This is a genomic window from Pseudoalteromonas luteoviolacea (assembly GCF_021654285.1).
GTDB lineage: Bacteria > Pseudomonadota > Gammaproteobacteria > Enterobacterales > Alteromonadaceae > Pseudoalteromonas > Pseudoalteromonas luteoviolacea_J.
Window position 1 is genome coordinate 115343 of sequence record NZ_JAKFZS010000005.1, and the last position, 175389, is coordinate 290731.

General features: G+C 41.7%; 149 protein-coding genes, 1 tRNA gene, 1 other RNA gene, 3 pseudogenes and 1 riboswitch (1 of these 155 running past the window's edge). Of the genes and pseudogenes, 40 read left to right on the forward strand and 114 right to left on the reverse strand.

Annotation, left to right across the window (positions count from 1 at the left end; genetic code table 11):
- The 7 genes from L1077_RS05955 to queA form a co-directional block, all read right to left on the reverse strand.
- On the reverse strand, nt 1-334 hold the beginning of the coding sequence (locus L1077_RS05955) for a bifunctional diguanylate cyclase/phosphodiesterase (RefSeq protein ID WP_237136119.1). Its footprint begins 1406 nt before the window's first position; only the first 334 of its 1740 coding nucleotides appear in the window; its start codon is at nt 332-334; its stop codon lies beyond the left edge, outside the window.
- A 232-nt stretch (nt 335-566) separates the two neighbouring features.
- Nucleotides 567-1136 carry a hypothetical protein gene (locus L1077_RS05960; protein WP_237135998.1) on the reverse strand — a complete coding sequence of 190 codons (570 nt, stop codon included), beginning with the start codon at nt 1134-1136 and terminating at the stop codon, nt 567-569.
- Between the two features lie 123 nt (nt 1137-1259).
- Nucleotides 1260-2201 carry a protein translocase subunit SecF gene (secF, locus tag L1077_RS05965; protein WP_237135999.1) on the reverse strand — a complete coding sequence of 314 codons (942 nt, stop codon included), beginning with the start codon at nt 2199-2201 and terminating at the stop codon, nt 1260-1262.
- A gap of 8 nt (nt 2202-2209) precedes the next feature.
- Nucleotides 2210-4069, reverse strand: coding sequence for a protein translocase subunit SecD (gene secD / locus L1077_RS05970; protein ID WP_237136000.1), 1860 nt, complete (start codon nt 4067-4069; stop codon nt 2210-2212).
- Between the two features lie 21 nt (nt 4070-4090).
- On the reverse strand, nt 4091-4429 hold the full coding sequence (gene yajC / locus L1077_RS05975) for a preprotein translocase subunit YajC (RefSeq protein ID WP_237136001.1): 339 nt from the start codon (nt 4427-4429) through the stop codon (nt 4091-4093).
- Nucleotides 4430-4461: 32 nt separating this feature from the next.
- Complete coding sequence (tgt, locus tag L1077_RS05980; protein WP_063361509.1) at nt 4462-5592, reverse strand: tRNA guanosine(34) transglycosylase Tgt; 1131 nt, start codon at nt 5590-5592, stop codon at nt 4462-4464.
- Nucleotides 5593-5798: 206 nt separating this feature from the next.
- Complete coding sequence (gene queA / locus L1077_RS05985) at nt 5799-6833, reverse strand: tRNA preQ1(34) S-adenosylmethionine ribosyltransferase-isomerase QueA (RefSeq protein WP_237136002.1); 1035 nt, start codon at nt 6831-6833, stop codon at nt 5799-5801.
- A gap of 268 nt (nt 6834-7101) precedes the next feature.
- On the opposite strand from queA, the gene L1077_RS05990 reads away from it, so the two are divergent.
- Nucleotides 7102-9609 (forward strand): GGDEF/EAL domain-containing response regulator, encoded by a 2508-nt coding sequence (locus tag L1077_RS05990; RefSeq protein ID WP_237136003.1) that lies wholly within the window; start codon nt 7102-7104, stop codon nt 9607-9609.
- A 153-nt stretch (nt 9610-9762) separates the two neighbouring features.
- A complete protein-coding gene (locus L1077_RS05995; protein ID WP_237136004.1) occupies nt 9763-9960 on the forward strand; it encodes a hypothetical protein in 198 nt (65 codons plus the stop codon).
- 30 nt (nt 9961-9990) lie between these two features.
- Here L1077_RS05995 and L1077_RS06000 read toward each other — a convergent pair whose 3' ends face one another.
- The 7 genes from L1077_RS06000 to L1077_RS06030 form a co-directional block, all read right to left on the reverse strand.
- Nucleotides 9991-10896: a hydrogen peroxide-inducible genes activator gene (locus L1077_RS06000; protein WP_237136005.1), complete on the reverse strand. Its 906-nt coding sequence runs from the start codon at nt 10894-10896 to the stop codon at nt 9991-9993.
- Between the two features lie 75 nt (nt 10897-10971).
- Nucleotides 10972-12240, reverse strand: a complete 1269-nt coding sequence (locus L1077_RS06005; RefSeq protein WP_063361506.1) for an inorganic phosphate transporter — start codon at nt 12238-12240, stop codon at nt 10972-10974.
- Between the two features lie 176 nt (nt 12241-12416).
- Nucleotides 12417-13094: a TIGR00153 family protein gene (locus tag L1077_RS06010; RefSeq protein WP_063361505.1), complete on the reverse strand. Its 678-nt coding sequence runs from the start codon at nt 13092-13094 to the stop codon at nt 12417-12419.
- Between the two features lie 131 nt (nt 13095-13225).
- Nucleotides 13226-13927: a phosphate signaling complex protein PhoU gene (gene phoU / locus L1077_RS06015; RefSeq protein ID WP_063374480.1), complete on the reverse strand. Its 702-nt coding sequence runs from the start codon at nt 13925-13927 to the stop codon at nt 13226-13228.
- A gap of 68 nt (nt 13928-13995) precedes the next feature.
- Complete coding sequence (pstB, locus tag L1077_RS06020; protein ID WP_039608306.1) at nt 13996-14823, reverse strand: phosphate ABC transporter ATP-binding protein PstB; 828 nt, start codon at nt 14821-14823, stop codon at nt 13996-13998.
- Between the two features lie 29 nt (nt 14824-14852).
- Nucleotides 14853-16502, reverse strand: a complete 1650-nt coding sequence (gene pstA / locus L1077_RS06025; protein ID WP_237136006.1) for a phosphate ABC transporter permease PstA — start codon at nt 16500-16502, stop codon at nt 14853-14855.
- A 12-nt stretch (nt 16503-16514) separates the two neighbouring features.
- On the reverse strand, nt 16515-18749 hold the full coding sequence (locus L1077_RS06030) for an ABC transporter permease subunit (RefSeq protein ID WP_063361502.1): 2235 nt from the start codon (nt 18747-18749) through the stop codon (nt 16515-16517).
- Nucleotides 18750-19020: 271 nt separating this feature from the next.
- Here L1077_RS06030 and L1077_RS06035 point away from each other — a divergent pair, with 271 nt between their 5' ends.
- The 3 genes from L1077_RS06035 to L1077_RS06045 all read left to right on the forward strand — a co-directional run bounded on the left by L1077_RS06035 (nt 19021) and on the right by L1077_RS06045 (nt 23272).
- Complete coding sequence (locus L1077_RS06035; RefSeq protein WP_063361501.1) at nt 19021-19527, forward strand: glycine cleavage system protein R; 507 nt, start codon at nt 19021-19023, stop codon at nt 19525-19527.
- A gap of 168 nt (nt 19528-19695) precedes the next feature.
- On the forward strand, nt 19696-21783 hold the full coding sequence (gene ppk1 / locus L1077_RS06040; protein ID WP_237136007.1) for a polyphosphate kinase 1: 2088 nt from the start codon (nt 19696-19698) through the stop codon (nt 21781-21783).
- Between the two features lies 1 nt (nt 21784).
- Nucleotides 21785-23272: a Ppx/GppA phosphatase family protein gene (locus tag L1077_RS06045; protein ID WP_237136008.1), complete on the forward strand. Its 1488-nt coding sequence runs from the start codon at nt 21785-21787 to the stop codon at nt 23270-23272.
- 48 nt (nt 23273-23320) lie between these two features.
- Here L1077_RS06045 and L1077_RS06050 read toward each other — a convergent pair whose 3' ends face one another.
- Nucleotides 23321-24601 carry an EAL and HDOD domain-containing protein gene (locus tag L1077_RS06050; protein ID WP_237136009.1) on the reverse strand — a complete coding sequence of 427 codons (1281 nt, stop codon included), beginning with the start codon at nt 24599-24601 and terminating at the stop codon, nt 23321-23323.
- A gap of 117 nt (nt 24602-24718) precedes the next feature.
- On the reverse strand, nt 24719-25555 hold the full coding sequence (locus L1077_RS06055; RefSeq protein ID WP_237136010.1) for a 23S rRNA (adenine(2030)-N(6))-methyltransferase RlmJ: 837 nt from the start codon (nt 25553-25555) through the stop codon (nt 24719-24721).
- A 227-nt stretch (nt 25556-25782) separates the two neighbouring features.
- On the opposite strand from L1077_RS06055, the gene L1077_RS06060 reads away from it, so the two are divergent.
- The 7 genes from L1077_RS06060 to L1077_RS06090 all read left to right on the forward strand — a co-directional run bounded on the left by L1077_RS06060 (nt 25783) and on the right by L1077_RS06090 (nt 30977).
- On the forward strand, nt 25783-26010 hold the full coding sequence (locus tag L1077_RS06060) for a hypothetical protein (RefSeq protein ID WP_063361545.1): 228 nt from the start codon (nt 25783-25785) through the stop codon (nt 26008-26010).
- Nucleotides 26010-26297: a cell division protein ZapA gene (locus L1077_RS06065; RefSeq protein ID WP_237136011.1), complete on the forward strand. Its 288-nt coding sequence runs from the start codon at nt 26010-26012 to the stop codon at nt 26295-26297. The genes L1077_RS06060 and L1077_RS06065 overlap by 1 nt, the downstream gene beginning before the upstream one ends.
- 1 nt (nt 26298) lies before the next feature.
- Nucleotides 26299-27270 (forward strand): hypothetical protein, encoded by a 972-nt coding sequence (locus tag L1077_RS06070; RefSeq protein WP_237136012.1) that lies wholly within the window; start codon nt 26299-26301, stop codon nt 27268-27270.
- Nucleotides 27271-27360: 90 nt separating this feature from the next.
- On the forward strand, nt 27361-28857 hold the full coding sequence (locus tag L1077_RS06075) for a transglycosylase SLT domain-containing protein (protein WP_237136013.1): 1497 nt from the start codon (nt 27361-27363) through the stop codon (nt 28855-28857).
- 48 nt (nt 28858-28905) lie between these two features.
- Complete coding sequence (locus L1077_RS06080; protein WP_063361493.1) at nt 28906-29400, forward strand: FKBP-type peptidyl-prolyl cis-trans isomerase; 495 nt, start codon at nt 28906-28908, stop codon at nt 29398-29400.
- A 9-nt stretch (nt 29401-29409) separates the two neighbouring features.
- Nucleotides 29410-30138, forward strand: a complete 729-nt coding sequence (locus tag L1077_RS06085; RefSeq protein ID WP_237136014.1) for an SDR family NAD(P)-dependent oxidoreductase — start codon at nt 29410-29412, stop codon at nt 30136-30138.
- On the forward strand, nt 30138-30977 hold the full coding sequence (locus L1077_RS06090; protein WP_237136015.1) for an amidohydrolase family protein: 840 nt from the start codon (nt 30138-30140) through the stop codon (nt 30975-30977). The genes L1077_RS06085 and L1077_RS06090 overlap by 1 nt, the downstream gene beginning before the upstream one ends.
- Here the strand turns inward: L1077_RS06090 and L1077_RS06095 are convergent.
- The 5 genes from L1077_RS06095 to L1077_RS06115 form a co-directional block, all read right to left on the reverse strand.
- Nucleotides 30974-31756, reverse strand: coding sequence for a YggN family protein (locus L1077_RS06095; RefSeq protein ID WP_237136016.1), 783 nt, complete (start codon nt 31754-31756; stop codon nt 30974-30976). The genes L1077_RS06090 and L1077_RS06095 overlap by 4 nt on opposite strands.
- Before the next feature lie 106 nt (nt 31757-31862).
- Nucleotides 31863-32396, reverse strand: a complete 534-nt coding sequence (locus L1077_RS06100; protein ID WP_237136017.1) for a DUF1566 domain-containing protein — start codon at nt 32394-32396, stop codon at nt 31863-31865.
- Nucleotides 32386-34092: a DUF1566 domain-containing protein gene (locus L1077_RS06105; RefSeq protein ID WP_237136018.1), complete on the reverse strand. Its 1707-nt coding sequence runs from the start codon at nt 34090-34092 to the stop codon at nt 32386-32388. The genes L1077_RS06100 and L1077_RS06105 overlap by 11 nt, the downstream gene beginning before the upstream one ends.
- Before the next feature lie 32 nt (nt 34093-34124).
- The gene (locus tag L1077_RS06110; RefSeq protein ID WP_039608288.1) at nt 34125-34457 is read right to left on the reverse strand and encodes a hypothetical protein; all 333 of its coding nucleotides are present in this window, start codon (nt 34455-34457) and stop codon (nt 34125-34127) included.
- Nucleotides 34458-34474: 17 nt separating this feature from the next.
- The gene (locus L1077_RS06115; protein WP_237136019.1) at nt 34475-35182 is read right to left on the reverse strand and encodes a DUF2982 domain-containing protein; all 708 of its coding nucleotides are present in this window, start codon (nt 35180-35182) and stop codon (nt 34475-34477) included.
- A gap of 228 nt (nt 35183-35410) precedes the next feature.
- Between L1077_RS06115 and L1077_RS06120 the strand changes: the two genes are divergently transcribed.
- The 3 genes from L1077_RS06120 to msrA are packed head-to-tail and all read left to right on the forward strand — an operon-like array spanning nt 35411 to nt 40104.
- The gene (locus L1077_RS06120) at nt 35411-36460 is read left to right on the forward strand and encodes an efflux RND transporter periplasmic adaptor subunit (protein WP_237136020.1); all 1050 of its coding nucleotides are present in this window, start codon (nt 35411-35413) and stop codon (nt 36458-36460) included.
- Between the two features lie 3 nt (nt 36461-36463).
- Nucleotides 36464-39574, forward strand: coding sequence for an efflux RND transporter permease subunit (locus L1077_RS06125; protein WP_237136021.1), 3111 nt, complete (start codon nt 36464-36466; stop codon nt 39572-39574).
- Nucleotides 39571-40104, forward strand: coding sequence for a peptide-methionine (S)-S-oxide reductase MsrA (gene msrA / locus L1077_RS06130; protein ID WP_237136120.1), 534 nt, complete (start codon nt 39571-39573; stop codon nt 40102-40104). The genes L1077_RS06125 and msrA overlap by 4 nt, the downstream gene beginning before the upstream one ends.
- 33 nt (nt 40105-40137) lie before the next feature.
- Here the strand turns inward: msrA and L1077_RS06135 are convergent, their stop codons facing one another.
- Both L1077_RS06135 and L1077_RS06140 read right to left on the reverse strand, forming a co-directional pair.
- Nucleotides 40138-41994 carry a TonB-dependent receptor domain-containing protein gene (locus L1077_RS06135; protein WP_237136022.1) on the reverse strand — a complete coding sequence of 619 codons (1857 nt, stop codon included), beginning with the start codon at nt 41992-41994 and terminating at the stop codon, nt 40138-40140.
- 39 nt (nt 41995-42033) lie between these two features.
- Nucleotides 42034-42205: riboswitch (cobalamin riboswitch) on the reverse strand.
- Between the two features lie 87 nt (nt 42206-42292).
- Nucleotides 42293-42775, reverse strand: coding sequence for a YajQ family cyclic di-GMP-binding protein (locus tag L1077_RS06140; protein ID WP_237136023.1), 483 nt, complete (start codon nt 42773-42775; stop codon nt 42293-42295).
- A gap of 203 nt (nt 42776-42978) precedes the next feature.
- Between L1077_RS06140 and L1077_RS06145 the strand changes: the two genes are divergently transcribed.
- Together L1077_RS06145 and L1077_RS06150 are read left to right on the forward strand one after the other, a co-directional pair.
- The gene (locus L1077_RS06145; RefSeq protein WP_237136024.1) at nt 42979-43332 is read left to right on the forward strand and encodes a VanZ family protein; all 354 of its coding nucleotides are present in this window, start codon (nt 42979-42981) and stop codon (nt 43330-43332) included.
- Nucleotides 43329-44225 (forward strand): ketopantoate reductase family protein, encoded by an 897-nt coding sequence (locus L1077_RS06150; protein ID WP_237136025.1) that lies wholly within the window; start codon nt 43329-43331, stop codon nt 44223-44225. The genes L1077_RS06145 and L1077_RS06150 overlap by 4 nt, the downstream gene beginning before the upstream one ends.
- Before the next feature lie 12 nt (nt 44226-44237).
- Here L1077_RS06150 and thiI read toward each other — a convergent pair whose 3' ends face one another.
- Nucleotides 44238-45695, reverse strand: a complete 1458-nt coding sequence (gene thiI, locus L1077_RS06155) for a tRNA uracil 4-sulfurtransferase ThiI (RefSeq protein WP_237136026.1) — start codon at nt 45693-45695, stop codon at nt 44238-44240.
- 171 nt (nt 45696-45866) lie between these two features.
- Nucleotides 45867-46523 (reverse strand): TetR/AcrR family transcriptional regulator, encoded by a 657-nt coding sequence (locus L1077_RS06160; protein ID WP_046355665.1) that lies wholly within the window; start codon nt 46521-46523, stop codon nt 45867-45869.
- 169 nt (nt 46524-46692) lie between these two features.
- On the opposite strand from L1077_RS06160, the gene coaD reads away from it, so the two are divergent.
- Together coaD and L1077_RS06170 are read left to right on the forward strand one after the other, a co-directional pair.
- A complete protein-coding gene (gene coaD / locus L1077_RS06165; RefSeq protein WP_237136027.1) occupies nt 46693-47175 on the forward strand; it encodes a pantetheine-phosphate adenylyltransferase in 483 nt (160 codons plus the stop codon).
- Nucleotides 47172-48527 (forward strand): capsule assembly Wzi family protein, encoded by a 1356-nt coding sequence (locus L1077_RS06170; protein ID WP_237136028.1) that lies wholly within the window; start codon nt 47172-47174, stop codon nt 48525-48527. The genes coaD and L1077_RS06170 overlap by 4 nt, the downstream gene beginning before the upstream one ends.
- A 50-nt stretch (nt 48528-48577) precedes the next feature.
- Here the strand turns inward: L1077_RS06170 and L1077_RS06175 are convergent, their stop codons facing one another.
- The 7 genes and pseudogenes from L1077_RS06175 to argC all read right to left on the reverse strand — a co-directional run bounded on the left by L1077_RS06175 (nt 48578) and on the right by argC (nt 55101).
- On the reverse strand, nt 48578-49030 hold the full coding sequence (locus L1077_RS06175; protein WP_237136029.1) for a hypothetical protein: 453 nt from the start codon (nt 49028-49030) through the stop codon (nt 48578-48580).
- 56 nt (nt 49031-49086) lie between these two features.
- Complete coding sequence (locus tag L1077_RS06180; RefSeq protein ID WP_237136030.1) at nt 49087-49254, reverse strand: hypothetical protein; 168 nt, start codon at nt 49252-49254, stop codon at nt 49087-49089.
- A gap of 521 nt (nt 49255-49775) precedes the next feature.
- Nucleotides 49776-51134, reverse strand: a pseudogene (argH, locus tag L1077_RS06185) (argininosuccinate lyase); the annotation flags it as partial.
- Between the two features lie 21 nt (nt 51135-51155).
- Complete coding sequence (locus L1077_RS06190; RefSeq protein ID WP_237136032.1) at nt 51156-52367, reverse strand: argininosuccinate synthase; 1212 nt, start codon at nt 52365-52367, stop codon at nt 51156-51158.
- A 15-nt stretch (nt 52368-52382) separates the two neighbouring features.
- Complete coding sequence (locus L1077_RS06195) at nt 52383-53300, reverse strand: ornithine carbamoyltransferase (protein ID WP_237136033.1); 918 nt, start codon at nt 53298-53300, stop codon at nt 52383-52385.
- A gap of 8 nt (nt 53301-53308) precedes the next feature.
- The gene (locus tag L1077_RS06200; protein ID WP_237136034.1) at nt 53309-54097 is read right to left on the reverse strand and encodes an amino acid kinase family protein; all 789 of its coding nucleotides are present in this window, start codon (nt 54095-54097) and stop codon (nt 53309-53311) included.
- Nucleotides 54094-55101, reverse strand: coding sequence for an N-acetyl-gamma-glutamyl-phosphate reductase (gene argC, locus L1077_RS06205; RefSeq protein ID WP_237136035.1), 1008 nt, complete (start codon nt 55099-55101; stop codon nt 54094-54096). The genes L1077_RS06200 and argC overlap by 4 nt, the downstream gene beginning before the upstream one ends.
- A gap of 167 nt (nt 55102-55268) precedes the next feature.
- Between argC and argE the strand changes: the two genes are divergently transcribed.
- Complete coding sequence (gene argE, locus L1077_RS06210) at nt 55269-56447, forward strand: acetylornithine deacetylase (protein WP_237136036.1); 1179 nt, start codon at nt 55269-55271, stop codon at nt 56445-56447.
- Nucleotides 56448-56462: 15 nt separating this feature from the next.
- Here argE and L1077_RS06215 read toward each other — a convergent pair whose 3' ends face one another.
- From L1077_RS06215 to L1077_RS06225, 3 genes are all read right to left on the reverse strand, one after another.
- Complete coding sequence (locus tag L1077_RS06215; protein WP_237136037.1) at nt 56463-57158, reverse strand: DUF3581 family protein; 696 nt, start codon at nt 57156-57158, stop codon at nt 56463-56465.
- Nucleotides 57159-57334: 176 nt separating this feature from the next.
- A complete protein-coding gene (locus tag L1077_RS06220; protein ID WP_237136038.1) occupies nt 57335-57973 on the reverse strand; it encodes a cytochrome b/b6 domain-containing protein in 639 nt (212 codons plus the stop codon).
- Nucleotides 57974-58144: 171 nt separating this feature from the next.
- Nucleotides 58145-59299: an iron-containing alcohol dehydrogenase gene (locus L1077_RS06225; RefSeq protein WP_237136039.1), complete on the reverse strand. Its 1155-nt coding sequence runs from the start codon at nt 59297-59299 to the stop codon at nt 58145-58147.
- Between the two features lie 151 nt (nt 59300-59450).
- Here L1077_RS06225 and L1077_RS06230 point away from each other — a divergent pair, with 151 nt between their 5' ends.
- The 3 genes from L1077_RS06230 to L1077_RS06240 all read left to right on the forward strand — a co-directional run bounded on the left by L1077_RS06230 (nt 59451) and on the right by L1077_RS06240 (nt 61310).
- Nucleotides 59451-60314: a LysR family transcriptional regulator gene (locus L1077_RS06230; protein WP_237136040.1), complete on the forward strand. Its 864-nt coding sequence runs from the start codon at nt 59451-59453 to the stop codon at nt 60312-60314.
- Nucleotides 60315-60387: 73 nt separating this feature from the next.
- A complete protein-coding gene (locus L1077_RS06235; RefSeq protein ID WP_237136041.1) occupies nt 60388-60870 on the forward strand; it encodes a glutathione peroxidase in 483 nt (160 codons plus the stop codon).
- Nucleotides 60867-61310, forward strand: a complete 444-nt coding sequence (locus tag L1077_RS06240) for a MarR family winged helix-turn-helix transcriptional regulator (protein ID WP_237136042.1) — start codon at nt 60867-60869, stop codon at nt 61308-61310. The genes L1077_RS06235 and L1077_RS06240 overlap by 4 nt, the downstream gene beginning before the upstream one ends.
- Nucleotides 61311-61332: 22 nt before the next feature.
- On the opposite strand, the gene gltX is transcribed toward L1077_RS06240, so the two are convergent.
- The 4 genes from gltX to proB all read right to left on the reverse strand — a co-directional run bounded on the left by gltX (nt 61333) and on the right by proB (nt 65532).
- Nucleotides 61333-62820: a glutamate--tRNA ligase gene (gltX, locus tag L1077_RS06245; RefSeq protein WP_237136043.1), complete on the reverse strand. Its 1488-nt coding sequence runs from the start codon at nt 62818-62820 to the stop codon at nt 61333-61335.
- A 92-nt stretch (nt 62821-62912) separates the two neighbouring features.
- Nucleotides 62913-63278, reverse strand: a complete 366-nt coding sequence (locus L1077_RS06250) for a glutaredoxin family protein (RefSeq protein WP_237136044.1) — start codon at nt 63276-63278, stop codon at nt 62913-62915.
- A 133-nt stretch (nt 63279-63411) separates the two neighbouring features.
- Nucleotides 63412-64365 (reverse strand): GGDEF domain-containing protein, encoded by a 954-nt coding sequence (locus L1077_RS06255; protein WP_237136045.1) that lies wholly within the window; start codon nt 64363-64365, stop codon nt 63412-63414.
- Between the two features lie 48 nt (nt 64366-64413).
- Nucleotides 64414-65532: a glutamate 5-kinase gene (gene proB, locus L1077_RS06260; protein ID WP_237136046.1), complete on the reverse strand. Its 1119-nt coding sequence runs from the start codon at nt 65530-65532 to the stop codon at nt 64414-64416.
- A 207-nt stretch (nt 65533-65739) separates the two neighbouring features.
- Between proB and L1077_RS06265 the strand changes: the two genes are divergently transcribed.
- A complete protein-coding gene (locus L1077_RS06265; protein ID WP_063361461.1) occupies nt 65740-65949 on the forward strand; it encodes a hypothetical protein in 210 nt (69 codons plus the stop codon).
- Nucleotides 65950-66074: 125 nt separating this feature from the next.
- On the forward strand, nt 66075-67718 hold the full coding sequence (locus L1077_RS06270) for an amidohydrolase (protein WP_440589538.1): 1644 nt from the start codon (nt 66075-66077) through the stop codon (nt 67716-67718).
- Here the strand turns inward: L1077_RS06270 and L1077_RS06275 are convergent.
- Nucleotides 67715-67933: a YgjV family protein gene (locus tag L1077_RS06275; protein ID WP_237136047.1), complete on the reverse strand. Its 219-nt coding sequence runs from the start codon at nt 67931-67933 to the stop codon at nt 67715-67717. The two genes, L1077_RS06270 and L1077_RS06275, sit on opposite strands and share 4 nt — an antisense overlap.
- Before the next feature lie 312 nt (nt 67934-68245).
- Between L1077_RS06275 and L1077_RS06280 the strand changes: the two genes are divergently transcribed.
- The 5 genes and pseudogenes from L1077_RS06280 (at nt 68246) to L1077_RS27680 (ending at nt 72045) form a co-directional block, all read left to right on the forward strand.
- Entirely contained in the window at nt 68246-68902 is a 657-nt protein-coding gene (locus L1077_RS06280; RefSeq protein WP_237136048.1) for a Crp/Fnr family transcriptional regulator, read from the forward strand.
- Between the two features lie 234 nt (nt 68903-69136).
- Nucleotides 69137-70717 (forward strand): hypothetical protein, encoded by a 1581-nt coding sequence (locus tag L1077_RS06285; RefSeq protein WP_237136049.1) that lies wholly within the window; start codon nt 69137-69139, stop codon nt 70715-70717.
- 281 nt (nt 70718-70998) lie between these two features.
- The gene (locus L1077_RS06290) at nt 70999-71121 is read left to right on the forward strand and encodes a transposase (RefSeq protein ID WP_237136050.1); all 123 of its coding nucleotides are present in this window, start codon (nt 70999-71001) and stop codon (nt 71119-71121) included.
- An 18-nt stretch (nt 71122-71139) separates the two neighbouring features.
- Nucleotides 71140-71796, forward strand: a complete 657-nt coding sequence (locus L1077_RS06295; protein ID WP_237136051.1) for a DDE-type integrase/transposase/recombinase — start codon at nt 71140-71142, stop codon at nt 71794-71796.
- 6 nt (nt 71797-71802) lie between these two features.
- Nucleotides 71803-72045, forward strand: a pseudogene (locus L1077_RS27680) (integrase core domain-containing protein).
- Between the two features lie 229 nt (nt 72046-72274).
- Here the strand turns inward: L1077_RS27680 and L1077_RS06300 are convergent.
- The 40 genes from L1077_RS06300 to L1077_RS06490 form a co-directional block, all read right to left on the reverse strand.
- On the reverse strand, nt 72275-74386 hold the full coding sequence (locus tag L1077_RS06300; RefSeq protein ID WP_237136052.1) for a YjbH domain-containing protein: 2112 nt from the start codon (nt 74384-74386) through the stop codon (nt 72275-72277).
- Between the two features lie 39 nt (nt 74387-74425).
- Nucleotides 74426-76378 (reverse strand): polysaccharide biosynthesis protein, encoded by a 1953-nt coding sequence (locus tag L1077_RS06305; RefSeq protein WP_237136053.1) that lies wholly within the window; start codon nt 76376-76378, stop codon nt 74426-74428.
- Between the two features lie 160 nt (nt 76379-76538).
- Nucleotides 76539-77714: a DegT/DnrJ/EryC1/StrS family aminotransferase gene (locus L1077_RS06310; RefSeq protein WP_237136054.1), complete on the reverse strand. Its 1176-nt coding sequence runs from the start codon at nt 77712-77714 to the stop codon at nt 76539-76541.
- 1 nt (nt 77715) lies between these two features.
- A complete protein-coding gene (locus L1077_RS06315; RefSeq protein WP_237136055.1) occupies nt 77716-78354 on the reverse strand; it encodes an acetyltransferase in 639 nt (212 codons plus the stop codon).
- Nucleotides 78335-78943, reverse strand: a complete 609-nt coding sequence (locus tag L1077_RS06320; protein WP_343222110.1) for a sugar transferase — start codon at nt 78941-78943, stop codon at nt 78335-78337. Before L1077_RS06320 ends, L1077_RS06315 begins: the two co-directional genes overlap by 20 nt.
- Entirely contained in the window at nt 78940-80052 is a 1113-nt protein-coding gene (locus L1077_RS27550; protein WP_237136056.1) for a glycosyltransferase family 4 protein, read from the reverse strand. The genes L1077_RS06320 and L1077_RS27550 overlap by 4 nt, the downstream gene beginning before the upstream one ends.
- The gene (asnB, locus tag L1077_RS06330) at nt 80049-81992 is read right to left on the reverse strand and encodes an asparagine synthase (glutamine-hydrolyzing) (protein WP_237136057.1); all 1944 of its coding nucleotides are present in this window, start codon (nt 81990-81992) and stop codon (nt 80049-80051) included. Before asnB ends, L1077_RS27550 begins: the two co-directional genes overlap by 4 nt.
- The gene (locus L1077_RS06335) at nt 81992-83080 is read right to left on the reverse strand and encodes a glycosyltransferase (protein ID WP_237136058.1); all 1089 of its coding nucleotides are present in this window, start codon (nt 83078-83080) and stop codon (nt 81992-81994) included. Before L1077_RS06335 ends, asnB begins: the two co-directional genes overlap by 1 nt.
- 11 nt (nt 83081-83091) lie before the next feature.
- On the reverse strand, nt 83092-84057 hold the full coding sequence (locus L1077_RS06340; RefSeq protein ID WP_237136059.1) for a hypothetical protein: 966 nt from the start codon (nt 84055-84057) through the stop codon (nt 83092-83094).
- Nucleotides 84054-84842 carry a glycosyltransferase family 2 protein gene (locus tag L1077_RS06345; protein WP_237136060.1) on the reverse strand — a complete coding sequence of 263 codons (789 nt, stop codon included), beginning with the start codon at nt 84840-84842 and terminating at the stop codon, nt 84054-84056. Before L1077_RS06345 ends, L1077_RS06340 begins: the two co-directional genes overlap by 4 nt.
- 34 nt (nt 84843-84876) lie before the next feature.
- A complete protein-coding gene (locus L1077_RS06350) occupies nt 84877-85758 on the reverse strand; it encodes a glycosyltransferase family 2 protein (protein WP_237136061.1) in 882 nt (293 codons plus the stop codon).
- 3 nt (nt 85759-85761) lie between these two features.
- Nucleotides 85762-86310 carry an acyltransferase gene (locus tag L1077_RS06355; protein ID WP_237136062.1) on the reverse strand — a complete coding sequence of 183 codons (549 nt, stop codon included), beginning with the start codon at nt 86308-86310 and terminating at the stop codon, nt 85762-85764.
- Nucleotides 86311-86399: 89 nt separating this feature from the next.
- Nucleotides 86400-87647 (reverse strand): O-antigen translocase, encoded by a 1248-nt coding sequence (locus tag L1077_RS06360; protein WP_237136063.1) that lies wholly within the window; start codon nt 87645-87647, stop codon nt 86400-86402.
- Complete coding sequence (locus L1077_RS06365; protein ID WP_237136064.1) at nt 87648-88763, reverse strand: DegT/DnrJ/EryC1/StrS family aminotransferase; 1116 nt, start codon at nt 88761-88763, stop codon at nt 87648-87650. It lies immediately after the preceding gene.
- Entirely contained in the window at nt 88756-89514 is a 759-nt protein-coding gene (locus L1077_RS06370) for an acyltransferase (protein ID WP_237136065.1), read from the reverse strand. Before L1077_RS06370 ends, L1077_RS06365 begins: the two co-directional genes overlap by 8 nt.
- 14 nt (nt 89515-89528) lie before the next feature.
- Complete coding sequence (locus tag L1077_RS06375) at nt 89529-90374, reverse strand: 3-hydroxyacyl-CoA dehydrogenase family protein (RefSeq protein WP_237136066.1); 846 nt, start codon at nt 90372-90374, stop codon at nt 89529-89531.
- Complete coding sequence (locus L1077_RS06380) at nt 90367-90777, reverse strand: sugar 3,4-ketoisomerase (protein ID WP_237136067.1); 411 nt, start codon at nt 90775-90777, stop codon at nt 90367-90369. Before L1077_RS06380 ends, L1077_RS06375 begins: the two co-directional genes overlap by 8 nt.
- Nucleotides 90777-91649 (reverse strand): glucose-1-phosphate thymidylyltransferase RfbA, encoded by an 873-nt coding sequence (gene rfbA, locus L1077_RS06385; RefSeq protein WP_237136068.1) that lies wholly within the window; start codon nt 91647-91649, stop codon nt 90777-90779. Before rfbA ends, L1077_RS06380 begins: the two co-directional genes overlap by 1 nt.
- Before the next feature lies 1 nt (nt 91650).
- Nucleotides 91651-92718, reverse strand: coding sequence for a dTDP-glucose 4,6-dehydratase (rfbB, locus tag L1077_RS06390; RefSeq protein ID WP_237136069.1), 1068 nt, complete (start codon nt 92716-92718; stop codon nt 91651-91653).
- Nucleotides 92715-93737 carry an SDR family oxidoreductase gene (locus L1077_RS06395; RefSeq protein WP_237136070.1) on the reverse strand — a complete coding sequence of 341 codons (1023 nt, stop codon included), beginning with the start codon at nt 93735-93737 and terminating at the stop codon, nt 92715-92717. Before L1077_RS06395 ends, rfbB begins: the two co-directional genes overlap by 4 nt.
- A 51-nt stretch (nt 93738-93788) precedes the next feature.
- The gene (tviB, locus tag L1077_RS06400; protein ID WP_237136071.1) at nt 93789-95069 is read right to left on the reverse strand and encodes a Vi polysaccharide biosynthesis UDP-N-acetylglucosamine C-6 dehydrogenase TviB; all 1281 of its coding nucleotides are present in this window, start codon (nt 95067-95069) and stop codon (nt 93789-93791) included.
- A gap of 186 nt (nt 95070-95255) precedes the next feature.
- Nucleotides 95256-97490, reverse strand: coding sequence for a polysaccharide biosynthesis tyrosine autokinase (locus L1077_RS06405; RefSeq protein ID WP_237136072.1), 2235 nt, complete (start codon nt 97488-97490; stop codon nt 95256-95258).
- 14 nt (nt 97491-97504) lie between these two features.
- Nucleotides 97505-97939 (reverse strand): low molecular weight protein-tyrosine-phosphatase, encoded by a 435-nt coding sequence (locus L1077_RS06410; protein WP_237136073.1) that lies wholly within the window; start codon nt 97937-97939, stop codon nt 97505-97507.
- An 8-nt stretch (nt 97940-97947) separates the two neighbouring features.
- Nucleotides 97948-99075: a polysaccharide export protein gene (locus tag L1077_RS06415; protein ID WP_237136074.1), complete on the reverse strand. Its 1128-nt coding sequence runs from the start codon at nt 99073-99075 to the stop codon at nt 97948-97950.
- A gap of 1047 nt (nt 99076-100122) precedes the next feature.
- Nucleotides 100123-101130: an NAD-dependent epimerase gene (locus L1077_RS06420; protein ID WP_343222111.1), complete on the reverse strand. Its 1008-nt coding sequence runs from the start codon at nt 101128-101130 to the stop codon at nt 100123-100125.
- 16 nt (nt 101131-101146) lie between these two features.
- Nucleotides 101147-102313 carry a nucleotide sugar dehydrogenase gene (locus L1077_RS06425; RefSeq protein WP_237136076.1) on the reverse strand — a complete coding sequence of 389 codons (1167 nt, stop codon included), beginning with the start codon at nt 102311-102313 and terminating at the stop codon, nt 101147-101149.
- Nucleotides 102314-103040: 727 nt separating this feature from the next.
- Nucleotides 103041-103367, reverse strand: coding sequence for an IS3 family transposase (locus L1077_RS27555; RefSeq protein WP_237136077.1), 327 nt, complete (start codon nt 103365-103367; stop codon nt 103041-103043).
- On the reverse strand, nt 103364-103489 hold the full coding sequence (locus L1077_RS27425) for a hypothetical protein (protein ID WP_275424203.1): 126 nt from the start codon (nt 103487-103489) through the stop codon (nt 103364-103366). Before L1077_RS27425 ends, L1077_RS27555 begins: the two co-directional genes overlap by 4 nt.
- Before the next feature lie 251 nt (nt 103490-103740).
- Nucleotides 103741-104967, reverse strand: a complete 1227-nt coding sequence (locus L1077_RS06435) for an oligosaccharide flippase family protein (protein WP_237136078.1) — start codon at nt 104965-104967, stop codon at nt 103741-103743.
- Between the two features lie 14 nt (nt 104968-104981).
- Complete coding sequence (locus L1077_RS06440) at nt 104982-105884, reverse strand: arginase (RefSeq protein ID WP_237136079.1); 903 nt, start codon at nt 105882-105884, stop codon at nt 104982-104984.
- Nucleotides 105881-106879, reverse strand: coding sequence for an ATP-grasp domain-containing protein (locus L1077_RS06445; RefSeq protein WP_237136080.1), 999 nt, complete (start codon nt 106877-106879; stop codon nt 105881-105883). Before L1077_RS06445 ends, L1077_RS06440 begins: the two co-directional genes overlap by 4 nt.
- A 4-nt stretch (nt 106880-106883) precedes the next feature.
- Entirely contained in the window at nt 106884-108062 is a 1179-nt protein-coding gene (locus tag L1077_RS06450) for an NAD/NADP octopine/nopaline dehydrogenase family protein (RefSeq protein WP_237136081.1), read from the reverse strand.
- Nucleotides 108063-108291: 229 nt separating this feature from the next.
- On the reverse strand, nt 108292-109413 hold the full coding sequence (locus L1077_RS06455) for a glycosyltransferase (RefSeq protein ID WP_237136082.1): 1122 nt from the start codon (nt 109411-109413) through the stop codon (nt 108292-108294).
- Entirely contained in the window at nt 109413-110516 is a 1104-nt protein-coding gene (locus L1077_RS06460; RefSeq protein WP_237136083.1) for an EpsG family protein, read from the reverse strand. Before L1077_RS06460 ends, L1077_RS06455 begins: the two co-directional genes overlap by 1 nt.
- A 33-nt stretch (nt 110517-110549) precedes the next feature.
- The gene (locus tag L1077_RS06465) at nt 110550-111527 is read right to left on the reverse strand and encodes an exopolysaccharide biosynthesis polyprenyl glycosylphosphotransferase (RefSeq protein WP_237136123.1); all 978 of its coding nucleotides are present in this window, start codon (nt 111525-111527) and stop codon (nt 110550-110552) included.
- Nucleotides 111528-111534: 7 nt separating this feature from the next.
- Entirely contained in the window at nt 111535-112479 is a 945-nt protein-coding gene (locus tag L1077_RS06470) for a Wzz/FepE/Etk N-terminal domain-containing protein (protein ID WP_237136084.1), read from the reverse strand.
- A 2-nt stretch (nt 112480-112481) separates the two neighbouring features.
- Nucleotides 112482-113306, reverse strand: coding sequence for a glycosyltransferase (locus tag L1077_RS06475; protein WP_237136085.1), 825 nt, complete (start codon nt 113304-113306; stop codon nt 112482-112484).
- 2 nt (nt 113307-113308) lie between these two features.
- A complete protein-coding gene (locus tag L1077_RS06480) occupies nt 113309-115924 on the reverse strand; it encodes an SLBB domain-containing protein (protein WP_237136086.1) in 2616 nt (871 codons plus the stop codon).
- 126 nt (nt 115925-116050) lie between these two features.
- The gene (locus tag L1077_RS06485) at nt 116051-116854 is read right to left on the reverse strand and encodes a DUF481 domain-containing protein (protein ID WP_237136087.1); all 804 of its coding nucleotides are present in this window, start codon (nt 116852-116854) and stop codon (nt 116051-116053) included.
- 13 nt (nt 116855-116867) lie between these two features.
- The gene (locus L1077_RS06490; protein WP_237136088.1) at nt 116868-117689 is read right to left on the reverse strand and encodes a mechanosensitive ion channel family protein; all 822 of its coding nucleotides are present in this window, start codon (nt 117687-117689) and stop codon (nt 116868-116870) included.
- 183 nt (nt 117690-117872) lie between these two features.
- Between L1077_RS06490 and L1077_RS06495 the strand changes: the two genes are divergently transcribed.
- Nucleotides 117873-117948, forward strand: a tRNA-His gene (locus tag L1077_RS06495).
- Nucleotides 117949-118034: 86 nt separating this feature from the next.
- Here L1077_RS06495 and L1077_RS06500 read toward each other — a convergent pair.
- From L1077_RS06500 to secA, 6 genes and pseudogenes are all read right to left on the reverse strand, one after another.
- A pseudogene (locus tag L1077_RS06500) lies at nt 118035-118982 on the reverse strand (IS630 family transposase).
- 311 nt (nt 118983-119293) lie between these two features.
- The gene (gene nagP, locus L1077_RS06505; protein WP_369334824.1) at nt 119294-120580 is read right to left on the reverse strand and encodes an N-acetylglucosamine MFS transporter NagP; all 1287 of its coding nucleotides are present in this window, start codon (nt 120578-120580) and stop codon (nt 119294-119296) included.
- Between the two features lie 208 nt (nt 120581-120788).
- On the reverse strand, nt 120789-123386 hold the full coding sequence (locus L1077_RS06510) for a family 20 glycosylhydrolase (RefSeq protein ID WP_237136089.1): 2598 nt from the start codon (nt 123384-123386) through the stop codon (nt 120789-120791).
- A 267-nt stretch (nt 123387-123653) separates the two neighbouring features.
- Nucleotides 123654-125717, reverse strand: coding sequence for a M13 family metallopeptidase (locus tag L1077_RS06515; RefSeq protein WP_237136090.1), 2064 nt, complete (start codon nt 125715-125717; stop codon nt 123654-123656).
- A gap of 87 nt (nt 125718-125804) precedes the next feature.
- A complete protein-coding gene (mutT, locus tag L1077_RS06520) occupies nt 125805-126200 on the reverse strand; it encodes an 8-oxo-dGTP diphosphatase MutT (protein WP_237136091.1) in 396 nt (131 codons plus the stop codon).
- 61 nt (nt 126201-126261) lie between these two features.
- On the reverse strand, nt 126262-128970 hold the full coding sequence (gene secA, locus L1077_RS06525; RefSeq protein WP_237136092.1) for a preprotein translocase subunit SecA: 2709 nt from the start codon (nt 128968-128970) through the stop codon (nt 126262-126264).
- 482 nt (nt 128971-129452) lie between these two features.
- Here secA and L1077_RS06530 point away from each other — a divergent pair, with 482 nt between their 5' ends.
- A complete protein-coding gene (locus L1077_RS06530; RefSeq protein ID WP_237136093.1) occupies nt 129453-129926 on the forward strand; it encodes a DUF721 domain-containing protein in 474 nt (157 codons plus the stop codon).
- Nucleotides 129927-129976: 50 nt separating this feature from the next.
- On the opposite strand, the gene lpxC is transcribed toward L1077_RS06530, so the two are convergent.
- The 16 genes from lpxC to mraZ all read right to left on the reverse strand — a co-directional run bounded on the left by lpxC (nt 129977) and on the right by mraZ (nt 147643).
- The gene (gene lpxC / locus L1077_RS06535; RefSeq protein WP_237136094.1) at nt 129977-130900 is read right to left on the reverse strand and encodes a UDP-3-O-acyl-N-acetylglucosamine deacetylase; all 924 of its coding nucleotides are present in this window, start codon (nt 130898-130900) and stop codon (nt 129977-129979) included.
- A gap of 77 nt (nt 130901-130977) precedes the next feature.
- Nucleotides 130978-132234 (reverse strand): cell division protein FtsZ, encoded by a 1257-nt coding sequence (gene ftsZ / locus L1077_RS06540; protein ID WP_237136095.1) that lies wholly within the window; start codon nt 132232-132234, stop codon nt 130978-130980.
- 21 nt (nt 132235-132255) lie between these two features.
- Nucleotides 132256-133488 carry a cell division protein FtsA gene (gene ftsA / locus L1077_RS06545; protein ID WP_039608215.1) on the reverse strand — a complete coding sequence of 411 codons (1233 nt, stop codon included), beginning with the start codon at nt 133486-133488 and terminating at the stop codon, nt 132256-132258.
- Complete coding sequence (locus L1077_RS06550; RefSeq protein ID WP_237136096.1) at nt 133485-134264, reverse strand: cell division protein FtsQ/DivIB; 780 nt, start codon at nt 134262-134264, stop codon at nt 133485-133487. The genes ftsA and L1077_RS06550 overlap by 4 nt, the downstream gene beginning before the upstream one ends.
- Nucleotide 134265: 1 nt before the next feature.
- Complete coding sequence (locus tag L1077_RS06555) at nt 134266-135174, reverse strand: D-alanine--D-alanine ligase (protein ID WP_063361412.1); 909 nt, start codon at nt 135172-135174, stop codon at nt 134266-134268.
- Nucleotides 135171-136580: a UDP-N-acetylmuramate--L-alanine ligase gene (gene murC / locus L1077_RS06560; RefSeq protein ID WP_237136125.1), complete on the reverse strand. Its 1410-nt coding sequence runs from the start codon at nt 136578-136580 to the stop codon at nt 135171-135173. Before murC ends, L1077_RS06555 begins: the two co-directional genes overlap by 4 nt.
- 37 nt (nt 136581-136617) lie before the next feature.
- Nucleotides 136618-137682: an undecaprenyldiphospho-muramoylpentapeptide beta-N-acetylglucosaminyltransferase gene (gene murG / locus L1077_RS06565; RefSeq protein WP_237136097.1), complete on the reverse strand. Its 1065-nt coding sequence runs from the start codon at nt 137680-137682 to the stop codon at nt 136618-136620.
- A complete protein-coding gene (gene ftsW / locus L1077_RS06570; protein ID WP_237136098.1) occupies nt 137679-138854 on the reverse strand; it encodes a cell division protein FtsW in 1176 nt (391 codons plus the stop codon). Before ftsW ends, murG begins: the two co-directional genes overlap by 4 nt.
- Nucleotides 138855-140174 (reverse strand): UDP-N-acetylmuramoyl-L-alanine--D-glutamate ligase, encoded by a 1320-nt coding sequence (murD, locus tag L1077_RS06575; protein WP_237136099.1) that lies wholly within the window; start codon nt 140172-140174, stop codon nt 138855-138857.
- Nucleotides 140175-141257, reverse strand: coding sequence for a phospho-N-acetylmuramoyl-pentapeptide-transferase (mraY, locus tag L1077_RS06580; RefSeq protein WP_063361408.1), 1083 nt, complete (start codon nt 141255-141257; stop codon nt 140175-140177).
- Entirely contained in the window at nt 141257-142639 is a 1383-nt protein-coding gene (locus L1077_RS06585; RefSeq protein ID WP_237136100.1) for a UDP-N-acetylmuramoyl-tripeptide--D-alanyl-D-alanine ligase, read from the reverse strand. Before L1077_RS06585 ends, mraY begins: the two co-directional genes overlap by 1 nt.
- Nucleotides 142636-144099: a UDP-N-acetylmuramoyl-L-alanyl-D-glutamate--2,6-diaminopimelate ligase gene (gene murE, locus L1077_RS06590; RefSeq protein WP_237136126.1), complete on the reverse strand. Its 1464-nt coding sequence runs from the start codon at nt 144097-144099 to the stop codon at nt 142636-142638. Before murE ends, L1077_RS06585 begins: the two co-directional genes overlap by 4 nt.
- Nucleotides 144092-145906: a peptidoglycan D,D-transpeptidase FtsI family protein gene (locus L1077_RS06595; RefSeq protein WP_237136101.1), complete on the reverse strand. Its 1815-nt coding sequence runs from the start codon at nt 145904-145906 to the stop codon at nt 144092-144094. Before L1077_RS06595 ends, murE begins: the two co-directional genes overlap by 8 nt.
- Nucleotides 145903-146226, reverse strand: a complete 324-nt coding sequence (gene ftsL, locus L1077_RS06600; RefSeq protein WP_063361405.1) for a cell division protein FtsL — start codon at nt 146224-146226, stop codon at nt 145903-145905. The genes L1077_RS06595 and ftsL overlap by 4 nt, the downstream gene beginning before the upstream one ends.
- A complete protein-coding gene (rsmH, locus tag L1077_RS06605; RefSeq protein ID WP_237136102.1) occupies nt 146227-147162 on the reverse strand; it encodes a 16S rRNA (cytosine(1402)-N(4))-methyltransferase RsmH in 936 nt (311 codons plus the stop codon).
- Nucleotides 147163-147184: 22 nt separating this feature from the next.
- Nucleotides 147185-147643 carry a division/cell wall cluster transcriptional repressor MraZ gene (gene mraZ / locus L1077_RS06610; RefSeq protein WP_063361403.1) on the reverse strand — a complete coding sequence of 153 codons (459 nt, stop codon included), beginning with the start codon at nt 147641-147643 and terminating at the stop codon, nt 147185-147187.
- Nucleotides 147644-148083: 440 nt separating this feature from the next.
- Here mraZ and L1077_RS06615 point away from each other — a divergent pair, with 440 nt between their 5' ends.
- The gene (locus L1077_RS06615) at nt 148084-151086 is read left to right on the forward strand and encodes a bifunctional diguanylate cyclase/phosphodiesterase (RefSeq protein ID WP_237136103.1); all 3003 of its coding nucleotides are present in this window, start codon (nt 148084-148086) and stop codon (nt 151084-151086) included.
- Between the two features lie 50 nt (nt 151087-151136).
- On the opposite strand, the gene L1077_RS06620 is transcribed toward L1077_RS06615, so the two are convergent.
- From L1077_RS06620 to rsmI, 4 genes are all read right to left on the reverse strand, one after another.
- Nucleotides 151137-152918, reverse strand: coding sequence for an alkaline phosphatase (locus tag L1077_RS06620; RefSeq protein WP_237136104.1), 1782 nt, complete (start codon nt 152916-152918; stop codon nt 151137-151139).
- A gap of 347 nt (nt 152919-153265) precedes the next feature.
- The gene (locus L1077_RS06625) at nt 153266-160432 is read right to left on the reverse strand and encodes a LamG-like jellyroll fold domain-containing protein (RefSeq protein WP_237136105.1); all 7167 of its coding nucleotides are present in this window, start codon (nt 160430-160432) and stop codon (nt 153266-153268) included.
- A gap of 359 nt (nt 160433-160791) precedes the next feature.
- Nucleotides 160792-161152: RNase P RNA component class A (gene rnpB / locus L1077_RS06630), an RNA gene on the reverse strand.
- 46 nt (nt 161153-161198) lie between these two features.
- Nucleotides 161199-162059, reverse strand: coding sequence for a 16S rRNA (cytidine(1402)-2'-O)-methyltransferase (gene rsmI / locus L1077_RS06635; RefSeq protein ID WP_237136106.1), 861 nt, complete (start codon nt 162057-162059; stop codon nt 161199-161201).
- 62 nt (nt 162060-162121) lie between these two features.
- Here rsmI and L1077_RS06640 point away from each other — a divergent pair, with 62 nt between their 5' ends.
- From L1077_RS06640 to dolP, 4 genes are read left to right on the forward strand one after another with little or no spacing between them, the layout of a single operon-like run.
- A complete protein-coding gene (locus L1077_RS06640) occupies nt 162122-163996 on the forward strand; it encodes a penicillin-binding protein activator (protein ID WP_237136107.1) in 1875 nt (624 codons plus the stop codon).
- 42 nt (nt 163997-164038) lie between these two features.
- On the forward strand, nt 164039-164404 hold the full coding sequence (locus L1077_RS06645) for a YraN family protein (RefSeq protein ID WP_237136108.1): 366 nt from the start codon (nt 164039-164041) through the stop codon (nt 164402-164404).
- A gap of 1 nt (nt 164405) precedes the next feature.
- A complete protein-coding gene (locus tag L1077_RS06650) occupies nt 164406-164990 on the forward strand; it encodes an SIS domain-containing protein (RefSeq protein WP_237136109.1) in 585 nt (194 codons plus the stop codon).
- A gap of 1 nt (nt 164991) precedes the next feature.
- Nucleotides 164992-165558, forward strand: a complete 567-nt coding sequence (gene dolP / locus L1077_RS06655) for a division/outer membrane stress-associated lipid-binding lipoprotein (protein WP_237136110.1) — start codon at nt 164992-164994, stop codon at nt 165556-165558.
- 41 nt (nt 165559-165599) lie between these two features.
- On the opposite strand, the gene L1077_RS06660 is transcribed toward dolP, so the two are convergent.
- The 8 genes from L1077_RS06660 to zapE form a co-directional block, all read right to left on the reverse strand.
- Complete coding sequence (locus tag L1077_RS06660; RefSeq protein ID WP_237136111.1) at nt 165600-166055, reverse strand: ClpXP protease specificity-enhancing factor; 456 nt, start codon at nt 166053-166055, stop codon at nt 165600-165602.
- Nucleotides 166055-166678, reverse strand: coding sequence for a stringent starvation protein SspA (gene sspA, locus L1077_RS06665; protein WP_211036133.1), 624 nt, complete (start codon nt 166676-166678; stop codon nt 166055-166057). The genes L1077_RS06660 and sspA overlap by 1 nt, the downstream gene beginning before the upstream one ends.
- A gap of 98 nt (nt 166679-166776) precedes the next feature.
- Entirely contained in the window at nt 166777-167514 is a 738-nt protein-coding gene (locus L1077_RS06670) for a cytochrome c1 (RefSeq protein ID WP_237136112.1), read from the reverse strand.
- Complete coding sequence (locus L1077_RS06675; protein ID WP_063361535.1) at nt 167511-168734, reverse strand: cytochrome b; 1224 nt, start codon at nt 168732-168734, stop codon at nt 167511-167513. The genes L1077_RS06670 and L1077_RS06675 overlap by 4 nt, the downstream gene beginning before the upstream one ends.
- A gap of 104 nt (nt 168735-168838) precedes the next feature.
- Nucleotides 168839-169429 (reverse strand): ubiquinol-cytochrome c reductase iron-sulfur subunit, encoded by a 591-nt coding sequence (gene petA, locus L1077_RS06680; RefSeq protein ID WP_237136113.1) that lies wholly within the window; start codon nt 169427-169429, stop codon nt 168839-168841.
- 480 nt (nt 169430-169909) lie between these two features.
- Nucleotides 169910-170302 carry a 30S ribosomal protein S9 gene (gene rpsI / locus L1077_RS06685; RefSeq protein ID WP_155732008.1) on the reverse strand — a complete coding sequence of 131 codons (393 nt, stop codon included), beginning with the start codon at nt 170300-170302 and terminating at the stop codon, nt 169910-169912.
- Between the two features lie 8 nt (nt 170303-170310).
- Nucleotides 170311-170739 (reverse strand): 50S ribosomal protein L13, encoded by a 429-nt coding sequence (gene rplM / locus L1077_RS06690; protein ID WP_023397225.1) that lies wholly within the window; start codon nt 170737-170739, stop codon nt 170311-170313.
- A 222-nt stretch (nt 170740-170961) separates the two neighbouring features.
- A complete protein-coding gene (gene zapE / locus L1077_RS06695; protein WP_237136127.1) occupies nt 170962-172050 on the reverse strand; it encodes a cell division protein ZapE in 1089 nt (362 codons plus the stop codon).
- A 137-nt stretch (nt 172051-172187) separates the two neighbouring features.
- Here zapE and L1077_RS06700 point away from each other — a divergent pair, with 137 nt between their 5' ends.
- The 3 genes from L1077_RS06700 to L1077_RS06710 all read left to right on the forward strand — a co-directional run bounded on the left by L1077_RS06700 (nt 172188) and on the right by L1077_RS06710 (nt 175335).
- Nucleotides 172188-172643 carry a YhcB family protein gene (locus tag L1077_RS06700; protein ID WP_063361391.1) on the forward strand — a complete coding sequence of 152 codons (456 nt, stop codon included), beginning with the start codon at nt 172188-172190 and terminating at the stop codon, nt 172641-172643.
- A 162-nt stretch (nt 172644-172805) separates the two neighbouring features.
- Complete coding sequence (locus tag L1077_RS06705; protein WP_237136114.1) at nt 172806-174158, forward strand: DegQ family serine endoprotease; 1353 nt, start codon at nt 172806-172808, stop codon at nt 174156-174158.
- Nucleotides 174159-174261: 103 nt separating this feature from the next.
- The gene (locus L1077_RS06710; RefSeq protein ID WP_237136115.1) at nt 174262-175335 is read left to right on the forward strand and encodes a trypsin-like peptidase domain-containing protein; all 1074 of its coding nucleotides are present in this window, start codon (nt 174262-174264) and stop codon (nt 175333-175335) included.
- Nucleotides 175336-175389 lie beyond the last annotated feature (54 nt).

A 175389-nucleotide genomic window follows, 5' to 3' on the forward strand; every position in this document is an offset into this window, starting at 1 on the left:
CCACTTTATCTTGCTCTGTCACCTCAATTACCACACGGCTGCTATTTAAGCCTGCTTCTTCAATCAGGTGCAACGTCTCCCCTTTTGGGTGATGAGGGTCGAGCAAGGCTTTAGGGCTCACATTTAAAAATAGTTTGCCCGGCAAGTTTAATGCAGCAAACTGGGCGATGGCTTTTTTACGACAAAGCAGCTCAAGTTCAGATAGTCGGTCATACTTACTGGCCGCCGCAAACATCTTATCAGGTTGCGCTAACTCATTGTTTACACTACCGCGACTCAATGCTTCAAAGCCAAGTATCTGCTCTTTTGCAATATCAAAAATGGGTTGAAACATTGGATATACAGCTTCATTTCGCAGAATGTCATCCAATATGACGTTTAAAGGGTCCACTGAAACAACCAAACTCAATTCAAGTGTTTAATAATCGAGCAAAATATCAAAGATTTATGACAGTTAGATTGCAATCCAATGGTATTTACCAATATTGGGGATAAATATGAAGAGAGTAAGTAGACCGAAAATAAGAAGGGTGAGATGAAAACGGTGTTTTCATCTCATTATGAGATTATTTTAATGCCATCTCAACTTGGCCAAAATGCGCAATAACTTCAACAATTTCAAGTTCTGCATCTTCATAATGCGTTTTCTCAGTGAAACCAAGTTTAGCAATCGCCTGCACTGTTGCTGGGTGCACTAATAGGTCTTTCGCATGATAACAAACAGGATCGCTGTACTCAGGTAATTTACCATCTTCATGGTAACCAGATTCAATCTCTTCTAGAGGCAGCGTAGGAATAATGTCAGCAGCTTTATCAAGCGCATCTAAGTAATCTTTACACTGTGGATACTTAGTCACAAAATCAGCTAATAAATCGCGCGAGGTAGCGACTAGGTTTGCAGATTCCTGTTCAAGATCTGTCGCAGATTTGTGTTCTCTGATGTTTGCTAACAGTGAAGTTGCCTGAGTTTTATATTGGCCTAGTGCATTGTCGTTTGCAGGTGCTTGTACTTCAGTCTTGGCCGCTTGTGTGCTTGGTTGTTCTGAACATGCAAATAGCGCTAAAGCTGCGCATGCAATTCCTAGCTGTTTATACATATAATCCTCAAATTCATTATTATTGATAACAATTCTCATTATACAGCCTTGTCATCATTTTGAAACAGAAAAGGCCACAATAAATGTGGCCTTCTTGATTCAGATCGAAAATTGAATTTTACCCTAACAGTCAGCTAACAAGCATAACTGCATAGGCATTTATTAAGGCATTGCGTCTAAATCCGCACCTTCTTTTTCAACTTCAACTGGGATCAGATCCTCTTTGCTCACACCCATTGCCACCGCAACAGAGCTCGCAACATACACTGATGAATAGGTACCAATGAATACACCAAATAACAACGCCGTCGCGAAGCCATGAATTGTTTGGCCACCCCATACAAACAGAGCGATCAATACAAGTATGGTTGTAATAGAGGTAACAAGTGTACGGTTCATCGTTTGCGTGAGTGAAATATTGATGATTTCTAAGGTGTCATCAATACGCACTTTACGGAAGTTTTCACGGATCCTGTCAGATACAACAATGGTGTCATTCAGTGAGTAACCTATTACCGCTAAGATTGCCGCTAAAATCGTTAAGTCAAACTCAAGTCCAAGTAGCGAAAACAGGCCCATTGTTAAGATCACATCGTGGAAAAGTGCCGCAACCGCGCCTACTGCAAAGCGCCATTCAAATCGAAATGCCACATACACCAAGATACATAAAAGTGCAGTCAGCATCGCAAGACCACCCTGCTCTTTTAAGTCTTCACCAACACTTGGGCCAACAAACTCAATTCGGCGCATCTCAACACTGCTATCTGCCAGCTTTAGTGCATCGATAAGTTGGTTACCAATGGTTTCTGCTTTGACATCTTCACGTGGTGCAATGCGAACCAATACCTCTTGGCTTGAGCCAAATAAGGTCACAGCCGCATCTGCAAAGCCATTTTCAGCCAACACTTTACGGATTTTAGGTAAGTCAGCTGGTTGTGAGAAGCCTACTTCAACCGCGGTACCGCCAGTAAAGTCCAAACCAAAGTTTAAACCTTTCACCATAAATGACGCGATAGAAGCCAAAATCAAGACCGCTGAAAATGCCATCGACAACTTTCTTGCCGACATAAAGCGAATAGTGCTCGATAATTTTAATAATTGCATGCTCGCTCCTATATCGACAGTTTCGTGATGCGTTTACCGCCGATGAAGGCATTGATCACGGCACGAGTACCAATGATCGCTGTAAACATTGAGGTTAAAATACCAATCGCAAGCGTCACTGCGAAACCAGCAATTGGGCCTGTACCCACTGAGAACAAGATAACCGCTGCAATTAACGTGGTAATATTGGCATCAAAAATCGTGCTGAATGCGCTGTCATAACCGTAATGAACAGCCTGCTGTGGACTTCTGCCATCAGCTAGCTCTTCACGAATACGTTCAAAGATTAGTACGTTCGCATCAACGGCCATACCGACGGTTAATACGATACCCGCAATACCAGGTAAGGTTAGGGTTGCACCACTGATCATAGACATCACACCGACGATCATCACTAAGTTAGCCGCAAGTGCTAAGTTTGCAACAATACCGAAACCCTTGTAGTACATCAGCATGAAACCAAGCACAAATGCAAAACCTAATACCACAGCTGTCATACCCGCTTCAATGTTCTCTTGGCCTAAGCTTGGTCCAACAGTACGCTCTTCTACGATTTGAATTGGCGCAACCAATGCACCCGCTCTGAGTAGTAAGCTCAAATTGTGGGCTTCAGCTGGATTATCAATACCAGTAATACGGAATGAATTGTTTAAACGAGATTGGATCGTCGCGACGTTAATGATTTCTTCCACCTTAATAGGCGGTAGTGCTTTGCCATTCTCATCTTTTTTGCCAGAAGGTTTATACTCGATAAATACCGTGGCCATGCTCTTACCAATCGCACGTTTGGTAAAGGCATTCATCTTCGCGCCACCTTTGCTATCAAGGTTAATGCTTACCTGAGGACGTTGATATTCATCCATACCAGATTGTGCACCTGTAATGTGAACACCTTCAAGGACCACTCGCTTTTTCAGTACAACAGGGTAACCGTCTTTGTGATATAGCACTTCACTGCCAGCCGGCACTCGGCCCTGTGTAGCAGTACGTGTATCTGCCCTATCATCGACTTCACGGAACTCGAGTGTCGCGGTTGCACCTAGGATCTCTTTAGCGCGCGCCGTATCTTGTACACCAGGTAGTTGCACGATAATACGCTCAGAACCCTGTCTTTGTACGTTTGGCTCAGCAACACCTAACTGGTTAATACGGTTACGAATAATGGTTTCATTTTGCTTGATAGCATAGTCGCGTAATTCACGAACTTTCAAATCACTTAAACTAGAGAAAAACGCCAGTTCGTTACTGCTGTCGTTAACAAAAACATTGCCGGGGTAGCGCTTTTTCAAAAAGCGTTCAGCGGCCTTTTTGTCTTCAATAGAGCGCATCACCACCTGAACGCGGTCGCTATTTGCAACTTCACGGATAGTACGATAACGAAGTTTTTCGCCGCGCAAATCGCTCTTATAATCTTGCTCCATTTGCTCACGGGCTTTGCCTAATGCCGTTGCCATGTCTACTTCCATTGTGAAGTGAACACCACCACTGAGATCCAAACCCAACTTCATTGGATTTGCACCAATGTTCTTGAGCCAGTCTGGTTGTGCTGGAGACATGTTAATAGCCGAAATGTAGTCTTCGCTCAGTGCGCCACGCAGGATATCCTGTGCTTTAAGCTGATCTTCTACATTCTTAAAGCGAATGAGAACTTGCCCTTCTTCTAGGACAGCAGATTTGATAGGTAGATTATTGTCTTGAAGTGTTTTATTTGCTTGATCAAGTACGCTTAAATCGGCGCTGGCCCCTTTCTTACCTGAAATCTGTATGGCCGGATCCCGACCATACATATTAGGGGTGGCATAAAGAATGCCAACGGCCAAAACAGCGAGCACAAGCAAGTATTTCCACATTGGATACTTGTTTAGCACTGGATTATCCCTTTGTTATTGTTATAGCGACTTCATTGTACCCTTAGGTAAAACGGCTGCCACTGCTGACTTCTGTACAGTTACTTCAACTTGATCATTCAGGGCAATTACCACGAAATCTTTGTCTTCTGCAACCTTCGAAACTTTACCAACTAGACCACCTGACGTTAAGACTTCATCGCCTTTACCAAGTGCACCCATTAGATCTTTGTGCTCTTTCACACGTTTGGCCTGCGGACGGTAAATTAAGAAATAAAATACCAAACCGAAAATAGCCAACATGATAAGCATTTCCATACCACCACCAGCTGGCGCGGCTGCCGCTGTGCTTGCTTGGGCACTAGAAATAAATAAGCTCATTGCTCTTCCTCATTTAATTTTTATATAAAACTTTATTCTGCTTCTACATCAGCAAGTGGCGGCACTGGCAGCCCTCTGCGCTCATAAAAGTCAGCGACAAACTCATCAAATGTCCCTTCAGTCAGGGCATTTCTCATACCTTCCATCAAACGCTGATAGTAACGTAAGTTGTGGATAGTATTTAAACGCGCACCTAAAATTTCATTACACTTATCTAGGTGATGCAGGTACGCACGTGAGTAATTTTTACATGTGTGACAATCACACTCCGCATCAAGCGGACTTGTATCTGTTTTATGAACAGCGTTACGGATTTTAATCACACCATCGGTAACAAACAAGTGTCCATTTCGCGCGTTACGCGTGGGCATAACACAGTCAAACATATCAATACCACGACGAACAGCTTCAACCAAGTCTTCTGGTTTGCCCACGCCCATTAAGTAACGAGGCTTTTGTTCTGGCATTTTATACGCACAGTGGTCAAGGATCTTAACCATCTCTTCTTTTGGCTCGCCCACTGATAAACCACCTAAGGCATAGCCATCAAAGCCGATGTCTTCTAGCCCTTTTTGCGATTCAGCACGCAATTCAGGGTACATACCGCCTTGAATAATACCAAACAAAGCAGATGGGTTATCACCATGTGCTTCTTTAGAACGTTTTGCCCAACGAAGTGATAGCTCCATTGAATCTTTCGCTTCTTTTTCCGTTGCAGGGTATGGGGTACACTCGTCAAAAATCATGACGATATCTGAGCCCAAGTCACGCTGTACTTCCATTGCTTTTTCTGGAGACAACATGATCTTCTCACCGTTCACGGGAGACTTAAACAGCACGCCTTCTTCAGAAATCTTACGCATTGCACCTAGGCTGAACACCTGGAAACCGCCTGAATCAGTCAAAATTGGCTTATCCCAGTTCATGAAATCATGCAAATCACCGTGCTGCTTTATGATTTCAGTACCAGGGCGCAGCATCAAGTGAAAAGTGTTACCTAAACAAATATGTGCACCAGTGTCTTTTAGCTCATCTGGCGTCATACCTTTTACTGTGCCGTAAGTGCCTACAGGCATAAATGCAGGTGTTTCAACTACACCACGATCAAATACTAAACGCCCGCGACGTGCCTTGCCATGCGTACAATCTAATTCAAATTTCATAACTACCTCGCGTCGGAAAAACAGTCCAACAAAACTCAACCAATGACCCCTACTAATAAACAGGCCATGTAAACTGCCAGATTCTACCAATAAAGCCCGAGCAATTCTAATATTGGGGCTAAAAAGGGATAAATAAAGTCACAAATCAAAAAGCGTTGGTTGTAAATATAAAAAAACCGGCACTTGGCCGGTTTGTAAATTCTATATTACTGTTTTTTAGTCAAAAACATAGCATCACCATAACTAAAGAAGCGATATTTTTGTGCAATCGCCTCATGGTACGCATTCATGATGTGCTCTTGCCCTGAAAAGGCACTCACTAGCATAATCAAGGTCGATTCTGGCAAGTGAAAGTTAGTGATCATCACATCGACCACATTGAACTGGTAGCCAGGGTAAATAAAAATGTCCGTGTCGCCATAGAAAGTCTTTAACTCTCCACCATGTACCTTTGCGGCCGACTCTAAAGAGCGTACCGACGTTGTACCAACGGCGATAACACGGCCACCACGACTTTTACACTTAGCCACAGCATCCACAACGTCATCAGGTACTTCAATATATTCAGAGTGCATGTGGTGATCATTGACGTCATCAACACGGACAGGCTGAAAAGTACCGGCGCCAACATGCAAGGTCACAAAGGCCATCTCTACCCCCTTGTCTTTAAGCTGCGCCATTAAATTATCGTCAAAGTGCAGACCCGCTGTAGGTGCAGCAACCGCCCCTGGCTTTTCTCCATATACGGTCTGATAGCGCTCTTTGTCACCTTCTTCGTCAGGTCGGTCGATATAAGGCGGTAATGGCATGTGGCCGATTTCATCTAGGATCGTCAGAACTGAGTGCTCGCCTTTAAACTCTAATTCAAAGAGCTCGCCATGGCGTGCAACCATAGTAGCATGCGCTTTGTCTTCTAAAATCAACTCTGCGCCTGGCTTGGGAGATTTACTTGAACGAACATGCGCAAGTACTCGATGTTCATCTACAATGCGCTCAACCAAAACTTCTACCTTGCCACCTGTGGACTTTTGCCCAAACATACGAGCAGGGATCACCTTGGTATTATTGAAAATAATTAAGTCTTCAGGCTCAATCAGATCAATAATATCTTTAAAGATCTTATGTTCTAATTCGCCGTTATTTCCATTAAGTGTTAACAGGCGACTACTGGTACGCTCGGCTTTAGGGTGACGGGCAATTAATTCATCAGGAAGTTCAAAGTTAAAGTCAGCAACGCGCATATAAAACCTCATATCGTGCAATTAGGCGGCAAGTCTAGTGCTGCAAGATGACGAAATCAAGCAACAAGCATGATCTATTCATACTTTTTCACCTCTTGTCAGTTGTGATAAATAGCTTTACTCTACTAACAGTTTTGCATGTATTAGTTCTTTTCAAGATATCCGAAGTCCGCTTTCTATACTGCCAAAAAAGCAATATAAAACATGCAAATAAGTATTCATGGGCAACATTTAAAAACTTAAAACATGGGTTTGGGGTCGTAACGCCATGGCTAAACAGCTTACTCTACTACTTGTCAATGCCGATCATGGTGAGCGTCAAACCGTAATAAGAACGTTACAAAAGCTAAATGTATTTCAAATAATAGAGCAAAGCGACACACAAGCTGCTTTACAACTGCTAAAAAAGCAAGCAGTTGATCTGGTCATCAGCGGACTGAACGTAGGTAAAATTGATGGCTGGCGGTTCTCTCGAATGATCCGTTCAGGGTTACTCAAGACCCCAAAAAACACGCCTATTGTTCTGATCCCTCCTACCTATTGTGAACGCATAGCTGAGACCACGGCTAGAAGTTACAGCATCGATGCAGTGCTGCCGTTAGAAAGGCATGACGTACTGCCGCAAGTTCTGGCCAATGTTCTGTCGACTCACTTAGAAAAAAGCAGCCGACTGAATTTACTTCTGTTAGAACCCAATAGCAAAAAAGCTGCAAATATCAGCGATCACCTTGCTTTAAGTTTTAGCTGTAATACAGTATCAACCGAAAATGCTGCGCTCTCCGAGTTTTTACAAAACGATTACTCCATTGTATTACTCGATGCAACATCTACCCGGGCAGAAAGCACCAAAGAGCTGGTGGCGAATATTCTCCAACATAAGCCGAGTCAAGCGATTGTAACTATCATTGATAGTCGAAATGCCGATTATGCTGAGCAATTGCTGCTTTTGGGCGTAACTGATTTTATTAGAGCCCCCTATAATTTGTCTCTATTAAGCAAGGTCTGTGATCATGCTGCAAGACGTGAAGACTTTATGGTGAGCTATGCTGAGTTTGCCAACAAAGTTGAGCAGCTCAGCCGTAGAGAGCAAAGTTATAAAGAGCTCTTCTCTGCGCACCAACGTATTCTTTTACATCTAAACACCGTTGTACTTGAATTAGACGCCACTGGGTGCATACGCTTTATTAACCCGGCTTGGGAGCACCTCACTGGACGCAAACTTAAATCAACTTTGGCCACAAAGCTCAGAGAGTATGTGCACCCAGATCACCTTGCAGCTTTAAATACGGCCATAGCAGATGTACTCAACGGTCCACACGCATCCAACGTCGAATTACAATTAACACACCAATCAGGCGCTGCAATTTGGGTAGAGTGTCGTTTTCAACTCATTAAAAATCAAACAAATAGCGCCTCGATCACGGCGACCATTGATAATATACATGAACGAAAAGAAGCTGAATTACAATTACGCCATTTAGCATTGCATGATACGCTTACAGGCCTGCATAACCGTTATTACTTTGACCAACAGCTAAACCATTTCTGCAAAGAGGCCATGCAAAATCTCGATACAGAGCATGCATTAATCTACATTGATTTAGACCATTTTAAGATCATTAATGACAGTAAAGGCCATCAGCAAGGTGATATTGTACTCCAAGAGGTTGCTCAACTATTTCGCGCTCATATTGCCCAAGAACATCTTATTTTCCGTATAGGCGGCGATGAGTTTGCGATTTTACTCAAAAATACCCGCTTACTTGATGCCCATATGATCGCAGAGGGTATTTGTAGCGCCATTGAAAATCACCAATTTCACTCTGAAGAAGCCAGCTACACAATCAGTTGCTCAATTGGTTTAACTTTAATTTCACCAAGCAATTGCGATCCAAGTGAATGCCTGAAGCAATCTGACATCGCACTTTATATCGCGAAAAACCTTGGGCGAAACCTAGTTCATTGTTATACCAAAGAAGATGCTAAAAATAATACCTTACAAACAGGCTTAGAGTGGGGTCATAGTGTTCGAGAAGCACTTAAAAAAAATCAGTTTGAACTTCACTATCAGCCGATCTGGGATTTTAAAAACAATCAGATCGCGTATTTCGAGGCACTGCTGCGTCTTGAGATTGATGGTAATTTGGTTTATCCAAATCAATTTATACCCGCACTTGAACTACTCAATGATACATTTTTAATGGATCAGTCTGTGATTAGGGAAAGTATTCGAGCAGTAGCCAATTACCCTGAACTACACCAACTGTCAGTCAACCTCTCTGCTCAATCATTTCTCGATGAACGACTCATGCCACATATACAAGCTTGCCTGCGAGATTTTCAAGTGCCTGCACACTGCATTATTTTTGAGATCACTGAGTCTGCGAGTATCAATAACCTCAGTGCAACCCAGTCAATGATCAAGCAACTTAACCAACTAGGATGTCACTTTTCAATTGACGATTTTGGTACCGGTTTCAGTACCTTCAGTTACTTAAAACAACTGCCAGCACAGCACGTCAAAATAGATGGTTCATTCGTGCGTGACATGTTAAACGACCCGATTGACCTCGCTCTGGTCAAAGCAGTCAATGATATCAGTCATTCGCTAGATAAGTGCTCTGTTGCAGAATATGTTGAAACTAAAGAAATTTTTGATGAGTTAAACAAAATTGGGGTCGACTATGGCCAAGGTTACTTCATTTCAAAGCCACTCCCAATCGAGCAACTTAAGCATCAATTAGAAACTATTTTATCCCTAAAAACAGCATGCTAATCAAAACGGGGAAAAAAGTCGCTGCAGTCGATTAAAAACTCAACTATAATAAAAGCTCGCAATGAATGTCTTCTTTTTTAACTTATATACATATAAGTAGAAGACATGCAATGGATTTGAGCACATCTCGTAATGGAATTCGGGGAGATAAGTATGTTTCAGTTTATTCTGTTTCTATCACTGGTGCATTGTTTGATCACACTACAATGTTACCGCTGCGCCAAACAAAAAGGGTATCCAACTAAGCTATTCACGGTATTAGGATTTGTGCCGTACTTTAACCTAGTTGTATGGGTATACTTATTATTTTTACCCAATATTATGTCACAGAGCAAGCTCACTTCGACTTAAGCAATGATTTCATGCTACACAAAAGCAGTGCTATTGGCACTGCTTTTTAATAAACTCACCCACTTCATTACTAAACAACCTAAAGTCGCGAATTCTACCTGTGGTCTTGCGCCACAAAAGACCTATTTCACGGTATGCATCCGCTTGAGGCGCTAGCGTTACCATAGGCTTCCCCTCTAAAATACCCGCATTGAGCGCCATTTGAGGTAAAAAAGTCACGCCATTTTGGTATTCAACCATACTCAGCAGCGTATGCAGATTCGCAGCTTCAAACGGGTTAATACATTCACTGCGAGTCAGATTACATGCACTCAATGCATGTCCTGTCATACAATGCTCACGCTCTAGTAAAAACACACTGTCTTTAGGCAGCAAATTAAAATCCTCTAGCACTTCAGGGATCGCATAGCCTTGATGATGAACCAAAGAGAAATGATCCTTAGTCAAAATCTGCGTATGGAATTTATCGGTTCTGTATGGCAGCGCCAATATGCCCATATCAATTTGGCCATGCTCCAACTTATCGAGTAGCCTATCACTGGTATCCTCGACCAATACGAGTTGAAGGTTTGGGAAAACCTCTTGGCAGTACTGGTACAAGGGCGCAGCAATAAAGCTCGCAATCGTCGGGATTAACCCCAATACAAGCTTGCCAGACAATGGGTTTTTAAAACTTTTCGTTAACTCAACAACGCTAATTGAATCATCAATGATTTTCTTCGCTCGCGCGACAACTTCTTCACCCACGTCCGTAAACATCAAGCTGCGATTTTCACGCTCAATCAGCTGACAGCCAAGCGTTTCTTCCAAATTTTGGATCGCACTACTGAGTGTAGATTGACCCACAAAACATGCCTCTGCAGCACGACCGAAGTGCTGCTGCTGATGCACAGCAATCAGATATTGTAATTGTTTTATACTTGGTAAGTTATTCACTGATATACCCATAAATAAAAAGACCCCAACACCAATGGCGCTGAGATCTTTTCAAGCTAAAAGTCTGTTTTTTTGTTAAACGCCGAACGCGCTTCTCAAAATATAGAATATAACAATAGCAAGGGCTGCACCGACTGGCAATGTGATTACCCAAGAAACCACAATGTTTCTGATCACACCCATATTAAGTGCTGCTATTCCACGTGCCATACCAACACCTAAAACGGCACCTACTAATGTTTGTGTCGTCGAAATAGGCAAACCAGTACCTGAAGCGATAACAACCGTTGACGCCGCTGCAAGTTCAGCAGCAAAACCACGGCTTGGTGTAAGGTGCGTAATACCTTCACCAATGGTTTTAATTACTTTTTTACCTAATACGGCAAGACCAACTACGATGCCTAAACCACCTAGTGGTAAGATCCACCAAGCAAGCTCAGCTTTTTTCGCCATTTCACCGTTGTTTTCTACAATATTTACAACCGCTGCTAATGGACCAATCGCGTTTGCTACATCGTTTGAACCGTGTGCAAAAGCCATACAACACGCTGTTAGAACCATTAATACAGCAAATACTTTCTCAACATTATTGAACTGCATCTGCTTATCTGCATTTGGATCCATCTTCATACGTGCAATAAACACTTTACCAATTAAACCAATCAATACTGCAATACCAATCGCAAGCGCATAGCCTTCAACAGTACCTAGGTTAATACCGATGTGCTTTAAACCCTTTTTGATCGTAACCAAAGACATTACGAAGCCAGCTAGACCCATGTAGAAAGGCACAAAGCGCTTTGCATTAGTAAGCGGTTTATCTGTATCAAAGATCAGCTTTTGCGCACTCATAAAGATAAGGTAAGCAATGAAGCCTGAGATTGCAGGCGTTACGACCCAGCTACCTACGATACCAGCAACTTTGCCCCACTGAATAGCTTCGCTACCTACAGCAACCAAAGCAAAACCAATGATTGCACCAATAATGGAATGCGTTGTAGATACCGGCCAGCCCAGTGCTGACGCTAATAACAGCCAAGTACCTGCAGCGAATAGTGCCGAGATCATACCTAACACCATTAATTCAGGGATGTCAGCAAACGGGGCTGCATCAATGATCCCTTTACGGATCGTCGACGTTACTTCACCACCTGCTAGGTAGGCACCAGCAAATTCAAAAATCATCGCAATGATGATTGCCTGCTTGATTGTAAGGGCTTTTGACCCTACTGAAGTACCCATGGCGTTTGCAACATCGTTTGCACCAATACCATAAGCCATAAAGAAACCAACTGCCGCTGCGATGAGTACTAACATCGAGCCATGAGAAGCAATGATATCCATTGAAAAACCTTTAGTGTTTTTTAAACACTGATTATGTATTTATACGCTTATCTCGTCACACTCTTGATTATGAGAACACATATAAATAGTTATTAAACAAACACAACACCGCCGCTCTCTAGTCTAGGCTTTGAGAGTAACAACGGTGTACTTCTTTATAAACTATCGCTGATAAATCAGCGTGCTAACATTACCTCGAGGCGAGCACCAACACGCTCCGCGATATCAGCTAATTCCCCTACCCACTCGATGATCTTGTATAAAAACATCACATCTACCGGGTTAAGATCAGCTTCAACTTGACGAAGTTCTTGGCGAATTCTAATTTGCATGTCATCAGTATCTTGTTCAATGGCATCAAGCTCACTCAACATTTTCTCGACTAATACAACCTCACGACCTCTAAAGCCTGTTTCTAACAGCTCATCCAGCTCGTTAATCGCTTTAGAGGCTTGTTTCGTTGCATCAACACAACGAGATAGGTATGCAACAAACTCTTTTTGAATCGATTCGGGGATCACCATTTCACGGCCAACGACTCGACCAGCGATGTCTTTGGCTTTATTGGCGATTTTATCTTGATGGGTAATAAGTTCCAGTAAATCAGTCCGTTCAACTGGCATAAATAGGCCGCGAGGCAGCTGAAGACGTACTTCTCGCTTAAGCGAATCTGCTTCACGTTCTAGGTTACGAATATTAACGCGAAGTGCATCCGCTTCAGTCCACTCCCCTTTGAAGACATGTTCAAAGAACGGGATCAAGCTTTCACTGGCTTGATGCACTATCTTGATGTGCTCTTCAATCGGCTTTATAGGAGATTTTGCAAAGACTCCTAAAAACGCATTACTAGGCATAACTGACCCTTAAATCATAATTATATGCATGTGCAAAGGCCAAGTTTACAGCATTAACCGAAATTGTGAACGATTTTTATCGTGAACTTGGGATTAATCGTCCAATTTATTCCGACTAATCCCTTATAAACCTATAAACTCTTTTCGATATCTTCTTGAGAGGTATGGCGAATATCTTTACCGTTGACAAAATAAATGACATATTCAGCGATGTTTTGACAGCGATCGCCAATACGCTCTAGTGAACGTACCGACCAAACTAGGTCCATAATTTTTGGAATAGAACGCGGGTCTTCCATCATATAAGTCATAATTTGGCGAGTAAGCGCTTCATATTCTCTATCTACTTTGGCATCTTCTTTATGCACTTCAAATGCACGCTGTGCATCCATTCGTGCAAAAGAGTCCAGCACATCATGCAGCATTTTAGACACTAGGCGACCCATGTTTTCTACATTTACCAACAGGTGCTGCTGATCTTTAGTAAATGAATCAAGTGCGACTTTGGCGATACGTTCCGCTTCGTCACCAATACGCTCCAAGTCCGCAATCGTTTTAGCAATCGCGACAACCAATCTCAAGTCACTGGCTGCTGGCTGTCTTTTAGCAATAATACGCGTACACTCTTCATCAATGTTTACTTCCATCGCATTGACTTTGTAATCATTTTCACTGACTTTACGCGCTTTGTCCGCATCACTAGTGCTTACGGCATCCAGTGCAAGGTTAAGTTGCTGCTCAACCAGTCCACCCATACTTAATACATGATTTCTTACGTTTTCTAGCTCTTCATTAAAGCGGCCAGAGATATGCTTATTAATATTGTGTTCCATCTAAAACCCTACCTTTGATAACAACCCCAACAAGTTGCCCAGTATGTGGGCAACCACACTGTCATAAATTAGCCGTAACGACCTGTGATGTAATCTTCAGTCTTCTTCTTCGTCGGTGTTGTAAATAGTGTATTGGTATCTGAATACTCAATGAGCTCGCCCATATACATGAACGCAGTTTGATCAGATACACGTGCAGCTTGTTGCATGTTATGCGTAACAATAACAACAGTATACTTATCTTTTAAATCATTGATGAGTTCTTCGATAACCAGTGTTGAAATCGGGTCAAGTGCCGAGGTTGGCTCGTCCAGCAGTAATACTTCAGGCTCAATGGCGATGGAGCGTGCTATAACTAGACGCTGCTGCTGACCACCAGAAAGACCAAATGCACTGTCATGTAGACGGTCTTTCACTTCATCCCAAAGTGCCGCACCGCGCAGTGAACGCTCTACAACTTCATCAAGTTTACGCTTGTCTTTAATACCTTGCAGGCGAAGGCCGTAAACGACATTTTCATAAATAGACTTAGGGAAAGGGTTAGGTCTTTGGAATACCATACCCACGTTGCGTCGCAGTGCCGCAACATCAACGCTTTTATCATAGATATTTTGCCCTTGAAGGTTAATTTCACCCTCAATGCGGCATGTATCGACTAAGTCATTCATGCGGTTGATACAACGCAATAACGTTGACTTACCACAACCTGATGGGCCGATGAACGCGGTTACTTGACCCTTTGGGATCAACATGTTGATTTTACTCAGAGCTTGCTTATCACCATAGTAAAGGTCAAGGTCTTTGATCTCTAAAGCGGTTTGCTCTGGGCTCAAGTTGGCAAGATCTAACTTAGTATTAGCATCTGCGTTATTTACTTGTGGCGCTACTGTAATCATAAAAGGATACCTATTTCAAATCTGTACTATTAGTGCTCTAGAGCTCTGAATTTTTCGCGTAAGTGGTTACGAATGCCAATCGCCGTAATATTTAGCGCAATGATCACCGTAACAAGTAAGAATGCTGTCGCATATACCAATGGGCGTGCCGCCTCAACATTTGGACTTTGGAAACCAACATCATAGATATGGAAACCTAAGTGCATAAACTTACGATCTAAATGAATATAAGGGAAGTTGCCATCAAGTGGTAAAGTCGGTGCCATTTTTACTACGCCCACTAGCATCAGAGGTGCAACCTCACCCGCTGCGCGCGCAACTGCTAAAATTAAACCGGTCATGATAGCAGGACTGGCCATTGGCACAATAATACGCCATAGCGTCTCCGCTTTTGTTGCCCCCAGTGCCAATGAACCGTGACGAACTGAACTTGGAATACGTGACAAACCTTCCTCTGTGGACACAATCACAACAGGTAATGTCAAAATAGCCAGTGTCAGTGCTGACCAAATTACCCCTGGCGTACCAAATACTGGACTTGGCGCAGCTTCTGGGTAAAACAATTGGTCAATAGAGCCACCAAGCATATACACAAAGAAACCTAAGCCAAATACACCGTAGACAATAGAAGGTACACCTGCCAAGTTAATTACCGCAATACGGATCATCTTAGTCACGGCGTTTTTCGCTGCATACTCGTGTAAATAAATAGCTGCTACCACACCAAATGGAGTAACAATCACCGCCATCAACATCACCATGAAAACAGTACCGAAGATCGCAGGGAAGACACCGCCCTCGGTATTCGCTTCACGTGGGTCATCACTGATAAATTTACCCGTTTGTGAGAAGTAATGACCAACTTTTGCAAAGAACCCCATATTATTTGGGAACCACACATCCAGAACTTGATAAAGTGGTAAAGTAACTTCTTCGCCACGCATATCACGAACGACGACATAGTCACGCTTTGCATCACCGCGCAGCTCAAACAAACGCTTTTCAAACACTTTGTAGTCTTCACGCAGCTGTGCACGCTGCGCTTCTAAGTCTGCTTTAATTTCAGCTGTTAGCTCATTATCAAGTTGATAACCACGCTCCTTTAAGCGCAATCTTTCAAGCTCATAGTTAATATGGCCAATATCGCCATTTTGAAGATCTAATGCTTCTTCATTTAAATCTACGGCGCGTTCGACTAACTCTTCTAAGCGCGCAATTGAGTTTTGCGAAACCACCTGACCATCTTCGATGACGCGAACGACATAACCATAAAAGTTACCATTTTTACTACGCTCAAAAACTGCCATCTCTTCTGGCACTGATTGGCTTTGAATATCCGTTGTTAAAATCCAACGGAAATCTAGCTCAACAAATTCACGGTTACCTGTTTTAACTAGAAGACGCTCTACATACTCGTCTTGATAATCCGATAAATCATACCCAGCAGCTACTAAACGCTCTTTAGGCACCATTTCACGGTCATAGATTTCACCGATAACGGTTTGCTTCGCAACTGAGCCTTCAAGCTCAAACTGCACAACTTCTGTTGGCCAAAAGAAGCTCAACCCTTTCCACGCGATCATTGCCAATAGGCCAATCACCGAGATTAAACTGATGCTGACTGCACCACCTGTCATCCAGATCCACGGAGATCCTGACTTAAACCATTGTCTTACCATGTCATTACTCCATTACATCGAGCTGTATTTATCACGTAACTGCTGGCGAACAAATTCAGCAACCGTGTTAAAGATAAATGTAAAAATAAACAGTACAAAAGCGGCTAAGAATAAAATTCGGTAGTGAGAACTACCCACTTCTGACTCCGGCATTTCCACAGCAATGTTTGCGGCAAGCGTACGCATACCTTGGAAGATACTCCAATCCATAATTGGCGTATTACCTGTTGCCATCAGTACAATCATAGTCTCACCCACAGCACGACCTAAGCCCATCATAACCGCTGAGAAAATACCTGGGCTAGCCGTCAATAGAACCACACGAACCAGTGTCTGCCACTGTGTTGCGCCCAGTGCTAAGGAGCCGTTTGATAAATGTTTTGGCACACTGAATACTGCGTCTTCAGCAATAGAGAAAATAGTTGGAATCACCGCAAAGCCCATCGCAATACCCACAACCAAAGAGTTGCGTTGGTCGAACGTGAGGCCTAATTCATTGGTTAGATACTGACGAACATTGCCGCCAAACATCCAAACTTCAATGCTGTCACTGATTGCAAAAGACAACCAACCGATGAAAAGCACAACAGGGATAAGTAATATTGAATGCCAGCCATCTGGCAGTAAGTGACGGATTTTCTTCGGCAATTTAGTCCAGCCAAATGCCGTCGCAAGGATAGAAATCGGCAACAATATCAACAATGCAACGATGGCCGGTAAATGCGCTTCAATCAATGGCGCTAACCAAAGGCCAGCTAAGAAACCCAAGATCACGGTCGGTAAAGCTTCCATGATCTCTACTGTAGGCTTGACCACTCGACGCAGCTCCGGCGACATGAAATAAGCGGTATAAATGGCTGCTGACAGCGCAATTGGTACTGCAAATAACATCGCATACATAGCCGCTTTGATCGTACCAAATGAGATTGGCACCAAGGAGAATTTAGACTCAAAGTCATCACTTGCTGAGGTTGACTGCCAAGTATATGCAGGCTCAGGGTAACCTTCGTACCACACTTCTTGCCACAGTGCGGACCAAGTTACTTCTGGGTGCTCATTGTGAAGCTCAACTACGCTCAAAGTCTTGTCAGATAACAACAACGCTGCATTGGAACGAGGTGATACTGCGAAATGCTCAATCGCCCCATCAGTGACTTTACCTTGCCAAAGGTGCGCTTCACTTGTTGTATAATAAAGCCCTAACTCACCAGTATTGGTCGTGGTAAAGAAAGTACGGCGATAAAACTCACTGAAGATATCGACTTGTGCACCTGCGATACTTTCAAATGCGCGGATCTTGGCAAACTGACGCCCGTCATCCGTATTGACTTCAAACCACTGCGATACTTCACCATTGTCATTACTGATCATCAATGAGTTGGCACCAGCCAATAAGCTCATATTAACCAGATTGGCGTTTTCTTCGTTCGCTGCAAGCAACTGAATCTGCTCTACCTCATCGGCAAAACGCGTATCAAATACGTAAATCTGGTTTGCCGAGCGAATTAATACACGGGTGGTGTCTGGCGATATCAACATTTCATCAATACGCCCTTCAATCGGCAATAAGCTGCGCTCAACCGCCCACTCTATTTCGCCAGAGAACATATTCTCCTCTGCACTAAACGAGGCAAAGATAACGCGCTTATCTTCAGTTTGCGCGATCACGGCGGTTTTATCTTCATAATGACTGAAAGCAAATTGCTTGATAGCTTGACCTTGCTCATCAACGACCAGCTGAACGCCATCTAGCGGATAACTCAAGCGCGGCTTCATCACACGCTCATTACCGGGGAATGAGATCAGAAAACTCGGTTTAACTAACTGGACTTGACCATTATCTAAGCCATAGGCATATATACCTAAAAAAGGTGCGCTCTGTGCAAAGCTGTTAACTTGCCCGTCTAACTCAACAGTTAGAGAGCTCAGCTGTTCACCAGACTTATCGCCTTTGATTTGATAAAAATCAACTTGCCCTGCACTATCAAGTAGGTAAGCAATTTCAGTTTGCTCTTCCATGCCTAATCCGTAATACGTTTTATTACTTTGAAGAGCTAATTCCGTGCGTTTAGTCACACTTGCCGATTCAAATATCGGCTGTACAACATAAAGTAAGTAAAAGAAGATCAGAAGCAAAGCAACCAATACCATCACCCCACCCGAGGTAATGCCAAATTGGGCAAAGCGGTCTTTAAAGAGACGGCTTCTATCCGTTTTGAAGGACGGTTTTTGCGGATTGGAAGTCATCAAAACACCTTTTTATTATCAAGTTGCGGCGCATTATATTTCATCAAGATGACAGTTATGTTACATCAGCCATGATGAATTTGTTCCTTTTTTTAACTTTTATTACGCCCGCGCAAATCCTCTTTCGAATGCATTGCGTTTTCATTTGCATTTGTTTACAAAGCAAGCCGTATCTGATTGGAAATATCTCTGACTTTTACTAGCCTTAAAGGGCGATTAATCGCTTTTCCACCACCGCCATAAAGGCATTTAATAATAAGAGACATGTGATATGAAGCAGTTAGTATTAACACTTATAGGTAAGGACCGACCTGGTCTCGTAGAAGAAATATCTGCCACAATTTTACAGCACCATGGTAACTGGGCGACCAGTAACTTAAGCCATTTAGCTGGTCAATTTGCAGGTATCGTACTCGTAGAAGTTGCAGAAGAGCATTTACAAGCATTACAAGATGCACTTCATACATTACCAGAGCTTGAGGTCCGCATTGAACACGGCGTGCACAGCAAGCCAGAAACTCAAATAGAAAAACTCAACTTGGTTATCACGGGCAATGATCGTCCAGGCATTATCCAAGAGCTTTCTACCGTCATTCGTCACAAAGGCGCAAACATTACGCACCTGAATTCTAGACAGCAAAGCGCACCTAACTGGGGGCTACCAATTTTCAGTGCATTTGCCACTGTCAGCCTACCTCCAGGCATGGATAAAGAGCATGTTGTGGACGCATTAGAAGCCATCACCAGTGACCTCATTGTGGATGTTGAACCCGACTAATTTTTGATTTTAAACATACTAACAAATCAAATATATTCTACACTCATATGGCAGACAGGTTTAACCACTGCCATATCTTCACTTCTTTACTTGGTTGTACCCGCCGTCATATAAGTGTCACATTCTGGACATACTCTAGAATAAGCTATCGTTACTATGGAATGTAAAATGCACGCACTATCTAGCGACCCCAAAGCAATCAGCTTTTTTGCAAAAGAGCTTAGCTGGCTGTCATTTAATGAGCGAGTCTTGCAAGAGGCCAAAGATAAAAACAACCCCATCATTGAACGCATCCGTTTTTTAGGGATCTTTTCAAATAACCTTGATGAGTTTTTTCGCGTGCGTGTTGCCGATGTAAAACGCCGTATCCTGCTGAGTAACCTACCTGATGCCCACTTCGAAGAAAACGAAGCGCTGCTCAATCAAATACAAAAAAAAGTACTCTCTTTAGGAAAAAAGTTTAATCATATCCATAAGCAAATATTCAATGATTTGAATGCCCATAACATTCATGTCAAGCAGCCTGAAGCGCTCTCAGACTTCCACAAACAGTGGCTGCGGGATTATTTTAATGATCAGGTTTTACAGCACCTTTCGCCGATTTTGCTTACTGAAAATAGAGACTACTCAGACTTAATCAACGATACCATGACCTACTTATTTGTCGAAATGCGTAACGACAACGACAAACATCATCATGCACTGCTAGAGTTGCCCACTGACAGGTTAGATCGCTTTGTGATCTTACCGCCAGAAAAAACCCGCAGACAAAAAACCCTGATGTTGCTTGATGATGTCGTTAGGTATCATTTACGTGAGGTGTTTAGTAACTTTTTATCGTTTGATCACATCGAGGGGTACGAAATAAAGCTCACTCGCGACGCCGAATACAACTTAGATGATGAATTAGAAGAAGGTCTGCTAGACAAAATGTCGAAAGGGCTCAAACAGCGCTTATATGCTGAGCCTGTTCGTCTTACCTATGACGAAGCCATGCCGGACTCCATCATGAAGGTGATGAAAAAACGCTTGGGCGTAACACATCAAGACGCACTTATTCCCGGAGGCAGCTATCGTAACTTTAGAGACTTTATCGCCTTCCCCAATGTCGGCAGAGGATATTTAGAAAACAAGCCTTTACCGCCCTTAAAAAGCAGCGCATTTGATAAACATGACAGCGCTTTCAAGGCGATCTCTGAGCAAGATATATTGCTTTATTATCCATATCACACTTTCAATCATATGCTGGAATATGTTCGCCAAGCCGCATTTGATCCCAAAGTCACTCAGATTAAGATCAATATTTACCGAGTAGCCAGTCGTTCACAGCTAATCGCATCCCTGATCAACGCTGCGAAAAATGGCAAAAAAGTCACTGTGATGGTTGAGCTCAAAGCGCGCTTTGACGAGCAAAACAACATTGAGTGGGCGAAAATGCTCAGTGAGTATGGCATCAAAGTGATGGTCGGGTTACCGGCCCTTAAGGTGCATAGTAAGCTGTGTGTGATCCACCGCAAAGAGAAGGGGCAAATTGTCAAATATGCACACATAGGTACAGGCAACTTCCACGAAAAAACAGCGCGGATCTATACTGATTTCAGCTTGTTTACAAAGCACCCCGATATCTGCAATGAATGCGATGATGTCTTTAAATTCATCGAAACGAGCTATCGCCCATTTACTTTTAAGCATCTTATGATCTCACCGCTCAATGCGCGGGAAAAAATATACTCGCTCATAGATCAAGAAGTCAAAAATGTACGCGAAGGTAAAGTTGCACGTATCACCGTCAAGGTAAATAATCTGGTCGATAAAGAACTTATTGAAAAGCTTTACAGTGCGGCGATGGAAGGGGTTAAAATCCGCATGATCATTCGCGGCATGTGTGCCCTAGTTCCCGGCCTTGCAGGGTTCAGCGACAACATTCGCGTGATCAGCATTGTCGATAGATTCTTAGAGCACCCGCGAGTCATGGTTTTTGAAAATGACGGCAATCCACAGGTGTATATTTCATCCGCAGATTGGATGACCCGCAATCTAGATCATCGCGTTGAAGTAGGCGTGCCCATCTATGATGAATCACTGAAACAGTTGATCATTGACACGTTAGAGCTACAATTTCGAGACCGTGTAAAAGCGCGCTTAATAGATAGTGAGCAAAAAAATAACTATGTGAATCGCGGTAATAAAAAGAAGATCCGCTCACAAATCGCCATCTATGATCACATTAAAAAATGGGAAAGCAGTAGGACTTAATATGACAACATACCCTTCTTTTGCAGCCGTTGATTTAGGCTCAAACAGTTTTCATTTAGTGGTTGCAAGGGAGGTAGATGGTCGATTACAAATACTGCACAAAGAAAAGCAACGAGTCTATTTAGCAGCGGGGCTCGATGAAAATAACCACCTTGATGATGACGCCATTGAACGGGCACTGCATGTGCTGGCCCAATTTGCGGCGACGCTTAAAGGCTATGAAAAAAAGCACGTCGAAGTCGCTGCAACATATACGCTAAGAAAATGTCAAAACTTGCGTCATTTCTTAAAGCAAGCAAAGCACGTTTTTCCTTATAAAATTAACGTGATCTCTGGTCAAGAAGAAGCCCGATTAATATACCAAGGCGTTGCGAATTATATACATGATGACGGTAATCGACTGGTGATCGATATCGGTGGTGGCAGTACAGAATTGATCATCGGTAAACACCATCATCATAAACTGCTTACCAGTCGAGATATTGGTTGTGTAACCATGAGCAAACGCTATTTCGATGATGGTAAGTTGACAGAAAAACGCTTTCAAAAAGCAACGATTGAAGCTGAGCAAAATATTGAAGCCATCGCTGCAAGCTATCAAAAAATGGGTTGGCAAACTTGTCTTGGCACATCGGGGACCATTAAAACCTTAGTCGCAATCAATGAAGAGTTATTTGCCAGTAAAACACTCAGTTTGTCCTCTTTATTTCAGATCCAAGCCCACTTTATTGCTGCACAAAAGTTAGAACACGTAGACCTTAAATCACTGCCACCAGAGAGAAAATCTAGTATTGCTGGTGGACTAGCAGTACTGATTGGTGCGTTTAATCAGCTTAATATGACCGAAATCATATATTGTGACCACTCGTTACGAGAAGGACTGTTGCATGAACTGGCGCAAAACGATGAGTTTGATATTCGCGCCCGCACCATAGCGTCATTTGCAGATCACTATGCTGTCGATACCGAACATGCCGCCAATATATGCCAAACCATTAAGCGGCTATTTGACGCGGCCAAAGCACCTTGGCAACTAGAAAGCTTAGATTTAGAAATACTGCGCTGGGCTGTGCAATTGCATGAAGTGGGTATCGCGATTAATTCCTCAGGCATACACAAACACAGTGCTTATGTTGTCAGCAATAGTCAATTACCTGGCTTTACCCAAGAGCAACAAACACTGCTTGGCGCGCTGATCCGCTTTCATCGCAAAAAGATCAAAAATGTCGACCTCAATGCCCTGATAGAAGTTGAATCACAGCCGCAATTTGCCAAATTACTCACACTATTGCGCTTAGCAATTTTATTTCACCAAAAGCGACAAAAAAACCTTGTGCCAGAATATACCATGGTGGTGACCAATCAAACGGTTGAATTGATGTTTGAGCAAACTTGGTTTGAGCAGCATTCGTTGTTTGCTGCAGATCTAGAACAAGAGCAAGCCTACTGGAAAAACTTAGTATTATCTCTCAATATCGCCACATATTGAGTGTATATAATCAACCAACGCCATAGTCACAACAATGAAAAGGCAGTGCTAGTCGTCTAAGTCATCCCGTGCCACCGCAAACATTTCATCTCCATAGGCACGGCTTTGAATGATCAAATCAAATAACACCTGTATTTCTGAAGCTGGGCGAATGGCATTTAAAATCAGCTCGGCTTCAGTTAAGTTGTTGCGCTCTACCTCTATCGCCAGACGCAAGGCACCGCCAATTAAGCCTTTGTAACTTAACAATGCACTACTTAAATCGGGGTCAAGTGAGAACTCATCTACCACCACAGAAAGCTCAACATCCAAAATGGCATCTAGGACCGACATCAACCCGATTAGATAACCCTGCTCTGCCATTTCCTCGCCGCCAGGGGCTAAAAATAGCTCTAAAAACTTGGCTCGATTGAGCCCTAGTTTGGTTAACTCAGTCGGTTTATCAGCCCCAAGTTCACTCAGCGCAAGCACTTTAACAAATTGACGAATAGCGTCTTCACCCAAATACACCACAGCTTGTGAAATAGAGCGGATCTCTAGGCGATCTTCACCCGCTTTGGCGTTGGCTAGTCTAAGAACTCGCGCAGTCAAACTTAAATCCTTTGACACACGCGCTTGTACTTCTTTGAAGCAAAGCGACTTCTTTGCCGTGCAACGCAGTAAATCGAAGACAGCGAGTTTCGAGGGCTCTACATTGCCATGGTTAAGCATCTCAGGTCTTGCAAAGAAAAAGCCCTGAAAATAATCCGCACCAGCAGCACGAATGAAATTATACTCTTCTTGAGTTTCTATGCGTTCGACAACAATTTGTAAGTGCGGATACTGGCGTTTAAGTTTTTTCACCATCATCGTCGTTTTGATTATGGGTAGCTCTACTTCTAGTTTAACGAAGTCAACCAGCTCTAATAATGGCTGCCATCTAGGGTCACCGTCATAATCATCTAATGCAAATCGATACCCTACCTTTTGCAGTTTATTAACCGTTGTGGTCAGGCTTTCAATGTCTTGTGAGCGCTCGACAATTTCAACTACTAACCCCTGCGGACTTAATAGTTTGGGCAGCTCCTGAATGAGCGTTTCATCTGAAAAGTTTACAAATGCCAATGCACCAGCGGCCAATCTATCCAGACCAATAAAAAGCAGTGAATTAAAGAACAAACGCCCGGTGGCCAAACCATCACTTACCCCACTTGGGAACACATTGTTGTGCGAATCACGATATAGCAACTCATAGGCATGTACTTGCAGTTCGCTATTAAAGATAGCTTGGCGGGCGATATACTGAACGGCGCTTTTTTTGACCTTGGCAGTTTCACTACTCATTAACATCCTTCACTCTTGCACGCATTACTGGCATCCATAGCTTCAGCATATGAGAACTTCGCCAGCGGAGCAAATAAAATCCAACCTGAACTTAATGAAGATCAGGTTGATGTCTAGATTTGATTATTCAGCAACGAGCTCAATACTGCGGAAAAAGCCATCTTCAGCGGCGAGTTCTTTGACCAGCTCTGGTAAAACAGCATCCATGATGTTTTTCAGCACGTACGGTGGGTTGATCACTATCATGCCAGATGCTGTCATACCACGCTCCTCAGTATCCGCAGAGGTCGCTAATTCAAATAATTGAATATTGCGCACACCAGACGCGATTAATTCAGCTTCCATCTGCTCAATGCGTGCTCTGTCAACCACAGGGTACCAAATCATATAGGTGCCGGAAGTAAAGCTTTTATGTGCTTTTAAGATTGTTTTTACCGCTTTTTGATAATCAGTTTTGATTTCATAAGGCGGATCCATCAACACCACTGCTCGACGAGATAAAGGCGGTACTAATCCAAGTAACCCCTTGAAGCCATCTTCACCTTTTACTCTTAAAGAGCGCTTATGTGCCGTGTTTTTTTGCAGTAACGGTAAATCTTGTGGGTGCAATTCAAAGAACCAACCTTTATCTTGCTTACGTAGGTACTGTTCAGCTACCTTTGGCGAGCCTGGATAGAAAGCCAATTTTTTATCATTAAACCCTTTTACCATCTCGATGTAACGAATGATCGCGTCATTGTCACCAGCATATTGCATAAGGCGACCTATACCGTCTTCAAATTCTTGCGTTTTTTGCGCATCGCTCGACGCCAACTCAAACAGTCCAGCTCCCGAATGCGTATCTATATAGTCGAACGGCTTATCCTTACGCGTCATGTAGGACAGCACTTCTGCTAAAACTAAGTGCTTGATAACATCTGCTGGATTACCAGCATGGAAAGAATGTCTATAACTGAGCATATTGGCCCTTATTCGCTGACTATAGTGACTTTTTGCGAATTCGTCTCAATTCCAAACGGCCAAAATCCGACCGCTTTAATGAATAACAAATGAACAAAATAAGAAGTTACCAGAATTATCTCTTAAAACGGCGCAAAAATCAGTATAAAGCTGCGCAAATACTGGTAATAAAGCCCACTTTGCTTTACATTTGCATGACAAAACACAGTGATAAGAGCGCATTTAAAATGAACGATATTCTTCCACAACTCGAACAACTGATCGATCAGCTAATTGGTAAAAATGAGCAGCTAGAGCAGCAAATTGTTCAGCTTAAAGAGCAAAATGGTAAATTAGTTGACGAAAATGAAACTTTACAGCTTGAACTTCTAGAACGAGAAGAGAAGCAAAAAGAAACAAGTACAACACTAAGCAGCTTGCTTGATAAACTGCAGAGCGCTCATCAGGCGAGCTAATGACAGATAAAGTAAGCCAGGTGGCGGTTACCTTACTAGGTAAAAGCCACCAGTTTTCCTGTGCTGAAGGACAAGAACAAGCCCTCATAAATGCAGTTGAGTTGCTCAATTCTCGTGTTGATGAAATGAAGCGCAGAGATACAGTTCGCACTGACCAAAATGCTTTATTAATGGCCGCTTTGCATTTATGTCATGATTTCCAAGCATTAGAGCAGGAGCACCAAGTTGCGACGACTAAAGGGGATCAGCTCATTGCACGCATTAGCGAACACCTTGAGGCTAAATAGCATGTCAATTTGGCTCGCTGTTAGCCTTTTTTTGTTAAGTCTACTCTCCCCGCTCACTTACGCTGCGAATTGGCACACGGTAGATCAATATACGACGATTATTGAACCGGTAAAAGAAGCCCGTTATCTTCTCCCTAACCAAGCACTTATTCGTGGACAAAAATGTGCGGCTCTGATTGATAGCCATGGTGACTTTGTTGCTCTGGAATTATTAATTGCACAGATACGGTCTAATTTAACCACCCCTCTTTGCTATATTGTGGTCACAAACTTAGACCCCAAACAGTTGTCTGGCCTCGTGCTATTAAAAAGTGCATTTCCAGAATCGACGATTTATACCGTTAAAGATACCTCCTCCAGTACGCGCCCACTGAGTGCCATCATTAAAGACGAAGTAGAGCAAAAATTGCTTGGCTTTAAGCAAAGCGTTTTACTCAGTGAACAACGCATTGCCAAAGCGCCAGAGTCAGAGCAGCTCATGTGGATCGCTAAACTACAACAAGCCAAGCAACGCATATCTCGTTGGCAATCAATGCCTATTCCACACATTGAGCAAATAACCAAAGTAACGTCTATCGAACTAGGTAACTATCCGCTCTTATTAAGCCCCATCCAAGGTTTTAAAGGCACAGCACTTCATGTTTATAGCCAAAGTAATCAAGCATTATTTGGCGGACACACAGTGAACCTCTTGCCCTATGTTGCACAAACTAACAGTTCAAGGTGGCAGCACACTTTGTATACTCTTGAAAAAAATTCGCAAGTTAAATGGATACTCCCAGGCTTTGGCAAACCCTACAAGCGAGCACAACTTCATTTGCCTTTGCGCTTTTTATCATTATTAAATGCCCCAGATACGCAATTGCAGATTGCAAAATTGCGTCAAGACTATCTGCAAAATGGCATCTCAGCCGAGCAGTTTGATGCATACTTTGAGCAAGCTGAAAAACAAAAAAAGCACGCTAGCTTTTGAACAAATAACCATCAGAAGGTATAGTAGCTAACATGAACTACGCTAATTCGCCTGTCGATAGCCACTAGTGTTGCCCAGTACTAAGCGCCTATGAATCGTAAAAAATTTTATGCCATCCTTTGCTGTTGCATTGCCTTTTTAAGCACCTTAGGATGTAAGCAAACACCCACGCAAAGTGCAGATCTTCAAGATGTACTTAAGGATTTACTAACACAAAAAGAACCCACACCAGCCCCTCAGGCTGTGACAATCCCAATACAACCAGAGCCCGAGCCAAAGCCCTATAAAACATCTGATATATGGGAACATATTGCCCATAATTTGCGCTTTGAGCAAACGCCGCATTCGCGTGTAAAAGCACGAGTGGATTGGTATTTATCACAACCCGAATACTTACTCACAGTCAATCAACGCTCCTCAGCTTACTTGTACCATATCGTCAAAAAAATAGAGCAGCGCGGCTTGCCCCTAGACTTAGCTCTGTTGCCTTTTGTAGAAAGCGATTTTCGCCCTCATGCCGTGTCAAAGCAAAGTGCAGTGGGCGTCTGGCAACTCGTAGATGCAACCGCTTATCATTTTGGCTTGCAAAGCAACGACTGGTACGATGGCAGGCGCGATGTGTTGGCATCTACTGATGCCGCACTCTCCTACCTGTCATATTTACATAAGACCTTTAATGGTAACTGGCTTCATGCCATAGCAGCCTACAACACGGGTGAAGGGCGCGTAAAAGCAGCAATTAAGCGCAACAAAAAAGCGGGTAAAAGTACCCACTATTGGCACCTTAAGCTACCAAAAGAAACCGCCGATTATATCCCTAAATTACTGGCGTTAAGTTACCTACTCAAACACCCTGAAACAGGGTTCAAACGACCAGCACTTGCCAACCAAGCCACAACAACCATATTAGATGTTGGACAAGCTTTTAACTTTGGCGTCTTAGCGCAGCTACTCGATATCGATAAGCAACAGCTGCACGATCTCAACACTGGCTATTTAAGGCATCAAAGTCCAGAGCAAGGTCCGTATAAATTATTAGTACCGCTCACTGAGCAAGCATTGATGCAAAGTCCATTTTATCGCGAGCAGTTTAGCCGCAGTTATCAGGTTAAGCTTAATGACACCCTCTATGGTATCGCGCGTCAATTTGGTACCTCAGTGAAGAAAATCAAACAGCTTAATAATAAGCAGAATAACCTGATCCGAGTTGGTGAAAAGCTTTTGATCAATCAAGCTAATATCAATAGAACATTAACCGTAGACTATCAGATCAGCCCCTATTTGGAGCAACAGGTCACGCCAAAGCAAGCCACGATTGAACACCATCACACAATCGTCTCTGGTGATTCCTTATGGGATTTAAGCCAGCACTATCAAGTGCCTTTGAAAGACTTACTGGATTGGAATAATCTACAATCAGCCAGTATTTTATCTCCCGGTAAAGTATTGATTTTACATCTCCCAACAACAAAACAAGCACAACCTAATGAACAGCAAAACGCCCCTAGTTACCTAGATGTGCTAGAAGGAGCAACTCAACTTAAAGAGGCACCAAGTACTACCGAACCAAACTTGCCCCTAGACTAGGCCCTGACGTAGAATAGAAGGCCACATTCAAGAGATAGAAGAATACATATGCAAATTACAAAAGACACAGCGGTTGAGTTCCATTACACGCTAACTGAAGGTTCTGAGCAAATTGAAACCAGCACAAATGGCGAACCGCTGAGCTACTTGCATGGTCAAGAAGGCATGCTTCCGGGCTTAGAAGCGGCCTTAGATGGCAAAACTGCTGGGGACAAGTTTTCAGTGACATTAGAGCCAAAAGACAGCTACGGTGAATATCAAGAAGGTCTAGTGCAACGTATTCCAATCAAACATTTGCAAGGTTTAGGAAATAACAAAGTTTGGAAACCTGGTATGAGTGCAATTGTTGACTCTAACCAAGGTCGTCATCAAGTGACCATCGTAAAAGTAGGCCGCTTTAATGCAGATTGTGATTTAAACCACCCATTCGCAGGTAAAACACTGACTTTTGACGTGGAAGTCATCAACGTGAGAGCAGCTACAGCAGAAGAGCTGTCCCATGGCCATGTGCATGGCGCTGGCGGCTGCGGTCACGACCACTAAGGAACAATTATGCAACCTGTTGCCATCATCACTGGTGGCAGCTTTGGCATTGGTAAAGCCATTGTTGAAAAGCTGCTAAACCAAAATTATCGTGTTTTTAACCTCGACATTGCCCACAGTGACCTTGGTGAGTACCGCCACTGTGATGTCAGCCAAGTTGACCAAGTCAAAGAGACGATAACGACTATCATAGCAGAAACAGGACGTGTAGACGCCTTGGTTTCAAATGCAGGCAAGCACCTGAGTGCAACTATCGAGCACACCGATGAAGCAACTTTGGATGCTTTGTTCGCGCTCAATGTTAAAGGCGCTTATGCCTCAATACAGGCAGTGTTGCCTGTCATGAAAAAGCAAAATGACGGTAAAATTGTGCTGATATCATCAGATCAGGCGCATATAGGGAAACCCAACTCTTTTGCTTACAATCTTACAAAGCACGCCCTCGCTTCTATGGCGAAAACCACAGCTTTAGACTACGCACAGTACAACATACGCGCCAATGCGGTATGTCCAGGCACCATAGAAACACCTCTGTTTCACAATGCCATTGATAAGTATTGTGCAAAAAGTGGCGCTGACAAAACGGAAATAGTCGCTGAAGAAGCGGCCCTACAGCCTTTAGGCAGGCTAGGGCAGCCCAATGAAGTCGCTGCACTCGTGGCCTTTTTACTCAGTAACGATGCCGCGTTTATTACAGGCAGCTTGCAAACAATTGACGGTGGTTACACGGCACGCTAATGAAGATTATCGACCCACATTTGCACTTTTTTGATCTTGAAAAGGGAGATTATCACTGGTTGAAACACAATCCACCAGCTTGGCCTAACTTAGACTTGATCCAACAAAACCATTTGCCGACGGCTATACAGGATGTTGTAACATTTAAGGTCGCCGCCTGCGTGCATGTGGAAGCTGGGTTCGATAATAATCATCCAATCAATGAGCTACACTGGCTGGCCGATATTGTGCCACCGCTCCCCTACAAAGCCGTCGCTTATGCCCAAATTGATAGTTCACCGACACAATTTCGTGCCGCTTTGGAAAAGCTTCAGCATCCAAGTCTAATTGCGATTAGAGACATTACTGAAGGCGATGATGCTCAGCGACTACTATGCAAAAATACAAAGCAAAACCTCCACTATTTAGCGGATCTAAACATACACTTTGAAGCACAATTTGAAGTACATAACACTGCGATAAGCCGCCATATATATGAAATCTATAAAGAGCTACCAGCAGCTACTTTAGTGATCAACCATGCTGGTTTCATGGCGGAGGGCTGTGAGTGGCAAGAGAGTATTGGGTTGCTGTCTCAATTAAAAAACTGCTTTATTAAGTTTTCAGGACATGAGTTGTTAGAAACACCGGTGAGCGCACAGGATCAGCTCAGTGAGCTATTAACTTATTTTGGACCCGAGCGTGTCATGCTGGCATCTAATCATCCAGTTTGTCTAATAAAACGTGATTATCAAGCCCAGTGGCAACACTATTATGAGCTTGTTCAGCACCTTGATGGCAGTGTGTGGCAGCAACTTAGCTTTGAAAACGCGAAGCGAGTCTATCAACTGACGGTTTAAGAGCGGATCTGTACCAGATCGAACGCAGCCAAGCTTGGGACAATCACTTGTAGGCGTTTTTCCGTCTCATCTAGTGTGTTGAGGCATTCACAGTACTCATTGGCTTTCACTTCAAGTTGCGCAGCTTTTTGTTGTAAAGACTTATCTATCTCTTTAGAGATGATCTCCATTCGCTGGCCCATATCAGAAAAGCGGCTTTCGATATTCCCTTCTCTAGATTTGAATGCGTCGCCAACTGAAACGAGAATTGCCCCCAGAGAGCCGTGCACTGCTGAGTGAATTTTGCCACTGATCTCTTTGGTGAAAAAATCATCAATCTTTGAGAGGGATTGGGGTGCTATATAATAAAAATCTTCGCCGCGCTTAAACTTATCCATTAACGCACGTTCTACATATTGCAGCTGTGTTTTAAGCACTTCAGGGTTGCTATCAGACATGCCTTCTACAACTTGCTCGATTGCGCTTAGTCCTAAATTCACCCCATCGGTTGCCAAGTTAACTAACTCAGGTACGGTGTCACGGATCCCTTTAGCGTATTCTTGAAGCACTTGTGTTTCTTGCTCGTTGAGCTCAACCCACATACCGCGTACAAGTAGCTGATTATCATTATTAATTTGTACGCGAGTTTGACCGTTATCTAGTATTCGGATCACAGAGTCTGTGATAATTAAACCGTGCCCTAACTCAACATCACATTTGTCATCAGCCTGAGTAACCAGAGATGTCCCAAGCAATAATGTGAAAACAACAGATTTAGCGCTAGCTACAGATAACTTCATACTACCCCCATACTTAATAGCATGAGGGTAGCAAATTTTATTTTTTAACCAAACTTATTTTTTTAATATGAGAGTCAAGTACAAGCAAAGCTTGCAAATTTATGTACTACTCTACTGTAGGGCAAAATGTATATCGCATTAATCGCACAAAAGCGTCTGATGTTTTACCACTGGTGCTATCATTCAAACCATCTGCAAATTGATAAGTCCAAGCACGAGATATGTCTTTAACATTTGTGGTGCTAGTCCAGTAATTACCGCTATGGTTACCAAGAAAAACCGTTTCATTGATCGCTGGGTCTTCGCAACTGCGCTCAACTATTGTTGCCAACTCTTTGACGTTAGGTAGCTGCCAGTCATCATGTCCCCCTAATCTGCTGTTATTCGCAGCAGTGAGCGCCTGCTGCCAGCTGAGCTGCTGCTCTTTGTTATCGCAACTTTCAGTTTCTGCGTTATACACAAACCCAAATGTGCAACGTTGCCACATAATGTCAGTTTTGGTATCACAAACGGTACCATCTGAGTTGATGACAAAACGCTCCTCAGGTGTTGAAAGCGGAACAGACCCGGTCTCAGCGCATTGCTGAGCAAGTGCCATAGGGCTAAAAATCGAGGCTAACACCATTAATTTAATTTTCATTGCTATCACCTCGTACTAATCTCACATATGCAGTTTGTGCTTTGGCCCGTGGGATATCATTACCTGTTTCCATATCAACCACGTACGCTCTGGTTAGGTTAGCGTCTACGCCATTGGTCCCGCCAACCGCTGTTTGGCTAGTCCAGTAGTACAAATGACCTTGTAATGAAGGGGCTGGCATATTTGGGAAAAAAGCAGGGTCGAGGACATGGACTCCCACACGACCAAAGTCAGCTATACTCATTAACTCGGTATAACTTGGTAGCCTCCAGGTATTACCGCCACAGTAGCCTCCCGATTCACTATTTACACGATTGATAAAAGCTTGCACACCACACCGGTATGTATCGCTAATGTGGGGGCAAGGTGCAGGGTTTATTACAGGGTACTCACTGCCAATGAATTCTGTACCTTCAGGGTTTAGAGCCCAAGTATAGTGATTTTGTGCGTTGCGAGTTGAAGTATTGGGTAATGTGCCTGCAGTTGCTTCTTTTACTTCCCAAACTAGGCCAGTAATATTGTCTCGCACACAGCTAAAGCTCGAGGCATCATTACTCAGCTCTTTCCCATCCGCATCGAGTTTAGTGAAGTCAAATGCAAGATCACCGGATCCCTCTTTGGAGATAAGCGCAGCAACACTGTCTCTACCTAGCTCTGCATCTTGTCGTGGAAACTCAGTATTTGCACAATTAATTTTTTCTGAGTTGTTATAACAAGCACTTGAGCCACTGTCATTAAGCTTACTCAATGGTTTTGGCAAGATATCAATGCGTACCTCATCATCTCCGCTTCGGTTAGCTGAGTCAGTCACTGTCACTTTAAAAGTCGCAAAGGTTTTACCGTCTTTATCTGGAGCTTGGAAAGTTGTTTTACATGCACTGCTATCGGCTAAAGCAATCGCGTCGCCGGCGCTCGATTGCTGCCATGTACACGTGTATTGACCATCAACAGTCACGCTTTTAGATGCATCTAAGGTGACGGTATCGAATTCTAATACTTCCTGATCTTCGCCTGCGTTTGCCAGTACTACTTTATCATTTTTAGCTAATGCCACGCTAAAATCAGTTGTTGTGCTTCCGCCTTCATCATCAGTGACCGTTAAACGCCAAACTGCTGTTTGAGTATCGGCCAGTAGCGGGTGTACAAAGCTCAATGTCATGCTGCCACTGTCTTCTACGACAATATTGCTCGGGCCTGATATCAGTTCCCATTTATACCCAACAACTTGGCCATTATCATCCGGATCAGTTGAGTCTACAGCGGATAAAACGACCGTGTCTAAATATTTTGAAGGTAATGTTGCTGGGCCTGTTTGCGTTACCTTAGCAACTGGCAGTTGGTTATTAGAGGTAATATTAACATTGAGTGTGTCAGAAACCAGTTCACCAGAAGGTGAAAGGTAATCTACTTTCAGCACAGCGGTGCTATCCCCTTTCACATCCGGCGCGGTAACCGTCAGCTCTTCTCCGGTTTGTGGGAAACCGTCAATTGATGGCCCGGAGGTCACCTGCCAGTTAAATGTTCCTCCAGTTGGGGAGGCCATCGCTTTGAGTGTAAATTCGTTTTTTTCGATAACAGTGACATCTTGTCCTGCATTAATACTGGCTCTGACAACTTCTTCATCTGAGCCACCTGAACCACCACACCCACTCACTAACACTGAGATGGCCGCAACGGAAAGCGATTTTTTTAGCATTACAACTCCTAACTGACTACCTCCGAGTCATGTTAGAGGTAGCTATCTTGATGTATACGAACAAATAACTTAGTACCGATTTTACTGTAATCCACCTTGTATTCGCGACCATCTAATGACTGAATAAACAGCAGTCGCTTCACTTCACTGAACACATCCGGACTGGATATTTGCACCACCTCTAAATAACGCTCTTTAGCTTCCCGGCGATTTCTAGGTAACTCTTCTTTAAACGGTATCAAACCAGTAGCAGTTACTTTAATCCTCGGATGGGCTTCCCCGTTTACGATCACTAAATCGAGCTTTTTATCTTTATGGATGATGGTATTACGACCACTTTTAATAAAGGCTTTATCGAAGCTCATGTATATATCCTGTTACTTCATCTAGCGGTGGCTATTTGCTCATGCAAATCTTTGACCACCTTTTCTGGATTCAATTTCCAGTGGTTTAAAATAGTAGCAAATTGCCATATATCCCTATCTAAAACATTCGCAGGTAATATCAAGTCGTACCCTGTTACCGTCTTCAGGTTTTGCATCCGGTTTGCAAACATGGCCATTAAGCCTGTATATGAGCGCCCCTGTGGCGATTCATAACAGGTTTCTTCAATCAGCCATTCTGATGGACAATTGCCATTTGCGCAATGTATTTTAACAGCTTGTAAAAAAATATGCCGTTGTTCTATGAGTAACTTCCCAGCCAAACGTGGGGTAAGTTCTACTAAAAACTCATCAATATTGTTTAGTTTAATACCTACAGCATTTAACTCAAGGTTTTCAACTCCTTGAGTCACAAAAGGGACACCACTTGAATGAAAATTTCGGTGTGTGACATGCAAAACCCCAAATTTATGCACATAATTCAGAGCTAAAGTACTCAATTCAATGCTGTAGTATGGTTGCTGACTCTTTAAAAATCCAAGTAATATCGAGCAGATAGCTGCTGCTGCTAAGGCTAGCTCTAAAATTGTCGGTGGCGTAGCGCGCAATGTCACAAATAAAATAATCACCCCTAAGCAAATTCCACCAGCGAGCATAAACTCTATGCTGTGGCGGTTAGCTGACGCACGCAACGACACTTTATGCATAATAAAACCACCAATAAAATATCAGCATGGCGATTAGCCATAAGAATAACTTTCTTAATTGTAAGCACCTTTTACAGGGTTTTATTTTACCCATTTCAGTAACCTTTTAGGTACACAGTAATAAGTTCTGTTATATTTTCGTTTAATACACAAATATACAAGATATCCGTGATTTTCTCTCATAAGAATTTTTGTACACTAACCATCTACAAATAGTGAGATGAAATTATGCGTGCAAATCAGTCGGGCAAAGCCCTTTTTCCTACTCTTATTTTAATGCTAATCGCATTGTGCGGCTATCTCTATTTTCCCGCGTCACAAGGAGAGCAATCAAACCGTCCAAACCGAGCAGTGGAAGTATCTGTTCATGAAGTTATCACCGAAAACCGTGCCATTACAGCACAAGCCATCGGCTCAGCTCGAGCAAACCAAGCAATAGATATTACGAGTTCGCATAGCGATTACATCAGCGACATTTTGTTTATTGATGGTCAAACCGTATCACAGGGCCAAAAGCTGGCTCAACTTAACAATAAAGAAGAGTTACTGGCAGTCAAAGAGTTGACGATCAATCTAGCAGAACAACAAAGACAACTCTCGCGACTTACCGAGCTAGCAAAAACACAATCAGCGGCACGCTCACAGTTAGATGCCCAGCGTTCTTCAGTTGATGCGCTAAAAACGCAACTGCAAACCACCAAACTAAAATTATCTGAAATGAGCATACACGCGCCTTTTGATGGTGTGCTTGGTAAACGCTTAGTGTCGATAGGCAGTTATGTAAAAGACAACACCCCGCTTACGACACTTGATGATATTGGTACCATTAAAGTTGATTTCCAATTACCAGAAAAATACTTAGCAAAAATCGTACTGGGAATGAAAGCCAGCGTGACCAGCGATGCCTACAAAGCACAACAGTTTATGGGGCAGATCTCTCATATTGATCCACGTATTGATGAGTCGACTCGTAGTATCCAAGTCACTGCCAGCTTTGACAACAGTGAGCACTTATTGCGCCCCGGCATGCTCTTAAATGTCGCAGTACAATTACAACAGCTCGATGCTTTAATGGTGCCGGAAAAGAGCCTGATCCCGAGGCAAGACAAGCATTTTGTCTATGTCGTCAAAGATAATAAAGTGCAGCAACAACAAATTACCTTACTCAATCGCTTTCCAGGTTGGGTTGCTGTGACAGGGCTAAATTCTGGCGAACTGGTCGTCACTGAAGGTACGACCAAAATACGCAGTGGCAGCCAAGTATCTGTAAAGGGGTAAGCAGTGAAGATCACCGATACAGCCGTAAAAAGGCCAATTTTTGCTATTGTAATCAATTTACTATTACTTACCTTCGGGATTGTTGCATTTACTATGTTACCGCTGCGTGAGTATCCGGATATAGAAACCCCGATTGTCAATGTCAGCACAGATTACACTGGCGCATCAGCCGCGGTGGTTGAGGCCAAAATCACTCAAGTACTAGAAAATCGCATTTCAGGTATTGAGGGCATTAAAAGTATTAATTCTTCAAGCCGCAATGGCCGCTCAAACATTACCATCGAATTTAACGTCGACAGGGATATTGATGCTGCCGCCAATGATGTCCGAGAACGTGTTTCACGGGCATTAGACCGATTACCCGAGCAAGTTCGACCGCCGGAAGTTTCTAAATCGAGTGATGATGAAAATGCCATTGCGTGGTTTGTTTTAAACAGTACCTCAATGGATACGCTACAGCTGTCTGATTATGCTCAGCGCTACGTGGTTGATCGCTTGGCTGTGGTTGATGGGGTATCACGGGTACAAATCGGTGGCGAACGTCGCTATGCAATGAAGATATGGCTTGACCGCCAAGCTATGGCAGCCAGAGGCGTAACCAGCGGTGATATTGAAAATGTTTTACGTCGCGAAAATGTTGAATTACCTGCTGGGGAAATCGAATCTTTAGATCGTGATTTCGCTGTTCGTATTGCCCGGAGTTATACCTCGCAACGCGACTTTTCAGAACTGGTTATCAAGCGCGGTGATAACGGCTATCTAGTTCGCCTTGGTGAAGTCGCCAAGGTGTCGTTAGAAGCACAAGATGAAGAGAGCACGTTCCGTGGCAATGGTAAAAACATGATAGGCCTTGGTATCGTTAAACAGGCCAAAGCGAATACGTTAGACGTGGTTGATAATGTTCGTAAAGAACTTATTTCGATAAAGCGAAACTTACCTGAAGGAACAAAAATAGAGGACAGTTACGACTCGTCTATTTTCATCCGTGAATCAATTTCTGAAGTTTATCGCACACTCGCTATCGCCATGGGCTTAGTAGTTCTCATCATCTTTATCTTTTTAGGAAACATTCGGGCAACGCTTATCCCCGCGGTCACTGTGCCTGTGGCACTCATAGCAACTTTTATGTTTTTATTGGCCATGGGGTATTCCATTAACCTGCTCACATTACTTGCACTCGTATTGGCCATCGGCCTAGTTGTAGATGATGCCATCGTGATGCTAGAAAACATTCACCGACGCATTGAACAAGGAGAACCAAGGCTACTTGCAGCATATCGAGGAGCCAGAGAAGTCGGCTTTGCCATCATCGCAACAACGCTCGTCCTAGTCTCTGTGTTTGTGCCATTGATCTTTATGGATGGACGCATCGGTGCGCTATTTACGGAGTTTGCCCTTGCGGTTAGTGCAGCCGTTATTTTCTCAAGTATTACCGCACTGACCTTGTCACCAGCTCTGTGCTCAAAAGTGCTCAAACAAGAGCAAGAGGGGCGTTTCTCGAAGTGGATGAATCACCAATTTGGTCGGTTAGAGCTGCGCTATCAAAACGTATTAAGACGCAACGTAAACAGCCGCTATGGCTTGATTTTAGTGCTCATCCTGTCGCTGGCTGCCAGCTATGGCTTGTTTAAACAGATCCCATCGGAGCTCACGCCCAAAGAAGATCGCGGTACCTTCTTCCTTATGATGAGTGGCCCTGAGGGGGCTAGTTATGAAAATAACGCGGCAAATATGGCACAAATTGAGCAGCATCTCATGCCATATGTTGAAAATAATGAACTCAGCCGCGTACTGATCCGCGTTCCTGGTTGGGGGAGTATGGGGGGTGTTGCCATTGTTGGCATGCCAGACTGGGATGAACGAAAGCGCTCTACTTGGCAAGTCATGTCTGAGATCAGCGGTAAAATGCAACAGGTGACCGACGTAAGAGCATTTGCCATCATGCGCAGAGGCATTGGTGGTGGAGGTTCATCTCGACCCATTGAATTTGTATTACAAGGTAATGATTATCAAGAGCTCGCAGCTTGGCGCGACCGTATTTTTGAACGTGCTCGCAGTAATCCAGGATTAATCAGACTCGATCATGATTATAAAGAAACGTTCCCTCAGTTTTTAATCAGCATAGACAAACTTAAAGCTGCTGATTTAGGTGTGTCGACCAGCGACATCGGCCGTACATTAGAAACCATGTTGGGCCAGCGTCGAGTCACCACTTTTATCGACAGAGGCGAAGAGTATGATGTTATCCTCAAAGGCACCAAGGCTGACTTTGCTGCTCCCACAGATATCAATAATGTGTATGTCACCTCTCGTACGGGGCAACTTATTCCATTAGACAGCCTTATTACAATAAAAGAAGAAGCGACAGCCGCCCGATTAAATCGCTACAACCGTATGCGAGCAATCACTATTTCGGCTAATTTGGCTGAGGGCTATACGCTAGAGCAAGCACTGGATTTCCTGAATACCGTGGCCAGCGAGGAAAATCACACCGATGGCGCAATTGATTATAAAGGCGAGTCACAGCTCTTTTATGAGGGCGCATCTGCAATGACATATGTCTTTATTCTTGCTTTAACCGTCACCTTCTTAGTCTTGGCTGCGCAATTTGAAAGCTTTGTGCACCCATTTGTGATCATGCTAACCGTGCCGCTTGGTTTAATTGGGGCCATGCTAGGCTTATACTTCAGTGACAGTTCGATCAACATTTACAGCCAAATTGGCATCGTCATGTTGATAGGGCTCAGTGCTAAAAATGGTATTTTGATTGTGGAATTTGCCAACCAATTACGGGATAAAGGCATGGCATTTGAGCAAGCGATTATTAGCGCCGCAACTCAGCGTTTACGCCCAATCATCATGACTTCATTGACTACAGTAATGAGTGCCATTCCCCTGGTATTGGCAACGGGTCCAGGTGCGGAAAGCAGAATGGTGATTGGCGTTGTAGTATTTGCAGGAGTCAGTCTAGCAACTATTCTTACCTTGTTTGTTATTCCAACAGCCTATGGCATACTTGCTAAGCGAACCCGCTCACCTGAGCATACTGCTGTTGAGCTCGACAAACAGCAACAAACGTATCCTCATCGTGAGCAAAACGAAGGAATTGAATAATGAGTCAATCACAACTGGCCACGTTTGGTGGTGGGTGCTTTTGGTGTATCGATGCCGCATTTCGCAGAGTAAAAGGTGTCACGCAAGTGACATCTGGCTACAGCGGTGGCAGTACGCTCAATCCGACATATAAAGAAATTTGCTCAGGTGCTAGCGGCCATGCTGAAGTGGTACAGTTGGCGTTTGACCCTGATGTGGTGTCATTTGAAAAACTACTTGAGATGTTTTTTACACTGCACGATCCCACACAACTTAATCGTCAGGGTAATGACATTGGTACCCAGTACCGCAGCGTGATTTTTTATCATTCTGATGAGCAATTGCAGCTGGCTCAAGCTTATATAACAAAGCTTCAACCTCAACTACAAGATGCTATTGTCACGGAGCTGAGTGAAATCGAAACGTTTTATGATGCAGAACAGTATCATCAAAACTACTTCGATGAGAATCCCAATCAAGGCTATTGCAGCATTATGATTGCGCCCAAAGTGGCGAAGTTTGAGCAGCGATTTAGCGCCTACTTAGAATAAAAAAGGTGAGCACTCGCTCACCTTTTTTACAGCTTAAAAGCGATATTGTAAATTAACAAAGAAACGTCTTTCAGGTGTATTGTAATAATTCACGCCTGTCACTTCGCTTTGCTCATTCATTACAAGGCTGGATGCAACCGCACCATACTCTTTGTCGAGTAAGTTTTCTATTCGCGCAGATAACTTCAGTGCATCAGATAAATTATAATTCGCCGCTAAGTTCACCAAGGTATATGAGTTTAATCTAAATGCTTCGCCAGTAGGTAAAGCTGCCGTGCTGTCACGGCGACCACGGAACTGCAGCTCGGTGATCACTTCAAAGTCGTCCCATTGTTTAGCGAGTTGCCAATTGACAGTGCTCTTGGCAACCTGAGGAAGTGGCTTACCATTGGTCTTATCTTTCGCATTTACAAATGCGAAATTAAAGTCTGACTCAATACCATATAGCAATGTATTTGAAATACTAAGCTCCAAACCTTGATGCTGTGCATTCTCGACATTATCAGGCCCCCAATTGCCGCTAGCATTTGGTCGCCACACTATCTTATTCGTGAAATCCGTTTGATAAATAGCAAAGTCGATTACCGTGTCAGCCAATGATGCCTTTAAGCCAAGCTCAAAGTTATCTGACTCTTCCGGTAATAGTGCCGGGTTTCCAGATGAAGGAAAATATAGATCATTAAAAGTAGGTGCTTTATAGCCAGTGTTATGAGCTAGTCTAAATGTGGCATCGCGATGTACTTTATATCCCAATGCTAAACTATGCGTCACTTCACTGCCAAACTGATCATCGTCGTCATAACGTACTGTTCCCTCTATCAAAGCTTGGTCGTATTCGTAAACAGTACCTACAAATACGCCTAACGTATCACGCTGACTCTGCACATAGGTAGAAGTTGATGCAGATACATCATCTTCTGTTGCATTTACACCGCCCAAAACAACCCAGTTTTCTTGAACATCAATATGGCCATCGTAGTTGAATATATTGCGTTTAGTCACAGTTTTGCTGGCACCAAACTCACTCACATCAACTGATTCGTCTTGCGATTTTGTTGCTGTAAGTGCATGTGATACATTATCCAGCTGCATCTCAAAACCGATGCTTAAAAATTGATTGTTGAACTTATCTTCATACGCAGTCGCATTACTAGAGCCGAAGCGGCTATCGTAGCTCGTATCCCCTTCACTGCCTTGAAAAGCCGCAAATGCTTTACTCTCAGGGGTAATTTGGTACTCAGCTCTGAGCCCATAACTGGTGTTATCATGGCCATCAGAATCAGGCTGTGTTCCTTGCAGAACGTCAAAGTTATCAGTCTCTTCGTAACCCAAATTTGCTAATACTGTCAACGCGTCACTCTTGAACGAAGTAGCTACTTGAGCATTGCGATAACTATTACTGCCAAGGGTAATATCTGCAGTTGTATGCTCCGCACGACGCGTAATGATGTTGATCACGCCAGCCATCGCATCAGAGCCATAAATTGCTGCTCGAGAGCCTTTCAATATTTCAACACGTTCAATGCTTTGCAAAGGTACTTTTGCAATTGACTTATAGCCTAGAGTTGCAGAGCCCACTCGATTTCCATCAATAAGCACCAGAGTATGCTTTGAGCTGCCACCTCTTAAAGTCAAACCTGCATTATGGCCAAAGCCACCATTAGAATTAATTTGAATACCAGCTTGCTGAGATAGCAGCGTAACAAGGTCGCGAGCGCCACTGCGTTCAATGTCTGTACGCTCAATCACCGATACAGACGCTAGTACGTCTTTTTGCGACTGCTCAATTTTATTTGCTGTAACGGTAATACGCTCTATTTCTTGAGTCGCAGATGTGTGAAATGAAACCGCTGCTAATACAGCAGCACTTAGCGCAGATATTTTTAACATGAAGATCCCCTACTTTGTACCCACCGCACAAAGTTCATCAAATGAGTCAAATTCAAGGCCGGTCTCCGGACTCAACCACATCACTATAGTTTTACCGTTGCGGGGGCAGTGTTGGGATTGCCAAATTCAAATTTTGCGCACCAACTTCCCGATTATCCAATATACCCGCTGTCCACCAGCGTTGTTTGGCACCTCGAAATTCCGCGCGTATTGTCTGAGATTAAAGGGGGGATTGTCAATGGACGTCCAGAGTTCCAGTACCATTTATTGATCTGGAACCCCAGTACTTAAAGACCGATTAGTCTCTGAAGTTTTTGAACTGGAATGGTTGACCCAGATCAGATGTGCGAATTAGCTGCATAACTTCTTGCAAATCATCACGTTTTTTACCAGTAACACGTACTTCTTCGCCTTGAATAGCCGCTTGTACTTTGAGCTTTGAATCCTTGATAAGCTTTACGACTTTCTTAGCCATATCCTTATCAATACCTTGCTTTAAAGCCACTTTACGAGCAAACGTTTTACCACTGCGCTCAACGTCTTTTAATTCAAAACACCCTACATCTAGACCGCGTTTTGCCGCTTTACCAACAACCATATCAAATAACTGCATGACCTGCTGTTCAGATTCAGACTTTAATTGGATAACTTCGTCTTTCAGCTCAATAGATGCTTCAACACCTCTAAAGTCATAGCGCGTTTCCAATTCACGGTTAGCATTATCAACGGTGTTTTTCGCTTCCGTCATTTCTATTTCAGATACAATATCAAAAGAAGGCATTGCTCTCTCCTCAAAACAAATTTGTAGGCAATTATAACAATGCTCAACAGCAATACGATATACTTTTTTGCATATGCATATGGCTTCATCTGATCATTGAATATGTTCTTGTATGCCCATGAGTATTCAAGCATTTACTATTAAGCCACTTTTAATATTTCGGTGTTATACTGATTTTTCATCACATTGAAGTTGGAGTGCATGTGACAAGAAAATTATACCGAGCATTACTACTGTTATTTTTGATCGTCGTAACATACCTATTTGCAAAAGAAGTTAACAATCATACTATTAGGATTGCACACCTAGATAAGGTGGTGCACTTTGGGGTATTTTTCGCGTTGGCGTTTTTTTCGCATCGAGCGTTTAAATTTAAGATCTGGTTCCATATGATTTTACTGACAAGCTATGGCGCTGCGGTTGAATGGATGCAATCTACGCTGCCATATAGACAGGCTTCCCTTGGCGACTTTATTGCGGATGTCAGCGGCGCAATGAGCTATTTTATCGCTATCTGGCTGTTTGATAAATATAAGCAGAGACGAGCAGCATCATGAGTCAGGTCTATATACTTGGTTGCGGTGCTGTTGGACTATTACTGGCAGAAAAGCTTGCAAAAGAGCATTCTGTCACACTTATCACGCGTAATTTATCCTACCAAGCGTTTTTGTTTATTCAAGGTGAAGAGCAAACTCACCTTGATATAAAAGTGACTACTTTAGATCAGCTCAGTGAAAAAATTCATACCTGCATTATTCCCGTCAAGGCATACCAAGTTGAACAAGCTATCTCTGACATAACCCCCCACTTAAGTGATAATGCAAATCTCATTCTCAGCCACAACGGTATGCATGATCTTCAGAGTATTCAAACACAGCTCGCACCAAAACATGCGCTCTTTTTCTTCAGTACTTCCATGGGAGGCATGAAACCAACCCCAAATTCAGTGATATTTAAAGGACATGGCCTCTCGCAACTTGGCGCGTGTAACCAGATCGCAAAAAAACGACTGAATACACTGTATCAAACGTGGTTTGCAACGCATTTTGACCCATTCGAAGTGGTCGACGATATTAATTTGATCAGGTGGAAAAAGTTATGCGTCAACATTGCTATCAACCCGTTAACGGCATTACACCAATGTCAAAACGGCGCTTTAAGAGCCCCCAAATATGCACGCAAAGTGTTGAACTTACTTAATGAGACATGTGAAATCGCAAGGTTAGAAGGCGTTGAATTACAATTGAGTGAAGAGCTAACACGTGCCTATCATGTCATGACATTGACCGCAACAAACACCTCATCCATGGCACAAGATATCAAACTAAACAGGCGCTCTGAAATAGATGCAATTTGCGGGTTTGTTGTCACCCAGGCAAAAAAGCATGGCTGCCAAGCTCCCCAAAATGAGCATCTTTGGCAGCAAATAAAACAAAAAGAGCAGGTTTAAACCTGCTCTTATTTATGGGCGATAAACTTTGACTTTAGTAAAGCCATTTTCATGTAAAATGAGTGCTTGTAACTGACTCATGACCCCTTTACTACAATACAAGTAATAATCTTTATCTTGAGGTAAGTCGCCAAACTTGGTCGCTAAACGGAAAAATGGCAGGTGGATAACTTCAATACCTTCAATTTCCAGAGGATCGGCATCCTCTTCTTCAGGCGAGCGAATATCAACTACGACGGCGTTTTCAGGAAGCTCTTTCACATTTTCAGCTTCTTTGACTTCTTCTTTCGCTTCCACCTCAATGTCACGAATATCTTTAATCACCGCATTATCAACTACTGTATCTAACACATCAAAGTCGAAATTCGCTTCTTCAGCTTCAATTTTTTCCAGTACCGCTTTAACTGTCGGCTTTTTAGAGATAACACCACAGTACTCAGGCATTGCTTCTGCCATTTCACAAGTACCAATTTCACGTGCAATGCGGATGATCTCTTCTTTATCGTTTTGGATAAGCGGCCTTAAAATCAAAGTTTCAGTCACACGGTCAATCACACTTAAATTGGCCAGAGTCTGACTCGACACTTGACCGATGCTTTCACCCGTTACTAATGCTTGAATACCTAACTTTTGAGCAACTGCACTGCCTGCACGCATCATCATACGTTTTAAGATCACACCCATTTGGCTGTTTTCTACATTCTCGAGTATTTCCGCAACAACAGGTTCAAAGTCAACGGTGATGAACTTCACCTTGTGCGTTGAACTGTATTGCTGCCAAAGGTAATGACTTACTTGCTTTACACCAATTTCATGCGCAGCACCACCAAGATTAAAGAATAAGAAATGCGTGCGAGCCCCTTTTCTGATCATTTGATAACTGGCAACACCAGAATCAAACCCACCTGACATTAAAGACAGAACATCTTCTTGTGTTGGTAAAGGGAAACCACCTAATCCTCGGTATTGTGCACGTACGATATAGGCAAACTGATTCTTAATTTCAATTTTTACGGTTTCTTCGGGGCGAGTGAGCTTAACACTCGCCGTTTCGACATTTTGATTTAAACCACCACCGACGTAACGCTCAACATCGCTTGAAGTAAAATCATGTGTACCTTGGCGTTTCACTCGTACACAAAACGTCTTGTTTTCAATTTGCTCACGCACCAGCGGCAAAGTATGTTGATAAATATCATCAAGCGTTTCAAAGCTGACTTCTTGTACTTCTAAAAATAGCGTCACACCCGGCACACGTTTAAGGCCATCAATGAGTGCTAATCGTGTTTTATCATCGCTGAGCTGACTAACAACCGTAATGTTATCCCAATTGTTTTTCACAAAAACCTTTTCATCAACTCGACCTAGCAAAAGCTTGATATTCTTTTCTAAGATTTTAGTAAAACGCTTGCGTACTGATTTACTTTTAATGACGATCTCAGGGTGCAGCTTGACGATAAATTTAAGCATATGAAGTTACTCGCTGGTGTGAAACTATAAACGCATAAGACGTTGAATCATTTTAAGGCGCGGGATTATAGCAAACTTATTAAAGACTAGGAAATAATCAGGGTGATTGGCAACTTGAATAAATAATAAGGCTAGCCGCCAGCCATAACTGGCAGCTTGATAGATAGCCGATTATGCAATACTCGGTAAGCTAGTATCTGCTTGTTCTTGATAATAATCACGCAGCTGTGCGATTTTTTCACTGCTCATTTGGGTTGCATAAGGCTTAAATAACATCAATACCTTAACGATGCCATTGTAAATATCTTTCTGCTCCAACACCCCTGTTAATCTTCTTGCTTTAACATAAGGCGTCCAGAAGCTCACAACCATTTTAAGCATATGCGCAAGCTCATCTACATCATAATCTTCAATATCAATCACGCCAGCACTTCGTAGGCCAATGACCACAGCTTTTACCTGTTCGAACAATTGAGACTGAAATTCAATGTAATCCTTTTTTAAGCCTTTATCACGCGCCAAAATATCCGTGAGGTTGTCGTAAAAGAAATGATAACGCCACATCAGTTCAAACAAAGAGTCTAAATACTGTGTCAACTGCTCAAGTGGCTCGTGCTCAATACTCAATGGTTTAAAGTGTGTGCTTAAATGCTCACTGTAAAGAGAAAAAATATGCCTGATGATATCTTCTTTGTTTTTAAAGTGATAATACAAATTTCCTGGGCTTATCCCCATATTTGATGCAATATGATTAGTGGTAATCGCTCGCTCGCCATGTAGGTTAAACAAGGCAATACTCGTACGAATTATTTTTTCCTTGGTATTCATATCCAACTCTCTTTACACGCTTAATTAAAGTAATGGCTACGGCCACTTGGTTAATTGAAAATAGCACTAAACATATACAAGGTTAAATGAGCAAATTTGAAAGCAGACCAGTGAATTTGCTCCAGAAGCTTGCTAACATAGCAAAAATTTTTTGTGTTGCAACAATCCCATGAAAGTTATTGCTCTATACCCTGGTACATTTGACCCCTTAACCAATGGCCATTCTGACCTCATCAAGCGCGCTGCAAAAATGTTTGATACGGTTGTGCTCGCTATTGCTCATAACCCAACTAAACAGCCTTGTTTTACGCTTGATGAGCGTGTTGAATTGGCCAAACAAGTCCTAAGCGAAATACCTAATGTGAAGGTCATTGGTTTTTCAGGCCTGCTCGTTGACTTAGCCAAAGCGCAAGGTGCTAATGTGTTAATCAGGGGCATTCGAGCGGTATCTGACTTCGACTATGAATTTCAACTTGCTAACATGAATCGTAGGCTATACCCAGAATTAGAAAGTGTTTTCCTCACACCTTCAGAAAGGAACTCTTTCATTTCTTCAACCTTAGTAAAAGAAGTCGCACTGCATCACGGTGATGTCAGTGAATTTGTCGATCCTCTTGTTGCAAAGGCGCTATTGGAGAAGTTACATAAATGAAATTAAAGAAAATTTTTGCTGTCAGCCTGTGTGCAATGTCCTTTCATAGCTACGCAAGCCCATGGGTAACTGCAGAAGATAACCTATTAAAACATTCTATAGACTTATTGGTAAGTTACGGCCTTATCAATCGTCCTGTAAATCAATATCCATTATTATGGCAAGGTATTGCCTCGGATCTACAACAAATAGACTCCACTCAACTAAATAATGAAACCGCTTTTGCAGTCAGTCATTTGCGTCATGCTTTAAATCATGCAAAGCAAGAGACTAGTTCAGGCATCAAGGCGCATTTCACAGAGCATCCTCAAAGCAACTCAGGAATGGGCGAAAACCCAAGAGAAAAATCTGGGTTAACAACTTTTGGACAGATCACCGGCAGTAATGTGAGTGCACGTGTTCAAGTTAACTATGCTGACGACGCTGTAGATGGAAAATATGTTAATCACCATGGTAGCCACCTCGCAATACTATTAGGGGATTGGTCGCTTAGTGCCGAACGATTAGATTATTGGTGGGGGCCAGGTAATGAAACTGCTTTGCTCTTATCAAATAATGCCACACCAATGAAAGCAGTGCGATTGAGCCGCGCAAATACAAATTACAGTGGCCCACAGTTTTTATCATTTATTGGGCCTTGGCAAATCACCGCGATTGCAGCCAAACAAAAACCCCATGATAAAGAAGGTGACTTTTGGGGCGCACGCTTTTCATCGACTCCTATCAAAGGTCTAGAGCTTGGCTTTGCAACAACTGGTAGTGACTTTATCTTTGCTCAACTCGACACCACGACAGAAGTAAAGAAGCGACGTATTACCAGTATAGATTTTAAATACTCATCAGTTATTAACCAGCTACCTTTTGCTGTTTATGCTGAATATAGTGGGGACAATGATACCGGTGTTATGCCTGATGAAGCATTATTTAGTGCAGGTATAGAAACCTATTGGTCAAAAGAAGACTATAGAATTAAAGGCTTTATTGAATACAGTGATACAACAACAGATTGCTTAGCCGAATCGGCTAGTTTTCAGTGTAACTTTCAGCATTTTGGTAAAGGCTCCGACTATAAAGAATATGGGCAATGGCTTGGCGCCGGTATTGGCCCACAAGCTAAAAGTATCACTTTAGCGGCCGATTATTTCCAAATTGAAGGTTCTGGAGCTTATGCAAAACTAAAACTCACTGAATTTGAGTCCATGGAACTAGATCGCTCTCTGATTGAGGTAGGCTATCAGCAAGCGCTATGGAAAGGTCTATTTAAAACAAGTTTAACAATCTGGAAAGATGAAACAAAACAACAAGACGATACTCATCAATCGTTAGGGTTAAGTTGGGAATACCGATACTAAAATCATTTGTGCTGCTATTAAGTCCACAGTAATAGTAGCCACAACCTAACCTATGGCTTTTCATTCAAGAGCTTGCGAGTCATTAATTGCAAGCCTAAAAAGTCTCGATTAAGGATCACAACACTCACCATAATTAAATCGACAATGTTCACTGTCGATGAATAGAAGTACCATAGCGCCCACGGTTCTTTTGTACCAAGTAAATGGGAGTCGATAAACATAGCTAGAAACAACACGGCATTAATGGCTAACCCAGTACAGCAGTAAACATAACATGAATGCTTTTGTGCATTTCTGAATAAAAGGTATTTGGCAAGAACTATCGCAGCTAGCGTCACGACGTCGTAAAGAAAGTAGATGACAAAATCGAAAGACTCAAAATTTGCAGGAGTAGTTAAATCACTCAAACTATATGAAACAGCTAAAATGGATGCGCACGCTAAAGCTTGCACATTTTTATTAACGGCCAGTATGTAAAAAGATACATGAAGTAAACTGGCCATAAAAAAGCCCCAAATCACAAGGGCTCCGATACTTAATCCGAAATAATCAAATGCCATTATCTACGTTGAGTATATGAAAAGCGCCTTTTTGGATAATTACCGCTAGCACGCCCACCAGAAACTGCTTTCAAGTTTTCTAAAGATGTAATTACATTAACAGAAGTTGTCTTTGTTTTTCCAGACTTTTTAGATGAGTCAAAATTTTCAATAGTTAAGTTAAACATTGCTTTCCCTCTATATGAATTTATTCATTTCAGCTATCACAACAAAATGAAAAGCTAAAACTCTAGAACTCATATATAAGCAACAAGCAGGCCAATTTAAAACAAAAATAAAACAAAAAATTTACGACAAACCAATGCGCACAACAATTAACCTATTGTTTTTTATATAAACAATAAAATTATTTCATTTATTGAAACTATAATCATATGAATAACAACAGAATTTACAACTCTTTATTTTATTAACAAAAGACCAAATAAAGAATTCACAAACGTACGTTCCCAAAAATGGATACAAACATAAGTTAAATCATAACCTTATGTAACTCCTTGAGATTAAAAAGATATGAAAGAAATGAACATGCAGCTTAGTAGCACAGAAAATAAAGCATATAAAAGGGACAAAAAAAGGTTAACGTACGCAACAGTGAAAAAATCATGTAAACACAATTTTTTTGAGCGAGGTATAAAAAATACCTCTCTCAATTCAGGATATAAGATACTTATTTGTCGATTGCACCTTTGAAATGATTAATTGCATCCGTCACTTGCGGCAAAGAAGCGCCACCCAATGCTTGCCTTGCGGCAATGCAAGCGGCAATTTCTAACCGCGGATAGACATCACTGTCAATTTTTGGGCATATCAGTTTAAACTCATCCAAAGCAAGCTCTTCTAAATTCTTGCCCTGCTCAATGGCAATTTGTACTAATTGTCCAACAATGTGATGCCCTTCTCTAAAAGGAACCCCCTTAGCAACAAGATAATCTGCAAGCTCAGTTGCATTAGCATGCCCACCTTGTGCAGCTTTTAAGGTCGCTTCAGCATTCACTTTTACCCCTTTAATACAAGACTCCGCCATATGAATACATGCGATCCACGTTGGTAGGGCATCAAAAAGACCTTCTTTATCTTCTTGCATATCTTTGTTATAGGCCAAAGGTAGTGCTTTGAGTGTCATCATCATGGCACTAAATGCGCCAAAAACACGTCCTGTTTTGCCTCGAATTAACTCCAATGCATCTGGGTTTTTCTTCTGCGGCATTAAGGATGAACCAGACGTCACATTGTCTGCTAATTCAATAAAACCTGATTCTCCACTGTTATAAAAGATCATATCTTCAGCAAGACGCGAAAGGTGCATCATTGAAATAGACGCACAGCTTAGTAGCTCTACTACAAAATCTCTATCTGAAACAGCGTCTAAACTATTACGCGTCGCACTTTTAAACCCCAACTGTGTCGCTAGGTGTTCTCTATCAATGGCGTAAGCCGTACCAGCCAATGCGCCTGATCCTAATGGACATTCGTTAAGACGAACAATGGCATCACTCAAACGTGAAACATCTCTGGTTAACATCTCTACATACGCCATGCACCAATGGCTAAACAGCACAGGTTGCGCACGCTGCAAATGGGTATATCCAGGTAAAATAGTCTCTAACTCTCGCTCAGCCAATTGCACAAGCGCACATTGTAGTGACTTAATTGCCGTGACAATTTGCTCAGCTGTTTGACGTGACCACAAACGAAAGTCAGTAGCAACCTGATCGTTGCGACTACGGCCCGTATGTAGTTTTTTACCTAAATCTCCCACTTTTTCTATCAGTTTTGCTTCTACATAAGAATGGATATCTTCATAGCCACTGCTTGCTATCGACGCCCTATCTTGCACAGACTCCTCTAGCAGCGAGTTTAGAGCAACGACAAGCTGACCACACTCTTCTTTTGTCAAAACTCCGACTTGCTCAAGTGCACCGGCCCATGCAATCGAACCGACAATATCTTGCTCAACCAACTGATAATCATAAGGTAATGAATCATTAAATTGCTTAAATACTTGATCTGGACCTGAAGAAAATCGCCCGCCCCATAGTGCCATAACGTATAACTCCTTTACTCACTAGGACTGTTTTTGCTTATTCAAAGCCGCAATCCGGCTTGAAAGCGAGAACAAACGAATAAACCCTTCAGCGTGAGACTGCTCATACACATCATCTTCACCAAATGTAGCAAAATCTTCGCTATATAGGCTATTCACGGATTGCTTTTGAACTGCAACGACTTGTCCTTTATATAGTTTTAGTACCACTTCACCCGTTGCGCAGTCAGCTAATGCCTGTGCAGCAGCCAGAATAGAGTCTTTTAATGGCGTAAACCAACGACCATCGTAGACTAGATGAGAAAACTCGCTGGCATACGTTTCTTTCCACTTGCGGCTTGATTTATCTAGCACCAATTCGTCAATTGCTTGCAGCGCAGCCATGATCACTGTGCCACCTGGTGTTTCATAGCAGCCACGAGACTTCATCCCGACAAGGCGATTTTCCACGATATCAACGCGACCAACACCATGTTTGGCAGCAATATCATTGAGTGTCACTAAACATTGGTATGGACTATATCGTTCACCATTGACAGCAACAACTTTACCTTGCTCAACCAAAACAGAAACAAACTCAGGTTTATCAGGCGCTTGCTCTGGCGTCGCTGTCCAAGTCCAGACTTGATCGCTCGGCTGATTCCAAGGGTTTTCAAGCTCTCCACCTTCGTGAGAAATATGCCAAATGTTAGCATCACGGCTATATATTTTTGTTGCGGATGCAGCACAAGGAATGTCTCTTTGCGCAAGGTAATCCAGTAATGACTCACGACTAGATAGCGTCCACTCTCGCCATGGCGCAATCACTTGTAGATCAGGTGCTAATGCAGCAAAACAGGACTCAAAACGAACCTGATCGTTACCTTTACCCGTACAGCCATGAGATAGCGCATCAGCACCGACTTTACGTGCTACTTCCACTTGCGCTTTGGCAATAATAGGACGTGCCATTGACGTCCCTAGTAAGTACGTACCTTCATAAATAGCACCGGTTTGCAATGTCGGGTAAATATATTCACTCACCAACTCTTCTTTTAAGTCAACGACATAACATTCACTGGCACCAGAAGCGATGGCTTTTTCTTCTACACCTGCGAGCTCTTCTTCACCTTGGCCAACATCTGCAACGAAGGCGACTACTTCACAACCGTAGTTTTCTTTTAACCATGGTACGATGGCAGACGTGTCTAACCCGCCAGAATACGCCAAAACAACCTTTTTTACTTCACTCATTATTTATTAACCCTTTTAGAATTGATTGCTTAGCAAAGTGACCAGTAGCGCATTCTGGGCATGCATCCGGTTCTCAGCTTGTTGAATAATTTTTGAATTTTCGCCATCCATGACGGCAGAGGTAATTTCGTATTCCCTATGCGCAGGTTGGCAATGTAATACGGTTTGTGCCCCTGTTTGTTTTAACAGTTCACTGTTAATTTGATATGGCATAAACGTGTCTTTGGCTTGTTCCAATGACACATTACAGCCCATTGACACCCAAGTATCCGTGTACAACACATTTGTCCCTGTTGCGGCTTCAACTCGGTCACTGATCAAAATATTGGCGCCATTAACCGCAGCGATCTGCTCCGCCTGCTTAACTATTTGTGCATCTGGCGAGTGGCCTTTTGGGCACACTGCCACAAAGTCAGTCCCTAAACTTGCAGCTAATAACATCAGTGAGTGAGTCACGTTATTTCCCTCACCGAGATATGCCAATTTCAATCCACTCACATCACCATACACCTCTTGCAATGTCATAAAATCAGCCAAAGCCTGACATGGGTGATAAAGATCACACAAGCTATTCACTACAGGTACATTGGCAAACTCTGCGAGCGTTAACAGCGTACTATGTTGATTAACCCGGGCCACAATACCATCAGCCCAAGTGGACATATTCAGTGCAAAGTCTTTTACCGACTCGCGACTACCCATCGCACCATTTTGCTGATCTAAATAAACAGCATGACCACCGAGTTTATTGATCCCAATATCAAATGATAAACGGGTCCGTAAGCTTGGTTTTTCAAATAAAGTGACTATCGATTTTCCAGCCAAAGCCTGCGCAAAATCGTGTGGCTGTGCTTTAATTTGGTGCGCAAGATTGAATAGCTTTAAAAGTGCAGCTTGGTCGAACTCTAGACCTGTAATGAATGACTGAGTCATGTTATATCCTAAGGTAAAATTTTTGTGCCAACATGGTCGCCTTTTAATAAGGCAATTAAATTTTCTGGCTTTTGCCAACTTGAGATATACACACCACGTCGTAAATGTTGGGCAGCGTGAAGACTGGTCTTAACTTTGACCTCCATCCCGCCCACAATCACCTTCTGTTGTATTAACTGATCGATTTGCGCTGCACTCAACGAATGTAGAGGCTGTTTTTGAGCATCTAACACCGCTTCTACATCGGTCATAAACACCAATTCAGCGGCAATATTTTGCGCTATAGCAGCAGCAGCCTCATCTGCATTGATGTTATACAAGCCACCGTCTTGGCCTATACCAACAGAACTCACTAAAGGAATACGCCCAAGCGCTAATAAGTTATCTAAAAGCCCAAGCTCTTCCTTAGCAACACAAGTACCGACCTGCCCGAGCGCCTTGAGTTTTTGCTTAGCTAAAAATCCCGCCTCATACAAGCAAGTGCCAACAGGCTTGAGACCCGCAACAATAGCTTGTGACATAAGCTGTTTATTAGCACACCCCGCCAAAGCACCGATTATGTACGGAAGTTGCTCTTTAGGGCTTATCCGCAAGCCTTGATGTTTAGCTGTTGCAAAACCTGCATCTTCTAGCCAACGATCAACCAATGCTCCACCACCATGCACAAGTACAAACTGCTTGTCTTGCTCTTTGCTTAACGCGTGTAAAACCTGAAATAGCGAAAGCGCAGCTTGCTCGGTATTCAGTACCGCCCCACCCACTTTTATAACCCAAGTTTTTTTTGCTACTTGATTCATCCTTTCAGCCCCAAAGTAGGTGAAAGCTCGCTGACAATATTCATACATTGAAGTGCTTGGCCCGCTGCGCCTTTCAGTAAATTATCAATTGCGACAACCACGATTAACTGCTGATCTTGCTGCTGCCAACCTATATCTATAAACGGGGTATTCGCCGCCCCTTTAATAGATGGCATGTTACTGCCTTTTAGGCGAATAAGAGGTTCATCGGCAAGGCATTGATAAGCCGCTTCAACCTCATGGGGTGTCACGCCCTCTTTCAACTGCACATAAATAGTTTCCAAGATCCCACGTGCAAAATTGCCTAAATGGGGTGTAAATAGAACTGGATGATCCAAATACTGAGTAATTTCAGGGCCATGGCGATGGTTAAACAAACCATAAGGAGATAAAGACACTTCACAAAACTGCGTAGTCAAAGAGGCTTTTCTGCCCGCGCCTGTAACACCAGAAACCGCATTGATAATAATAGGCGATTCAGTGAGTAACCCAGCATTTTTAAGTGGTTTTAATGCATTTAACGCTGCAGTTGGATAACACCCAGCAACAGCAACCAACTGTGCATCTTTAATCGCAGCAGAGTACCACTCGGCCAAGCCATATTGAGCTTGATCTAGCAGTGCTTGATGTGGATGTTCAAATCCATAAAATGCTTGATATTGAGACGCATCGGCTAGGCGAAAGCCCCCTGACAAGTCAAAAACTTTTAACCCTAGTTCGAGAAATTTAGGGGCCAGAGATACACTCACTTTATGATCAGTACAAAGGCAAACATAATCCGACTGCGCAGCAATTTGCGCGAATGCTTTTTCTGTGAGGGGGGATAATTCAATATCCAGTAAACCACTGTGTTCTGGATATAAAGCGCTCAGCAACTTACCCTTGTCCAAGCTTTGCTCAGATACATAACAGCTGATCAAATTAAATTCAGGATGATTTGCTAGTAATTTGGCTAATTCTGCACCACTATATCCACTGGCGCCAATAATAGAAACATTTAACATCGATAACTCTTCTTAAGTTAGTTGATTGGGGAGTCACACTTGCTATAGATGTCATGTTCTTCGCATCGCCACCCCTAAAATAATTATTCTTTAAAAATGAATTGATATTCATACTAAACACATATAAATTTTTATGCAACATCTTTGAATAAATATTTTGGAGTATTATGTCAGTACCAGATTTTCTCGACATGTATAAAACCCTCATTGCTAAGCCATCAATCAGCGCTATTGATGAGTCGTTAGATCTGAGTAACAAAGCAGTTATCGATGTACTCGCTAACTGGTGTCGCGATCTCGAATTTGAAGTTGAGATCACCGAGCTCACACACGCGCCCGGGAAATACAATTTATTAGCCCGAAGAGAGCCCCTCGATAGCAGTAAAAGTCACGGCGGGTTAATGCTCGCAGGCCATACAGATACGGTACCTTTTGACGACGCTCGTTGGCATTCAGACCCCTTTGAGTTAACTGAAAAAGACAATAAGTTATTTGGGCTTGGTAGCATTGATATGAAGGGTTTTTTTGCATTTGTGATTACGGCTATATCGCAGCTTGATCGCAAATACCAGAATGCGCCTTTAATGATCCTCGCTACAGCAGATGAAGAAACCACCATGGCAGGCGCACAGCAAGTTGCCCAGCACACTTCCCTAAAACCAAAATACTGTGTGATCGGTGAGCCCACAGACATGGTGCCCGTGTTTGCACACAAAGGTCATATGAGTAGCGCTATCCGAGTCACAGGACGCTCAGGACATAGTTCTGATCCAGACAGAGGCCTCAATGCCATCGAAGTTATGCAACAAGTGATCTCAAGATTGTTACATTTAAAAGAAGAATTAAAGAATAAATATTCAATTGAGCACTTCGCTGTACCGTACCCAACTTTGAACCTAGGTCATATTCATGGTGGCGACAATGCCAATCGGATTTGTGGCTGCTGTGAACTTCACATTGATATTAGACCATTGCCAGGTCTGAGCATCATTGAACTTGAGCAGATGCTATTAAATGCACTCAAGCCGATTAATGAACAACTTCCTGGCTGTGTCGATGTCATTGCGCTTCATGACCCAATACCTGCTTTTAGTGGACGTACAGATTCTGGGCTTGTGAAGTTAGCTGAAAAACTCTCGAAGCAAAAAGCTATTGCAGTGAATTACTGCACCGAAGCGCCCTTCTTGCAACAGTTAGGCTGTGAAACCATTGTCATGGGCCCGGGCTCAATTAACCAAGCCCACCAGCCGGACGAGCACTTAGATATGGATAAGATCATACCAAGTCAAAATGTGATTTTGGATTTAATCGAAAAGTGTTGCTTTACTAAAGAAAAAGCCAGCTAATTGCTGGCTCTTCGCTTACTTTAATGTGACTTTTCGCTCATTGTAGTAGGTAATCAAATCATCGATTGCCTGCTGGCAGTATTCTTTAATACCAGATACAAGCATATGTTTTTCGCCAAAGCCAACTTTTTCACCTTGACTTAGTAGCTCAAAGCGCAGAATGATCTTTCCGCGTTTCCCCTCATAGCTAAATTCAGGTGTTGCAGCTTCCAGTGTTACCTCTTCAATGTCCAGTGTGTCCAAATGAATAGACATTGACTCATAGATCACCATAGGGCGCGCTGGATTGATCATCACCTCTTGCTGACCCATCAGCGGAATGATCACATGTGGAAAAGCTTTGCCAGAGAAGGCAACATAATTTTTAATTAGGCTCTCTACAAGCTGAGTGCATTGCTTGCTTTGGCCTGAACGCTTTACAGACAACATGGTTTTTTCATTTGAAACAATGTCAAACTCGTCACTGCCTTCAGGAAACTCTAACACTGATGTTTCATCAACCATACCCGCAAAGGTAAAGTGCATGTTTTCACTCACACCATACTTATCAAGGACCAATGAAAACAGTAAGTCACCAGGAACACAGAATTTCTTTGCATCAATATCGTGCAAAGGGTTAAAGTCATCAGCCACCTGCTTTGCAAATTGACTGCCTTGTTCACGGTTGATCACGAGTTTATTGGTTTCTTGTTGGTAGTAGGGTGTAAGCATAGTTAACTTCTTTCTTGCATGAAAATCGCGCTATATTAGCAGAAAATAAGCACAGAGAGGTCATATCTCTATGCTAAATGTTGTAACTTTTGATGTCATCTGCATTTTTTATCTGTGATATCAGAAAACAGGTATCTCAAAAGCATATCACTGCAAGACGAAGGGCAATGCTAAAACTACAACAGCGCAGTGAGAGGCTCTCCTCCCCATAACACCAAAATACCACTCGCTGCTAAAATAAATAATACATAAGCCCACAAACCGTTTTTAATAGTTGGCGCATTATCCGATGACGTCATTTTTCCTGTCAGCAAAGTTCGTAGCAGATTAATGCCTTTAATGCGGTACAGTAAAATAGCAATGAGATGCACACTTATACCGACCAATAAAATATCAATATTGGTCTTGTGAATGCTACCCGCAAGCTCTACCCAATCGTAACTTACATAACTCACAAGCGGTCCATCCATCAAAATATCATCCGTAGTCATTAACCCAGATATCAGTTGGACAAAAATAACCACAAAGAAAAACAGCACCATAATGCTGCCTGCTGGGTTATGCCCAATGTGCGCGCGTTTACTTTTAAGTGCTTTAACCACCGCTTTTGGATGATGAAATAATGTTTTTAGCTTGGCGGTGTCGCTACCAAATACACCCCATACCACTCGCGTGATCATCAATGCTAATAACACATACCCAGTCACGAAGTGCAGATCAAGCCAACCTTCCTCTCCCGATACATATAAAGCAGCAATGCCAATGACGAGTAGCCAGTGAAACCCTCGAATAAATCCGTCCCACACTTTGATCATAATTGCCCCTATTATTTTTGTGTGATTGCAAAGAGTACCTGAGGGCATAAACAAAAACGATGGTTTTGCGTTATAAAACGCAGAAATTTTGCGGCAGGACAAAAGGTAGGGGAATAAAGATTACCATTGTGAATTGGGACGTCGATATGACGCCCAACTCAGTCTAATCGCTTACAAGCTCGCCATAATGATCTGGCGGCTTTTATCCAGTGTAACAGCCTGTTGTTCACCCAGCGCTGTCATACCATGGCGCTCTAATTGAGCCGTGATCTTATCCACCGCCTCTTCACCAACACCATAATCACTTAAGCGTGTTTTCATATCAACGCGGTGGAAAAACTGCTCTGTCATTTCAATTGCCGATGCGATTGCTTGCGCTTCATCTGATATGTCCAGTCCTAAAACACGCTCTGCATATTGTAGTAGTTTCTCTCGTTTGTGCTCTGTTTGCTCTGACATCATTCTTGGTAAAATTATGGCGAGCGTCTGTGCATGATCCAAACCGTAAACCGCTGTGATCTCATGGCCAATCATATGCGTTGCCCAATCCTGTGGTACGCCCGCACCAATGAGACCATTAAGCGCCATAGTTGCCGACCACATCACATTGGCGCGTACTTTATAATCCACGTCATCTGACAGCAGCTTTGGACCCTCTTCCATCAATGTCATCAATAGACCCTCAGCGAATCGATCTTGTACCTTCGCATCAACAGGGTATGTCAGGTATTGCTCCATGGTGTGAACAAATGCATCAACAACGCCATTAGTTAATTGTCTCGTTGGAAGCGTTTCCATCACTTTTGGATCAAGTACTGCAAATTTAGGTTGGACAAGGATTGAAGCAAACGGCAGTTTGTCATGTGTGTCGCTATTTGACACTACGCTAAAGCTGTTTGATTCTGATCCCGTTGCAGGTAGCGTTAATACCACACCAATTGGCAATGCAGATTTGACTTCTGCGCCTTTGCTCAGGATATCCCATGGCTCGCCTTCAAAGTTGGCAGCCGCAGCGATGAATTTACTGCCATCTATCACTGAACCGCCACCCACTGCAAGAATATAGTTAAACTCTTCAGCCTTAATTTTTTCCACTGCTTGCATGCAAGTTTGATAAGTCGGATTAGGCTCAATACCAGCAAACTCACCCCAGTTAAATTCACTTAAAGCGGCACTGACTTGCTCATAAATACCATTTTTATGGATGCTGCCCCCACCATAAACCACCAATACTTTTGCTTCACTCGGAATAGCCTTGGTTATTTCAGCTACCTGTCCTTCACCAAAGAAGATCTCAGTCGGGTTGTAAAAATTAAAGTTAAGCATAACTGCTCCTGTAATGACGGTATGTTATTTAATTGCGAGACAGTTTAATGGTATGCATAACGAAGATCATTATTCAAAAGACAATTCACTTTTGCTCAGTTGCAATAATGGAGTATTATTCACCCTCATATTTGCACAGGTGATACATGATATGTGGCAAGGGTTAGATATTTTTTTAGCAGTTGTGGAGCACGGTAGTTTTAGCAAAGCAGCCAATGCTTTGGATGTGTCCACCTCCCATGTGAGTCGTCAGATACAGCAGTTAGAGTCCAGATTGGGAACGGTATTACTGCAGCGCACGACTCGCAGTATAAAGCTGACTGAAGAAGGACTCGCCTATGCAGCCAAATTGAAAGACATTCAACACGCATTACTAGATGCCAATAATGAGCTACAAGGCGTCCAGCACACCCCCAAAGGACCGATCAGAATAACTGGGGCAGGCGACTTCGTTGCAAATCGAGTTGCCCCTGTCATTGTTCAGTTTTGCCAACTTTATCCAGAGGTCGACGTGCATCTTGATTTCAATGCACGCAATGTCGATTTAGTCGAAGATGGCTTTGATTTAGCGATTCGCTTTGGACGCCTGCAAGACTCCAGACTCATCGCCCGTAAGCTCAGTACACGCTACATGAAGTTATTAGCAAGCCCTGACTATTTAGCAAAAGCGCCTCCTTTAAAATCTCCACAAGACTTGTCCCAACATAATTGCCTGATTGCGATTTCCAATCGCTGGCGATTCATTGGCGATAACGGCATCGATGAGATCAAAGTCTCTGGTAACTGGCGAAGTAACAACCCACAAGCGATCCTGCATGCTTGCCGTTCAGGTCTTGGGATCGCCCATCTAGCTGAAGACATTGCCGAGCAAAGTCTAGCAAGTGGCGAGCTCGTGTCATTACTTGACGAGCATCAGGTCAATGATAATGCCAGTTGGCTGGTTTATCCCCGAAAAGACTTAATGCCACTGCGTGTTCGGCTCCTGATCGACTTTTTACTTACACACATAAAGTGATCTTTTCTATTGCTAACACCGTAAGTTTACCCTAACATTTAAATCGCGCACGATTAAATCACTGGAGATATAAATGCTTTACGAATTTACTGCCAATACCCTACAAGGCCAAGCCTATGACTTTTCAAATTTAAAAGGGAAAGTAGTACTTGTCGTGAATACGGCGAGTCAATGCGGTTTGACGCCGCAATATGAAGGGCTTCAACAGCTTCATAAAGAACTTCACGGTGAAGGGCTTGAAATCATTGGTTTCCCATGCAATCAATTTGGGAAACAGGAACCAGGCAGTGCATCAGAGATCCAACAAGGCTGCTTAATCAATTACGGCGTCGACTTTACCATGATGGAAAAAATTGAAGTCAATGGCTCTCAGGCACATCCGCTTTATCAATATCTCAAATCAGCACTGCCTGGGATATTAACCAACAACATCAAGTGGAACTTTACCAAGTTTTTAATTGGCAAAGATGGGCAACCACTTAAACGTTATGCGCCCACCACGAAGCCTGAAAAAATTAAAGCAGATATCATCAACGCCCTTGGACACACTTCATGAGCGACAAGCACCCTGAATTAAACTTAGACAATCAGCTTTGCTTTAGCTTATATGCAGCCTCAAGACACATTACACGCTTGTATCAGCCCATGCTGAAACAGCATAACTTAACCTACCCACAGTACATTGTGCTGCTGATCTTATGGCAAAAAGATGGCATGTTAGTCAAAGACATTGGGGAGCGTGCGCAGCTCAAGAGTAATACGCTAACCCCATTGTTAAAAAGGTTAGAGCAAAACGGATTAGTGACACGTCAAAGGGATAGTGAAGATGAAAGACAGTGTTATGTGTATCTGACTGAGCAAGGTAAAAGCTTAGAGAGTTTATGTGCTTGTATCCCCTCTCAAATGCTAAAGCAAACTGAGATGCCAGTAGAAAAACTCATCGAGCTCAAGCAACTGCTTGACCAGCTGATGGTCACAGAAGTGCATGGTAAGTAAGACACTTACCATGCATCACAGGTTAGCCGATTGTTGGATACTCTCGGTATGCCTTTTCTAGCTTTTTAGCCTGTTTCTTTGACACGCCGATGTGGTTAAGCGCCACACGTAGACGTGCACGAGAGAGATCTGAGCCCAGTACTTCCATCGCATCCACAACAGATGTTGACGAAGTCTTACCGGTGATCGCGACAAAGATCGGCTCCAAGAATTCTTTGATCTTTAATTCATGGAACGTCGCAACACTTTTCGCAATCGCAAAAATCTCAGACTTATTCCAGCTTCGAAGCTTTTCCAATTCCCAAATAAAGAATTGAAGTGCTTGGGTGATCACCGTATCATCTGCCTTACCAGCAGTTAATAACGCTGGGTCATAACTTGGTATGCCACCAACAAAGTGACCAGCAAGATCGACCAGATCTGATAACGTATTAATACGTGCTTTTGCTTCAGGCAGCACTCGAGAAAGTGTCTGCGCATTGAATTTCCAATCAACAAAGCGCTGGATCAATTCTTCATCAGATAAGTTTTCACGGATCCACAAACCGTTTAACCAGCTTAACTTATCAACATCGAATACCGGTCCACCCAGTGATACACGTTTCATATCAAAATGTTCGATCATCTCAGCCAATGTGAACTTTTCACGCTCATCAGGCATTGACCAACCCATGCGGCCTAAGTAGTTAAGCACAGCTTCAGGTAAGAAGCCCATTTCTTTGTAATAGTTGATAGAAGTCGGGTTCTTACGCTTTGACAGTTTTGATTTATCTGGGTTGCGTAGTAGAGGTAAGTGACCTAATACAGGCGCTTCCCAACCAAGATCTTCATACAGCTTTAACAGCTTAGGCGCAGAGTTGATCCACTCTTCACCTCGGAAAATGTGGCTGATCTGCATGTGGTGATCATCCACAACGTTCGCCATGAAGTAAGTTGGAAAACCATCCGCTTTCAACAGCACTTGCATGTCTACGTTTTCCCAAGGGATCTCAATCTCACCACGAAGGTAATCGTTAAACTTAAACGTGCCTTCCTCAGGAATAGTCATGCGGATAACGTAAGGTTTACCTACGTCTAAATTTGCTTGAATTTCTTCTTTGCTTAAACGTAGACCACGACCATCATATTTAGGGCGAAGACCTTCAGCCATTTGTTCTTCACGCATTTGATCAAGCTCTTCCGCGGTTGCAAAACAGTAAAACGCTTTGCCTTCTTCCACTAGCTGATGAGCAAACTTTTGATATAACTCTGTGCGCTCTGACTGACGGTATGGACCAAACTCACCGCCTACATCCGGACCGTGGTCCCAGTTAAGACCTAACCAACGTAAGCTATCCATGATAGCCTGCTCAGATTCTGGCGTGCTTCTAACCTGATCGGTATCTTCGATACGCAATACAAATTCACCACCTTGTTGCTTAGCAAAGCAGTAGTTAAATAGCGCTATATAAGCAGTACCTAAATGCGGATCACCTGTCGGAGAGGGCGCAACACGTGTACGGATTGTCATGATATGTCTCTTAAATTCGTTACTAAAAATAATAAATGGAATGCTAGCACAGCCTCAGCATAGGGAAAATAGCTAGCATCATTGACTGTGCGTTAAGCTGAGCGCTCTAGCCCTTGTAAATAGCTCACAATGTCACTGGATTCATAAAGCCAAGTTACTTGCCCTTGATCTTCAATTCTCAGGCAAGGCACTTTGACCTTTCCGCCCTGTTCGAGTAACTCTTGGCGGTATGCTGCATTGCTTTTTGCATCACGAGTTTCAAGCTTTAAGCCTTCACGTTTTGCAACACGTCTCACTTTGACGCAAAAAGGGCAAGCCTTAAACTGATATAGTTTTAGGTTTTGCGTAATGGTGTCGAGTTGCAGCTGTGCTTGCGCCGAGCGTTTTTTACTTCTTGGTGTAAAAACAAAGTCGAATAATAAGATAAGACGGCCAAGCAACCAACGGATCAGTTTCATGAATATTCTCCCAGTCAAAATCGGCGCTAGAATACCATAAAGCTGCGCAACATACGCGCAAAAGTTCCTATAAAAGTATATTTCGTAACCGGAAAATCAAACCAAATACGGCTGAATTTCTCTTTAGAGTGGCTTAAAAAAGTTCAATGTCTGTTTCCGCCTTTGCTTGCCCGGCGATCCCTAATTCTTCAAAATCCACAACCTGATCCCGGCCATGCTTCTTAGCGTAATAAAGTGCCAGATCAGCCTCGTGAACCAACTCTGACACTTGAGCAATTTCTTCTAAAACTGTGTAACCAATACTGATGGTGAGCTTTTTAACTTGAGGAAAGTTAAATGCGGAGATGACTTTGCGCACACGATTGAGCAGAGATCTGGCTTCGCTTCTGTCATGGGCTTGAAACAATACAGCAAACTCTTCACCGCCATAGCGAAAAACAAAATCTTCTGCACGGAAGTTATCTTTAAGCTGCTGTGCAACCAGCAACAGCACTTCATCGCCAATAACATGACCAAAATTGTCATTTACAATTTTAAAGTGATCAATATCAAACAATGCTAAGTACCATTTCCGAATCCCTTGCTGCTCCCGCTTAATGACAAACCCTTCACCTGTGATGATCTCAATTACTTTGTCATCAAATGTCTGCCGATTTAATAATTGAGTCAACGGATCTATACGGCCCAGAGCAAGGGTATTGAGTTGGTGATAAAAAACATTGATCAAATGGGCAATCAGATAACTGCGTGCAGTGGGTAGTCTCTCTCCAATCCATAATAAGCCCATAATGGCTTTGTTACTTCTCAATACAATGCACAGGTGGTTGTCACCACACAAAATATGCTGGTGCTTAAGTGTCTCTGCCCGCGCTAATAAATACTCCAAATCTGGCGGTGTTTTAGAGGATGACAAAGCTAAGAGCTTTAAGCGCTCTTTGTCAGATAAACTTGGGGCGAGGTACATGGCCATGGGTATATCTGGAAGCAGTTCAGTGAGGATTGTCTGAATACGCTTATACAAGTCATTTTCACTGCGTATCTGCAACAAGCTAATCGCAAATTCATGTCCGCATGGCGATATATCCACACTGAAGTCTCCAAAAACCCTCTCACAGTATAGCTTAGTCCCTCTTAGTTAGGTTGCAACGTGCTCAAATAAGACAAGGTCATCTCTATGAATAACCACATTTGCACCTTGATAGCCCAGTACTTCGTTGATCTGTGCGCTATGTAACCCTTTGATCTGTTCAAGCTCCTGGCTGTCAAAGGCCACTAGTCCTTTCGCAATCACTTTACCCTGAATGCTCTTAAGCTCAATCAAATCACCACGTTGAAATTGCCCGCTCACATCTGTTATCCCTTTTGCCAACAGACTTGCCCCCTGTGAGCAAACCGCATTAATGGCACCAGCATCACAGATCAGCGCACCACTGCACCTAGGACCTGATAACAACCATTTTTTTCGCCCATCCAACGGCGCATCAAAACGAATAAACTTCGTACTTTTCGCTAAACCAGAATGAATATTAACAATGACATTAGGCTCGCTACCTTTGGCTATTACGGTTTCAATCCCCGCACGCTGTGCAATTTGAGCAGCTTGTAATTTTGTCGCCATGCCACCTGTGCCCAGCGAGGTACCCGCACCACCAGCAAGTGCTATGATGTGCTCATCTATTTCTCCCACTGTTTCAATGAGACGCGCATCGGGGTTTTGTCTTGGATCGGCTGTAAATAAGCCCGACTGATCAGTGAGGAGTAAAAGCCTATCTGCATTGGCCAAAATCGCCACCATTGCAGATAAATTGTCGTTATCTCCTACTTTAATTTCGCTGGTTGCCACGGCATCGTTCTCATTAATAATTGGCACCACATCATGACGTAGCAATTGCGTTAATGTATCTCTAGCATTTAAATACCGCGCGCGATCTTCCACATCAGCTCGGGTCAACAATAGCTGCGCAACGGAGACATCAAAAATCGAGAACAAACTTTGCCATAAGTGAATTAATTGCCCCTGCCCTATCGCGGCTAGCATTTGTTTTTCCGCAATTGAATTGCCAATGTCTTTAAGTAACGCAGAACGTCCAGCTGCAACCGCGCCACTTGAAACAAGAATAACCTGCCACCCCACCTTTTTTAACTCGACACACTGACTTGCCAATTCGACTAACCGAGGTTTATTTAACAGTGTACCTCCGGCTGTTAGCACACTAGTGCCCAACTTAACAACAATGACTTTACGATTAGTCATCTACTTACATCCACACTTCTCAAAACAGAGTATTTTTATAACATGCACATGCCGAGTTGAATACTAAACAAACAGCCTAATGGAATTTATTTCAATGCCTTTTTCCTCATTACATGAGACATTTCAAATAACTCACATGTGGATTATGATCAATATCAAGCTCTACTTATACAAACGAGATGTATACTGCTATTCGAGGAGGTGACTATGAAAAAGCCAAATTACAAAAAGGAGTTGATAATGCTTCCACTGCTGTTGATCAGCATCGCATTATGCATTGGGGGGCATTTTATCTTGCAGCCAAGCTACCAAAATAATCACTGGGCGGAGTATAGTCTCGCAGCATTACCATTTTTAATGTTTGCGATTGTGATCATTGCCATCAAAATTGCAATAAAAGCCGACAAAGAAGAGTGAACTAACCTCACACCTTTCAAAACGTGTATAACTTACTCTTTAACAAATTAATTCTTTATACTTGATATAAAGTAGAAAATAATTCATTTATAGGGCTTATAAAATATAACAACAAAGGTATTGCTGTGAAAAAACTACTCTTACTTTGCTTATGTCTAGTAAGCCACTGGAGCCACGCGCAGTTTACCGTGATCCACAATGTGAATGGCTACACCCCCAACCGCGCCGGTGAAATTACTCAATTTAGTACGCTCGTCATCAAAGATGGTAAAGTCGTAAAGACTGGCGATAAAGATACCATCAAGCAATACCCCCAATCTACAACCATAGATGGTAAAGGCTTAACCATGTTACCTGGTCTCATTGATGCACATGGGCATGTCATTGGTCTAGGTGACAATTTATCTCGGCTGAATCTTCGCAGCACAAAGTCGATCTCTGAAGTTGGAGAGCGACTTAATCGCTATGCCAAAGGCAATCCTTCAGGATGGATAATTGGCCGAGGTTGGGATCAAACTAAATGGACACCAAATACTTTCCCAACAGCAGCAGACCTAGATAAATATGTTGCCGATCGCCCTGTCGTATTAACCCGAGTAGACGGACATGCGATTTGGGTAAACTCAAAAGCAATGCAACTGGCAAGTATCAGCCAACACACGCAGTCCCCAGAAGGTGGCGAGATCCTTCGTTTAGCCAATATGCAGCCTAGTGGTGTGTTTATCGATAAGGCTGAACAGCTTATCTTACAAAAAATCCCCAAACCCTCAAACGTTCAACTCAACAAAGCATTAGACAAAGCATCCGCGCACTTACTGAGTTTAGGGATCACATCAGTACATGACGCAGGTATTGATAAGGCAACGTGGCAGCTATATAAAACAAGATCGCAACGACATGCTATGCCTCTAAGAATTTATGCCATGCTCAGCGCATCCGATCCTCATCTAAAAGAAATGCTCAAAGCAGGCATTGTTAAAGAGCAAACCGATTATCTAACTATACGCAGTGTTAAAATCTATGCGGATGGCGCGCTAGGTAGCCGTGGCGCAGCCCTGTTAAAAGATTATAAAGACAGACCAGGGCACAAAGGTTTAATGCTTGAGCAACAACCAGCACTGGAGTCATTGATTCGATTAAGCGTAAAACATGGCTTCAGTGCGCATACACATGCCATTGGAGATCGTGCGAATCGCATCGTTTTGGATAGCTATCAAAATGTATTTAAAGATACTGGCGGTAAACTACTTAGAAATCGTATCGAACACGCCCAAATCGTTGATGTTGCTGATATCGCTCGTTTCAAACAATTAAAAATCATCCCCTCAATGCAGCCTGTGCACGCAACCTCAGATATGCATATGGCACAAAAGCGCCTAAGGGAGTCTCAACTCGAAGGCGCTTATGCATGGCAAACTTTCCTCAAGCAAGGGATTAAAGTTGCGGCTGGTTCTGATTTTCCCGTCGAACTGGCTAATCCATTTGACGGTTTATACGCAGCTGTAACGCGAATGGATAAATCACAGCACCCCGAAGGAGGATGGCGAACAGGTGAGCGGCTAAGCAAACAACAAGCATTGCAAGCATTTACCCTAGATGCAGCTTATGCTGCTTTTCAAGAATTCAAACTAGGAAGCTTGGAACACGGAAAGTGGGCTGACTTTATTTTAATTGATCGCGATTACTTTGAAATCGACAACGATCAGCTATTCAACATTCAAGTTGAACAGACATGGATCGCGGGAGAGCTAAAGTATAAACGCAATTAGTCTTTTGATTTAGCTAGCTTAAGCAGATGATAAATATTCACCAATGCGAGTAATCCATTGGTCAATACAACAGGCCATGCACTGATCATAGTGCCGTAAATGGTAAAGCAAATACAACCAGCTAAATTAAACCAGCGTAGCTTGGTGACGTTAGTCATCATAAGAGACACAACTAAAAAGACAGAAGCCAGGTAGCCTAAATATTCCCAAGTCATTTGTTCTCTCCTCCCAGTTAGGTTAGCATTGACGGTTAAAACGATATTCAAGTCATTTTAAGGATAATTACAGGCTTCATTTAAGCCTAAACTGCATATGCGCAAGTTAGTTTTCTACACACTTACTAGATAAATCAGTATAGTTATGAATAGTTTAGCCAACACCCATACTGCAGAGTAATTAATTCACTTAGTTAAGGATAAGCGAGAATAAAGTCTTAAAATAAGTCACGTGTATAGCTTTGAATAACTCAGTTCATGCTATCTTTATACTAATTTAATAAATAGGACAATTGTCCGAGAGCTAACCAGATGTTCCAATATCACTTTTCAACCACTTTGGTCGAGCAACTACTCAGTTTTGCGGGTAATAGTTTTCAACATAGAAAAAAAGAAATCTTAATCCATCAAGATGAACCGCTTAGTAAATTGATCTTAGTCAGAAGTGGTACTGTTTCTTTCAGTTACGATGTCGGTAATGGAAGACGCTTACTTCTTGGGCAGTTAGACTGTAACAACACTTTAATCGGCGAAATAGAAGCACTCAATAATCAACCCTGTATATACACTGTTACCTGTTTAAGTGATGTGCAATATAACTTGATCGAGCTAAAGCACTGGCGACAATTGCTATTAGAGCAACCAGACCTAAGCCTGTATACCGCTCAGACTATTGCCGCTAAATTTACCGAGAACCAAAAAATAAATCTTGATAAATTACTATTACCATTGAGCTACAATATCGCCAAAGACTGCTTACTAAGAGCCGAAGATAAACATTCTACTCTGCTTCGCGCCTATTCAACTGTCAGTGCAGAAGCTGAACGATTTGCAACAACCGAACGAGCTTACCGACGCGTTGTGAGTGAGCTTGTACAAAAGGGCTTAATAGAGAGAACAAATGCAGGTTTGAAGCCTGTTGACTTGAACGCACTGAACGATTTTGTAGACAGTTTTTCTCAGCTCTAAATTTGATATATTATTATTTTATTAACATTGTAGCGTTCAGATCCCAATTCTAGATCAGTGTGTTATTATTAAACGTGAATTTTTGGATAAAGTTAGGTCTGTTCACTTGACGAACATTTAATGTACGCTTATTCTCTAATTCACTAATTTGCATGCAGGGCAAGGCTTTCTTACATCTGCACCAATTGGTTATAACTCTCAGTTTACTTGTATTTAAAGGAAAAGGTAAAAATCATGGGAAATAAAAATTTGAAGCTAACTAAACTTGCCCTCGCATTGGGTTTAACAGTTGGTTTAACAGGTTGTTTCAGCGATAACGACAACGATGTTGTAGTCACTCCGCCAGATCCAGGTGGTGATACAGTAAAAATTCCTACACCTGATACCCCACCAGCACTATCTTCATACATTTCATTGATCGTTACCGACAATGCTAATGATAACGTCGTTTCTTCTTCAATCAGCTTTTTAGCAGATGGTGAGGCATTTACAGGTGTTACAGCCTTAGATGGTTCAGCTTTAACAGAAGCTGATACACAATCAGACACAGGCAGCTTCACATTTAAATTGGCTGATGGTGTTACTGTAGATGACTTTGTCGTCGTAGTAAATGCCGAAAATTATATTCAAAACAGTGCAGTAGTTGATATATCTGGCGATCAGGACGTAATTGATGTCGCGGTTAAGCTGATCAGTGCTGAAGGTATAGTTAAAACTGTTACCGGTACATCTACTGGTGGTAAACTTGCAGAAGCAGTTGCAGAAGAGAACATCAGCATTCCAACTGATATAGAACTTCAAGACGCAGATGGTAACCCAGTATCAGGTGAAGTTACTATTGCTGTTGCAGCAGCAGATACGGGAGCTGGTGATGTAAACGCAGCTGACCTTATCCCAGCAGGTCTTAATAACGGCACTGCTGGTGCAGGTCAAGTATTAGTCCCTGCAGCCGTTGTAACTGTTAACATTGACGCTGGTGGTACGGCTGTTAAGAAACTATCAGCCCCTGTTGAACTAACAGCAAACATTGCTAGCGATTTTAAAGCTGGCCTTGCTCAAGGTGACTCATTTGACGTATTCACTTATAACGAAGTAACAGGTGTTTGGTCAGACTTGGGTAGTGATGCTACCTTAGGTGAGTTAAGCAACAACAGTTTCCCTGCAAAATTTGAAACTTCGAACTTTTCAAGTTTCGTACCTGTAGAGGCTGTAGCAGCGTGTTCGACTCCAGTATCCTTCGCGTTCACAGGTACTGAAGTACCAGCATCAGGCTTGAACTTAAGAATTGCTTCTAATACTCTAAAAATCATTGAGAAAATTAAGCAGTCAAACGGTACTCTTTTCAGTGCTGACGCAGCTAAAAATGCAGGTATTACTGCAACTTCGACAGTTGATATAGCGGTCGTAGATGATAATGGTAACTCTTGGGGTTCTGCGTCTGGTGTTAGCTTATGTGGTGAAATTACGTTAAACCTTGCACCACAAGTAACTTATACAGACCAAACATTTGCCTTAACGTACACATGTAGCAACTCAGATACTCCTGATGATACACTGAACTTTACAGGCGCATTAGTACGCTATAACCAAGCAGGCAAAGCACCTCTTATTGCAACTGAAACATCTGCGGGTACATACTCTCTTACAGGTCTGCAGAATGAAGCAACTTATCAAATCTCTGTAATTCCAGTGGGTGTTGATGTAGGCAGTGCTTCTCTAACAGTAGCTGATTTCGTTGCTGGTGGTGATAACCCATCATTCAACGTTGCTCGTGATAACTGTTCAGTTCAGGTTGTTACTGGCTCTGGTAGTTAATTAAAGTAAACTGAATTTAAAGCTGCGTATATCGCAGCTTTTTTATTTTTTACGCCTCTAAAAACTCCCATATTCGCTTTTCTACTTAGTATTTTTGCACATTCCGCATTCTAAACAACACTCGATAAAATACGACATTTTGATAAAAACAATTCTTGGCAGCAAAAAACTTACCGAAGAGTTCTTTGCTATATAGATAAGTTAAAACTACATGTAACTCCCCCATAAACTGAAACAGTCCATAAGTAGAATTTCTATCAATATAAGAAGGAAATTTTACGATGCGAAAAAGTAAGTTCACTGAAACACAGATAGTCGGCATGATCAAAGAAGCTGAATCGGGTGTGCTTGTACCAGAAATATGTCGTAAACATGGTGTTGGTCAAAGTACATTTGATAAGTGACGTTCTAAATATGGTGGGATGGACGCCTCTGATGTGAAGCGTTTAAAAGAGCTTGAAGATGAAAATCGCAAGCTAAAAGACATGTTTGCGACTCTCAGTTTAAAACATTCAATGCTTGAGGAAATCATCTCAAAAAAAGCTGTGAAAAAAAGCAGGCGCAGAGCTTGGGTCGAACACTTAAGAGCACGGTTTGAGGTTAGCGTAGCATTTGCTTGTGACGCAGCGGGTTTAGGTCCAAGCGTTTATTACTATAAATGTAAGCGACCATCGGATGATGATGTGATTGATGCTTTGTTAGCGCTTGTTGAGCGACACCCTAGGTGGGGCATGCCAAAGCTGTTTAAACGGCTTTGGCATCAATCAAGCAAAGTATGGAATAAAAAGCGCGTTGAGCGAGTGTATAACCTGCTTAAACCTAACCTTAGACGAAAAAGGAAACGCCGTGTGCCAACACGCACACCAAAGCCGTTAAGCGAACCGAGCAAACATAATGACTCGTGGTCGATGGATTTTATGAGCAATGCGCCTAGTTACGGACATCGCTTTAGAACACTGAATGTGCTGGATGAATACAACCGCCAAGCCTTAGCAATTGAGGTCGATACAAGCCTGACAGCAGAACGCGTTATTCGAGTGTTGGAACGGGTCATTGCATGGCGCGGAAAACCCAAATAAATTCGAGTGGATAATGGTCCTGAATTTACATCGAATGCTCTGGAAAATTGGGCTGCTGAAAAATGCATAAAACTTGAGTTTATTAAACCAGGTAGTCCATATCAAAACGGTTTTGTTGAGCGATTTAATCGCAGCTGTCGATAAGAGGTATTGGATTTATATCTGTTTGAATCACTGCAGCAAGTTCGTGACATTACAGATGAATGGTTAGATATTTATAATTATGAACGGCTTCACGATGAACCATGAGCTCAAACTCCAATGAGCTATCTTGAGGCTGCATAATTCTACTAATGAGCTGTATAAAAGCTAAGGGAGTTACATTTGTTGCAGCATAGTTCCATTAACGAATTGCTTTAGTACTGAGGCAGTTAAAAAATCAATCGGACTGGAAGTTTCTAATTAAGAATACCAACATAATATTAACCTTCCGAGCTGGCAAATAGTGCCAACTCAGAAGCATAATGACTAAAGAAGGTTATTTATATGTTTCAAACGCCTCTTTCATTCGCGCTAGGTTGTCATAAATATAATCTACAGATAGACGGTCTTGATTAAAGAAAGTGCCCTGTAAACTCTGTGGAGAACTTGGAATATATGCTTTTTGATATACTAAAGCATTATGAGATTCCGAGATCCTCGTTTGTACAGAGTGACTCCAGGCTTTGTTCCCCTTAATTTGTCCATACTTACTGACGTTCATATCTTTTCTAGGTGTAAGTGGAATACTAAATGAAATACCAGCTACTTTCGCATCCGTATCATATCCGAAAATAGAAATATAACTATCTCCAAACCAGAACTTAGTTTCGACTTTCACACCACTGTCACGTCTCCAAAATTCACCGGCAGAAACATGGAAAGAAATATCTTGCTCCACCCACTGATAAGTATAACCTACTACGTGATAGTCTCTGTCTGCGCTAAAATCTTTATAATCAAATAGACCATAATTATTGTAAATCTTATGCCGACCTTCGGGGCTCACCCACGCAGTTTCATTTGTAATGGCTGTATAGTCATGAAATTCGTTATAAAAACCTATCTGTGTTAGGTTATAAAACCCGTATGGAAGATCCAGTGCTTGGTAAAAAACAGCTCGATTTAAACCACTTTGGACCGCTCTTTCTCTAAACACACCTTTAGAGTCAAAATCATCGGTGTGGGCAACTTCGGTTTGTGCCGAGAAACTAAACCCTGCTCCTTGCCATGTGGGTATTGTCAGTGTGGCTTCCAACCCTAAAGAAAAATCGTATACGCCTAATTCCGTCGCATACGTGGAATGTAATTTAGGGCTAAGTTCTAGCCTTGGCTTATAATACATTGCATTAGAAACCTCTGTACCTACCCATATCAAGCCCCCAACAGGATCCATCTCTCCGAGAGAAACTTTTAAATGAGGAGGCGTCCCAGTAGCAATAAAATCTCGGTAGGAATTTAGCTCTCCACTGACCGCGATCATAGGAAGACTGTGCTCTGTCATTTGCACAGTAAAACCACCATGAGGTGATTTAATAACAGTACTAATCCTTCCTAAAACCAGACCTAATGCATCTATGTCATTTCGATTGAAAACGCTATTTTCAAATTTTACAACGACATGTCCAGCTTTATTAAACGCCACTCGAAGGTTTTCAAATCCATCAGCAATCAATACATTTCTTAATTTGCGTATGTCTGCGTTCATATCACGTGAGCTATAAGATGCCGCTTTTTGTTCATTCGACGTTAGACGTCGTGACGTCTGCGCCTGTTGCTGATGACTAGCTTTATCATCACGAGTCAACAATTTTTGGCTAGAACTTAGCGCTTGCTTTGGAAGGTATGGCGCCGCTTCAATCTTTTTATAGTCACGCTTGTTTTGCTGGGAAATTGGAAAGCTAAAATTAACCCCCCAGTACATATCTTCCTCAGAATAGTCAGAACTACTGGTTACTTTACCTGTCAAACTTAAATCACCGAGGTTGTAAATCCACTCTTTAGGTAATGAAACTCTTGCGCCAGCACTTTGTGCCTCGCCGTCATATTCTGCAAGTAGGGTAAACCAAGGTACTGGCTGCCACTCTATCCCTAAAAACTCTCCATCCATGTCTCCTCGAGCACTTTCTGATGTGGCTACACCAGCCGAAAATCGAAAACTATGCCATTCTTTAGAAGCAACAACATAGTATCTTTCATATTTGTTTCCAGCTCCACCAACATCCCTCGCCCCCACTGCAAGATTGAACCAATCTTTTGGGATCAATGGTATTTGGTATTTTAGATTAAAAGACAAATCCCGAGTCTGATAACCGTTAAAAAAAGTCCAGTCATGCATCGTTGTAGATGCGATCATGCCATTAACTTCAAGGCCTTCCCACAAGCCAGCAGAGAACACAAAATTGTGTCCTTTTTGATACTCAAGTGTATTGTAATCAAGCTGTGTGTTGTACCCTATATTAAGGTCACCTGAATTTAAAACTTCTGCGTTTGGCGTATTTAATAACCCGGTGTAACCTGCAAAAGCAATACTCGTATCTAGTTGCTCTGCATACATAACGTTAGAAAACAAAGCGCAGCCGCTTACTAACAAAATTTTTGATTTAGCCATGTACATCTCTATTTGCTATTATTTTTTCCTGACAGCTAACTAATTAAAGCGAATTACTTTTTCATCTTGTAACAGCTCTAACTGCAACTGTTTTGCATTCCAAACTAGATCACAAATACCATCTGTTGGATTAAACCCAGTTGGCGCATCCAATAAAAGCTGTCTGATCATCTCATGATTGAATACATGGCATTCCTTATCTAATGCCTCTAAAAATACTTTTAATTCAGGTAAAGGAAGCATCACTTCATTCGCCGTCATTATTCTTTCATGATTGGTCTTCTCTACATTATCACCAATCAATAGCTCTTCATAAAGCTTCTCTCCAGGTCGAAGGCCTGTACATTGTATTTCTATATCACCGTGTGGATTACCTTCGCTCTTAACTTCTAAACCGGATAAATGCACCATCTTAGTCGCAAGGTCTTTAATTTTTATTGACTCCCCCATATCTAAGACAAAAACATCTCCCCCCTTCCCCATTGCACCAGCTTGAATAACTAATTGAGCGGCTTCAGGGATAGTCATGAAGTACCTTGTAATATCAGGGTGTGTTAGAGTAATTGGACCCCCGTCTTTGATTTGACGGCGAAATAAAGGCACAACTGAACCCGAGGAGCCTAGTACATTACCAAAGCGTACCATGCAAAAGCGCGTACGATGCTTTCCTTTATCTTTATCTTGAGCAAGCCCTTGAAGGCACAATTCTGCCATGCGTTTAGTCGCCCCCATCACATTTGTAGGGCGCACAGCTTTATCTGTCGAAATGAGTACAAATGTCTCAACGTTAGCATTGATAGCTGCTTTAGCTGAGTAATATGTGCCAAAAACATTATTTCTCACACCTTCAACAACATTGTGCTCTACCAAAGGTACATGCTTATAAGCTGCGGCGTGATAAACCGTATTCACACCAAACGCAATCATACATGTCTCTAACCTGTTAATATGTTGAACAGAACCCATAATAGGAACCAACTCAATATTCAAGCCTCTAGCATTGATGACTTCACTCAGTTCTTTCTCAATTGAATATAAAGCAAATTCTGTGAGTTCAAAAAGCACCAACTTTGCAGGCTCATGCTTAATAATTTGTCGACATAACTCTGAACCGATTGAACCACCAGCTCCAGTTACCATCACTGCTTTGTTCTTGATATTCGCATCCATTAACTCGAGTTTAGGGTCGACTGGGTCTCTGCCTAACAGATCCTCAATCTCAACATCCTTGATCTCGTCCAGTGTTGCATTGCCCTCAACCACATCAACCATGCCAGGGATTGTCATTACTTCTACAGAGAGCTTTTCTAGGTGAGCAAGTATTTCTTTTCTTCTTGATCTACTGGCACTTGGCATAGCTAGTAATACTTTTTCAACCTGATTTCGTTCGATTAGCTTATAAATACCTTTGAACGCCACCACAGGAACCCCTTGCAAAATTGCACCGTGCTTAGATTCATCATCATCTATAAATCCACTGACATAATAATCCTCACCCGCTCTTAATGCAGTGGCTAACTGTCTTCCAGCTGATCCTGCGCCATAAATTACTACTGGTGTTTTATTCATAGTAGCTATACGTCCTACCATAGCTCGAACAACAATTCGAGACCCCCCCACAGAGAGTATTAACAACCATGCATATATCAACGGCATTGTTCTCGGTATACTCACATGAGTAAAAAAGGAGGCGACGACAAGCATAACAGTACTAATGATGGTGCCAATTACAATAGCACCAACAGCATGAGTTCCCACATACCTCAATACAGCTCTGTAAAGACCTAGGTATGCAAAAACAAATAGGCTGACAGGCAATACAAATGACAAGAGTAGCCAATTATTAAACTCAAATAGTGGTTGAAAACTATCCAAGCGGACTATCAGAGCTAACCAAAAAGCACTAATAATGAAGGTAGAGTCAATCAATAGTGTGAACAATCGCTTCTTTGAGCGGGAAGAATTCAATAATGAGCTAAAAAAACTATCCACTGTAGATCCTTGAGCTAAACAATATCCGATTGCTTAAAATATTATAATGGCCATAGCCGCTGACTATAACACGTTAAAATAATCACTGTCATTTCTTGTTGATGACACTAAAATGACAAATACAGAGGCTTGTCCTGCCAAAGGGCAAGCCTATACCAGTTTATTTTTCTGCCAATGACAAAACGTCGGTGATCGCTTGGACTGTTTTATCGATCTCTTCTTGAGTAAGAGTCGGATGCACCAAAAACATCAAAGATGTTTCTCCCAACTCAACAGCATTCGCAAGCCTGTCAGCAGGGCGCCAACTAGTGTTATCAAAAGCTTTTTCAAGATAAACTTCAGAACATGACCCTTGAAAACAAGGTATCCCCTGTTTCATTATTTCTTCAACGATACGGTCTCTAGTCCAGCCAGAAGCAAGGTTTGAAGGTTCCACAAAAAGGTAATGCTTATATTGTGCATGTTCAATGTAATCATTGACTTTAACAGTGCGAACAACATTAAAACCCTTTACTGCTTCGTCAATTGCAGATGCGTTTTGTTGACGTTTTTGAGTCCAGCTACTCATTTTTGTCAATTGGATACGACCAATAGTAGCTTGCATTTCTGTCATTCGCCAATTTGTACCGAAAGTTTCATGCAACCATCTAAACCCTGGCGGGTGGGCTTTATTGTAAACAGCATCATAGCTCTTACCATGATCTTTATAGCTCCACATTTTTGACCACAACTCTTTTGAGTTAGTCGTCACCATGCCTCCTTCACCACCTGTTGTCATGATTTTATCTTGGCAAAAGGACCAAGCTCCAATGTGGCCAATTGTGCCTACAGAGCGACCTTTATACTTTGCGCCATGTGCCTGCGCACAGTCTTCGATTACGTAAAAGTCATGTTTTTCACTTAATGCCATGATTTCATCCATTTCAGCGGGCATACCAGCTAAGTGAACGACAATAACAGCCTTGGTGCTGGGGGTAAGTACAGCCTCGATAGACTTGGCCGTAATTGCTTGAGAATTTAAATCCACATCCGCAAACACTGGATTTGCGCCACGAGTTACAATACTAGAAGCTGACGCTAAAAATGTCCTCGGCGTCGTAATCACATCATCACCTTGACCGATGCCAAGCGCTTCAAGGGCTAGATCTAGAGCCAGTGTGCCGTTTGCCAATGCGACGGCATACTCGCAATTTACCCATTGTGCAAACTCTTTCTCAAAATTACGACCTTCAGTGCCTGTCCAATAGTTTACTTTGTTCGATAAAAGTACACCTTGTACAGCATTAATTTCTTCTTCTGAAAAACTAGGCCAAGGTGACAAATTTGTATTTAACATTTTATTTCCTAATCACTTTTGCGGGGCTACCTACAACTGTTACATTTTCAGGAACATCCCTAATAATGACAGAACCTGCACCAACAATACTATTTTTGCCTACTGATATTTGTTGAATTGCATTGCTACCAATTCCAAACCATGCCAGATCACCGACCTCACAATGCCCTGCAATACTGCTGTTGGGACAAATATGAACAAAGCTCCCAACTTGACAATCATGCTCAACAACACTTTTTGTGTTGATAATACAGCCTGTTCCAACTAATGCAAAAGGATTAATTGATGCACCGGCCATAACTACCGTTGCTTCACCTAATTGAGCATACTTACTCACAATTGCGTTCGGATGGATCAAAACGGGAAACGCCGCTCCAAGCTCTTTAAAAAAGTCATATTTTGATTGACGAATTAAGTTATTGCCAATACCAATTGCGACACCATCTACTTCATCCAAGCACTTTTTTAACGCGTCACTGTTGCCCTCAATTGACCAGTGAGCCAATGTCTGTTTATCTGGGTAAGCATCATCGTAGAAGATAACTTCGTATCCATTCAGTTCTGCAATCTCAGCAACGACTTTGCCATGTCCACTGGCTCCTAACACAGCCAACCGGCTTTTATTTTGGAGATCGCTCATTCACATTCCCTTTAAACGGCTCAATCGTGACATGTCCATCTGCACTGATCCCCTCTCGAACAAATACTTTTTTCACCGTCAGCAGTAATATTTTAAAATCTAACATTAAACTTTGGTTATCTACATACCAAATATCAAGAGTGAACTTCTCTTCCCAACTAATGGCGTTACGTCCGTTAACTTGTGCCCAACCTGTTATACCTGGCCTGACGTTATGCCTACGCGCTTGCTCTTCACTGTAAAGAGGAAGATATTGAACAAGTAAAGGACGAGGGCCTACAAGGCTCATATCTCCTTTTAAAACATTCAAAAGCCCCGGTAATTCATCTAAGCTAGTAGCTCTTAACAATGTACCAAACGGTGTCATACGCTGCTCATCAGGCAATAAATTCCCATCTTTATCTTGCGCATCTAACATAGTTCGGAACTTCATCATTTTAAATATCTTCCCATTTAACCCAGGGCGAGATTGAGTGAACAAGATTGGTCCACCAAGTTTTAACCTTATCAATATTGCAACCAGCAAGATCACCGGTGACAAAACCATTAAGCCAAAAGCAGAACAAAAGAAGTCAAATAGTCGCTTCACCTTTTCAGCTCCATTATTTCAAACAAATCGTCATTGACTTTTTTAACATCAAATTTATCTAGTGCCATCTGATAGCTTTTTTCACCCATCTCTTCAAGCTTATCGGCGTTATCAATTAGCCAACTCATTCGATCCGCTAATTCATTGACGTTACCTTTTGGTACCAAGAATCCATTTTCTCCATTTACAACCGTTTCTTTGCATCCAGGTACATTAGTCGTCAGTATGGGCCTGGACATCGCCATAGCTTCAAGCACGGTTCTCGGCATACCTTCATGATATGAAGGCAGCACAAAGGTGTTACACTGCGCAATAAATTGTCTAACATCACTCGTCGCGCCTTTGTAATCTATTACCCCTTTGTTATGCCAAGTTGAAACTTCCTCTTCAGAAATACCATCAGGAGAAGGGTCAACAGGGCCAACTAAACCAAACACAGCCTCAGGATGAGTACGTTTTACCTGTTCTGCAGCATGAAAATACTCCCTAATTCCTTTTTCTCCCAATAAACGAGCAATAAGTAAAAAGCTTGGAGGTTTTGGTAACGCACATTTTTGATAGTGGGACAAGTTAACCCCTGATCCATTCACCCGATAGCATTTACTTTCATCAACAATGTTGTTCTCGATAAACGTTGTTCGATTATCTTCATTTTGAAAAATGACACTTTGTGCTTTTTTAAGGGAAAACCTGTAAAGCTTTTTAACCATTGAAGTTAATAACCGTCTCTTGAAGCCTCCTTCCTGAAAGGCAAAACCGAGGCCGGTTATTAGTGCATTAAATCCTTCAACACCATTAACTCTCGCAGCAATTCCTCCCCATATAACAGGTTTGATAGTGTACGACATAATTATGTGCGGATTATGCAGCTTAATCACCTTATTCAACTGGACAAATGTCCGGATATCTTTCAATGGGTTTAAACCACTTCTTTGAACGTCGTAATCAAGATAACTTACACCCAACTGCTCGATTTTCGATATATCTTCCTGACTTGCATCAGAAGCCATGGCAATTACGTCATGTCCCTCAGCCACCATTTTGCGGAGTAAGTCACCTCTAAAATTGTATAGCGAAGAGGGTAAGGTACCAATTACTATTATCTTCACTTTATTCTGCCTACTCTATCTTGTTTTGCATCAAACCAAGCCTGTGACATCAAAACTCCCCACAATGCTGATGCGTTATTTTGTTTACCAACGATATGATTCTCAAATGCAGATATCACGGTATCTGGATTAAATATGCCATGCTTCAATAACATTTCTCTGGACAAAAGGTCCCCAGCCCACTCTTTAAGCTCCGATTTCAGCCACAAATGAATTGGCACGCCAAAACCAAGCTTTGGCCTATCAAACGCTTCTTTAGGAACATATTTATGTAGCACTTGCTTCAGGGGCCATTTCGCATCTCCAGAACGATGTTTATCAGACAATTTAAATCGCCAAGCTGCATCAAAAACATTAGGGTCTAATAGAGGTATACGACCTTCGAGAGAAACCTGCATCGCAGCTCTATCCACCTTGGTTAAGATATCCCCAGGCAAATACTGCTCCGTATCATACGCCATCATTCGTTCAGCAGGAGCCAGACCCTCTTCTTCGCCCCACATCTGTGATACATCAGTAAAAAAGTGACTGCTATTACGCATGACACTCGCGTCTGCCCAATGCTTCATACTTAACTGATAGAGTTCATCGACACTTTGCGCCGTTATCCAATCTGCAAACTTTTTAATTTTTAAGCCTAAATGCCCCTTACGCCCAAACTTCTCCGCATAAGGTTTCAGAAAGAAAAATGCATACTCTAGCATTGAAGGAGGTAGCGTTTTTAACATTGCAGCAATGGTTTTCCTGCAAGGTACTTTACCAATCTTATTCCACATCGCCTCAGCGGCTTGGTAACGTTTGTAACCACAAAAGAACTCATCTCCACCATCACCACTTAAACAAACCGTCACTTTTTCTTTTGCAACTTTGCTTACTAGATACATAGGGATTTGAGATGCATCAGCAAATGGCTCATCAAACATCTCACCAAGCTTAGGAATGACATCTAAAGCATCTTGTTGTGTAAGGTACCTTTCATGGTGACGAGTTCCCAAATGCTCTGCAACCATTTTTGCAAAGTCGGCCTCATTATACCCTTCTACATCAAACCCTATAGAGAAGGTATTAATGGGCTCAGATGAGTTTTTTTGCATAAGTGCAGTTACAAGACTGGAGTCAACACCACCAGATAAGAAAGCTCCAAGCGGGACATCTGCATGCATTCTGAGCTTAACCGCATTTGAAAGCACTTCCTCCAAATGGGATAAGCCTTCTTCCGTTGACTTATAGGCGTTGCTCTTTGCATTTAAAATTGCACTTCGCGAGGACCAATATTGTCGCTTTTCCATACTACCTGAAGGCGAAAACTCTATATAACACCCAGGCATCACCTTTGAAATTGAGGTATAAATTGAATACGGGGCAGGAATATATCCAGTTTGGAGTTGCTTTGAAATGGCACATTGATTCACTGAAAGGTTTAAATGAGGAAGCTGCTCAAAACAAGTGATTTCAGACGCAAAAAAGAACTGCTTCTCGTCCCAATAATAGTACAAAGGTTTTTCACCAAATCTATCTCTAGCGAGATACAACTTAGATTCTTGTGTATCCCATAAAGCAAAAGCGAACATTCCATTAAACTTCTGCAAAGACACTTCTAAACCCCAGTGTGAGATTGCCTCTAAAATAATTTCAGTATCAGAGTGACCGCACCACTGTATATCAAATTGAGCATCCAGCTCTCTTTTTAATTCGGAAAAATTATAAACTTCGCCATTGTAAGCAATAATATACCTATCATTATGGGATGCCATGGGCTGCTTGCCAGCATCAGAAAGATCCATAATTGATAATCTTCTGTGCGCAAGTGCTACCTTACCATCATACCAAACACCACTTTGATCAGGCCCTCTATGCACTATAGCTTGGGACATTTTTTCAACTTCGATATGTAACGTTTCAGCACCTAAAGCCGAAACACCTCCAGCTAATCCACACACTAGACATTTCCTACTGACATAAATTCTTTTGTAACCTTTTGAATAGAATACCTACTTCTCACTTCTTCAGCTGATTTTAAAGAAACTTCTGTGAGTTCATCCGCGCTGAGAAGCAAGTGATTAGCAATGATTGACACGCCCTTATTAACCTCCTTTGGTAAAAAGACCCTGTTTGTATCGTTGACAATGAGCCTCGCATCTCCCACATCGGTCGAAAAACAGATACACCCATGAGACGCAGCCTCAGCCAATACATTAGGGAACCCCTCCGTGATAGACGATAATAAAAAGAAATCACATTCTTTATAAAATGAGGCCATATCATCGGTTGGGCCTCTTAAATTGAATCGGTTTCTATCTATGTTTAATTCATCAATCCATCTATTTAATATCTTGTTTTGGCTGTCCATGCCGCGGCCAACAATCGCAAATTCAATATTGGAGTGCGTACTTTGTAACTGGGCAGCTATACGAAAAAAAGTATTGAAGTCCTTTGCTTCATGAAATCGGCCTGCCCCACCAATAACTAACTTTTCACCGCTGAAATATTTAGTCTCAAAATCAGAAAAATAATAACCATTAGGAATATATACAGCTGTTTTTTGTGGGGAATAGCCAAATTGGACATGCTGTTTTAATGCTCTTTGAGCACAATATACAACCTTATCAGGTACTTTACCTAACAGTTTACCAGCTCTAATTGCTACCTTTGTGCTTACAGACTCTGAGGCGTAATCATCTAATGAATGCCTTACTCCCCAACATAAATGAAAACGTTTAAATGAAATTACTTTAGAAAGTGCAGTTACAAAATTTGCATGGTACATCCAAGAAAATACTGTATCTACATTTGAAAGTTCTCTGATTAACTTTAAGCTTGTCATAAGCATACTCAACGGCCCAGAAGCTCCAAGTGCAGTCGATTGAATATGCTCAGGAAGGCGCCTCTGCATATCAGGAGTGATTTGCATTAATGAAATGACTTTTATATTTTGGTCTTTTGGAGAGCTATTCAGCACTCTAATTAGCATACTCTCAGCACCACCTAATTCAGAAAAATTAGTGATGACATGCATTACCTTTTTCAAAATAAACACTCCTAAAGTGGCTGGTACCTTCGCATATAAAGTTCCCAATGTTCAACTCTGAGATCTTTTGCTCCCCAATCAAACCAAGCAGCGTATATCACATCGTTATAGCTGAAATGAAGAAAGCTATTTATCAAAGTTGGACTACCAATCATAGCAAAAAAGAATAGTACACACAGAAAAATAGAACTCGATTTCAATAAGTTCTTATGAATATAAACACGGGCCAGAACATTAATACTCGCCAAAAACTTTGCTTTTGCAAAAAAACTCAATAATAGAATCACAACTAGCCCCATTAACTCTGTTTGTTTTTTCTCAAAAACAAGGCTTAAGGTTGTACTCAAAGAATCTAGGGTCAATTCATAACGAAAATTTTCATAGGAAGCAGCAGTCAATAAATTAAACTTGCTTGAGACATAAAACAGCATCAAAGTAAGTGTGAGCATGAATACAAATCTCAAGAAGTCTTTTTTGAGAAATAACAATCCGAATAAAAATATAATAATACCGACTGGGTGTAGAAGCCCACCTATTAAAAACACTTTTTTCTTAGTAACTAAATAAGATAGAAACCACAGCAGTACCAATGATAATCCAGAATAAAAAAATGCCAATAAAAAAGAGGAGCCTATCAGCACACATACATACACAGAGCATTTATCACCATTATTATGTTGAGAAGATTTAAATAAAATTTTCGCAACATTATATATTGGATACGTAATAAGCATCGCTGAAATCCACCCCACAGGTATGCCTACTCGAGAGGTAATTTCATACAGATAACTCAACATTAAATACCTAGGCAGTACAACATGCCCAAACAGCAAGTCCGAACTATTGATTATTGAATCATAAAAATAGTAAGAGACACTATGGGAGTAAAAATCAAAACCAGTAGAGTTACAGGCAAACAGGAAAAAGGCCACAACTGAGAAAAAAAGCCCATTTTTATCAAATGTTAACAACCTCATCTAATTAGCCTAATTCCAGAATAATATAAAATTCTAACAAAGACTCCGATGAAAGTAGTCAAAGATGCATGCTTTACAAATTTTAATCTCTTGTAATGATATTTAATCAGCTTATCCGAACGACTCTTTATTGCTTTACGGGTACTTAATCGGTCATCGCCACTAGAGTCATACCCTCGAATAATCTTATCACTCAAAAAAACTTTATATTTCTGCGAGGCGAGCTGTAAATAAGCTAAACTTTCACACCCCCTAAGTGATACATTATATGGAAATTTCTGCGCTGCTTTTCTCTTCATTACAGGTAGACATTCACCTGGAGTTCCACGGTTAAGTAAACGTCGAATATCGATTTCTTTCTCAGATTCTGGTGCACCTATTAACTCCTTGCTTTCTAAATCAGAACAGCGGAAAAATATAAGATCCATCTTATTTAACCTATTCAACTCTGCAGCCAATAGCTCTCCACTGCCGGCCAAGAAAATATCATCTGAGTCCATGAAAGCAACCCACTCTCCAGAGGCGTTTTCTACACCTACATTTTTAGCCCCAGTTACACCCAAATTTTCTGGGAGCTCGACAAGCTTAATAACGCCGCTTGCAATTTCCTTTTCATAACTTAGCTTTACATTTTCAATGGTATCATCTGACGAACAGTCATCGACTAATATAATTTCCTGAGCATAACCTTGCTCAACAAGTTTCAATGACGAGCTCAGTGAATCTGACAATATATGCGCCCTGTTATAAGTAGGCGTAACGATTGACAAAGAAATGGTTTGCACAAAAATTCCTTAATATTAGATAGATTAAATCAGCTTATTTAACTAGTATATTAAAAAAACCATGATATAACTTTTTATTTACAACAACACCAACATCATATTTCAGTGCTCTGAATAATGCTTTAAACGCCTTAGTTTTATTATTCAAAGCCATTGAAATTGCATACCCCAGCAAGTTATTTGCAATTGCTTGGCGTTTTAATTTTTTATCACACTCAAAACGGTTAATTAATTCAACATTCTTTTCAAACAATTTATCTATATTAGAAGAAGTATTGCTGCCATGACGTCTATAATAGGCATAAAACTCTTTACTACTGAAAATACACTTCCCATACTTTTCTGTAATCGACAACTGTATGTACCTGTCTTCGATTACAACATCCTCTGGAATAGGACTCACTTCTTTAAGAGCTACAGAATCAATTAACATTGTCGGAGCTAATAGCTTAGCTCGATTCAATAGAATGTCTTCATAGTCATACACAGTCTCTGCGACATTAGTCTTACCTATTAAAGTTCCATTATCGTCAATATTCTTTACAGCCCCAAATACTGCTTTGATATTTAGATCACGATGCATAATAGCAACTTGAGACGCGATTCGTCCTGGTAGCATTGCATCATCTGATGCAAATAGCGCAATATAATCACCTGTAGCTAATGAAATACCTTCATTTAGTGTTGCACATGCCCCTTTATTTGGCCTATGAATAAAATGAAAGCGTACAAAACGTTCATTGCAAACTTGCTCAAAAGATTGAATTTTTTTAACTGAATCATCTTTCGAACCATCATCAATAATAATGAGTTCAATATTTTGATAGCTTTGTTCTATGATGCTCTGAATGCAATCTTCAACATAATCCTGATGGTTATAGCAAGGCACTACTACTGTAACTAGCTTCTCACTCATCTATTATTCCTCTTTAGCCGGAAAGTTAGCCCCATTTAAGCTTTTAATAAATTTTGCAGGTATACCTGCATATAAGGCATTTTCCATAACGTCCTGTGTGACTATTGAGCCACTTGCTATTACTGAACCACTGCCAATAGTTACATTCTTTAAGACTTGCACATTCGAGCCTATAAAAACGTCATCGCCAATCTCAACATCACCATATCCATAATCATTCGTGTTTCTATGCGCTTTATCAAGCCCATGAAAATCAGAGTCAGTAACAAAGAAGTTAGGCCCTACTTGGCACCTTTTCCCAATACGAACCGAGGATTTGTCAGCGATGATCACAAAGTTATTATTTAATTGAGAGCCCGCGTCTATCTCAATACTTGCCCCTATGTTTCTGGCCTCTATGTAACCGCACCCAGTCAATAAATATGGAGAAGGCCAGCACCCTAACGATACACTATTAAGCTGAATTGCCCCCTTTCCTACAAACTGGGTTGGTTGAAATACCTTAACATTATTTAAAATAGGCTTGTTGTTTGAGTAAAAAAGCCTATACAAGCTACACCTAAATGCGCAACTCACTCTTATAAAGAGTTGACCTGTTGCGTAACGAACACCTAAGCTCTTAAGTGACCTAATTCTACTAATCACAAAATATCCTTGCGTTTTAAATAATAAAATAAAAAGCAGAAATGCAAGAGGTAGTTGGCAGCATAAGCAATAGCAGCTCCCTCTAAACCATAATCACTTACAAACACCTTTACTAAAACCACAAACAATAGAGAGAAAATAATTTCAGATGCCATAAATGCTTTAAAAAAAGCTCTTGCCGTTAATACATAACCGAGTAACCAACTGGCAATTTTAATAACATCACCAACCAACTGCCAAGGTAGGAGCTGTGCGACAGGAGTAAACTCTTCACTAAAGAGTAAGGTAATTAAAGAGTCACCAATTAGAAAAATAACAAAGCTAGCGACAATAGCCATCGGTAAAATAAACAGATAACCACTCAGTACTTCTTTTCTAATTTGAATATTTTCTTTTAATTCCGATAATCGCGGTAAATAATAGACGCCTAAAGTCATGGTGACTAACATTAAATAAGCATTACTGAATCTAAATAAAGCTTCCCAGTATCCTGCAGCCTCCATACCTAATGAGTCGCCAATAAAGCCCCTCACAAGTATATGGCTAAGTGGTACACATAACGCACTGGTCAGTGCCATCAAGGTAAATTTTGACAGGTTTTGTAAATGATTCCAATCCACCCCCTGAACTAAATACCTCAGCTTAAACCATGTTTTTTGTGAAATAATAATAATTGTGGCTAAGCATGAAATTGATTGGTACGTAGCCAGTGAAATCAATGCACCAACAGTTCCCCAATAGTAGGTGAGCAAACAAGTAAATACTAAAGACGCTAAGCTGCCTATAATATTTGCGAGCACATACGAAGGGATTTCTTTCTTTCCATTTAAGATAGCTAGCAGCAACGCATTAATCACAAAGAAAACTAACGCTATCGCAAACCATGAAAATACATTAGAAAGCGACTCATCTTTTAAAAAGTAGGAAGCTAACTCTTGATTAAAGATAAATATTAACAACGAAAAAAGCGTAGTAAGACCTATCGAAAACGTTCCCGCTGTACTCCACACTCTGATTTGAGTGGCTTCATCGTCATAGTGCTGCGCAGTATACTTTGTAACACCAGTATTGAGAGCTCCACTGGCAAATGTCGTCAACATCTGCACAGCATTTTGGAACTGACCAATTAAAGCATACCCCGAAGGGCCTAAGTAAATAGCTAACACTTTATTTATACCCAATAGAGTTGCAATTTTGATAATTACAGCAACCCCATTGAGTAAGCTTGTTTTAAGCAAATTCATTTATTCTTCTAACCGAAAAGAGTTACAAGCTGTAATGACTTGATTAACTTCTTCCTCTGACATAACTGGGCTAATAGGTAAGCTCAAGATATTATTATGAATGTTTTCGGTTAACGGCAGTGATACATCACCCATTAAGGTGCTGTAAGCTTTTTGATGGTGTGGTGGGATCGGGTAATGAATAACATACTGTATTCCATACTGCTTTAGATGCGCTTCAAAACGCTCCCTGTAGGGGGTTTCTATCACAAACAAATGATAAGCATGCTCGCTTTCTGATGAGACATCACCAGATAAAGAGATAAACTCTGAATTTATCTCAGTTCGATACTTTCTTGCAACTAAACGACGCGCTTCTGTCTCACTATCAAGGTATTTTAGTTTGACACTAAGCATCGCAGCTTGAATTTCATCCAATCGACTATTAACGCCTTGATATATATTCTCATACTTCTTATGGGAACCATAATTTCTCAATGCAATAATAGTTTCAGCTAATTCTGTATCGTTTGTTGTAATTGCACCGGCATCACCTAATGCGCCAAGATTCTTACCAGGATAAAAGCTAAAAGCGCCTGCATGCCCCCAATTACCGCATTTCTTTTCAGAAAGTTCGGCTCCATGGGATTGAGCACAATCTTCTAAAACCAACAAGTTAAACTCATCAGCAATCTTCATAATTTCACTCATAGGCGAAATTCGACCGTACAAATGAACAGGCAAAATTGCTTTAACATTGTCATTCATCGCAGCAAGAATATTACTTTTGCTGAGGTTATATGACTGCTCATCAGGTTCAACCAGGACAGGCATCAAGTTGTTTTCTGTTATAGCGAGTATTGAAGCAATATAGGTATTTGCAGGTACAATTACCCCATCACCATCTTTCAATTTGCCAAGCTCTTTCCATGCCCTTAAAGTCAAAGTTAACGCATCAAGTCCATTTGCTACACCAATGGCATATTCAGTACCACAGTATTTAGCAAAGCTCTCTTCAAACGCAGTAACTTCACTGCCTAAAATATACCAACCGGAATCAATTACTCTTGCACAAGCCGCCTTTAGCTCTGACTCATACTGTGCGTTGATTTCTTTTAAATCCAAAAACTTAATCATTGTCATTCCCAGAAAACTCAAACTTCCAATTTTCAACTACGTTGTCTGGATACCCTCTATGAAAATGTCTTCTCCACGGATATGCCTGTCCACCATCTGCTGTTTTTAATTTGATTTTTTCAATTGCACAGACGTCTTTTGCAGGATTTCCCACAAATACTCGGCCTGTCGGTACATCTTTACCGACAATACTTCCCGCACCAACAAGTGTATCTGGCTCGACCTGTATACCCGGTAAAATAACCGACATCGTAGCGATTACAGCGTAATCTCCAATGGTTACACCTTGTTGCACTTCACTCGGAGGGTGTGGATCATTAGTCAAGACAACATACGGGAATATCCAAACAAAGTTTCCTACTTTGCTATGGTGTCCTATATGGACGTTGCTGTGACACTTTACATAATCACCAATTTCGCAAAAGCCTTGTATATCACCCAAAGTGCCTAACTGAAAATCAGTACCAATTTGTGAGTGCTCTCTAACGGTTACTCTGTGACCAGTTTGAAGATTATCACCAATCGTCGATGCGGCATAAAATACAGAATGACTTCGAATTAAACTATTTCGCCCTATTTTCAGCGGGGAAGACCCTGTATTACCATTTTCTTTCCCTAATTCGCAGTATGCTTCTATATGACAATCATCGCCCAACTCAACATTATCGTGGATGATAGAAAATGGCCCTACTGTAACATTAGCACCAAGCTTTGCTTTAGGGCTGACTATTGCAGTTTCATGTATAAACATATTATTCACCTTAATCAGTACTCGTAAAACCCTTCGTTACTTTTTCTGCCTAGCCTACCGTCATAAACCATCTTTTTGAGCAAATATGCTGGCCTGTATTTAGGGTCATTCGTGGACTGATAAAGGGACTGCATAATAGATAAACAAACGTCATTGCCAATAAGATCAGCAAGTGCCAAAGGCCCCATTGGGTGATGAGCGCCCAACTTCATTGCCAAATCAATTTCTTCCTTAGTCGCAACACCACTTTCAAATAAAGTAACAGCTTCATTAATCATTGGTATCAATAACCTATTGACAATAAAACCAGGACTGTCTTCCACTAATACAGCTGTCTTATTTAAGCTTTCAATTAACTGTAAAACTTTTTGTTTCGTTTCTTCACTGGTAGACAGCCCAGGGATCAACTCAACAAGCTCCATACTAGCGACGGGATTGAAAAAATGTACGCCAACAAAATTAGACTTAAACTTATAGTTCGATGCCAATTCAGTGATGGACAAACTAGATGTGTTGGTTGCCCAAATGGAATCTGGACCAGCACAGCTTTGATACTTCTCCTGTACACTTATTTTGCTTGCAGTATCTTCAGTTATTGCCTCAAAAATAAAATCATACGTACCATCACACTCAGTTACATCTGCGATCAAGGTAAGTACACCACTTTCTGGTAATTCTTTGCCCTGCTTAGCAGCTCTTCTTTTTATTTTTGCTACTTGCTTATCAATACTGGACTGTACTTCATCAAACTTGGATACTTTTCTTACTATGGCAGTGACATTACTCCCTTCGCTTAGAAACAAAGCTGCCACACCTGAAGCCATTGTACCGGCTCCAATTATCAAGGGTTTTTTAAACATGTTTTTCATCCATTAAGTTTTTGAAAGTGTTGTAGTCACGGATATAGTCAGACTCATTATATAAGTCACTTGCCAATACCATTAAGATACAGTCCTCACTGAAATCATGCATTTCATGCCACTGCATAACATCAATTAATACCCCTTGTTTAGGGCTATTCATGAGTACATTAACTTTATTTTTGCCGTCATCCATCAACATAGTGCATTGTCCACTTAAGCAAATTGCAACTTGCTTAGTTTCCTTATGAGCGTGGAACCCTCTAGGTATCTTCGGGTCTACTCCATATATGTAGTACACTCTCTTTATATCAAAAGGAATATTTTTGTTCTCTTCTAGTACAACCAATTCCCCTCTAGAATCGCCAAGAGATGCTAACTCAATTTCCCGAACAAAACTCATTACCTTTTCCCATTTACTAAAGCATCAAGATACTTGCCGTAGCTATTTTTTGACATTAATTGAGCTCTTTCTTGTACTAAATCTTCAGATATCCAACCTTGATTCAAAGCAATTTCTTCTAAACAAGCAACCTTAAAACCCTGGCGTTTTTCAATAGTTTCAACAAACATTGCAGCTTCAAGCAAGCTATCATGAGTGCCAGTATCTAACCAAGCAAAGCCTCGACCAAGAAGTTCTACATTAAGCTCGCCCAGCTCTAAGTACTTTTGGTTAATAGAGGTTATTTCTAACTCACCACGCTCAGAAGGCTCCACTGATTTAGCAATAGAAACAACTTTATTGTCATAGAAATATAACCCAGTTACAGCAAAGTTTGACTTTGGCTGAGATGGTTTTTCCTCGATAGAGATTGCTTTTTGCTCACTGTCAAACTCGACAACACCAAAGCGTTCAGGATCATGTACTTTATATCCAAATACAGTTGCTCCTCCCTCTCTTTGTGCGGCATTGACAAGCTTAGGCGAAAAGCCTTGCCCCCAAAAAATATTATCCCCTAACACTAAACAAACACTGTCGTCACCGATAAAATCTTCACCAATGATAAATGCTTGAGCTAGTCCATCTGGGCTAGGTTGCACAGCATAAGACAGTGAGACTCCAAACTGTGTGCCGTCACCCAATAATCTTTGAAAGCTGTCTTTATCTTCTGGGGTTGTAATAATCAAAACTTCTCTTATACCTGCAAGCATTAAAACTGACAGCGGATAATAGATCATCGGTTTATCATAAACAGGTAGTAGTTGCTTAGAAATACCTTCAGTGATCGGGTACAAGCGTGTACCTGAACCGCCAGCTAAGATAATCCCTTTCATATTATTTATTTCCTATTCTTTCTAAGCTGTAGCTGCCATCTAATACACGTTGCCACCATGACTGATTTTCTAAATACCAGAGGACTGTTTTTCTCATTCCAGACTCAAATGTCTCTGCCGGCGTCCAGCCTAGCTCCCTATCGATTTTGGAGGCATCAATTGCATATCTAACGTCATGACCCGGTCTATCTTTTACAAAAGTGATGAGATCTTTATAGTTTGTAACCCCATCTGGTTTTGATGGGACAAATTCTTCTAGCAGTTCGCAAATATAATGAACAACGTCTAGGTTTGCCTTCTCATTATGGCCACCAATATTGTAAGTCTCACCGACAACACCTTGTGTAACAACTTCATAAAGTGCTCTTGCGTGATCCTCTACATAAAGCCAATCACGTATTTGTTGACCATTTCCATAGACAGGCAAGGCTTTCCCATCTAACGCATTGAGGATCATGTGCGGAATAAGCTTCTCTGGGAAATGGTAAGGACCATAATTGTTAGAACAATTAGTAATGACTGTTGGTAACCCATAAGTTCTTTGCCATGCCCTGACAAGGTGATCGCTTGATGCCTTCGAAGCAGAATATGGGGAGCTAGGTGCATATGATGTATCCTCTGTAAAGAGCGCATCAGTCCCTTCAAGGTCACCATAGACTTCATCTGTAGAAATATGATGAAATCTGAATTCTGATTGCTCTTGAGGCGATAATGTCAGATAGTACGCTTTTGCAGCTTCAAGTAAATTATATGTACCTATGATGTTCGTTTGAATAAACTCAGACGGCCCATCAATTGAGCGATCTACATGTGACTCAGCTGCTAGATGCATAACAGCGGTTGGACGATGTCTTTCAAACAGTTTGTTTAATTCAGCTCTGTCACAAATATCAACCTGTTCGAACTGATATCTTTCACTCTCAGAAACATCAATTACAGAGTCTAAGTTTCCAGCATAGGTCAACTTGTCTACATTAATCACGCTGTCTTGCGTATCATTAATTATATGTCTAACTACAGCTGAGCCGATAAAACCTGCACCACCTGTTAACAGTATTCTGCGCTTCAAGATAAAAACTCCTTGTACCAAGGCATCGCCTTGCTGATCCCTTCTAAAATACGATACTGCGGTTCATACCCAAGTAAATTATTAGCTTTATCAACATTAGCCTGAGAATGACGAACATCGCCAGCTCTAAAGTCTCGATACGTCGGTTCTCCATTAACTTCAATACCATTCTCATTCAGTGCTTCCGAAATAGCACCATAAAGCTGATTTAACGTTGTACGATCGCCTACGGCAACATTATAAACGTTATCCTTCGCTTCTTCTTTTGCAGTCGCAGCGAGGATATTCATCTGAACTGTATTTTCTATAAAGCAGAAATCGCGGCTCGTTTCACCGTCACCATTGATGAATACTTCTTTACCCTCGATCATCGCAGCTGTCCATTTAGGAATAACGGCTGCATAAGCCCCATTAGGATCTTGACGTTTACCAAATACATTAAAGTATCTCAAGCCAATTGTTTTGAAGCCATATGTTCTTGCAAATACACTCGCATATAACTCGTTCACATACTTTGTTACCGCATAAGGGGATAGAGGATTACCAATGTTCTCTTCTACTTTAGGTAAAGCTGGATGATCACCATACGTCGAACTGCTCGCCGCGTAAGTAAAGCTTTGTACTTTCGCTTCCTTCGCTGCCTGTAGCATATTGATAAAACCAGTAATATTACTTGCATTAGTAGTCAGTGGATCGGCGATTGAACGAGGAACTGAGCCTAGTGCCGCTTGATGAAGCACATAATCAATTCCTCCAACAGCAGATGCGCAATCTTCATAATTACGAATATCGCCTTCTATAAAGGTAAAGTTGCTCCACTGTGCATCAGAAACAAGCCCTTTTACCTCATCCAAGTTACGTTGGTGGCCAGTCGCAAAATTATCCAACCCAACCACTTTCTGCTCTAATTTAAGCAGCGTCTCTAATAAATTAGAACCTATAAACCCTGCTACGCCTGTAATTAACCAAGTTTTCGGTTCAGCTAGCAATTGTTCTTTTATTTGATCGTAACGTGTCACGTGTTTTCCTCGAAAATCCATAGAGCATTAATTTGGTTATCAACCATTTTTTTATAGGCGCATATCAACTGCATCTTTATCAAGTACGTATTTTAAATCATAAAGTACGTGTTCTTGTTTTCCATATGCACGAATGTTTTCAGCACCAAGTTGCTTAAACTGTTTGTGACCGACCGCTAGAATGATCGCGTCATAGCTTTCCAATTCAGGCTCATCAGTTAACTTTAAACCATATTCTTCAAACGCTTCATCAGAACAACACCAAGGGTCTACTACATCGACAGAAGCATTATATTCTTCAAGCTCGGAAACTAAATCGACTACTTTTGTATTTCGAAGGTCAGGACAGTTTTCTTTAAAAGACAGTCCCATAACGAGCACTCTTGCTCCCTCAACCTGAATACGTTTTTTTAACATTCTCTTAATTAGTTGAGAAACTGCAAATTGAGCCATGCCGTCATTTAGCCTTCTACCTGCCAAAATCATCTCTGGGTGGTAGCCTACAGCTTGAGCTTTATGTGTAAGGTAATAAGGATCAACGCCAATACAGTGGCCACCCACTAGACCAGGTCTAAATGGTAGAAAGTTCCACTTAGTGCCTGCGGCCTCTAGCACTTCCAATGTATCTATGTCCAATCTGTTAAAAATAACGGACAACTCATTGATTAATGCGATATTCACGTCTCGCTGCGTATTCTCTATGACTTTAGCGGCTTCAGCCACTTTGATACTTGACGCTTTATGCGTACCTGCAGTGATAACTGATTTATAAAGTTGGTCAACATACTCAGCAATTTCAGGTGTAGAACCACTGGTCACCTTTAAGATATTGGTAACGCGGTGTTCTTTATCACCTGGATTTATACGTTCAGGTGAGTAACCGGCAAAAAAATCTGTATTAAATTTCAACCCTGAGAATTTTTCTACCACAGGGATACAGTCTTCTTCCGTCGCCCCCGGATAAACCGTTGACTCATATATAATGGTGTCACCTTTTGAAATAACAGAGCCAAGCATTTCGCTTGCTTTAACCAAAGGTGTTAAATCAGGTTGTTTATGCCTGTCAATTGGTGTGGGAACGGTTACTATGTACACGTTGCAAGACTTTAAGTCATTGACATTAAATGAGTAATGTAAATTAGTTGCTGTTTTCAGCTCTTCATCACTCACTTCCAGTGTATCATCGTGGCCATCTAGTAATTTCTGTACACGAGCTTCATTGATGTCGAATCCAATGGTTGGAAATTTTTTACCAAATTCTACTGCCAATGGTAAGCCTACATAACCTAAACCGATGACTGCAATTTTTGCTTCCTTTATTACATCGTGCATTTTAACTTCCCAAGTACGTTATATTATTCATAAATTATTAAAATAAGGGCATATAAAGCCATATCTGTCTGAGCATGCTTTTCATAAGCTAGTGGAAGTAGTGTGTTATGTGCTGTTGCTATATAACACACTATACCGTCAACATACTTATTTAATCATAAAGTTATGCAGACATTATGTACGTGATCATTTATCTGACTTGTACTCGTAATTGTAATACCCATAGTAGCCATAGGCATTACTTGATTTACGTAATACACCATTAAATACAACACCTTTTACATTGATGCCATTCTGATCAAATCTATTCTTTGTTATTTCGAGCTCTTTAACATGGTTTTGGCCAAAACGTGTCACCAACAACGTTGTGCCAGCATGAGCACTAACAATAGCTGGATCGGTTACAGCCAAAATAGGTGGTGTATCAACTAAAACAAAATCGTATTCAGCTGAAAGTTTCTCGATCATTTTGTTGAAATTCTCATGCATTAACAGTTCAGAAGGGTTTGGTGGTACTTGACCTCTGGTAATAACATCTAAACCAGCTACCTCAGTAGGCTTAACAACCTCTTCTAAAGTATTTTTACCAGATAAAAGATCGCTCAAGCCAAGGCCCCACTTCATAGAGAATTGAGTGTGTAAGTACCCTTTACGCATATCCGCATCAATGATGATAATTTTCTTATCACTTTGCGCTAAAACAATCGCTAAATTTACCGAGATAAAAGACTTACCAACACCTGGGCTTGGACCAGAAATCGCAATAACGTTATTTTTCGCTTCCATCATTGCAAAATGTAAACTAGTTCTCAAACTTCGTAATGCTTCAATAGATAGATCTGCTGGGTTATCAACTGCTAACAGTGATTTAGGTTTATTCACTTTACCTTTACGTGCTTTCGAGAAGCCTGTAAGTTTTTCCTGATATTCAGAGAAAGGGACACTGGCGTATACGGGCAAGCCTAACGCCTCGATTTGAGCCGCATCTTCGATACCTTTGTTCAGTGCTCTACGGACCAAAACAATTACCGATGAAATTATCAGCCCTAAAAGGGTCGTTAGTAATACAATAAATGCTTTTTGTGGTTTCACTGGTGCTGAAATATTCACCTCTGCAGAATCAATTACACGCACGTTACCAACAGTACCTGCTCGAACAATATCTAGTTCTTGTGTCTTGGCTAAAAGCAGAGTGTAAATTTCATTATTTACTTCGACATCACGAGTTAAACGTAATAGCTCTTGCTGCGTTTCTGGGAGTGATTGAACTTGTAACGAAAGAACATTTCTTTGCTGTTTTACAACATCAATTTGCTGCAAAACACCTTGATAGCTTGGATGTTCTTCTTTAAATTTTCTAGATAGTTCCAACCTTTCAAGATCTAACTCTTGTAATTTTGTATCGAGCTTAACTATTTGTGCCAATACTGCCTGAGTTTCCAAACTAATATCAACTGACTGTTGCTCAACCTTATAACTGTTAAAACGACTTTCTGCTTGTTCAAGTTCCTTTTTCACCACAGGAAGCTGCACTCGAAGAAATTCTAGAGACTTTTGAGCTTCAGCACTGCTTCTCTCTACGTTACGTTTTACATATATATCAGCAACTTTATTAAGAACTCTTTTTGCATGTTCAGGATCGGCATGCTCTAGGCTCAGGTTCAAAATGCCCGAGTCAGTACCACGCTCAGCTGCAACTATCGCTCTTTGTAATGCTAAAATAGCGCCTAATCTATCTAACCTGCGAATAGTGAATTCAGTACCAGAACGAGCATAAAGCTTTTCAATCGCTATTTTGAAACCATTCCCTTCAACCTCCTCACCCACTTTGCCAGCTAATACCTCTGAGCCATCTGGCAATAGAAGGACGAATTGATTATCAGCTCTAGCAATCAGTGTAAAAGTGGCCCCTACATAAGCACTTGGTACATCAAGTCGATGTACGTTTATCTGTTCGCCCCCCCAAGCATAGGAATCAAGACCAAACTTTGGTGCTGCAACTTCTCCTTCAAACGATGGTTTAAAGTTACGGTAATATCTGTCACCAATAAAAGGAAACTTCACTGGCAAGGCTTCGGTATTTAATTGCAATACATCAACAGTCTCCCCGAGTACTCTTCGAGACTTTAAAAGTGCTATTTCAGTCACAGATCCAGCAGAGGCTTCTAGCATACCAGACATCTCATCAAATCCAGGGAGCGTTCGTCCCTTTTCTTCTAACTGTAACATCGAAGTAGCTTGATATATCGGCGTACTAAAAATAGCGTAAGTGACCCCCACCGACGTGAATAATAGTGTAAAGAATAAAATAAACCACTTACGATCCAATAAAATCCCCAAAAGGAGTAGAAGATCCAGTTCGTTACTTTCTTTCTCTGACGTTTTATTATTCGATGAAATCATATTCGGCTGAGCATTCATATATTCTCAGTTCCTTATAGGTACTTTTGCCAAGCGCTACAAGCGCTATCTATTAAATCAAATACGTGCTCAAAAGCTTCTTTACTTTGACGGTAAGGATCTGGAATTTCTTTATCTCCCAGCCACTTCCCAAGCAAGAAAGCTTTCCCGCGCGCTTGGGGGTATCTATTATGTAAATCTTCAAGGTGGCGATTTTCCATAACTAAGATAACTGCATTTTGCGCAACAAGATTCGAATTAATTTGACGTCCTTTATGAGGGCTCATATCAATTCCATTTTGACTTGCTAATAAGCTAGCGGTTGCGTCTGCAGATTTTCCCTCTAGTGCTGTAAGACCAGCAGATGAAACGTTTATTTTTTTATCCATCAATCTAGATTTAAGTATGTACTCTGCCGTTGGGCTGCGACAAATATTACCGGCACAAACAACTAAAATACTGTCAAACATAAATCCACCTACTGGTTCTGAATATCTTGAATACTATCAATCGTAGTGATTGAAGGAAGTAATAAACTCAGTACCTTATTCCAACGTGATATAGGTGCACTTGTTACGTAAATAATATCTTGCGGTTCTAATTTAAACTGCTCGGCCAGTATCATTGATGTCATATTTTTAGCGTGTAACTGGTATACATCAGCAATAATACCATCTTTTTCTAAATTTCTTTTCCTAAGGACAAATATTCCATTAGGATCTGCAGAGCGCTCGTTGATCCCACCTGAATCTGCAAGCGCCTCAGCCAAGCTCAAGCCATAGCGGTTGATCCCAACCTTGCCTGCACGCATTACGTCTCCCATAACATAGACATTGCGTCTGTCATTACGGCTTACATGAACAATATCACCACTTTTCAAAACACGATTCTGAGAAATATCTCCCGCGGAGTAAAACTCATCAAGATAGATAACTTCTGTTTTTTCGTCTGACGTAAATGCTACGGTTTTCCAATCAGCTCTATCAGTTAAACCACCCGCTAAATTTATGGCATCAATTAAAGTTAGGGGGATTTCTGTGATTGCATAAATACCAGGCTTGTTAACCTCTCCCGTTACATAAGCCTTTTGGCTTTTATAAGCGACAATTTTTATATCAACCTGAGGGTCTTCAATGACGCGGCTTAGACGTTTGACAATTTCGGAATGGAGTTCACTAACTGTTTTTCCAGCAGCCTCCACCTTTGGAGCATAAGCATATGTGATTGTACCGTCAGCTTGTACTCTGAAACCATCAAATTCAGCTGTCCTTTGAACAGCAGCAGGAATCGTCAGTTCAGGGTGATCCCAAACACCTATTGAAATAACATCACCAATACCGAGACGGTATTCGTAATCTGATAATTGAGAGGTGCTAGTAGAGAATTGAGCTTGCGATTTTAAGTTACGTTTTTTTTTGTCTGCAATCAATGCAGGGCTAATAAGTTGAATATTAACCTTTGAAAGCTCCTGTTCTAGATTAGCACTTTGTTCTTCTGAATTTATCCCTTCTAGATGACCGCCAGGAATAATTGTGCAGCCACTCATTGCAAAAATACACGTCGATGTAATTGACGCGGCAATGAGCTTTTTAAAGCATTGCGCCATTCGTTCTTCCTAAAATCTTTTATCTTATCTATTTTAACTAATTTCCAATCACTTATACCCATTACAAGTACAGGTAATATAAAGCTCGTCACTTATCCATAACGACATCCATTAAATCATGCAATGGTCGAGTTCGCAAGTTTACATTGCGTTAATGTTACATGAGTTTTACTAAAGATTTATTGCAATAGCTTCGAACGCTACTGTGAGCTAATTACCATCTTATTAGCCACCTAAAATAAAAACCTAAACAACTAACAAACAACAGTTTTCTCCAAAAAAGGAACTATGACATTAAAATAAAAGAACAAAAAACGTTCGTGCAATTACTTCAAAAAAGGCAACAAAAAACTGCAATTTAACAACTTCTTGAAGTAACGATTTTTACCTAAGTTTCTTGCTCAAAAATTTAATTAGCTTACACAGGAGAGAACATAAAAATTACATAGACTAAGCCTTCCAATGCTTTGAAGTAGTATTTCCTTAAACTCGAGCCATTATACAATATAAACAATGGGAGGCCAATTTATCTGTACGATGAAGCTTAATATCTTCATATTTTTGTATTAAATAAATCTAAAAAGCACTTTTACACAATAATTTACATAGTAGCCAACACTTTCGCCCAGCACTCTCTTATTATTTGCAGATAAATTGAAAACAGTGGAATCAGCTCGTTTAGCTTCATAACTGGCGACAAAGTACCTTGTTCGATAGTCACCAACGTAAGCTTACTTAACACTCGAATAATTTTTCAGATTCATTCAGCAAGCTTTTCTCAAAATTTGTACAATAGGCATAATACTTAAAAATTGCATCTCTTAAAGCTATGTCGCCTTCTATAACGGCCTTGATAACTGGGAGAGATCAAGCGTCAACAAGGCCTAAAGAAATGCTTCTCATTAAATTGTTGATTATCGTAAAGCTAAATTTGAATGCAAAGAGTTGTGGTTATAGAAATAAACAATGGGAATTGCCAAAGTTAAAGTTGGATACCGCCATAGAGGCGGCATTCAAAAAATAGACATGAGTATAAATCAGCACTACCTAGTCGATCTCGTAAAAATCTTTATACCAAGAGACTAAGTTTTTTACGCCCTCAGAAAGACCAACTTTAGGTTTATAGCCAGTAGCCTCAAACAAGTCCGTCGTGTCAGCATAAGTTTTATAGACATCTCCTGGTTGCATTTCCCTGAAGTTTTTATTCGCTTCTATACCTAATTCTGATTCAATTGCCTTTATAAAATCCATAAGATTTACTGGGCTACCATGGCCTATATTATAGACTGCATAAGGAGCTGAGCTGGTTGCTGGACTACCGCTTTCAACTGTCCAATCCTTATCTCGTGAAGGAATGACATCTACTACCCGTATTATACCTTCAACAATATCATCAATATAAGTAAAGTCACGCCACATGTCCCCATTGTTGTTCACATCAATTACCTCACCGCCTAATATTTTCTTGGTGAAGATAAATGGGGCCATATCAGGCCTTCCCCATGGTCCATACACTGTAAAGAATCTTAGTCCAGTTGTTGGGATACTATATAAGTGTGAATAACTGTGGGACATCAATTCATTTGATTTTTTCGTAGCTGCGTATAAAGAAACAGGGTGATCAACTGAATCTGATGTTTCAAATGGGGTCTTTTCATTTAAGCCGTACACAGAGCTAGACGAAGCGTAAACGAAATGCTTAACTTTCGCACTTCTACATCCCTCTAATATGTTTAAATGACCGAGTAAATTACTGTCTGCATATGCATGAGGATTTTCTATGGAATAGCGCACACCAGCCTGCGCAGCCAAATGGATCACATAATCAAAATTTTCAGATTGAAACAACTGTTCAACATCACTTCTGCTACTTATATCAAGCTGTACAAAAGAAAAGCTTTCCGTCGGTATTTGTTTCAAGCGCTCCTTTTTTAAGTTTACATCATAATAATCATTGATATTATCAATACCAACGACCTGATTGCCTTTAGCCAATAGCTTTTTGCATACTTCTGCACCAATGAAGCCTGCTGCACCTGTAACCAAATATTTCACTGTTGTTGTACTCATATTAATCACACCCAAAGATATCTCTTGTATAAACCTTTTCGGCTACATCACTCAGTTCATCTGACATTCTATTTGAAATGATAACATCAGATTTTGCTTTTAACTCTTCAATGGATTGAGTCACTTTAGAGTAGAAAAACTCTTTTTCTGAGTATGTTGGTTCATAAATGATTACCTCAATACCTTTTGCTTTAATGCGCTTTATGACCCCTTGAATAGCTGAAGCTCGGAAATTATCAGAACCAGACTTCATAACTAGCCTGTATACACCAACTACCTTTGGTCTCTTAGCAATAATTGCATCAGCAACGAAATCTTTGCGTGTTGTATTCGCGTCTACGATTGCACGGATCATATTGTTAGGTACGTCTTGATAATTTGCTAAAAGCTGTTTCGTATCTTTCGGTAGGCAATACCCGCCATAGCCAAATGATGGATTATTATAATGAGTCCCTATTCTCGGATCTAAGCTGACCCCTTCAATGATCTGCTTCGTGTTTAAGCCATGCGATTCGGCATAGGTATCTAATTCATTAAAATAGGCAACTCGCATAGCTAAATATGTATTAGAAAATAATTTTATCGCCTCAGCTTCTGTCGCATGTGTCAACAAAACGTCAATATTTTCTTTAGCTGCACCATCAACAAGAAGCTGTGCAAATGTTTTAGCCTGCTCCGATATATCCCCTACGATAATTCTAGAAGGATTTAAATTATCATGCAAAGCTTTCCCCTCTCGAAGAAACTCAGGGGAAAATATTATTTTGTCTGTATTATATTTTTGCTTTATCTCTTCAGTAAAACCAACCGGCACTGTAGACTTGATAACCATTGTAGCACTTGGGTTGTGAGATAAAACATCACCAATTACGGCTTCAACTGATTGTGTATTAAAATAATTTGTTTGTGGGTCATAATCGGTAGGCGTAGCAATTACAACAAAGGTAGCATCCGCTAAGGCTGATGACTTATCTGTAGTCGCTTCAAAATCAAGGTCATCACGCTGTAAGAATAATTCTATGTCATCATCAACAATTGGTGACTTACCACTGTGTAGAAGAGCAACTTTTTCTTCGTCTATATCCAATGCGACAACTTTATTCTTTTGGGCCAGCAACATTGCATTAGATAAACCAACGTAACCAGTACCAACGACCGTAATTTTCATTCTTAAAAACCTAATTTTCAATTTGTTCAACTAACACTAGCGCCAGCTTCCAGACGGAATTGTAGCAAACAATATTAAGACTGTAATCAACTAAAAATACAGCTATTCAAAAGACAAAAGCCCATATAATCTATATATCAGGTAAAGAAAAAACCTTTCTGACTATGGGCTTAATTTCATCTTAAACTCAGACAATTACATGAGCAGTATGTAACTCTCCCAGCTTTAGTACAGCTCATTAGTAGAATTATACCGCCTCAAGATAGTTCATTGGAGTTTGAGCTCATGATACATCGTGAGGCCGTTCATAAATATCTAGCCACTCATTTGTAATATCAAGAACCTGCTGAAATGACATAAACAAATATAAATCCAATACTTCTTATCGACAACTGCGATTAAGTCGCCCAACAAAACCATTCTGATATGGACTACTTGGTTTGATAAACTCAAGTTTTATGCATTTTTCAGCAGCCCAATTTTCCGGAGCACTCGATGTAAATTCAGGGCCATTATCCACTCGAATTTATTTGGGTTTTCCACGCCATGCAACGGCCCGCTCCAACCCCCGAATAACGCGTCAGCCGTGAGGCTTATATCGACTCAATCGCTAATGCTTGGCGGTTGTGATCATCCAGTATACTCAGAGCTCTAAAGCGATGTCCGTAGTTTAGCGCATCGCTCATAAAATCCATCGACTACGAGTCATTATGATTGCTCGGTGCGCTTAACGGCTTTGGTGTCCGTGTTGGCACTCGGCGCTTCCTTTTTGTCTAAGGTTAAATTTAAGCATGTTATAAACTCGCTCAACGCGCTTTTTATTCCACACTTTGCCTTGATGCCTAAGTCGTTTACACAGCTTTGGCGTGCCCCACCTAGGGTGCCGCTCAACAAGCGCTAACAAAGTATCAATTACATCATCATCCGATAGTCGTTTGCATTTATAGTAATAAACGCTTCGCCCTAAACCCGCTACATCACAAGTCAATGCTACGTTTACCTCAAACCGTGCTCTTAAGTGTTCGACCCAAGCTCTGCGCCTGCTTGTTTTCACAGCTTTTTTGAGATGATTTCCTCAAGCATTGAATGTTTTAAACTGAGAATCGCAAACATGTCTTTTAGCTTGCGATTTTCATCTTCAAGCTCTTTTAAACGTTTAATGTGAGATGCTTCCATCCCACCATGTTTACGGCATATTTCCAGTACAGGCACACCTGAATCAGCTTATTTGGTCATGCCGACTACCCATGTCTCGGTGAACTTACTTTTTCGCATCATAAAACTTCCTTCTTATATTGATAGAAATTCTACTTATGGACTGTTTCAGTTTATAGGGGAAGTTACAGTTTGATTTTCAGACTTTTTCAACACAAATGCTAAAAAAGTGCTCAAAGCTAAGCAACCCCCTTCAAGGTGACTTCCCAAGTTTATTTGATAGAGTGCTTCGGCATTAATTTGAAGTAATAGGTAAAACTGAAGTCAGCAAAAAATAAAAATCGAGCAATGGTGATTGATAATGCACCGCCGAACAAACCGTATTCACTAACTAGGAACAAAGTAACTAACCCAGATAACAACGACACCCTTAAAGAAATGTTTTTGTACAAAGCGTCTAAGCCCTTGGGTAAGAAGTATCCTTGGCTAACCGCATTAGCTAATCCTATAAAAAAAACACCAACGGTCAAAATAACTAAGTACTCATTTGATTTAGCGAACTCAGGCCCTAAAAGAAAACCGAGTAACTCTTCACCAAACAAAGAAATGACAGCTAATGGCGGAATGCTTATCAATGTATTTGCCTGTAACATACCTTTAACTTTAGAACCCTGTAACCTAGCAAGCACAGGATATAAAGCTTTTGATAAAACATTTTGCAACGTAACAACGACTTGGCATAATCTAGAAGCAATTGCAAACTTAGCAAATTGATCTGGCGGAAAGCTGGTGCCCAAAAAAATTGTTGGGATAGAGTTATATAGATTTGGTGCTAATAAGCCAATAAAGACATGAACTCCAGACTTAACTCGAGGAATGACATTTAAAGTTATTCTAACATCTAATTTTTCACTTTTAGAGCACACTATCAGTAGAACTATGCCTCCAATAAACATTGGAACGCCCATGCTCATTGTAGTTAAAAATAAATCTGTTTGTTCTCTAACAAAAAGTACTACTACAAGCACATGTACTAGCTTAATTAGAAAAGATACTTTAGTAATTAGCCCCATATTACTTTGAGCTTGAAAATACCAAGTAGGTATTAGCGCATAACCAACTAAGTATAACGGTGCAGCATATAAGATTAACCTATAGACATCTTCAGCTAAAAAAGCTGCTGCATAACAGATACAAATCAAGCAATAAACAAGAGAGAATATAACTCTTATACTTTGTGTCTCTAAAAAAACCTTTTTTACTAAGTCAAAATCTTGCTTATTATTGGCCACCTCACGGACTGATGTATATTGTGTTCCATAATCAATTATTGTGTGGCCGAAAAATAAAATAGAAAAAATTAAAAGATATATTCCATATGCATCCGCCCCTAGAGTCCTTGTCAATATCGGCATTATTAGCACTGGTACTAATAAGCCAATAAAATCAATGACACCAAAGTTCAGGAAGTTTTTAATTATTTCTTTTTTAAATAGCATCGCGATTACTAATACTAGAAAGCACCAATTAACGTACTTGCGACACGCTTAGCAGTCTCATTTTTATTGTCTAATAAAGGGTTTATTTCAACAACTTCAAACATTTTCAACTTTTCCGAACTAAATAAAACACTAAGCAACTCTTGAGCCTGCTCTACACTTAGTCCGTCACCAACTGGAGTACCCGTTCCAGGAACCAATTTAGCGTCTAGTGAGTCGATATCAAAAGAAACATATAAAAGATCACAATCGTCCAGATATTCTAAACATTGATGAGCAATTCTCTTAGAACCCTGTTCATTCAAATCTGCTACCTGAAAATATTTAATATTTTCTTCTTTAACGATATCCCACTCTTCTTGCTCTAAATCCCTTATTCCAACATAAACTAAGTCTTTCAATGCAATAGACTCACCACAAAGTGCTTTCGTGTTATTCCAAAGTTCAACTGTTTGTTCATCTAATTCGTTTCGAGCTCGATGTAAATGGTCTTTACACGCAGCTGCAGCAACAGGCATGCCATGCACATTACCACTTGGCGTAGTATATGGTGAATGTATATCAGCATGTGCATCAATCCAGACCACGCCTATTCTCTTATCTGGGAATGCCTTTTTCAGCCCCGCAAGAGAGCCTGATGCCGTACTGTGATCACCTGCTATCACTTTTAATTGACTGTCATTATTCTGATAAAAATGAAAAATTGATGACGATAGCCTATCAATACATTCATTAATTTCCCCCAGATAGTGAGCTTTCTTTAATTTACTCTGTCTGACAGGAAGTGCTGCAACATTAATAGAATCAACTACGTTTACTTTATCACCCAACTCAGCTAAAAGAGCCCTACAGCCAAGTGCAGCACCTGAATGTGGTCCACCTAAATCGCATTCAACAACTATTACATCTTTTATCATGATGCTTTACTCCCTTGCTCGTTGATAACACACTCTAATCTCAGATTCCAACATGCATTTTGACAATACTCACCTTCAACAAATACATACTCACGTTTACAAGAATCGTAAATATACTTTCCAGGTACATCATCAATATACATTTGAGATGGTAAAACAGACCCGAAGATTGATTGTAATTCGTTTATATAAAACTTGCCGTCTGTAGTTTTGAGTATATCAACGGCCATACTGGTGCAGTCCATTCTATCAGTTAGCTCTCGTGTCATATCTAAGAGCTCAATAGGGGGTTGTACCCAACCAACTAAGTCCGAACCACTGGCAAAACCATTACTTCCTATAAGTTTTTGATGACCAAAATAACTATCACCAACCCTAATTATTCGCCACTCTAGCTCAATATCTAAAAACTCTTGGAATAATACATAGTGTCTTTGAGCCCTTGAAACTCGAGGGAACGGAATATTATTTTTAGAGCCCCAAGGTATATTACCAAGTGCAAATTCTGGGTTTAGTTTTCCAAAAACTTTATTAACTAGCCTTTTAGCTGTACGTCGGTTTTTGATAATTTTAACCGCACTACCGCCTGCTCCAGTGTTTGCTTTAGATACAATGGGAAAAGTAGCCTGCTCGATAAAAGATAATGCATCATGCTTTTGTGCAAACACATTTGTCGCTGGAAAATTGTAGCCCAGATACTCTAGCCATGTAGCCATATTCCTTTTGTTCTCATATACATACAATTCATTAAACTTGGGATATGTTTTTTTATTGAGAACTTGACTAATAAAGTACACTCTTTCGTCAAATATAGCTTTGTGCTCGTCATAATTGCATGGAGGACGAATCAAAAATAGATCAAATGACCTATTAACAAGCTCTAACCATTTATTACTCAACAAATCTATAACTTCATATTCCAATTTAAAATCAGAGCACGCCGAGATCATTTTATCCAGTTCTAAACCTGGATAGCAACATATTGCAACTTTCATAATATTAATTCAGAAGTTCTGTGATTGTGTTAATATTCCAACGAGTTGGTATACCATTGATATTAAGGTTAGGGTTCAAGCGCCCCTGCTCATCTAAAATTACATCACCAAGAATTCCCTGCGCCCAAAGTAATATACTGTCAATTGTTGGTGTTTTTATATCAGCTTCTAGTGCTATCCACTTAGCCAATACTAATCCAAAGTATATATCGTCGAAGAAGAAGCGGTGGGTATCATCAATAAGCACTTTCTCACCTCTTTGGATAACAGGCGTCTTTATGGCCCCAAGAGTTGGAGAGTTCTTGAAAGAACTTAAAATATCAGGTGTACTAGCACCGTAAGAGAATCTCTCTAGAGCTAAGTAATCTAACATAAATGAGAAGTTCAACTTGGTAGATAAAGTTCGAATATGTTCACGAATCAACTCATAGTCGGCATCTAATGACTGAAGTAAATCTGCCGATCGCTGATCATAGTCTTTATAGAATAATGGAACATCTGACTCTTTTCCCCAAGCTCCACCTGATGATAGGGAAAGACCATACATTCTAGAAGTGTGAATTATTTGGTTATCAACTGAAAGTGTTGAAGATATGAAATTATTACAATAATGAAAAGCACCTTGTTTAAAATGATTTTCACAAAGATCAGGTAAAAAAGAGCCATTCAAATAATTAAAGTCATTCTCGTCTTGAATCGAGATTACATTATTAACTTTCGCGCCATATGTAACTCCTATATGACCATACTTTTCGATTCGACACACCCAAGGGATCAAACCAATCGCAAATGGAGTTACATTCTCTTTATTATACTTCCGGGCATAGTAGTCAACCATCCAGTTAAAACCACCTTGACCATACACCGTACCTACAAATATTTTTTTAGAGCCCGCATTTTTAATTACTTTCTCAAGAGCATCTGGATATTGATAAACAGGTATACACAATAAAATGATTTCTGAATCAGGAACTAGCTCTTCGTACGAATTTGAAACTTTATCAAGTTGAGCTGAAAACCTTTGAATTTCCTCTCCAGACTCAGTAATGTACTTAGACAGAACCTCTTTATTCCAGTCATTTGGTCGACTTGTAAGTATAGACACAGAGTGACCTTTCATCGCCAACAATGGCGCTGCGGTATGGGCAGAACTCCCACCCCCAACGATTAAAATATTGTGCATAACTAACTCTCTTTATTGTCCTATCTGTACCACATGCTCTACATGTAGAGGGTAAGGCAGCAAACTGGGAATTTTACCACGTTCAAACTTTGCTTTTCCACTGAAGAAGCAATTAATTTATTAAGTCCCATTTGATGAGAAATTGCTCTCTAGAAAAATGTAACCTCATCAAAGTGCTAAAGCTCACCACGCTAATCTTTAAGTGTCGCAGTTGAATAAAGCATATAGCTTAAGAGTCCTTAAGGTTTTTGTGATAAAGGGACTGGTACTTATTTGACATTACTATCGCAGTGAGGTGTTTATTAACTATCTCCAAAGATGCATTTGAAGAGGTAGTATAGTCTCTCCCCATAATGCCATCAATTGCTTTATCTAACGCATCACTACAATTAAGTTCAAAAGTACTCGAAGAACTTTTATCAAATTTTACAACTTCTTCATGAGGCTCTATCTGAGATAATACCGACGGTAGCCCACAAGCCATAGCTTCAATAACGGCGTTTGGAAGCCCTTCAGCAGACGACGCGGAAATATAGTAATCAGCGCAGTTCAAATACATGTTTACATCATCAACGGCACCTAATAAATGTATATTAGCTCTACCGTCAGCCAATTGGAGCAATTTTGTTCGCAATTCTCCATCACCTATCAGTACTAAGTGCTCATGAGCGCTACGTTTTAAAAATGCCTTAACTAACAATTCCGGGTTTTTACGATTAATGAGTGGACCTGATGAAATAAAAACCTTGTCAGAAGTTTGAATTCCGAGTTGATGGCGAACTTGGTCTCTTGTTTGCCCTGAGAGCTTTTTAAACCTATCAGTATCAACCCCGTTTTGTATTGTAACGAGATTCTCTAGCCCCATTTGAGTCCTAATATTCTCAGTTACTGCTTCAGAGACACCTACAACATAATTAAAGTTACGCATACTACGAAAATGCAAAGCCGCTAAAATTCCACCATATATTTTTCCATACTCCATGCATAGATCTAATTGTGGAAAATTTCGAATAGTACAAACCTTAAACTTACCATGTGTTAAAGTTAGTGATGAGACCAGCCTGTCAGCCCTAAATCCCTGACTATGGATCAAATCAGGGTTAAATTCAGATATAAACTCTTTTAGTTGTTTCTTTGCTGAAAAAAGCCCTTGTAATCTTGTCAGTGATAAAGAAGTAACCTTTATGTCGTGCGCATCAAATAAGGGTTTTAAAGAATCAACGGGCTCATCAGAAAGAGTTAAAACATGACCAAAAAACTTATCAGAATTTAAGTTTTTAACTATATTCAACAGTTGGTTTGTCGGTCCGCACTTAGATAAAGTGCTAACAACATATAGTATTTTTTTCATTACAATCCAAAAAGAGAAAATGACAGGTTATAAGGTGAACTGCCCGTTTTAATAAATAAGTTAAGGTACAGTGTTAATGCAGCATATAAAACTATTATTAGCGCAGGTAAAAGCTTTTCTCGAAAAGCAAGCAAAACACATGGAATTAAAACAACTTCAACAACCCCATAAAAAGTAGCGATTCGCCCTCCAATTGCTCCGAAATCAGAAAAAGCAAGCCTCCAAAAAGTTGCAAATCCTAAAAACAACATAAGTGTTTTGAAGTAAGGGACTTTATACTCTAGTTTTTCCCATAGGGATATCAGTAATATAAAAATAGCTAAATTTTTAATATTTGTTATATCGAATAAACTCGTTGTGCTAACCATACTATCTACTGAGTAGTGATTAAGTTTACTTGTAATTACTCCCATATTAGGAAGAACAGACATCAAAAGATTAGATATTCCTATAGCTCCTAAAGCAACCCCCGACCCCACAAATGCAATTAATCTCTTTTTAGTTACTTTAAAAAAGGATGCAAAAAAGAGGGCTAAATAACTCAAGGCTGCCATATGAAAAATACCTGCAGCACAGATTATTATAAACCCTTTTAAGAATTGCCTGTTCGCGAGCGGAATAATTAGAAATAACCCTATCGCAGCAGCTACAGCCGAGCGGATCTGATTAATGTCTCGATACAAAAATGTGTGCACAAAGAACAGCATAACCGTCATAAAAAAATAAGGCGACAATACACTGTATTGTTTGCAAGACAAGCCAACGGACAACAACGCCACTCCCAAAAATAAGAGTATAAAAGACGAAGAAAAAAGCTTTAAGACTGCAGAATAAAAGACAAAACCTGGTTCCATCCAGAGGTCAGTAAAACGATATTGGAACTCCCCTGTAAGCCAATAGCCAATATGTGGCACATAGTCATAAGCCTCTATATATGCAAGATCATCTTGTCCAACACCAGGACCACGTAAACCCGCGAAGAGGATCAAAAAAGATACCGTGTAAAATAATAGAACTTTCTTTACAGAAAAATCTACTCTTTTTACTTCACACAGTGAAAGCACTGCTAGACAGCCAAATATCAATAAATATAAAGAATACATATCAAATGACTATGTCAACACATATATACAATTTTAATTGCCTTTGCCTAAAAGAACCGTAGATATAGTCTTAAAAACAATTTTAATGTCAAGCAATGCTGAGTAATGTTTAATATAATAAACATCGTATTTATGCTTCCATATAGCATCCTCAACTGACGCACCATAAGGGTAACTTACTTGAGCTAAGCCTGTAACGCCCGGTTTTACAGCATGCCTGAATCTATAGTAAGGTATTTCTTTCTCTAACTCGGTTACAAAAACATCCCGTTCAGGCCTAGGACCGACAAGTGACATTTCACCTTTCAATACATTTATTAACTGAGGCAATTCATCTATTCTTGTTTTACGAATGAATTTACCTACTTTGGTTACTCTCGCATCATTTTTTTTTGCCCACTGAGCGCCGTTGGCTTCAGCATCAGAGCGCATAGAACGAAATTTAACTACTTCAAATTCTTCATTGTATAAACCTACCCTTTTCTGCTTGTACAATATCCTTCCTGGACTTTCAAGCTTAATAATCAACGCAGTTATCAACATAATAGGCAAAGTTAGCAATAATATAATTAGTGCGCTAAATATATCGAATGTTCTTTTTAAGTTTAGATTTCTTCGTTCCGATAAAATCGAAAATGCTTTTTGATGTAAGAAATAGTTACTACCTAAAAGTTGAACCTCAGTGTAGCCCAAACGCTCATCTAAATAACTTATCAAAGGTTCAACCCAAGCACCAAACTCAGTTGCCCTCACCAAAAACTCTCTTGAATCTTCATCTAAATATTCAAGGCCATAGTGACAAACAACTTTTTTACCAAAACAATCTAAATCATAGTTGTTAAATTCAGCATCAAAGTCATATTTCTGGAACAGTTTTTCTAGAAAAGCGACTTTATCTTGCGGACAAAATACATAAATTGACTTTTGCTTTAAAGCTTGAGATTGAGATTTTAACCTCTTTCTCACTTTAACAGGCTTAGCCTTGGAATGGTCTGGTAAGGTTTCTATCATAAATTTCTCACGCACTCTTATAAGAATCCTTACTCATTGAAGATGCTATAATTAAATAAGAACAAATAAACAACATGCCCAATACAAAAGAAAGAAGAAGGATCAATACTTTCTTAGGCCAAGTTGGGTATAATGGAACGATCGCAGGATCAATAACTTGAAATACATATTCTTTCTGCACATCAGCCAACATTTTTTTCTGAAACTCTTTCTCTATAAGTCCAAATAGAATCTTTTTCATCTCATCAACATGAGTTGTTTTCAAAGTACTTTCTAGATAAGAAATTGAGTTTGTAGCCGCAACAGTGTCCATAACTCGAATAGTTTCATTTATATCGTTTATAAGCTTATCAAGAACTAACTGCGCGATTACCGGAGAATAATGACTCATTGAAATTCTGATAAATTTAGAGCCCCTGTCTTGGTTGATTACCAGTTGATCCTCAATAAACTTATTAAAAGCCATCGACTTTATTTCTTGTGTATTCTCGACCAACCATGTTTGAGAAGCGGCATCATATATTTTTTCATTATAAATATACCCTTCATTCTCATCCCAACCTTCAACAGCGAGCAAAATAGTAGTTAGATCATTCTTTTCGATAAATTCGTCTATGAAAACCCTGCTTTTCAAGATTTGAAGTGCTAAGTCTGACTTACTTATACCTTGAGGACCAAGCGATAAACCAGTTAAGGACGCAATGCCCCCCAGTTGGCTATTTAAAGCCCCAACCTTACTCGCATTCGACTCCGCCGGAGCAACTAACACAGATGATCTATACACATCAGGTAAATTGCTAGCAAACAAAAAACCAATCAACGTTACTGCTGTTGAGAATATAAAAATAACCAACTTTTTAGACCACAGTAGTTTAAACGTCATTAATAACCCAATTTGGTCATTTGTATTACTGTAATCAAATTCTTTAATCTTATCGTTGTTTTGAGCCATTTTTAATCCTTACGTCTTAAACGATTATAAACAACTTTAAGTACTGAGCTTGGTAGCAGCCTTGGTAGAAGTCTCAAACAAAATATAAAAGCGCCATTTAGGTAACCAGTTATGCCGTATTTAAGTTTAATCTTAAAAAGTTTGTATTCTGAGCCAGCATATTTAATGCCTTTTCTCTTTTTGTGCATACCATTCCCAATTCTGACATGCACCAAACTCTCATTAATACTAGCTAACTGTTTACCTGCCCCCATCATTCTAATCCACAAATAATAGTCTTCCATGAAATAAAGGTCTTTATAGCTGCCGACCTCTAAGACTGCGCTCTTTTTAAAAATAACTGCAACGTGATTTATTGGATTTCTATACTTTGCAAGTTTAATGATTTCATTATTCGAACAAGGAACAGTTCTAAATGAAGATATATCTCCAACTTCCGTTTGAAACTCACTTATATTTGAGGTGACCAAATCAACATCTGGATTGTTTTGCATAAACTCTATTTGTTTTTCAAAACGATCTGGAGTATTAATGTCATCAGTATCGAATCGAGCAACTAGCTCATAGCTGCATGCTTTAAGACCTTGATTTAAAGCTTCTCCTAATCCGACGTTCTGCTCTAAGACAACTTCTTTTATTGGTAGCTTTTGCTTCCACATTTTTAGTGCATCATACAACTCATCCGTCAGAGGACCGTCATGTACAACTATAATCTCTGTGGCTGGCAAAGTTTGAGCATGAAAGCTCTCAAACGCTTCATTTAAATACTCTGCCTTTTCACCTCGATAAATTGAACATAAAACAGAGAAGCACTGATAATTCTGCATTACTAAATTCCCGATATCGCCGCTACACCAACACCCAACTGATAGAAAATCTGTGTTGCTGTACTCCAAAGTGTTAAACTATCAAGATGCGCTGCATCCATTGGAACGACAATGGTATCTCCAGCTTCAAGCTGAACTGTATTATTGACCGCAAACCAACTGCTTCTATTTGGTATAAATACTGCACCGTTGGCCTTTATAACATAAACTTTATCTTCATCGGCTCGGTCTCTCATACCGCCACTTAAATTGATATAGTCCTCAATTGAAGTTCCTTCTCTAAATAAGTGAGATGAGCTGTAATTTACTTCACCAATGATTGAAATTGAGTCTTGACGGCCAGGTACATACAAAGTATCACCATCTTGTAAACTTAAGGCAGTTCGGTCGTCAAGAATACTTGGCAAATCAATGACAAGTCGACCCAATGCCTCTACACTGGCAAGATCTTTCAGTAATTTGTTAGTTTCTTCATAAGTTAATGATGTATTTGAGCCAATTGACTTTTGAAAGCTCTTTGACGCAATGTCTTTTCTTAACTCTTCAGATAACCTTTTGAGCTGTTTCTGTTCTTGCTCTTTAATCGCCTCACGAGTAAAAATAGCAGCCTTAGGTTCAGCGAACCCTGTTATACCGCCAGCTCTAGCAAGCACTTCTTGCAGGGTATCACCGCGTTTGATCGTATAAGTTCCAGGAAAAACAACTTCTCCTTTCAAATGTATTTTATAACTCTCTTGCCAATTGGGCTGCATTAAAATATTTAATGTATCTCGGCCCTGCAATAACACGATTTCTGAAGATTGCTCTTTGTCAATATCTGTTACTTTAATATAAGTTACATCTCCTGATGGAGACACTCGGGTAACTTCTGCGAAATCTACATAAGCAGATTCAAGTAGCCCCCCGGCAGCTGTAATGGCTGCATTTACATCAAGGCCTTTTGCTAAAGGAAATACCCCAGGGAATCTAACTTGGCCATCCACTTCAAACGTAGCTTTAGAATTACCAACAGTAGCTTGATATTCTAATTGAGCTAGAATTGGAGCAAGTAAACTCTCTCTTCCGAAAGCAGTTGGTGTAATTTCCTCTTCAACTTTAATTTCGGCTTCATCTTCGCTTTCCTCCAGCAAAGCCTCGTTGAGAGCGATGTCAAATAACACCTTTTGATCAAACTGTCTTCGCTCATACAAGTGCCACAACTTAACTTTTTCTTGAAGTTCTTGTTCTGTTTCTGTGAGGGCTAAGTTTTTAAGTGCAGCTTCTTCTTTTTCTAGGTCATTGAAGCGACTAAATACAAAAACCTCATCATTTTTATTCAGAAATACATTTTTAGTTTTCAATGCATCAATTATCGAAAACTGTATAACTTCAATTTCATTGGTCGCTGCAATTTCTCTCACTATAAGCGCGTAATCTACATCAGCTTGAGGAAGCAAGTCAGTTTTTGTATTACTAACCAATTGATCAAATGTGAGACCACTTTTCCACTCATAATAACCTGGTCGTGAAACTGCACCGATCAGCGTTACAGAGTCAATGACCTCACTATTGACACTTTTCACCTTGAGGTAGTCTCCACCTTGCGGAGTGTAAGCTGTCTTATCTTGAGTAAAATCGACCGATATAACTGACTTTTTGCTATGTTCAATAACACGCTTCACTTCGACTTGCTCAAGAAAAGCGTTTTCTTTAAATCCACCAAACATATTGACTAAAGATTTAGCTGTCTCACCGTCTTTCAACTCAAAAATAGCGGGGCGTTTTACAAATCCGTCTACGGATACCTGAGGACCTACAGAAGGGATAAATACAACATCTCCAGATTGCAGTGTTACATCTCCAGAACTATCCCCTTTCAGCAACAAGTCATATAGGTCAAGCTCAGAAATGACCTTGCCTCTTCTTTTCACTTTGATGTTTCTCAACGAAGCTATCTCTGATAAGCCACCACTTGCGAATAAGGCATGAGTGACAGTAGAGAGAGGAGAAAGTGAATAACTACCAGGCTTATGAGCTTCACCGACGACTAAAACCCTTAAGCTTCTTAGTTCTGATATTGATACAAAAACCTTTAGGCCTATAGCCTCTGTTGAAATCTTTTTATCAATTAACTCCTTCAGTTCGCCGTACGTCAAACCAGCGACATAAACAGGGGAGAATTTCGGAATGTTTAATCGACCTTCTCTATCAACAGTGATCAAATGTGTAGCCGTTTCTTTACCATAAAGGCTTACAGACAAGCTATCACCATTAGAAATAATATAGTCGTTAGGAACTGAGAGCTGTTCTGTCGGGGCAAAACTGGTTGGCTCTCCCGCAAACAATTCATAGCCATATGGCTTTAATATTTTTTCTTCCGGCTTTAAAGGGTCCGGGTTATTTTCTAGTGAAATATCTTCCCGTGGCAATATGCTCTTTTCATTGATTTTCGGCTGCGGTTCATTATTATTCTGAACACCAATACTTGATAAATCAATGCCATATTGTTTGGCTAAAGTTTCTTGTTGAGATTTAGGCAACTTTTTAAACTGTTCTATTTGCTGCGTAGTAGGTGTAAAGGCGCTAGCTAAAGCACTGAAGCCCAATAATACTATTGCTAAAACATGCTTAAAATACATCAGTGTCAGTATCCCGTTAGTCAATAACCAAAAAAAGATTGCACATTCTACACGATAACTATGAAATAGAAAAAGGGCCTAGGCCCTTTTTTTTGTCATAACTTTGTGAACAAACAATTCAATTCGTTAAAAACTGTAAACGAGTGTCAATGACGTTTCAGTGTCTGTATTTTCCTTGCCGTCGTCAACTTCTGAGTTATGAGTAATTTTATAGGCAACTTTCATTTGCAATGAGCCATTCACTTTGGTCATCAACGCAGTTTCTGACTCTGACTTAGTATTTGTATCACCATATTCCACTGCGACTATTTGTGTAAATTTAGCATTGTCAGAGATAGTCCATTCGTAGTCGATCTTTGCAACACCAATCGCTTCACTTTCTGTTGCACCAGCTAAAGGTTGACCATCGCTCGTCACTTCAGTGCTGCTTTCCTGATATTCAAAACGCTTGATACCTGGGCCAATTTCAAAGTCTAGATACATATTAGGACGACTTACCACTCGCAAACCATAACCTACCGAGAACACAGATTCGCTTCTATATGCACCAAAATAATCAGAGTCATAAGAACCAAAAATAAACAAATGGCTGTGATCTTCTACTAGCTTGTAATTTCCTTGCACAGATAAAGAATACTTTTCATTCGTACGCTCTTTAACTTTTTCACCGTCATCATTTTCGATTTCATCTTCTTTGAAAATACCATCGATTTTGTATTCATTACGCCAATTATCGAGATGATGTTTTGCTTTGATTTCACCTTTTAAAGTCGTTGTTTCCGTATTACCGCTTGTGATAATCGCACCTACCTCACTGGTGATGTCCCATTCTTTTTCTTCTGGAAGTGTATTACCACTATCATTTTCTTCTGCAGCAAGCTGAGACGACATAGTCATCAATGCACACAAAGAGAACAGTTTAAATTTCATTATAAAATCAACCTTATTTTTCAGTTTTTTGTAAGTGCACATCCATTTGCGGATACGGAATATTTATATTTGCATCATCCAATGCAATTTTTATGTTTTCAAGTAAGTCAAAGTAAGTGGGCCAATAGTCACTCGTATTCACCCATGGTCTGACAGCAAAGTTCACACTAGAGTCCCCTAACTCTAATACCGCCACTGTATATGTGGGTTCTTTCAAAATGCGAGCTTCATTATTCAAAACGTTTTCAAGTACTGCCTTGGCGTTTTTCAGATCAGATTCATAACCAACACCAATAACAAGATCAATCCGTCTCGTTTTTTCACGCGAATAGTTTACTATCGCCCCAGACATAATAGAGGAATTGGGTATTATAATAACTTTATTGTCTGGCGTAATCAGTTCGGTTGAAAATATCTCTATTTTACGGACACTGCCTGATTTTCCGCCTGCATCTATATAATCACCAGACTTAAAAGGGCGCAGTATAATGATTAACACGCCCGAAGCAAAATTAGACAGCGACCCTTGCAATGCTAATCCAACAGCGAGACCTGCTGCACCTAAAATAGCAATGAATGACGTTGTCTCAACACCCACTTGAGATAATGCCATGAGCAATGTTGCAACAAAACCTAACGCATACACTATATTAGCAAGGAACACCCCCACTGCTTTATCTACTTTGCGGTTACAAATTGCCTTTTCTGTTAAGTTTGAGAGAAAGCGCGTTACCTTAAGCCCGATTAAGAAAATAAATAAGGCGAGCACAGCTTGCAGTGCATAGTGCACGATTAAATCTGAATTGTTATTGAACCAATCGAGTATGATGTCCATAAAGTGTCCTGTTTCAGAGAGTTATCAGTATAATTCTTTACAACAGGTATAAATATTAGACATTTTGTGGAGATTTTCCCCAAACAGACTAAAATAGACAAAAAAATAAAAAAAGCTTTGCATTATCAGTAAAACCCTGTAATATGCGCGCCACACCCAAGAGGTGTTACACGAAACATTGTGGCGGCTGTAGCTCAGTTGGTAGAGCCCTGGATTGTGATTCCGGTTGTCGTGGGTTCGAGCCCCATCAGTCGCCCCATCTCCTTCTTATTCGTGTTCTTTTATACGTTCCTGTACTTTTTAAGTTCACATAAAATTTTATATTTTTATACATTCTAAATTGTGTTATGCCATCCCGCATAAAGACGAAATCAGCTTTATCCATTCACGACTGCACATTTTCTTAACTCGACCCGGTATTGAAATAAATTGATCCCAAGCTTTTGAAACTTCCTCAACTATTTCTACATAGCCCGAAAATACTCTATTGGATTTAGCTCAGGTGAATAAGCGGGAAGTTTTATTAGCGTTAAGCTGCTGAATTATAAAGCAGTATCATGTGTATGACAGCCTCCGCCATCCATTATCACTACTGCATGCCTACCAATTGGTGTAACTTGTGATATTTAACGCATGTGCTGCGTCATCGCTTCTTTATTTACGAATGGACTTACTAATGCTTCTGTTTGGCCCGTGGCAGGACATACTGCACCAAATAAATACCCGTATTCAAACTGTTGTTGTAGTTTCACAATCCTTGATCGAGTACCTGTATCAGCCCAAATGCGTGTAGTCGGGTTTTTCTGGTCAAATCGAGCTACATCCTGAAACCATACATCGATACGCTCAAGAGGTTAGTGTCCCGATGTGTGAAGGTTCGTTTCCAGTTGGAAGTTTTTTAAAAGCTTCTTGGCTTTGTAATGGCTGCTTAGGGTGTTTTGAACGACTTGTGATCCAACTAAAACCAAGCTGCTTTCGTATTTTATAGACATGATTTAAGTGGTAATGAACACCAAATTCACTGCTAATGTAATACACAATGTCCTCACCGGTTAGACGGCAGCCTTGAAGCTCCGTGATTGTGCGCTTAATAAATTCAGACAGTTGCTCAAGCTGAGGCTGTGGTAGTCTAGATGTACGTCCTTGAATAAGCTTATTATCTAAGCCATCAAGCCCATGCTCTAAGTAACTAGAGACTCATTTATTAACACTACTCCGTGGTGTATTAAGGCGTTTTGCAATGTTGGTTCTGCTATTACCTTCATAAAATAATGACACGGCAAGTAATTACATGCGTTTACGTGCGTTGGGCTCTTTTCGAGAAAGCACCAAAAGCTGTTCAGATATGCTTGGGTTAAGCGTTATTTAGTCTGTCATTTTATATGCTCTATATGAGATCAGATATTTAGGCGGAATAGTATTATTTACTTTTGATCATTTTATTCGGTTTACAATTAGGGCGACCAATAGATTGCTGCTTGGAGACACATTGTCCATCTGTGCCATAAAGTCGCTGGTTTATTTAGCCGCACAAAAAATGCCACCTAAATTAGGTGGCATTACACACGGGATTATTTCTACTTATAAATAGAAATTCTGTTTACTTATTTCCAGCTTTTCATCTTGTGACCTTTCAATGCATAGAAAAGAATGAAGATGTAACAAGGAAATAAAATTAAATACGCACTTTGACTTGAAGCAACTGTCGCTTCAGGGCCCTTAGCTAAACCAAGGAATAAAGGACCAAACGCACCGCCAGCAATACCCATAACAAGCAGACCAGAACCAACGCTAGTCAATTTACCGAGTCCTGACAGTGCAAGAGGCCAGATTGCAGGCCACATAATGGCATTTGCCAAACCACAGATTGCTAAAAATAGTACTGCTAACGGCATTTCACCTGCAAATATTACATTGATTGTACTTTCTGGATTTGAAAATGCAATCGCAAAAGACAGTACCATCCCCAAAATAGCCGAAGATGCTAACGCTGTTTGTTGAGATATAACTCGAGGGATCAGTAAAATACCTAAGACATAACCAAATACCATAAAGCCCATTGTATATGAGGTCATGACCGTGTAATTATCCATACCAAAAGCAAGCGCAAATGAGCCTATAGTATCCCCTGCGATTACTTCTACAGCAACATATAAAAATAGTGCAACAACACCCAAAGCTAAATTTGGATGAGCAAGCGCTTCTCTAACAGTACCTTTTGCTCCAGACTCTTCTTCTTCAGTAATTTCAGGTAGTGGTGAAAATTTAATTGCTAATGCAAATAGGCCAATAAAGGCTGCTAACCCAAGGTATGGTAATATTAGGTTCTGAGCCATCGCATCTTTTTCTGTTTGCGTTAGTGCAGTCTCAGAAACTTCAGTAAAACCACCTAATACTAATGCAGTAAATACGATTGGCGCGATAACACCTGCCGTTTTATTTAGGATCCCCATCAAACTGACTCGTGCCGCAGCTGACTCTTCAGGGCCTAATCTAACGATATATGGGTTCACTGCCGTCTGTAGTAACGTTTGAGCAATACCCATGGTGAATTGTGCAATAATAAACAAGATGAAAAGCTGTGCTTTCGCTGCAGGAATGTACAACAAAGCACTACCCATCATCATGGCAACAGATAATGCCATACCATTTTTGTAACCAATTTTCTTGATAACTTTTGCCGACGGGATTGCTGTAATCGTCACCGAAATATAAAAAGAAAACAAAACTAATGAAGCTTGAACTGAACTAAGATCAAATAACTGCTGCAAGTAAGGCATCAGTGACCCATTTAACCAAGTCACAAAACCCAAAATAAAAAACATAGCAGCAACTATGGCCAAAGGTATGGCGTTGCTTCGAGGTGTTGAATTCGACACAGTGGCTTCCATAAATTTTTACTCGTTGTTAAAAGTTTATTGTTTTTTGACGGTGCTTTCGATTTATATATCACCATCTAATCGTCATGCCCGCCAAAAATGACAGCGCTGACATTTAACTTTACGTTAATTTTACACGTATTTCTAGTTAGAAATTATACTAAACTGGATTTAAAAAAGGGGCATACGCCCCTTTTTTAATTTTTAGTTATCAGTAAGTTTACTCTAAACCTGTAATACGGCTGTACTTTTTACCGTCTAATGTGGTTCTTAGACGCACATCTGATGAGTTAGTCACTGTCATCGGACCTGAATAAGTCTGCCAGGAGTTACCGTTATCAAGGCTCACTTCAATCGTCAAAAATGAAAATGCACTGTTAGCTAGTAGCAGACCATCTTTAATTACTGCGCCTGGTACAGGCAAGTTCACATTCACACCATCTGTAACTAGCCTACCAAGCTCTTTCAACGCCAGTGCCGCTGAAAACTCTTGCCAGTCAGCAGCGCGTGCTTTTTCATTTGGCTGCTCACCTTCCCAGCTTGCTTTATGCCAAGCACGCTCAGCGACGGTCAAGACACGCGGGAACATCATTGCCATTACCTGATCTTCAGTACGGATCGTCTCAGTCCATACCTGCCCTTGCATACCCAAGATATTTTCAGGTTTTTCGAGCTTTGGTAACGGTCGACCAACAAGCGCTTCTAAATTGTCTATCGCCTCGCCATTACGTGTAAAGTCTGCATTAGCATAGACATCATCTGGCATATAGCTAAATGCTTTTTTAGTATCTGTATATCTTGCAGCCCAATAATAGCCACGTTCAGCTGGATGTGCTTCGTATGGATGGTCAAAGTATAAATGTGTACCGTGAGATAGCACGACCTGATAACCATCATTAGCCAAACGGTAAGCTCTGTCTGCTACTCCCCACTCCCAAATGTTATCCCATACGTTAGCGGTAAATACTTGATTCGGGAACTCATCACGTTTAAACGGGTTCACGCGGTCATACATCAGGCCATCTTCCCAAGCACCTGGTGCGATCCCACGTTTAGCAAAGATTTTCGCAATGCGCTGCGTGAAGTAAGGCTTCAGATCCGCAGGTCCTGCGATGCCATTGTTCGCCTCTTTAAATAGCGCATCACATGCAGGCGATTTCGTCCAAGAACCTGCCCCGACTTCATCACCGCCAAAATGCAGATTTTCTAAGCGTGTGCCTGCTTCCCGATACATACCTTGCAGTTCATAAGTAACCTTTTCGACAAACGCATACGTCGAGTCCATACAGACATTGAATGAATTGTCTGTGTAGTTTTGTACTGTCAAATATTCTGATTTATCTTCAGGATCACTTAATAAGAAAGCACGTGCTTCTGCTTCTTTGCCTTGCTCCATTAATCTGTGATATCTGGCTTCCATCGCTTTGATGGCTGCGCGAGCATGACCCGGACCTTCAATTTCCGGAATGATATCTATGTGTCTGGCTTTAGCAAATTTAAGTAGCTCAACAAAGTCTTCACGTGATAAGTAGCCATTGCCTGAACCAGACTTAAATGGACCTGTACCCAACTGAGTTAACAAACACGTGCGTTCTTCTAAATCAAAGCAGCGATATCCACCAATTTCCGATAGCTCAGGCAAGCCAGGGATCTCTAAACGCCAGCCCTCATCATCTGAGAAGTGCCAGTGGAATTTATTCAACTTATAACGCGCCATTTGCTCGACGAGCTTAAACAAGGCTTCTTTACCATGGTAGTTTCGTGCATTGTCATAATGCATACCACGCCAACCGTATCTCGGTGTATCGTCAATTTCAACGTTAGGTGCTTCTACACTGCCATCTTGCATTTTCGTCAACAGCGCTAATAAGCTCTGTATTCCATAGAAAACACCCGCGTTATCAGCACCAATAATCTCTATTTTATCGTCGTCAACTTCTAGTTTGTAGCTACCCGATTGGCGTGTATAGCGCCCTTCGTTCTCTTCAACTTTTAAGAAAACCGTCGGGGCTTTACCTGCTGTAATATGATCTGCTTTTGCATCCAATGTTAGACCAAATTCGCTTAAGTCTTCTTGGAAAACAGAAACTTCAGATTTCAAACGCCCAGCAAAGCGAATCTGCCATTTATTATCCAACTGTGCGACGCCACGATTAAAGTCTACATTTTGCGGTTTAGGAATAATGCGTTTTAGCGCCGCCTCTTTGTCGACTTTTACAGTATGTGCATTGTGCTCATATCGCCAAGCAGCGTTCGCCAAAGGTGAGTAATCTAATGGCTCATTGTGCCTTTTAAGCTGATTTTCGCGCTCAATCGGTGCCACAAATGACAACATATCTTCAGTATCTGTATTTGCAAAAATCACTGGGAGTGATTGACCCGATACGATAAATGCTCGAGGCATAAAATCTGTATATGCTGCAATCCATGCCGCCGCTTCAAACTCAATTTTCAGCGATTCGTTTGCAGCTAATCCGGCAAATTCAGGGGTTGGGACAAAGCGATGTAAATCGCCATTAACATGCTCTATGCGTAAACCAGCAGAAGCTAATGTTTTAATTTTTCGAACAGAATGTATGTAGATCTGCCAATCACTTTCACCCTTAGGTAAAGCAACATTAGAATTGTTTTTTAATGACATAGAGCCAATGAAACTACCAGCAGCACCATGGAAGTTATTTTCTACTGCAAAAGTGAGGTGTGTATCTTTAGCAAAGGCGTCTAGCTGAGGTTGAGAAAGCACTGCACTGGCGCCCCACGAGGCAGTGACCAGCGTCGTTGCAAACATATGCGCAAGCATATTTTTTCGTAGATTCATATTAGCTCCTAAAGGCTATTCCTTGAAACCACATTTTAGCAAAAGCTTTTCTCAAGCGGTGCGCAATCTGAATTATACGATTTATGATATTGCGCAGCGTTAGGAGATATGTGGCTCAAATAAATAGCATTAACCAACTTATTGTTAGCTTTTCATCATATAGAAGAAAAAATGACAGCGCTATCAAATTTTAAAAAAGCCCGTTTATTCCACAAAAAAACCCGCTCAAGATTAACTCATAGCGGGTCTAGTCCATTTAATTGAGTGTTACCAAATCTTCACTCTTTCTTCTGGCTTTTTATACATTCCGTCCCCTTCTTTGACATCAAAGGCTTGGTGGAATTGTGGCATGTTGGATAAAATACCAATCACGCGATACTCACTTGGCGAATGCGAGTCAGTCATCAATCGATTTCGCAACTCTTCTTCGCGGTACTCGCGACGCCAAATTTGCCCCCATCCCATAAAGAAACGCTGCGAACCTGTGTATCCATCTATTACAGGGGCATCTTCACCACCCAGTGATAACTTATATGCTTTATAAGCAACGGTTAGACCACCTAAATCACCAATATTTTCGCCCAATGTGAGCTCACCATTGACATGTACATCATCAAATGGCTTGAAGCCATTAAACTGGTTAATTAGCTGTTTGCCTCTTGCTTCAAACTGCGATAAGTCACTCTCTGTCCACCAATTACGCAGATTGCCATCACCATCATATTTAGCCCCTTGGTCATCAAACCCATGACCAATTTCATGCCCTATGACAGCCCCAATCGCACCATAGTTAACCGCGTCATCGGCATCTAAATTAAAGAATGGCGGCTGCAAGATTGCAGCTGGGAATACAATTTCATTATTTACTGGATTATAGTAAGCGTTTACTGTTTGCGGCGTCATGTACCACCTTGAACGATCTACGGGCTTGCCCAAATCTTCGATCATTAAACGATGGGACCATTCATTGTACCTAATATAGTTACCCACTAAATCATCCGCATTGATTTCAAGTGCGGAGTAATCACGCCACTGATCAGGGTAGCCAATCTTAGGTGTGAATTTGTTTAATTTAGCTTTAGCGGCCGTTTTCGTCTGGGCACTCATCCACTCTAGGTCATCAATCGACTTATCAAAGCCTAAGATCAAGTTATCGACCATTTTGCTCATGCGCGCTTTTGCTTCTGGTGGAAAATGCTCTTTAACATAGATTTTGCCCAACAGTTCGCCTAACACATCGTTGCTCGCATCCGCTGCTTTTTTCCACATAGGGGATTGTGCTTCAAGTCCGCGTAACGTTTTACCATAAAAGCCAAAATGAAGATCGACGATTTTACGCTCAAGTAGCTCAGCATAATTACTTACCAAATGGAATGTGAGGTAGGCACGCCATGCATCAATATCCGTGTTATTCACAATGTTAGAAAGCTGTGTAAAATACGACGGCTGAGATACGATGATATCTTCGACATCAACACCTAAAGCTGCAAAGTACTCTGATATATCAAATCCAGCCATTTGCTTATTCAAATTACTTACAGTGAGCTTATTGTAAGTTTTAGATGCATCCCGACTATCTACACGAGTCCATTGCGCTTGAGCGATCTGTGTCTCAAGCGCGAGTATGTCTTCTGCAGCCTTTTTTGCTCCTCTTTCATCATACCCAAATTCAAACAGCATATCAGTGATATAGACTTGATAAGCATCTCGATTATTTTTAAATTTTTCAGTATCTTTGAGGTAAAACTCTCGATCTGGTAAACCTAATCCAGATTGGTACAAATACAGAGCATTTTCCGTCGAGTTTTTAGCATCGTTATAGACGTACCAAGCAAAGGGAGTTGTGCCGCCTTGAAGTTGTAATTTAGCAATCAGCCCAGGTAACTGAGATTTATTGGTTAGCGCTTTGATAGGTGCTAAATATTGATCCATTGCTGCAACGCCAATTTCCTCTCTGGCTAGCTCATCTGTATAGCTTTTATAGAATGCACCTAGTTTATATTCATCGCTATCAGGGGAAGCAGAGGTGTCTTTTGCGGCTTTTTCTAAAATCACTTTAAGCGCAGCTTGAGATTTTTCATGAAGCTCAGTAAAAGAGCCATAATTTGACTTGTCAGCAGGTATCTCAGTTTTTTCAAACCATTTTCCATTCACATGGCGATAGAAGTCATCTTGAGGACGAATTGATTGGTCAATGTTATCAAGCTCAATGCCTGAACTTAATACTTGTTGCTGTACAACTTTGCTCGTGTTCTCAGTTTTTGGCTGCTCACTGCAGCCAGCAAGGCCAAGTGCCAAAGCTACACCAATTGCTGCGAATGTCTTGCGCATATATGTCGGCTCCTTTTAATACATATATGAATCATACCTCGCAGCACATTAGATTAGAATCTAAAGCAAGAAAACAATTGTAACGGGTTATTTTTGTACAGATAACGCATCAATAATAGCCACATTAGCAGCAGGAAAATCAAGTGTACGAAGTTGCTCAAAATCTACCCACAGGCCAGGTTGGCCTTCAAGCCCTTTTGCCTCTCCAGTAAAATCTTCCACTGTATGGACAACTAAGCGTACTTGCTTATCACCATAATCATGCTCAATCGTCAGCAAATGTGTAGAGTCTGTCACATTAATTCCAATTTCTTCAGCCAACTCTCTTGCTAATGCTTGTTCTACACTCTCATCAGCTTCCACCTTTCCACCAGGAAACTCCCAAAGGCCACCTTGGTGCTGCTCATCACTTCGCTTACAAACAAAGTACTGATCCTGTTTCACTATGACACCAACAGCTACATTAACTACTTTTTTACTCATCTTTGCATCCCATAAAAAAAGCGACCTAAGGTCGCTTTTTAATAAATAGCGTGCGTACTAATTAGCTTAATTTGCCACAGCACTGCTTATATTTTTTACCAGATCCACAAGGACATGGCTCGTTACGACCTACCTTAGGCTCAGCTCTTGCGGCAATTGCAGCACCTTGAGGCGCTTCACCACCGACTGTTTCAGCTTCTTCATGCTGATACTGCCTTGGCATTTGCTCACTGCGACGATGTTGTTCTTCAACTTTTTCAACGTCTTCTTCAGCACGCACTTGAACTTTGCTTAATACACCAACCACATCCACTTTCAACGTCTCTAACATGTTAGAAAACAGTTCAAATGACTCGCGCTTGTACTCTTGCTTAGGGTTCTTTTGTGCATAACCGCGCAGGTGAATACCTTGACGTAGGTGATCCATCGCAGCTAAGTGATCTTTCCAATGCTGATCTAGGCTTTGTAGCATAACGGCTTTTTCGAAGTGACGAAGGACTTCAACACCGACTTGCTCTTCTTTTTGCTTGTATGCCTTTTCAGCTTCTTCAACAATACGTTCGCGTAGTGATTCTTCGTATAGTTTACTATCGTCTTCAAGCCACTTAGCAATTGGTAAATCTAACAATAGATCAGACTTCAAACGCTCTTCAAGACCTGGAATATCCCACATCTCTGCCAAGCTTTGCGGTGGAATAAAGCGATCAATCGTGCCGTTGAGCACATCGCTACGGATCGCATTCACAGTTTCTGAAATATCCCCTTCTTCAAGCAGCTCATTACGCTGCTCGTATACGACTCGACGCTGATCGTTAGCAACATCATCATATTCAAGCAACTGCTTACGAATATCGAAGTTACGCGCTTCAACTTTACGCTGTGCGTTTTCAATCGCACGGTTTACCCACGGGTGCTCAATCGCTTCACCACGTTGCATACCAAGTTTGCGCATCATTGTCGTCATGCGCTCACCTGCGAAAATACGCATCAACGCATCATCCATAGACAAGTAGAATCGGCTCGAACCTGCATCACCTTGACGGCCAGAACGACCGCGCAGCTGGTTATCAATACGGCGAGATTCATGTCGCTCTGTACCAATGATATGCAGACCACCCGCCTCAAGTACCTTGTCATGAAGCTCTTTCCATTTCGCTTTCGCTTGCTCGATTTGCGCGTCTGTTGGGTTGTCGATTTTTGCAATATCGTTCTGCCAGTTACCGCCGAGTACGATATCTGTACCACGACCTGCCATATTGGTTGCAATCGTCACATTACCTGGCAAACCTGCATCTGCGATAATATCAGCTTCTTGCGCATGGAACTTAGCGTTCAGTACGTTGTGTTCAATTTTTTCTTTACGTAAGAAGTGAGATAAGTACTCAGAACTTTCAATCGAGATAGTACCAACCAATACAGGCTGACCACGCTTCTGACAATCTCTGATGTCTGTCAGAATTGCTTCAAACTTCTCTTCTTGTGTTAGATAAACCAAGTCTGCACGATCGTCACGGATCATTGGCTTATTAGTTGGAATAACAACAGTATCAAGACCGTAGATTGACTGGAACTCAAACGCTTCAGTATCAGCAGTACCCGTCATACCTGATAGTTTGTCATAAAGACGGAAGTAGTTCTGGAATGTAATTGAAGCCAGTGTTTGGTTTTCGTTTTGAATGCGAACACCTTCTTTTGCTTCTACAGCTTGGTGCAAACCTTCAGACCAACGACGCCCTTCCATTGTACGACCGGTATGCTCATCTACGATGATAACTTCATTGTCTTTAACAACGTAATCAACGTCTTTTTGATACAGCTTATGCGCTCGCAATGCCGCATAGACATGGCTCAAAAGCGTAATATTACCTGCTGAGTATAATGAATCGTCTTCTTCAATTAGACCATGCTTGATGAGCAGCTCTTCAACATTCACTTGACCGCGCTCTGTTAGGTGCGCTTGCTTTGACTTCTCATCAATCGTGTAGTCACCGTCGCCTTCTACACCTTCTTCGTCTTCTTTTTCTTGTTGAACAAGTTCAGGGACGATTTTATTGATCTGTGTGTATAGCTCAGAGCTATCTTCTGCTGGGCCTGAAATAATCAACGGCGTTCTTGCTTCGTCAATTAAGATTGAGTCAACTTCATCCACAACCGCATAGTGTAATGGACGTTGCACACGCTCTTCGATACTAAACGCCATATTGTCACGTAAGTAGTCGAATCCAAACTCGTTATTTGTGCCGTAAGTGATATCCGCTGCGTAAGCTTCTTTCTTTTGTGCTGGCATCATGCCTGGGATGTTACACCCAACACTCAAGCCTAAAAATTCAAATAGTGGGCGATTGTTTTCAGCATCACGCTTAGCTAGATAATCGTTTACGGTAATGACATGAACACCTTTACCTGTTAAGCCATTCAGATATGCAGGCAAGGTCGCAGTAAGCGTTTTACCTTCACCTGTACGCATCTCAGAAATACGGCCTTGATGCAGCACCATACCACCTATCATCTGCACGTCAAAATGACGCATTTCAAAGACGCGTTTTGAGGCCTCACGAACTGTAGCGAATGCTTCAGGAAGTAATTCGTCTAAGCTGGTTCCTTGCTCAAATCTTTGTCTAAACTCTGCTGTTTTTGCTTTTAGTTCTTCATCAGATAGCTTGCTATACTGCTCTTCTAAAGCATTAACTAAAGCGACCGTTTTGCGTAAATTTTTGATCATCCGGTCGTTACGGCTACCAAAAATCTTGGTAAAAATTTTAGTTATCATGTTTAAACCATTTCAATCTTATGTTTGTAAGCCCCGTGCATTCGCGTATTCCCAAAAGGCTTACTAAGTCCTGTTGGCGACAAAGTCGAATTTGTGCTGTGTGCCGAGTTAATTTTCTACCTATCATACCAGACTATGCGCATCTGCAAACCACCTAAGCGAAAACTGTTCCTATTTAATAACATGTCTGTCGCAAAGGCGTTTCAAGAATACACGTAATAACGCATATGATCACTTAAATATTACCCATCGGATATGACGGTATTGTTTGGTAATTATGCAGATATGGGGATAACACAGGGAAACTTCAAGTAGAATGTATAACCAGTGCTTTTCTTGACAGTTTCGACCGAGTTTACAGCTGGTGAGGCAATACCAAATACAAAAAATAAGGTAGACTGTATGCAGTGCTAAAATAGTATTTATGAAAGTAATAACGTGATCAAACGTGGTTACTCTGGCCGTCTTTATGGAGTCCCAACATGGCGAAAAATAGATTTGATCCTAAATCACTTTCTGAGCTTGCGCCGAAATGGTCAAACAAACTATCTAACTACGTGGAAAAAGCACAAGATATTGCCGCGCTGCAAGCCCCGTTGAACAAGGCACTCGGGCCCATTTTAAGCAAAAAATGCCGAGTATCAAATTACCACCAAGGTACTTTATGTATCGAAGCAGCTTCTGCAACGCTTGCAACTCGACTGGGTTATTTGAAAATGGAAATCCTCTCCGAATTTAGACAATCGGGATTTCACGATTGCAGTCAGGTAAAAATCACCACCAACCCAGAAGCCCAGCAACGTTTGTCCCAACGTCAAAAGAGCCCACAATCAAAACCAGAGAAGCAACATAAACTCAGTGAATCGACAGCTGAGCAATTAACGATGCTCGCGGAATCAGCGCCAGATGGGTTAAAAGAAAGGCTGTTAAAATTGGCTAGACATGCAAAAAAGTAGAGGCTTTAAACTATCAATTAGACAAAAAAATGACGCTTTCGCGTCATTTCTTATCCTGCTGTAACCTGTTGACCAGCTTCAAGACCTGGCGCTGGCATGGTAACAGGTTCATCAAAGGTCACCCATTCCCAAGCGTGCTCATTGGCCATTACTTCACGCAGTAGTTTATTATTCAAACCATGACCTGATTTATAACACGTGACTTTACCCAAAATGTTATGACCCGTCATAAACAAGTCGCCCACACAATCCAAAATCTTATGCTTAACAAACTCATCTTTATAACGTAAACCATTAGGGTTTAACACTTTGAAGTCATCCAGCACAACCGCATTATCCATGCTACCGCCAAGTGCTAGATTATTCGCATGCATGTACTCAATGTCTTTCATAAAACCAAAAGTACGTGCACGGCTAATTTCTTCAGTAAAGCTTTGTGCTGTAATGTCTAAGCCAATACGCTGGCGACTGGCATTGATAGCTGGGTGATCAAAAGCGATTTCAAAGTCGATATGAAAACCATCATATGGTTCAATTTCAGCCCACTTATCGCCTTCTTCAACACGTACCGTCTCTTTAATACGGATAAAACGCTTGGCAACGTTTAGCTCGGCAATACCGCCTTTTTGCAACAAATAGATGAATGGTAATGCACTACCATCCATAATTGGTACTTCGGCGCTATCGAGCTCAACAATCAAATTATCGATACCTAAGGCTGCAACTGCCGCAATTAAATGCTCAGTTGTAGATAGACGAACACCATCTTTGTTCGTTAAACAAGTACATAATTGCGTATCACCCACAGCTTCAGGGGTTGTCTCAAAATCGACAACAGGGTCTAGATCTACGCGACGAAACACGATACCCGTATTTGCGCTCGCAGGTCGGAGAGTGATCGTGACCTTTTCACCTTTGTGTAAACCTACACCTGTGGCTTTAACAACTTCAGCAATTGTACGTTGTTTAATCATATATTCGCCCACTTTAAGTTAATAGACCGCGGAGTGTATCATAATTAACACCCCATGCCAATCGGTCAATATTTATCCTAATCTGACTGTTTTCTCAAAAATGCTGGAATATCGAAATAATCACCTTTTTCTTTCTCACCAGATTCTTTTGGTTGCTCAGCCGTTTTAATCGTTTCTTTTACCGAAGCGGTGTTGGTATCAACATTAAACCCAGCAGCGGTATCGTTAGTTGGTTGTGCTTCTACAGGTTTATTTCCTGCGCCACCAAAACTTGGTACAAAGTCTTCATTCGTGTGGCTTGGACCATGCGTGCCTGTAGCGGCTTGTCCAGCTAGACCTTGAATACCTTTATCAACTATGCCAAATTGTGGTTTACGATCGCCACCTAGGCCTGTTGCAACAACGGTCACTCGTAACTCATCACTCATTTCAGGGTCAATCACTGCACCAACTACAACTGTCGCATTTTCAGATGCCAGTGCTTTAACGTGATTACCTACCACTTCAAATTCTTCGATAGTGATGTCCATACCCGCTGTGATATTAACAAGGATCCCTTTAGCGCCGGTCAGGTCAACATCTTCAAGTAATGGGCTTGAGATTGCGGCCTCTGCAGCTTCTTGCGCTCTATCAGGGCCTGATGCCGCAGCCGTACCCATCATCGCAGTGCCCATGGCTGACATCACTGTTCTTACATCAGCAAAGTCCACATTAATCAGACCTGAACGCGTAATTAATTCTGCAATACCTTGTACCGCGCCGTACAGAACATCATTCGCTTTTGCAAATGCGTCTAATAATGTAGTGCCTTTGCCAAGTACTTTCAGTAACTTGTTGTTAGGAATTGTAATAAGCGAGTCTACAATTTCAGACAACTCACCAATGCCATGATCGGCCGCTGCCATACGCTTTTTACCTTCCAAGTCAAATGGACGCGTCACAACAGCAACAGTCAAAATACCCAGCTCTTTCGCAACACGCGCAACAACAGGCGCAGCACCAGTACCTGTACCGCCACCCATACCTGCTGCGATAAAGACCATGTCTGCACCTTCAAGGCTTGCCTTGATTGTTTCAACATCTTCTTCAGCTGCACTCTTACCCACTTCTGGATTCGCACCTGCACCTAAGCCTTGTGTAATTTGCGTACCTAGCTGTACTGTTACATCCGCTGATGACTTTCTCAGTGCTTGTGCGTCAGTATTCGCGACGATGAAGCGCACACCTTCAATTTCTTGTTTTACCATGTGCTCAACAGCGTTACCGCCGCCGCCGCCAACACCAATTACTTTTATTACGGCTTCTTCGCCGTGTTGCTCCATAATATCAAACATCTTCACTCTCCGACTTGAGCTTTAAAACTCACCTTGGAACCATTTAGTTACTCGGCTCCACCAACCATCTTCGGCATCTACCTTCGCCTTTTGTGCATTTTTGGCTTGCAGCGTTCGGCCATATTGTAACAAACCTACCGCTGTTGCATATGCCGGATCATCAACATAATCTGTTAATCCCGTGATCCCGACAGGTTTACCTATCCTTACAGGCATCTGAAATATGTCTTCAGCCACTTCCAGTGCCCCTTTCATTTTGGCGCTGCCACCTGTCATGACAACCCCAGCCGCAATTTGGTCTTCAAACCCTGAACGGCGAATTTCTTCTTGAACTAATTCAAATAGCTCTCTAAATCTTGGTTCAACCACTTCCGACAATGTATGTCGCGACATGATGCGTGAAGGTCTTCCCCCCACACTCGGTACTTCAATGGTTTCTTCAACACTGGCCATTTGACTGCTAGCAAATGCGTATTGTACCTTCAAAGACTCTGCATGTGAGAGCGGTGTTCTAAAAATTTTTGCAATATCACCAGTAACCTGATTGCCAGCAACTGGGATCACCGCGGTATGGCGTAATGCGCCATTGACATAAATCGCAATATCCATGGTACCACCACCGATATCAACCACGGCAGCACCCAGCTCTTTTTCATCCTCAGTTAAAACCGAATAACAGGACGCCAAAGCTGTAAAAGTAAGTTGATCAACTTCTAAACCGCATCGCTCAACACACTTCTCTATGTTCTTGGCCATATCATTTGAACAAGTAATGATATGTGCTTTGGCTTCCATTCTTACACCGCTCATACCGAGTGGGTTTTTAATCCCTTCTTGCATATCAATGCTGTATTCTTGAGGTAGAGAATGCAGCATTTTACGCTCTGCAGATATTGGTACAGAGCGTGCAATGTGGATCACGTTAGCAATATCATCATCTGTCACTTCTGCATTGTTAATCGCGACAACGCCACTCTCATTCTGACACTGAATATGTTTACCAGATATTCCCAAATACACTGAACTGATCCTGCAATCGGCCATTAACTCAGCTTCATCAATCGCTCGCTTAATTGAGTCAGATACCAGATTAAGGTCATTCACACCACCTTTATCCATACCGTGTGCAACTTGGTTGCCAACGCCAACAATACTTAATTGATTATCAGATGTGATCTCACCGACGGTAGCCACTACTTTTGCAGTGCCGACATCAAGCCCTATCACTAAGTTTCTTTCTGCTGACTTGGTCATGCTTTACTCTTATCTTTTTTCTCTTGTACCTGAGGGTATCTCCAGCTCACCGCCAGCCCTGTATCATAACGCAAATCAATCACATCAAGCAGTGCTCCGTCAGGTCTTTTTAACAACGGATACACATCTATGAATCTTTGCACTCTTTTGGCTTTTTCTTCTCTACCTAAATTCAGCTTGATGCCATTTTTTAACCACAACTGCCAAGCAAAGCGCTCAGACAAAGCTAAACTGGTTAACTCAAATGAATTAACTGCTAGCATCTCTTTTAATTGTAAAAATGTTTCCCAAGCTTCTCCTTCGCTTCCCTCGGGTCCATACAGCTGAGGTAAACTCGCAGACAGTTTATTACTGTCTGCTTCGAATAGTGTACCATTTGTATTTAACAGGGAATCACTATTCCAATAAGCAACCGGTTTATGTTCTACCACATAAACTTGTATTGTATCAGGCCACTGTTTGCGTACAGATACACTTGCAACCCAAGGCAAGTCTCTCACAGCAGCTTGAACAGCTTTTACATTCAATTGGAAAAAGCTGGTTAAATCCGTTTTTTTTATCGCATTAACAATGTCTTTCTCCTCGGTATAAAGAGGATCTCCTAACACAGTTAATGTCTTAATTTGTGCATCTCTGTGTTCAACCAGCCAATCACTTACCCAATAAACACTCTGCACTAACATCAATACAACGCCTAGAAAAAAGCTCACTCCTAATGCGCGTGGCCAATTCAGGCTTTTTAACGCAGTAAACGCTTTTTTCATATTCGCGCGCATATTATAACGTTTGCTCCAAAATGCGAACGACTAACTGCTCAAAGTTAATGCCTTGTGATTGAGCCGCTTTAGGTACCAAAGATGTTTCTGTCATACCAGGTACCGTATTTACTTCCAACAAATAGAATTGGCCATTTGCATCTTGCATTGCATCAACTCGCCCCCAGCCGCTTGCACCAACCAGTTCAAATGCATGTAAAGACATCACTTGGAGCTGTTCAGTATAGGCAGGTGTTAACTCAGCTGGGCAAATATACTCTGTTGTATTTTCTTTATACTTGGCCTGATAATCGTAGAATCCGCGCGGTGTGCGCATTTCGATCACGGGCAGTGCTTGTCCGTCAAAAATACTGACCGTAAATTCACGTCCTTCAATCCATTGCTCAACCAGCACTTGGTTGTCGAACTTAAAAGCATCATTCAATGCTGCAATCAAAGAGCTTTCATCATGTGCTTTTGCCATACCAACACTAGAACCTTCATGGCTTGGTTTTACCATAACCTCACCAAGCTCATTGATAATTGCTTTGGCATCAAAACCACTGTGTTTATCTACAACAGCATATTTTGCCGTACTGAGTTTGGCGGACTCAAATAGATGCTTACAGCGAATTTTATCCATCGCCAGAGCACTGCCTAACACACCACTGCCAGTATAAGGGATCCCCATAAACTCCAGTGCGCCTTGCACTGTGCCATCTTCTCCCCCCCGACCATGCAAAGCAATAAATACACGTTTCACATTCAGTGAGGTAAGTTCAGAAATACTGCGCTGAGCCGGATCAAATGCAATCACATCAACCCCTTGGTTTTTAAGTGCATCTACAACTGCCTTTCCCGATGCTAAAGACACTTCACGCTCTGCTGAATTACCACCAAGTAAAACGGCTACTTTACCAAATTTGCTCATTGATTCTCCGCTTTTAACTTTTGCTTTGATAACTCAGTTGCAGCTAATTGCTTAACAATCTGACCAATGTTACCAGCACCTTGAGTTATCACTAAATCTTTGTCCTTAATCACATCGCCTAAAACGCCCTGCAATTCAGCATGTTCTGCGACATGGATCGGCTCAATTCCACGCTGTCTTAAACTTCGACATAAGGCTTTACTATCAGCCCCTACAATCGGCAACTCACCAGCTGAGTAAACGTCCAATAAAATCAATTGATCAACTTCACTAAGCACTTTCACGAACTCTTCATACAAATCTCTCGTTCGTGTATACCTATGTGGTTGGTACAACATAACTAATCTTTTATCTGGCCACCCTGCACGCGCAGCTTGAATGGTGACTGCAACTTCTGATGGATGATGTCCATAATCATCCACCAGCATGACTTCCCCTGAGTCATTATTAAACGTGCCATAGTGCTGAAAACGACGCCCTATTCCAGCAAACTCTTTTAATGCAACTTGTATCGCCGTATTTTCAATATCATGATCTTTTGCAATCGCGATAGCTGCGGTTGCATTCAATGCATTGTGCTTGCCCGGCATATTCAATGTAATGTCTATGCTAGAGCCCGATTTATGTATCACAGTAAAACGACAACTTTCTACATGCTGTACATAATCAACCATGCGATAATCAGCATCTTCGCTTTCACCATAGGTAATGGTTGGCCTTGCAAATCGAGGTAATAACTCCCTCACCACAGGCGAGTCAATGCATACCACTGCTAACCCATAAAAAGGCAGATTATGTATGAAGTCGATATAGGTATCTTTAAGCTTTTCAAAGTCACCGCCATACGTATCCATATGGTCAGCTTCAATATTTGTGATCACTGAAGCCATCGGTTGCAAATGGAGAAACGATGCATCACTTTCATCTGCTTCAGCAATTAGCACATCACTGCTTCCGACTTTGGCGTTACTACCTGCACTATTAAGTAATCCACCAATGATGAATGTCGGATCAAGCTTTGCCTCTGCAAAAATACTTGCAATCAAGCTCGTCGTCGTCGTTTTACCATGTGTGCCAGCAACCGCAATACCGTGTCTAAAACGCATCAACTCTGCTAGCATCTCTGCACGTCTTACAACAGGGATACGTGCTTGTTGTGCTGCAACAATCTCTGGGTTTGTCGTATCAATTGCGCTTGAAACCACTACCACATCAGCATCAGTGACATTAGCAGCATCATGACCAATGAAAATCTCAGCCCCGACTTTTAATAAACGCTCAGTCATCGCATTTTGTGCGATGTCAGACCCAGTGATCCGGTAGCCTTCATAGGCTAATACTTCTGCTATACCGCCCATACCCGCACCACCAATTCCAATGAAGTGGATAGTATTGATGCGTCTCATAGCCCGGCGATATTTATTCTCTTTCACAACTTTCTCTTCAACTTGTAACTTGTTCAATGATTTCGGCCACAGACTTAGTCGCATTGAGCTGTGCGCACGATTTAGCCCGCTTCGCTTTTTCTTCAATTAAGTGTGGTTCGTCAAAATATGGCTTTAACAGTGTCACCATACTTGTCTTATTTAATTCTTGTTGCGGCATAATGAGTGCCGCTTGTTCATCAACTAGCGCCTGCGCATTTAATGTCTGATGATCATCGACAGCATGAGGCAAGGGCACAAACACCGCCATTTTTCCTGCTGCAGCCACTTCACTGACGGTTAAAGCACCAGCGCGGCAGATTATCATATCAGCCCATTCATAGGCTTGGTCCATATTTTCGATAAACTCAGTGACTTTATATGTAAATTCACCTTGCGCATAACTTTGAGTCACCGACTCTCCATTGCCTTTGCCACTTTGATGCCAAACAGACAGTGCTCTGCCAGTCGACTGACTCAATGATGAAAATACACTTGGCAGTGCTTCATTCAAAGCCTTCGCCCCCAGAGAGCCGCCTACCACTAAGCAATTTATTTGCTGTGTAATAGGCTTAACTTTAATCTGTGCGACAGACTCTCTAATTGGATTACCCACCACATCATATTGCTTGCCAGCAAACGCGCCGTTAAATGCACACAAAACACGGCTTGCAAGCTTTGCTAGCAAGCGATTGCTCAAGCCTGCCACTGCATTTTGTTCGTGAATGATGAGCGGCACGCCCGACATTTTTGCTGCAATGCCAACAGGACCAGTAACATACCCACCCATTGCAAGCACTGCATCAGGCTTTTGAGTTTTAATAATTTGTCTCGCAGCATAAATAGCTTTGAGTATCATCAAAGGTGCTTTTAAGAGGCGTTTGATGCCATTACCTCTTAGTCCTTTTACTTTTATATAATCAATAGCAATGCCGTGTTTTGGCACTACTTGTGATTCCATTCTATCTTCAGTACCAACCCAAGAAACTTCCCAGCCCAGTTGTTTTAATTTTTGTGCAACAGCAATACCTGGGAAAATATGTCCACCAGTGCCGCCAGCCGCTACTAATAATCGCTTGCTCATCGCTTACTGCCTCTCGATGTTGCTTGCCTTGTCGACATTTTGGTTTCAAAATCTATACGCTGTAATAGCCCAGCGGCGATAGTCATCACCAGCAAACTTGATCCGCCGTAAGAAACAAAGGGTAATGTCAGCCCTTTTGTCGGCAGCATACCCGCACTGGCTCCCACATTAACCAAGGTTTGAAACGCAAACCAAATACCAATTCCTAACGCCAAATAGCCTTCATATTCTTTTTGTGATTTCAGTGCTTGCTGACCGATGATAAGGGCTCTAAAAACCAAGGTCCCTAACATTAACAGCACACAAACAACCCCCATGAAACCAAGCTCTTCAGCTATCACGGCAAAAATGAAATCATTGTGCGCTTCTGGCAGATACTGTAGCTTTTGCACACTGTTACCTAAGCCTTGGCCAAACCATCCGCCTTGACCATAGGCCATCAAAGACTGAACAAGTTGATAACCTTTGCCAAAAGGATCTTTCCAAGGCTCTAGAAAACCAACAACCCTAGCCATACGATAAGGTTCAAAGATAATCAGCATGATCACTAAAAACACACCGGTTAGCATCAGCACAAAAAACTGCCAAAGCTTTGCACCAGCAAGAAATAGCAAGCCAACGGTAGTCACAAAAATAACAACCACAGTGCCCAAATCAGGCTGCATTAAAATAAGAAAAGCATACACAGCAAACACCACGATAGGCTTTGCAAAACCTTTAATATTTTCTTGTACTTCGTCACGCTTACGTACTAAGTAGCCTGCGATGTAACTGATAAAAAACAATTTTGCGACTTCTGCAGCTTGTATACCGACGGGGCCAACCGGGATCCATCGTCTTGCTCCATTTGCTTCGCGGCCGATGATCAATACCAAGATCAACATCAATACACCGAGCAATAACAAATACGGGTTAAAACGTTTCCACCACAGCATGGAGACGGAGGTGCTTAACCAAAATAAGATCATCCCCATAAACAAGAACATGCCGTGTCGCACTATGATGTGATAAGGGTTATCAAATAAGCGCTCAGCAACGGGCATAGAGGCACTTGTGACCATCACAAACCCAACTCCGATGAGACATAACATGGCGTAAAGTAAAGGTAAATCAAATAAAGTATCTGATTTTTTAAACTCAAAAATGCCTTTCAGGTTGATGGTCGCAATCATTTATAGCTCCTCAACCAACTTGCAAAACTCATCACCGCGAGCCATGTAATTTGGATACATATCGATGCTTGCACAAGCTGGTGCTAGGAGCACAATATCGCCAGCTTGCGCCAACTGACTTGCGCCAATCACAGCCTCATGTAAAGACGTAACAAGATGACTGTGCGTGTGCATAGACGAGAACAAAGCACCGTCTTTGCCAAAGCAATAAATTGCTCTACAGTACTTTTGGATTGGCAGGCCGAGTGGACTCACATCAGCGCCTTTAGCGTCTCCGCCTACAATCAAAATAATCTTGTTGGCATCAGCATATAGACTTTCAAGTGCACTCACCGTGGCACCGACATTGGTCGCTTTTGAATCATTAAAATATTTAACCCCAGCAACCTCTGCCACTAACTGACAGCGATGCGACAAACCTGTGAAGCTTGAAAACGCATCCTTAAAGGCTTGGAGACTGATTTTAAATGGGGACAATAGCGCCATGACTGCCAGCGCATTAAATTGATTATGCTTTCCTGACAGAGCCAAATGCTCAACAGCTAAAGTCGGTTGACCATACACGTTAAAAAAAGAACCCTGTGGCGTGTCTGTGAGACAGTAATCCGCACTGCCCAACCCAACGCTCACTGCATGTGCATGTGGCAGAAACGTTTTTTCATCTTCTCGGTTGTAAACTAAGCACTCTGTTTGCTGATAGATACGCTTTTTCGCCGCACAATAAGCATCAAAATCAGGATATCTATCCATATGATCTTCTGTGATATTCAGGATCATCGCACTGGTACACTTCAGGCTATCGGTTGTTTCGAGTTGAAAACTAGAAAGCTCTAATATGATCACATCAAGATCACGCTCAAGCAGCTCTAATACCGAAGTACCAATATTGCCACCCAAGCCAACTTTTAACCCTGCAGATTGACATACTGCATGAGCAAGACTGACGACCGTTGATTTACCGTTTGAGCCTGTTACCGCAACTACCGGTGTTGAGTTTAAACGAGCAAACAGCTCAACATCACCGATGACTTCTGCACCATGTGTAATTGCTTCTGCGACATACCTATCATATAGCGGGATCCCAGGACTAATTACAATCACATCGGTTTCAACTAAAGCACCCTCTGCGAGCGGGCCAAACACCGCCTCACAATCAGGGGCATTATGTGCTAGCCAATCGGCGCCCGGCGGCACAGCACGTGTATCCACGACTTTTGGCACAATGTCATGCTGTAGTAAAAAGCGTACGGTACCCAAGCCCGATATACCGAGCCCAAGCACTGTCACTGTTTTTTGCTTCAACGAATCTAAATAACTCATTTATCTTATCTTTAACGTCGCCAAACCAGCTAATACTAAGATGAAAGAAATGATCCAAAAGCGCACAATAACACGTGGCTCTGGCCAACCTTTAAGTTCATAATGGTGATGTATTGGCGCCATTCTAAAAATACGTTGCCCTCGAAGCTTATACGACCCTACTTGCAAAATCACAGATAGCGCTTCCATTACAAATACACCACCCATAATCACCAACACCAACTCCTGTCGAACTAAAATTGCTATGATCCCAAGCGCACCACCTAGAGCTAACGAACCAACATCGCCCATGAAAACTTGAGCTGGATAGGTGTTAAACCATAAAAACCCAAGTCCTGCGCCCACAATGGCAGTACACACAACAACGAGTTCGCTCGCCAATGGTAAATGAGGAATGTGGAGATAATTTGAGAAGTTCACATTACCCGTTAAATAGGCAATGATCGCCAGTGCTGCTGCAACTAAAATAGTCGGTACAATGGCCAATCCATCTAAGCCATCGGTCAAATTCACTGCGTTAGACGTACCCACTATCACAAAATAGCTCATAACGAGGTAAAAAAGCCCAAGCTGTGGCAATACATCTTTGAAAAAAGGCACAACCAAAGACGTTTCTTCAGGTGATGTGGTGGTTGAATATAAGAATGCCGCGACCGAAATGGCAATAACCGATTGCCAAAAATACTTCCATCGAGCAATTAATCCTTTACTATCTTTACGTATCACTTTCCTGTAATCATCAACGAACCCGACAATACCCAAAGAGCCGATAACAAATAAGGTTACCCACACATACTTGTTACTTAGATCGCCCCACATCAACGAACTGACGAAGATCGCCGCCAAAATAAGTAGGCCGCCCATGGTTGGCGTGCCAGATTTAGATAAGTGTGATTCTGGACCATCATCACGCACAGTTTGCCCAATTTGCATGCGTTGCAAAGCACGAATAAGCTTTGGACCAAAATACAGCGAGATAAGTAAGGCAGTCAAAATCCCTAAAATGGCGCGTACGGTCAAATAGGAAAAGACATTAAAACCACTGTAGTATTGCGTTAAATACTCTGCTAACCAAACTAACATTATCTGTCCCCATGTTCTGAGTTTGTATGCGCTGAAATAAGATCAGCGACCAATAGCTCCATACGGGCACTACGCGATCCTTTTACAAGCAAAGTGCATTGACCTGCCTCGTTTTCAATGAATTGGGAAAGTACCTCAAGCATATGTTCACGTGTTGAAAAGTGACGATTAGGCTGCTCAAATACTTCACTTGCATAGCGACTCAATACCCCTAAAGTGAACACTGCATCAATACCTTGCTGCTGGGCAAATTCTCCCACTTCTTGATGGTAAGCCCTTGCTTCTTCACCCAACTCAGCCATGTCACCTAGCGCTAATACGCGAGTACCAGGCATGTCTTTTAATAATTCAATTGCAGCTTTCACTGAGCGAACATTGGCATTGTAAGTATCATCCACCACACGCAATGCACTGGACACATCAATCACATTGACACGCCCTTTAACAACTGGCATATCCTTCAATGCAATAGCGATATCTTGCAACGAAGTGCCAAATGGTAAAGTCAGTGACGCAGCAATCACGGCATTCATCACGTTGTGCTTACCAGGTAACGCCAATTTCACTTGCTGAGTTGCTTTCTCAGTGCAAAGCGTAAACTCAGCGCAACCGAATTCATCTAACTGAATGTCTTCTGCCCACACATCCAGCTTATCTTGCATTGAAAAGCGTTTTACAGACTGCTGGCCCAAACTCGCTTCCCACATAGGCGCAAATTCGCTATCACAGTTTATAATCGCCACACCCTGATCTTTAAGCCCCCCAAAGATTTCGCCTTTTGCTTGGCCAATACCTTCAATAGAGCCAAACCCCTCTAAATGAGACGGGGCTACGTTGCATACAACAGCGACATCAGGTTTCGTTAAACCGCTGGTGTAAGCAATTTCACCAATGTGGTTTGCACCCAATTCAATTACCGCATATTCGTCATCTTCTGATAAACGCAGTAATGTTAAAGGCACACCAATGTCATTATTGAAGTTCCCTTTGGTAGCTAGCACTTTACCGCGTCTAGATAAAATAGCTGCGGTCATCTCTTTTACCGTGGTTTTGCCTACACTGCCGGTGATCGCCACTGTTTTTGGGGCAACATGCTGCATGACCGCTTGCCCCAACTGCCCTAGCGCAATGCGTGTGTCCGCAACAACAAATTGCACGATATCCACATCGACAGGCTCTGAAACAATTGCGGCAATGGCTCCTTTTTGCTTTGCTTGCGCAACAAAGTTATGACCATCGAAATTAGCACCTTTAAGCGCTAAAAAAACCTCATTGTCGGTTATTGTTCTTGTATCTGTATTGATGTTGGCAACAGCCAAGTTCTGCCCACTAAAAGGGGCCTCAAGTACTTCTGCAAGCCAAGAAAAATTCATCTTGATCATGCACTTTCCCCCTGTAAAATTGATTTCACCAAGCTCCTATCACAAAAGCTCAATGTTTGATTTCCTATAATTTGATAGTCTTCATGCCCTTTACCCGCGATCAGCACTACGCTGTTTTGATCGGCGTGTTTGATCGCATATCGAATGGCTTGCTCCCTATCAGGTTGTGACACAGCATACTCAGGTTCACTGAGCCCAGCCTTAATGTCATCTATTATTGTGTTTGGATCTTCACTGCGAGGGTTATCACTGGTTATAACTAGAGTGTCAGCAAATTGCTCTGCTGCTTTTGCCATCAAAGGCCGTTTACCTTTATCACGGTCGCCACCACAACCAAATACACAACTTACTTTACCGGGTACATGTTGTTGCAATGCTTTAAGTGCCAGCTCTAACGCTTCTGGAGTATGTGCATAATCTACAATACAAGTTGGAAACCCTGATGATCTGAATGCTTGCATGCGACCATCCACAGGCTCTAACTTTGCCACAGCTGTTTGCAGTTGCACCAGTTGGTAGTTTTGTACCAATAACGCGGCAATCGCAGCAGCTAAATTGTAAACATTAAATAGCCCGTACAAGTTTGTAGTGATCTCTGCATCGCCCCAAGAAGTATCAAGCTTTAGAGAAATACCATTTTGGTCGCACACCACTTGGTGAAAAAAAACATAGTGCCGATAAGTATGTGACTCAGGTTTTTGCCCATATACTACGCACTCGTCTAACTCAAGCTCACCCAACCATTGCTGAGCATACACATCATCTATATTGAGCACTTTGTATTTTGCAGAACTCTCCGTAAAAAGGCGTTTTTTCGCTTTCGCGTAACTGGCCATATCACCGTGATAATCTAAGTGATCACGACTTAGGTTAGTAAACACTGCGACGTCAAAATCGACTTGTTCAGTTCTACTTTGGACAATCCCATGAGAGGATACTTCCATCGCAACTTGATTAAAATCAGTCTGTAACTCACTGAATATTTGTTGCAATAACACAGCTGAAGGTGTTGTATTATTCAACGGCGTTAACGCATCTGGCGCGCCATAACCCAAGGTGCCTATCACAGCACTGGGTGTGCCACAATGTGCTGCTAAACTCGCGATCATTGCCGTCGTCGTCGACTTGCCATTCGTGCCAGTTACCCCGACAACTGACATAGTCGTACTTGGCATTTGGTAAAACTGCGCGGCAATACGAGCTAGGTTTTTCTTCAACTGCGCAATGCGTATGATAGGGACTGATACCGCATCAACAACGGCTTGCTCATCAACTAACACGCAGGCAGCACCTTGCTCGACGGCCATTGATATAAATTTCGTGCCATCTAACTGATGTCCTGAAATAGCAATAAAGCAATCTCCTTCGGACACCTCTCGGCTATCTAAACGCAATGCGTTTACAAATATTTGTGGACTCACTACCCCAAAATTTTTGAGTACTTCAGTTAAGTCACGCATCATCATTTTTTCCTGAAACATATGCCACACGATCTTTATCAGGTGCGACATTTAACATACGTAATGAATTAGAGACGATTTCAGCAAATACCGGACCCGCCGTTTGCCCACCATAATAGACATCACCACCGGGTTCATTCACCATCACAACCACAGCCAAACGTGGATCACTCACAGGCGCAACTCCAGCAAAATAACCGACATATTCATCGCCATACCCACCAGCAATGGCTTTTTCTGATGTACCCGTTTTGCCCGCAGCACGATAACCATCCACCTTAATCATCGATGCCGTGCCGCCTTTTTCAAAAATAGACTCCATCATGGCAATCACTGCTTTTGTATCTTCCTCTTTGAAAATACGCTCACCCGGCTGGGGCTCGTCTTGCTTTAATATTGTAAGTGGCCTAGAAATACCACCTGCACCAATGGTCGCATATAGCCTCGCAATCTGAGCGGTACTTGCTGACACCGCATAGCCGTATGACAAGGTGGCTATCTCAAAGTCAGACCAGCGTCTGTTTGGATAAAACAAGCCTGAACTTTCGCCAATCATCATGGTGCCGGTGTCTTCACCAAATCCTGCTTTTTGGTACATGCCAACAAAGTAATCTTTCGGTAGCTTTTGACTGATCTTTGCCACACCCATATTGCTCGACACTTTGAGGATTTCACGTAGTGACATTTCGCCATGGTTGCGCGTATCTTTTACCAGGCTCCCACCGAGTCGCATCCACCCAGGGAACGTATCAATCGTTTCATCTGCTGTTATGGCGCCATATTCAAGTCCTGCCAAAATTGCCAGTGGCTTGAGTGTTGAGCCTGGCTCAAATAAATCTGTGATCGCGCGATTTCTGCGCTTATAAGGCGCCGCTGTACTCATATCATTTGGATTAAAGCTCGGACTATTCACCATAGCGAGTATTTCACCAGTATGTACATCCACCACCATTGCTGAGCCGGAGGTGGCTTGATATGTTAATACTGCAGATTTTAAAGCGACATAAGCGATGGTTTGAATACGATGATCAATACTGAGGTGAATATCTTCTGGCTCAACACGTTCTTCTTCTGAAAGAACCTGTACCTCGCGACCCTGCGCATCTTTACGTATTGTTCGCAAACCTTCTGTTCCCGTTAAAGCAGAGTCAAAGCGTTTCTCAATACCTTCAATACCAATACCATCAATATTCGTTACGCCCAACACATGGGCGGCAATCTCACCACTTGGGTAAAAACGTTTCGACTCATCAAGCAGATGGATCCCAGGTAAGCGCATTTGGCGAATGTATTTTGCAACAGCTGGCGTTACCTGCCGTTTCAAATAAACAAATCTCCGTTTAGCATTGCCCCGCAATTTGCGATTCACTTGCTCAGTGGGCAGTTGTAATACATCAGACAGCTCACGCCAACGCGCCTGCGCTTGATAAAGCGCTTGAGTACGCACTTTAAGCGCAGTTTCATTATCTGCAAGTGCAACATGATCTTCGCGATTTTTTCTCGCTTGCCGCAAAACTCGCTTCTTTAATGCTTTTTCTAATGCATAAGGATCCGCATAAACGCTCACAACTGGGACACTCACGGCAAGCTCTTTGCCATTGCGATCGTAGATCATGCCACGTTGAACATGCAGCGTTTCTTTGCGAACCGTGCGCTTAGCATTTTCCTCTCGGGCTTTATCAGGCTCAATCACCTGTAGGTAGGCGGCTCTGGCAATTAAAGCGACAAACACAGACACCAACATCACGCATACAAGGACAAAGCGCCACGCGATTAAATTTTGCGATGGTTTATTTTTGTTCTTCATGGCAACTCAATAACCTGCTCTTCTTTACTAGTAGGACGCAACATTTTTAACTGTGTTTTCGCGATTTCTTCAATTCTTGCGTGTTGTGAGTAAAACTCTTCTTCTACCAATAGATAGCGCCACTCTAGGTCTAGCTCATCTCTTTGTTGTAATAACTTGTCCTGCAAAATTAATTGCTGTCTCGTAGAGTGCGTAATTTGAACAACGATCAGCGCCGATACAAATACACTCACCAACAATAAAAACGTCAATTTGTTTGCCAAGAGTACTTGGCAAATTTCCAGAAAAAGCTGAGGTTGACGTTGCGCAGGCTTTGCCATTTAGAGCTTCTCGGCTATACGCAATACAGAGCTTCGTGCCCTAGGGTTACGTTTAATTTCGTCATCACTAGGCTTAATCGCTTTGCCAATGGCTTTTAAGGTTAAATCTTTATTTATTTGATCGTCCGTTAATGGTAAGCCTCTCGGAATCGCCTCTCCCTTACTTTGCTTTTTAATAAATTGCTTAACAATCCTATCTTCAAGTGAGTGGAAGGAAATTACAACGAGACGACCGCCCGGTTTAAGGACATCTAAAGAAGCTGACAAAGCAGTTTGAATTTCTTCTAACTCGCTATTGATATAAATGCGAATGGCTTGAAATGTGCGAGTAGCTGGGTGCTTGTGTTTATCTTTAACTGGTACAGCTTCATCAATAAGATCTGCGAGTTGTTTCGTCGTTGTGATGTCAGTTTCTGCCCGCGTCTCAATGATTTTGTGCGCGATGCGTCTAGCGAATTTCTCTTCGCCATACTTTTTAATCACAAAAACCATATCTTCTAGTTCAGCCTCAGCTAACCACTGAGCAGCACTGCGTCCTGCTTCAGGGTTCATCCGCATATCTAACGGACCATCTTTCATAAAGCTAAAGCCACGACCGGCATCATCCAACTGTGGTGATGAGACGCCAATATCAAGTAAAATACCATCAACCTTGCCTGTTAGCTCAGCCTCTTGAGCGACTTGCGCGATATTAGAAAAACGATTATGTGCAATTGAAAATCGACTATCTTGAGCAAACTTTTGCGCAGCTTTGATCGCTTGTGGATCTTGATCAATGGCTTGTAATTGCCCTGACTCTCCCAAGCGCTTCAGAATTTGGCCCGAGTGACCACCTCGGCCAAAAGTGCCATCAATATAAATACCATTGGACTTGATATCCAGTGCATCAAGCGTTTCATCCATTAACACTGAAATATGTTCTAATTCTGAACTCATAATTGTGAGCTACACCTGTACTCTATAAAGAAAAACCATCAAGATCTGAGCTTTCTTCCACGTCGCCACTGCGCTCAATCTCTGTATCGAGACGCATTTGCTCATTCCAACGTGCTTCATCCCAGATCTCAAACTTATTTAGTAGGCCAACAAGCATTAGCTTCTTGCCTAAATTTGCATAACTGCGTAATGCAGGTGCTAATAAAATACGACCGTTTTTATCCAATTGATATTCAGTAGCATGCCCTAACAGCATTCTTTGCCACCGTCTCACTCGAGGATTTGTATTTGATAACTTTTGTAATCGGGCCTCAATGTCCTGCCATTCAGATAATGGGTATACCCAAAGACAAGGTTCATTTATCGCAATGGTACAAATAACGGTGCCCATTTCTTCAGACAGCAAGCATTCTCGATACTTAGTAGGTATCGAAAAGCGCCCTTTATCATCGAGGCTTATTAGGTTCGCGCCGCGAAACATATCGCTGCTACCTCACAAGCTAAGAAATGTACATTTTGATCCAATTTGATCCACTTTAACCCACATTCTACCACAATTGACAAGTCTAGGGCTTGACAAGCTGTTTTGTCAAGCTATGACACCTTCAGAAAGCACGCTAAAATCCAGAAAAAATCAGGGTTTCAAAGAAGTTTTAAAATCAAGTGGTAAAAAGTGGGGGCAGTGTGGAATAAAGTAAAAATTAATATTAAATTTGTCCAAAATCATCATGCTAAGAATGAAAAATACCAAGCCAAAAACTCAAATAAAAGTACGTAAAACAGATATTAATCGCAGCTTAAAATAGATAAGTCACACTGTTATTTGGTGATTTACAAAGTCGCGGTTATCATATGCATGTATTTACAAATTGAGACGTTATTATTCTTTATTCATCAATAAAACAACGTTTTTTTAGACTGATGCTCGTGCTGTCTATACCAGGGTTTCTCGCTGTACTCGCACTGTTGGTCGTTCAACGTTCAGATATTCTACATAGCAAAGAGCAAGATGCGCTATTTTTTGCGAACCAAATCGCGACTTTACAGCGCGTAAATATTACTGCTGCTCAGCAATTGCTCCAAAACCTGGCTAAGAATTCAGCACTGTTAGATACGCAACAACAAGGGTGCCCCACGTTACTAAAACATGCGCTATTAATAAATCAAGAGTTCGCCAATTTTGGCTTAGCGACACCAAGTGGAGAAGTTTTTTGCTCATTGCACCCGCTGAAAGCGCCAATCAGCATTGCTGATCGCGCATACTTTTTACAAGCAATTACGACGGGCGCATTTAGTATTGGTGAATATCAACAAGATAGAAGTGTATACACTGAAACACTCAATTTTGCGCAACCAGTTTATAAAAATGATCAATTAGAAGTGGTGATTTTTGCCGTACGTAGATTAACCAACTGGAGTGAGTCACTGTCTCACTTACCTTTGCCGATTGGTACTCGTGTTATGGTCGCTGACAATTATGCACAAATCGTTGCCGAATACCCGTACTCAAAAAAGCCTCTAGGGCGTTCAGTAAGTGATGACTGGCCAAATGATCTTCAGCTTCATACAGTGCAAACCCTTACAGATGAAAACGGCCTCCACCATGTCTATTTCAGGCTCCCTTTACAATCTCCACAATCAGAGCTCAACATTTATTTTGACTTTCCATTTGATGATGCGCTGCATGAAGTCAACAGCCAATTTTTCATGGTCACCCTACTTTTCTTATTGACAATATTCATGCTGAGCTGGCTTGCCCGAACACAATTAAACCGCACCTTGCTTGTTCCTTTAAGAAACTTTAGTCGTGCCATTGGTGCGCTCGCAAATGGTAAGGTTGAAAAATTAGAAGCCACAGACATGCCCAAAGAACTTGCAGAGCTTGCTGCGCACTTTGACCAAATGGCAGCTGTAAGACTTCACGCAGAAACAAACGCACACAATAAACACGCAGAACTAAGTACCCTTATCCAAGCACTACCTGACAATTATCTTAGGCTTAACAAAAGTGCGCAAATTTTGGATAAGCATGGTGATAGAGTCAATGGCAAAGACAAGCTGCAAGACATTTTCCCAACGCATATTAATATTCGCATCAAAGCAGCATTGGCCATGTTGCGAACTCAACCAAGCACTTACTTTGAGTATATTCACAAAGACAATAATCAACAAAAAGTCTACGAAATCCGTATCAAACGCATTGAACATAATGGTGAAGCCATACTCATTATGCGTGATATCAGCCAAAAGAAACAACAAGAAGAAGCCCTAAACCTTGCAGCCATGACATATAACAACAGTAGTGAATGCATGGTCATTACCGATGCCCAAGGTTATATTTTAGATACCAACCCCGCATTCACCAAAGTGACCGGATTTGAGCAACATGAAGTCATTGGTAAAACGACCTCAGTACTCAGTTCAGGTAAACACGATGCCAGTTTTTACGATCAACTGTGGCAATCAATTATCACCACGGGTAAGTGGCAAGGTGAGATTATCAATAAACGTAAAAATGGCGAGTTGTATACCGAGTGGCTCACCATAGATACGGTTTATGACGAACATGAAGAGCCGTATCGTCGTGTGGGGATCTTTGCAGACATCACAGACAAAAAACAAAAAGATGAGCAGCTTTGGCGACAAAGTCATTTTGATGAGCTGACAGACCTGCCTAATCGTACCAGTTTAAAGAAACAACTAATTACGTTATTTGGTTTAACCAATCACGCGTTCGCCGTTTTATTACTAGACATAGATCATTTTAAAGACATCAACGATACATTAGGCCACTATTATGGCGATTTACTGCTAAAGCAAATTGCCAAGCGTTTAAAAAAGCAAACCGAAGCAAGCGCGCGATTAACCCGTATTGGCGGTGATGAATTTGTCTTGATCTACGATCGCTGCGCAGATCGCCATGCTGCCACGCACTTTGCACAACAAGTACTTGATGCACTTAAAGACCCATTTACGTTAGAAGATGAGGTGTGCCATATTGCCGCCAGTATTGGTATTGCCTTGGCACCGGAAGATGGTGAAAACACAGAGCAATTACTTAAAGCAGCCGATCAAGCCATGTATAAGGCCAAGCAATTGGGTAGAAATGGCTTTACGCTATTTAATACCGAACTTAGAGAGCAAGCTGAGCAACGTATATTGTTACTCAAGGACATGCGCCATGCATTAACGCAAAATCAATTTGAAATGTATTTTCAACCGATTGTCTCGATGCAAACAAAACAAATCACCAAAGCAGAAGCGCTGATCCGTTGGCAGCATCCGGATAAAGGCATGATCAGCCCTGCTGAGTTTATTCCTTTGGCAGAAGAAACTCAGCTGATCCACCAGCTAGGTGAACTAGCTTTTGATCAAGCAGTGCATGTACTTCAGCAAACTCGAGATTTAAATCAACCAATACAGCTGAGTATCAACGTCTCACCCATTCAATTTAGTGCCAAGCACACCACTTTACTGGCGTGGCAACAGCAACTTGCCAAACATCAATTGACGCCAGATATGTTAGTGCTCGAAATCACCGAAGGTTTAATGATGCAAGGGGAAGGGCGTAGTCAAAAACGCTTAACCAAGCTTATTCAGCAAGGGTTTGCTATTGCTTTAGATGATTTTGGTACAGGCTATTCGTCACTTGCATATCTGAAGCAAATGGATACTGAGTTCATAAAAATAGATAAGCGCTTTGTGGATGGCATAGAGCACAACCAAAATGACCTCGTATTATGTGAAACCATGATCTTAATGGCACATCAACTCGGGTTAAAAGTCATTGCTGAAGGGATTGAGAGCGCTACGCAGCATGAGCTGTTAAAGCAAGCGGGTTGTGATTTTGGCCAAGGTTATTTTTACAGTAAACCGCTGCCAAAAGCTGACTTTATTGACTATCTCACAGCCCAAGGACATTAAACAAAAAAAGCCATCAACTTGGATGGCTTTAGTCGTTTGGGTTGAATATGTTACTCGTTGACACCTAGGGCGGTCATCATCTTATTGGCAATATCGACATGATGTTGAAGTGTTGAAAATTGCTGAGTGACACCTGCAGGTCCAAATGCGTAAACTGGTACAGGTGCAGCAGTGTGCGTGCCTGTCCCCCACACTACATTTTGCTGTGTTGCGACAACGCGCGCAATCTTACCTGTAAAGTCTTCCGTTCCATACACATAAAAATCCGAAAAATCCTCAAAATGCGGCAATGGGTGGCCATCGTCATTTGTTTCATGAGACTCGTGAATCGTTGCGGCTTGCTCAAGCGTGACTGTATATGGCGTATGCTTAGTAATGGCCGTTTGCCACTGCTCTGCACTGCTATTCGCAAAGTTGTAACTGCCATCTACATCACCCATGATGTCGTAGAACGTGCCTTCCTGGTTGTAAAGCGTATCGAGTAGACTTAATGCACCAAAATTAAATTTTGGTTTATACAGAGCATCACCCATTCCATCACCTGGTAATGCAACCGCCTCTGGCGTATTGTGATTTGAATAACTAAAACCAAAACTCCCCGTCTCGTGGTCAGCGGTTACAACTACTAACGTATCGTTGCGGTCTTTAACCCACTCATGAACAGCTTCAACTGCTTCATCAAATTTAAGTAATTCATTTAGCATCCAGCCTGCGTCATTCGCGTGGCCAGCCCAATCAATTTGACCCCCTTCGATCATCAAGAAGAAGCCGTCTTCATCTTTAGATAACACATCAAGCGCTTTGACTGTCATCTCTTTTAATGAAGGCTGCGTACAGCTGTTGTCCTGCTGACATTTTCTGTATGCAATACCATCAGCCATACCCGAGTTTGCAAATAAACCCAATAACTTATCGCCTTCTACATCCATCAATTGGGTTTTATCAAATGCCAATGCATAGCCGTGTTGATCTTTTGCTTCAACAACTAGGTTCTCATTGTCACTACGCTTAGACTTTTTATAAACGCCGCTGGGCATCCCAAGCTCGGCAAGCTGCTTTTGAACCGCTTCATTTGATGCAACATCTTGCGGTAAGAAAACACGTGCTCCACCCGAAAGCATCACGTCTACATTACCAGATGAAATAAGCTCTTCAGCAATTTTGTCTTCATAAGAGCGGTGCGGTTGGTGTGAAGCAAAAGCAGCAGGTGTCGCATGTGTAATACGAGTATCTGACACCAACCCAGTTGCTTTGCCCATCGCTTTCGCTTGTTCTAAGATGGTCGCAACTTTATTGCCCTGAGTATCTAAGCCTATCATTTCAGAGCCTGCTGAAATACCTGTTGCCAGTTGAGTTGCAGAGCAAGCGGAGTCAGTTACCAAACTACCTGATGGTCCATGTGGTGCATTCAGAGACAAGCCCATATGGCCAGCATTCGCGAATTTAGACAGTGCAGTCTGGTTATTTTTATTTTTGTATACTGAGTTAGGTGCGCGTTGAGCGTACTCCTCAAGTAAACCGACTTGCTGAGGACCCATGCCATCACCGATCATGAGAATGATATTTTTCACCGAGGTAACGGGTGTCGGCGCGACTTCCTTTATCACCTCAACCTCTTTAATGACCTCTATTTCTTTTATCACCTCGACTTCTTTAATCACTTCAAGGTTTTTTGGCACTTCCTTTATAATTTCAACTTCCTTAATCACTTCCGTCGGTACTTCTTTTATGACCTCAACTTCTTTGATGACTTCGACTGTTTTTGTATCATCTCCATTACAACCACTGAGCAAAGCGGCAGATACCGCAAGCGCGATGAACTTCATTTTCATTGTTTGTTCCTAAAATTTATTCAATTGTGAGCAGCGGCAAGTCTACGGTCAAAAAATGACTTTTTTATTTCAAAAATACGTCACATTGATGACGCTTCTATTTGTTATAAATGATTGAAATTAAATTATTAAGAATTATAAACACACTACCTAGTGCAAAATAGAAAACAGTTAAACGCATTTTTTACAGTGATTAAAAATAGCTGCCAACACGACCGCTTGATAGCGCCAAATTCGAAAATAGAAAAAAGAAAAGTATAAAAATTGGAAACGTTAACTGCGACACAATTAAAAAAGCCGCGACACTTTTTGGTATCACGGCTTTAAACTGTTAAATACCAGTAAATTTATTCAAACTCAATGGTCACAACCTGCTTGAGACTGTATCCATTGTTGTTATCGTAAACGACATAGCTAAATGAATCACTTGCGCCATTTGCGCTACCATTTGGCGTATAGGTAAATTCGCCTGAATACTCATTGATGACCACCTCACCATAAGCTGGCGCATCAGCGAGCCCAAATGTGATACCTGATCCACCTGGAAGCTTGCCTACAAACGAAGCATACTCCGTCGTGGTAAACTTTACATCCAGACCATGATTGACTTCAGCCGCACCAAAAATAGTGCCGTTGTATCTATCGACTGCTTTATTCTTATGGGCTTCCTGTTCAAAGTCATAATATATCAACATGTCTTGTTCACAGCCCAACACCATGTCATCTTTACACACGGTGAGCTCATCTTCAGACAAAGCGCGCGTCCATATAGCGACATCGTCAATGTGACCTTTAAAGGTGTTTGAGGTCGTATTTGTATGGCTATATGCTCCTATACGAAGTGGTTTATGGTTGCTCAAGTTACGTTTATTACCTAAGCCGTTACCAGAACTGGCGACTTCATTGCCGTTAATATACAACCTCACCTTGCCACCTTCCCAATCGGCGACCACTGCAACATGATACCAACGACCCGTTTTAAACGAGCCTGCCGCGTAGGTCTTCTTGCCGTCATTGACAGCATCATGGTGATATTGCAATTTATTAGCGCTGTTAACACTTAAGCTCCAGCCTTTGTAACCCGGGGCTGCAGAGATTTTTTTCGCAAAAATATTACGGTTTGACCCATTTGAACCTGGCTCTAAATAGATCCACGCTGAGGCCGTAAAGTTGTCACCAGCAAAATCTATCGAACCGTCACTGGCATCAGCAATCTCGATATAATCTCCATTGCCATCAAGTGTTAAGTACGAGTCGTATTTTTCTAACGTTGGCTCGTTAACTAACGTCATGGTACTTTGACCCACCAGATCGGCTACTTGAGCATCAACCACCGTATCGAAATTGTAATAAGACACAAGCCTTGAATCATTTAACGACGCACTTAATGCACGATTAGCCGCAATCGTCTGTTGAGGTAGCGCTTGGTTCCAAATGCGGATCTCATCAATTTGACCATTTAGCTTTTTGCTTACACCATCGTTGCCTGAACCCCATACAAAATACACATTACTTGAGTCAGCAGCGTCTACTTCAGAGATGATCAATTCACCATCTAAATACACGGATAGCTGCTGTGTCGGCTGATCATAGCTGATGGCATAGTGTTGCCATTGACCAACATTAATTGTTTCTGTCGATTTAAATGTGCTGTTCGTTGCTTTAATACGTAAGCGACCATCAGAGAATATTCTGATTGCAGCTTTTGACTTGTTGTCGCTTTCGGTAAAGGTTATTAAGTTTGAATTATCATCGGGATTCAATGCATTCACTTTCACCCAAGCTTCAATTGTATAAGAGCTATTCGGATTGAAGCCTGTATTCAGAGTTTGAACCATGCTCTGATCCGTGCCGTCAAAGACAATAGATTGACCGAAACCGTTCATAATTGATAGATCTTTGTGGAACGGGCTTTCTACATAGGCCCACTCAGAACATACAGGGCTGCCAAGATCTGTGCCATCATCAGGTGTCACACAAAATGCCACATAGTTATCAATATCGTCTAATGACAAGGTATACGATTGATAAAGCTCACCCTCAATCACTTGTGCATCAGTCTCATTACCAGTTGCAGAGCGATACCATTGGAAACGTGTCGCTTCTTCGATATCCCCATCTGGATCCGAGTAAGCATAAGTCGCAGATACTGTCGATTTACCAATAAACTCACCCGTTACTGTGACATCCGAGGCAACAGGCACATTATTATTGTAAGACAATACCGGCTCGCCGCACACGCCATTGGTATTACATAAGTCAAACGACAGGTGTGTTGTATATGAGTTGTCTGCAAGGGTAACTTCTGTTGGACCACCAAAATCCGTATCAGAGAACTCGAACACCCACTCACTGTCCATCATTGGACCATAAGAGCCTTTCTCGTACTGTATGCCTTGCTTACCCATGAAGTAAGTTTGTGCATCAGTACATACAGCTTCTTGCACGTTGTAAGAAAACTCTAAGAATTTAAACGGCATTTTATATGATGCTTTCATCTTACTGTTGTTCACAAACTTAGATTCAACATCCACCGTTAATGTCGCGTCGATCATGCCATCGTTATTAACGTCATGCGTAAGCTCAGGCGTGAATACGATGTCGTCTTCTGGGTCAAAATAAATTTCTGTGCCATCTTCTAACACTAAAATTGCTGAAGGTTCAACGTTCAACTCAAAGTCTTGGAATAAATCCAACGTAATACTCACAAAAGTATCTAAGGTGCTGAACTTATAACTACGATATAAATCTTCGCCCACTGGAGCATAAAAATCGTCAATACATTGTTCAGAGGTCCCCTCGACCGCTTCCATGCCAGCTTTAGCATGCCATTTGGTCCAGTTTGACCCCCAGTATACTTCTTCAGATACCCAATCTATTAAGTCATGACCAGCAAGGAAGCGTAGTTTATCTACTTCTAAGTTAATGGCTTTCTCAACGGCTTTTCTAGCGGTGGGCTTTATGTCCGCAGCTAACGTATCGCGAGTTAGGTTTTTGATATACAGCGCAATCTCTTCGTCTGTCGTTTCAGCACGAATGAAAGGTGTGATCGATGCCAATGGATCTGAGTGATTTGTGCTGATGATTTCAAACCCATCAGTCGCACCTAGGTGAGCATAAACCACATCGACAAGGTAGTCGCCGTCAACCATGCTGGTGTCGTACGTCAGGTTTGAACTCACTTGTCTTGCGTGCGCAATAGTCGTTGCTAGCGATAACTCATAGTGGTGTTCTGCAATGAGGGTAGCAATTTCGTCATCCGTCAGCTCACGAGTTAAATCGTAAACTTCAACACCGTCTTCTAATTCGTAGCACGCAGCTCGATTAAGCGCATTGGCACAGTTGTCACCATAAATACCAAATGACTCTGAACCAACAGTTTTTTCATATGAGCCGTACTCTATTTCAGTTTTATCGTTTAGCTTTTCAAAAACATCTGATTGATATTGTACTAATAGATCTTCAATAATTAATTCCGCAGAAACTTGCACCCCAGGCGATGACGCCATGAAGTTAGCGTTTGAATCTACTTTAAATTGCGTAGTTAGATTAACTGGTTGACCCACTTGAATCTCATCAGGGTACTTCAAGTCCATTGTGAGTGGAATATCAGCTTCAACCCAACCGCCAAATAAATCTAAACCACCAACGTAATGAATTTTACCGTGTGCTAAAACTCTGAAGATAGTTGCTTCAGATGGAGTTTCAGTCTCCGGAATATCCCACGTCATTTTAGTTTCAGTTGACGCCCAATCAGGTGAACTCATACCGAGTAATTCAAGCACGGTATTGTTACCCCAATAGCTGCCTTCACCACTTGCGTCACCGGAAAAGCTAATGGTCATGGCTTCCATGTCTAATACATCAACGGTAATGTTTGCCACATCCGTTGTATTGTATTGGTCATAAACGATAACTTCTAAGTTGTACGTTGCAGTGTTCTCAAAGTCTAATCGAGAAATGTCAGGACTGATGCTCAATACACCCGTTTGTGCATTTAGCACTAAGTCACCATCTGTGTTGCCACTTAGAATTTGAAAGGTAACAAAATCGCCGACATCATTAGGGTCAGCCAAAATAGTACCAATCTCAGTACCGCTTGCAGAAGCTTCACTCACAGTGAAAGATTGTGCTTCAATAGTCGGTGTATTGTTAACCGCAATACTCACACCATCTTGCACTAACATGGTTGCAGCACCGACTGTAAACACTTTATAAGTGATATTGTCGATAACTTGCGTTGTGCCTGAATCAACCCACTGGTTGTTCGCCGCACCAATGTAGTCATCATCATCACCTAAAATGCGCAAGTTTGAGTTGCTGCTGACACTTTTATTCAGTGTGATTGAGTTTGCACCTGAACCTCGAATATCAAACACTTCTACGTTACGAACGCGAGATGCTTGCGCTGCGAGATTGAGGTTAATACCTGCCCCATCAAAGATTAACGTATCTGTATTACCGCCCCCATCGATACGGGTAAACGTATTATCAGAAATATAAATGGTATCTTCACCGGGACCTGCATACACCGCATCAGCCCCCCCATTGGTGCGAATAACATCATCACCGGTTCCAGTTGCGATATTATCTGCCGTTGCTGCACCTGCGACTGTATCGTCACCCACAGTGCCCCAAAGTGTCACCAAATTACCGTCGCCGTTTAATACATACACTGCACCGGTATTGCCTAAATTGTTTTTATCAGCAGAAGGCGTACCAAATTGAATATCTTTGATACCGTCGCCATTGATGTCACCGGCGCTGGCGATGAACTGACCTAACTGCTCGCCCCCGTTACCTTCAGAGTAGAAACCTTGTTTTGTCTCAATGATTTCGCTTAAGTAAACAGGATCTGTACCTGCACGCCCATACACGGCATACACACGACCTTTGTTATCTTCTGCAAACGGGTCGCCAATAATGATATCGTCAAAACCATCTCCATTTAAGTCGCCTGCCCCACCTATGGAGCCCAAAATAACCTGCAAATCACTGTGATCGATGTTGGACGCATCGTTATGAATAACAAAACCACCGTTGCCTTGTGCAATATCCGCTAAGTTAATTTCATCGGCGACATTTATACCACCGAATAAAATATATGCACGCGGATGATCAATGGCAGAGCAACACCCTGTATCTGTCAGTAACAAGGCGATGTCGTCAACACCATCGGCATTCACGTCACCTACGTGAGAAGTGGTAAAGGAAGGCAGTGTATTTAAACTTGCACGGCCAAAGTTAAAACCATAGTTGCCGCTTGCTTCAGGGATGATTTTAATGCCATTTCCACTCGATTTGATGCTGTTGTACTTAATTGATTCACCACCAATACGGCCGTACGCCACATAACTGGTGCCGGATGTATCAACATACAAACCGTGGCTCACGATAAAGTCCGTTAAGCCGTCACTGTTAAAATCACCGGAGGGCAATACTTGTGCACCATAGTGCCATCCACTGAATAACCGTCTGCTTGGGCGAGTGATCGCAAAACCTTGTGTGTTGTAGTCTGTCGCAACATTGGCTAACTGAACCACGTTATTGTCTTTTTTACCGTAAACAACATAGGCCAAGTTAGGATCTGCGGTACCATCTTCTAGCAAGTCTCTTAATTCAAATGAACCAGTCCCAGCTAAAAAACGCGTGACTGTTTCTCCGATAACAATGTCACCGAGACCATCACCATTCACATCGCCGACAACTAACGTACCACCAACATAGTCTTCAGTGTAAGCACCATGAATAGCAAAACCGTAATCGCTCCCGCCAGCATTCATATCAGACAATGGAACATAGTTAGTACCAGTTTTACCAAATACAACATACGCTGAACCAGAGTAGTCGCCATTGGTCCCCGCGTAAGGCGCACCAACTACTACATCTGATAATCCGTCACCGTTAATATCAACGCCTCCAGCAACAGCAAAACCTGCGTTGTCGCCAGACTCAGCTCCCATGATCCCAAAGCCACGAGTACCACCGATCACTTCCGTTAGGGATGGGAATGTGCCCGTTGCATCACTGAAAAGAACGTAAGCTGCACCATTATCTTCGTACATAAAGGTGCCATCATTTCGATAAACATCTGCTTGAGGAGAGCCGACAATGATATCGTCAAAACCGTCACCGTTTACATCCCCTGCTGGGGCTACTGACCAACCAGCCCAGTCATCCGCTGCTAGACCATCAATGGATTGCGCATTGTTGTTCAAAGAATCATTAATGTCAGTAACATTAATCGTAACTAGCGTGTCATAATCATTACCCGCGCCATCTGTTGCACGAACTGTCAATGAATACTGGTTATTACCTAGCTCAAAATCTAATTGCGTTTGATCAGCAACTTTAATGTCACCTTTGATTGCATCAATTGAAAACACACCCGCATCGTTACCAGAGACGATTTCATAGCTATAGTGTTCCAGTGGTATATCCCAACGACCCGCCTCAAAGATTTGATAATGCAGTTCAAACTCACCAAAGCGATTTGGTACCACACTTTCGTTATCGCCATGCAAATATCCTTGCAGCATCATAGGCGCAACGAAATTGAAGCGTACCGCCGCATCAACAATGTCTTTGTCGATCCCGACCGCTTGAACGAATACAACTGGGTTATTATAAGATTTCGAAAAAGTGATTGAAAATGGCGCATCACTGCCTGAATCAGCGACTTTGATGACGCCCGTTTCACCCACAATCGCCAAGCTTTCTGTAAATAAAAAGCCAGAGCCTTGCAGTGCGAAGACATTGACGTTTTCAGCTGCATGGGCGTCATCATCTATGTTATCAATGTGCACTTTCACACGGTTTGCAGAGACTTCATCAATCGCCACACCGCTTTGAGATGTGCCATTGTAGGATGCTAAGGAGGTTAAAATCGTTGGGGTTTCTGTAATAGGCGCACTCAATGCGTGACCATGCACCTGATGTGTCACTGTAGTGCCTGTACTTGAAACTTCAAATGGCTTGTCATTCCAAAGCGCTGAGATGGGCTCAGCAAATGCTATCCAGCCAAGCGTTTCGCCCTCACCGGTATTGGTAAAGCTTTGAATAACACTGGTGCCTTTTTTATCAAGCTCAGATTCAAGTACGGCCTCAAAGCCCTGCGCACTCACGTTATCTAAGCGGTGGCGCATCAACAATCTATTGTTGTTTTTGCTCGTGAGACCAGAGTAAGAGTAAGTACTGACTTCATACTCTACTGCATAGCCACTATTGGATTGGATCTGACCAAAAACAATCGGCGCTTGTGTAAAACTTGAGGCAAATGAGATGGGCTCAAAAGCTTCACCATTGGTTACCCAGTTTTTAATGTCCGTTTTACCGACTTCCAAGCGCACCGTTTTATCAGATACGCCATCAACAAAACTCACCCGACCTATGGTGGTGTTCGTTTTGGTATTTTCATCAACATGTATTGTTAATGGTGCCATGGCGGCCTGCGCACTATTGGGGGCAGTCGCCCCCAAAGTCAGCAAGGCTAGGCACAGTTGAGTCCGCATCATAATATTAATACCCCCTATTAATTTACAGATACAGTTCAATTTAGGGTTTATGACATGCAATTGTGCCAAGAATATGGAATGGATTAAAATATGCGCAAAACATCATTATTTAAAATATAAAAACAGTAAAAGTATGAGAAGTAAAACAGCTAAATACCTTAATGACGAAATGAGGCAGCACCTTTAAATATCTGAAAAGCAAACAAGAAGAACGTAAAAGCGAAAACTCAAGTTTGGAATGAATTGATTGCAAGCGTGGTATTTATAAAGTGGAATTTGAGTGCAGCTGTGTGCACAGAAATGAAAAGTAGTGCTTTTAAGATTAGAAAGCCGCTTGAAGACTCAAGCGGCTACTAAAATTAGTGAGTCGGCCTATAAGCCGGGTTCTGTCCCTCTTGCGAGGTGATAATCATTCGTCTAGGCCTAAAATCGCTCTTAGGCTCAAGCAACCTACCCGGTTCCGATGTGGGCCACACCATAAGGAACCCTATTTGGTCTTGCTCCGGGTGGAGTTTACCTTGCAACCGACTGTTACCAGCGGCCCGGTGCGCTCTTACCGCACCCTTTCACCCTTACCAACCGAGGTTGGCGGTCTTCTCTCTGCTGCACTTGTCGTGGGCTTTCACCCCCCAGCCGTTAGCTGGCACCCTGCCCTGTGGAGCCCGGACTTTCCTCCCCTTGATCATTTTCGTCACAAGCAGCGATTATCCGGCCAACTCGCGGCGCATTATACCTGTTTCTAGCCTAAAGCACAGCGGATTTTTTGCTATTCTTCTCTTTGTGCAATAATCGCTTTGTATAAAGCATTCTTTTTAAGACCAAAATACTCTGCAGCCACACCGCAGGCTTTTTTTAGCGGCATTTCATCTTCCAAAAGCGAAATTAACTTTTGTGCTTCAGGCGTGATTGCCGCAGTTTCTTTGCCCTTACCCGGTAAGATAAGTACCAATTCACCGCGCTGACGCTCTGGCTCATCCGTTAAAAACGCAATTAGCTCAGACACTTCACCGCTAAAAAACGTTTCATATGTCTTGGTGAGTTCTTTGGCAAACACCACTTGCTGCTGTTCTCCAAGCGCGCTGGCAAGATCATCCAGACTCGCCATAATGCGATGCGTGCTTTCATACATAATGCTGGTGATCCCAGACTCAAACGCCTCTTTGAAAAACTGCTGTCTTGCTTGGCTTTTTGCTGGCGTAAAGCCAATAAATTGAAACTTATCGGTTGGCAATCCCGAGCAGCTCACCGCAGCAATCGCAGCACACGCGCCTGGGACCGGTGTCACTTTTGCGCCAGCTTCTCGGCACAAATTCACCACAGCATAACCGGGATCGCTGATCAAAGGAGTGCCTGCATCAGAGACCAACGCAATATCTTTGCCTTCATTCAACCAATCTAATATTTGTTGGGCTTTTTGTTTTTCGTTATGATCATGCAAAGCAAAGGTTTTTGCTTTAATATTAAAGTGACTCAATAGTTTGCCTGTATGGCGTGTATCTTCTGCTGCAATAAGATCTACGTCAGCTAAGGTTTTCAGCGCCCGTTCACTAATGTCATCTAAATTGCCAATTGGTGTAGCAACGATGTGCAGGGTGCCAATTTTGTCTAAGGTGTCAGCTTTTGTCATTGAGCTCTCCAAGATCAGTCAGTAAGATATTCACATACAAGGTGATGAGTGAAGGTATACGCGTGCAACTGAAAAAAATAAGTCTAATAGTGGCTGTATTGTCCGGTTTATCGGCCTGTGGCACAACCCCTAAAAACGTACAACCAGCAACAAATCCGCAGACTCAAGCACCAACCGTGCAATCGACTGAGAATATGGATGCAAGTACACTGTATGCACTTGCACTCTCAAAGCATGGCGCAAATAGAATACAAGTACTTTACGGTGCACGAGAAGCTGCGATCAACGAGCGCAATTGGCCTATGCTGGAGCAGATCTGCTTTGAGTTAGAATCAAAAGCCAGCGTCGATCATGTACAAAATAAGCTCTATATTGCCTTTGCACAAAAGGAGCAAGGAAAGTATGAAAGCGCACACACTATCTTAACGAATATCAGTGATCAGCTTACCCTTGCAGAGCACAAAGGGTGGCATCAATACCTCAAAGGCAGTATTTTTGCCTCTCAGAGCTTACCCAAAAAAGCCCTCGTTCATTACTTTAAAAGCGCGGATACCGCGCAACAAAACAAACTCAACATCACCGGCTTAAATCAAGATATATGGACGGCATTACAGCAACTATCATCCTATGCCCTAGAGCGTTTTGATCGTGGTTCAGTCATTCAACAAGGTTGGGTAAAGCTCGCTAAATATCATCAAGTATATTTAGGCTCCACGGTGCAATTACACCAAGCAATGAACAACTGGCAAAGACGCTATAAAAACCACCCTGGTGGTTTTATTATCCCCAATGAGGTGAAATCCACTATCAACCTTGCGCCTTACCAAGCAACTAAGTTAGCCATTTTACTGCCTCAATCAGGAAGCAGTGAACGCCTAGGATCGGCATTAAAAAATGGTTTTTTGGCCGCCATGGATAAGAGTCAAATTGAAGAAGTTTACTTTATTGACGAAATGGACAGCGCGGAGCTTATAGAACGAGAATTACAAAAAAGCCAAGCCGACTTTGTCATTGGCCCGCTCTTGAAAAGCAATATTGTTAAGGTTAAATCAAGTCCATTTATCGCTCAGTCTGCAGCTATTTTTCTCAATGAGGTAAACCCAGATGAAGCACAACGGATCCATACTGAACACTATTACTTCGCGCTAAACCCTGAGCATGAAGTCGAGCAAGCCATGGTGCACTTTTTAGCAAAAGGCTTCCAAAAACCCATGTTGCTCGCGCCCAATACCCCCTCAGGGCAGCGCTTAATTGCGCATTTCAATACTCAATGGCAAAACTTCAGCAAAACCCAACCTGAAGCCGGGTTTTATAGTAATAGCGAAGATATGGTCGAAGTGATCACTGAGCTACTGGAAGTGGATCGCTCTAAAGCCCGAATAAAAGAGGTCAAAAGCCTATTTCGCAGTGAAGTAGAAAGTGAAACACGATCAAGACGAGATATCGATGCGATCTACATTCTTGGGGACGCCATTGAGACACGATTACTCAAGCCATATTTAGATGTTAACGTCAGTACATTTGCAGAGCGTATCCCACTGTACGCAAGCTCTCGGAGTTATAGTAAGCAAATTGATAAAACAGACAAAGGGGATTTAGAAGGGCTCTACTTTACTGAGCTGCCATGGATGCTCCCCGACGTTGTGAATCAACGAAACTTGCGAGACACGTATTCGAGACTCTGGCCGGAGCAAGCAGATATTGAGCAACGCTTATTTGCCATGGCCCATGATGCGCTCAACTTAATCCCTGAGCTCAAGCAATTAAGTAGAATACCAGGCAAAGAGTTTGATGGATTAACCGGCGCACTCAGTATCAAAGAAGCCAATCAGATACATAGAAAGCTAAGCTGGGGTCAATACCATAAAAACAGCATTCGACTAGTAAGTCTAGATGAGAGACCGCCTACGCCGTTATTTATGCAACAAGTAGAGTAAATACAAGCAATCACATTACACTTAGCCTCAAAGGATAACAATATGCTAAAAGGGATTTTTAACAGCACCAGGGAAAAAGGGTCGTACTTTGAAGAGGTTGCGGAGCACTATCTGCAAAAGCAAGGGTTGACACCAATAGCTCGTAATTACTTGTGTCGACATGGAGAAATTGATTTAATCATGAAAGATGCCCACACTTGGGTATTTGTTGAAGTGAAATACCGTAAAAGCCTTAAATTTGGCGGCGCACTCAATACACTTTCACAACAAAAACAGCAACGTTTAAGGCGTAGCATATATCAATACATGCAAGATTTTACTTTGCATAATATAGCGCTGCGCGTAGACTTTGTTGCAATACAGGGGAATTCCCCACATGCGATACATTGGATAAAGAACGTTTTTTAATATGCAAGAATCAATCAAAGCCATCTTTACCGAAAGTATTCAAGCGCAAATAGCAGCGGGAGAGGCACTGCCTGAGCAGCTGGAAACAGCTGCCTATGTTATCTCTCAAACATTGATCAATGGTAATAAGTTGATCTGCTGTGGTGAGCCAAGCAGCCATATGCTTGCTGAACACTTTGCCAGTTTACTTATCAATTTTTATGAAACTGAGCGACCATGTTTGCCAGCACTGACATTGAGTCAAGCCAGTATTAACCTCAGCGGACAATCAATGAGTACGCAAACTGAGTTATTTTCCCGTCAAATAAGAGCAATCGCCCAAGAAGGTGATTTACTTTTTGCCATTGCACTTAACGGCAATGAAAAAGAAGTCATAAGCGCTGTTGAATCTGCATTGACCAAAGATCTTAAAGTCATCGCGCTGACAGGTAACGATGGTGGAGAATTAACTGGTTTGTTAGGCCCAAGTGATGTTGAGATCAGGGTACCTAGTAAACGCGCCAGTCGAATTTTAGAGTCTCACATGTTCACAGTGCATTGCTTAAGCCAACTTATTGACAATATTTTATTCCCTCAGGATGCCTAATATGCTGTTAAAACCCATCTTGTTAATTGCTGTTTTGTCTCTACTTCAAGGCTGTGCAGCGGCGGTCGTCGCCGGGACTGCAGGCGCGGTATCGGCAGCAAATGACCGACGCACTATCGGCTCACAAATAGACGACAATAGCATAGAAATTAAAGCGACGATTGAGCTTAAAAAAATTCAAAGACTAGCAAAGCATGCCAACATCAATGTTGTGAGCGTCAATGGCACTGTTTTATTGACAGGACAAGTGGCCAATATAGAGATGAAAACGCAAGCGCATAACGCGGTGAAATCGGTGATTGGTGTCAAAAAGCTCTTCAATCAAATTCGCATTGGCAGCAATATAGGCCTGTCGACCAAAGGTCACGATACATGGCTGACTTCAAAAGTGAAAACACAGCTGCTGGCAAATGATAACGTCAATGGCACCAATATTAAGGTTGTGACAGAAAACGCCGAAGTCTTTTTAATGGGAATGGTCGCCCCTGCTGAAGCAGAAAAAGCAGTCGAAATCGCACGTAACATCCATGGAGTGGAAAAAGTCATTAAGGCTTTTGAATACCTGTAGTGAGCTCAAACATAAAAAAACCTGCTGATGCAGGTTTTTTTCTACTTGATAACGCGTAAATGAGCGCCTTTTTTAGGCTTACCTTCTTGTGAAGGTGTTTGCTCTACAGCGCTATCAGGCTGCTGTTCAACCTCTGGGGCCAACTCATCATCAGCATCATACGATTCTTCTTCGTAATCCTCTTCGATAGTCGATTCAGAGAAAATTGTCCCTTCACCATTTTCTCTGGCATAAATCGCCAGTACTGCGTCAACAGGCACATACACCTGCATTGGCTGGCCGGAAAAACGCGCACTGAAGCTCAATGCATCATTATCCATAGTGAAGTTATTTGCCGCACTTGGGCTCACATTCAAGACAATCTGACCGTCCTGAACAAACTGGACTGGCACTTGTACGTGAGGAAAGTTGGCATTGACAACTATGTGTGGCGTGCACTGATTGTCCACGATCCACTCATAGAACGCCCTTAGTAAATAAGGTCGATTAGATGTCATTAGCTGCGGATCTCGCGCTCAATATCAGTCAAAGACGCCTGGAAAGACTCACGCTCGAATAAACGTAGCATGTAATCTTTTAGCTCACTTGCACCGCTGCCTGAAAGCTCAATACCTAATTGAGGCAAACGCCACAATAGCGGAGCCATAAAGCAATCAACCAAGCTAAACTCTTCACTCATGAAGTAAGGCGCTTCACCAAAGATAGGTGCCACAGCAAGAAGTGCTTCAGTTAACTCTTTACGCGCATTATCAACGTCATTGCCTGACATGATTTTCTCAGCAAGGCTATACCAATCGCTTTCAATGCGGTGCATCATCAAGCGGCTGCGTCCACGCATAACTGGGTAAACTGGCATCAGTGGTGGATGCGGGAAACGCTCATCCAAATATTCCATAATGATATTAGCTTGATATAAGCCAAGCTCACGATCGATTAACGTCGGAACTGTACCATATGGGTTAATTTCGTGTAGCGCTTCTGGCAAGTTGTCCTTTTCAGCCAGATGAATATCAACACTTACACCTTTTTCTGCTAAAACGATACGAACCTGATGGCTATACATACAGTTTGCACCAGAAAAAAGAGTCATAACTGGGCGCTTATTGGCAGCTACGGCCATGCCTACCTCCATAAATTAATCACAAAGTAATCAAATCACTTTAAACAGCAATAGGGGCATGCGCCCCTATTACCTATAATCACCATTGAGTGTTCAAATTAATGAACGTCTCTCCAGTACTCTTTCTTCAACAAGAAAGCTAAGATGAAGAAGATTACCAAGAATCCGAGCACTTTGATACCTATTGCCTCAGATTCTAATCGAGAAGGTTCACCCACATACGCTAAAAAGTTAGTGAGATCTCTTGCCGCTTGGTCATATTCATCGTCACTCATCTCACCGGAGCCGTCAGTTTCGACACCCACAATTTTGGTTACCGTCTCGCCATTTTCAACTACTTCTTCGGTAATTGGCATTGGCAAGCCCTGTAGTTCTTGAAGAACATGAGGCATCCCCACCAATGGGAATACGATATTATTCACACCAAAAGGACGAGATTCATCTTTATAAAATGACTTTAAGTATGTGTATATATAATCTGGTGATTTAACTCGAGATATCAAGGTTAAATCTGGCGGTGCCGCACCAAACCACTTAGCTGCATCCTCTTTCGACATAGAGTTTAAGATATGCGAGCCTACTTTAGAGTCATCAAAGATGAGTGTCTCTTTACCTATTTCAACAGGGATCCCAATGTCACGAAAAGTACGTTCATAACGCTGGTATTGCATCTGGTGACAACCTAAACAGTAATTCATAAACAATTTAGCGCCACGCTGTAAGGATGCATTATCCCTCAAGTCAATATTAGCGTCCATTAGTGGCACTGATGGACCTGCTGCCATTGTTAAGGTTGGCAACAATGCGAATAAACCGATTAATAGCTTTTTCATCATTTCGTCAACCTCGTTGGTAGTGGCTTGGTCACTTCATTCTTTGAATAAACATATAACAACACAAAGAACATGAAATACGTCACGGTACAAATCTGCGACAAAATAGTTGAAAATACCGTTTGCGGTGTCGCCCCAGCCCAACCTAAGATCAAGAAGGTAACCACAAATTGTGCAATGTTCAACTTATGCCATTTGCTACGATAACGAATTGAGCGCACTTTTCCTCGGTCAAGCCATGGCAATAATGCCAGAACGACTATCGAGGCACCCATAGCCACTACGCCCGCTAGTTTATCAGGAATAGCGCGTAAAATCGCATAGAAAGGCGTAAAATACCAAACAGGGAAGATATGCTCAGGTGTTTTAAGCGGATTAGCAGCTTCAAAATTAGGCGCTTCTAAGAAGAAACCATTCATCTCAGGCATGAAGAACACCACCCAACAGAATAAAATTAAGAATCCTGCCACACCTAAAATGTCTTTTACTGTGTAATAAGGATGGAAAGGAATGGCATCCACAACGTCTTTTTTACTGGTGTAGTATTCATGGAATTTAAAGTTAGGCTTGTCTTCTTCCGCCACAGAGCCTTTTTTACGTTTAATTTCAATACCGTCAGGGTTATTTGAGCCTACTTCATGCAGTGCAACAATGTGCAAGAACACAAGGATCACCAACACTAATGGCAATGCGATGACATGCAGCGCAAAGAAACGATTCAGCGTAGCGCCTGAAATAACATAGTCACCTCGGATCCAAAGTGTTAAATCTTCTCCGATAACAGGAATGGCACCAAATAAGGAAATGATTACCTGTGCACCCCAAAACGACATTTGACCCCAAGGTAACAAGTAGCCCATAAATGCTTCAGCCATCAGGGCCAAGAATATCAACATACCAAATAACCACAGTAACTCTCTGGGCTTTTGATATGAGCCATAGATCATGCCTCTGAACATATGCAGATAAACTACCACGAAGAATGCTGATGCGCCTGTCGAATGGAGATATCTTAATAACCAACCATACTCAACATCACGCATGATGTATTCAACAGAAGCAAATGCCCCCTCAGCAGAAGGAACAAAATTCATCGTTAACCAAATACCCGTCACAATTTGATTAACCAACACCAAAATAGCTAAAGAGCCAAATAGATACCAGAAGTTGAAGTTTTTCGGCGCGGGATATTGCGCAATATGCATATTCCAAACGCGCGTCATCGGAATGCGATCATTGATCCAGTCGACGACAGAGCTAATAGCACCACCTGAGCGTTTATTCGTCTCGCCTGCAGTTTGATTAGGTTGTTCGTAATTAGTCGCCATTAAGCCATCTCCTCTTCTTCACCCACTAAAATCGTGGTCTCATCTAGGAAAGTGTATGGCGGCACTTCCAAATTCAAAGGTGCAGGTACATTTTGAAAAACGCGACCCGCCATATCAAATTTGGAGCCATGGCACGGGCAGAAAAATCCATCTGCGGTCCCTTCCACTTTTTCACCGAATCCACCATTCATGAATGTTGGAGAGCAACCAAGGTGGGTACAGATCCCAACAGCAACAAAAATCTCTTCTCGCTGAGAGCGATAGCTATTTTTCGCTGATTCCAGCTGCTGTGCTTCGTCAGAATTGGGGTCACGAAGTTGATCTTCGTGTTGCTTCATTTGTTCTAACATTTTTGGTGTACGATAGATAACCCATACAGGTTTACCTCGCCACTCAACACGAATTAATTGTCCAGGCTCAAGTTTGCTTATGTCCACTTCTACAGGAGCCCCTGCAGATTTAGCACGCTCACTCGGATTCCAAGACGCAATAAAAGGAACAGCAGCTCCAGCCGCACCAACACCACCTACGACAGAGGTAGCGATAGTTAAAAAACGGCGTCGGCTGTTGTCAACAGGCGCATTGCTCATCCACTTATCTCCACTATGATCCTCAACACTTGCTATATTGAGAACATCAGTTACAGCAGGTTAATTTTAAGATATTTCAAAATAGACGCGATCATTAGCAAAAACCATGTAAAAAACACGGTTATTACTATTCTAATTATGACCATATAAAGTGCTAAGCGCTTCAATAAACAGCCAATACTAGAAACGACAGGTCATGATATGACGTCTTTCGCAATGATTTCCTGACCAAGATCAACCTCTGTCCAGATGAATGAAAATTTAATCAGACGATATCGCGAATAATTTACTTGCCCTGCAAGTGTAGCAAAAGAAATGGTCAATAAGCGTACAAAGTGAGCAACTTTTAGAGTTTACTGAAAGTTATTGAATGTGAGGTTGGCGTATTTCAATGTGTTTTAATAGGGATATTAATAACCGGCACTACAAACAAAAAACCCAGCACAAGGCTGGGTTTTTGACATTCTGAAACGTAATAAATTAACGTTTTGAGAACTGTGTCTTCTTACGTGCTTTCTTAAGACCAACTTTCTTACGTTCAACGCGACGAGCGTCACGAGTAACGAAGCCAGCTTTACGTAGAGTAGGACGTAGTGACTCGTCAAACTCCATTAGTGCACGAGTGATACCGTGGCGGATTGCGCCAGCTTGACCAGTCATACCACCACCTTCAACAGTGATGTAAAGGTCAAACTTCTCAGATAGCTCAACTAGCTCTAGTGGCTGACGAACAACCATACGAGAAGTTTCGCGACCGAAGTATTCTTCGATAGAACGTTGATTAATTACGATGTTGCCAGTGCCTGGGCGTAAGAATACGCGAGCACTTGAACTTTTACGACGACCTGTACCGTAGTATTGATTTGCCATGATAGTGCTCCTTAAATGTCTAGAACCTGAGGCTGTTGTGCCGCATGGTTGTGCTCGTTACCAGCGTAAACTTTAAGTTTACGGAACATTTCACGACCTAGAGGACCGCGAGGTAACATGCCTTTAACTGCTTTTTCGATGATCATTTCAGGCTTTTTAGCTTGAAGTTTTTCGAAGTTAACAGACTTAAGACCACCTGGGTAACCAGAGTGAGCGTAGTACATTTTTTGCTGAGCTTTGTTACCAGTTACAGTAACTTTTTCAGCGTTGATAACGATGATGTAATCACCAGTGTCAACATGTGGAGTGTACTCAGCCTTGTGCTTACCGCGTAGGCGAGCAGCGATTTCAGTAGCAATACGACCTAAAGTTTTACCTTCAGCGTCAACTACGTACCAGTCACGTTTTACAGTTTCTGGTTTAGCAACAAACGTTTTCATTTATAAAATCCAAAGTTTTCAGTTAAAACCACAGGTAGTCAGAGGACTACCGCTCTACTAATGGTGCTTCAACCCCTTCGAGTTTAAGACTTTTTTGCCGCTCAAGTCGGTGGCTAAGCCGACGAGGGCTATAGAACGCAACGTGGCAGGCCGCGGATTATAGCAAGGGTAGTTGGGAAAAACCAGCGTATGGCCGATTTTTCCGCCAGAAATGTGATTTTACTAAGCTAAGTGTTCTCTGGATAGATACTCTAATGACTGCATCTCTTGTAAGCGACTGATACACCGTCTAAATTCAAAGTTTAATGTCCCCTCTGTATAGATTTCGTCGATAGGCGCTTCAGAAGATATGATCAAGGTGACATTGCGCTCATAAAACTCATCAACTAACGCGATAAATCGCCTTGCCGCATCGTCGTTAGATTGTCCCATTTGCTTTACATTCGATAGGATAACCGTGTTATATAAACGGCTAATTTCCATATAGTCCACTTGTGAGCGGGCCGTTTCACATAATTGGGTAAAATCAAACATCGCAATGCAATCAGATACCTTGCGCGTTTTAATCATACGTCCTTCGATCTCTATTTCAGCATCAAGTCTACCCGGCTCTGGTGACAGCTTATCAAAGTACTCAAATAAGTTAGCATCCGCTTGTGCATCGAGCGGACTATGGAAGATTTCTGCTGATTCTAATGTACGCAGACGATAATCAATACCCGAGTCAACATTTACAATTTCAGTGTTCGCTTTCACCAATGCAATCGCTGGCAAGAAGCGTGCGCGCTGCAAACCATTTCGATATAATTCATCAGGCACAATGTTAGATGTTGCCACCAACACAATCCCGCGCTCAAACAAGGCTTCCATTAATCCGCCAAGTAGCATGGCATCCGTAATGTCTTGGACAAAAAATTCATCGAAGCAGATGATATCCGTTTCAGCTTTAAAAATATCAGCGACCACATTCAAAGGATTTTTCACTTCTTTAAGCTTTTTAAGCTCATCATGCACACGATGCATAAAGCGGTGAAAGTGTACGCGCATTTTTCTATCGCTCGGCAACGCCTCGTAAAAAGTATCCACTAAATACGTTTTTCCACGACCTACTCCGCCCCAAAAATAGAGTCCTTTCACCGGCTCCACTTGCTTCTTTGCAAACAGCTTTGCAAAGAAGCCTTTGGGCTCAGGAGGTTGTGCGATTAAATCATCATATAAACGCTGTAAGTGCTTGACCGCGTTTTCTTGTGCACTGTCGTACTGAAAGTCATCTCTTTTAAGGTCTTCTTGATACTTTTCCCAAGGCGTCATCATATTTTTTATTAAACTGAGCAGTTTTCTTTGCCCAATATATTAACACGCATCCATTCTCAGCGTATATTTAACCTATCGATTGAGAGTATTTTAGTAAAAGTAACAGGTGTCACTCACCTTACACAGGAGTAAATATGACAACAATTGCATGGTTGGGCTTATTAATCATCGTAGCGATCAGTGCATTCTTCTTAGGTTCACTCTTTACCAAAAAGCAGTTCAAGCATGAAGAGTTAGAACAGCAAGCACAACAAGCAGAGCAAAACTTAGAGCAATACAGGCAAGATGTGGCAGACCACTTAGCCAATACTAAAAAGCTAGTGGGTAAAATGCACGACAATTACAGCCAACTGCTTCAACATGTTGAAGATACAAATCAACTGTTACTAGAAGAAAAGCGCAGTCAATCAAATGAACCTTTCTTCTCAAAAGAAACCACAGAGCAGCTTCAAGCTTCTTTGCGCGCAAGGCCTGAAAAAAGACGAAATTCAGAATCTGTTCACAATGCACCTCCTGCTGATTATGCAGAAGGAGAAAGCGGTTTATTCAATGATGAACGAGCAAAAAGCGAGCAATTAAAAACTTCTTGATGAACTTTTTTTTGACCCCATAGTCTGTAGAAATAACTACCAAATAACTGAGCGGGTACTCCCCGCTCACAAAACTAACTCATATCATTTTGAACGAAAACAACTGTTTTAAGTTCACCAAATGATGTGTTTAACGCTGTTATTTAGGAGAATTTCCAGACTATGAAATTAAAATTAACTTTATTATCCGCAGCGCTTTTTTCTTCAAGCTTGCTTTTAGCACCACAAAGTGCAGAAGCAAGGCTACCGGTTGCGGTTGACGGTCAACAACTCCCCACACTGGCTCCAATGTTAGAACGCGTAACCCCGGGGGTCGTGAGTATTCAAGTTTCTGGCGCTAAAGAAGTGCGCCGCCGTGTTGACCCATTTGATTTTTTCTTTGGTAATCCCCCCCCTCGTACTCAAAAACGTCCTTTCAGTGGATTAGGTTCAGGGGTGATCATTGATGCCGATGAAGGCTATGTAGTCACAAATAACCATGTCATAGATGAAGCTGACAATATCCTTGTCACGCTAGAAGACGGCAGAGAATTTAAAGCAAAGCTGATCGGTGCAGATAAAGAGTCTGACATTGCATTATTACAAATCGACAATGACAACCTCACAGAAGTGAAACTCGCCAATTCAGATAAATTACGTGTTGGTGACTTCTCTGTTGCCATAGGCAACCCATTTGGCTTAAGTCATACCGTCACCTCTGGTATTGTCAGCGCGCTAGGGCGTAGTGGTTTAAATATCGAAGGCTACGAAGACTTTATTCAAACAGATGCGGCCATCAACCAAGGTAATTCAGGTGGCGCGCTAGTCAACTTAAAAGGTGAACTGATTGGCATCAATACAGCCATTTTAGGAGCGTCTGGCGGTAATGTTGGGATCGGCTTCGCTATACCGTCCAATATGATGAAGAACCTCGTTGATCAAATCATTGAATACGGGCAAGTAAGACGTGGCTCACTGGGTATTGTTGGCCGCACACTTAACGCCGGACTTGCTGAAGCACAGGGCTTTGATGTTAAACAAGGTGTGTTTATCCAAGAAGTAACTAAAGACTCAGCGGCAGCAGAAGCAGGCGTAAAGGCGAACGATGTGATCATCAGTATCGATGGCGACAATGTGGAAAGCATTGACGAATTACGAGGGAAAATTGCAACGCTCGGTGAAGGACGAGAAATTAAAGTCGGCATTTACCGTGATGGTAAGAAGCGTACACTTGATGTAAAACTGCAAGGTCAAAACGAGCGACAAGCGCAAGCTGACCGTATTCACCCAAGCTTGCAAGGTGCCGTACTTGAAAGTAATGAGCGAAACGGTAATCAAGGTATCGTGGTCGTCAGCGTAGAAGAGCGCTCACCTGCAGCCCGTGTCGGACTGCAAGAAGGAGATGTGATCATGCAGGTGAATCGTCAACGCGTCACCACAGTTCGTGACATGAAGCGGCTAATTGACGATATTCAAGGTAATATTGTATTGGGTATTAAGCGAGGCAGAGATTCTGTTTTCTATTTAATTCAATAAATAGTACAAAAAAAAACTCAGAATTACGCAGCGGCTCTTGCCGCTGCGTTGTTTTGTGTCATCATAGGTTTATCACAAGATAAACGATGTATAATAATAAACCGTGTTGCAATTTATTAGATTTATCCTCGCGCCAGTCATGATTGGGCTTGGTATCGCATTTTTAATTCTCTGGTTAAAGCCAGAATTAAAAGAAAGAGCGGCCAACCTCAATGTACCTTATACGTTAGAGCAAATGAGCTTTGCCAATGGCGTTAGTCGCGCAGCACCTGCTGTGGTCACTATTTTTTCCGAAAGCTTTAGCTCCGTTCCCCGCTTTAAAAGGCAAAATCGCATCCAAGAGCTCGGCTCTGGCGTGATTATGAGTGCTGATGGCTATCTTTTAACGAACTACCATGTCATTAACAGCGCTGACCAAATTATCGTATTATTACCTGACGGTAGGCAGTATTACGGTATATTAATAGGCTTTGATACCATCACAGATCTTGCAGTCATCAAAGTGGAAGACAATCACCTCCCGGTTATTCCAATGGATGATAATCTATTACCTCGTATTGGTGATGTTGTACTCGCTATTGGTAATCCACTTAATTTGGGTCAAACCATTACCCAAGGGATCATCAGTGCGACTGGAAAGCAAGCGCTGACTGAAAGCCAATATAACAGCTTATTGCAAACTGATGCTGCTGTGAATGTGGGTAATTCAGGTGGTGCATTGGTCAATTCAAATGGTACTTTAGTAGGGATCACCTCGGCGCAGTTTACCAGCCGCTATAATATTGATATTGAGGGGATCTCATTTGCTGTTCCTTACCGCTTAGCCAAAGATGTAATGACTAAAATCATAGAAGATGGCCGTGTCATTCGAGGCTACCTCGGCTTTAAAGGCACCGCAGTTGATAACAAAGGCCAAATAATCACTGACGTATACACGCCCATTATGGGGCTACGCATTAATGATTTAGACCCGCTGGGCCCAGCTTGGCAAGTCGGTATGAAAGATGGGGATATTGTCACCAAAGTGGCTGGTAAAGCCATTACCAACCCACAGCAAACGCTTCGTACGATTGGCAATACAGAGCCGGGGACAGTGTTAGAATTTGAAGTCAACCGAAAGGGCAAGCGCTTATCGTTTATGGTTGAAGTCGTGGAATTAGAAACCCCTATTTACTAGTCTTATTTGGAAATAAAAAAGCGAGCTCAGCTCTAATGCCGTTCACTTCAGCTC

Bases quoted from the DNA above. Each gene is read 5' to 3' on its own strand.
- L1077_RS06675 (WP_063361535.1), bottom strand. From the start codon at position 168,734: ATGACGCGCGTTTGGAATATGCATATTGCGCAATATCCCGCGCCGAAA.
- L1077_RS06285 (WP_237136049.1), top strand. From the start codon at position 69,137: ATGGGAAATAAAAATTTGAAGCTAACTAAACTTGCCCTCGCATTGGGT.
- L1077_RS06365 (WP_237136064.1), bottom strand. From the start codon at position 88,763: ATGATTAAGTTTTTGGATTTAAAAGAAATCAACGCACAGTATGAGTCA.
- L1077_RS06405 (WP_237136072.1), bottom strand. From the start codon at position 97,490: ATGAATGCTCAGCCGAATATGATTTCATCGAATAATAAAACGTCAGAG.
- L1077_RS06490 (WP_237136088.1), bottom strand. From the start codon at position 117,689: ATGGACATCATACTCGATTGGTTCAATAACAATTCAGATTTAATCGTG.
- nagP (WP_369334824.1), bottom strand. From the start codon at position 120,580: ATGGAAGCCACTGTGTCGAATTCAACACCTCGAAGCAACGCCATACCT.
- L1077_RS06300 (WP_237136052.1), bottom strand. From the start codon at position 74,386: ATGGCTAAATCAAAAATTTTGTTAGTAAGCGGCTGCGCTTTGTTTTCT.
- L1077_RS06625 (WP_237136105.1), bottom strand. From the start codon at position 160,432: ATGATGCGGACTCAACTGTGCCTAGCCTTGCTGACTTTGGGGGCGACT.
- rsmI (WP_237136106.1), bottom strand. From the start codon at position 162,059: ATGACAAAAGCTGACACCTTAGACAAAATTGGCACCCTGCACATCGTT.
- tgt (WP_063361509.1), bottom strand. From the start codon at position 5,592: ATGAAATTTGAATTAGATTGTACGCATGGCAAGGCACGTCGCGGGCGT.
- L1077_RS06010 (WP_063361505.1), bottom strand. From the start codon at position 13,094: ATGCCTAGTAATGCGTTTTTAGGAGTCTTTGCAAAATCTCCTATAAAG.
- L1077_RS06120 (WP_237136020.1), top strand. From the start codon at position 35,411: ATGCGTGCAAATCAGTCGGGCAAAGCCCTTTTTCCTACTCTTATTTTA.
- secA (WP_237136092.1), bottom strand. From the start codon at position 128,970: ATGATAACTAAAATTTTTACCAAGATTTTTGGTAGCCGTAACGACCGG.
- L1077_RS06415 (WP_237136074.1), bottom strand. From the start codon at position 99,075: ATGGCGCAATGCTTTAAAAAGCTCATTGCCGCGTCAATTACATCGACG.
- L1077_RS06265 (WP_063361461.1), top strand. From the start codon at position 65,740: ATGAAAAAGCCAAATTACAAAAAGGAGTTGATAATGCTTCCACTGCTG.
- secF (WP_237135999.1), bottom strand. From the start codon at position 2,201: ATGCAATTATTAAAATTATCGAGCACTATTCGCTTTATGTCGGCAAGA.
- L1077_RS06290 (WP_237136050.1), top strand. From the start codon at position 70,999: ATGCGAAAAAGTAAGTTCACTGAAACACAGATAGTCGGCATGATCAAA.
- rfbA (WP_237136068.1), bottom strand. From the start codon at position 91,649: ATGAAAGGGATTATCTTAGCTGGCGGTTCAGGTACACGCTTGTACCCG.
- tviB (WP_237136071.1), bottom strand. From the start codon at position 95,069: ATGCACGATGTAATAAAGGAAGCAAAAATTGCAGTCATCGGTTTAGGT.
- L1077_RS06280 (WP_237136048.1), top strand. From the start codon at position 68,246: ATGTTCCAATATCACTTTTCAACCACTTTGGTCGAGCAACTACTCAGT.
- L1077_RS06250 (WP_237136044.1), bottom strand. From the start codon at position 63,278: ATGAAACTGATCCGTTGGTTGCTTGGCCGTCTTATCTTATTATTCGAC.
- murG (WP_237136097.1), bottom strand. From the start codon at position 137,682: ATGAGCAAGCGATTATTAGTAGCGGCTGGCGGCACTGGTGGACATATT.
- L1077_RS06160 (WP_046355665.1), bottom strand. From the start codon at position 46,523: ATGAATACCAAGGAAAAAATAATTCGTACGAGTATTGCCTTGTTTAAC.
- L1077_RS06140 (WP_237136023.1), bottom strand. From the start codon at position 42,775: ATGCCTTCTTTTGATATTGTATCTGAAATAGAAATGACGGAAGCGAAA.
- ppk1 (WP_237136007.1), top strand. From the start codon at position 19,696: ATGCACGCACTATCTAGCGACCCCAAAGCAATCAGCTTTTTTGCAAAA.
- L1077_RS06485 (WP_237136087.1), bottom strand. From the start codon at position 116,854: ATGAAATTTAAACTGTTCTCTTTGTGTGCATTGATGACTATGTCGTCT.
- L1077_RS06230 (WP_237136040.1), top strand. From the start codon at position 59,451: ATGTGGCAAGGGTTAGATATTTTTTTAGCAGTTGTGGAGCACGGTAGT.
- L1077_RS06150 (WP_237136025.1), top strand. From the start codon at position 43,329: ATGAGTCAGGTCTATATACTTGGTTGCGGTGCTGTTGGACTATTACTG.
- murC (WP_237136125.1), bottom strand. From the start codon at position 136,580: ATGAGACGCATCAATACTATCCACTTCATTGGAATTGGTGGTGCGGGT.
- L1077_RS06615 (WP_237136103.1), top strand. From the start codon at position 148,084: ATGCTCGTGCTGTCTATACCAGGGTTTCTCGCTGTACTCGCACTGTTG.
- L1077_RS06215 (WP_237136037.1), bottom strand. From the start codon at position 57,158: ATGCTTACACCCTACTACCAACAAGAAACCAATAAACTCGTGATCAAC.
- L1077_RS06460 (WP_237136083.1), bottom strand. From the start codon at position 110,516: ATGTATTCTTTATATTTATTGATATTTGGCTGTCTAGCAGTGCTTTCA.
- L1077_RS06035 (WP_063361501.1), top strand. From the start codon at position 19,021: ATGAAGCAGTTAGTATTAACACTTATAGGTAAGGACCGACCTGGTCTC.
- L1077_RS06530 (WP_237136093.1), top strand. From the start codon at position 129,453: ATGGCGAAAAATAGATTTGATCCTAAATCACTTTCTGAGCTTGCGCCG.
- L1077_RS06660 (WP_237136111.1), bottom strand. From the start codon at position 166,055: ATGACATCTAATCGACCTTATTTACTAAGGGCGTTCTATGAGTGGATC.
- L1077_RS06005 (WP_063361506.1), bottom strand. From the start codon at position 12,240: ATGGATATCATTGCTTCTCATGGCTCGATGTTAGTACTCATCGCAGCG.
- L1077_RS06620 (WP_237136104.1), bottom strand. From the start codon at position 152,918: ATGAAAATGAAGTTCATCGCGCTTGCGGTATCTGCCGCTTTGCTCAGT.
- L1077_RS06585 (WP_237136100.1), bottom strand. From the start codon at position 142,639: ATGATCAAGATGAATTTTTCTTGGCTTGCAGAAGTACTTGAGGCCCCT.
- L1077_RS06065 (WP_237136011.1), top strand. From the start codon at position 26,010: ATGACAGATAAAGTAAGCCAGGTGGCGGTTACCTTACTAGGTAAAAGC.
- L1077_RS06370 (WP_237136065.1), bottom strand. From the start codon at position 89,514: ATGTTTATACATGAAACTGCAATAGTCAGCCCTAAAGCAAAGCTTGGT.
- L1077_RS06595 (WP_237136101.1), bottom strand. From the start codon at position 145,906: ATGAAGAACAAAAATAAACCATCGCAAAATTTAATCGCGTGGCGCTTT.
- sspA (WP_211036133.1), bottom strand. From the start codon at position 166,678: ATGGCCGTAGCTGCCAATAAGCGCCCAGTTATGACTCTTTTTTCTGGT.
- L1077_RS06380 (WP_237136067.1), bottom strand. From the start codon at position 90,777: ATGAGTTTTGTTCGGGAAATTGAGTTAGCATCTCTTGGCGATTCTAGA.
- L1077_RS06425 (WP_237136076.1), bottom strand. From the start codon at position 102,313: ATGAAAATTACGGTCGTTGGTACTGGTTACGTTGGTTTATCTAATGCA.
- L1077_RS06705 (WP_237136114.1), top strand. From the start codon at position 172,806: ATGAAATTAAAATTAACTTTATTATCCGCAGCGCTTTTTTCTTCAAGC.
- L1077_RS06180 (WP_237136030.1), bottom strand. From the start codon at position 49,254: ATGTTTAACTTAACTATTGAAAATTTTGACTCATCTAAAAAGTCTGGA.
- proB (WP_237136046.1), bottom strand. From the start codon at position 65,532: ATGACTAATCGTAAAGTCATTGTTGTTAAGTTGGGCACTAGTGTGCTA.
- mraZ (WP_063361403.1), bottom strand. From the start codon at position 147,643: ATGTTTCGCGGCGCGAACCTAATAAGCCTCGATGATAAAGGGCGCTTT.
- L1077_RS06310 (WP_237136054.1), bottom strand. From the start codon at position 77,714: ATGTTAAATACAAATTTGTCACCTTGGCCTAGTTTTTCAGAAGAAGAA.
- L1077_RS06190 (WP_237136032.1), bottom strand. From the start codon at position 52,367: ATGAGTGAAGTAAAAAAGGTTGTTTTGGCGTATTCTGGCGGGTTAGAC.
- L1077_RS06080 (WP_063361493.1), top strand. From the start codon at position 28,906: ATGCAAATTACAAAAGACACAGCGGTTGAGTTCCATTACACGCTAACT.
- L1077_RS06275 (WP_237136047.1), bottom strand. From the start codon at position 67,933: ATGACTTGGGAATATTTAGGCTACCTGGCTTCTGTCTTTTTAGTTGTG.
- L1077_RS06340 (WP_237136059.1), bottom strand. From the start codon at position 84,057: ATGAGGTTGTTAACATTTGATAAAAATGGGCTTTTTTTCTCAGTTGTG.
- L1077_RS06095 (WP_237136016.1), bottom strand. From the start codon at position 31,756: ATGAAGTTATCTGTAGCTAGCGCTAAATCTGTTGTTTTCACATTATTG.
- ftsL (WP_063361405.1), bottom strand. From the start codon at position 146,226: ATGGCAAAGCCTGCGCAACGTCAACCTCAGCTTTTTCTGGAAATTTGC.
- L1077_RS06375 (WP_237136066.1), bottom strand. From the start codon at position 90,374: ATGTTTAAAAAACCCTTGATAATTGGAGCCGGTACAATGGCTTCAGGT.
- ftsZ (WP_237136095.1), bottom strand. From the start codon at position 132,234: ATGTTTGATATTATGGAGCAACACGGCGAAGAAGCCGTAATAAAAGTA.
- L1077_RS06480 (WP_237136086.1), bottom strand. From the start codon at position 115,924: ATGTATTTTAAGCATGTTTTAGCAATAGTATTATTGGGCTTCAGTGCT.
- L1077_RS06475 (WP_237136085.1), bottom strand. From the start codon at position 113,306: ATGCAGAATTATCAGTGCTTCTCTGTTTTATGTTCAATTTATCGAGGT.
- L1077_RS06650 (WP_237136109.1), top strand. From the start codon at position 164,406: ATGCAAGAATCAATCAAAGCCATCTTTACCGAAAGTATTCAAGCGCAA.
- argE (WP_237136036.1), top strand. From the start codon at position 55,269: ATGTCAGTACCAGATTTTCTCGACATGTATAAAACCCTCATTGCTAAG.
- L1077_RS06105 (WP_237136018.1), bottom strand. From the start codon at position 34,092: ATGCTAAAAAAATCGCTTTCCGTTGCGGCCATCTCAGTGTTAGTGAGT.
- L1077_RS06510 (WP_237136089.1), bottom strand. From the start codon at position 123,386: ATGAATCTACGAAAAAATATGCTTGCGCATATGTTTGCAACGACGCTG.
- L1077_RS06670 (WP_237136112.1), bottom strand. From the start codon at position 167,514: ATGATGAAAAAGCTATTAATCGGTTTATTCGCATTGTTGCCAACCTTA.
- L1077_RS05960 (WP_237135998.1), bottom strand. From the start codon at position 1,136: ATGAGAATTGTTATCAATAATAATGAATTTGAGGATTATATGTATAAA.
- L1077_RS06090 (WP_237136015.1), top strand. From the start codon at position 30,138: ATGAAGATTATCGACCCACATTTGCACTTTTTTGATCTTGAAAAGGGA.
- pstB (WP_039608306.1), bottom strand. From the start codon at position 14,823: ATGATTACAGTAGCGCCACAAGTAAATAACGCAGATGCTAATACTAAG.
- L1077_RS06470 (WP_237136084.1), bottom strand. From the start codon at position 112,479: ATGGCTCAAAACAACGATAAGATTAAAGAATTTGATTACAGTAATACA.
- L1077_RS06465 (WP_237136123.1), bottom strand. From the start codon at position 111,527: ATGATAGAAACCTTACCAGACCATTCCAAGGCTAAGCCTGTTAAAGTG.
- coaD (WP_237136027.1), top strand. From the start codon at position 46,693: ATGAAAGTTATTGCTCTATACCCTGGTACATTTGACCCCTTAACCAAT.
- L1077_RS06115 (WP_237136019.1), bottom strand. From the start codon at position 35,182: ATGCATAAAGTGTCGTTGCGTGCGTCAGCTAACCGCCACAGCATAGAG.
- mutT (WP_237136091.1), bottom strand. From the start codon at position 126,200: ATGAGTAAAAAAGTAGTTAATGTAGCTGTTGGTGTCATAGTGAAACAG.
- L1077_RS06200 (WP_237136034.1), bottom strand. From the start codon at position 54,097: ATGAATCAAGTAGCAAAAAAAACTTGGGTTATAAAAGTGGGTGGGGCG.
- L1077_RS06440 (WP_237136079.1), bottom strand. From the start codon at position 105,884: ATGATAAAAGATGTAATAGTTGTTGAATGCGATTTAGGTGGACCACAT.
- L1077_RS06315 (WP_237136055.1), bottom strand. From the start codon at position 78,354: ATGAGCGATCTCCAAAATAAAAGCCGGTTGGCTGTGTTAGGAGCCAGT.
- L1077_RS06450 (WP_237136081.1), bottom strand. From the start codon at position 108,062: ATGCACAATATTTTAATCGTTGGGGGTGGGAGTTCTGCCCATACCGCA.
- L1077_RS06645 (WP_237136108.1), top strand. From the start codon at position 164,039: ATGCTAAAAGGGATTTTTAACAGCACCAGGGAAAAAGGGTCGTACTTT.
- L1077_RS06455 (WP_237136082.1), bottom strand. From the start codon at position 109,413: ATGAAAAAAATACTATATGTTGTTAGCACTTTATCTAAGTGCGGACCG.
- L1077_RS06700 (WP_063361391.1), top strand. From the start codon at position 172,188: ATGACAACAATTGCATGGTTGGGCTTATTAATCATCGTAGCGATCAGT.
- mraY (WP_063361408.1), bottom strand. From the start codon at position 141,257: ATGTTAGTTTGGTTAGCAGAGTATTTAACGCAATACTACAGTGGTTTT.
- L1077_RS06075 (WP_237136013.1), top strand. From the start codon at position 27,361: ATGAATCGTAAAAAATTTTATGCCATCCTTTGCTGTTGCATTGCCTTT.
- L1077_RS06225 (WP_237136039.1), bottom strand. From the start codon at position 59,299: ATGCTTAACTTTAATTTTTACAACCCGACTGAGATCTTCTTTGGTGAA.
- ftsW (WP_237136098.1), bottom strand. From the start codon at position 138,854: ATGATTGCGACCATCAACCTGAAAGGCATTTTTGAGTTTAAAAAATCA.
- petA (WP_237136113.1), bottom strand. From the start codon at position 169,429: ATGAGCAATGCGCCTGTTGACAACAGCCGACGCCGTTTTTTAACTATC.
- lpxC (WP_237136094.1), bottom strand. From the start codon at position 130,900: ATGATTAAACAACGTACAATTGCTGAAGTTGTTAAAGCCACAGGTGTA.
- L1077_RS06435 (WP_237136078.1), bottom strand. From the start codon at position 104,967: ATGCTATTTAAAAAAGAAATAATTAAAAACTTCCTGAACTTTGGTGTC.
- L1077_RS05990 (WP_237136003.1), top strand. From the start codon at position 7,102: ATGGCTAAACAGCTTACTCTACTACTTGTCAATGCCGATCATGGTGAG.
- L1077_RS06555 (WP_063361412.1), bottom strand. From the start codon at position 135,174: ATGAGCAAATTTGGTAAAGTAGCCGTTTTACTTGGTGGTAATTCAGCA.
- L1077_RS06410 (WP_237136073.1), bottom strand. From the start codon at position 97,939: ATGTTTGACAGTATTTTAGTTGTTTGTGCCGGTAATATTTGTCGCAGC.
- murD (WP_237136099.1), bottom strand. From the start codon at position 140,174: ATGAGTTATTTAGATTCGTTGAAGCAAAAAACAGTGACAGTGCTTGGG.
- rsmH (WP_237136102.1), bottom strand. From the start codon at position 147,162: ATGAGTTCAGAATTAGAACATATTTCAGTGTTAATGGATGAAACGCTT.
- L1077_RS06030 (WP_063361502.1), bottom strand. From the start codon at position 18,749: ATGACTTCCAATCCGCAAAAACCGTCCTTCAAAACGGATAGAAGCCGT.
- dolP (WP_237136110.1), top strand. From the start codon at position 164,992: ATGCTGTTAAAACCCATCTTGTTAATTGCTGTTTTGTCTCTACTTCAA.
- L1077_RS06175 (WP_237136029.1), bottom strand. From the start codon at position 49,030: ATGGCCAGTTTACTTCATGTATCTTTTTACATACTGGCCGTTAATAAA.
- murE (WP_237136126.1), bottom strand. From the start codon at position 144,099: ATGCGTGACTTAACTGAAGTACTCAAAAATTTTGGGGTAGTGAGTCCA.
- phoU (WP_063374480.1), bottom strand. From the start codon at position 13,927: ATGGAACACAATATTAATAAGCATATCTCTGGCCGCTTTAATGAAGAG.
- ftsA (WP_039608215.1), bottom strand. From the start codon at position 133,488: ATGACCAAGTCAGCAGAAAGAAACTTAGTGATAGGGCTTGATGTCGGC.
- yajC (WP_237136001.1), bottom strand. From the start codon at position 4,429: ATGAGCTTATTTATTTCTAGTGCCCAAGCAAGCACAGCGGCAGCCGCG.
- queA (WP_237136002.1), bottom strand. From the start codon at position 6,833: ATGCGCGTTGCTGACTTTAACTTTGAACTTCCTGATGAATTAATTGCC.
- L1077_RS06235 (WP_237136041.1), top strand. From the start codon at position 60,388: ATGCTTTACGAATTTACTGCCAATACCCTACAAGGCCAAGCCTATGAC.
- L1077_RS06045 (WP_237136008.1), top strand. From the start codon at position 21,785: ATGACAACATACCCTTCTTTTGCAGCCGTTGATTTAGGCTCAAACAGT.
- L1077_RS06515 (WP_237136090.1), bottom strand. From the start codon at position 125,717: ATGCGCAAGACATTCGCAGCAATTGGTGTAGCTTTGGCACTTGGCCTT.
- L1077_RS06350 (WP_237136061.1), bottom strand. From the start codon at position 85,758: ATGAGTGAGAAGCTAGTTACAGTAGTAGTGCCTTGCTATAACCATCAG.
- L1077_RS06085 (WP_237136014.1), top strand. From the start codon at position 29,410: ATGCAACCTGTTGCCATCATCACTGGTGGCAGCTTTGGCATTGGTAAA.
- L1077_RS06295 (WP_237136051.1), top strand. From the start codon at position 71,140: ATGGACGCCTCTGATGTGAAGCGTTTAAAAGAGCTTGAAGATGAAAAT.
- L1077_RS05995 (WP_237136004.1), top strand. From the start codon at position 9,763: ATGTTTCAGTTTATTCTGTTTCTATCACTGGTGCATTGTTTGATCACA.
- L1077_RS06110 (WP_039608288.1), bottom strand. From the start codon at position 34,457: ATGAGCTTCGATAAAGCCTTTATTAAAAGTGGTCGTAATACCATCATC.
- thiI (WP_237136026.1), bottom strand. From the start codon at position 45,695: ATGCTTAAATTTATCGTCAAGCTGCACCCTGAGATCGTCATTAAAAGT.
- L1077_RS06195 (WP_237136033.1), bottom strand. From the start codon at position 53,300: ATGACTCAGTCATTCATTACAGGTCTAGAGTTCGACCAAGCTGCACTT.
- L1077_RS06135 (WP_237136022.1), bottom strand. From the start codon at position 41,994: ATGTTAAAAATATCTGCGCTAAGTGCTGCTGTATTAGCAGCGGTTTCA.
- zapE (WP_237136127.1), bottom strand. From the start codon at position 172,050: ATGACGCCTTGGGAAAAGTATCAAGAAGACCTTAAAAGAGATGACTTT.
- argC (WP_237136035.1), bottom strand. From the start codon at position 55,101: ATGTTAAATGTTTCTATTATTGGCGCCAGTGGATATAGTGGTGCAGAA.
- L1077_RS06060 (WP_063361545.1), top strand. From the start codon at position 25,783: ATGAACGATATTCTTCCACAACTCGAACAACTGATCGATCAGCTAATT.
- L1077_RS06070 (WP_237136012.1), top strand. From the start codon at position 26,299: ATGTCAATTTGGCTCGCTGTTAGCCTTTTTTTGTTAAGTCTACTCTCC.
- L1077_RS06100 (WP_237136017.1), bottom strand. From the start codon at position 32,396: ATGAAAATTAAATTAATGGTGTTAGCCTCGATTTTTAGCCCTATGGCA.
- L1077_RS06240 (WP_237136042.1), top strand. From the start codon at position 60,867: ATGAGCGACAAGCACCCTGAATTAAACTTAGACAATCAGCTTTGCTTT.
- pstA (WP_237136006.1), bottom strand. From the start codon at position 16,502: ATGGTAAGACAATGGTTTAAGTCAGGATCTCCGTGGATCTGGATGACA.
- L1077_RS06050 (WP_237136009.1), bottom strand. From the start codon at position 24,601: ATGTTAATGAGTAGTGAAACTGCCAAGGTCAAAAAAAGCGCCGTTCAG.
- L1077_RS06360 (WP_237136063.1), bottom strand. From the start codon at position 87,647: ATGAATTTGCTTAAAACAAGCTTACTCAATGGGGTTGCTGTAATTATC.
- L1077_RS06220 (WP_237136038.1), bottom strand. From the start codon at position 57,973: ATGATCAAAGTGTGGGACGGATTTATTCGAGGGTTTCACTGGCTACTC.
- L1077_RS06445 (WP_237136080.1), bottom strand. From the start codon at position 106,879: ATGAAAGTTGCAATATGTTGCTATCCAGGTTTAGAACTGGATAAAATG.
- L1077_RS06055 (WP_237136010.1), bottom strand. From the start codon at position 25,555: ATGCTCAGTTATAGACATTCTTTCCATGCTGGTAATCCAGCAGATGTT.
- rplM (WP_023397225.1), bottom strand. From the start codon at position 170,739: ATGAAAACGTTTGTTGCTAAACCAGAAACTGTAAAACGTGACTGGTAC.
- L1077_RS27425 (WP_275424203.1), bottom strand. From the start codon at position 103,489: ATGGAAGCATCTCACATTAAACGTTTAAAAGAGCTTGAAGATGAAAAT.
- L1077_RS06170 (WP_237136028.1), top strand. From the start codon at position 47,172: ATGAAATTAAAGAAAATTTTTGCTGTCAGCCTGTGTGCAATGTCCTTT.
- gltX (WP_237136043.1), bottom strand. From the start codon at position 62,820: ATGACAATCCGTACACGTGTTGCGCCCTCTCCGACAGGTGATCCGCAT.
- L1077_RS06550 (WP_237136096.1), bottom strand. From the start codon at position 134,264: ATGCGCGCGAATATGAAAAAAGCGTTTACTGCGTTAAAAAGCCTGAAT.